Annotated in this window: 200 protein-coding genes, 2 tRNA genes and 5 pseudogenes (1 of these 207 cut by a window edge); 90 read left to right on the top strand and 117 right to left on the bottom strand. The window is 61.7% G+C overall.

Annotated features, from left to right (window positions below; genetic code table 11):
* The 3 genes from KXR72_RS01960 to KXR72_RS01950 all read right to left on the bottom strand — a co-directional run.
* A protein-coding gene (locus KXR72_RS01960) for a leucine-rich repeat-containing protein kinase family protein (RefSeq protein WP_437419451.1) crosses the window boundary here: on the bottom strand, positions 1 to 427 show its 5' end (the start). 905 nt of this gene lie to the left of the window's left edge; only the first 427 of its 1332 coding nucleotides appear in the window; the start codon lies at positions 425 to 427; its stop codon lies beyond the left edge, outside the window.
* Positions 428 to 526: 99 nt separating this feature from the next.
* Entirely contained in the window at positions 527 to 1585 is a 1059-nt protein-coding gene (locus KXR72_RS01955) for an RNA methyltransferase (protein WP_437419450.1), read from the bottom strand.
* 53 nt (positions 1586 to 1638) lie between these two features.
* The gene (locus KXR72_RS01950) at positions 1639 to 2787 is read right to left on the bottom strand and encodes an MFS transporter (protein ID WP_437419449.1); all 1149 of its coding nucleotides are present in this window, start codon (positions 2785 to 2787) and stop codon (positions 1639 to 1641) included.
* A gap of 157 nt (positions 2788 to 2944) precedes the next feature.
* Between KXR72_RS01950 and KXR72_RS01945 the strand changes: the two genes are divergently transcribed.
* Together KXR72_RS01945 and KXR72_RS01940 are read left to right on the top strand one after the other, a co-directional pair.
* The gene (locus KXR72_RS01945; protein ID WP_437419448.1) at positions 2945 to 3247 is read left to right on the top strand and encodes a DUF1883 domain-containing protein; all 303 of its coding nucleotides are present in this window, start codon (positions 2945 to 2947) and stop codon (positions 3245 to 3247) included.
* 52 nt (positions 3248 to 3299) lie between these two features.
* Complete coding sequence (locus KXR72_RS01940; RefSeq protein WP_437419447.1) at positions 3300 to 4214, top strand: DMT family transporter; 915 nt, start codon at positions 3300 to 3302, stop codon at positions 4212 to 4214.
* Positions 4215 to 4276: 62 nt separating this feature from the next.
* Here KXR72_RS01940 and KXR72_RS01935 read toward each other — a convergent pair whose 3' ends face one another.
* The gene (locus KXR72_RS01935) at positions 4277 to 4603 is read right to left on the bottom strand and encodes a DUF5629 family protein (RefSeq protein ID WP_437419446.1); all 327 of its coding nucleotides are present in this window, start codon (positions 4601 to 4603) and stop codon (positions 4277 to 4279) included.
* 21 nt (positions 4604 to 4624) lie between these two features.
* Complete coding sequence (metH, locus tag KXR72_RS01930) at positions 4625 to 8317, bottom strand: methionine synthase (RefSeq protein WP_437419445.1); 3693 nt, start codon at positions 8315 to 8317, stop codon at positions 4625 to 4627.
* 187 nt (positions 8318 to 8504) lie between these two features.
* Here metH and nfuA point away from each other — a divergent pair, with 187 nt between their 5' ends.
* The 3 genes from nfuA to KXR72_RS01915 all read left to right on the top strand — a co-directional run bounded on the left by nfuA (position 8505) and on the right by KXR72_RS01915 (position 11181).
* A complete protein-coding gene (gene nfuA / locus KXR72_RS01925; RefSeq protein ID WP_437419444.1) occupies positions 8505 to 9089 on the top strand; it encodes a Fe-S biogenesis protein NfuA in 585 nt (194 codons plus the stop codon).
* Positions 9090 to 9235: 146 nt separating this feature from the next.
* Positions 9236 to 10222, top strand: a complete 987-nt coding sequence (locus KXR72_RS01920) for a response regulator (RefSeq protein ID WP_437419443.1) — start codon at positions 9236 to 9238, stop codon at positions 10220 to 10222.
* Positions 10223 to 10224: 2 nt separating this feature from the next.
* Positions 10225 to 11181 (top strand): diguanylate cyclase, encoded by a 957-nt coding sequence (locus KXR72_RS01915; RefSeq protein ID WP_437419442.1) that lies wholly within the window; start codon positions 10225 to 10227, stop codon positions 11179 to 11181.
* Here the strand turns inward: KXR72_RS01915 and KXR72_RS01910 are convergent.
* The 5 genes from KXR72_RS01910 to KXR72_RS01890 form a co-directional block, all read right to left on the bottom strand.
* Positions 11175 to 12281 carry a DNA topoisomerase IB gene (locus tag KXR72_RS01910; protein ID WP_437419441.1) on the bottom strand — a complete coding sequence of 369 codons (1107 nt, stop codon included), beginning with the start codon at positions 12279 to 12281 and terminating at the stop codon, positions 11175 to 11177. The genes KXR72_RS01915 and KXR72_RS01910 overlap by 7 nt on opposite strands.
* Positions 12282 to 12377: 96 nt before the next feature.
* A complete protein-coding gene (locus KXR72_RS01905) occupies positions 12378 to 12542 on the bottom strand; it encodes a hypothetical protein (protein WP_437419440.1) in 165 nt (54 codons plus the stop codon).
* 123 nt (positions 12543 to 12665) lie between these two features.
* Positions 12666 to 12947 (bottom strand): hypothetical protein, encoded by a 282-nt coding sequence (locus KXR72_RS01900; RefSeq protein WP_437419439.1) that lies wholly within the window; start codon positions 12945 to 12947, stop codon positions 12666 to 12668.
* Positions 12948 to 13076: 129 nt separating this feature from the next.
* Positions 13077 to 13346, bottom strand: a complete 270-nt coding sequence (locus KXR72_RS01895) for a hypothetical protein (protein WP_437419438.1) — start codon at positions 13344 to 13346, stop codon at positions 13077 to 13079.
* A gap of 362 nt (positions 13347 to 13708) precedes the next feature.
* Positions 13709 to 15343 (bottom strand): methyl-accepting chemotaxis protein, encoded by a 1635-nt coding sequence (locus tag KXR72_RS01890; RefSeq protein WP_437419437.1) that lies wholly within the window; start codon positions 15341 to 15343, stop codon positions 13709 to 13711.
* Positions 15344 to 15616: 273 nt separating this feature from the next.
* On the opposite strand from KXR72_RS01890, the gene KXR72_RS01885 reads away from it, so the two are divergent.
* Both KXR72_RS01885 and KXR72_RS01880 read left to right on the top strand, forming a co-directional pair.
* A complete protein-coding gene (locus KXR72_RS01885; RefSeq protein ID WP_437419436.1) occupies positions 15617 to 16447 on the top strand; it encodes an undecaprenyl-diphosphate phosphatase in 831 nt (276 codons plus the stop codon).
* 97 nt (positions 16448 to 16544) lie between these two features.
* Positions 16545 to 17213, top strand: coding sequence for a DUF1294 domain-containing protein (locus tag KXR72_RS01880; protein ID WP_437419435.1), 669 nt, complete (start codon positions 16545 to 16547; stop codon positions 17211 to 17213).
* 61 nt (positions 17214 to 17274) lie between these two features.
* Here KXR72_RS01880 and KXR72_RS01875 read toward each other — a convergent pair whose 3' ends face one another.
* The 7 genes and pseudogenes from KXR72_RS01875 to KXR72_RS01845 all read right to left on the bottom strand — a co-directional run.
* Positions 17275 to 18330, bottom strand: coding sequence for a hypothetical protein (locus KXR72_RS01875; protein WP_437419434.1), 1056 nt, complete (start codon positions 18328 to 18330; stop codon positions 17275 to 17277).
* Positions 18331 to 18529: 199 nt separating this feature from the next.
* Positions 18530 to 19501 (bottom strand): aldo/keto reductase, encoded by a 972-nt coding sequence (locus tag KXR72_RS01870; protein WP_437419433.1) that lies wholly within the window; start codon positions 19499 to 19501, stop codon positions 18530 to 18532.
* 431 nt (positions 19502 to 19932) lie between these two features.
* Positions 19933 to 20205, bottom strand: coding sequence for an HU family DNA-binding protein (locus tag KXR72_RS01865; protein WP_243605615.1), 273 nt, complete (start codon positions 20203 to 20205; stop codon positions 19933 to 19935).
* 222 nt (positions 20206 to 20427) lie between these two features.
* Positions 20428 to 20856 carry a DUF2141 domain-containing protein gene (locus tag KXR72_RS01860; protein WP_437419432.1) on the bottom strand — a complete coding sequence of 143 codons (429 nt, stop codon included), beginning with the start codon at positions 20854 to 20856 and terminating at the stop codon, positions 20428 to 20430.
* Positions 20857 to 20973: 117 nt separating this feature from the next.
* On the bottom strand, positions 20974 to 21771 hold the full coding sequence (locus KXR72_RS01855) for a TlpA family protein disulfide reductase (protein ID WP_437419431.1): 798 nt from the start codon (positions 21769 to 21771) through the stop codon (positions 20974 to 20976).
* A 119-nt stretch (positions 21772 to 21890) separates the two neighbouring features.
* On the bottom strand, positions 21891 to 22979 hold the full coding sequence (locus KXR72_RS01850; RefSeq protein WP_437419430.1) for an endonuclease/exonuclease/phosphatase family protein: 1089 nt from the start codon (positions 22977 to 22979) through the stop codon (positions 21891 to 21893).
* Between the two features lie 177 nt (positions 22980 to 23156).
* A pseudogene (locus tag KXR72_RS01845) lies at positions 23157 to 24551 on the bottom strand (glycoside hydrolase family 5 protein); the annotation flags it as partial.
* Between the two features lie 757 nt (positions 24552 to 25308).
* On the opposite strand from KXR72_RS01845, the gene KXR72_RS01840 reads away from it, so the two are divergent.
* Together KXR72_RS01840 and KXR72_RS01835 are read left to right on the top strand one after the other, a co-directional pair.
* The gene (locus KXR72_RS01840; RefSeq protein WP_437419429.1) at positions 25309 to 26451 is read left to right on the top strand and encodes an aminotransferase class V-fold PLP-dependent enzyme; all 1143 of its coding nucleotides are present in this window, start codon (positions 25309 to 25311) and stop codon (positions 26449 to 26451) included.
* Positions 26452 to 26661: 210 nt separating this feature from the next.
* Positions 26662 to 26883, top strand: a complete 222-nt coding sequence (locus tag KXR72_RS01835; protein ID WP_423705071.1) for a hypothetical protein — start codon at positions 26662 to 26664, stop codon at positions 26881 to 26883.
* An 83-nt stretch (positions 26884 to 26966) separates the two neighbouring features.
* Here the strand turns inward: KXR72_RS01835 and KXR72_RS01830 are convergent, their stop codons facing one another.
* Entirely contained in the window at positions 26967 to 28643 is a 1677-nt protein-coding gene (locus tag KXR72_RS01830; RefSeq protein WP_437419428.1) for a putative bifunctional diguanylate cyclase/phosphodiesterase, read from the bottom strand.
* A gap of 92 nt (positions 28644 to 28735) precedes the next feature.
* A complete protein-coding gene (locus KXR72_RS01825; protein WP_437419427.1) occupies positions 28736 to 29755 on the bottom strand; it encodes a UV damage endonuclease UvsE in 1020 nt (339 codons plus the stop codon).
* Between the two features lie 251 nt (positions 29756 to 30006).
* Here KXR72_RS01825 and KXR72_RS01820 point away from each other — a divergent pair, with 251 nt between their 5' ends.
* A complete protein-coding gene (locus KXR72_RS01820) occupies positions 30007 to 31989 on the top strand; it encodes a UvrD-helicase domain-containing protein (RefSeq protein WP_437419426.1) in 1983 nt (660 codons plus the stop codon).
* Between the two features lie 53 nt (positions 31990 to 32042).
* Here KXR72_RS01820 and KXR72_RS01815 read toward each other — a convergent pair whose 3' ends face one another.
* Entirely contained in the window at positions 32043 to 32804 is a 762-nt protein-coding gene (locus KXR72_RS01815; protein WP_437419425.1) for an SIR2 family NAD-dependent protein deacylase, read from the bottom strand.
* A gap of 259 nt (positions 32805 to 33063) precedes the next feature.
* Between KXR72_RS01815 and KXR72_RS01810 the strand changes: the two genes are divergently transcribed.
* Entirely contained in the window at positions 33064 to 34404 is a 1341-nt protein-coding gene (locus tag KXR72_RS01810) for a sensor domain-containing diguanylate cyclase (protein ID WP_437419424.1), read from the top strand.
* 69 nt (positions 34405 to 34473) lie between these two features.
* Here the strand turns inward: KXR72_RS01810 and KXR72_RS01805 are convergent, their stop codons facing one another.
* The 6 genes from KXR72_RS01805 to KXR72_RS01780 all read right to left on the bottom strand — a co-directional run bounded on the left by KXR72_RS01805 (position 34474) and on the right by KXR72_RS01780 (position 41110).
* Positions 34474 to 35970 (bottom strand): methyl-accepting chemotaxis protein, encoded by a 1497-nt coding sequence (locus tag KXR72_RS01805; protein WP_437419423.1) that lies wholly within the window; start codon positions 35968 to 35970, stop codon positions 34474 to 34476.
* A gap of 114 nt (positions 35971 to 36084) precedes the next feature.
* Positions 36085 to 37332, bottom strand: coding sequence for an NAD(P)/FAD-dependent oxidoreductase (locus tag KXR72_RS01800; RefSeq protein WP_437419422.1), 1248 nt, complete (start codon positions 37330 to 37332; stop codon positions 36085 to 36087).
* Positions 37333 to 37439: 107 nt separating this feature from the next.
* Positions 37440 to 38867, bottom strand: a complete 1428-nt coding sequence (gene phrB, locus KXR72_RS01795) for a deoxyribodipyrimidine photo-lyase (RefSeq protein ID WP_437419421.1) — start codon at positions 38865 to 38867, stop codon at positions 37440 to 37442.
* Positions 38864 to 39799 (bottom strand): MerR family transcriptional regulator, encoded by a 936-nt coding sequence (locus KXR72_RS01790; protein WP_437419420.1) that lies wholly within the window; start codon positions 39797 to 39799, stop codon positions 38864 to 38866. Before KXR72_RS01790 ends, phrB begins: the two co-directional genes overlap by 4 nt.
* A gap of 3 nt (positions 39800 to 39802) precedes the next feature.
* Entirely contained in the window at positions 39803 to 40765 is a 963-nt protein-coding gene (locus KXR72_RS01785; protein ID WP_437419419.1) for a YbgA family protein, read from the bottom strand.
* Positions 40766 to 40894: 129 nt separating this feature from the next.
* Positions 40895 to 41110, bottom strand: coding sequence for a TIGR02450 family Trp-rich protein (locus KXR72_RS01780; protein WP_437419418.1), 216 nt, complete (start codon positions 41108 to 41110; stop codon positions 40895 to 40897).
* Positions 41111 to 41230: 120 nt separating this feature from the next.
* On the opposite strand from KXR72_RS01780, the gene KXR72_RS01775 reads away from it, so the two are divergent.
* On the top strand, positions 41231 to 42142 hold the full coding sequence (locus tag KXR72_RS01775) for a TIGR01777 family oxidoreductase (protein WP_437419417.1): 912 nt from the start codon (positions 41231 to 41233) through the stop codon (positions 42140 to 42142).
* A 61-nt stretch (positions 42143 to 42203) separates the two neighbouring features.
* Entirely contained in the window at positions 42204 to 43229 is a 1026-nt protein-coding gene (hemH, locus tag KXR72_RS01770; RefSeq protein ID WP_437419416.1) for a ferrochelatase, read from the top strand.
* 33 nt (positions 43230 to 43262) lie between these two features.
* On the opposite strand, the gene KXR72_RS01765 is transcribed toward hemH, so the two are convergent.
* The 5 genes from KXR72_RS01765 to KXR72_RS01745 all read right to left on the bottom strand — a co-directional run bounded on the left by KXR72_RS01765 (position 43263) and on the right by KXR72_RS01745 (position 48212).
* The gene (locus tag KXR72_RS01765; protein WP_437419415.1) at positions 43263 to 45899 is read right to left on the bottom strand and encodes an EAL domain-containing protein; all 2637 of its coding nucleotides are present in this window, start codon (positions 45897 to 45899) and stop codon (positions 43263 to 43265) included.
* 320 nt (positions 45900 to 46219) lie between these two features.
* Positions 46220 to 46666, bottom strand: a complete 447-nt coding sequence (locus KXR72_RS01760) for a PAS domain-containing protein (RefSeq protein ID WP_437419414.1) — start codon at positions 46664 to 46666, stop codon at positions 46220 to 46222.
* A 106-nt stretch (positions 46667 to 46772) separates the two neighbouring features.
* Positions 46773 to 47144, bottom strand: a complete 372-nt coding sequence (gene folX, locus KXR72_RS01755) for a dihydroneopterin triphosphate 2'-epimerase (RefSeq protein ID WP_437420353.1) — start codon at positions 47142 to 47144, stop codon at positions 46773 to 46775.
* Positions 47141 to 47698, bottom strand: a complete 558-nt coding sequence (gene folE / locus KXR72_RS01750) for a GTP cyclohydrolase I FolE (protein ID WP_437419413.1) — start codon at positions 47696 to 47698, stop codon at positions 47141 to 47143. Before folE ends, folX begins: the two co-directional genes overlap by 4 nt.
* A gap of 118 nt (positions 47699 to 47816) precedes the next feature.
* Positions 47817 to 48212 carry a thiol-disulfide oxidoreductase DCC family protein gene (locus KXR72_RS01745; protein WP_437419412.1) on the bottom strand — a complete coding sequence of 132 codons (396 nt, stop codon included), beginning with the start codon at positions 48210 to 48212 and terminating at the stop codon, positions 47817 to 47819.
* Positions 48213 to 48306: 94 nt separating this feature from the next.
* On the opposite strand from KXR72_RS01745, the gene KXR72_RS01740 reads away from it, so the two are divergent.
* From KXR72_RS01740 to nahK, 5 genes are all read left to right on the top strand, one after another.
* Complete coding sequence (locus KXR72_RS01740) at positions 48307 to 49263, top strand: MerR family transcriptional regulator (RefSeq protein ID WP_437419411.1); 957 nt, start codon at positions 48307 to 48309, stop codon at positions 49261 to 49263.
* Positions 49264 to 49334: 71 nt separating this feature from the next.
* Positions 49335 to 51866 carry a pyrroloquinoline quinone biosynthesis protein PqqF gene (gene pqqF / locus KXR72_RS01735; protein ID WP_437419410.1) on the top strand — a complete coding sequence of 844 codons (2532 nt, stop codon included), beginning with the start codon at positions 49335 to 49337 and terminating at the stop codon, positions 51864 to 51866.
* A gap of 271 nt (positions 51867 to 52137) precedes the next feature.
* On the top strand, positions 52138 to 53325 hold the full coding sequence (locus tag KXR72_RS01730; protein WP_437419409.1) for a porin: 1188 nt from the start codon (positions 52138 to 52140) through the stop codon (positions 53323 to 53325).
* A 219-nt stretch (positions 53326 to 53544) separates the two neighbouring features.
* On the top strand, positions 53545 to 54699 hold the full coding sequence (nosP, locus tag KXR72_RS01725; RefSeq protein ID WP_437419408.1) for a nitric oxide-sensing protein NosP: 1155 nt from the start codon (positions 53545 to 53547) through the stop codon (positions 54697 to 54699).
* Positions 54617 to 57265 (top strand): hybrid sensor histidine kinase/response regulator NahK/ErcS', encoded by a 2649-nt coding sequence (nahK, locus tag KXR72_RS01720; protein WP_437419407.1) that lies wholly within the window; start codon positions 54617 to 54619, stop codon positions 57263 to 57265. Before nosP ends, nahK begins: the two co-directional genes overlap by 83 nt.
* Before the next feature lie 550 nt (positions 57266 to 57815).
* Here the strand turns inward: nahK and KXR72_RS01715 are convergent.
* The 6 genes from KXR72_RS01715 to KXR72_RS01690 all read right to left on the bottom strand — a co-directional run bounded on the left by KXR72_RS01715 (position 57816) and on the right by KXR72_RS01690 (position 62944).
* Positions 57816 to 58481 carry a response regulator gene (locus KXR72_RS01715; protein WP_437419406.1) on the bottom strand — a complete coding sequence of 222 codons (666 nt, stop codon included), beginning with the start codon at positions 58479 to 58481 and terminating at the stop codon, positions 57816 to 57818.
* 223 nt (positions 58482 to 58704) lie between these two features.
* Positions 58705 to 59496, bottom strand: a complete 792-nt coding sequence (locus KXR72_RS01710; protein WP_437419405.1) for an ABC transporter permease — start codon at positions 59494 to 59496, stop codon at positions 58705 to 58707.
* 35 nt (positions 59497 to 59531) lie between these two features.
* Positions 59532 to 60260, bottom strand: a complete 729-nt coding sequence (locus tag KXR72_RS01705; RefSeq protein WP_437419404.1) for an ABC transporter ATP-binding protein — start codon at positions 60258 to 60260, stop codon at positions 59532 to 59534.
* Complete coding sequence (locus KXR72_RS01700; protein ID WP_437419403.1) at positions 60257 to 61234, bottom strand: YVTN family beta-propeller repeat protein; 978 nt, start codon at positions 61232 to 61234, stop codon at positions 60257 to 60259. Before KXR72_RS01700 ends, KXR72_RS01705 begins: the two co-directional genes overlap by 4 nt.
* Before the next feature lie 31 nt (positions 61235 to 61265).
* Positions 61266 to 61748, bottom strand: coding sequence for a tetratricopeptide repeat protein (locus tag KXR72_RS01695; RefSeq protein ID WP_437419402.1), 483 nt, complete (start codon positions 61746 to 61748; stop codon positions 61266 to 61268).
* Positions 61745 to 62944 (bottom strand): ABC transporter substrate-binding protein, encoded by a 1200-nt coding sequence (locus KXR72_RS01690; RefSeq protein WP_437419401.1) that lies wholly within the window; start codon positions 62942 to 62944, stop codon positions 61745 to 61747. The genes KXR72_RS01695 and KXR72_RS01690 overlap by 4 nt, the downstream gene beginning before the upstream one ends.
* Positions 62945 to 63097: 153 nt before the next feature.
* Here KXR72_RS01690 and KXR72_RS01685 point away from each other — a divergent pair, with 153 nt between their 5' ends.
* The 3 genes from KXR72_RS01685 (at position 63098) to KXR72_RS01675 (ending at position 65054) form a co-directional block, all read left to right on the top strand.
* The gene (locus tag KXR72_RS01685) at positions 63098 to 63535 is read left to right on the top strand and encodes a copper-binding protein (protein ID WP_437419400.1); all 438 of its coding nucleotides are present in this window, start codon (positions 63098 to 63100) and stop codon (positions 63533 to 63535) included.
* A gap of 115 nt (positions 63536 to 63650) precedes the next feature.
* The gene (locus KXR72_RS01680) at positions 63651 to 63965 is read left to right on the top strand and encodes an EthD family reductase (protein WP_437419399.1); all 315 of its coding nucleotides are present in this window, start codon (positions 63651 to 63653) and stop codon (positions 63963 to 63965) included.
* A gap of 87 nt (positions 63966 to 64052) precedes the next feature.
* Positions 64053 to 65054: a potassium channel family protein gene (locus KXR72_RS01675; protein ID WP_437419398.1), complete on the top strand. Its 1002-nt coding sequence runs from the start codon at positions 64053 to 64055 to the stop codon at positions 65052 to 65054.
* A gap of 7 nt (positions 65055 to 65061) precedes the next feature.
* Here the strand turns inward: KXR72_RS01675 and KXR72_RS01670 are convergent.
* The 4 genes and pseudogenes from KXR72_RS01670 to KXR72_RS01655 all read right to left on the bottom strand — a co-directional run bounded on the left by KXR72_RS01670 (position 65062) and on the right by KXR72_RS01655 (position 68225).
* A pseudogene (locus KXR72_RS01670) lies at positions 65062 to 66378 on the bottom strand (methyl-accepting chemotaxis protein).
* Between the two features lie 143 nt (positions 66379 to 66521).
* Complete coding sequence (locus KXR72_RS01665; RefSeq protein WP_437419397.1) at positions 66522 to 66950, bottom strand: VOC family protein; 429 nt, start codon at positions 66948 to 66950, stop codon at positions 66522 to 66524.
* A 16-nt stretch (positions 66951 to 66966) separates the two neighbouring features.
* Positions 66967 to 67506: a DUF421 domain-containing protein gene (locus KXR72_RS01660; RefSeq protein ID WP_437419396.1), complete on the bottom strand. Its 540-nt coding sequence runs from the start codon at positions 67504 to 67506 to the stop codon at positions 66967 to 66969.
* 86 nt (positions 67507 to 67592) lie between these two features.
* The gene (locus KXR72_RS01655) at positions 67593 to 68225 is read right to left on the bottom strand and encodes a 3'-5' exonuclease (protein WP_437419395.1); all 633 of its coding nucleotides are present in this window, start codon (positions 68223 to 68225) and stop codon (positions 67593 to 67595) included.
* Between the two features lie 255 nt (positions 68226 to 68480).
* Between KXR72_RS01655 and KXR72_RS01650 the strand changes: the two genes are divergently transcribed.
* The 3 genes from KXR72_RS01650 to KXR72_RS01640 all read left to right on the top strand — a co-directional run bounded on the left by KXR72_RS01650 (position 68481) and on the right by KXR72_RS01640 (position 71475).
* Positions 68481 to 69836, top strand: coding sequence for a pectate lyase family protein (locus KXR72_RS01650; protein ID WP_437419394.1), 1356 nt, complete (start codon positions 68481 to 68483; stop codon positions 69834 to 69836).
* Between the two features lie 308 nt (positions 69837 to 70144).
* The gene (gene pedF / locus KXR72_RS01645; RefSeq protein WP_437419393.1) at positions 70145 to 70582 is read left to right on the top strand and encodes a cytochrome c-550 PedF; all 438 of its coding nucleotides are present in this window, start codon (positions 70145 to 70147) and stop codon (positions 70580 to 70582) included.
* A 5-nt stretch (positions 70583 to 70587) separates the two neighbouring features.
* Positions 70588 to 71475 (top strand): substrate-binding periplasmic protein, encoded by an 888-nt coding sequence (locus KXR72_RS01640; RefSeq protein WP_437419392.1) that lies wholly within the window; start codon positions 70588 to 70590, stop codon positions 71473 to 71475.
* Positions 71476 to 71566: 91 nt separating this feature from the next.
* Here KXR72_RS01640 and KXR72_RS01635 read toward each other — a convergent pair whose 3' ends face one another.
* Positions 71567 to 72763 (bottom strand): MFS transporter, encoded by a 1197-nt coding sequence (locus KXR72_RS01635; protein WP_437419391.1) that lies wholly within the window; start codon positions 72761 to 72763, stop codon positions 71567 to 71569.
* 370 nt (positions 72764 to 73133) lie between these two features.
* On the opposite strand from KXR72_RS01635, the gene KXR72_RS01630 reads away from it, so the two are divergent.
* The 11 genes from KXR72_RS01630 to KXR72_RS01580 all read left to right on the top strand — a co-directional run bounded on the left by KXR72_RS01630 (position 73134) and on the right by KXR72_RS01580 (position 86894).
* Complete coding sequence (locus KXR72_RS01630; protein ID WP_437419390.1) at positions 73134 to 74912, top strand: PQQ-dependent methanol/ethanol family dehydrogenase; 1779 nt, start codon at positions 73134 to 73136, stop codon at positions 74910 to 74912.
* 688 nt (positions 74913 to 75600) lie between these two features.
* A complete protein-coding gene (gene exaC / locus KXR72_RS01625; protein WP_437419389.1) occupies positions 75601 to 77121 on the top strand; it encodes an acetaldehyde dehydrogenase ExaC in 1521 nt (506 codons plus the stop codon).
* A gap of 377 nt (positions 77122 to 77498) precedes the next feature.
* Positions 77499 to 78617: an NADH:flavin oxidoreductase gene (locus tag KXR72_RS01620; RefSeq protein WP_437419388.1), complete on the top strand. Its 1119-nt coding sequence runs from the start codon at positions 77499 to 77501 to the stop codon at positions 78615 to 78617.
* Positions 78618 to 78783: 166 nt separating this feature from the next.
* Positions 78784 to 78855, top strand: a complete 72-nt coding sequence (pqqA, locus tag KXR72_RS01615) for a pyrroloquinoline quinone precursor peptide PqqA (protein WP_003253598.1) — start codon at positions 78784 to 78786, stop codon at positions 78853 to 78855.
* 49 nt (positions 78856 to 78904) lie between these two features.
* A complete protein-coding gene (pqqB, locus tag KXR72_RS01610; RefSeq protein WP_437419387.1) occupies positions 78905 to 79816 on the top strand; it encodes a pyrroloquinoline quinone biosynthesis protein PqqB in 912 nt (303 codons plus the stop codon).
* Positions 79817 to 79897: 81 nt separating this feature from the next.
* The gene (pqqC, locus tag KXR72_RS01605; RefSeq protein ID WP_437419386.1) at positions 79898 to 80650 is read left to right on the top strand and encodes a pyrroloquinoline-quinone synthase PqqC; all 753 of its coding nucleotides are present in this window, start codon (positions 79898 to 79900) and stop codon (positions 80648 to 80650) included.
* Between the two features lie 26 nt (positions 80651 to 80676).
* Positions 80677 to 80952, top strand: coding sequence for a pyrroloquinoline quinone biosynthesis peptide chaperone PqqD (gene pqqD / locus KXR72_RS01600; protein ID WP_437420352.1), 276 nt, complete (start codon positions 80677 to 80679; stop codon positions 80950 to 80952).
* Entirely contained in the window at positions 80924 to 82078 is a 1155-nt protein-coding gene (pqqE, locus tag KXR72_RS01595) for a pyrroloquinoline quinone biosynthesis protein PqqE (protein ID WP_437419385.1), read from the top strand. Before pqqD ends, pqqE begins: the two co-directional genes overlap by 29 nt.
* An 18-nt stretch (positions 82079 to 82096) precedes the next feature.
* The gene (locus KXR72_RS01590) at positions 82097 to 83977 is read left to right on the top strand and encodes an alpha/beta hydrolase family protein (protein ID WP_437419384.1); all 1881 of its coding nucleotides are present in this window, start codon (positions 82097 to 82099) and stop codon (positions 83975 to 83977) included.
* A gap of 93 nt (positions 83978 to 84070) precedes the next feature.
* Complete coding sequence (gene ercA / locus KXR72_RS01585) at positions 84071 to 85234, top strand: alcohol dehydrogenase-like regulatory protein ErcA (RefSeq protein WP_437419383.1); 1164 nt, start codon at positions 84071 to 84073, stop codon at positions 85232 to 85234.
* On the top strand, positions 85218 to 86894 hold the full coding sequence (locus tag KXR72_RS01580; protein WP_437419382.1) for a PAS domain-containing hybrid sensor histidine kinase/response regulator: 1677 nt from the start codon (positions 85218 to 85220) through the stop codon (positions 86892 to 86894). Before ercA ends, KXR72_RS01580 begins: the two co-directional genes overlap by 17 nt.
* A gap of 9 nt (positions 86895 to 86903) precedes the next feature.
* Here the strand turns inward: KXR72_RS01580 and arsJ are convergent, their stop codons facing one another.
* The 6 genes from arsJ to KXR72_RS01550 form a co-directional block, all read right to left on the bottom strand.
* Complete coding sequence (arsJ, locus tag KXR72_RS01575) at positions 86904 to 88124, bottom strand: organoarsenical effux MFS transporter ArsJ (protein ID WP_437419381.1); 1221 nt, start codon at positions 88122 to 88124, stop codon at positions 86904 to 86906.
* Positions 88125 to 88174: 50 nt separating this feature from the next.
* Positions 88175 to 89179 carry an ArsJ-associated glyceraldehyde-3-phosphate dehydrogenase gene (locus tag KXR72_RS01570; RefSeq protein ID WP_437419380.1) on the bottom strand — a complete coding sequence of 335 codons (1005 nt, stop codon included), beginning with the start codon at positions 89177 to 89179 and terminating at the stop codon, positions 88175 to 88177.
* Positions 89180 to 89206: 27 nt separating this feature from the next.
* On the bottom strand, positions 89207 to 89533 hold the full coding sequence (locus tag KXR72_RS01565; protein ID WP_437419379.1) for a YnfA family protein: 327 nt from the start codon (positions 89531 to 89533) through the stop codon (positions 89207 to 89209).
* Between the two features lie 22 nt (positions 89534 to 89555).
* Positions 89556 to 90257, bottom strand: coding sequence for an arsenical resistance protein ArsH (gene arsH, locus KXR72_RS01560; protein ID WP_437420351.1), 702 nt, complete (start codon positions 90255 to 90257; stop codon positions 89556 to 89558).
* 70 nt (positions 90258 to 90327) lie between these two features.
* On the bottom strand, positions 90328 to 90675 hold the full coding sequence (locus KXR72_RS01555) for a metalloregulator ArsR/SmtB family transcription factor (RefSeq protein ID WP_437419378.1): 348 nt from the start codon (positions 90673 to 90675) through the stop codon (positions 90328 to 90330).
* Positions 90676 to 90743: 68 nt separating this feature from the next.
* Positions 90744 to 91472: a hypothetical protein gene (locus tag KXR72_RS01550; protein ID WP_437419377.1), complete on the bottom strand. Its 729-nt coding sequence runs from the start codon at positions 91470 to 91472 to the stop codon at positions 90744 to 90746.
* 210 nt (positions 91473 to 91682) lie between these two features.
* Between KXR72_RS01550 and gacA the strand changes: the two genes are divergently transcribed.
* The 5 genes from gacA to KXR72_RS01525 all read left to right on the top strand — a co-directional run bounded on the left by gacA (position 91683) and on the right by KXR72_RS01525 (position 95001).
* On the top strand, positions 91683 to 92327 hold the full coding sequence (gene gacA / locus KXR72_RS01545) for a response regulator transcription factor GacA (RefSeq protein WP_437419376.1): 645 nt from the start codon (positions 91683 to 91685) through the stop codon (positions 92325 to 92327).
* Positions 92324 to 94147, top strand: coding sequence for an excinuclease ABC subunit UvrC (gene uvrC / locus KXR72_RS01540; RefSeq protein WP_437419375.1), 1824 nt, complete (start codon positions 92324 to 92326; stop codon positions 94145 to 94147). Before gacA ends, uvrC begins: the two co-directional genes overlap by 4 nt.
* Before the next feature lie 33 nt (positions 94148 to 94180).
* Complete coding sequence (gene pgsA, locus KXR72_RS01535; protein ID WP_437419374.1) at positions 94181 to 94738, top strand: CDP-diacylglycerol--glycerol-3-phosphate 3-phosphatidyltransferase; 558 nt, start codon at positions 94181 to 94183, stop codon at positions 94736 to 94738.
* A 69-nt stretch (positions 94739 to 94807) separates the two neighbouring features.
* A tRNA-Gly gene (locus tag KXR72_RS01530) sits at positions 94808 to 94883 on the top strand.
* Between the two features lie 44 nt (positions 94884 to 94927).
* A tRNA-Cys gene (locus KXR72_RS01525) sits at positions 94928 to 95001 on the top strand.
* A gap of 121 nt (positions 95002 to 95122) precedes the next feature.
* Here KXR72_RS01525 and KXR72_RS01520 read toward each other — a convergent pair.
* Both KXR72_RS01520 and KXR72_RS01515 read right to left on the bottom strand, forming a co-directional pair.
* Complete coding sequence (locus KXR72_RS01520; protein WP_437419373.1) at positions 95123 to 95497, bottom strand: sensor histidine kinase; 375 nt, start codon at positions 95495 to 95497, stop codon at positions 95123 to 95125.
* A 75-nt stretch (positions 95498 to 95572) separates the two neighbouring features.
* Complete coding sequence (locus KXR72_RS01515; RefSeq protein ID WP_437419372.1) at positions 95573 to 96580, bottom strand: LacI family DNA-binding transcriptional regulator; 1008 nt, start codon at positions 96578 to 96580, stop codon at positions 95573 to 95575.
* Between the two features lie 314 nt (positions 96581 to 96894).
* On the opposite strand from KXR72_RS01515, the gene KXR72_RS01510 reads away from it, so the two are divergent.
* The 5 genes from KXR72_RS01510 (at position 96895) to KXR72_RS01490 (ending at position 102027) form a co-directional block, all read left to right on the top strand.
* Positions 96895 to 98055 carry a Gfo/Idh/MocA family protein gene (locus KXR72_RS01510; protein WP_437419371.1) on the top strand — a complete coding sequence of 387 codons (1161 nt, stop codon included), beginning with the start codon at positions 96895 to 96897 and terminating at the stop codon, positions 98053 to 98055.
* 11 nt (positions 98056 to 98066) lie between these two features.
* A complete protein-coding gene (locus tag KXR72_RS01505) occupies positions 98067 to 99143 on the top strand; it encodes a sugar phosphate isomerase/epimerase family protein (protein ID WP_437419370.1) in 1077 nt (358 codons plus the stop codon).
* A 30-nt stretch (positions 99144 to 99173) separates the two neighbouring features.
* A complete protein-coding gene (locus tag KXR72_RS01500) occupies positions 99174 to 100412 on the top strand; it encodes a nucleoside permease (RefSeq protein WP_437419369.1) in 1239 nt (412 codons plus the stop codon).
* Positions 100413 to 101277: 865 nt separating this feature from the next.
* Positions 101278 to 101547, top strand: coding sequence for a hypothetical protein (locus KXR72_RS01495; RefSeq protein ID WP_437419368.1), 270 nt, complete (start codon positions 101278 to 101280; stop codon positions 101545 to 101547).
* A gap of 222 nt (positions 101548 to 101769) precedes the next feature.
* Entirely contained in the window at positions 101770 to 102027 is a 258-nt protein-coding gene (locus KXR72_RS01490; protein WP_437419367.1) for a hypothetical protein, read from the top strand.
* Positions 102028 to 102048: 21 nt separating this feature from the next.
* Here KXR72_RS01490 and KXR72_RS01485 read toward each other — a convergent pair whose 3' ends face one another.
* Entirely contained in the window at positions 102049 to 102288 is a 240-nt protein-coding gene (locus KXR72_RS01485) for a hypothetical protein (RefSeq protein ID WP_437419366.1), read from the bottom strand.
* Between the two features lie 168 nt (positions 102289 to 102456).
* On the opposite strand from KXR72_RS01485, the gene KXR72_RS01480 reads away from it, so the two are divergent.
* On the top strand, positions 102457 to 103209 hold the full coding sequence (locus KXR72_RS01480; protein ID WP_437419365.1) for a FadR/GntR family transcriptional regulator: 753 nt from the start codon (positions 102457 to 102459) through the stop codon (positions 103207 to 103209).
* Positions 103210 to 103305: 96 nt separating this feature from the next.
* Here the strand turns inward: KXR72_RS01480 and KXR72_RS01475 are convergent, their stop codons facing one another.
* The 6 genes from KXR72_RS01475 to KXR72_RS01450 form a co-directional block, all read right to left on the bottom strand.
* Positions 103306 to 104214: an EamA family transporter gene (locus KXR72_RS01475; protein ID WP_437419364.1), complete on the bottom strand. Its 909-nt coding sequence runs from the start codon at positions 104212 to 104214 to the stop codon at positions 103306 to 103308.
* A 135-nt stretch (positions 104215 to 104349) separates the two neighbouring features.
* The gene (locus tag KXR72_RS01470) at positions 104350 to 105630 is read right to left on the bottom strand and encodes a TRAP transporter large permease (RefSeq protein WP_437419363.1); all 1281 of its coding nucleotides are present in this window, start codon (positions 105628 to 105630) and stop codon (positions 104350 to 104352) included.
* The gene (locus KXR72_RS01465) at positions 105631 to 106158 is read right to left on the bottom strand and encodes a TRAP transporter small permease (protein WP_437419362.1); all 528 of its coding nucleotides are present in this window, start codon (positions 106156 to 106158) and stop codon (positions 105631 to 105633) included.
* Positions 106159 to 106222: 64 nt separating this feature from the next.
* On the bottom strand, positions 106223 to 107197 hold the full coding sequence (locus KXR72_RS01460) for a TRAP transporter substrate-binding protein (protein ID WP_437419361.1): 975 nt from the start codon (positions 107195 to 107197) through the stop codon (positions 106223 to 106225).
* An 84-nt stretch (positions 107198 to 107281) separates the two neighbouring features.
* Positions 107282 to 108175 carry an SMP-30/gluconolactonase/LRE family protein gene (locus tag KXR72_RS01455; protein WP_437419360.1) on the bottom strand — a complete coding sequence of 298 codons (894 nt, stop codon included), beginning with the start codon at positions 108173 to 108175 and terminating at the stop codon, positions 107282 to 107284.
* Positions 108176 to 108212: 37 nt separating this feature from the next.
* Positions 108213 to 109037: an NAD-dependent epimerase/dehydratase family protein gene (locus KXR72_RS01450; protein ID WP_437419359.1), complete on the bottom strand. Its 825-nt coding sequence runs from the start codon at positions 109035 to 109037 to the stop codon at positions 108213 to 108215.
* 413 nt (positions 109038 to 109450) lie between these two features.
* Between KXR72_RS01450 and KXR72_RS01445 the strand changes: the two genes are divergently transcribed.
* Positions 109451 to 110605 carry an L-talarate/galactarate dehydratase gene (locus tag KXR72_RS01445; RefSeq protein ID WP_437419358.1) on the top strand — a complete coding sequence of 385 codons (1155 nt, stop codon included), beginning with the start codon at positions 109451 to 109453 and terminating at the stop codon, positions 110603 to 110605.
* Positions 110606 to 110784: 179 nt separating this feature from the next.
* On the opposite strand, the gene KXR72_RS01440 is transcribed toward KXR72_RS01445, so the two are convergent.
* The 4 genes from KXR72_RS01440 to KXR72_RS01425 all read right to left on the bottom strand — a co-directional run bounded on the left by KXR72_RS01440 (position 110785) and on the right by KXR72_RS01425 (position 115281).
* A complete protein-coding gene (locus KXR72_RS01440; RefSeq protein WP_437419357.1) occupies positions 110785 to 112305 on the bottom strand; it encodes a tripartite tricarboxylate transporter permease in 1521 nt (506 codons plus the stop codon).
* 9 nt (positions 112306 to 112314) lie between these two features.
* Positions 112315 to 112803 carry a tripartite tricarboxylate transporter TctB family protein gene (locus KXR72_RS01435; RefSeq protein WP_437419356.1) on the bottom strand — a complete coding sequence of 163 codons (489 nt, stop codon included), beginning with the start codon at positions 112801 to 112803 and terminating at the stop codon, positions 112315 to 112317.
* 63 nt (positions 112804 to 112866) lie between these two features.
* A complete protein-coding gene (locus KXR72_RS01430) occupies positions 112867 to 113835 on the bottom strand; it encodes a tripartite tricarboxylate transporter substrate binding protein (protein WP_437419355.1) in 969 nt (322 codons plus the stop codon).
* Positions 113836 to 113886: 51 nt separating this feature from the next.
* Complete coding sequence (locus tag KXR72_RS01425; protein WP_437419354.1) at positions 113887 to 115281, bottom strand: enolase C-terminal domain-like protein; 1395 nt, start codon at positions 115279 to 115281, stop codon at positions 113887 to 113889.
* Positions 115282 to 115845: 564 nt separating this feature from the next.
* On the opposite strand from KXR72_RS01425, the gene kdgD reads away from it, so the two are divergent.
* From kdgD to KXR72_RS01390, 7 genes are all read left to right on the top strand, one after another.
* On the top strand, positions 115846 to 116757 hold the full coding sequence (gene kdgD, locus KXR72_RS01420) for a 5-dehydro-4-deoxyglucarate dehydratase (RefSeq protein WP_437419353.1): 912 nt from the start codon (positions 115846 to 115848) through the stop codon (positions 116755 to 116757).
* Between the two features lie 89 nt (positions 116758 to 116846).
* Positions 116847 to 118289: an aldehyde dehydrogenase family protein gene (locus KXR72_RS01415; RefSeq protein WP_437419352.1), complete on the top strand. Its 1443-nt coding sequence runs from the start codon at positions 116847 to 116849 to the stop codon at positions 118287 to 118289.
* A gap of 100 nt (positions 118290 to 118389) precedes the next feature.
* Complete coding sequence (gudD, locus tag KXR72_RS01410) at positions 118390 to 119730, top strand: glucarate dehydratase (RefSeq protein WP_437419351.1); 1341 nt, start codon at positions 118390 to 118392, stop codon at positions 119728 to 119730.
* Between the two features lie 162 nt (positions 119731 to 119892).
* On the top strand, positions 119893 to 121446 hold the full coding sequence (gene garD / locus KXR72_RS01405) for a galactarate dehydratase (RefSeq protein WP_437420350.1): 1554 nt from the start codon (positions 119893 to 119895) through the stop codon (positions 121444 to 121446).
* Positions 121447 to 121620: 174 nt separating this feature from the next.
* The gene (locus KXR72_RS01400) at positions 121621 to 123033 is read left to right on the top strand and encodes an FAD-binding oxidoreductase (protein WP_437419350.1); all 1413 of its coding nucleotides are present in this window, start codon (positions 121621 to 121623) and stop codon (positions 123031 to 123033) included.
* A gap of 61 nt (positions 123034 to 123094) precedes the next feature.
* Positions 123095 to 124024 (top strand): 2-hydroxyacid dehydrogenase, encoded by a 930-nt coding sequence (locus KXR72_RS01395; protein WP_437419349.1) that lies wholly within the window; start codon positions 123095 to 123097, stop codon positions 124022 to 124024.
* Between the two features lie 135 nt (positions 124025 to 124159).
* Complete coding sequence (locus tag KXR72_RS01390; protein WP_437419348.1) at positions 124160 to 125062, top strand: aldose 1-epimerase; 903 nt, start codon at positions 124160 to 124162, stop codon at positions 125060 to 125062.
* A 196-nt stretch (positions 125063 to 125258) separates the two neighbouring features.
* Here the strand turns inward: KXR72_RS01390 and KXR72_RS01385 are convergent, their stop codons facing one another.
* From KXR72_RS01385 to KXR72_RS01365, 5 genes are all read right to left on the bottom strand, one after another.
* Entirely contained in the window at positions 125259 to 126512 is a 1254-nt protein-coding gene (locus KXR72_RS01385; RefSeq protein ID WP_437419347.1) for an OprD family porin, read from the bottom strand.
* A 242-nt stretch (positions 126513 to 126754) separates the two neighbouring features.
* On the bottom strand, positions 126755 to 129013 hold the full coding sequence (locus KXR72_RS01380) for a helicase C-terminal domain-containing protein (protein ID WP_437419346.1): 2259 nt from the start codon (positions 129011 to 129013) through the stop codon (positions 126755 to 126757).
* Positions 129010 to 130656 (bottom strand): VRR-NUC domain-containing protein, encoded by a 1647-nt coding sequence (locus KXR72_RS01375; protein ID WP_437419345.1) that lies wholly within the window; start codon positions 130654 to 130656, stop codon positions 129010 to 129012. The genes KXR72_RS01380 and KXR72_RS01375 overlap by 4 nt, the downstream gene beginning before the upstream one ends.
* A 150-nt stretch (positions 130657 to 130806) precedes the next feature.
* On the bottom strand, positions 130807 to 132195 hold the full coding sequence (gene hemN / locus KXR72_RS01370; protein WP_437419344.1) for an oxygen-independent coproporphyrinogen III oxidase: 1389 nt from the start codon (positions 132193 to 132195) through the stop codon (positions 130807 to 130809).
* A gap of 202 nt (positions 132196 to 132397) precedes the next feature.
* Positions 132398 to 134020 (bottom strand): methyl-accepting chemotaxis protein, encoded by a 1623-nt coding sequence (locus KXR72_RS01365; RefSeq protein WP_437419343.1) that lies wholly within the window; start codon positions 134018 to 134020, stop codon positions 132398 to 132400.
* A 542-nt stretch (positions 134021 to 134562) separates the two neighbouring features.
* Here KXR72_RS01365 and galU point away from each other — a divergent pair.
* Positions 134563 to 135402 (top strand): UTP--glucose-1-phosphate uridylyltransferase GalU, encoded by an 840-nt coding sequence (gene galU, locus KXR72_RS01360; protein ID WP_437419342.1) that lies wholly within the window; start codon positions 134563 to 134565, stop codon positions 135400 to 135402.
* 51 nt (positions 135403 to 135453) lie between these two features.
* Here galU and KXR72_RS01355 read toward each other — a convergent pair whose 3' ends face one another.
* Positions 135454 to 135876 carry a VOC family protein gene (locus KXR72_RS01355; protein WP_437419341.1) on the bottom strand — a complete coding sequence of 141 codons (423 nt, stop codon included), beginning with the start codon at positions 135874 to 135876 and terminating at the stop codon, positions 135454 to 135456.
* A gap of 70 nt (positions 135877 to 135946) precedes the next feature.
* On the opposite strand from KXR72_RS01355, the gene gorA reads away from it, so the two are divergent.
* The gene (gene gorA, locus KXR72_RS01350; RefSeq protein WP_437419340.1) at positions 135947 to 137305 is read left to right on the top strand and encodes a glutathione-disulfide reductase; all 1359 of its coding nucleotides are present in this window, start codon (positions 135947 to 135949) and stop codon (positions 137303 to 137305) included.
* Between the two features lie 40 nt (positions 137306 to 137345).
* On the opposite strand, the gene KXR72_RS01345 is transcribed toward gorA, so the two are convergent.
* Positions 137346 to 137831, bottom strand: a complete 486-nt coding sequence (locus KXR72_RS01345) for a copper chaperone PCu(A)C (RefSeq protein ID WP_437419339.1) — start codon at positions 137829 to 137831, stop codon at positions 137346 to 137348.
* A gap of 148 nt (positions 137832 to 137979) precedes the next feature.
* Here KXR72_RS01345 and KXR72_RS01340 point away from each other — a divergent pair, with 148 nt between their 5' ends.
* The 5 genes and pseudogenes from KXR72_RS01340 to KXR72_RS01320 all read left to right on the top strand — a co-directional run.
* Positions 137980 to 138348, top strand: a complete 369-nt coding sequence (locus tag KXR72_RS01340; RefSeq protein ID WP_437419338.1) for a YidH family protein — start codon at positions 137980 to 137982, stop codon at positions 138346 to 138348.
* A gap of 2 nt (positions 138349 to 138350) precedes the next feature.
* A complete protein-coding gene (locus KXR72_RS01335; RefSeq protein ID WP_437419337.1) occupies positions 138351 to 138725 on the top strand; it encodes a DUF202 domain-containing protein in 375 nt (124 codons plus the stop codon).
* A gap of 29 nt (positions 138726 to 138754) precedes the next feature.
* Positions 138755 to 139807: a threonine aldolase family protein gene (locus tag KXR72_RS01330; protein WP_437419336.1), complete on the top strand. Its 1053-nt coding sequence runs from the start codon at positions 138755 to 138757 to the stop codon at positions 139805 to 139807.
* A 1183-nt stretch (positions 139808 to 140990) separates the two neighbouring features.
* Entirely contained in the window at positions 140991 to 142235 is a 1245-nt protein-coding gene (locus KXR72_RS01325; protein WP_437419335.1) for a tyrosine-type recombinase/integrase, read from the top strand.
* Positions 142236 to 142474: 239 nt separating this feature from the next.
* Positions 142475 to 142810, top strand: a pseudogene (locus tag KXR72_RS01320) (type I restriction endonuclease subunit R); the annotation flags it as partial.
* Positions 142811 to 142828: 18 nt separating this feature from the next.
* On the opposite strand, the gene KXR72_RS01315 reads toward KXR72_RS01320, so the two are convergent.
* Complete coding sequence (locus KXR72_RS01315; RefSeq protein ID WP_437419334.1) at positions 142829 to 143050, bottom strand: helix-turn-helix domain-containing protein; 222 nt, start codon at positions 143048 to 143050, stop codon at positions 142829 to 142831.
* A 102-nt stretch (positions 143051 to 143152) separates the two neighbouring features.
* Between KXR72_RS01315 and KXR72_RS01310 the strand changes: the two genes are divergently transcribed.
* Positions 143153 to 143683, top strand: coding sequence for a hypothetical protein (locus tag KXR72_RS01310; RefSeq protein ID WP_437419333.1), 531 nt, complete (start codon positions 143153 to 143155; stop codon positions 143681 to 143683).
* Here KXR72_RS01310 and KXR72_RS01305 read toward each other — a convergent pair.
* A protein-coding gene (locus tag KXR72_RS01305; RefSeq protein WP_437419332.1) for an IS3 family transposase occupies positions 143658 to 144820 on the bottom strand; the annotation gives its coding sequence in 2 pieces (ribosomal slippage) (positions 143658 to 144565 and positions 144565 to 144820; 1164 coding nt in all). The two genes, KXR72_RS01310 and KXR72_RS01305, sit on opposite strands and share 26 nt — an antisense overlap.
* A 157-nt stretch (positions 144821 to 144977) precedes the next feature.
* Between KXR72_RS01305 and KXR72_RS01300 the strand changes: the two genes are divergently transcribed.
* From KXR72_RS01300 to KXR72_RS01285, 4 genes are all read left to right on the top strand, one after another.
* Positions 144978 to 146378, top strand: coding sequence for a DEAD/DEAH box helicase (locus KXR72_RS01300; protein ID WP_437419331.1), 1401 nt, complete (start codon positions 144978 to 144980; stop codon positions 146376 to 146378).
* A gap of 89 nt (positions 146379 to 146467) precedes the next feature.
* A complete protein-coding gene (locus KXR72_RS01295; RefSeq protein ID WP_437419330.1) occupies positions 146468 to 146782 on the top strand; it encodes a hypothetical protein in 315 nt (104 codons plus the stop codon).
* A gap of 108 nt (positions 146783 to 146890) precedes the next feature.
* A complete protein-coding gene (locus KXR72_RS01290) occupies positions 146891 to 147154 on the top strand; it encodes a BPSL0761 family protein (protein ID WP_437419329.1) in 264 nt (87 codons plus the stop codon).
* A 14-nt stretch (positions 147155 to 147168) separates the two neighbouring features.
* Positions 147169 to 147771 carry a DUF6088 family protein gene (locus KXR72_RS01285; protein ID WP_437419328.1) on the top strand — a complete coding sequence of 201 codons (603 nt, stop codon included), beginning with the start codon at positions 147169 to 147171 and terminating at the stop codon, positions 147769 to 147771.
* Between the two features lie 674 nt (positions 147772 to 148445).
* Here the strand turns inward: KXR72_RS01285 and KXR72_RS01280 are convergent.
* The 6 genes from KXR72_RS01280 to KXR72_RS01255 form a co-directional block, all read right to left on the bottom strand.
* Complete coding sequence (locus tag KXR72_RS01280; protein ID WP_437420349.1) at positions 148446 to 149732, bottom strand: OprD family porin; 1287 nt, start codon at positions 149730 to 149732, stop codon at positions 148446 to 148448.
* Between the two features lie 258 nt (positions 149733 to 149990).
* Positions 149991 to 151289, bottom strand: a complete 1299-nt coding sequence (locus tag KXR72_RS01275; protein ID WP_437419327.1) for a TRAP transporter large permease — start codon at positions 151287 to 151289, stop codon at positions 149991 to 149993.
* The gene (locus KXR72_RS01270; RefSeq protein ID WP_437419326.1) at positions 151279 to 151788 is read right to left on the bottom strand and encodes a TRAP transporter small permease; all 510 of its coding nucleotides are present in this window, start codon (positions 151786 to 151788) and stop codon (positions 151279 to 151281) included. Before KXR72_RS01270 ends, KXR72_RS01275 begins: the two co-directional genes overlap by 11 nt.
* A 63-nt stretch (positions 151789 to 151851) precedes the next feature.
* Positions 151852 to 152850, bottom strand: a complete 999-nt coding sequence (locus tag KXR72_RS01265) for a TRAP transporter substrate-binding protein (protein ID WP_437419325.1) — start codon at positions 152848 to 152850, stop codon at positions 151852 to 151854.
* A gap of 204 nt (positions 152851 to 153054) precedes the next feature.
* Positions 153055 to 153549 (bottom strand): ribonuclease E activity regulator RraA, encoded by a 495-nt coding sequence (gene rraA, locus KXR72_RS01260; RefSeq protein ID WP_437419324.1) that lies wholly within the window; start codon positions 153547 to 153549, stop codon positions 153055 to 153057.
* Positions 153549 to 155507: an aconitase family protein gene (locus tag KXR72_RS01255; protein ID WP_437419323.1), complete on the bottom strand. Its 1959-nt coding sequence runs from the start codon at positions 155505 to 155507 to the stop codon at positions 153549 to 153551. Before KXR72_RS01255 ends, rraA (KXR72_RS01260) begins: the two co-directional genes overlap by 1 nt.
* Before the next feature lie 85 nt (positions 155508 to 155592).
* Between KXR72_RS01255 and KXR72_RS01250 the strand changes: the two genes are divergently transcribed.
* On the top strand, positions 155593 to 156525 hold the full coding sequence (locus KXR72_RS01250) for a LysR family transcriptional regulator (RefSeq protein WP_437419322.1): 933 nt from the start codon (positions 155593 to 155595) through the stop codon (positions 156523 to 156525).
* An 83-nt stretch (positions 156526 to 156608) separates the two neighbouring features.
* Here KXR72_RS01250 and KXR72_RS01245 read toward each other — a convergent pair whose 3' ends face one another.
* Positions 156609 to 157520 (bottom strand): LysR family transcriptional regulator, encoded by a 912-nt coding sequence (locus KXR72_RS01245; protein ID WP_437419321.1) that lies wholly within the window; start codon positions 157518 to 157520, stop codon positions 156609 to 156611.
* 129 nt (positions 157521 to 157649) lie between these two features.
* Between KXR72_RS01245 and KXR72_RS01240 the strand changes: the two genes are divergently transcribed.
* The 8 genes from KXR72_RS01240 to KXR72_RS01205 all read left to right on the top strand — a co-directional run bounded on the left by KXR72_RS01240 (position 157650) and on the right by KXR72_RS01205 (position 169295).
* Complete coding sequence (locus KXR72_RS01240) at positions 157650 to 161210, top strand: indolepyruvate ferredoxin oxidoreductase family protein (RefSeq protein ID WP_437419320.1); 3561 nt, start codon at positions 157650 to 157652, stop codon at positions 161208 to 161210.
* Between the two features lie 90 nt (positions 161211 to 161300).
* On the top strand, positions 161301 to 161690 hold the full coding sequence (locus KXR72_RS01235; protein WP_437419319.1) for a MerR family transcriptional regulator: 390 nt from the start codon (positions 161301 to 161303) through the stop codon (positions 161688 to 161690).
* A gap of 25 nt (positions 161691 to 161715) precedes the next feature.
* A complete protein-coding gene (locus tag KXR72_RS01230; RefSeq protein ID WP_437419318.1) occupies positions 161716 to 162897 on the top strand; it encodes an isovaleryl-CoA dehydrogenase in 1182 nt (393 codons plus the stop codon).
* Between the two features lie 90 nt (positions 162898 to 162987).
* The gene (locus KXR72_RS01225) at positions 162988 to 164595 is read left to right on the top strand and encodes a carboxyl transferase domain-containing protein (protein ID WP_437419317.1); all 1608 of its coding nucleotides are present in this window, start codon (positions 162988 to 162990) and stop codon (positions 164593 to 164595) included.
* Positions 164596 to 164599: 4 nt separating this feature from the next.
* On the top strand, positions 164600 to 165400 hold the full coding sequence (locus KXR72_RS01220) for a gamma-carboxygeranoyl-CoA hydratase (protein WP_437419316.1): 801 nt from the start codon (positions 164600 to 164602) through the stop codon (positions 165398 to 165400).
* Positions 165400 to 167310, top strand: a complete 1911-nt coding sequence (locus tag KXR72_RS01215) for an acetyl/propionyl/methylcrotonyl-CoA carboxylase subunit alpha (protein WP_437420348.1) — start codon at positions 165400 to 165402, stop codon at positions 167308 to 167310. The genes KXR72_RS01220 and KXR72_RS01215 overlap by 1 nt, the downstream gene beginning before the upstream one ends.
* Positions 167311 to 167539: 229 nt before the next feature.
* Entirely contained in the window at positions 167540 to 168454 is a 915-nt protein-coding gene (locus KXR72_RS01210; protein WP_437419315.1) for a hydroxymethylglutaryl-CoA lyase, read from the top strand.
* Positions 168455 to 168614: 160 nt separating this feature from the next.
* Positions 168615 to 169295 (top strand): TetR/AcrR family transcriptional regulator, encoded by a 681-nt coding sequence (locus tag KXR72_RS01205; protein WP_437419314.1) that lies wholly within the window; start codon positions 168615 to 168617, stop codon positions 169293 to 169295.
* A 550-nt stretch (positions 169296 to 169845) separates the two neighbouring features.
* Here KXR72_RS01205 and KXR72_RS01200 read toward each other — a convergent pair.
* The 3 genes and pseudogenes from KXR72_RS01200 to KXR72_RS01190 form a co-directional block, all read right to left on the bottom strand.
* Positions 169846 to 170028: pseudogene (locus KXR72_RS01200) on the bottom strand (DUF4113 domain-containing protein); the annotation flags it as partial.
* 118 nt (positions 170029 to 170146) lie between these two features.
* Entirely contained in the window at positions 170147 to 171769 is a 1623-nt protein-coding gene (locus KXR72_RS01195; protein WP_437419313.1) for a methyl-accepting chemotaxis protein, read from the bottom strand.
* Between the two features lie 166 nt (positions 171770 to 171935).
* Complete coding sequence (locus tag KXR72_RS01190; RefSeq protein WP_437419312.1) at positions 171936 to 173171, bottom strand: multidrug effflux MFS transporter; 1236 nt, start codon at positions 173169 to 173171, stop codon at positions 171936 to 171938.
* 189 nt (positions 173172 to 173360) lie between these two features.
* Between KXR72_RS01190 and KXR72_RS01185 the strand changes: the two genes are divergently transcribed.
* Together KXR72_RS01185 and KXR72_RS01180 are read left to right on the top strand one after the other, a co-directional pair.
* Positions 173361 to 173858: a MarR family winged helix-turn-helix transcriptional regulator gene (locus KXR72_RS01185; RefSeq protein WP_437419311.1), complete on the top strand. Its 498-nt coding sequence runs from the start codon at positions 173361 to 173363 to the stop codon at positions 173856 to 173858.
* A gap of 79 nt (positions 173859 to 173937) precedes the next feature.
* Positions 173938 to 174870 carry an alpha/beta hydrolase fold domain-containing protein gene (locus KXR72_RS01180; RefSeq protein ID WP_437419310.1) on the top strand — a complete coding sequence of 311 codons (933 nt, stop codon included), beginning with the start codon at positions 173938 to 173940 and terminating at the stop codon, positions 174868 to 174870.
* 156 nt (positions 174871 to 175026) lie between these two features.
* Here the strand turns inward: KXR72_RS01180 and KXR72_RS01175 are convergent, their stop codons facing one another.
* Positions 175027 to 175461 carry a MarR family winged helix-turn-helix transcriptional regulator gene (locus tag KXR72_RS01175; RefSeq protein ID WP_437419309.1) on the bottom strand — a complete coding sequence of 145 codons (435 nt, stop codon included), beginning with the start codon at positions 175459 to 175461 and terminating at the stop codon, positions 175027 to 175029.
* A gap of 71 nt (positions 175462 to 175532) precedes the next feature.
* On the opposite strand from KXR72_RS01175, the gene KXR72_RS01170 reads away from it, so the two are divergent.
* From KXR72_RS01170 to KXR72_RS01160, 3 genes are read left to right on the top strand one after another with little or no spacing between them, the layout of a single operon-like run.
* Positions 175533 to 176297 (top strand): siderophore-interacting protein, encoded by a 765-nt coding sequence (locus KXR72_RS01170; protein ID WP_437419308.1) that lies wholly within the window; start codon positions 175533 to 175535, stop codon positions 176295 to 176297.
* 16 nt (positions 176298 to 176313) lie between these two features.
* A complete protein-coding gene (locus tag KXR72_RS01165; RefSeq protein ID WP_437419307.1) occupies positions 176314 to 178089 on the top strand; it encodes a tannase/feruloyl esterase family alpha/beta hydrolase in 1776 nt (591 codons plus the stop codon).
* A 13-nt stretch (positions 178090 to 178102) separates the two neighbouring features.
* A complete protein-coding gene (locus KXR72_RS01160) occupies positions 178103 to 178603 on the top strand; it encodes a GlcG/HbpS family heme-binding protein (protein WP_437419306.1) in 501 nt (166 codons plus the stop codon).
* A 46-nt stretch (positions 178604 to 178649) separates the two neighbouring features.
* Here the strand turns inward: KXR72_RS01160 and KXR72_RS01155 are convergent, their stop codons facing one another.
* From KXR72_RS01155 to KXR72_RS01055, 21 genes are all read right to left on the bottom strand, one after another.
* Positions 178650 to 178772, bottom strand: a complete 123-nt coding sequence (locus KXR72_RS01155; RefSeq protein WP_437419305.1) for a hypothetical protein — start codon at positions 178770 to 178772, stop codon at positions 178650 to 178652.
* A 22-nt stretch (positions 178773 to 178794) separates the two neighbouring features.
* Positions 178795 to 179565 (bottom strand): SDR family NAD(P)-dependent oxidoreductase, encoded by a 771-nt coding sequence (locus KXR72_RS01150; protein ID WP_437419304.1) that lies wholly within the window; start codon positions 179563 to 179565, stop codon positions 178795 to 178797.
* On the bottom strand, positions 179565 to 180803 hold the full coding sequence (locus KXR72_RS01145; protein WP_437419303.1) for an MFS transporter: 1239 nt from the start codon (positions 180801 to 180803) through the stop codon (positions 179565 to 179567). Before KXR72_RS01145 ends, KXR72_RS01150 begins: the two co-directional genes overlap by 1 nt.
* A gap of 71 nt (positions 180804 to 180874) precedes the next feature.
* Entirely contained in the window at positions 180875 to 181417 is a 543-nt protein-coding gene (locus KXR72_RS01140; protein ID WP_437419302.1) for a nuclear transport factor 2 family protein, read from the bottom strand.
* A 71-nt stretch (positions 181418 to 181488) separates the two neighbouring features.
* Positions 181489 to 182445 carry an NAD-dependent epimerase/dehydratase family protein gene (locus KXR72_RS01135; RefSeq protein WP_437419301.1) on the bottom strand — a complete coding sequence of 319 codons (957 nt, stop codon included), beginning with the start codon at positions 182443 to 182445 and terminating at the stop codon, positions 181489 to 181491.
* The gene (locus tag KXR72_RS01130) at positions 182442 to 183428 is read right to left on the bottom strand and encodes a fumarylacetoacetate hydrolase family protein (RefSeq protein ID WP_437419300.1); all 987 of its coding nucleotides are present in this window, start codon (positions 183426 to 183428) and stop codon (positions 182442 to 182444) included. Before KXR72_RS01130 ends, KXR72_RS01135 begins: the two co-directional genes overlap by 4 nt.
* A complete protein-coding gene (locus tag KXR72_RS01125; protein ID WP_437419299.1) occupies positions 183425 to 183883 on the bottom strand; it encodes a VOC family protein in 459 nt (152 codons plus the stop codon). Before KXR72_RS01125 ends, KXR72_RS01130 begins: the two co-directional genes overlap by 4 nt.
* Before the next feature lie 13 nt (positions 183884 to 183896).
* Positions 183897 to 184652: an SDR family NAD(P)-dependent oxidoreductase gene (locus tag KXR72_RS01120; protein ID WP_437419298.1), complete on the bottom strand. Its 756-nt coding sequence runs from the start codon at positions 184650 to 184652 to the stop codon at positions 183897 to 183899.
* A gap of 3 nt (positions 184653 to 184655) precedes the next feature.
* Positions 184656 to 185939: a histidinol dehydrogenase gene (hisD, locus tag KXR72_RS01115; protein ID WP_437419297.1), complete on the bottom strand. Its 1284-nt coding sequence runs from the start codon at positions 185937 to 185939 to the stop codon at positions 184656 to 184658.
* 57 nt (positions 185940 to 185996) lie between these two features.
* Positions 185997 to 186545 carry a carboxymuconolactone decarboxylase family protein gene (locus KXR72_RS01110; RefSeq protein WP_437419296.1) on the bottom strand — a complete coding sequence of 183 codons (549 nt, stop codon included), beginning with the start codon at positions 186543 to 186545 and terminating at the stop codon, positions 185997 to 185999.
* 14 nt (positions 186546 to 186559) lie between these two features.
* Positions 186560 to 189022 (bottom strand): efflux RND transporter permease subunit, encoded by a 2463-nt coding sequence (locus KXR72_RS01105; protein WP_437419295.1) that lies wholly within the window; start codon positions 189020 to 189022, stop codon positions 186560 to 186562.
* 15 nt (positions 189023 to 189037) lie between these two features.
* Positions 189038 to 190150 carry a WD40/YVTN/BNR-like repeat-containing protein gene (locus KXR72_RS01100; RefSeq protein WP_437419294.1) on the bottom strand — a complete coding sequence of 371 codons (1113 nt, stop codon included), beginning with the start codon at positions 190148 to 190150 and terminating at the stop codon, positions 189038 to 189040.
* A 43-nt stretch (positions 190151 to 190193) separates the two neighbouring features.
* Entirely contained in the window at positions 190194 to 190937 is a 744-nt protein-coding gene (locus KXR72_RS01095) for an SDR family NAD(P)-dependent oxidoreductase (RefSeq protein ID WP_437419293.1), read from the bottom strand.
* A 281-nt stretch (positions 190938 to 191218) separates the two neighbouring features.
* Positions 191219 to 192352 carry an FAD-dependent oxidoreductase gene (locus tag KXR72_RS01090; protein ID WP_437419292.1) on the bottom strand — a complete coding sequence of 378 codons (1134 nt, stop codon included), beginning with the start codon at positions 192350 to 192352 and terminating at the stop codon, positions 191219 to 191221.
* 34 nt (positions 192353 to 192386) lie between these two features.
* Entirely contained in the window at positions 192387 to 193550 is a 1164-nt protein-coding gene (locus KXR72_RS01085) for an alpha/beta hydrolase family protein (protein WP_437419291.1), read from the bottom strand.
* 4 nt (positions 193551 to 193554) lie between these two features.
* Positions 193555 to 193923: a Rieske (2Fe-2S) protein gene (locus KXR72_RS01080; protein WP_437419290.1), complete on the bottom strand. Its 369-nt coding sequence runs from the start codon at positions 193921 to 193923 to the stop codon at positions 193555 to 193557.
* Positions 193924 to 193934: 11 nt separating this feature from the next.
* The gene (locus KXR72_RS01075) at positions 193935 to 194867 is read right to left on the bottom strand and encodes a VOC family protein (protein ID WP_437419289.1); all 933 of its coding nucleotides are present in this window, start codon (positions 194865 to 194867) and stop codon (positions 193935 to 193937) included.
* Positions 194868 to 194890: 23 nt separating this feature from the next.
* A complete protein-coding gene (locus KXR72_RS01070) occupies positions 194891 to 196756 on the bottom strand; it encodes a phytoene desaturase family protein (protein WP_437419288.1) in 1866 nt (621 codons plus the stop codon).
* 75 nt (positions 196757 to 196831) lie between these two features.
* Complete coding sequence (locus KXR72_RS01065; RefSeq protein ID WP_437419287.1) at positions 196832 to 198202, bottom strand: DUF1329 domain-containing protein; 1371 nt, start codon at positions 198200 to 198202, stop codon at positions 196832 to 196834.
* 18 nt (positions 198203 to 198220) lie between these two features.
* Complete coding sequence (locus tag KXR72_RS01060; RefSeq protein ID WP_437419286.1) at positions 198221 to 199897, bottom strand: DUF1302 domain-containing protein; 1677 nt, start codon at positions 199895 to 199897, stop codon at positions 198221 to 198223.
* A gap of 58 nt (positions 199898 to 199955) precedes the next feature.
* Positions 199956 to 200975, bottom strand: a complete 1020-nt coding sequence (locus KXR72_RS01055; protein ID WP_437419285.1) for an SMP-30/gluconolactonase/LRE family protein — start codon at positions 200973 to 200975, stop codon at positions 199956 to 199958.
* A gap of 524 nt (positions 200976 to 201499) precedes the next feature.
* On the opposite strand from KXR72_RS01055, the gene KXR72_RS01050 reads away from it, so the two are divergent.
* Positions 201500 to 202393, top strand: a complete 894-nt coding sequence (locus KXR72_RS01050; RefSeq protein ID WP_437419284.1) for a LysR family transcriptional regulator — start codon at positions 201500 to 201502, stop codon at positions 202391 to 202393.
* A 13-nt stretch (positions 202394 to 202406) separates the two neighbouring features.
* Here the strand turns inward: KXR72_RS01050 and KXR72_RS01045 are convergent, their stop codons facing one another.
* Positions 202407 to 203087 carry a response regulator gene (locus tag KXR72_RS01045; RefSeq protein WP_437419283.1) on the bottom strand — a complete coding sequence of 227 codons (681 nt, stop codon included), beginning with the start codon at positions 203085 to 203087 and terminating at the stop codon, positions 202407 to 202409.
* Positions 203087 to 204466 carry an ATP-binding protein gene (locus KXR72_RS01040; RefSeq protein WP_437419282.1) on the bottom strand — a complete coding sequence of 460 codons (1380 nt, stop codon included), beginning with the start codon at positions 204464 to 204466 and terminating at the stop codon, positions 203087 to 203089. Before KXR72_RS01040 ends, KXR72_RS01045 begins: the two co-directional genes overlap by 1 nt.
* A gap of 152 nt (positions 204467 to 204618) precedes the next feature.
* On the opposite strand from KXR72_RS01040, the gene KXR72_RS01035 reads away from it, so the two are divergent.
* From KXR72_RS01035 to KXR72_RS01025, 3 genes are read left to right on the top strand one after another with little or no spacing between them, the layout of a single operon-like run.
* Entirely contained in the window at positions 204619 to 205770 is a 1152-nt protein-coding gene (locus KXR72_RS01035; RefSeq protein WP_437419281.1) for an efflux RND transporter periplasmic adaptor subunit, read from the top strand.
* 10 nt (positions 205771 to 205780) lie between these two features.
* Positions 205781 to 208906, top strand: a complete 3126-nt coding sequence (locus KXR72_RS01030) for an efflux RND transporter permease subunit (protein WP_437419280.1) — start codon at positions 205781 to 205783, stop codon at positions 208904 to 208906.
* A complete protein-coding gene (locus KXR72_RS01025; protein WP_437419279.1) occupies positions 208903 to 210297 on the top strand; it encodes an efflux transporter outer membrane subunit in 1395 nt (464 codons plus the stop codon). Before KXR72_RS01030 ends, KXR72_RS01025 begins: the two co-directional genes overlap by 4 nt.
* 448 nt (positions 210298 to 210745) lie before the next feature.
* Here KXR72_RS01025 and KXR72_RS01020 read toward each other — a convergent pair whose 3' ends face one another.
* The 8 genes and pseudogenes from KXR72_RS01020 to rraA (KXR72_RS00985) all read right to left on the bottom strand — a co-directional run bounded on the left by KXR72_RS01020 (position 210746) and on the right by rraA (KXR72_RS00985) (position 216710).
* Entirely contained in the window at positions 210746 to 211477 is a 732-nt protein-coding gene (locus tag KXR72_RS01020; protein ID WP_437419278.1) for an ABC transporter substrate-binding protein, read from the bottom strand.
* The gene (locus KXR72_RS01015) at positions 211474 to 212805 is read right to left on the bottom strand and encodes an MFS transporter (RefSeq protein ID WP_437419277.1); all 1332 of its coding nucleotides are present in this window, start codon (positions 212803 to 212805) and stop codon (positions 211474 to 211476) included. The genes KXR72_RS01020 and KXR72_RS01015 overlap by 4 nt, the downstream gene beginning before the upstream one ends.
* A 52-nt stretch (positions 212806 to 212857) precedes the next feature.
* Positions 212858 to 213910, bottom strand: a complete 1053-nt coding sequence (locus KXR72_RS01010) for a lactonase family protein (RefSeq protein ID WP_437419276.1) — start codon at positions 213908 to 213910, stop codon at positions 212858 to 212860.
* Between the two features lie 12 nt (positions 213911 to 213922).
* Positions 213923 to 214075 (bottom strand): hypothetical protein, encoded by a 153-nt coding sequence (locus KXR72_RS01005; RefSeq protein ID WP_437419275.1) that lies wholly within the window; start codon positions 214073 to 214075, stop codon positions 213923 to 213925.
* A 129-nt stretch (positions 214076 to 214204) separates the two neighbouring features.
* Positions 214205 to 215089, bottom strand: coding sequence for a LysR family transcriptional regulator (locus KXR72_RS01000; protein WP_437419274.1), 885 nt, complete (start codon positions 215087 to 215089; stop codon positions 214205 to 214207).
* Between the two features lie 164 nt (positions 215090 to 215253).
* Positions 215254 to 215448 (bottom strand): annotated as a pseudogene (locus tag KXR72_RS00995) (tautomerase family protein); the annotation flags it as partial.
* Between the two features lie 36 nt (positions 215449 to 215484).
* Entirely contained in the window at positions 215485 to 216180 is a 696-nt protein-coding gene (locus KXR72_RS00990) for an aspartate/glutamate racemase family protein (RefSeq protein WP_437419273.1), read from the bottom strand.
* Positions 216181 to 216239: 59 nt separating this feature from the next.
* Positions 216240 to 216710 carry a ribonuclease E activity regulator RraA gene (rraA, locus tag KXR72_RS00985; RefSeq protein ID WP_437419272.1) on the bottom strand — a complete coding sequence of 157 codons (471 nt, stop codon included), beginning with the start codon at positions 216708 to 216710 and terminating at the stop codon, positions 216240 to 216242.
* 251 nt (positions 216711 to 216961) lie between these two features.
* Between rraA (KXR72_RS00985) and KXR72_RS00980 the strand changes: the two genes are divergently transcribed.
* The 6 genes from KXR72_RS00980 to KXR72_RS00955 all read left to right on the top strand — a co-directional run bounded on the left by KXR72_RS00980 (position 216962) and on the right by KXR72_RS00955 (position 224864).
* On the top strand, positions 216962 to 218032 hold the full coding sequence (locus tag KXR72_RS00980) for an isocitrate/isopropylmalate dehydrogenase family protein (RefSeq protein ID WP_437419271.1): 1071 nt from the start codon (positions 216962 to 216964) through the stop codon (positions 218030 to 218032).
* Between the two features lie 105 nt (positions 218033 to 218137).
* Positions 218138 to 219406, top strand: a complete 1269-nt coding sequence (otnK, locus tag KXR72_RS00975; protein ID WP_437419270.1) for a 3-oxo-tetronate kinase — start codon at positions 218138 to 218140, stop codon at positions 219404 to 219406.
* Complete coding sequence (otnC, locus tag KXR72_RS00970) at positions 219403 to 220038, top strand: 3-oxo-tetronate 4-phosphate decarboxylase (protein WP_437419269.1); 636 nt, start codon at positions 219403 to 219405, stop codon at positions 220036 to 220038. The genes otnK and otnC overlap by 4 nt, the downstream gene beginning before the upstream one ends.
* Positions 220038 to 220934: a LysR family transcriptional regulator gene (locus KXR72_RS00965; protein ID WP_437419268.1), complete on the top strand. Its 897-nt coding sequence runs from the start codon at positions 220038 to 220040 to the stop codon at positions 220932 to 220934. Before otnC ends, KXR72_RS00965 begins: the two co-directional genes overlap by 1 nt.
* 122 nt (positions 220935 to 221056) lie before the next feature.
* Positions 221057 to 223750, top strand: a complete 2694-nt coding sequence (gene acnA, locus KXR72_RS00960; RefSeq protein WP_437419267.1) for an aconitate hydratase AcnA — start codon at positions 221057 to 221059, stop codon at positions 223748 to 223750.
* 61 nt (positions 223751 to 223811) lie between these two features.
* Complete coding sequence (locus tag KXR72_RS00955) at positions 223812 to 224864, top strand: AbrB family transcriptional regulator (protein ID WP_437419266.1); 1053 nt, start codon at positions 223812 to 223814, stop codon at positions 224862 to 224864.
* Positions 224865 to 224867: 3 nt separating this feature from the next.
* Here the strand turns inward: KXR72_RS00955 and KXR72_RS00950 are convergent, their stop codons facing one another.
* From KXR72_RS00950 to KXR72_RS00930, 5 genes are all read right to left on the bottom strand, one after another.
* Positions 224868 to 225785 carry a GntR family transcriptional regulator gene (locus tag KXR72_RS00950; protein ID WP_437419265.1) on the bottom strand — a complete coding sequence of 306 codons (918 nt, stop codon included), beginning with the start codon at positions 225783 to 225785 and terminating at the stop codon, positions 224868 to 224870.
* A 219-nt stretch (positions 225786 to 226004) separates the two neighbouring features.
* Positions 226005 to 227522 (bottom strand): tripartite tricarboxylate transporter permease, encoded by a 1518-nt coding sequence (locus tag KXR72_RS00945; protein WP_437419264.1) that lies wholly within the window; start codon positions 227520 to 227522, stop codon positions 226005 to 226007.
* Entirely contained in the window at positions 227522 to 227965 is a 444-nt protein-coding gene (locus KXR72_RS00940) for a tripartite tricarboxylate transporter TctB family protein (RefSeq protein ID WP_437419263.1), read from the bottom strand. The genes KXR72_RS00945 and KXR72_RS00940 overlap by 1 nt, the downstream gene beginning before the upstream one ends.
* On the bottom strand, positions 227965 to 228945 hold the full coding sequence (locus KXR72_RS00935; protein ID WP_437419262.1) for a Bug family tripartite tricarboxylate transporter substrate binding protein: 981 nt from the start codon (positions 228943 to 228945) through the stop codon (positions 227965 to 227967). Before KXR72_RS00935 ends, KXR72_RS00940 begins: the two co-directional genes overlap by 1 nt.
* Before the next feature lie 371 nt (positions 228946 to 229316).
* Complete coding sequence (locus KXR72_RS00930) at positions 229317 to 230627, bottom strand: OprD family porin (RefSeq protein WP_437419261.1); 1311 nt, start codon at positions 230625 to 230627, stop codon at positions 229317 to 229319.
* Positions 230628 to 230686: the final 59 nt, after the last annotated feature.

Raw genomic sequence — 230686 nt, 5'->3', positions numbered from 1 at the left:
GCAAGGCCTGGAGCCGGTTACCGGCGAGCATGAGCTTCTGCAGGCGATGGCATTGGCCGATTTCGGCTGGCAGCGTTTCGAGGCGATTGTCGGTCAGGATCAGCCAGCGCAGGGACGGCGGAAGGGCTTCGGCTGGCAGGCGTTGGATCTGGTTCGCCTTGAAACCGACCATCTCCAGCCGGGCGCAGCGGCCCAGGGCCGATGGCACTTCGGTAAAGGCGTTATTCGAGCAGAACAGAATCCGTAACCGGTGCAGCCGATGCAGGTCGTCGGGTAGCCGGCTCAGGCGATTGCCGGACAGGTTGAGCACCTCGAGGGTGTCCGCCAGCTGGAAGATTTCGGTTGGAAAGGCGTCGAGGTCCTCGGACAGGTCCAGGCGAGTAGTGCCGGCAAGCTCGCCGCGCTTGAGTCGTTCCAGTGTATGCATGCTGTGCTCTGCCCTGAATGGGCCTGTTAATGGGGCGGCGTGTTGGCCTGGCTCGCGGATGGGAGCCGATGCGCTAGGACAGCGAGGGGGCGGAAGCGTTCAGCGCAGCGGCTCTGGCGCGGGCCTTTCAGTAGGCTGACGACGCTCATGGACGATGCGCTCGGCGCGTGCACGTAACTGGCCGCATCCGCCTTCGATGTCTTGCCCGGCGGAATTGCGGATCTTTGTCAGCACGCCGTTCGCATGGAGGTAGCGCATGATCTGATGAATGCGCTCGGCGTCGGGGCGCTGATAATCGTCATCGTCGAGGCTGTTGTAAGGGATGACGTTCATGATGGCGTACTTGCCGCGCAGGAGCCGGATGATGCCATCCATCTCGTCCACGCCGTCGTTGAGCCCCTTGAGCAAGGTCCACTGGTACTGGATCGGGTAGTCGATCTGGCGGGCATAGGCCTCGCCCAACTCGACCAGTTCGGCTGGGTCGAGTGCCGGTGCGCGTGGCAGCAATGCGCGGCGCAGCGCCGGATCGGTGGTATGCAGGGACAACGCGAGGGCAGGCCTCACCTTCTGCTGCGGCAGGCGCTCGAAGACCCGCCGGTCTCCGACGGTCGAGAACACCAGGTTCCGGTGGCCGACGCCGCCCTCCGTGCCGAGCAGGTCGATCGCTTCGAGGACGTTGTCCAGATTGTGTGCCGGCTCGCCCATGCCCATGAACACGACCTTCTTCACCGCGCGGAAGCGTCGGGCGAGCGCGACCTGGGCGACGATTTCGGCGCTGCCGAGCTGGCGAATCAGGCCGCTCTTGCCCGTCATGCAGAACACGCAGCCGACCGCGCAACCGACTTGGCTCGAGACGCACAGGCCACCGCGCGGCAGCAACACGCTTTCGACGAGCTGCCCATCCCCCAGCTCTACCAGCAGACGTGCCGAGCCATCAGCGGCCGGGTGCTCCGAGCGCAAGCGGGCCAGTTGGCCGAGCCGCTCGCTGAAGATAGGCAGGCCGCTGCGCACCGACAGCGGCAAAAAATCCTCGCTACGCTGATGGCGCGTTCCAGCGTCGAGCGCACGGCCACTTAACCAGGCACGCGTGACCCGGCCGACATGGACGGGCTTGGCGCCGAGGTCGGCGAGCTGCTGATGAACGTCTGGGATGCGCATAGGGCGCGCATTCTAGCCAAAGGAGCGGGCGCGGTCTGTAGCGCGCTGTCAGTTCAATCGATGAAGCGACGACAGCCCAGCGTCAGTCCGAGCAACAGTAGAGCGAGGAGGGCGAAGGCCAGCGTCAGCGAAGCGTAGTGAGCGATCACTCCGATCACGGCCGGCCCCGCCAGCACACCGGCGAACCCGATGGTGGTCGCAGCCGTGATCGCCTGGTTGACTGGCATCACCTGCTGCCGGCTGAGCGAGGAAATCATTACCGGCGAGACATTCGCGCAGCCCAGGCCGCACAATCCATAACCCAGCAGGGCCAGCCCCCAATGCTCGGTGACCAGCGTCAGAGCGATGCCAACGGCTGCCAATACGCCCCCGAAGCCGATCACACGAGCCGTGCCCAGGCTGCTGACGACTGGGGCGCCAAGAAAGCGGCCCAGGGTCACCATCAGTGCGAAACTCGCATAGCCGAGCCCGCCCCGCGCCGCATCCAGGGCTTTGTTTTCGGTGAGGTAGAGCGCGCTCCAGTCGAGCACGGCGCCTTCGGCAAGGTAGACGATGAAACACAGGCTGCCGACCAGCAGCACCATGCCGCTGGGCCGTACGAAGGCGACGCCTCCGGCTGGTGCCCGTTCGCGCAGCAGTCCCGGGGAGACGGCGAGGTTGGCCAGCACGATCAATCCGACCATTAGCAGCGTGCCAACGGCCGGTGCCATACCCAGCGTCAGCGCGCCGGTCAAGGCAAGCGCCCCGCTGATCGAGCCGAGGCTGAACATGCCATGGAAGTTCGACATATAGCGCTTGCCGGTGTCTCGTTCGACCATTACGCCCTGAATATTGAAGGCGACATCGATCACCCCAAGGCTGCCGCCAAAGCAGAACAACGCCAGCGCAAGCACCAATATCGAATCGGTCAGTGCCATTCCGGCCAACGCCAGGGCGAGCAGGGCCACGCTGCCAAGAATGACCGGGCGGATGCCCTGTCGGGCGACGAGCATGCCGGACAGCGGCATCCAGGTCAGCGACCCGATCCCGACGCAAAGCAACAGCATGCCGAACAAGGCGTCGCTCATCTCGATGCGAGCCCGCACGTAGGGAACCAGCGGCGCCCAGACGGACAAGCCGAACCCGGCCATGAAGAATCCGACACGTGTTGCGTGGCGGACCGTTGGCGAGGCGGCTTCAAGCGCCTGATTCGCCGGCTGCATAAGAGACCTTTTGAACGAAGTGATTCGAAACCCTGGCGGGCTACATTGTGTCAGACATACCGCGGGCGCGCCGACCACCGAACGCGCAGGTTCGCCGGGCTCAGAGGGCGGCTATGTTAACCTCCGCGCTTTGTCAGTCTGCGGCCCGGAGCGGTACATGAAATTCATCCATCAGCGCGAACACCTAAACGAAGACGATTTCGTGATCATCGAATGCTCCCAGCCCTGCAACATCCGCCTGATGAACGACAAGAACTTCCGCAGCTTTCGCAACGGTGGCCGCCACGCCTACCACGGCGGGGCTTTCGAAAAGTTTCCGGCGCGGATCAAGGTGCCCAGCACTGGCTTCTGGAACATCACCATCGACACTGTCACGCGCCGCGCCATCAGCGTCACGCGCAAGCCGACCCTGACGCACAGCATCAAGATCGTGCGCAATTCGCCGTCCGAACTTCGTTAGTGCGGTGCCCGACGCCGCTGGTTCATGAGCCCCAGCCTCGGCGGAGGGCCGGATGAGAAACGTTAGCGGCCAGGCCACGTCCAGGGCACACCTGGGTATGCTGTTCTGGGCATTGCTGGTCGGCCTGTCGTTTCCGGCGGTTGGCCTGATGAGCGAGGGGCTGCCGCCGCTATTGTTGACCTCGATTCGCTTCTGCATCGCAGCGCTTGCGCTTTCGCCCTTGCTCTGGCGGCATGGCAGGGCCTGGCCCGCTCGCCGGGCGCTGGCGCTCTATGCGTTGATGGGGCTGAGCCTGGCGTGCTTTTTCGGAACCATGTTCTGGGCCGCGCACAGAGTCAGCGCGCTGTCGATGGCAACGCTGTTTGTCAGCGTACCTTTGCTTGCCTATTGCCTCGGCCGGGGCCTGCGGGTCGAGCAGCCTGCCTCGCGCCTGCTCGCGATCCTGGCGCTGGGCGCCATCGGGGCGCTCGGCCTGGCCTGGGCCGAGAACGGCGGAGATTTCAGCGGATTGAGCCTGGGTCTTGGCGAGTTGGCCTTCTTTGGCGGCTGTATTGCATCGGCGCTGTATCCAGTGTTGAGCAAGTGGGGGCTGCAGCGCGGCTGGCTGCCGCCACAGGCGGGGCTACGGACTTTCTGGAGCCTGCTGATCGGGGCACTGCTGATCGGTCTGTTCGGCGCGCTGGCAGAAGAGAGCCGTGCTTTGCTGCGCATGAATCTCCTGGACGTGGCGCTATTGGCGTACCTCGGGGTCTTCTCCAGTGGCGTGACATTCTTTCTTCAGCAACGGGCCACGGCCGTGCTCACGCCGGGTGCGGTGACCGCCTACAGCTACCTAGTGCCCTTCGTATCGATGCTGCTGCTGTTCGCTTCGCAGCCCCAACGAATCGGCTGGCATTGGCTGCCGGGCAGCGTGCTGGTGCTGCTGGCGATCGCGCTGTTGCTGCGCCAGGGCGCGCGAGACGCTTGATCCGGCGGGCCCATCGGGCGCGGCCGAACTGACGGCCGTTGTCTACGACCGTTAAGGCGCGCTCACTCTGGCTCGCCCACCGCTAACGCGCCAAGGCATTGCAATCGATGCTTGCCATCGTCCAGAAGCCAGGCGTCGTCGACGGCGAGGTAGTCCGCCTCCATGACCTGGTTGTAGCTGAACGCCCAGCGGCGGCGCTCGCGACCGTCGATGGATTCAATGGTCAATACGACCACGTCGCTGGCGAATGGCTGTCGAGCCTCGGCGGCAGCATCTGCCTCGTCGAGCAGCGCCTCGTTGAGTGAGAACTGCCAGGCATGCAAGCCGTCGATCTCAAGCATGTCGGCGGCTTCGAGCTGGTCGAGCAGGTAGGGCGTTTCGGTCGGCATCTTCGTTCGGCTCCGGTGGCGTCAGGCGTCGTAGCCGAGATTAGGCATCAGCCAGCGTTCGGTAACCGCCAGATCCTGACCCTTGCGTTCGCTGTAACGTTCGGCCTGGTCCTTATCGATCTTGCCGACCGCGAAATACTGCGCCTGCGGATGTGCAAAGTACCAGCCGCTGACTGCGGCGGTCGGGAACATGGCGTAATGCTCGGTCAGGGTGACCTGGCTGACGCCATCGGCATCGAGCAGTTTGAACAGAGTGGCCTTCTCGGTATGGTCCGGGCAGGCTGGATAGCCAGGCGCCGGACGGATGCCCTTGTAGGCTTCCCGGATCAACTCATCGTTGCTCAGCTGCTCGTCGGGCGCGTAGCCCCAATGCTGCTTGCGTACCTGCTGGTGCAACCATTCGGCGCAGGCTTCGGCCAGGCGGTCAGCCAGCGCCTTGACCATGATCGAGTTGTAGTCGTCGCCTTTGTCCTGGTAGGCCCTGGCCAGTTCCTCGGCGCCGATGCCGGCCGTGCAGATGAAGCCGCCGACATAGTCAGTCACGCCGCTGCCCACTGGCGCGACGAAGTCGGCCAGGGAGAAGTTGGGCTTGCCGTCTGTCTTTACGGTCTGCTGGCGCAGGTGGTGCAGGGTGGCAATCGGCTCACCGTCATCGCCAAGGACGCGGATGTCGTCGTCATCAACCTGGTTCGCAGGCCAGAAGCCAAACACAGCGCGCGCTTTGATCAGCTTGCCGTCGATGAGCTTGGCGAGCATGTCCTGGGCATCGTTGAAAAGAGACGTAGCCGCTTCGCCGACGATCTCATCCTCCAGAATGCGCGGGTATTTCCCTGCCAGGTCCCAGGAAATGAAGAAGGGCGTCCAGTCGATGTATTCGGCCAGGGTGCGCAAGTCGATGTCCTCAAGCACCTTTCGCCCGGTGAAGCTTGGCTTGACCGGCGCGTAAGCGGCCCAGTCGAAGGCTGGTTTGACGGCCACCGCCTCGGCATAGGTCAGCCGTTCGGTCCGGGCACTGCGGTTGGCGGTGCGCTCGCGGATCACGGCGTATTCCTCGCGCGTCTTCTCGACGAACGCAGGTTTGAGTTCCTTGGACAGCAACGTCGTGGCTACACCCACGGCGCGCGAGGCGTCGGTCACGTAGACGACCGCGTCGTTGCGGTAGTGCGGGTCGATCTTGACCGCGGTGTGTGCCTTGGAGGTGGTGGCGCCGCCAATCATCAATGGCAGGTGAAAGTCCTGGCGCTGCATCTCGCGCGCTACATGAACCATCTCGTCGAGCGAAGGCGTAATCAGGCCGGACAGCCCGATGATGTCGCATCGCTCGGCGATGGCCGTTTGCAGGATCTTCTCAGCTGGCACCATCACGCCGAGGTCAACGACATCGTAGCCGTTGCAGCCAAGGACCACGCCGACAATGTTCTTGCCGATGTCGTGTACGTCGCCTTTGACGGTGGCCATGAGAATCTTGCCCTTGGCCTCGGGCTTGTCGCCTTTCTCGGCCTCGATGAAGGGGATCAGGTGCGCCACGGCCTGCTTCATCACACGTGCGGACTTGACCACCTGCGGCAGGAACATCTTGCCCGAGCCGAACAGGTCGCCAACGACGTTCATGCCGGCCATCAGCGGGCCTTCGATCACCTCGATGGGCCGCGCGCACTGCTGGCGGCACTCCTCGGTGTCCTGGACGATGTGGGTGGTGATGCCCTTGACGAGCGCGTGTTCCAGGCGCTTGCCGACCGGCAGGTTGCGCCACTCCTCGGTCTCGGCTTCCTTGACCGAGCCGTCGCCCTTGTATTTGTCAGCGAGCTCCAGCAGCGCCTCGGTGCCGCCTGCCGTGCGATTGAGCACCACGTCCTCGACCGCATCGCGCAGTTCTTTCGGAATCTCGTCGTAAATCTCCAGCTGCCCGGCATTGACGATGCCCATCGTCAGGCCGTTCTGGATCGCGTAATAGAGAAACACCGAATGGATCGCTTCGCGCACCGGGTTATTGCCACGGAACGAGAACGACACATTGGACACGCCGCCAGAGGTCAGCGCGTAGGGCAGGTTGTCGCGGATGAAGGCACAGGCTTCGATGAAGTCGACCGCGTAGTTGTTGTGTTCCTCGATGCCGGTGGCGATGGCAAAGATGTTCGGATCGAAGATGATGTCTTCCGCCGGGAAACCGACCTCATTGACCAGAATGTCGTAGCTGCGTTGGCAAATTTCCTTCTTGCGCGCGGCGGTGTCGGCCTGGCCGGCCTCATCGAAGGCCATCACCACGATCGCTGCGCCGTAACGCTTGCACAGGTGGGCGTGGTGCTTGAACTGCTCGACGCCTTCCTTCATGGAGATGGAGTTGACGATGCCTTTGCCCTGGATGCACTTGAGGCCCGCTTCGATCACTTCCCACTTGGAGGAGTCGATCATGATCGGCACGCGGGAAATGTCCGGCTCGCCGGCGATCAGGTTGAGGAAGGTGACCATCGCCGCCTTCGAATCGAGCATGCCCTCGTCCATGTTGATGTCGATGACTTGCGCGCCGGCTTCGACCTGCTGCAGCGCGACTTCCAGGGCCTCGGTGTAGTTTTCTTCGCGGATCAGACGGGCGAACTTGGCGGAACCCGTGATGTTGGTGCGTTCACCGACATTCACGAACAAGGAGCTGCGATCGATGGTGAACGGTTCCAGGCCGGAGAGGCGGCACGCCTTGGGAATGTCCGGGATCGCGCGCGGCGCGTACTTGCCGACAGCCGTGGCGATGGCTTCGATGTGCGCCGGCGTGGTGCCGCAGCAACCGCCGATGATGTTGAGAAAGCCGCTGGCCGCGAAGTCTTCGACCACCGCGGCCATTTCTGCCGGGGTTTCGTCATATTCACCGAAGGCGTTCGGCAGGCCGGCATTGGGGTGCGCGGAGACAAAGGTCTCGGCCTTGTTGGCAAGCTCTTCGAGGTAGGGCCGCAGTTCCTTGGCACCGAGCGCGCAGTTCAGGCCGACCGAAATGGGCTTGGCGTGGCGTACGGAATTCCAGAAGGCTTCGGTCGTCTGGCCCGAGAGCGTGCGCCCTGAAGCGTCGGTGATGGTGCCGGAAATCATGATCGGCAATTCGACACCAAGCTGTTCGAAGACTTCCTGGACCGCGAAGATGGCTGCCTTGGCGTTGAGCGTGTCGAAAATGGTCTCGATCAAGATGAGGTCGGCGCCGCCCTCGATCAGTCCGCGGGTCGCTTCCGTGTAGTTCTCGACCAGTTCGTCGAACGTGACGTTGCGGTAACCAGGGTTGTTCACGTCCGGCGAGATCGAGCAGGTACGGCTGGTCGGGCCCAACACGCCAGCGACGAAGCGCGGCCGGTCGGGGGTCTCCAACGTTTTGGCATCGCACACTTGGCGAGCGATGCGAGCGCCCTCGGCATTCAGCTCATAAACCAGCTCCTCCATGCCGTAGTCGGCCTGGGAGACGCGGGTGGCATTGAAGGTATTGGTTTCGAGGATGTCCGCACCAGCGTCGAGGTAGGCCTTTTCGATCGCGCTGATCACGTCCGGGCGGGAAAGAATCAGTAGGTCGTTATTGCCTTTGACGTCCTGCGGCCAATCAGCGAACCGCTCCCCGCGGTAATCGCCTTCCTCCAGGCGATAGCTCTGGATCATGGTGCCCATGCCGCCGTCTAGGATCAGGATGCGCTCCTTGAGGGCTTGCTGAAGAGCCTGGAGGCGGGCGTTGCGGTCGAGCATGGGAACTACCTGAAGCTGGTTTCGATAACCGCGCATGATAGCAAGGCTGCACGCTTTTCGATCATCCCCACGGTTTGCATGAGCAGTGCTCATGTTGGGAGTGCCACCTATTCCCGACTAAAACACTAGGACTTTAAACGAGGCCATGCATGGCGTACACTCCGGCGCATATCTGAGAGGAGTTCCCATGAGCGCCATTACCATCACCGAAGCCGCCCACGACTATTTGGCCGATCTGCTCGAGAAACAGAACACTACCGGCATCGGCATTCGCGTATTCATCACTCAGCCCGGCACGCCCTATGCCGAGACCTGCATCGCCTACTGCAAGCCTGGCGAGGAAAAACCCGACGATATCGCCATCGCGCTCAAGCGGTTCACCGCATGGATCGACGGCGTCAGCGAGCCGTTTCTGGAAGATGCAGTGGTGGACTACGCCACGGATCGCATGGGCGGCCAGCTGACGATCAAGGCGCCGAATGCGAAGGTGCCGATGGTCAACGAGGATAGCCCGCTTAACGAGCGCATCAATTATTACCTCCAGACCGAGATCAACCCTGGCCTGGCCAGCCACGGCGGCCAGGTCACGCTCATCGACGTCGTTGATGAGGGCGTCGCGGTGTTGCAATTCGGCGGCGGCTGCCAAGGCTGTGGACAGGCCGACGTCACCCTCAAGGAAGGCATCGAGAAAACGCTGCTCGAGCGTATCCCTGAGCTCAAGGGTGTTCGCGACGTAACTGACCATACCAATCGCGAAAACGCCTACTACTGATTCGGGCGTCCCGCCATTGCGGGATAACTCGTTGCCAGATGGGTGAAGTCAAAATGCCACTATTTCTTCGGTGGCATCCCCACAGCGCTCGTTTGCTGAGATAAGCTGTCCGAGTTCCGGTAGCTGGTAAAAAGAGCGAGCGCTGCATGTCTGCCGTTTCCCTGCTGATCTGTGACGATTCGAACCTGGCGCGCAAGCAATTGCTGCGCTCGTTGCCTGCTGCCTGGCAGCTGGACATCCATCAGGCGTCGGGTGGCCTCGAAGCGCTCGAGCGCATCCGCCAGGGCGATGTCGACGTGCTGCTACTCGATCTCACCATGCCTGATATGGATGGCTATCAGGTGCTGGCGCAGCTGCGAGAGGAGGGCCTCGGCTGCAAAGTCATCGTGGTCTCGGCGGACATCCAGGAAGAAGCGGTTCGCCGTGTGCTCGAGCTTGGTGCGCTGGCCTTCATTCGCAAGCCGGCCGATCCAGTACATCTCAGACAGACATTGGCCAGCCTTGGGTTGATCGGTACCGATCTACCCATGCTCGGCGGGCGTGACGCTGGCGATACCGTCAGTTTCCGCGATGCCATCCGTGAGGTCGTGAACGTTGCCATGGGCCGTGCCGCTGCCTTGCTGGCGCGCGTGCTAGGCGTCTTCGTGCAGTTGCCGATTCCGAACGTGAACATGCTTGAGGTCGGCGAGCTGCACATGGCGCTGGCCGACGCGGCTCAAGGTGACAAACTCACTGCGGTTTGCCAGGGCTACATCGGTGGCGGCATCGCCGGTGAGGCGCTGCTGATTTTTCATGACTCGGAAGTCGCGGACATGGCGCGGCTGATGCGCGCTGACGACTACCGTGAGCTAGAAATGCTGCTAGACCTGTCCAGCCTGTTGATCAGCGCCTGTCTGAGCGGGATTGCCGACCAGATCGATGTCGTATTTTCCCAGGGTCACCCGCAGGTGCTTGGGCAGCACGCCTCGATCGACGAGCTGATTCGCCTGAATCGCGAGCGCTGGAAAAGCACGCTCGCCATTGAAATCAGCTACAGCCTGGAAGGCCATAACATTCACTTCGACCTGCTGCTGCTGTTTACCGAAGATTCGGTGGAGCTGCTGTCGCGTAAACTTGCCTACCTGATGGACTGAGCATGTCTGACTCGATCGAACTGAGCGAAATGCATTGGCTGCTGGCCATCGTCCAGAGCATCGATGTCGGGGTCGTCGTGCTCGATCGGGAATACCGGGTCGACGTCTGGAACACGTTCATGGAGAACCGCTCTGGGCGGCTCCCGGAGGAGGCCCGCAAGAAGTCCTTTTTCGAGCTGTTTCCCGAAGTGGACGAAAAATGGTTCCGGCGCAAGGTGGAGAACGTCGCAACGCTCGGCACACCCTCGTTCACCATCTGGGAGCAGCGCCCCTATCTGCTGCGGTTCAAGAACTACCAGCCAATCACTGGGCTGGAAGACTTCATGTACCAAAACACGACACTGCTGCCCCTCAAGGGGCTGGACGGTCGCATCCAACAGATCTGCCTGATCATCTATGACGTCACTGATGTGGCCACCAACCGGCGCCAGCTGCAGGCGGCCAACCGAGAGTTGCAACGACTGTCGAGCACCGACCGCCTGACCGGTCTGTTCAACCGCGGTCACTGGGAAGAAATGCTGCGTCAGGACTACGCGCGGCATCGGCGTTACGACACCAATACCGCGCTGATCATGTTCGATATCGATCATTTCAAGAAAATCAACGACACCTACGGTCATCAGGCGGGCGACAGCGTTATCCAGCAGACCGCTGACATCATCCGTCAGACCATGCGTGACTCCGATATCGCTGGGCGTTACGGCGGTGAGGAATTCGTCGTGTTGCTGCCCGATACCGACCAGCAAGGCGCCATGACGCTGGCCGAACGACTACGCCAGGCCATCGAGGCGCATGAGGTGCGGCACGAGGCACTGACTATTCGCTTCACGATTAGCCTGGGCGTTGCGGACCTGAGCCTGCCCACGAACGGCTACGCGCAGCTGATCGAGTGGGCGGACAACGCTCTTTATGCGTCCAAAGCTGGCGGTCGTAACCGAGTGACGCTACACGGTCAGTGAGCCACTTCATCGCTGCGGCGATTGTCGAGCAACTTCAGTAGCGTCACCTCCTCAGCGCTCAGCCACTTGCGCTTGCGCGCTTTGCCGAGTGCCTGCAGTTCACCGTTCGAAAACGCCTCGATCACGGCAGGATGGATATAGCACTGGCGGCACACGGCAGGGGTGTTGCCCAGCTGCCGGGAGACCTGGCGAACCGTCTCGGCAAGATTTCGCCGCGCTACCGATTCCGGCTGATGCTCGCAGCCGCGCAGGGCGTCGAGCGCCAGCGTGCTGCCGGCCCAGGTGCGATAGTCCTTGGCCGAGAAATCGGCGCCCGTCACTTCATGCAGGTACTGGTTGACGTCGCTCGAGCTAATTGCATGCCGTTGGCCGTCATCGTCCAGATACTGAAACAGGTGCTGGCCGGGTAGTTCCAGGCAACGGCGCATGATTCGGGCCAGCCGCTGATTCTTTAGCGTGACCCGGTGTTCAACGCCGCTCTTGCCGCGGAAGTGAAACCGAATCGCTGCCCCTCGCACATCGACATGTCGGCTGCGAAGCGTCGTCAGGCCGTAGGAACGGTTTTCGCGGGCGTAGCGTGAGTTACCGACGCGGATCAGCGTGGACTCCAGCAAATGGACGACCAGCGCCATGACCTTCTCGCGCGGCATGCCACGTCGAGCGAGGTCGGCTTCCAACCGAGCACGCAGCGTCGGCAAGGCGGCGCCGAACGCGAGGATGTGTTGATATTTGTCGCTATCGCGGACTTCACGCCAACGCGGGTGGTAGCGGTACTGTTTGCGCCCACGCGCGTCGCGACCGGTGGCTTGCATGTGCCCACAAGGGTCTGGGCAAATCCAGACCTGAGTGTAGGCGGGCGGTATTGCGAGCTTGTTGATCCGGTCGATCTCGGCCGAGTCGCGGATGCGCTCGCCGGAGGGAAGAAAATAGGCGAACTTGCCTCGCAGCACCCGCCGGCTGATGCCGGGACCGCTATCGTCCACGTAACGCAGGTCGTCCGGTAGGTCTGGGCAAAGAACCGTGCCAACGTCCGCGCGTTCATCATCGGGGATGGGAGGCGTGCCTTCAGATACGGCCAGGTTGGGCTTGTCGGTCAGCATGCCGGGAACGTCCGCCGTGCGAGAAGAGAGAGGCGTCGATCAGGTGGCATGCTGGGCCGGGACCCGGCATGCCATACCTGGAATACCAAGCGGCGATTACTTTTCGCTCTCGCTGGTGTTGCGCATCAGGATGCGAATGGCGGCGACGAGTTCGTCGATGGCTTCGCGGTAGACCGCCGGGTCCGCCTTGGTTTCGGCCTTGTCGGCCAGCAGCCGGGCTGCTTCGAGATGGTCATTGATCGAAGAGTAGTCGCCTATCATGTCTGCACTCCTGGTGGGTCAGCGAAAAGCACGCCGCGGTTGCGTCGTGCGTCGTCTCTATGAGTGACAGGCGCGGGCCGCGCGGGTTCGTGCCAGCCATCAGGCCACTGCGCAACCATTGCCTTAGCTCGCGGCAGCGATATCGAACGCCAGTTGGATGCCGTCGCCGCTGCCATCACCCACTACCGACCCGACCACCGGCTTATGCGTGACCTGTCGACCTTCGTAGGCTTCGCCCAGCTTGCGCTGCGCAACGTCGCGGATATGCGTGATGAGCCCGGTCGTCTGCGCATCGCGCGGAATGATGAAGTTCAGGGTGACGGTGTGGGCATCGCGGCTCTGCGGAAGATCCGCCAAACCACTGCTGTGCCACTGATCATTGACGTAGGCTTCGGCGCCTTTCATGGGGTGCTCCTGTTTTGACGGCTCAATCAATAGGACCGTAAAACAGGCGAATGGGTCGCCGCGCGGGATACAGGAACGAAGAGGCCCAGTGCGTTGCGGCAACCGGGCCCCGAAAGATGCGTGATGGGATCAGACAGGCATGTGCCACGGGGCGAAGTGAATACCTTGGCGGGTCAGGTCGGCGCGGGTCTGTTCCAGTTGCTGGCCCAGCTTGACCGGGTCGGAGTAGACGCTGCTCGGCATCTTGCAATGGCCGACCGGGCGGGATTCGCTGCCGTCCACGACGGTAATGCTGAGCTCACCGTTACCTTCCATCAAGGTCCAGGCGACGCATTGGAAGGGCTTGAACGCGCGGTCGGTGATCAGAAGGGCATCGTTGAAGCGAAGGGGGCTGGTCATGGGGCATGTCTCTCTGTGTGAATGCTCAAAACAACGAATTGGCCATGCCGTCAGGTGTTCGGCGTCGGCCTTACATTCCATTGATGTACACAGGGGACCGATAAGTCACACGGTGAGTTCGCAATTTGCTGGTGAGTTTGCAATTAGCCAAAAGTTGTAGGGTGTCGTGAGCGGGTGACGCCTTGGCCTTGTAGCGCTGTAAGCCTCGTCGTAGAGCCATTTGCACGGATCAGCCGGTGCACGAAGTACACCGAATCGCTTAGTGGCGGGTCGCACCGCGTGACGAAAAGCCGCATCTCGCAAGCAAAAAAACCGGCCGGGGAGCCCTGGCCGGTCGAGAAGCCCGATCGTCCGAGCTTGGCTTAAACCTTGAACTGCTTCAGCGTCCGACTCAGCTGGCCGGCAAGCTCACCAAGCTGCTTGCCTGCGGCGTCGGACTGCTCGGCGGCGTGGGTGCTGTCGAGCGCCAGGCTCGCGGCCTGAGTGACGTTCTGGTTGATGTCTTCCACGACATGCGTCTGCTGCAGCGTTGCGCTTGCGATCGATGCATTCAAGCTGGACAGGTTGCGCAGGGCCTGGGCGATCTGCGCCAGGCTCTCGCCCGCCTGGCTGGCCTGTTCGACCGTGGCCTGGGACGCGCGATTGCTTTCGGTGATCACGGCGACCGCAGCACCGGAGTTCTTCTGCAACTGCTCGATCATCGTCTGGATTTCGGCGGTTGACGTCTGGGTGCGCTGCGCCAGCAGGCGGACCTCATCGGCCACGACGGCGAAGCCACGACCCTGTTCACCGGCTCGCGCGGCTTCGATGGCAGCGTTTAGCGCCAGCAAATTCGTTTGGTCGGCGATGGAGCCGATGACCTCCAGCACCGAGCCGATCTTGGTCGTCTCGTCAGCCAGCGATTGGATCACGCCGACGGCCTCGCCAATGGTGCTCGACAACTGGCCGATTTGCTGCAGGCTGACTTCGATATTGTGCTGACCCTGGCCTGCTTGGCGCTCTGCCTCGCCGACTTCGGTGGCAGCATGCTCCGCATTCTTGGCCACTTCCTGAACCGCGTAAGTGACTTCGTTGACGGCGGTTGCTACCAAGTCCATCTGCTGCGATTGCTGCTGGCTTTGCGAATGGGCCTGGCTGGCGACCCCACCGAGGGCAGTTGACGACTGCTCCAGCGCGCCAGCGGTCTCTAGCAACCCGCTGATGACGCGGCGCAGCTTTTGGGTAAAGGCGTTGAAGTCACGGCTGAGGGCGGTCAGCTCGTCGTTACCAGACACCTCAAGGCTGCGCGTAAGGTCAGCCTCGCCGCTGGCGATGTTGGCCATCGCCTGCATCGAGCGCCGTAGTGGCTGGGTAATGCTGCGAATCAGGACCGCCACCAACACGGCCATCAAGGCGGCGATCGCCAGGCCGATCAGTGAAAACCGGACCAGGTAATTGCGAAACTCGGCTTCCACGTCATCGACGTAGATGCCCGAGCCGATGATCCAGCCCCAGGGTTTGAACAGCTGGACATAGGAAATCTTTGGCACGGGCTGTTCTTCACCGGGTTTGGCCCATTGGTAGTCGACCAGGCCGGCGCCGTGCTGCTGCGCGACCTTGACCATTTCATTGAACAGCGCCTTGCCGTTCGGGTCCTTGGTCTGCGACAGGTCCTTGCCTTCCAGCTCCGGCTTCATGGGGTGCATCACCATGACCGGTTGCATGTCATTGATCCAGAAATAGTCGTTGTGGCCGTAACGCAGGATGCGGATCTGATCCATGGCCGCCTTCTTGGCTTCCGCTGTGGTCAGGCTACCGCTGGCTTCGAGCTGCTGGTAATGATCCAACACGCCGCGTGCCGTCTCGACGATGTTCTGAGTCATCACCTGCTTGCCCTTGTACAGGTCGCTGCGTACCTGTTGGATCATCAACAAGCCCAATACGAACAGCATGGCGACGGCAACCAGGGGGATCAGCCAAAGGCGTTTGCTGATCGGAAGGTTTCTTAGCAGATTCATAGGCTTGTAAGCTCCTGTTAATGCGGGATCTTATTTATTATTCGAGTTCTGGAGCGCGGTGACCGGGGGCTGCCTTCGGGCGGGCGAGGCAAGGCTGGGTGGTCATCGCCATCAATACAGCGTTTCGGCAGCGCTCAGAAAAAGATGAGGGGCGTCGTCGCAGCTCGTTGAATTTACTGGCGGTAATCGAGTCAGAACAGCGCTCAGATGGCTATCTGACATATACCTTCGTTGGACATAAGCTGCGGTGATGGCACCGCCATTGAGGACTAGATGGAGCTTTGGACTGCTTTTCAGGCGTTGCTGTTGGGTGTGGTGGAGGGCCTGACCGAGTTCCTGCCGATTTCCAGTACCGGCCACCAGATTATCGTCGCCGACCTCATCGGTTTTGGGGGCGAGCGTGCATTGGCCTTCAACATCATCATTCAGCTCGGCGCCATTCTCGCGGTGGTGTGGGAGTACCGACAGAAGATATTTAACGTGGTGATCGGATTACCGCGTGAGCAGCAAGCCCAGCGCTTTACCCTTAACCTGCTGGTCGCCTTTTTCCCGGCCGTAGTGCTGGGTGTCGCCTTTGCCGATCTGATTCACGAATACCTCTTCAACCCCATCACGGTCGCCACGGCGCTGGTCATCGGCGGTGTGATCATGCTCTGGGCTGAGAAGCGGCAGCACGCCGTGCAGGCAGAGACCGTGGACGACATGCGATGGACGCATGCGTTGAAGGTCGGCTGCGCACAATGTCTGGCGCTGATTCCCGGCACTTCGCGGTCCGGCGCAACCATCATCGGCGGGCTGTTGTTCGGGCTGTCGCGCAAGGCGGCCACCGAGTTTTCATTCTTCCTGGCGATGCCGACCATGGTCGGCGCGGCGGTGTATTCCGGTTACAAGTACCGGGACCTGTTCCAGCCAGCTGACCTGCCCGTGTTCGCGATCGGTTTCGTCACCTCGTTCATTTTCGCCATGCTCGCCGTGCGAGCACTGCTGAAGTTCATCGGCAACCATAGCTACGCCGCATTCGCGTGGTATCGGATCATTTTCGGGCTGGTTATCCTCGCGACCTGGCAGTTCAGCCTGATCGACTGGCACACCGCGACGGGTTGACCATCGCCTGATACGTTGGAGGAGCGCTGCGCTGCATCGGGATGCCAGCGGCCATCGCTGGCGCTAGACTCGCCGCTTTTCATACTCAGGTATCGAGATGGAACTGCGGGGTCAGCTACGAAGCTGGAACGATGAAAAGGGGTTTGGCTTCATCCGGCCAGCAAGCGGTGGGCCGGAAATATTCGCCCATATTTCAGCCATGCGAGGTACGCGCCGACCGGCCGAGGGTGGTCGTGTCCTCTATCTGGCAGAACCCGACGGGGCAGGGCGGCTTCGCGCATCCCCTATCCGCCTCGACGCGCCGATGTCCCTAGATGACCCCAGGATACGCCGCAAGCCCGGCAACAGCTCCGAGCAGCCGTCACCGCGCGCGCGACGTAGCGATACACGATGGCGACTGCCCCCTGGTTTGCTCGTGCTCGCCTTGCTTGGGTTGCTGCCCGCACTTGGCATGCTGCGGATGAGCCGGCATGGCCACGACTGGCCATGGCAGGCCTATGCCCTAGGTAGCGTGCTGGCGTTCGGATTCTATCTGCATGACAAGCGCAGCGCACAACGTAGCCGCTGGCGCATCCCTGAGGCACGCTTGCATCTGCTGGAACTGTTCGCTGGATGGCCGGGAGCTTTCGTCGCACAACAGGTCTTACGTCACAAGACTCGCAAGCTCCCGTTCCAGGTGGTGTTTTGGATAATCGTACTGGCGCACCAGGTTGCCTGGCTTGATTACCTTTACTTGCATCGGTTGGCCGCCTGGCTGGCAGGCTGAAGCTCTGCCGAAGAGGGGACCGCCCTTGCGGGCGGCCTGGGTGGCATCGCTCAGAAGTGAATCATGGCCCTTGGGTAATGGTTGCGGTGTTGCCCGTTCCGTTCTGGATGATGGTTGCATCGAAGCCGCCAACAGAGTCAAACCCGCCAGTTTGGAGTAGCGAGGCAATGTTCTGCGAGCCGGTCTGCTGGATGTCGGCAGTGCTGCCATAGGTTTCCTGGATGACATCTATTTCGTTCTGTGTGCCGTCCTGGCTGATGGTCACGCTGTTGGAGTCATACGCCTGCCGGATATCGACACTGTTTTCGTCACCGATGGTGATTCCGGAAATGGAGTTTGAGCGACCCGTTTGCAGAGTCGTCAACGTATTGCCCGTTCCGTCCTGGGTGTATGTCATGGAGCCGTCGCCCGTGTTCTGAACGACCTCGGCGACATTGTCGGTACCGAGCTGTTCCAGATCCACCGAACCGACCGGATAACGCCCGTGCATGGGCTGTTCGACGTCGGCCCGGTTGTTGGTGCCATCCTGGCGTATGGACGCAGTGGCCCCATAGGGGAAGCCTTCTTGAGTAAGGTAGATCTGGTTGCCGGTTCCGTTCTGTTCGGTAGTGGCGGTAGCAAACCAGTCCTGACTGATCTGAGCGATATTTCCGCTGCCCGTCTGCGTGCCCTCATAGAAGTTGGAATTGCCTTCCTGGAAGACTTCCGCTGCGTTGGCCTCACCGTCCTGGTTAATGATCGCTCTGTTGGCGACGCCATCAAGTTGCTCGACATAGGCGATGTTGTTCTCGCCCAACTGCGTAATGGCCGCGAGATGGCCTACCTCTTCGGAGAACTGGGCGACGGTAGCAAGGTTGAACTCGCCGCTCTGGTCGATCTCGACCTGGCCTTCGTTACCGGCCTGATCTATGAAGGCCATATTGGCCGTACCCGTCTGGTTGCTGATCGCGCTCATCGCATAACTGTTTTGCACAGTCCGGACAATATTGGCCGTGCCGTCCTGGGTCTGGCTGATGAGATTGCTATCGCCGCTCTGCGTCGCGTCGGCGACGTTATCCGTACCGGTTTGATCCTGCGTGATTTCGCTGACCGCCATGGCTTGGTTGGCGATGAGCAACGAGACTGCAACTGCGAGTACTGTTCTTGTTGTACGCATTTTCCATAGTCCGTCTGGTAACAGGGGAGATGGAGTTGTAGTCCGGCATTAACGAAGCGGAAATAAATCGTTCAGCCTATTAGGGATGACTGGTGGATTAATGCCTTGTAAACGCGGGGGCGAGCTGACCGGTGGGGCTCGCCCGCGTAGGCAGACCGAATCAGACTGGGACGGGCGCGTCATCCGGCAGCAGCTGTCTGGTTTTAAGTTCCCGCCAGAATTCGGCAGGGATTTGCGCTTCGCTCTGTTCGACGTACTGCGCAGGGCGTGCCGGGTTGCTGGTACCGGGAATGGCGGAAAGAACCGCCGGATGGGCGAGGCAAAACTGCAGCGCCGCCGCACGCAGGTCGACGTCGAACGTCTTGCAGACGGCTTCGAGTTGCTCGGTCTTGCTGCGTATCGCATCGGGGGCTTCTGCATAGTCGTAGTGAGCGCCACCGGCCAGGACGCCGGAGTTGAACGGACCCCCTATGACGATGCCGACACCGCGTTCAACGCATTGCGGAAAGAGGGTGTCGAGTGCTTCGCGGTGATCGAGCAGCGAGTAGCGCCCGGCGAGCAAGAATACGTCCGGATCGGCCTGCTCCAGCGCCATCCGGCAGGGTTCGACAAGGTTGACGCCCAGGCCCCAGCCGCGAATGGTGCCCTCTTCGCGTAATTGGGTCAGCGCCTTGGCCGCGCCGTGCATGGCCTGTTGAAAGTACTCCGTCCATTGGTCGCCCCATTGGTCCTCCGAGACGTCATGGATGAACACGACATCGATGCGGTCCACGCCCATGCGTTCGAGGCTGTCTTCGATAGAACGACGGGCGCCGTCGGCCGAATAATCGACAACGCGCTTGTTGGACAGCTCATCCACGAAGGGTTTGGCGTTCTCTGGCGTACTCGCCGGCTGCAGCAGGCGGCCGACCTTGGTGCTGAGCATGAACTCGTCACGGGGCTTGCTGCTGAGCAGCCGGCCGAAGCGCTGCTCGGCAAGGCCTGCTCCATAGTGCGGAGAAGTGTCGTAGTAGCGAATACCTGCCTGCCAGGCCGCTTTGAGCGTGGCATCCGCGGTGGTTTCGTCGAGCGGTGTGAACATGTTACCCAGCGGAGCGCCACCGAAACCCAGGCGTGGAAGAGTGATACGCATGAAGCCTCCTTTTGCAGATCGAGCCGTAATCGGCATGGTCTTGCATGGGAGGGCGGCTGGGGGCGGGTTGTTCCTGTGAAGTGTGGCGTTGGCGGGTGCTTAGCGACGACTGATGCGGTGAGAAGCATGAACTCGTCCCTGAGCCGCAGCTTCCTGGCATGAAAGCTAAAGCAAAGCGGATGCCAGGCCGGTACTAGCCATTGCTAACGGCGCAGAAGTACGCGCAGGGCTGCGGCCCGTTCGGGGTGGTTAGGTATCTCGTCAGCAGTGGGGGATCTGCTGTGAGCCAATAACGCCTGGTCATGGTGCGCCGGCGCTGGCAGTGCTCTATCGGCGGGCAGGGTATGGCGAGGGGGGAGCGGGCCGTAGCGGCGTCTGCACAGCAGGCGCTGCGTCCGAGGAGGACGCAAGCGGCCCGATTTCCGGCGGTGTCAGTTCACCGCGTCTTTCAACGACTTACCCGGCTTGAAGCCTGGCAGCTTCGCCGCGGAGATCTTGATCGTCGCACCAGTCTGCGGGTTGCGGCCGTCGCGGGCGGCGCGTTCCTTGACGGCAAACGTGCCGAAGCCGACCAGCGTTACGCTGTCACCGTTCTGTAGGCTGTTCGTCACGCTTTCGGTGAAGGCATCCAGCACACGGGTGGCAGTGCTTTTCGGAACATCGGCGGAGGCTGCGATCGCTTCAATCAACTCGGCTTTATTCACAGGTGTAGCTCCTGGTTGGGATAGGGGGGTCAGTATAAGCAGCGTCTCGCTCCGTCGCCTGCGGCAAATTTCCTCTTTTCGCAAAAAAACCGCGTTGAGGCCCGCGCCGAGATTGCGGTTGGTTCGGACGCTTCAGCACTGGACAGTCGCTCCATGGCATCGGTTCAAACGCAGTGTGACCATTGGCGAAGTGGTCTGGCCCGCCGGCCGGCAGCTACCTAATCAGTAGCGGATGTCGATGTCGAGCTCGGTCGGCTGGTCACTGCTCACTTCGAAGCGGCTGTCTTCGAATGCTGGTGGGCCCATGACCTTGGGATTGTTAGAGAGCCCGTAGCCTTCGGTTGGAAACATGCCGAGCCGCCGGTTCATCTCGCCGTTACCGTCTTCGTCGTGATAAGCCATGATCGCGTATTCACCGGCCGGGACATTCTCGAAAACGACGCTCAGCGTACCGGCGCGCGCCTTTGACTCTTGCGTTGCGAATGCCTGATCGGCTTTGCGAAAGGTCTTCGGGTCGGAGAACAGCGCGACCTTCATCTCGCCCCGGTCATGCTCGATGCCGTTGAGCCTGACGGTCAGTGTTTGGCCATCGGCCCATGCCGCGCCACTCAGGATTGTCATTGCTAGCATCAGTGCCGCGAATCGCTTCATTGAATTGCTCCCTTGCCTGCCGAGTCGGTGGTTGTCGTTCGAGGTGCGCTGGTGCCGTCGCGCCCGCTGTGGCGGCAGGTTAATCCAAATCGGTGGCGTTTTTCACCGTCACGCCGGTCATTGCAGCCCTTCGAGCGCCTTGGACAAGCTCGCGGTGGAGAGCTCGCCAAGGTGGCTGCCGAGCTGCCGGCCCTCGGCGTCATAGAACAGCGTGGTGGGCAACGCCTGAGAGCCCACCGCGTGACCAAGCTGCCCGCTGCTGTCGAACAGGCTGTTGCGGAGTGTCAGGCCTTGGGCCTGCAGGAATCGCTCGACTTCGCCGACGCCTTCTCCTTGGTTGACGAACAGGAACACCAGGTCGTCCCGCTCGGCCTGTGCGTTTGCCAGCACCGGCATCTCCCGTCGGCAGGGCGGGCACCAGGTGGCCCACAGGTTGATGACCATCGGCTTGCCCGCGAAATCGGCGAGCGCGACGGGCGTACCCGTGCCGTCGAGAAGCGTGACGTCTGGCAGCCGGGTCCCGCGCTCCAGGGAATACCCGGCGAAACTCATGAGCAACCAGCTACCCAGTCCCACTGCCATGGCCGTTGCCAACGGTGCTCGTGCGCTGCGCTCGCGCCACATCATCCAGCCGCCCGCGAGCAACGCGGCCAGGATCCCCGGCCCGGCCATGAAGCCACCGTCGCGTATGTCGAACACCTGCCAGATGCTTTCGAAGTCATCGACATAGGCAATAACGAACGCGAGCCGTGCCACCAGTAGCGCCAGAAGCAACAGCCGGAACAGCTGGCGTTCAGGATTCTTGCCGTATCGCCGCCCACTCAACCAGCCGGCGAGCGAAGCGAGAAGCAGCGATACGAGAAGGACAAGATGGGGGATGCCGAAGGTCAACGGCCCAAGTGACAGGGTAAGCATGAGCGGTGGCGTACTCGTGACGGCTGGGAGGTGCACTTTACCGCGCGCGTCCGCCCGGTGACGTTGGGCATTGCCGAATGATGCGCATGGCCGCTTGCGGCCAGGTATGGAGCATACGTTCAGCGCCTGTCCGGCTCGGGCACGTCCGATTCGTCCGCGGGGCGTTGATCGATCTTTTCCTCGGCGAGTTGCTCGTCGTCGGGATCGGCATGCAGGCTCGTCTGGTCGCCAGTCGGCGCGTACTGCAGTTCGATCAAAACGGGAAAGTGATCAGAACCGAACGCCGGCAGCCGCTGGATACCGACCAACCTGAAATGGTGACTGTGGAAGAAATGATCCAGCGGCCAGCGCAGAAACCAATGCTTAGCATGGAAACTGTTGACCATGCACCGCCCGACTCTTGGGTCGAGCAAACCACTGATCTTGCGGAACAGACGCGTGTTGCCTGACCAGGCGACGTCATTGAGGTCACCGGCAACGATGATGGGCACTGCTTGCTGGTCGTCTCGTACGCTTTTGGCAACGATCAGCAGCTCGACGTCCCGATCGGTGGATTCATCGTTTTCGGTCGGGCTCGGCGGAGTGGGGTGGAGGAAATGCATGCGGATCGACAGATCGTCATTCATCCGCAGGCACGCATGCATGGAGGGCACATCATCTTCGACGAGAAAGCACGTCTCAGCGTTTTCTAGCGGCCAACGAGAAAACACGTGCATTCCGTAGAGGTTATCCAGCGGGCACCGAAGGCTGTAGGGGTACTCGGGCGTCAGGGCGTCGAGCTGGGCTTCCCACCAGCTGTCGGACTCAAGCGTGACCAAGACATCAGGGCGGTGCTCCCTGACCAGGGCGAGCAGCCGGTCGGCCTGCCGATTGGGGGTCAACACGTTCGCGGACATCACCCGTATACGCGGGCCGTCCGGGCTGTCGCTTGCCGGGCTGACCTCGCGCGGCCAGAGGCGGGTGTAGGGAATGATCCACCAGGCGTGGTAGAGCAGGCAGCCGACCGACGCCGCTGAAATGATCAGCTGCAATGGTTTGGAATAGGACAGCAACACCGCTTGAGCGAGCAGCAGGGCAAAGGCGAGACAACAGAGTTGCAGGCGGGGGAAATCAAGCCCACGTACCCACCAAACGGGGTTCTTCCACAGGGGTAAGACCGTCAGCACGACCATTACGGCGGTCAGCACCAACAGAATCTCCTCTTTCATATCCATCTCCGGGATCGGGAACGGCCTACGTCATGCTGGCCGTGAAGTGCTGCGGCATCGTGTATGAATTCGTCCTGATAGCGGCGCGTTGGTTCCGCTTGGGCGGGTGCCTTGTGGAAATGAAAAAGGCCCGCCACCCTTCGGTGACAGGCCTTTGTGGTGCAGATTGGCCTGCGCTTAAAGCGGCTGGCCGATCGCGGCGCAGCTGTTTGGCGCCTTGGCGTGCTTGACCAGGACAGGCAGCTGCGGCTGCGGAGCGCCGCCTGTTACGTCAAGCGAGAGGATGTAGCTGCCCCACCAAGGGCCGGCTGCCCAATAGGTCATCGGGACGCAATTCTCGCGCAGGTAGCCCAGCAGGTTGTCCATCGCGAGGATGGCATCCGGTGCGTAGTTGGGCACGCCGATCTCGCCGATATAGCCGCGCAGCTTGTTGGCCCGTAGCCAATCCACAAACGGCTTGGCGCGCTTGATGCCGAGGTCCGGCGCGAAGGTTTCGGTCTTGTCGGCGTACATGCCCGAGGTATCGCGGTCGAGGTACATGTGCGCCTCGAAGATCAGCTTGTTGTTGGCGTCGCGCATCCAAGGGTCGCTAATGAGCTGCGTGTTCGACTGTGGCCAGTGCCAGGCACTGGAATAACGGTCGCCGGCAACATAGATCCAGTTGACCTTGTCCACCTGGCGGATCGCCTTGGCTGCCGCTAGGGCTGTCGCCGGCCAAAGACCGTTGGTGTTGGGCTCGTTCATCAGGCCATAACCGCTCAGCGCGGGATGTTTGCCGACCTTTTGGGCGATACGCTTCCAGGTGTTGGCAAACGACTGGACCGGCACGTTAGCTGAGCCGATGGCCTGCTTGTAGTAGCGGTAGTAGTTATGCATGTCGAGCACGACCTTTACCCCGTGCTTCTGCGCAAAGTCGAGCGATTGGGTCAGCAGTGCCAGCTGTGCGGCATCGAGTTCGGTGTCTAGCGTCGGCTGGATACGCTCCCACAGGAAGGGCAGGCGGACGAGCTTCAGGCCTTGTTCAGCGTATTTTTTGTAGTAGGACTCGGCGGGGTAAATGTAGTTGGTGCCGTGCTTGCCTGGCAGGGCCGATGAACCGAAGGCTGCGCCGGACAGCGAAACGCCGACGAGCTGAACCGGGGTGGTCGCGGTGGCCTGTGGTGCAAGCGCCGTGGCTGCCGTGGTGGTCTTGGCCGTCGAGGTCAGGGTGTTGGCCTTGGCAGTGGTGCTCGTGCTAACCGTGGTCGTCTTCGGCGCCGGGGCGACAGCAGGGGCTGCGGTCTTGGTCGTGACGGCCGCAGCGCTCTGGGTAGCCGTACTCGTTGGGTTGGTAACGCTGCTCTTGGCGGTGGTCGTTGCGGTCGCCGTATTGGTACTCGCCGGTACGGCGCTGATGGCGTTCGGATAACCCAGGCGGGCACCGTTGATGACGGTACCGGTCATGAGCACTGTCAGCACGCCGCCGGAGGACTTGGCCGACTTGATCGTGCGTATCTGCCCATCAGCGAGCCGGACGCGGGTGCCGGCCTTGAATGCTTTGAGGTTCGCCGGGGTGGCGGCAAGCGATACGCCTGCCGAGGCCCGCCAGGACCCGTTGTTCCACTGCTTGTTCGTAAGCTTCTTGATCTGCGCGGTGTAAGCGATGCTCGAGACGCTGGCAGGTGTGGTGGCAGCCTGTGCCGTAACCCCAAGCGGCAGGGCGCCGAGCAGGGTGATAAGGGCGGCGGCAGGGGCCAGATGCTTCCAGCCGTGCGCAAAGTGGGTCAGGGACATGGTGTGCTCCGGGTTCACGTATCGGCACGCTTCGCACGTGCCGATGAAGACAGGGTGATTGATCGCTGTGCCATAGCGCAGGCAGTGCTCGACAACGAAACGAACCACCGGGCGAGTCGCAGGGCGCGAATCGCGGCGCCTTTATAATTTGCAAAACCAATCATTGGAATATCGGTCGACTGGATACAGGCGCCAGTAATCCGTCTTGTGTATTGCGTGATATCAAATTGATGCTGGGTGCTCCCTAGGTTGGTCTGCTCGATTGGGCTGCAGCCCAGCTACTGCGAGGGGGGTCGCCAATCCTGCCGTCAATTTCTTGAACGGACCGTTAATCGGCTCACTAAACCGCAAATGGATGTTCTGACGAACGGTGCTCGCCTTTTTGGGTTGCGGGGATGGGTACGTACGTAGCGGAGCGATACCGCGGAGCAAGGGCGGCGGCACGCAGCCGTGCTTCGCGGGCGTGCCGGGCGCGGCCGTGTGAAAGGGTTCGGCGCTTGTAAAGCGGTTTGGCTTGAGGCAGGGTCGGTCAAGGTTTCCTGCCTCGGAGTCAGCCATGTCAGCGCTATACCCCAGCATCGATCCCGATGGGTTGCTTGAGTACTCGGTGGTGTTCACCGACCGCTCGTTGAACCACATGTCCCACGCGTTCCAAGGCGTCATGAACGACATCCGCGCAACGCTCAAGGATGTCTACAACGCCCACGCTGTAGCGGTCGTGCCGGGTAGTGGCACCTTTGGCATGGAGGCCGTGGCGCGGCAATTGGCAACCGACGCCACCTGCCTGGTCATCCGCAACGGCTGGTTTAGCTACCGGTGGACGCAAATTTTCGAAATGGGCCGGATTCCTGCGCAAGCGAAGGTACTCAAGGCTCAGCCGACCGAGGTCTGCGCGTTAGCGCCCTTCGCACCGCCGGCGCTCGATGATGTGCTCGAAGCCATTCGCCGCGACAAGCCAGACCTCGTCTTCGCCCCGCATGTCGAAACGTCATCCGGGATGCTGCTGCCGGATGACTATCTGAGCGCGGTCGGGCAGGCCGTGCATGAGGTTGGTGGTCTTTTTGTTCTCGACTGCATTGCCTCTGGCGCGCTCTGGGTGGACATGCAAAAGGCCGGCGTAGACGTGTTGATCAGCGCTCCGCAGAAAGGCTGGAGCGCGTCGCCGTGTTGCGCTCTGGTGATGCTCAGCGCCGCTGCGCAGGCACGTGTCGAGGCCACTCAGAGCAGCAGCTTCGCCTGCGATCTCAAGAAGTGGCTCCAGATCATGCAGGCCTATGAGCAGGGCGGGCATGCCTATCACGCCACCATGCCGACCGATGCCTTGGCGCGCTTTCGCGACGTGATGCAAGAAACCCGGGAATATGGCTTCGAGACGCTTCGTACGCAGCAACTCGAGCTGGGCCGCCGGGTCCGCTCGTTGCTGGCCGACCGTGGCTTTGCGAGTGTTGCGGCCGAAGGGTTCCAGGCACCCGGCGTAGTGGTCTGCTACACCGATGATCCGCAGATCAAGACGGGCCGCCGTTTTGCCGGGCACGGGCTGCAGATTGCCGCCGGGGTGCCACTGCAATGCGACGAACCGGCTGATTTCCAAACGTTCCGCATCGGCCTGTTCGGCCTCGAGAAACTCATGAACCTGGATCGCACGGTAGAAATCCTTGAGCGAGCCCTGGCGCAAATCCAATCTTCTCGTCACGTTTGATGACCGTTCATCTGGCCGCTGCGTATCCATCGACGAGGGTGTGCGGCCAGGCTGACGCTGCCCTAATGCTCCGCGTTCCTGGCTGTGGCGCCTGTTTGAACCGCTGTAACCTGCGCGCTAGACACATTCCTGAAACAAAAATGTGCTTGCGCGGCCGTTATGCCGGACTACGCTCAAGGTGTACGACGCTATTACAACAAGAAAGAGGGGATGACTATGACGAACCAGAAATCTCAGGTCGTTGCACTCGAACTGTGGCGCTTCTGCGCTCACTGCATTGCTGCCATCGTTGTAGTAGGAGCGGTACTGATTGGGTTCCTCGGATCGTGGGAACTGGCCCTGAAGGTTGGCGTGTTGCCGTTGCTCGCGCTGATCACTGCGGACGTCCTGGCCAGGCGACAGGAGCATGCGATTCACGTACGGAATTCCTGACCCTCATGATCCTGCGTGAGCCACGGCTGGCTTGCGCAGGCTGATACCGTTGCCACATATGTCAGCCTTCTAACGATAGCGCCTCAGCGCGGATTCAGTTCGTAATGGGCTGCCCACTCGACCACTTGATCCGCCGGCATCGGTGCAGCAATGCCGTAGCCCTGCGCCAGGTAACACCCCATCCCCAGCAACATGCTTTCCTGCAGATCGGTTTCGACGCCCTCGGCCACCACCTCCCGCTCGAAGGTGCGGGACAGCTTGATGATCGCCTCCGATAACGCCAGGTCGTCCTTGTCATGCAGGATGTCTCGAACGAAGGACTTGTCGATCTTCACAGTCTGTGCCGGCAATCGCTTGAGGTAACTGAGCGAAGAAAAGCCGGTCCCGAAGTCGTCCAGCGAGAAGGTCACGCCCATCTTCTGGCAATCGGTCAGGCACTGGCTAACGTGCTCCAGGTTGTCGATGGCCGTGGACTCGACGATCTCCAGATCCAGCGACTGCGGCGCTACGTCGGGATGGCGCGTCAGCAGGCGCTGCAGCCGCTCGACGAAATCCGGCAACTGGAAATGCCGCGCCGCAATGTTCACGCTGACAGGCCAGTGCTTGCCGATCGCCGCCCAGGCATCAATCTGGCGTAGCGCCTGGTCGATTACCCATTCGCCGACGTTGATAATCAGGTCGGTTCGTTCGATGGCGGGTAGAAAGGCGTCGGGCTGTACCAGACCCAGCTTCGGGTGCCGCCAGCGCAACAGCGCTTCGAACCCCATCACCTTGCCGCTGCGCAGGTTCACCTTCGGTTGATAATGCAGTTCCAGCTCGTTGCGCTTGAGCGCACGGCGGATGCATTCAATCGTACGGAAGGCTTCCCTGGCCTCCTTGCTGATCGAGACGTCGAAGAAGCGATACCGGTTGCGTCCGCTCTGCTTGGCTTCGTACATGGCCTGGTCGGCGTGGCGCAGGAGCGTGTCCGGGCCTTCGTTGTCCTTGGGGTAGAGCGTGACGCCCAAGGAGCCTGAGACGTTGAGCAGCAGCCCATCGATATGAAACGGCACCGCGAGGACCTCGAGTGCGCGTTGCAGCGCAGCCGGCAGATGCAGTTCATCGACCTGGTCGAGGAGCAGGACGAACTCGTCTCCGCCCAGGCGTGCCAGCAGATCTTCAGTACGCAGCTCCCGCCGCAGGCGGTTGGCGACTTCGACGAGCAGCATGTCGCCGATGGCATGCCCATGGCGGTCGTTGATCGTTTTGAAACCGTCCAGGTCCAGCATGCATACCGCGACCACATGCCCGTGCCGGTGCGCCGCGGCGATGGTCTGGTGTAACCGGTCGTGCAGGTAGACCCGGTTCGGCAGGGCAGTGAGCACATCATGCGAAGCACGCCACTGCATGGCTTCGAGCAGCTCTTGCTTTTCAGTCACGTCGAAACGGATGGAGATGTACTTTTCGACCTGGTGCCCGGCGTCGTCTTTGAGCGGCACGATGGTGCTGCTGACCCAGTAGAGCGAGCCATCCTTGCGTCGGTTGCAGATTTCGCCTTTCCAGATGTTGCCGCTGGAGATTGTGTGCCAGAGGTTGCGAAAGAACTCGGGTGGATGCGTGCCCGAATTGAGCAGACGGTGGTTGGCACCGATCAGTTCGTCCTGGCTGTAGCCTGAGATGGCACAGAACTGGTCGTTGATGTGCGTGATGGTGCCTTGCAGGTCCGTCTCGGAGTAAATGGCCGCGGCATCCACCGCGGTCCGGTATTTATCGTCAGTCATTGGCTAAACCACGCAAAGCGACCGCTGGCTCGCGCCGGGACTGGCGCTTCAAATAACTGACTCGGCAACTGGGGGAAAGTGCGTTGCCCCCGTCAGGCCGGGTTGAGGTAGTCCCAGTAGTAGTCCAGCGTGGCGAGGTTCTTTTCCTTGGCTTCGAACATGATGTCGAAACGGTCCAGGAATTCGCGGGCGTAGAGGTTCGTCCAGTGGTTCCACATGCGCTTGCTGTGGCTGTAAAGGTCCCGCTTGCCGACCTTCTCGAGCAGCGTCGGCATCTCAAGCTTGGCGTCCGCGCTAAAACCCAGTTCCATCAGGCTTTCTGGCGGCTGCGAGTAGTGCATGGTCGGGCGTACGCCGCGCCAGCTTTCGATGATGCGTGCGACGCGCGCGTCGTGCGGGTCGATGTAATCATCCTCATTGATCCAGCAATGGTGGATATCCAGCACCACGGGCGCGAGATCGGCAAGGTGCAGGCAGTCGTCGACGCCGTAGGTCTTCTCCTCGTTTTCGAAGGTGATGCAGTTGCGTGCCTCCTGCGACAGGCGCGGCCAGATCGCTCGGGTGCCGTCCACACCCAGCCGGCCGGCAATGTGCACGTTGCACTTGAAGTCCTGAAAGCGCTTGCCGAAGCCCATCATGCGGATCATGTCGGCGTGGTATTCGAACTCGGCGAGGCTGTTCTCGACCACCTCGGGCTTGTCGGAGCCGAGCACGCAATACTGCCCCGGATGCAGCGACAGGCGGATGCCGAGCGCCCGGGCGCTGTCGCCGATGCGGGCAAATTCGCGTTCGAGCATCTGGCGTACGTCTGCCTGACGATAGAAATCTGCAGCTTCTGGATGGCTATAGAAAGGCAACAGGTCGCTGCTCAGGCGCAGCATGCGCAGCGGTTCTGGCAAGGTCGCGACGTAGTCGAGCAGACGCAGCTGCGCGGCAAGGTTGTGTTCGATGATGCCGTTGAGTTTTTCTCGGGCGACATCCTGCTCGACGCTTTTGAGCCAGCGCAGGGTGGTCGAACGGGGATTGAAGGCGCGCTCGATGGCCTCCAGCTCCTTTAGCGACTCGCTGTGGCCAGGGTGGCGATACATGCAGGCGAAACCGATTCTGTACATAAAGTCCTGTGCGCTGTGTCCGGAAGGCTGTCCATCTTAGTGTCCGCCAGGGGCCGAGTGTGCGATTCAGCAACGAAAAAGGGTCTCGGCAGGTGCGTCCCGCAGGGCTCCCGTTTCGGCGCGTAATCGCAGCGCAGTTTGCTGAAAGCGCGCAAGCCGGCCCCAGGTGGTAGTGCCGCCTATCGGCGCCCAGCCGTGCGGTGAAAAGCCGTACCATAGCGACCCATCTGTGTCGTTCCGGTTGGTTGTTCATGCTGTCTGCTGTCAAGCGCTACAAGCGGCTGGTCTCCAGTGCGCTGGCTCGTTGTTTTCCCCGTACCTCCGCCTATGTCCGCTCCGAAGAAGACTTGATCCTCCGCCGCTGGCCCGACGCCCGCAAGCCGCCGGCCGCGACCGCGAAGAAGCCGCGTGCCAAGGGCGCGGCCAAACCAGCGCGGACCGCCAAGACCGCGCAACGCTCGGAGACCAAGCCGCGGGCCCGCCCAGCCAAGGCCGCTGGCGAAGGGATCTATGGCCCGGCACGCCTGAGCATCGGCGACCAGCAAATCCAGGCCATGCGCCTGCGGGTAGGGCGCGCGGTGGAAGCGGGTGTGATCCGCGCGCCCTCGGAGGAGCAGTGGGCGATGATTCTGGAGGATAGCCCTGTCACGCGCATCTTCGCGGGCGCCGGCTCCGGCAAGTCGACCACCCTGGTCTTGCGGGTCGTGTTCATGCTGTGCCACCTCGAGATCCCGCCGGAGCGGCTGACGGTCATCTCGTTCACCAATGCCTCTTGCGCCGAGCTGCGCGCACAGTTGGTGCGCGTGCTCGCCTTCTGGAACCTGGACGTTGACGCCGAGCGCGTGCGCCAGTGTGTGCGGACCTTCCATGCTGCGATGGCCGTGCTGGCCCGCGAAGTGCTGGGCAAGCCGCAGTGGTTCGAGCAGCTGGAGCAGAAGGGCGCCTCGCCGACCGAGCTGGACAACCCGCTGACCGCATCACGCTTGCGACCCGCTCAGCAGCGCCTGCTTAAACAGGCCTACCAGCGCTGCTATGCCGAGGAGACTCGGTTCCGCGAGTTGATTCATGAACTGCTCGGCCTGCCGGCACCCGCTGAGCCCGACACGCGCCGCTCGACACCCAAGGCTCCGCTGGATGCCTTCAAGCTCGCCGGCGAGCGCACCGCGGCGCCTCTGTTCGAGGTGTTTTACAGCCAGGCCGGCTTCATCGAGAGCATCGGTATCCGCATCGACCAGATGCAGCCAGCACGGCTGAACGGCAAGGCGTCCGAGCGTGCCTTCGTCGAAGCGCTCCAACTGTTCTGGACGCATTTCGAGGCGCTGCTCGAGGGGCAGGGGCTGATGACCTTCAATGCTGCTTTCCAGCGACTGACGCAGTGGCTCAATGGCGCAGGCGCCACCGGCGCTTCGGCCGTGCTTGAACCCTTCACTCATCTATTGATCGATGAGTTCCAGGACATCTCCCCGCAGATCGTCCAGTGGCTGCAGGCGCTGCACGGCGCACTTGCCCGGCAGGGCGCGCCGATCAGCCTGATGGCGATCGGTGACGATTGGCAGTCGATCTACGGGTGGCGCGGGAGCTCGCCCGAGCTGTTCATGGATTTCGACAAATATTTCCCAGCCAAGGGTGCGAAGTCGCTCAGCCGTATGCGGATGCTGACCACCAACTACCGTTCCATCGAACCGGTGATTCGCGATGGCGAAGCCGTGCTCGCTGGCGTTGCCGTCAAGCAGGACAAGACCAGCCAGGCAAACCGAGCCACGCAGCCCGGCGACCATGGCGTCAAATTGATCACCCGGTTCGATCTCAAGACCCGCCTGCCGGATCTGATCCGCGAGATCCAGGCGCAGTGCGAGCACGTCGCCTCGCGCGAAGGCGCCGACCGCAACGCCGTGCTCGTGCTCAGCCGGCGCAACGATCCGCTGCGCCTGATCGAGGCGCAGCTGGACCGCACTTGGCCGGTCAAGACCTACAGCATCCACCGCGCCAAGGGGCTTCAGGCAGAAGTTGCGATCATCGTCGACGACTGCCTGCCCACCGAACCCCACCCGCTGCGTAATGCGCTGTACGCCTACTGCGGTTTCTTCCGCAACAGCTATGACCAGGCCATGGCCGATGAAACCCTGCGATTGGCCTACGTCGCCATTACCCGAGGCGTGAGCCGGGTCATCTGGTACACGCAGAAGGCCCAGGGCGCGACGCGGCTACTTACCGGGCGCAAATCGGGCGGTTGAGGCAGGCATGATTTTCGCGCCATCGGATGCCGCGCCAATTGCTCGAATGGCCCTCAACCCGGGCCAAAGGCCTGCTCGAGCAGCTTCGGTAGCCATTCGCCGGCGGCGCCTTTCAACGCGTATTCCCGTTCCGTGTGCTCGACGTGCGGCTGCGGATTGACGTGGGCGACCACCGCGCCGGCTCGCCAGGCGATGCCGGGCACTTCGGCGGCTGGGTAGACCGTTCCGGACGTGCCGACAGAGAGCAGCAGGTCGCATTGCCGTGCCGCCTGGAATGCCGCCTCGAGCGCGTCGCCCGGAAGGCTCTCGCCGAACCAGACGACACCGGGCCGTAGCTGACCGCCGCAGCGGCAGCAGGCCGGTGGCGAGAGGCGACGGCCCCCTTCGGGCTCGTCTGGACTGGGCAGCGGGGCGTCTGGTTGCGCGCCGCAGGCGAAACAGCGTGGCTGATGCAGGCTGCCGTGCAGGTGGATTACCTCCGAGCTGCCGGCGCGTTCGTGCAGATCGTCGACGTTCTGGGTGATCAGCGTCAGTCGCGGTACCTGCCCCGCAAGTGCCGCGATGGCGCGGTGGGCTGGGTTCGGTTGAGCCTGCAAGACCTTCATGCGGCGCCACTCGTACCAACCCCAGACCAGCGAAGGATCGGCCCGGTAGGCGTCGGGTGTAGCCAGCGCGGTGGCGTCGAAGCGCTCCCACAGGCCGGTCAGCGAGTCGCGAAAGGTCGGGATGCCGCTTTCGGCCGATACGCCAGCGCCGGTGAACACCACGACCTGACGGGCGTGGCGAAGGGCGTCGACGAGAGGGGTTGGGATCATGACGTCATCCTGTGCGGCAGTAGCAGAGGTCGACAGCAATACCACCTGGTGACGGTCGGCTCCAGCCGAAGGCCGGCCTGGCCAGGCAACGGCGATATGCGGCATGAGGTCGCGCCTGGGGCGCTCAAACGTTTCAGCCAGTACCTTCGATCGGCTGGGCACTTCAGCTCTGTTGGATCGGTCGAAAAGCGCGTTGCCTCTGCCCGGCGGCTGCTCTAAAGTCCGCGCCGCTTCCACATCGCTCATGGCGAACCCACCTATGTCCAGCCATCACGCTTCGCCGGAAGCCTATCAGCGCGAAATCCGGCGCCTGCAGGAAATCATCGCGCACAACAGCGACTGGCTGTGGGAAGTCGACGCACAAGGCCGCTACACCTTTTGCTCCGCGCATAGCGAGCAGATCCTCGGGTACGCCCCCAGTCATGTGCTTGGACGCACGCCGTTCGATTTCATGCCGCCGCAGGAAGCCGAGCGCGTCGGTGCGCAGTTCGCCGCGATCGTTGCCGCGCAACGGCCCTTCGCTGGGCTCATCAACCGAAACCTGCATGCCGACGGACGCCTGGTGGTGCTCGAGACGAGCGGCATCCCGCTTTTCGCCGACGACGGCACCTTCATCGGCTATCGCGGCATCGACCGCGATATCACTCCGGCGATCGGCTCGCTGAGCCCGCGGCTGGTGCAGCTCGAGGCGCTCTATGCCGCTGCGCCGATTGCGCTAGGCCTGGTAGACCGTGAGGGGCGCTTCGTCAATGCCAACCGTGCGCTGGCCCGTTTGTTCGGGTTCGATGGCAAGCCGCTGGCTGGGCAGGCCCTGGCCGAGCACCTCGGCACCGACCAATTGGATGTGCCCGGCACCATTGCGCGGTTGGCCGCGGGCGAGGCCATTGCCGACATCGAACTGACACTTGCCGGGCGCCATTACCAGCTCACCATCCAGGCGGTGCAGGACCACGATGTCGACCAGGTCATTGGAATGACCCTGGCCATGACGGATGTCACCGAGCAGCACCGGCTGCGCCGGCAGCTGGCCGAAGCCAACCAGCATATGGCACAGGCCAATGCACGCTTGAGCGAGCTGGCCGATACCGATTACCTCACTGGCCTGCCGAACCGGCGGCGCTTCGATGAAACCCTGCAGGCTGAGGTCGCGCGCGCCAGGCGGGAAGGCAATGCGCTCTCGCTGTTGCTGCTCGATATCGATTTCTTCAAACGCTACAACGACCACTACGGCCATCAGGCCGGCGACGATTGCTTGCGACGCTTGGCGCAACTGCTGCGTGCCGGGGTGTTTCGCCCGGCCGATCTGGCGTGTCGTTACGGCGGCGAGGAGTTTGCGGTGATTCTTCCAGGGCTGGACGGCGCCGCCGCCGAGCGCATTGCGGAGCGGCTACGCGAAGGGTTATTCGCTGCGGCGCTGCCGCATGAGCTGGCACCGACCGGGCGCATCACCACCAGTATCGGCATTGCGACCTTGCCCGGCGCCACGGTCTCGCCGCCAGATGCTGGCGCATCAGCGGGGCGGTTGCTCGAAGAGGCAGACCGGCGGCTCTACATGGCGAAGCGAGGCGGGCGTAACCAGGTCAGCGTCGCCAGCCTGTGATGGCAGGCGCCCCGTTGAAACGGGGCCCGCCCGGCGTGACTGGCTCGGCCTTTCGACCGAGGCGTCGCGTCAGTTCACTGCGAACCGGCCACTGAGCTGGCTCAGTCGGGCAGCCAAGGCATGGAGGCCGTCGCCGTCCCGATCGAGCTGGTTAGCATCGGTGGCGTTCTGTTCGGCGATCGCTTGCACCGTCTGCAGGTGATGCGCAACGTCGGCCGAGACGGCCGTTTGCTCGTGGGTGGCGGAGGCGATCAGTTCATTCATCTGGCTGACCGACGCCATCTCCTGCACGACCGACTCCAGCAGCGCGGCGGTGCGCTGGCTGTCGTCGACGCAGCGCGAGACGTTGTCACGGCTTTCCTGCATGGACGAGGCGGCCTTGCGGCTGCCTTGCTGCAGGCGGCTGATGATGTCTTGAATCTCACTGGTGGAGGCAGCGGTTTTCTGCGCCAGGTTGCGCACCTCGTCCGCGACAACGGCGAAGCCGCGGCCTTGCTCGCCGGCCCTCGCGGCTTCGATCGCGGCATTGAGCGCTAGCAGGTTGGTCTGGTCGGCGATGCTGCGAATGACTTCCAGCACACGGCCGATCTGTTCGGACTGCTGGGCCAGGTCCTGCATCACTTCGTCGGTGCTGTCGATGCGTCGGGCCAAGAGGGCGATTTCCTCGCGGCTGGTGTCCACGGCCACTCGGCCCTGTTCGGCTTTGGCATTGGCCGCCTGCGTCGCCCGGGCGGCCTGGTCGGCATGCGAGGCGACTTCTTCGATGGCGGTCGACATTTGCTGCATGGCTTGCACCATATAAGCCGTCTCGGCGAGTTGGCGGTCGGCGCCGGCGCGCATCTGCTGCATCGCCTTGTTCAGATTGCCGGCCGTGCCGCCCAGCCCCTGAGTGTCGTGAACGACCGCGCCGATGAGCTCGCTGAGCTGGTCGAGCATGTGGTTGAAGCGTTGCGCCACGGGACCACTGGCCTTGCTGCGCTGACGCAAGTCGATCGTGGTGGCGTCCCGGGTGATGGCCGCGGCGGTACCGCGCAGGGCCTCGCCTTCGCGTGCCTCGCTTTCGGCACGAATGGCCAGGTAGATCAGGATTGCGCTTTCCACCACGACGTAAAAGGCATGGAGGAACACCTCCGCCCAGTTTCCGTGGGGCATCAGGTGCACGCTTGCTCCGTCCTGCTGCAGGGCAAAGAACGCCAGGTGATGGATGGCGATGGTGCCGGCCGCTACGACGATCGGCAGCCAGTCCCGGTAGTACACCAGGAAGGCCAGCAGGGCGAAGATGCCGAAGTGCATCTCCATCAGCCCTTCGGCCTGGTTAATGTGCAGGCCTGACATGACCATGAACGCGACGCCTACGAGGCAGCGCATCAGGCGCTGGCCGGCAATGAAGGCGTTGAGCATCGTCATGGCCAGCGCCGTGCCGCCACCGACCAGCAGCGCCTGCATCCAGGTGCCATAGACCGCCCCGATGCCCAGGGCATAGATGACGAGGAACCACAACACGCCGAGCATGATGCGGTCGGCTTTACGGTAGTGTTCGATTGAATCGAGTGAGGTGTCGGACATCGCGTACTGCTCCGGGCGGAATCGCTGTGTAGTTATCGGCGTGCCGATGAGCGGGCGTAGCCCCGTCGGTCGGCATCTATGTGCAGCATTGGCCTGTCCGTATGGCCGGGTCGTTCAGCGTTGTTTATCGATCGCCAGCGCGACACGCATGGCGCTGGTTACGCCGTCTTCGTGCAGGCCATTGCCCCAGTAAGCACCGCAGAAATAGCTGTGGTTGATCCCTTGCAGGTCGCGCGCACCGGCTTGGGCCCGGGTGTAGGCGCGGCTGAAGAACGGGCGCGAGCAACTGAAACGGTGGAGGACTCGCGCCGGGTCGATGGCTGCGCCCTGGTTGATGCTCAGGCAGAGGCGGTCCGGCAGTGCCAGGCCCTGCAGCACGTTGAGGTTGTAGGTAATGGAGGGCAACTGATCCGGCGTGCTGCCGAGGCGGTAGTTCCAGCTGGCGCGCGCTGAAGCGCGGCGTGGTAACAGGCGCGTATCGGTGTGCAGGACCATCTCGCTCTGTACATAGCCGAGCGTGCCCAGCACTTCGCGTTCAGCGGTGGTGGGCTGGTCGATCAGCCGGAGCGCCTGGTCGCTGTGGCAGGCGAATACGACTTTGTCGAAGCGCTCCTCCCCCAGGGGGCTAATCACGGTCACGCCCGCTGGGTCACGGCTGATCGCTTGCACCGGGCACTGGGTGCGAATCCGCTCGGCGAAACTGCGCGTCAGCGCGGGCAGGTAGCCGCTTGTACCGCCTTGTACGGCATACCAGCGGGGACCTTCGCTGGAGGCCAATAGGCCATGCTGCTTGAACAAGCGAACCAGAGGCTGCATGGGGAACTCAATCAGTTCGCCGGGGGACAGCAGCCAGGCCAATGCACCCATCGGTGCGAGGTAGTGGTGCAACAGGCGCTCTCCGTAGCCACCGAGGCGCAGGTATTCACCGAGCGTCAGCTGGGGCGCAATGCGTTGCCGGTCATAATCGTCGAGAGCGTCTCTCCTGAAACGCTGGATCTCGCGAAGCAGATGCCAGAAGGACAGGGACAGGACGTTACGGCGCTGGCTGAGCAGCGCGTTGAGGTTGCGATTGCTGAATTCGAAGCCTGTTGCCGGATCGCTCACCGAGAAGCTGGTCTCGACCGGGGTGAACGCCACGCCCAGGCGGTCCAGCAGGCGGGTGAAATTCGGGTGATTGCTTTCCTCGAACAGCACGAAACCGGTGTTGACGGTATGGCTGCGGTTGCCGATACGCACGTCAATGTCACGCCCGTGGCCGCCAATCCAGCTGGAGGCCTCGAACACCGTCACCTGGTGGCGGCGGTTGATCAGGTAGGCGCAGGTCAAGCCGGAGATCCCGCTGCCGATGATGGCGATCTTCATTGCGTTCGGTCCTTGAGCGTTGCGCCAGGGGCGCCAGCGCCAACTTCAGGCGGGTCGGGGATCTCGTGAACAAGTGTAGGTCGCGGCGCGGCGAGCGCGACGGCGACTCACGATGCCTCTCCCAAGCTCCGAAACGCATTGAGCGCCCGCTCGCGACTCATGCGCAGATCGACGATGGCTCGCGGGTAATCAGCGGGCCCGAAAAGGCCGCTCAGCCGGCTAGGATCATGGATTTCACGCTTACCGAGTTCGACCAGCTCCGGCAGCCATTGGCGGATGAACGTGCCGCTGGGGTCGAACTTCTCGGATTGGCTGATCGGGTTGAACAGGCGGAAGTAGGGCACCGAGTCAGTGCCGGTCGAGGCGCTCCACTGCCATCCGCCATTGTTCGCGGCGAGGTCGCCATCGATCAGGTTGCGCATGAACCACCGTTCGCCATGGCGCCAGTCGATGAGCAGGTTCTTGCTCAAGAACATCGCCGTGACCATGCGCAGGCGGTTATGCATCCAGCCGGTCGCCAGCATTTGCCGCATGGCAGCATCGATGATCGGTATGCCAGTGCGGCCCTGCTGCCAGGCCTCCAGATCGTCCGCGGCATGGCGCCAGGGTAACGCCTCGGTCTCGCGGCGAAAGGCCCGGCCCATGGAGACGCACGGAAAACCGACCAGGATGTGTTTGTAGAACTCGCGCCAGAGCAGCTCGTTGATCCAGGTCACGGCGCCGGGGTTGCCGCCGTCGAGCTCGCCACGGTTGCTCATCAGTGCCGCGTGCAGGCATTGGCGGGGCGATACCACGCCAGCGGCCAGGTAGGCCGACAGCTGGCTGGTGCCGGCTTCGGCGGGTACATCACGGCGCTGGTCGTAATCGGCCAGGTCGTCTTCGATGAAGATCTGAAGGCGCCTCAGCGCAAACGCCTCGCCAGCCGGCCAAAGTGACCGAAGATAGTCGCTGGGCACAGCGAACCCTTCGATCCGCTCCGGAATGTGCTCGGCAACGACAGGCAACGGGGCCTGGCGGGACGGGGCCGGCAGGCACGCCGGCAGCGACTGGTTCAGGCGCGCATGGCAGACCTTGCGGAACTGGCTGAAGACCTTGAAGCAACCGCCTGACAAGGTCTGCACGCTACCGGGCGCGAACAAGAGCTGGTCAAGGTAGCGGCGAAGGCCGATCCCTGCACGGCCGAGCTGTGCCTCGACGGCGTCGTCACGCCGCTGCTCGTTGACGCCGTACTCGTCATTCACGTGCACCGCGGTGACCTGCTGCTCCGCGCAGATTGTTTCGATGACCTCGGGTACGCCGCGCCAATCATCGACCTGGCGGACCAGCAGCGGCACGTTGAGTTCGGCCAGCCGAGACGAGAGCACCCTGAGGTTACGTAGCCAGAAATCGACCTTGCAGGGTGCGTCATCGTGGGCAAGCCACTGACCGGGAGTGATGAGGTAGACCGCGAGCGTCGGCCCGGCCTCCATCGCGGCGCTTAGCGCGGTGTTGTCGGAAACGCGCAGATCAGTACGCAGCCAGAGCAGCTGGTTCATTCGAGATATCCTTTGGCGCCATCCACCAGCAAGCTGGCCTGCAGGGCTTCGAGGGCGGCGAGCGGGTCGATCGCAAGGGTCAGCCCCGCAAGGTCGCGTAGTTCGGCCTGGTGGATGCTCGCTACCGGCCCGGCGAGCATGAGCGGTACGTCCCCTTCAGCGAGACGAGGCAATTGGCGCTTGAGGTAGCCGCTGTCCAGCGGCTGGCTGGCATAGAGCAGCAGACCACGCGGCTCGATGCGTTCCAGGGCAAGCGGCAGCTCGTTCAGTGGCACCGGCCATTCGAGCACTTCGACCGGGCAGCCGGCGCTGGAGACGAGCCAGGCGCTTAGCCAAAGGCCGGGCTCGAATCGCTGGTCGCAGAGGTTGACCAGCAGCAGCGGCGAACCTTGGTGCTGGCGGTTGGCGTGATACAGGCGCGTGCCGAGCTTGGTGCGTAGCCAAGACTGGAACAGCGCGCGTTCGAGCTCAGCGCCGAAGGGTGAGTGCCAGCGCTGCTCCATGCTCAGCAGCAGGGGCAGCAACAGATGCTGACAGAGTGTACGCGGTGGATAGAGCGCGAGCGCTCGGTTGAAGGCGTCGTCGAGCTGACGCTCGTTGAGGCCGCCGACCGCCTGCAGCATCTCGTCATGCAGCCCGCCCCACTGGTTGTGCTCGGCCAGATTGACGCTTTGCCGAGCATCGAGCAGTTGTTTGACCTGGCTTACCGCCACGCCACGGTTCAACCAGCCGACGATGCTCTGGATGCGCTGGACATGGCTCTCATCGTAGAGGCGGTGACCTTTGGCGGTGCGACGCGGAACGATCAATCCATAGCGGCGCTCCCAAGCGCGCAACGTCACGGGGTTGACGCCGGTGATGCGCGCCACTTCGCGGATCGGCACCCAGCCGTCCGCGCCGCCGAGTTCGGGGTCGTCGAGAAATCGGGTCATGGTTTAGATGCCGTTGCGCAGGCTGAGGTCTTCAGGGTGCGGTTGCAGGTAGGCCTGGTTCGCGATGTAGCGATCCGGGTGATGACGGAAGTGGTGTTTCAGCAGCGTCAGCGGCACGACCAGCGGTACGATGCCCTCGCGATACTGGCTGATCACGTGCTGCAGCTCTCGTTTGTCGTCGCCAGAAATATCGTCTTTCAGATAGCCACTTAGGTGCTGCAGCACGTTGGTATGGGTGCCGCGTGACGCGGTCTTCTTCAGCGCCATCATCAACTGGCTGAAATACTGCGGGGCAAATTCCTCAAGGGGCGTGTGACCGACGGTGGCGACCAGGCGGCCCAGATTTTTGTACTGCACCGGGTCATTGGCCATCAGTTGGTACTTGTACCGCGAGTGGAAATCGACAACCGCCTTGCGCGTAAGCCCTGCGGTGAGCAGGCGGTGCCAGTCGGCGTAGGCGAAAATGCGAGTCAGAAAATTCTCGCGGAGGACCGGGTCGTTCAAGCGGCCGTCCTCCTCGACGGGGAGGTCTGGCCGCGCCGTCATCAGTGCTTGTGCGAATACGCCGCTGGCGCCGCCTTTGACCGGGTGGCCGCTCTCCTGGTAGACCTTCACTCGCTCCATACCGCAGGAGGGCGACTTCTGCATTAACACGTAACCGCTGATGTCATGCAGCGCCTCGGCGACGTCCTCGCCGTAGGTCCGCAATGCATCGGTCACATCCAGCTCTGGCCGTACGCTACCGACTGCACGTGGCGAGACTGGATCACCCACCAACCGAATGGGTTCGCGCGGCGTACCTAGCCCGATCGCTACTTCGGGACAGATCGGTACGAACTCGAAGTGTTTCGCCAGCGTTTCGCTGCACAGCCGCGATTCCTTGTGACCTCCATTGAAACGTACCGGGCTACCGAGCAGGCAGGCGCTGATGCCGACTTTGATGGGCGTGCGAGCAGAGTTGGGCATAAGCGACCTCGTTGCGTCTTGTACAGCTTTGTAATTCCTGTACAACATGTCGCCATCATAGGATTGCGCTTGTACAAGTCAATAGCTGTTGTACAGCTTTGGCGACTGGCGGTCAGCATGCCAATGCGCTCAGCACCATCCCATGCGCCATACAGACGAATCGCGCAGGTCGCGCCAGTCCAGCCACTCGCTACGCTGGGTGTACACGGCTTGCAGTTCAACCTTCAACAGTACGCCCGCCTCATCGCGTAGCAGGTCGATGACGATGAAATGCTTTTCCTTCTGACGCGGTTGGACGGCTGTCCATTTGGACAAGTTGAGCTTGGCAGGGTTGAAACGGTTCATACGGACACCTGCAGTAGGGAACGCATTAGGCTAACCTTGCCACTAAAGCTGTACAACAATTGGTATCTGTATAGATGTATGATTCCGCAATGGTGCCATGCGGCATCAAGAGGGTGATCTATGAACATATTGCTGACCGGCGGCACCGGCCTTATCGGCCGGGCGTTGTGCCACAAGTGGGTTACGCAGGGGCATCAGCTGTGGGTCTGGAGTCGCTCGCCGGAGAAGGTTGCACGGCTCTGCGGGGAGCAGGTTCGAGGCGTCGCGTCGCTGGAGGAGCTCGATGCCGTGCCGCTCGATGCGGTCATCAACCTGGCCGGGGCGCCGATTGCCGACAGGCCCTGGACCGGGTCACGTCGCGAGCTGCTATGGAACAGCCGCGTAACCCTGACCGATACGCTCGTCGACTGGCTTGGTCAGCGCGCGCAAAAGCCGGCCGTGCTGGTTTCCGGCTCGGCGGTGGGCTGGTATGGCGACGGTGGTGACCGGCCGCTGAGCGAAGACGACGAGCCGGCCAGTGACGATTTCGCATCGCAGCTGTGCCAGGCTTGGGAAGCCAGCGCGACGCGAGCGGAGTCGCTGGGTATCAGGGTCGTGCGGGTACGTACAGGGTTGGTGCTTTCGCGTGAGGGTGGTTTCCTGCAGCGACTCAAGCCGCTGTTTGCATGCGGCCTCGGTGGTCGCCAGGGCGATGGGCGTCAATGGATGCCCTGGGTTCACATCGACGATCAGATCGACCTCATAGATTTTCTCTTGCAGCTCCCAGCGGCGACCGGCCCCTACAATGCCTGCGCACGGCAGCCGGTACGCAATGCAGCGTTCGCCAAGGCCTACGCCCGAAGCCTCGGCCGGCCCGCGTTCATGGTGGCGCCAGCGCCCATGCTTCGGCTGGCACTGGGCGAGCTGGCCGGGTTGATCCTCGGAGGGCAGAACGTCCATCCGGCCCGATTGCAGGCAGCCGGTTTCCAGTTCCGCTTTGCCACGCTGGATGCGGCATTGGCGGACCTGCGCAAGCCGCGGTCCGCTGTGTGAAAATACCGCGCCGGTTGCAGGAAGGGCCGGCCTCTTCAAACCGTAGTCAGGAAAGTCGTATATGACCGAGCAGGCGTTGTTGTTGGTCAATCTGGGTTCGCCCGCATCCACCGAAGTCGCCGACGTTCGCCGGTACCTCAACCAATTCCTGATGGACCCGTACGTGGTCGATCTGCCCTGGCCGCTTCGGCGCCTGTTGGTCTCGCTGATCCTGATCAAGCGTCCCGAGCAGTCAGCCCATGCCTACGCCTCGATCTGGTGGCCGGAAGGGTCGCCGCTCGTGGTGTTGAGCCGGCAGCTCACCGACGCGGTTCGCCCATATTGGCAGGAAGGCCCGGTCGAGCTGGCGATGCGCTATGGCGAACCGTCGATAGAAGGTGCGCTGGTGCGGTTCGCAGGCCAAGGCATTCGCCAGGTGACGCTGGCGCCGCTTTACCCTCAGTTCGCCGATAGCACCACCACCACTGCGATCGAGGAAGCGCGGCGGGTCATTCGTGAAAGGCGTCTGGACATCACGCTGTCGATCCTACAACCGTTCTACGGTCAGCCCGAATACCTCGATGCGCTCGTCGCCAGCGCTCAGCCCCATTTGGCGCAAGGTTTCGATCACCTGCTGCTCAGTTTCCATGGCTTGCCCGAGCGGCACTTGCACAAGACCGATCCCACGGGTTCGCACTGCCTCAAGGGTGATGACTGCTGCCAGCGGGCCGAGGGCGCCGTACTCGCCAGCTGCTACCGCGCGCAGTGCATTCAGAGCGCCGCAGCCTTCGCTGAGCGCGCGGGGTTGCGTCCCGATCAGTGGTCGGTGTCGTTCCAGTCGCGCCTGGGGCGGGCGAAGTGGATCGAGCCCTACACCGAGACCCGTCTCGACGAGCTGGCTGCAAGTGGCGTGAAAAAGTTGCTGGTGATGTGCCCGGCCTTCGTTTCCGATTGCATCGAGACGCTGGAGGAAATTGGCGACCGCGGCCGCGAGCAATTCATCGAAGCGGGAGGCGAGCAGTTACAGCTCGTGCCTTGCCTCAATACACATGAGCAGTGGGTGCAGGCGCTCGTGACATTGTGCCGGCGGGCGCCTTTGTCGCTGTAAGCCAGCATCGTGGCCTGGGCGGAGGCCCGACGCTCAGGCCACGACGGTGAATCGCAGCTGTTCGAACTGGGCCAGCGGTACCGGGCGGCTGAACAGATAACCCTGGAAGAGGTTGCAACCGTTGACGCCAAGCAGCTCCCGCTGCGCTTCGGTCTCCACCCCTTCGGCGATGACCTCGAGATTGAGCCCCGACGCAAGGGCGCAAGTGGCCCGCACAATCGTCTGGCTGCTGGTGTCCTCGACCAGCTGGCGGACAAAGGATTGGTCGATCTTCAACTGGTCGAGCGGCAAATGCTGTAGATAGGCCATCGACGAATAGCCGGTGCCGAAGTCGTCGATGGAGAAGCGGATACCGTGCGCTTTTAGCGTTTTCATGCGCAGGATGGCTTCGTCCATGTCATCGAGCAGGAGTGACTCGGTCAGCTCCAGCTTGAGAAGGTGCGGGTCGGCACCGGTTTGCTCCAGCAAATCGAGCAACCGCACTACGAAGTCGGATTGGTACAGCAGGTGCGCGCTGAGGTTGACCGCGAGGGTCAGGCAGCAGCGCTCCGGATGAGTACTCCAGGCGGCTAGCTGTTGGCAGGCCTGGCGCAGCACGACGAAGTCCAGCGCCTGGATCAACCCGGCGCGCTCAGCCGGGCCGATGAAGTGGGCAGGTGCCAGCAGGCCCCGTTGCGGATGTTGCCAGCGCACCAGCACTTCGGCGCCCACCAGGCTGCAATCAAGGCCAACCTGTGGCTGGAAATGGATCACGAACTCGCCGTGCTTCAGGCCGTGGCGTATCTCTTCTTCAAGCTTGAGCCGTTCCTGCACCGCCTGCTGCATACGGGGGTCGAAGAAGCGCAGGGCGTCGCGGCCGGCCTGCTTGGCCTCGTACATCGACATGTCGGCGCGCTTCATCAGCTCTTCGGCATCGCTGTCGTTCTCATCGAACAGGACGACGCCGATGCTGGCACTGCTGTGCAAGGTCAGCTCACCGAGCCGATAGGGATGTTTCAGGGACGAGAGGATCTTCTCGCTGACGTGCTCGGCCTGTGCCGCCGCATATTCGGGGTTGATGTCGAGGTCTTCCAGCATGACCACGAATTCGTCACCGCCCAAACGTGCCACGGTGTCGCTGCTGCGCACCTCCCGGCTCAGGCGCTCAGCGACGATGCAGAGCAGCTGGTCGCCAGCTTGATGGCCATGCAGGTCGTTGATGTTCTTGAAGTTGTCCAGATCGATGAACATGAGCGCGCCATAGCGCTGGCTGCGGCTGCAGCCCACCAAAGCCTGCTGCAGGCGGTCGATCAACAGCCGACGGTTGGGCAGGCCACTCAGCGCGTCATAGAACGCAAGGTTGTGGATGCGCTCTTCCGCGGCCTTGCGTTCGGTGATGTCGGTGAAGGCCGCCACGTAATGCGTCACCTGGCCCTGAGCGTCGAGCACCGTGCTGATCGTCAGCCATTCCGGATAGATCTCGCCGCTCTTGCGGCGGTTCCAAATTTCGCCTTGCCAGGCCCCGTTCTGCACGATGCTATGCCACATCTCTTGGTAGAACTCGCGCGTGTGGCGGCCTGAGGCGAGCAGGCGCGTATCCTGGCCGATGGCCTCGTCCGCGCTGTAGCCACTGATATCCGAGAATGCCTGGTTGACCCGCAGAATCCGGTTTTGCGCGTCGGTGATGATCATGCCTTGCTGGCATTCGAAGGCGATCGCGGCGATGCGGCGTTCCTGCTCGGCGCTGGCGCGTTCGGTGATGTCCCGGCTCAGGCAGACAACTGCCGGCTTGCTGGATTCGGCATGTGCCAGCCGATGGGCACGAGCCTCGAAAACGCGATTGCCGATGGGTGTTTGCAGCGAGTATTCGTGCACGGCAGCGCCATGGCCGTCGAGGGTGCCACGGATGAATGCCACGAAGCGACTGGCCTGGCGCTCCGGCAGGATGTCGGACAGGTTCTTGCCGACCAGTTCTTCAGCAGGCACGGTCAGCAGACCGGGATCGCTGGCGATTACTTCCAGATAGCGCCCGTCTTCGTCGAGCACAGCGAGCACATCCGGAACGGCCTGCGTAATGGCTCGCAGCCGGGCTTCGCTGAGATTCATGGCCCGTTCGATCTGGTCGCGGCGCAGGATGTCCGCCAGCAGTAGGCCAAGCACCACCACAGCGGGGGGCAATACCAGCAGCATCGGAACACCGACCAAGCTCAGTGTCGGCGGCGCCAGCCCGGCTGGTAGCAACCAAAGCGACGAAACCACCCCGACGTGAAGCAACAAACCGAATAGAAACAGTTGCCACGCGCCGACACCGATCGCGCCCCGGCGGTGCAGATGGCGGTAAACGAGGCCGAGCCCGATTGGCATGACGATATTGATCAGCCCGACCCAGACGCCAGCACCGCCCAGCCAGGCGCGGTAGCTGCCTGCGAGCAAGCCGGCAATGGCTGCCACCAGCGGCCCGCCGAACAGCGCGGCCGTGCTCAGGACCACCGAGCGCGCATCGAAGATGACCCCGGCTTCGGCAACGATCGGCATCATCATGCCGACAATGCAGGCACAGCCAAACCAGACGCCCGCCAGCGTTTGGGCGCGCGTTTGCTGGTTCTGGCCCCAATGCCGGGCACTGAAGGACAGCAGCCAGCAAAGCGCAAGCAACACCGCGGCGTTTTCCACGAAGGCGTAAGTGGTCAAGGGAAAGGCTTCCGGTCCAAGTGCCGTCCGGTGGCGGGTGTCAGTAGTGGCGGTTCGATATTATTCGCGTTTATGCCCAAATTGAGCAAATGCGCAATCGAGCCGGCCAGGTGACGGGTTGTGACAACAAGCGTATCGGCGAGGTAGGGAATCGCTTAAGCGAGGGGCGAAAAGAAAAGCGCGTTGAGCCTGGAAGCAGACGATGGGCGATCAGCTGCAGTATCGGTCTGCCCGGAGAAGGGTCGGCCTGATGCGGTGGTCGGCTGGGGCAGAGCGGCGCGAGATTTTCGTCGACCAGAGGCGTCAGTGCTGCAGCAAATTCAACCCTTGAGCGTGGCAAGTTCCGCCTTGAGTTGCTCGACCTCGGCTTCCAGCTCGCGCACACGCTGGCGTGCTTCGACCTCGGGCGTGACGTCCTTCTGGATGCCGATGAAGTAGGTGAGCTGGTCACCTTCATTGAACACAGGCGTGATCGACAGCTCGTTCCAGAAGGCGCTGCCGTCCTTGCGGTAGTTGCGGATGATCTGCCGGCAGGGCGTGTTGTTGCGCACGGCCTCACGAATCGCGGCAAGCCCGGGCTGGTTGCGGTCGTCCGCCTGCAAAAAGCGGCAGTCCTGGTAGAGGATGTCGTCGACCTGGTAGCCCGTCAGACGTTGGAATGCGGGATTGGCATAGATGAGGATGTTGTCCTCGCCTTCTTGTTCGGCAACCACGATTCCGTCGTTGGAGGCTTCGATTACCAGTTGCAGCAGCTTGGCATTGATCATCGGGGCGTCTCTTGGGCGTTTCGCGGCATTCTAGAACAAGTTCGACAGGCCGGGCACAGCGCTTTCGTTCGGGTGGCGGGCCGCCCAGATGAAGCTGGGCGGAAGGTCAGCGGCTGGCGCTCAGGGTGATGGATACCGACTCGGCGAAACGCAGGGCGTGTGGCTTGTCGACCTCGACACAGGCCTCGTGAACACTTGGCTCGCGCATCACCAGATCGAGCAGCTCCTGAGTCATGCGCTCGAGTAGGCTGAAACGGTTGTTTTCGACATGGGCGATCACGGCTTTGGTCAGGGTTCGGTAGTTCAGCGCGTCGTCGATATCGTTGCCAACCACCGCCTCGCGCGCCGGGTAGACAACCTCGATGTTGATGAGCACGTCTTGCTTGTTGCGGATTTCGTCGTCGTTGATCCCAACATAGGTGCGTAAACGCAGGTCCTTGACGCGAATCCGCGCCATGCCCGGTGCGAGGCCCATCAGCGAGCCTTCCCGATCAGCTGAAGAAATTCCATGCGCGTGGTGCATGACTCCCGGAACGTCCCGAGCATGACCGACGTGTTCATCACCGAGTTCTGCTTTTCGACGCCTCGCATCATCATGCACATGTGCTTGGCTTCGATCACCACAGCCACGCCGGCAGCGTGAGTCACTTCCTGGATGGCTTCGGCGATCTGCCGCGTCAGGTTTTCCTGGATCTGCAAGCGCCGCGCGTACATGTCCGCGATACGCGCAACCTTCGAAAGCCCGAGCACCTTGCCGGTGGGTATGTAGGCCACGTGAGCCTTGCCGATGAAGGGCAGCAGGTGGTGTTCGCACAACGAGTAAAGCTCGATGTCCTGCACGATGACCATCTCGTCGTTCGTAGAGGCGAATAGTGCGCCGTTGACGATGTCCTCGAGACGTTCGTTGTAACCCTTGCACAGGTACTGCATCGCCTTGGCGGCGCGCTTGGGGGTATCGACCAGGCCTTCGCGCGCTGGGTTTTCACCGAGCCCGACGAGAATGTGTTCGTAATGGTTGGACAGTTCGGTCATGGCGAGACCCTCAGGGGCCGGATCGCGGCTGAGGCGCGCTCGGCGATGGTTGGTTGTGCGAAAGTTATACTTTTAAATCATGCTGTACAAGAAAAGACTCGCGAGATCGGCGAGCCATTCACCGTTCGCAGCGGTCGTCACATCGGCGGCTGCCGTCAGGATGCGGCAGCCAGCTCAAATGAGGGCGAGCGAGGGCGAACAACCGGTAGGCAATCAGGAGAAAGGGGCGCAGCGGTCGCCAGCCGAGCGGCGCCGCCCAGGTATCCAGCCCCGCCGCACGCCAACTCCAATAGGTCGCGTCCAAGCCGGTCAGCCATTGCCCGTTGGCGCTACGGGCGTGCAGCCTGGCCCGTAGCGCTTCCGTTGATCGGCCTTCGACGGTGAAGTCCGGATCGCTGATGTCCAACAACCTGAGCCGGGTCGGATCGGCATGCCGGCGCAACCAGGCGATCTCACGCGCGCAGAGCGGGCAGGCACCATCCACGAACAGGGTCAAGGGGAGCGCGGGAACCATGTCGAACCTCTCGGTTTGTATAGCTTTTGTACAGCCTATGCCGGCAAGGCCTGGGTTACAATGCGCCGATTAATTCGCATGAGCTCTCTGCGTCATGACTGATTTCGCCCGTGCTTCCAAGCTGCTCGCCAACGAGTCCCTCAAGCAGGAAGAGCTGTTCCCGATTCGTGAAGTGTCGCGGCTGACCGGCGTCAATCCGGTCACTTTGCGTGCGTGGGAGCGGCGTTACGGTCTGATCCAGCCGACCCGAACCGAAAGTGGCCACAGGCTTTATTCGATGGCAGACATCGAAGCTGTGCGCAGCATCCTGGCCTGGACCGAACGCGGTGTGGCGGTCAGCAAGGTGGGTAGCATCCTTTCGCGCAATGCGGCAACACGGGCAAGTGCACCGCCAGAGCAGCAGGAAGCAGTTGCGGGCGAATGGGGCGAGTGGCAGGTGCAGGTACAGCACGCGGTGAGCAGTTTCGACGAGGTTCGCCTGGATCAGGTCTATGGCCAGATCTTCTCTACCTACCCGGTGCCCGTTGTGTTTCAGGAAGTGCTATTGCCGCTGTGGCAGCAATTGCTGTCGCGCCGCGACGAATTCGGGCGAAGCAGCGAGTGGTTGTTCCTCGATGCCTATCTGCGCGCTCGGGTGTTGCAGCGCCTGCAACTGTCACGCGGTCGAGCCGAGAAACGCGTGCTTCTTGCGGGGGTTCCGGGTCAGTGCCGTGAGCTCGAACTGCTGGTCGCCGGGCTGCTGCTCTCAAGCGAAAGCGTATCGGTGCATGCGCTGGCGGTCGGTCAGCCGCTCGATGAACTCACCTTGGTATGTGAAAAGGTGCAGCCGCAAGCGCTGGTGCTCTATTCCAACGTACCGCCGAATGCGCTGATCTTGCGCCAGCTTTCGCGACTGGCGCTTTCGCTCGATTGCCCGCTGGCGATGGCCGGCGAAGCGGCGGAATTTTCGGAGGAGGGGTTACGTGGCTCGCCGATCGCCTGCCTCGGTAATTCCGGCAAGCTGATGCAACGGCGGCTGATGCAATTTCTCTCGGGTCGCCTGGATACCTGACGCCCCGCAGGACCAATTGTGCAGCGGGGCGGTTGGCGCGATGCTGTCCGCTCACAGCCGAGCGTTTGCCCATGAGCCAACCGGAACATCGTCTTCATTGCCCTCCCCAGAACCAGCTGCCTCAGGGGCTGCGGGTGCGGATATTGCCCGCGCTAACCGGCGCGCAGGGCGCGGCGCTGGTACGTGTTCACGCCGGCTCGCACGATGCGCCTGCCGCCTATCCGGGGCTTGCACACTTTCTCGAGCACTTGCTGTTCCTGGGTAGTGCGCGTTATGGCGCGGCCGACGGATTGATGGCTTTCGTGCAGGGTGTTGGCGGCCAACTCAACGCCACGACCCGCGAGCGCCATACCGATTTTTTCTTCCAAGTACCCGCCCGGCATCTCGAACAGGCCTTGCTGCGCCTGCTCGACATGCTTGCGCAGCCAACGCTGGACATCGATGCCCAGCGCCGCGAGCGCGACGTGCTGCATGCTGAATTCCTTGCCCGCTCGCAGGACAGGGAAACGCTTTGCGACGCCGCGCTGGCAACGGCCATCGACCCAGCGCACCCGGCCGCGGGCTTCCATGCAGGCCACCGCGATACGCTTCCGGTGGATGAACCTGCCTTTCAGCAGGCCCTGCGCGGCTATCTAGATCGCTTCTACCGAACCGGGCAGATCGAGCTGCTGCTTGCTGGGCCGCAAGACCGGGTCGAGTTGCAGCGCCTGGCTGATATCGCCGAGGCCAGGCTGATACCAGGCCCAGCTGTGTCTCGAGTCGCGCCCGCTCTCACGCTCAGCGAGGATCGATGGCTGACCTTGCATCTTTCGAAGGACCAGCCGCGCTTGCTGCTCGGGTTCGTCGTGGATGGAGTCTCACCCTCGACCAGCGCACAGGATTACCTGGCCAGTTGGGTTGCGTCCGAAGCACCGAATGGGCTGTTGGCGCGCTTGCGTGACGCGAATCTATGCCAGGCCTTGTCGCTGCGAGTGCCGTACCGTTTCGACGGGCAGGGCCTGTTGGTCATCGAGGCTCTACTGACCGATGCCGGGCTGCGGCAACGTGCTGTTGTCGCCGGCGCGGTGGTCGATTGGTTGCGCTTTTTTATCACCCCGGGCTGCTGGCCGACGTGCAGCGGGGAATACCAGGCGGCAACGCATCGTTACCTCCTGGGCGCCGAGCCATTGCAGTTGCTCCGACATTGGGTCGAATCGGGCGCTTGGTCGCGGGATGCGACCCTGGCGCTTCAACCTGTGGTCCAACTCGTGCAGTGCATGCTGGCGAGCGATCCGGTGATCCTGACCGTCGCCGACGATGAGTTTGATCGGGGCGAGCCAGTCGAAACCCAGGGCTTTCCGCTGCGCATGGCGTGCGAGGCACCCGTGCCCTTGGCGATGCGGGACTGGGACTGGGACTGGCAGGTGCCACAGCCCAACCCTTGGCTGCTGCCGATCCAGCCGCTCGTTGCAGGCGATCAGCCGACCGATACGCTGCCACTGCGTACCTTCGGGCCTGTGAACGAAGCAGGGCAGGGTGCGCTGATGCTGCGCTGGTGCTTCACGACATCCCCAATCGCTGCTCACTGGCATGCGGTTGACCAGGCGCTGCGCAGCCGGGCTTGGGCGGCGCGGCAGGCGGGCGTAACGCTGGGGTTCGATAACCTGGGGCGCAGCTGGACGCTAAGCCTGCGGGGGTTCGCAGAAGCCGTTCCGGCCATCCTCAACGACCTGTCACCACTGCTCGGCCTGGCGAGCGAACGCGGTGTTGCGGACGCCATGCAGCACGCCCAACGGGCCGCGACCCTGGGCCAGGATGCGATGCTGTTGCGACAACTGCTCGACCGGCTGCCGGAAGCGGTCGGCCAAGCGGTCGGCCAAGATGTGCAACCTGTCGTTGCCGATGAGACTCGCCTGGACACGCCCTGGCGCAACGCCACGTGGGACGGGTTGGCCGTCGGCTTCTCGGATATTTGTTTGGCAACACTGCAGCCCATCATCCGGCGTCTGCCAGGTGAGCCGGCGAGCGGTGCAGTACCTCCGGCCGCGCCATTTCGGACGAATCGCTGGCTACATGTTCCAGGCCCGGCAGAAAGCGTTGAGGTGGCCTATGTGCTCTTTCGCCCGCTGCCAGATTTCGATGCGCCATCGGAAGCGGCATGGCGCATCCTTGGTCGGCTGCTGGAAGGTGCGTTCTTCCGCCGGGTGCGCGGCGAATTACAGTTGGGCTATGCGGTGCTCTGCCGCTTCGGGCAGTTCGCCGGGCAGGCCGGTGTGTTTTTCGCAGTGCAGTCACCCACGGCGGCGGCCACTGAAATCCATCATCAGGTCGAGAGGTTCATCGAGGCGTTCAGTCTCAGGCTGCGCGAGTGGCCATCGGACGACCTGGTAGCAATCGCTGGTGAGATGGCCGAGCAGCAGGGCGAAGCGCTCGCCGAACTACGCTGGCGCAGCGAACGAGCCTGGCAAGCCATGTTGGCCGGCCAGGCGCCGAATCACGTCGAAGCGGTCTCGGCTGCGATGGCTCGGCTGAGCCCGCAGGACCTGATTCACGCGCTGCAATCGCTGCGCGAGGCAGGGCGGCTGGTGCTGTCTACAGCGCCTCAGCCGACAGACTGGCACTAGCGCGCGCCCGCTCTAGCAAAAGCACTCTCCAATACTGCCCCCAGCCCGGGCGCCTGCCGCAGCGGACTGGCCCCGGTCGCACCCAAAGCGCAACGGCGTAATACCGAAGCGTTGCTTCCATAGGCGCCGCAGGCCCCTCGTTGGTAGGCGATACGACCACCACAGCCAAAGCAGTAGCAAAACGCCGCCATCGCAGCGTATGGCGGCGCAGGGGTGCTTTCGATAATCCGCCTCGACACGACTGCCCGTCGTCCCTTCAGCGGAGAACGCCATGCACAACAAGAAGAAAGCCGTAACCACCCTGTTGCCCCTGGCTCTGGCCAGCGCCGTAGCCATGACCCTTAGCCAGTCAGCCTTTGCCGAAATCAAGCTCTACGACAATGACGACACGACCTTTTCGGTGGACGGCTACTTCAACACCTTTTACGTCAGCAGCGATGTCGACCGTGCCGGCGAGCAGTTCGACCGTGACCAGTCCCGCGTGAAGATGGGCTTCCTGCCTAACTACATCGGCTTCAACTTCGCCAAGCAGCTCGATGACCTGAAGGTCGGCGGCCGTTCCTCCTTCTGGGTGACGATCAACGACAGCGACACCAATGGCACCGAGACCGGCATCGACGTACGCCAGTTCTATGGCACTGCGTCTAACGATCAGTGGGGTGAAGTGCTGTTCGGCAAGGACTTCGGCCTTTTCGGGCGCTCCAATATCTTCCTCGACGAGATGCTTGCCGGTTACGGCCAGGTCAGCGACACATTGGGCCTGGTCGATTTCGGTGGCGTTTCCTTCGGCAATATCGGCACGGGTTATCCCTATCCCTTTCCAACGTCGCAGGTCACCTATCGCTCACCGATCATGAGCGGCCTGCGTATCGCAGTCGGCATCATGGACCCGGTCGACACCACCAACGATGCCAGTAGCGCATTGGACGAGGCCTACCAGGACAGCCCGCGTTTCGAGACCGAGGTCACCTACCAGTTCGACGTCGGCGGCGCGCAGATCTACTCTTGGGTCAATGGCATGCAGCAGACCTCCAAGAACACCGACAGCAGTGTCGACGAGGTTGATTCCCAGGGTATTGGCTACGGCATCCAGGCGAAGATGGGTGGCTTTTCGGTAACGGCTTCAGGCTTTCAGGCCGAAGGCATCAACCCGTTCTACACCAACAACGCGGGCGAAGCGCAATTGCGAGACGTGGACAGCGATGGGTACCTGCTGCAGGGCTCCTACACGTTTGGCAAGAACCGCATCGCTCTTTCCACCGGCAAGACAAAAGACGACGGCAACGGCCTGGGCACCGCTGCCGACTACGAAACCCGCGGGATCGCGTACTTCCGCACCATCAATGACAACCTGAAGCTGGTTGCTGAAGTGAACCAGTTCGAACTGACCGGTCGGGACACCGACGCGCTCGACGAAGACACCCGCACGTATGCGATCGGTGCCGCTTTGAGTTTCTAAGCGCGCCGCGCAAGACCAGGGCGGACGCCTCCTCGGAAGTGTCCGCCTTTTTGTTTGAACAGGCAGAAACGCTCCGTAATGCGGTGTTTCGTCGCTTTGCTACCTTGGCACGCCGCCGCCGGTACTGAAGTAGCATTTTCGTACTCAATGCCCTGACCAAGAATGAGGTCATACGACTTGGATAGACGGGGTAGGTGCGTGTTGCAGCAGGAATCCTCAATGGTACGCACAGCGATGTCCGAAGCCCGCAATGCCGAGACCGTCGCCCAAGACCTGGCGCGCCAACTCATTCATCCGCATCTCGGTTTCGTTCTGTTCTTCTGCTCGGCGGAATACGACCTACCCGCGCTCGGCGAAGCGCTGCATCAGTACTTCGGCGGCGTGCGCATGGTCGGCTGCACCTCAGCTGGCGAAATCACCGCACAGGGCTATGGTCGCAGCTGCGTGACTGCGGTGGGTTTCGATCATCGTAGCTTTTCCATCTCCTGCGAGGTCATCGATGAGATGGATCGCTTCAGCCTGATCGACGCGCAGCAGTTGGTCGAGCGCCTGGGCAGTGACTGTCGCAGCAATTCTCTCGCACCTATCAAGGATCACAGCTTCGCACTGACGCTGCTCGACGGTCTTTCAAGCCGGGAAGAGGTCGTACTGTCCGCGCTCAGTGCTGCGTTCGGCAGCATTCCCCACTTCGGCGGCTCCGCCGGGGACGACAACCACCTGACCAATACGCACGTCTACTACGACGGTCAGTTTCGCAGTGGTGCGGCCATCGTCGTGCTGATCAACACCTGGCTGGACTTCGAAGTTTTCACCACGCACCACATCCTGCCGCGCACCGAGAAGCTGGTCATCACTCGCGCCGACAGCCATGCACGGCGCGTCTACGAGCTCAACGCCGAGCCAGCTGCCGAGGAATATGCCCGGCTGATTGGCGTAGAGGTTCGCGACCTTGACCATCGGCTGTTCGCGGCGCATCCGCTGGCCGTGCGTATCAACGAGCATTACTACGTGCGCTCGATCCAGAAGGTCAACGAGGACCTCAGCCTGACGTTCTATTGCGCCGTGGAGAACGGCATCGTTCTGACCGCCATGCGCCCCGGCCCGTTGATGCCCAACCTCGAGGCGCTGTTCGAGCGTCTGGAGCAACGCCTCGGTGCGCCATTGCTGACCATCGGTTGTGACTGCTTTCTGCGGCGGCTGGAGATCGAAGGCAACGGCTCCACCGATGACACCTCAGCTTTTCTCAAGCGCCAGCAGGTGATCGGCTTCAACACCTATGGAGAGCAGTTCAATGGCATGCACATCAACCAGACCTTCACTGGCGTCGCCATCGGCCAGCCAGGCGGGCGCGTTGGAGAACGAAGTGCTCGCTGAGCTGCGCGAGAGGCAAGCCGAACTCGAGCGGGAGAACCACAAGCTCAGGCGCATCAACGCGGCCTTGATCGAACGTATCGAGTCCAGCGCGACCGGGCGAGATGCGTCGTATGCGGCTTTTCAGCATTCGGTCGAATTGGCCGAGCAGGTACGCGAGCGGACCGATGCGCTGAATCAGGCAATGGCGGAACTCAAGGCCAGCAACCGCTTGCTGAGCGATGCCCGGCTGCGTGCAGAAACGGCCCATCAGCATCTGGTAGACGCCATCGAAAGCATCTCCGATGCCTTTGTACTGTTCGACCACGATCAGCGCATCGTCCTGTTCAACAAACGCTTCAAGTCGCTCTGGAGCCGGACGCGCGCTCGCATCAACAGCGGCACGCGCTTGTCCGAGCTCAAGCGGCTGGCCGAGAGCAGCGGAATGATCGCGGAAGAGCATCGTGGCAAGGCGAACGAGCCGACCGTGTATCGGCTGAACAACGGGCGCTGGGTGCAGGTCAGCGAACGTCCGACCCGTGAGGGCGGCCTCGTGATGCTCTACACCGATATCACCGAAGTGAAGGTCAGCGAAACCATGCGTCGCGAGCAGGCGCTGGCGCAGAAGTCCCGCCTATTACAACGTGCGGTCGACAACCTATCGCAGGGCGTCGCGATGGTCAGCGTCGATGGCAGCCTGGAACTGTGGAACGGTCGCTTCCTCGAGCTTTGTGGGCTGGCGCCCATCGAGGCGCATCGTCCGTTCGAAGAGGTGATGGCAGACAGCGAATTGAGGCTACTTACGCCTGATACCTACGATGCAAATGGCCAGCCGCTGACTGAACTCGAGCAGCACTTGTTCGATGGCCGGACGCTTGAAATCCGCACTCATCCGTTGCCCACCGGCGGTTTCGTCAACACCTTCACCGACATTACCGAACGCTACCGTCATGCCGAAGCGCTGCGCGAAAGCGAGCGCTGGATACGCCTTATCACCGACCACGTCCCAGCGCTGATCGCCTACGTATCGGCTGATCTCACCTACGAATTCACTAACAAGGTCTATGAGGAGTGGTATCGCTGGCCGAGCGACGGCATGCTCGGCCAGCCATTGCGCGAAATCCACAGCGGCGAACACTGGCACCAGCTCGAGCCCTACATCGAGCGAGCGTTGTCCGGCGAGAGCGTGAGTTTCGAGATGGCCGAGTGCAACCACTCAGGCCAGCAGCGCTACATGCTGCGTTCCTACGTACCGAACCGGCAAAACTCCGGTGAGGTAGCCGGCATCTTCGTGCTGATTCAGGACATCACTGACCGCCGCCGCACTGCGGAGGCGCTGCACCAGGCCTACCAAAATCTGGAGCAGCGCGTCCGCGAACGTACCGCTGAACTGACCAGCCTCAACGACCAGCTGCTCTGCGAGATCGACGAGCGCGCGCATGCAGAAGCCCGCCTGCGCGAGGCCAAGCGTGAAGCCGAGCTGGCGAACCTGTCCAAAACAAAATTTCTTGCCGCAGTCAGTCACGACCTGCTGCAGCCCCTCAACGCCGCTCGGCTGTTCACATCCGCATTGCTCGAGCAACCTGGCGCGCCGAGCAGCGGGCTGATTCGAAACATCAGCAACTCGTTGGAAGACGTCGAGAATTTGCTCGGCACGCTGGTCGACATCTCCAAACTCGATGCGGGCGTTATCAAACCGGACATTGCCGCCTTTGCGGTCGGGGAGCTGCTGGACAACCTCGCCGCGGAGTTCCGCCAGATTGCCGGTAGCGAGCAACTGCAGCTCGATTTCATTCCCTGTTCAGCGCTGGTACGCAGCGATATCCAACTTCTCGCACGCATTCTGCGTAACCTGCTGACCAATGCGATTCGCTACACGCCTGAAGGCCGGGTGGTGCTGGGGTGCCGGCGACGCCGGCAGAGCCTGTCGATCGAAGTCTGGGATACCGGCGTCGGCATCCCAGAGGACAAGCTTGAAGAGATCTTTCACGAGTTCAAACGCGGCGAAGGCGTGCGGCCGCATCAGGATCGCGGTCTTGGGCTTGGCTTGGCCATCGTCGAGAAAATCGCACGGATTCTTGGGCATCGCATACAGGTCGCGTCAGTGCCTGGGCGGGGCTCGAAATTTGCGATTGAGGTACCTCTGGCCAAGCGCGCTCCCAAAACTGCCGTCGAGCCGACCACCACCGACCTGCTGCTCGAACGCCTGAAAGGCGCGCGCGTCTGGGTGCTCGACAACGACACGTCCATCTGTGCCGGCATGCGCACGCTGCTGGAGGGTTGGGGTTGCCGGGTGGTGACCGCGCTGTCCGAACAGGATCTCGCGGGGCAGGTCGACAACTTTCACGCCGATGCCGATCTGATCATTGCCGACTACCACCTCGACAACGGCTGCACCGGGATCGATGTGGTCGAGACAGTCAACGCACGCCGCGCCAACCCGCTTCCAGCGCTGATGATTACCGCAAATTACAGTAACGAGCTAAAGCAGCAGGTCCGGGAGCTCGGCCACATGCTCATGCACAAGCCGGTACGCCCGATGAAACTCAAGACCGCGATGTGCCACATGATGGAGCACGGGCATTCGTGAGAAACCGCCTCGTGCAGCGGGATCGCGAGCAAGCTTGCTCCTACGAAAAGCCCTAGCCGTGTTGCAACAAAGAGTTCGTCTCAGGCCCATTCCATTCTGTAGGAGCCAGCTTGCTTGCGATCCGGGGCCACACCGAAGCCCCGATCGCGAGCAAGCTCGCTCCTACGAAAAGCACTAGCCTTGGTGCAGCAAAGAGTTCGTCTCAGACCTATCCATTCTGTAGGAGCCAGCTTGCTGGCGATCCGGGGCCGCGCCGAAGCCCCGATCGCGAGCGAGCTCGCTCCCACGAAAAGCCCTAGCCTTGGTGCAGCAACGAGTTCGTCGCCGGCCCATCCCATTCCGTAGGAGCCAGCTTGCTGGCGATCCGGTGCCGCGCCGAAGCCCTGATCGCGAGCGAGCGCGCTCCTTACGAAAAGCCCTAGCCGTGGTGCAGCAAAGAGTTCGTCTCAGACCCATCCCATTCTGTAGGAGCCAGCTTGCTGGCGATCCGGCAGCCACGCCGAGTCCTGATCGCTGTGAAGCTGTCACCCACAAAGCAGTGCGCCGTGAACTACCGGCGCAGATAGGCCGTGAAGTCGATATCGCCTGCCGAGAGGATGGCCTGGACACGGTTGTGCACGTTCAGCTTGCGAAGGATGGCCGAGACGTGGGCTTTGACGGTGGTTTCAGCGATGTCGAGGTTGTAGGCGATCTGTTTGTTCGATTCGCCCTTGGTCATGCGTTCGAGTACCAAGAGCTGTTTGCGGGTCAACGCCTGGAGCAATTCCGGTGGGATGCTCTGCTCGTTGTGCTGGGACTGCCGGGTGCTGGCCTTCTGGCTGCGGATGATGTCTGACGGCAGGTAGACGTTGCCGTTGAGAATCTGCTCGATAGCCTCGGTCATTTGCGCGCGTGGTGAGGACTTGGTGATGAAGCCGCAGGCGCCATAGGTGATGGCTTGCAACACCACCTGCTTGTCCTGTTCGGCGGAGACGATCACCACCGGGATCGTGGGCGCCTCATTGCGCAAATTGATCAGGCCGTTGAGGCCGTGCATGCCGGGCATGTTCAGGTCGAGCAGAACGAGATCGAGGTCGTCGTGCTCGAGCGTCAGACCAAGCGCGCTCTCCAGATCGGCGGTTTCGAGGATTTCACTGCCGGGAAAGCCGTCTCGGATGACGTTATGGATGGCCTCGCGAAACAGCGGATGGTCATCAGCGATCAGTATCTTGTACACAGCCGGTCACCTCATTGTTGTGATTATGCTGGGGCGAATCGGTAGGGCGTCCTTCCGGGGCAGCAAGGGGGCATGAGCGCGGTTTGACGGGGTAGATCAGGCAACTCTACACGGCCAGCCCACCGCGCCTGGTACTTCGGTCGGCCACATTACAGAGCAAAGTGCGCGCTTTTGAAATCCTACGATGGACAAGAAAAGCAGTACCAAAGTAGTAGAGTCACGCTCACGCCGCCCGGCGTAGCGCGGCGTGCTGCGGGTTGAAGCTGAGCACTGACAGCACGCTGAACAACAGCATCAGGCCAATACAAATGCCGAGCGCCGATGGATTCAACCGCTCGTACAGCGCGAAGCGCACCAGTTCCACGGCGTGGGTGAATGGATTGGCGGCGCAAATCCAATACAGCCACTCGCTGGACTCACGCATCTTCCATAGCGGATACAGCGCCGAGGACAGGAAGAACATTGGAAAGATGACGAAATTCATCACGCCGGCGAAGTTCTCTAGCTGGCGGATGCCGTTGGACAACAGCAGCCCCAGTGCGCTGAGCAGCAGCGCGACCACCAGGAGCGCCGGCAGCGCAGCGAGCAGCCCCATCGCTGGTGGCTGTACGCCATAGAGCCAGGCAATGCCGAGAAACGCGTAGACCTGCAGCAGCGAGATCAGCGCCGTTGCCATTAGCTTGCTCGCGAGGAGAAAGCTGCGCGGCAGCGGGCTGGTCAGCAAGACGCGCATGCTGCCCATCTCACGGTCGTACACCATGGACAGCGACCCCTGCATGCCATTGAACAGAAGGATCATGCAGGCCAGCCCGGGCACGATCCAGGTTTCGTAGGTGATGTAGGTGTCGTAGGGCTCGATGATGGCGATACCCAGCGCGGCGCGAAAACCGGCCGCAAAAACGACCAACCATAAAAGCGGCCTGACCAGCGCGCTCAGAAATCGCGAGCGCTGCTGGACGAATCTCAGCCACTCCCGCGCCACGATTGCCCTCAGGCACTCCCAGTAGGCTGTCATGCTTGGCTGCTCCGAAAACGCTGGGCCGCGGCTCATCAGGCGGCGACGGGATTGCAGGTGAGGCGAGTGAAAGTCTGTTCCAGATTGCCGTCAGCGGCGTACAGCTCATCCGCACGGCCCTGGGCAACCAGACGGCCGCGATCGAGGATCAGTAGCGCGTCATCCGCCTGAACCTCATCGAACAGGTGCGTCGTCCAGAGCACGCTCATCCCTTCGGCGTGGCACAGCATGCGGACATGCTCGTTGAGGGCGCGACGGCTGGCGGGATCGAGGCCGGCGCTTGCTTCATCGAGTAGCAGCAGGCTGGGCTTGTGGAGCAGTGCGCGGGCAATTTCCACGCGTCGACGGTGGCCCCCGTTGAGCTCGCGAACCTTGCTCTTGCGGCGATCGAGCAAATACTGGCGTTGCAGCTCCTGAGCGATGCGTTCGTTGGCCAATGTTCGCGGCATTCCGTGCAGCGCGGCGTGGTAGCGAAGGTTCTGTTCCACGGTCAGGTCGAGGTCCAGTGTGCTTTGCTGGAACACCACGCCCAGGCGGCGTAACGCTTCGCGTGGGCGCTCGCGGAGGCTGAACCCGGCGACGCGAATGTCTCCCCGCTGCAGTTCGTAGAGGCGGGTCAGCAGCGCGATCAAGGTCGACTTGCCGGCTCCGTTCGGCCCCAATAACGCCGTGAACCGGCCTGGCGCCGTGCTGAACGAGACGCCTTGAAGGGCCTGCCGGGCGCCGTAGGCGAAACCGAGGTCCTCGACCTCCAGCGTGCTCATGGCGCCACCACCACGCCCCAGGGATAACGGCCCACCTTGATCGACTTGACCACTTTGAGCGAGTCGACGTCGATCACAGAGACATCGCCGCTGACGCCATTGGTGGTCAACAGCTGGCTTTCGTCCAGGTTGAACGCCATGTGCCAGACCCGGCGGCCGACAAGGAGATAGTCGAGCACTTCATAAGTCTTCGCATCGACCACTGCGATGTGGTTGGCCGGACCCAGTGCGACGAAGGCGTACTTGCCGTCGCTGCTGAGCTTGATGCCTACCGGTTGGACCTTGTCAGGGTGCACGCCCTTGATCTTGAAGTTCAGCGTTTTGATGATTTCACGCGTCTGGACATCAACGACGCTGACTGTCCCGCCAATTTCGGAAGAAGCCCAGAGCAGCGTGCTGTCCTTGCTGAACTCGACATGCCGCGGGCGCTGGTCGACCAAGGTGTTGTCGACCAGCTCGTTGGTTGCGGTGTCGATCCAGTGCAGCATATTGGTGGTTTCGCTGGTGTTCACCGCCCACTTTCCATCAGGGCTCACGCCCATGCCTTCTGGCTCAACGCCAACGTCGATCTGCGCCAGCACTTCTTCGTTGTCCACATCGACCACGGTGACCAGTGCATCGTCCTCGTTGGAGATGTACAACCATCGGTTGTTCGGGTGCAGGGCAAACTGCTCGGGGTCCGCGCCGGAAGGCAGTTGCTTGATGATCTTTCGCGTCGCCAGGTCCATGACCTGCACGGTGTCCGAGTCGCTGGCGCAAATGTAGAGCAGCTTATTGTCATGAGACAGCGTCAAGCCGCGCGGGCGCTGGCCGACCTCGAGCGTCTCGACGGTTTCCAGCGTGTCCAGGTTGATCACGCTGATGCTGTCATCCTTTTCGTTGGAGACGTAGGCGGTGGCTGCCAGGGCGGTCGTGCAGGCGAGCGAGGCGGCTAGCGTGGAGGCAATGCAAGTGGCAAGGAGCGATCGGGTCATCGTTGGTTTCTCTTGTTGTTGTGGGTGGCCGTCAGCGGGCCTCGGGAGAGGGGGGCGTTTCAAGCCGCAGCAGGTATTCCTCGGCTTCCGGTTCGCCGTCCTCGGCTGCGCGGTGCAACCAGTGGCGGGCGGCTGCGAGGTCCTGTTTCACGCCACGGCCCTCGGCGAGGGCGGTCCCCCAGTGGTAGCGCGCCAGGCTGACGTAGCTGGCGCTGTCAGGCTGATTCGCGCCGCGCTCCATCAGTGCGGCGGACTTTTTCAAATCCTTCGGGACGCCTGAGCCTGACTCGTACATCTGCGCGAGCCAGATCATCGAATAGACGTCCTCCCAGCGAGCGATGCAGTCTTCGAAGATCTGCCGGGCTGCGTCGAAGTTTCCGGTTTTGGCGGTCACATAGCCGTACAGGCATTTGATGCGCTTGGGGCTGTCGATGTAGGCGTCGTAACCCAGCTCGCTCGCGTCTGTCGTAAACGCCAACGGAGCGAGGAGCAGCGCGGTGGCGAGGCGGTTCACGGTGTCGCCTCGCTCAGTCGGCAGGTCGTTTCGGGGCGGTCGAAGCCCAGCGTATCGAGCTCGCTGGTCGGGTGAAGGAAGCCTTCTTGCGGCGAGTTGCTCACCAGCCCGCGCGGATGCACCAGCGGGATGGGTTGGCGCAGCTGGCCGTTCCAGGAGCGGAATGTGAGCTTGCGGCCTTTGAATCCGTCGATCGGCAGGGAGTCGTTGAGTGATAGCTCGCGGATCGCCCGAGGCGCGTCTGAGCCAAGCTTGGTAATCGCCGTGGCCAAGCTGCGCACGCCGATCCAGGCGGCGAAGTCGCGGTCGTTCATCCAGCGGTTGGCGTGCGCCTCGAAACGCTTTTGCAGCTGCGCCGCGCCATAGGTTTCGACCGTCTTGTGCCAGCCAGTGGGCATCAAGCCCTGGGTGCCAGCGACGGGGCGCGGCAGCCAGGTCTGGTACGGCACGTATTCGCCGAAGTCGCCTCGTTCGTCCGCGACCACAACCACGTCGTATTCGTCGGCCTGGGTAAACAGCGGCATCTCGGCCTGCGCCGTGCGGCGCTGGTCGGTATCGAAGGTCCAGGGCTTTTCCTCGACGATCGTGTGACCGAAGCGCTTGGCCGCGCGCTTGAGTGCAACGGCGTAGGCCTGATCGCCTTCCGTCGGCCCGCTGATGAGTAGCCAGCGATTCCAACGTCGTACGGCGAGAAACTGCGCCAGCGCGTCGGCCAGCATGCTGCGGCTGGGCAGCGTGTGCAGCACGTTGGGCAGGCAGCGCGCTGTGCGAAGGCTGTCGTCCGGGCTGCCAGCGTTAATCAGGAGGCTATCGGGCATCGCCTCGGCCAGCTGCCGAAGACTCGTGCCCGGTGCGTTGACGATGAACAATCGCATGCCTTCGGCATGCAGTGCACCGGCGGCCTTGAGCAGCGCTTCGGGTGTCTCGCCTTCGACGCTTTGCAGGCTGTAGCTGTGCTTGAGGAAACGCCCGGTCGTGTTGCTGTCAGCGATGGCCAACTCCGCGCCCCGCAGGCCGGCGTCGGTCGGCTCAGGTATGACGTTCGACAGCAGCGGGCCGGCGTCGGGTCGATAGGCCAGGTAACCGATGCGCACCGCCAGCCCTTCAGGCGCGGCGCTGGCAATGCTGGCGCAGCAGACGAGGGCGATAAGGCAGCCGGTGCGGACTAACCCGGCACATGAGAGAAGAGGGCGCATGGACGACTCCTATGGCGTTGCGGCCAGCATAGGAACCATGGCGGAGCGGGGAAATATGCAGAAAGTACCAGTGGCTGTGTACCAAGGTAGTAAACCGGTGCGCGGCTGCGCCTCCTAGCATAGGGCCGTCCATAACAAGAACGAGCGACCGCCATGCCTCCCTACAAGACCCTTGCCTTGAACCTTCTGTTGATCGGCAGCCTGATCGGCTTCGACCAGGTCCTTGCTGCCGGCGACATGACCCGGCGCACCCAGCCCTTGCCGGACCTCAAGTTCGGTTCGCAGAAGAGCGACTACTCGGTATCACAGAAGGAATATCAGCTTGAGACGGGCGTGGCCTACCAGCTCAAGGTGATCGCCGACGGACAGAAGGAATGCGCGTTCCAGGCGCCGGAGTTCGCCAACGCAATTTACTTGCGCAAGGTCGAAGCAGGGGGCGTGGAGATAAAGGCGGTGACGCTCGTCGAGCTTGAATTCGAAGAGGCGGGCGAGGCGGAAATCTTCTTTCTGCCGATCAAGCCCGGACGCTTTCCCTTCTACTGCAAGGGGCTGCAAAACAAGGGCATGGAAGGCGCGTTCGTGATCAAGTGATGCCCGTGCACGAACGTGACCCACGCGCGCCCCGTTCCGCTGTGCCATAGTCCAGGCCCGTCCATTTAGCCCAGCCCGTCCAGGCCGATGCGCGGCCGGCGGCCAAGGAGCCAGCATGATCAAAGTCAGCGTGATGTACCCCAACACGCCCGGGGCACGATTCGATCACGAGTACTACCGCGACACCCATTTGCCATTGCTCAAAGCACGCATGGGCGATGCCTGTCTCTACTACACCATTGACCGTGCCTTGACCGCTGCGCCCGATGTACCAGCCCCCTACATTGCGATGTGCCATATCTTCTGCGAGTCGCTGGACGCGTTCCAGGCCGCTTTTGCGCCGCACGCCGAGGAAATCGTTGCCGACATCCCGAACTACACCGACCTGACCCCGATTCGCCAGATCAGCGAGGTGGTGGTCGGGCACTAAGCACACCGGTACCGGCTGCCGGGCTGGCTGAACTCTGCTGGCCGGTTCCCTGCCTTAACAGGGAATCCTTGGGCCATATGGCAGCTTATGTTTCTTTTTTCGTTGGGCGTCTTGCTGTTTCTGCTGGTCGCCACAGACATCACCAAAACCACACTTTCCACGCGCGGCGGCGGCACGCTGACAAACCTGACGGCAAGGCTAGTCTGGCGTGTGTTTTTCGTAGCGGCAAAACGGCGCGGCGCGTCGAAGCTGCTCGAATACGCTGGGCAGGTCGTACTGCTTTCGGTTCTTCTGGCCTGGATTGCGACGCTATGGCTGAGTCTGTTCTTCCTGCTCGCGTCCAGCCATGGCTCCGTAGTCGACGACACGACTGGCGTTGCGGCCGACTTGTGGGAAACGTTCTATTACGCGGGCTTCACGCTTTCGACACTGGGCGTGGGGGACTACGCCGCAGCGGGCGACGGTTGGCGGGTGCTGACCAGTGCAGCGGCGTTCTGCGGGTTGACTTTCATCACGGCCGCGATCACCTACATCGTGCCGGTGCTCTCGGCGGTAAGCCTGCAGAACCAGCTCAGCCTGTTCATCACGAGCATGGGCGGGACGCCTCAGGCGATCTTGGTGAACAGCTGGAACGGGCGCGATTTCTCGTCGTTCTATGACAACGCGACCGATCTGCGACAGATGCTGGTCGAGCACACGCTCAACCACCATGCGTACCCGGTCATCCGCTGCTTTCACAACAGCCATGCCGGCAAGAACGTGATACCGGCGATCGCGATGATCGACGAAGCACTGCGGCTGCTCGACCGGGTCGCGCCGGCGGTGCCGCAAGACGGGCTCAAGCGCCGGATGCTTCGCTCGGCGTTGGACAAGCACCTCGAACTGCATCGCTCGGCTTATCTGGCCAAGCAGCAACCCAGCATGGCGCCGCCGTCGGTTTCCCTGGATGCGTTACGCGAGGCGGGTATTCCGATCGTGGCGAGCGGCCCATCCCGGGAAGAAGAGGCACGTCGTGCACTGCTCGGTGCGCTGCTGGAAGCTGACGGTTGGCAATGGCGCGACGTCTACGGCGACGACCGCACCGATTGAGCCGCCGTCAGCTATGCAACTGACTGGCGAACTGGCCGACCGCGCTCACGACGCGCTGGGCGCCATCCTGGATCTCGACAATGACTGCACCGGCCTGGCTGGCGAGTTCCAGCCCGCTTTCGGCCTGGCTGCGGCTAGTCGACATGCTGCGCACGGCGGCTTGAGCCAAGTCCTGGTTCTTGCCAACGACCCCGACGATTTCCTCCGCCGCCTTGCTGCTCCGAGCGGCAAGCTGCCGGACTTCGTCAGCCACGACCGCGAAGCCGCGACCCTGGTCGCCAGCGCGGGCGGCTTCGATCGCCGCGTTCAGGGCCAGCAGGTTGGTCTGGTCGGCGATGTCGCTGATGGTCTTGAGGATCGAGCTGATCAGCTGAGACTGCTTGTCCAGCGCTTCGATGCCGTCCGACGCATCCTGCATCTGGTCGGCGATACGGCGCATGACTTCGACCGTCTGCTGGACGACTTGCGCGCCGCGCTGGGCACTCAGGTCGGTTTGCTGAGAGGTGCTGTAAGCGATGGTCGCGGCGTCTGACACGGCCAGTTCGCGGTTGACCTGCTCAGTGATGACCGTGGCAAATTTGATCACCTTGTAGAGCTTGCCGTAGACATCGTGAACGGGGTTGTAGGAGGCCTCCAGCCACACGAGCTGGCCGTGCGAGTCGACACGCTTGAAGCGATCGACGACAAACTCGCCGCGGTTCAGGCGCGCCCAGAACTCACGGTACGACGGTGATTCGGTCTCATCCCGCTCGCAGAACATGCGGTGATGCTTGCCCTTGATCTGCTCCAGGCGATACCCCATGCCGTCGAGGAACTGCTGGTTGGCGGTCAGCACGTGGCCATCGAGGTCGAATTCGATGACGGCGGTAGAACGCTTCAGGGCGCTGATCACGCTTTCATGCTCGCGCGAGGTGGCAATGGTGCGGGTCAGGTTGTTGGCGCACAGCGTGTACTGACGCAACGTGCCGTCGGCATGCTTGATCGGCTGCCAAATCGAACGTAACTAGGCCTCTTTGCCGTTGGCCTGCAACACGCGAAACGCACCGCTGATGTGTTCGCCACGCGGCATCGCGTTTTTCAGGCTGGTGTAGTTGGGCTCTTTCTTGAATTCATCGGAAAAGAAACTGTCCAGCGACCGGCCCACGAGATCTTCGAGGCGGTAGCCCATTTCGCTGAGGAAACTCGGGTTGGGGTGCTGTATTCGACCTTGGGTGTCGATTTCCAACACCATCATTTCCCGATACAGGGATTCCTTGATCTGACGATTGGTCGCGACTTCCTCGCGAAGCTCCGCCAGCTCCTGCTTCAGCTTCTTGTTGAACATGGTTCGTACCCGATGAATGGAAGAGCAGTCCGCTCCCTCCGTTTTTCGGCGAAACGAAACCGTTCTTAAATGCCGTTCATCGCCAAGCGCCGCTGACAGTGTTGACACGCCGGTCAACACTGAAGTTGTGGTGTGGTTGGCTGTTAATCGCGTTTCGTATCAATGCAGGTGCCGGCCGGGCCCGGCACCTCGTAAGGCTCGCCGACAAATTCGATCAGGCAGAAGCCGTTGCCGAAGGGGTCGGCGAAAGTAGCCAGCTTGCCCCACCCGAACGTGCGTATCGGGGTTTCCTGCGTGGCGCCTGCCGTCACGGCACGCGCGGCGGCCGAACCGATATCCTGCACCACGAAATCAGGGTGAATGGGCGTCCAGTGTCGGGCCCAAGGGTCGGGGTTTGCCGCTACGGCATCATGTGCGTCCCGCTCGATCAGGTAGAGGCGGCACCGGGCGCCGAGCAGCTCTGCCGCGCTACCGTCGAAAAGGGTGCGGCTCAGGCGCAGGCCAAGCGCCGCCTCGTAGAAATGGATGCCGCGCTTCAGGTCGGCTACGTCGATATTCAGCAAGACGTCCATGGGCTCACCGCGTGCGTCAGACCTGAATGTCGCGGGGGCCGGGTGTCGTCACGCCGGCAAGGCTGGAGCGGCTGTCAGCCGATCCAGCCTTCACCACGCTGAAGCTGCCGTCGGTTTCGAGAATGACCGCCTCGACCTCGTCCAGCGCCGATAGGCCGCTCGAACGGATGGCTGAGTGCACTTCATCCTCTGTCACCCGCGCGGCGCGCATGGCGCTCTGCAGCATCGAGCCCTGGTAGAGCAGCAGTGCCGGCTCCCCCGTGACGACCTTGCGCACCCAGCTGACACGCACGCTTGTCCAGGTCACCAGGTATTGCAGGCCGATGAGCAGCGCCAACGCGAGGGTGCCTTCGGCGAGCGATACGTCGCGGTTCAGCAGAATGGTGGCGAAGGTCGAGCCCAACGCCACGGTGACGATCAGATCGAAGGCGTTCATCTTCGACAGGGTCCGACGTCCTGACAGGCGCAGCAGCACGATCAAGTTGATGTACGCCAGCACGCCGACGACCAAGGTGCGGACCAGTGTTGACCAGCCGCTGAAAAACATACCTTCCACGCTCACCTCCCGAATTCATCTACTGGGTAGACGCCCGCACGGGCGAGGGGTTGCAGGTTTGGCGAGCCTTCCAATACGCGGTTCGGTCAGGGCGCCGGCATGATTCGGTCAGCGAGCAGCCGCTCCGGGTCGTCCCCTAAAGCCAGGAACACAAGCAGCGCCGCATACGCATCGTTCGCGGCGTAGCGACGTTGAGCCTCGCTCAGTACAGGATTGGCCCAATTCGACGTGGAAACACTGCGCGACTTGCTGACTCGCGCACCGAGCACGCCCGCCACGGCGCTACGCAGGCCGACCTGGCCCTTTTTGCCCTCGTAGCGAAGCGTGGTGCCCAGGTCGATGAAAGGCTTGAGGTCAATCCCGAGCCGGTTACGCAGGCGTGACCGATCCGAGCCGAGGCCGAACCCGATCTTCAGGACCTCCGGCGACTCCAGCACAGTGCGCGCCGCCTCGATGCTGCCGTCGGTGCCTACCTGAAAGAGATACGCCGTCTCAGGCGTGGCGAGCTGGATCAGGTGCGGCCCGGTCGTGAGCTCTCCGGGGCGGAAGGTCGGCTTGGATTCGGTATCGAAACCGACGTGACGCCACGCCATGAGCGCTTCCACGGCAGCGGTCAGGCTGGCCGGGGTTTCCGGGATGACGATTCGTTCGCTCGGCAAGCCGTCCAGGCGGGGCAGGGTGTCCATATCAGCGATCAGGGGTATGCGGATCAGGGGCATCGGGGCACTCGAATGGTGGCCGATCGGACGGCCTTGGCGCTGTAGCCTAGCCGGGTTTCGCAATGAATTCCCGTCTGGTTTGCTTGCTGTCGCATCACCTTTCGTCGGTTAACCACAGTGAGAAAGGTATGACGTCATATGTATCCTTGACCCCGCTCAAGTGCCGCCTAGACTCGGATTGGCCTCATATCCAGCTTTTCTAGCGGAAAGGTGGATTGTGAGGTATGACAACAATCCAAGAATAAGGATAAGAACATGCGAAAGGTTGTATCGGCTATCGCGCTGTCGGCGGGTGTCGGGCTCGTCCCGATGGGTGTCACTGCGGCTTCGGTCGCGCATTTCGGTGGCGGGCACGGCAAGGTGCCGCTGGAGCGCCAAACGCTGCCTGCGCGTGACGGTTTTGCTTCTATGGGCGCCGGTACGACCGGGGGCGCCAATGCTCGGCCAGAACGCGTCTACGACGTTACGACGCGCGCACAAATGAAGGCCGCGCTCGACGAGGCGGGCGATCAGCCCAAGATCATCCGCGTACACGGCACGCTCTTGGGTAACGCCGACGAGGCCGGCAATCCGTTGTCGTGTGACGACTATGCGCGAGGCACCGGCTACAGCCTTGACCAATACCTCGCCACATACGACCCGGCCGTCTGGGGCTGGGACACCGAACCTACCGGCCCGCTGGAAGAGGCCCGTCGGCAAGCGGCGTTGAATCAGCGAAATGTGATGCTGCTGCAGGTACCCAGCAATACCACCATCATCGGTGCGAATCCCGAGGCCAGCTTGATTGGCCTTTCGTTGCGCATAGACGGGGCGCACAACGTGATCGTGCGAAATTTGAATCACAAGGCCGTCAGCGACTGTTTTCCGCAGTGGGACCCGACCGATGGTTCGGCCGGCAATTGGAACAGCGAATACGACATGGTGCAGATCATCAACGGATCGACCCATGTCTGGATCGATCACAACTACTACACCGACGCACCGGATTACGACGATATGGCCCCGTCCTACTTCGGCAGGCCGTTCCAACAGCACGACGGCTCGGTGGATATCACCTATGGCTCGGATCTGGTGACGGTCTCCTACAACCGCTTCGAGAACCGCGACAAACTGATGCTGATCGGCTCCACCGACTCTACGGCGGCAGGCGACCCCGGCAAGCTGCGCGTCACTATTCACCACAACGAATTCGTCAATATCGGTCAACGTGCGCCTCGGCTGCGCTGGGGCCAAGCGGATGTCTACAACAATCATTTCATTCGTAACGATAATGCTCGGGTGTCATTCGGCTATGTCTTTGGGGTGGGCTACGAATCGCACATCTGGGCCGAGGCTAATGCCTTCACGTTGAGCCCTGCGGCCAAGCCTGAGCGGATCATCAAGTACTGGAAGGGCCAGGCGATTACCACGCGAGACAACATCATCAATCGGCGCAAGGTGGACCTGCTGGCGCTCTACAACGCCAATGCTGCCGAAGAGGCGCAACTGGTCACCGACACGTCTTGGCAGCCGACGCTGCGTACGCGGGTGCATCCGGCTCAGGCGATTCCAGGGCTGCTCAAGCGCCGGGTCGGCCCGGTGTTATCGCTCGACAAACCCGGCCGGCACTGACCGGGCGAGCGCGCCGGGCCGAGGCAGGTTCGGCGCGCCATCGCGCGGCTATCTACCTCTCGCCATCGGCAGTCGTACGGTCGGTCGCGCTGGACAGGGCAGCTGCCCTGGCGGGCACTTGCGAATCACTGCAGGCCGCCGCTTTGCTTCCTGAGTGCCGCGCGACGCGCCAACCGGCCCTACTACCAAGGAACGAGATTCCGACAACCAAAGCAGGATTCTGCCGGCCCGGCGTCGGCTACAAGATGCCCACCATGCGCTCCGACTGGGGCTGCCTTGCTCAGTACTCAAAAACAATGGTGGTCGTCATGAACAATAAAATCGCACTGCGCACGTTCTTCGCTGCAGGTCTGCTGGGCTTTGCCGGCCTGGCCCTGGCCCACGGGGACGTTACGCCACAGAAGGTCGAAACCAAGGGCCTGACGCCGCTGGGCGAGGAGTGGGTCGATGAAAATCCTTATCGGGCGCCCAGTGAGGATCATGACAAAGCGGTCGCAATCGGCTCCTCGGCCTACAACCAGAACTGCGCACGCTGCCATGGCCTCGAGGCCATTTCCGGCGGGATTGCGCCTGACCTGCGCGAGCTCGAAGCCAGCTACGACGGTGACGAGTGGTACAAGGAACGCGTGATCAACGGTGCAGTGCGCGACGGCGCGGTGTACATGCCGCGCATGGCTGATTACCTCAGCCAGGAAGCGCTCTGGGCTATCCGTACCTATATCGAAAGCGAAGCGGCCAAGCGGTGATCGCAATGCGCCAGTTGTTCGCAGGTCTGTGCCTGCTACTGACTTGCGCGGTAGCCCAGGCGGATATCGTGAAGGTTCGTGCGTATGACGACATCATCGACTCGGGCGTGCTCAAGGTCGCGATGTACGAGAACTTTCCACCGTACAGTTTCATCGCCGATGGGGAGCCGCGCGGAGTTGACGTCGAGCTGGCGAACGAGCTTGCCAAGCGCCTGCAATTGAAGGTGGAGGTCCTCTGGATCACGCCCGACGAAACCCTCGACGACGACTTGCGCAACTTCATCTGGAAGGGCCATTACCTGCGGCCGAACGTGCTGGCCGACGTGATGATGCGCGTCCCGTACGACCGCGAATTTGCCTACAAGCAGAACGAGATGGGCGAGTTGATCAACGAGCTGGTGGTGATGTTCGGCCCCTACCAGCGTGAGCGCTGGCAGTCAGCCTATGACGATCGACGCGTGACGGACCTGTCCAGCGTTGGAATCCTGCGGTATCACCCGGTGGGTGTGGAAGTCGAAAGCGTGCCGTCGTTCTACCTGTCTTCAGTATTCAACGGCAGCATCTCGAAGATGCTCCACCATTACCCGACCGCCCAGGCCGCTTTCGTCGCCATGCAAACGGGCGAGGTCGATGCAACCATGGCCATGCGTGGCGAGATCGACTGGATGTTGCACGAGGCGCGCGACAGCCACCTCAAGCTTGGCGAAAACGCCTACCCCAACATGGGCAGGCAGGCTTGGGATCTGGGCATGGCCGTCCATCAATCCAATCGCCAACTGGCCTACGCACTTGAAGGCGAATTGGAAAGCCTGATTCGGGACGGTGACGTCGAGCGGCTGTACGGGCGTTACGGCCTGCGCTACGAACTGCCAGAGCTGTACGAGGCACAGTAGGGCGAGCCCGCAACCCAGCGCCGCGAGACGTTAAGGGCTGGCGAAGCTCCGCTCAGCCGAGTGCGCGCGGCTATGTTCTTTCGGTGGCGCTTCATGCCGCCCGCATGCGAGGGTGCTGGAAGTAGCCGATGGCTGCCGGCGTGGCGATAGCGATGACGGACAGGCTCAGGATGGTGATCGCCATGGGCAGACCGAAATGGTCCGCGATCCAGCCGGCGGCGATCAGCGGCACGATGCTACCAACGTAGCCGCACACCAGGTAAGTCGATATCAGGCCAGAGCGCTGAGTGGGCGAGGCGATGCGGTTCACCATGCTGATGCCGGCTAGCAGGCAGAGGCCGTGCCCGATAGCCGCGCTGCTGACGCCGACGGCGAAGATCACTGGCGAGCCGATCCTGAAATTGAGCACCAGCATTGCGTTGCTCAATACCACGGCCAGCAGGCCGAGGAACCCGCACCAGCGCAGGCTCATCCGCGCCGAGATTAGCTGCACGGTCGCCGACGCCAGCAAGATCACCCCGATTGCAGTGCCGCTAACGATTGGCCCATGCCAGGGCACCATCTGGTCCAGAAACAGCGGCGCCATCGACGCGTAGACGCCAAACACGCCGAAGGCGAAGAAGGGGCACGCGCAGGTCAAAGCGAAGGCGAGTGAGTCGGCGCGGTCCGCCCAGGCCAGCCGCGGCACGAAGGCGCGCCAGCTTGGCGCCTGCGGGGCTGGGGCGCTGGTGCCCTTGAGTTCGACACGCATCAGCGCATAGATCGCCAGCACACCAAGCACCAACGTCGGCACATAGGTCGCGAACAACGGATGGCTGAACCATTGCCCGATGATTCCACCGGTGATCGGCCCGAGGCCGAAGCCAAAGGCCAGTAGAAAACTGGTAATCGTCGAGATCCGCTGCGAGGCCCCTTCGCGAGATATTTGCACCAGGCCCACGGAGGCGCTGGTAACGATCAGGCTGGAGGACAGCCCGACGGCGAAGCGACCAACATTCAAACTCAGGAGATCCCACGCGAGCATGGTGACCAGGGTGCCAAGCCAGCCAAGCAGCAGCCCGGCCATCATGACTCGCCGGAAGCCGAGCGTATCCGACAGGCGCCCCATGAACAGCAGCCCGGACAGGGCGCCCACCATGTACACCACGTAGATCAACGAGACATCGCTCGTGCGCAGCGCCCATTCGGCCTTGTACAACGGATACAAAGGCGAGATCAGCGCGGTGCCCATCACACCCACGCACATGGCGAAACAAACCCAGGGAAACGGGGGCCAGTTGGCTTTCATTCAGACGTCCATTACAGGAAGGAGCAGCTCGACGGGCGTGTTCGCCATGGAGCTGGGGTCAAGGTGGCTATCGTATCGGCTCGCGACGGGTCGTGCCCGCCTGGATCGCTTGTCTGGCTCAGCGCCAGGTTATCGCTATCAACGGGGCCAATGATCTGTGCTGGTGCTGCTCATGCCGTGGCAGGTTCTGCGCGTGCTTCTAGTCTCGTCAGGCGGCACGCGGCGCACGCTGCAGCAGGGTATTGCTACCAAGGAACTACGGAAATCGGTACTGCGTTCAATTGTTGGCAAAGGGCCTTCACCGAAGAATCTGGCCATACCGGGAATCTTTCCCGGCGACGATAACAATGAACCCGTAGAGGTAGCCGCAATGAAGCACACCGGTCTTCGCAAGCCCTTCGTCCTGAAAGCGCTTTGCGCCGCCGTGGCGTTGTCCAGCGTGTCGGCATGGGCAGTCACCGACCAGGAAATCCTCGATGACGCTAAATCCACCGATCAGATCGTTACCAATGGGCTGGGTTTGCAAGGCCAGCGCTACAGCACCCTGGACACGCTGAACGTCGATAACGTCACCGAGCTGCGTCCGGTGTGGGGCTTCTCATTCGGCGGCGAGAAACAACGTGGCCAGGAAGCCCAGCCGCTGATCAAGGACGGCGTCATGTACATCACCGGGTCCTATTCCCGCGTGTTTGCAGTCGATGCCCGCACCGGCAAGGAACTGTGGCAGTACGACGCGCGCCTGCCCGACGGGATCATGCCGTGTTGCGACGTCATCAACCGCGGTGTGGCGCTTTATGACGATCTGGTTATCTTCGGCACCCTGGACGCCAAACTGGTCGCGCTGAACAAGGACACCGGCAAGGTCGTCTGGAAGAAGGAGGTAGCCGACTATAAAGCCGGGTACTCGATATCTGCCGCGCCGATGGTCGTCAAAGGGAAACTCATTACCGGTGTGGCCGGTGGCGAGTTCGGCGTGGTCGGCAAGATCGAAGCCTACAACCCGAAGAACGGCGAACTGCTCTGGAGCCGCCCGACCGTCGAAGGGCACATGGGCTATGTCATGAAGGACGGTAAAAAGGTCGAGAACGGCATTTCCGGCGGCGAAGCCGGCAAGACCTGGCCGGGCGACTTGTGGAAGACCGGCGGTGCTGCACCCTGGCTCGGCGGCTATTACGACCCGGATACCGACTCGCTGCTGTTCGGCACCGGTAACCCCTCGCCGTGGAACTCCCACCTGCGCCCTGGCGACAACCTGTACTCATCATCGCGCCTGGCGCTGGACCCGGACGATGGCTCGATCAAGTGGCATTTCCAGTCCACGCCGCATGATGGCTGGGACTTCGACGGTGTGAACGAGCTGATCTCCTTCGATTACCAGGACGGCGGCAAGACCATCAAGGCGGCCGGTACCGCGGACCGCAACGGCTTCTTCTACGTGCTCGACCGCACCAACGGCAAGTTCATCCGCGGCTTCCCGTTCGTCGACAAGATCACCTGGGCCAAGGGCCTGGACAAGGACGGGCGCCCGATCTACGACGATGCCAACCGCCCCGGCAAGCCGGGCGACGCGGACAAGGGCTCTTCGGTGTTCGTCGCACCGTCCTTCCTCGGCGGCAAGAACTGGATGCCCATGGCCTACAGCCAGGACACCGGCCTGTTCTACGTACCCTCCAACGAGTGGGGCATGGACATCTGGAACGAAGGCGTCGCCTACAAGAAGGGCGCGGCCTACCTGGGTGCGGGCTTCACCATCCATCCGCTGAACGAGGAATACATCGGCGTGCTGCGCGCCATCGACCCGAAGACCGGCAAGGAAGTCTGGCGCTACGAGAATTACGCGCCGCTGTGGGGCGGTGTGCTGGCGACCAAGGGCAACCTGGTATTCACGGGTAACCCTGAAGGCTTCCTGATGGCGTTCGACGCCAAGACGGGCAAGAAGGTGTACGAGTTCAACACCGGTTCGGGCATCGTCGGCTCGCCCGTCACCTGGGAGATGGATGGCGAGCAGTATGTCTCCGTCCTCTCTGGCTGGGGCGGCGCTGTTCCGCTGTGGGGCGGCGAAGTCGCCAAGCGCGTGAAGGACTTCAACCAGGGCGGCATGGTCTGGACCTTCAAGCTGCCGAAGGACCGGGCGGTCGCCCAGCGCTGATCCGCCATGCACCCGAAACCCCGCCGCCTGGCGGGGTTTTTATTTGCCCGGGCGAATAAATTCGCCCCTACGGTGCGTGCGGGCCCGATCGGTTGGCAGAACCTGTAGGGCCGAATTTATTCGGCCAGCGGAGTACGGGGCTTCACCGAAGTGCCAGACGGCACCCCGCCGGCGAATAATTCGCCCCTACGGTGCGTGCGGGACCGATCGGTTGGCAAATCCTGTAGGGCCGAATTTATTCGGCCAGCGGAATACGGGGTTTCACCGAAGTGCCAGACGGAACCCCGTCGGGCGAATAAATTCGCCCCTACGGTGCGTGCAGGCCCGACCGGTTGGTGGCACCTGTAGGGCCGAATTTATTCGGCCAGCGGAGTCTGGGGCTTCACCGAAGTGCCAGGCGGAACCCCGTCGGGCGAATAAATTCGCCCCTACGGCGCGTGCGGGGCCGATCGGTTGGCAGAACCTGTAGGGCCGAATTTATTCGGCCAGCGGAGTACGGGGCCATACCGAGGTGCCAGACGGCACCCCGCCGGACCACCGTGCTAACGCCTTGCGCCTACTACCAAATAACGAACTCATCGCGCCGTTGGGTGCATTTCGGAGGCGAGTGTGGGCTGCCTAAGATCGTTCCATGCCCTGACCTTTTCCCGGCCAGGCTCCTACAAGCAGAAAAACAGAGAGGCCGCTCATGATCTACGCCCAACCCGGTACGGAAGGCTCCGTCATTTCCTTCAAGCCACGCTATGGCAACTTCATCGGCGGTGAATTCGTCCCGCCGGTCAAGGGCGAGTACTTCGTCAACACCTCGCCGGTCAATGGTGAAGTCATCGCTGAATTCCCTCGTTCGGGCGCCGAAGACGTGGAGAAGGCGCTGGATGCCGCTCACGCCGCCGCTGATGCCTGGGGCAAGACTGCCGTCCAGGACCGCGCCCTGATCCTGCTGAAGATCGCCGACCGCATCGAAGCCAACCTGGAAAAACTCGCCATTGCCGAGACCTGGGACAACGGCAAGGCCGTGCGTGAAACCCTGAACGCCGACGTGCCGCTGGCCGCCGATCACTTCCGTTACTTCGCTGGCTGCATCCGCGCCCAGGAAGGCAGCGCTGCCGAGATCAACGAGCACACCGCGGCCTATCACTTCCACGAGCCGCTGGGCGTGGTCGGGCAGATCATCCCGTGGAACTTCCCGCTGCTGATGGCCGCGTGGAAGCTGGCGCCGGCGCTGGCCGCCGGCAACTGCGTGGTGCTCAAGCCCGCCGAGCAGACCCCGCTGTCGATCATGGTCCTGGCTGAAATCATTGGCGACCTGCTGCCGGCCGGCGTGCTGAACATCGTCCAGGGCTTCGGCAAGGAAGCGGGTCAGGCACTCGCCACCAACACCCGTATCGCCAAGATCGCCTTCACCGGCTCGACTCCGGTCGGCTCGCACATCATGCGTTGCGCTGCTGAGAACATCATCCCGAGCACCGTGGAACTGGGCGGCAAGAGCCCGAACATCTTCTTCGAAGACATCATGAACGCCGAGCCGGCCTTTATCGAAAAAGCGGCCGAGGGTCTGGTGCTGGCGTTCTTCAACCAGGGCGAAGTCTGCACCTGCCCGTCGCGCGCACTGATTCACGAATCGATCTTCGAGCCCTTCATGGAAGTGGTGATGAAGAAGATCAAGGCGATCAAGCGTGGCAATCCGCTGGATACCGACACCATGGTCGGTGCCCAGGCGTCCGAGCAGCAGTTCGACAAGATCCTCTCCTACATGGAAATTGCCCAGCAGGAGGGCGCGCAGATCCTCACCGGCGGTGCCGCGGAGAAGCTCGAGGGCAACCTGTCGACGGGTTACTACGTGCAGCCGACCCTGATCAAGGGCCACAACAAGATGCGCGTGTTCCAGGAAGAGATCTTCGGGCCGGTAGTGGGCGTCGCGACTTTCAAGGATGAAGCCGAGGCGCTGGCAATCGCCAATGACACCGAGTTCGGCCTGGGCGCCGGCGTCTGGACCCGCGACATCAACCGCGCCTACCGCATGGGCCGCGGAATCAAGGCCGGCCGTGTCTGGACCAACTGCTACCACCTGTATCCGGCGCACGCGGCGTTCGGTGGTTACAAGAAGTCCGGTGTCGGTCGCGAAACCCACAAGATGATGCTCGACCACTACCAGCAGACCAAGAACCTCTTGATCAGCTACGACATCAACCCGCTGGGCTTCTTCTAGCCAGCAGGTTTCAACTCGGAGGATCCGGCGCGTTCGCTCCAGCGCGCCGGTTTGACTGGCTCGCACTGCGGTGCGGGGATCGGTTGGGCGCAGGCGGTGCCTGATCGGTTCATCAACGCGACGCGACCCCATGGGTCGCGTTTTTTTTGGCTGGTGGTTTTCGGTGTGGCACTGGAGTGGTGGCAAAAGGGGACGTATTCGCGGAAATTCGGCGATCTTCGCGTTGGGCGAAACCAAGCGCTCAACCAACTCCCCATCGGCTGGTTCGCCTTCGATTGTTCGATGCCGGCGAGGACGACGGCGTACCGAACCGAACTCCAACGCTCATGCCCATGCCCCTCTCAGATTCAGCAGACCCCACTGATGAGGAGCCACCCATGCCCCGCTTGTTCGACCCCCTCAAGCTGAACGCCCTGACACTTCCCAACCGTGCCGTCCTGGCCCCGATGACGCGTGTCAGTGCCGAGCCGGAAGGCATGGCCAACGAGATGATGCGTGACTACTACCAGGCCTTCGCCGAGGGTGGTTTCGGCATGCTCATCACCGAAGGCATCTACACCGACACCGCTTACAGCCAGGGCTATTTCAATCAGCCAGGGCTGGCGACCGAGGCGCATCGCGACAGCTGGGTACCGGTCGTGACCGCGGTTCACCAGGCAGGCGCGGCGATCGTGGCGCAGCTGATGCACGGCGGTGCTCAGACCCAGGGCAATATCCACCATGCCCGCCACGTCGCGCCCTCCGCCGTGCAGCCGGACGGGCGGCAGTTGAGCTTCTATGGCGGTGAGGGACCTTACGCCACGCCGGCCGAAATGACTGAAACGGAGATCCAGGACGCGATTGAAGGCTTCGTTCAGGCTGCCCGCCATGCGCGAGCGGCGGGGTTCGATGGCGTCGAGCTGCATGGCGCCAACGGTTACCTGCTCCACGAATTCATCAGTGCGGAATTCAACCAGCGGACCGACCGCTGGGGTGGCGACCACAAGGCGCGGCTGGCGTTGCCGCTGGAGGTCATTCGAGCCGTTCGCGACGCCGTCGGGGCGGACTTCGTCGTCGGCATGCGCTTGTCGCAGGGCATGGTGACCAACAGCCGCCTGAAGTGGGACGGCGGCGTCGAGGCGGCGCGCGATCGTTTCGTGACGCTCGCTGGCGCGGGCCTCGACTACCTGCACGTGACCGAGTATGACGCCAGCGCACCGGCCTTCGAGGACGGGCCGAGCCTCGCGGCGATCGCCAAGGCATGCGTGTCGATCCCTGTCGTGGCCAACGGCGGCATCGCGACCGGCGCACAGGCCGAAGGCTTGCTCGAGCGCGGCGAGGCCGACCTGCTGGCCATCGGCAAGGCCGCGCTGGCTAACCACGACTGGCCGATCCGCGTCCGCGAGGGCATCAGGCTGACCGAATTCGATTACGACATGTTTTCGCCGATGGCGACCCTGAGCAATGAATTGGGCTGGCGCGGCACGCATGGACGCCCGGCGACGCGCAACGGCTGACGAACGGTCTGCACGGCTCTGGCGCCGGGCCTGGCGAGGGCAGGGCGCATGGCACTACCAACGCAGGGCGCGGTCTCCTTCCAAAGTACCATTCTGCTTTTCGCAGACCTGGGTGCTTAATGCGGCGTCGGAATACGTCCGGCACCAGACCAGAGAGGAACCTGCAATGTGGACTAAGCCTGCTTTTACCGACCTGCGTATTGGTTTCGAAGTCACCATGTACTTCGCCAACCGCTGATCGATCTGCCCCGGCCCCGGCCGGGGCTCCGCTTTTCAGGGAGCTGCCCATGCATATCCAGATTCTCGGTTCGGCTGCTGGCGGCGGCTTCCCCCAATGGAATTGCAATTGCGCCAATTGCGCAGGGCTGCGCAACGGCACGCTGCGCGCTCGGCCTCGCACCCAGTCCTCGATCGCCATCAGCGCCAACGGCGAAGACTGGATCCTGTGCAACGCCTCACCGGACATCCGCGCGCAGCTCGAATCCTTTCCCAAGCTGCAACCCGCGCGTGGCCCGCGGGACACTGCTATCGGCGCGATCATCCTGCTCGACAGCCAGATCGACCACACCACTGGCCTGCTGACCCTGCGCGAGGGCTGCCCGCATGATGTCTGGTGCACCGAGATGGTCCATCAGGACCTCACCACTGGTTTCCCCGTGTTCAAGATGCTCGAACACTGGAACGGCGGCCTGCGCTGGAACCCCATTGCGCTGGATGGCGATTTCTCCATTCCGGCCTGCCCGGGTCTGAAGTTCACGCCGATCCCGCTGCGCAGCGCCGCTCCGCCTTACTCGCCGCACCGCAACGACCCGCACCCCGGTGACAACATTGGCCTGCTGATCGAGGACCGGACGACCGGCGGGACCCTGTTCTACGCGCCGGGCCTGGGCAAGGTCAGCCCGCAGTTGCTCGATTTGATGCGCGGCGCCGACTGCCTGCTGGTGGACGGCACGCTCTGGCGCGACGACGAGATGCGCGTCCGTGAGGTGGGCACCAAGCTCGGCTCGGAGATGGGCCATCTGCAGCAGAGCGGTCCCGGCGGCATGATCGAGGTGCTCGACGGCATGCCTGCCGCACGCAAGATCCTCATCCACATCAACAACACCAACCCCATCCTCGACGAGGACTCGGCCGAGCGGGAAATCCTCGGCGAGCATGGCATCGAGGTGGCGTTCGATGGCATGAGCATCGAGCTTTAGCATGGCAACAGCACACCAGACACGACCTCATCGAAGCCCGTCGCGCCGCCAGCGCAGTCGGGCCGGACCAAGGAAGCCTTCATGACCCTGCCAGCCATGACCCCCGCCGAATTCGAGCAGGCGCTGCGCGCCAAGGGCGACTACTACCACATCCACCATCCTTTCCATCGGGCAATGTACGAAGGCCGCGCCACGCCCGAGCAGATCCAGGGCTGGGTCGCCAACCGTTTCTACTACCAGGTCTGCATCCCGGTGAAGGACGCGGCGATCATGGCCAACTGCACGGACCGCGATGCCCGCCGCGAGTGGGTCCAGCGCATCATCGATCACGACGGTCGGCCGGGTGAGGAAGGGGGAATCGAAGCCTGGCTACGGCTGGCCGAAGCCGTGGGGCTGGACCGCGAACAGGTGTTGTCTCAGGAACTCGTGCTGCCCGGCGTGCGCTTCGCGGTAGACGCCTATGTCAATTTCGCCCGCCGCGCCGTCTGGCAGGAGGCGGCCAGCAGTTCGCTGACCGAACTCTTCGCGCCGACCATCCACCAGTCGCGGCTCGACGCCTGGCCGCAGCACTATGGCTGGATCGATCCGTCCGGTTATGACTACTTCCGCAAGCGGCTGAAGGAGGCGCGGCGGGATGTCGAGCACGGCCTGCGCATCACGCTCGAGCATTACACGACGAGGGAAGGCCAGGAGCGGATGCTCAACATCCTGCAGTTCAAACTCGACGTGCTTTGGAGCATGCTCGACGCCATGAGCATGGCCTACGAGCTGGATCGCCCGCCGTACCACACCGTCACGCGCCAGCGCGTCTGGCACACCGGCATCAAGCCATGAGCCAGGCCCTGACCGAGGAGCAGGCAATGACCGACATGCTGACCCGCGTCCCGGCGTTTCGCCGTGGCTTTCGCTTCCAGTGGGAACCCGCGCAGGACTGCCACGTGCTGCTCTACCCGGAGGGCATGATCAAGCTCAACGAGAGCGCTTCGGCCGTGCTCGGTGAGGTCGATGGCACACGCACTGTGGGCGCCATCGTTGCCGACCTGCAGGCCCGCTACCCGGATGCCGAGGGCATCGAGGAGGACATCGTCGCGTTCCTGGAGGTCGCCGTTGAACGGTTCTGGATCGAGCTTCGCTAAGCCGGGCTTCGAGCCGGGCCCGCCGCTTTGGCTGCTGGCGGAACTGACCTATCGCTGCCCTTTGCAGTGCCCCTATTGCTCCAATCCGCTGGATTTCGCCCGTAGCCATGACGAGCTGAGCACGGCCGAATGGATCGATGTGTTCCGCCAGGCGCGTGAGCTGGGCGCGGCGCAGCTCGGGTTTTCCGGTGGCGAGCCGCTGGTGCGCCAGGACCTGGCCGAACTGATCGCGGCGGCCCGCGGACTCGGCTACTACACCAATCTGATCACCTCCGGTATCGGTCTGACCGAAAGCAAGATCGCCGCGTTCGCCGATGCCGGGCTCGACCATATCCAGATCAGCTTCCAGGCCGCGGACGAAGAGGTGAACAACCTGCTCGCCGGATCGAAAAAGGCGTTCGCGCAGAAGCTCGCCATGGCCCGCGCGGTCAAGGCACACGGCTATCCGATGGTGCTCAACTTCGTCACCCATCGGCACAACATCGATAACATCGACCGCATCATCCAGCTGTGCCTGGAGTTGGAGGCAGATTTCGTCGAGCTCGCGACCTGCCAGTTCTACGGCTGGGCCGAGCTCAACCGCGCCGGGCTGCTGCCGAGCAAGGCCCAACTGGTTCGCGCCGAGCGCATCACCAACGAATGGCGCGAGAAGCTGGCTGCCGAGAACCACCCCTGCAAGCTGATTTTCGTCACGCCCGATTATTACGAAGAGCGACCCAAGGGCTGCATGAACGGGTGGGGCAATCTATTTCTCGACATCACGCCCGATGGCACTGCGCTGCCGTGCCACAGCGCCCGCCAGCTGCCGATCACGTTTCCGAACGTGCGCGAGCAGAGCATTGAGCAGATCTGGAAGCACTCGCTGGGCTTCAACAAATTCCGCGGTTTCGACTGGATGCCCGAACCGTGCCAGTCCTGCGACGAGAAGGAAAAAGACTTCGGCGGCTGCCGCTGCCAGGCATTCATGCTCACCGGAGACGCGGCCAACGCGGACCCGGTGTGCAGCAAATCAGCCCATCACGGCGCGATTCTCGCTGCGCGAGCCCAAGCTGAGCAGGCACCGCGCGGGCTTGACGAGCTGACCTTCCGCAACGAGCAGGCCTCTCGGCTGATCGTAAAGGCCTAACAGGAAGCGAGTGGGCAGATGACCAAGACCGAAACGCCGTATGGCTTCTGGCAGAGCGCCTGGACCGCTGCGGACGCCGCTTCAGCTAGTCGCGATTTCGCTGAGCTGCGTGCGGGTCATGGGGGCCTGTTCTGGGTGCAGTACGACCCAGCGGACGGGCGCTGCACGCTCTGGTTCTGGCAGGGCGGCAATTGCAGGTGCCTGACGCCACCGGGGTTTTCGCTACGCAGCCGTATGTATGAATACGGCGGTGGCGCGCTATGCGTCACGGAGCAGGGCGTCGCCTTCGTCAACGAAGCGGATCAATGCGTCTACCTGCAATCGCTGGGTGAGGGCAGCATGCCTATCGCGCTGAGGCAGCGAGAGGGCACACGCTACGGCGATCTGCAATTCGATGCGCAGCGCCAGGCGATCATTGCGGTCGAGGAATCGCATGAAGAAGGCATCGTAACGCACCGAATTGTCAGCCTTTTTATACGAGAAGGTTCGCGAAGGGTGCTGCTCGAAGGGGCCGATTTCTACGCCTCGCCCTGCCTTGATCCAACCGGCCAGCACCTCGCCTGGATTCAATGGCAACGTCCAGAGCAGCCCTGGACGGCCACGCAGCTGTGGTCCGCATCCTTCATGGCGGACGGTCGACTGGCGCAAGCCAATCGCCTGGCCGGCAACGGCAATGAATCACTGCAGCAACCGCGCTTTGCCCCGGATGGCACCCTGTATTGCCTTACCGATCGCGATGGCTGGTGGCAACCCTGGCACATCCAGGCCAACGAGCTAGTGCCGGAGCAGCGCAGCTGTGCCAGGCGGTTCGATTACGCGCCTGCGCCCTGGCAGCTCGGCACCCACAGCTACCTGCCGTTAGAGGGCGGCCGTTTGCTGCTGACACCTATGGTCGATGGCTATGCGTTGCTCGCAGAACTGGACGATACGGGCAGCGAGCGGCCGATGGCGGAGGGCTTTAGCCGCTGCCGGCAACTCGCCGCGGACGGCCAGCGCTACTACTGCATCGCCGGTTCGCCCAGCCGGACTCCGGCGATACTGGCGATCGACCGCCAACATGGGCGTATCGAAATCATCGCTGGCGGCGAGCAGCCTTTGCCGTCCGAAAATCTGTCCGAGCCACAAGCCGTTAGCTTCGCGACGGGCGTCGATGAGGTCGCGCATGCGTTTTTCTACCCGCCGGTCAACGCCCGCCATCGAGGCGCTGCCGGCGAAAAACCTCCACTGGTCGTGTTCATGCACGGCGGCCCGACGTCCGCCAGCTATCCGGTCTTCGACGCGCGGATCCAGTACTGGACGCAGCGCGGCTTCGCCGTGGCGGACATCAACTATCGCGGCAGCAGCGGCTTCGGGCGAGCCTACCGGCAACGCCTGCATCAGCAGTGGGGCCTGGTCGATGTGGAGGACGCCTGTGCCGCTGTTGCGTGCCTGGCGCAGCGCGGCGAAATCGACCCGGCGCGCACCTTCATTCGCGGGTCCAGCGCCGGCGGCTACAGCGCCTTGTGCGCCCTGGCCGCAGATACCGGATTTGCGGGTGGTGCGAGCCTCTACGGCGTCAGCGATCCGCTCGCGTTGCGGCGGGTCACGCATAAGTTTGAAGCGGATTACCTGGATTGGCTGATAGGCGATCCCCATCTCGACGCGCGCCGCTATCGGCAGCGCACACCGTTAAAGAATGCAGCGCAGATCCAGGTGCCGGTGATCTTCTTCCAGGGCGGGCTGGATGCGGTGGTGCTGCCAGAGCAAACCGCATCGATGGTCGAGGCATTGCGCGCTCAGGGCGTTCCGGTCGAATACCACCTCTATCCAGAGGAGCGGCACGGCTTCCGCCAGGCCGCCAACCTGGCTGATGCGCTGGAGCGGGAATGCACCTTCTACCAAGGCTTACTGGACGGCTGAGCCTGGCGACTCATGCGCCTATTTGCCGATTGCTTTGGTAGCCGAAAGCAGTAGGCTTGCCGGACATCCAGAACAATAACGATAGGCTGTTGTATGAGCCCCAACCTGAGCCTGCAGCGCAAATTCGTCTCACCAGAAATTGTTTTCGGCGCGGGCTGTCGGCACAGCGCCGGCAACTATGCGAAGAACTTCGGCGCCCGCAAGGTGCTGTTGGTGTCTGACCCCGGAGTCGTCACGGCTGGCTGGGTGGCCGACGTACAGGCCAGCCTGGCGCGCCAGGAGATCGATTTTCACCTGTTCACCCAGGTTTCAGCTAACCCGCGTTCCGAAGAGGTCATGCTGGGAGCCGAGGTCTATCGCGACGAAGGCTGCAACGTGATCGTCGCCGTTGGCGGTGGCAGCCCCATGGATTGCGCCAAGGGTATCGGTATCGCCGTCGCGCATGGCCGCGACATCGTCGAGTTCGAAGGCGTCGACACCCTGCGCGTACCGAGCCCACCACTGATCCTGATCCCGACTACAGCCGGTACCTCGGCCGATGTCTCGCAGTTTGTGATCATCTCCAACCAGGCCGAGCGGATGAAGTTTTCGATCGTCAGCAAGGGTGCCGTGCCGGATGTGTCGCTGATCGACCCGGAAACCACGCTCAGCATGGATCCGTTCCTCTCCGCCTGCACCGGCATCGACGCGCTGGTGCATGCCATTGAGGCCTTCGTGTCCACCGGCCATGGCCCACTGACCGATCCTCACGCCTTGGAGGCCATGCGGCTGATCAATGGCCATCTGGTGGAGATGATCGCCAACCCCGCGGATATCGACCTGCGCGAGAAGATCATGCTCGGCAGCATGCAGGCCGGGCTGGCCTTCTCCAATGCCATCCTTGGCGCCGTGCACGCCATGTCGCACAGCCTCGGCGGTTACCTGGACCTGCCACACGGCCTGTGCAATGCGGTGCTGGTCGAACATGTAGTCGCCTTCAACTACGACGCCGCGCCGGACCGCTTCAAGAAGGTGGCCGAGACCCTCGGCATCGACAGCCGCGGCCTGAACCACCGGCAGATTCGCGAACGGCTCGTGCAGCATCTGATCAGTCTCAAGCAGGCCATCGGCTTCCATGAAACGCTCCGCCTGCATGGGGTCAATCTGTCGGACATTCCGTTCCTCTCACAGCACGCAATGCAGGACCCCTGCATCCTGACCAACCCGCGCTCATCCACCCAGCGCGATGTCGAAGTGGTGTATGCCGAAGCACTCTGAGCAGGATGATGCGCTGGCCGGCTTGCTCGGTCTCGGCACTCATTCGGCGCGCAAGAGCCACTACCCGGAACTGGTCGCACGGCTCGAAGAGCTGGAGGCCGAGCGCAACCGCTACAAATGGCTCTTCGAACACGCCGTGCACGGGATCTTCCAGGCCAGCCTCCAGGAAGGCATCCGAGCCGCCAACCCGGCACTGGCGCGCATGCTCGGCTACCAGAACCCGACCGAGGCGCTGTGGGCGCTGACCGATCTGTCGCACCACCTGTTTATCGGCGGTGAAGAAGAGCTCAAGCGAATTCGCCACACGCTCAGCACGCAACTGGGCCTGTTCGGCTACGAGACGCGGCTCAGGCGCAAGGACGGTAGCGCGATCGACGTCATGATGAACCTGCTGCTCAAGCCGGACGAAGACGGCCTCGTCGAGGGGTTCGTCGCGGACATCACCGAGCGCAAGCTCGCCCAGATGCACCTGGTGCAACTCAACGAGCAGCTCGAGCAGCGCGTCGCCGAGCGAACACTGGAGCTGCGCAAGGCACGTGACGCCGCCGAGGCGGCCAACCGCAGCAAGGACAAGTATCTGGCCGCCGCGAGCCATGATCTGCTGCAGCCGCTCAATGCCGCCCGTTTGCTGATCTCCACGCTACGCGAGCGCGCGTTGCCAGCAGGCGAGCACACCCTCGTGGAGCGCGCGCATCAGGCACTGGAAGGCGCGGAGGACTTGCTTACCGACCTGCTCGACATCTCCAAACTGGACCAGCAGGCCATCAAGCCGGACATCGAGGTGTACCGGCTCGATGAGGTGCTCCTGCCGCTGGTTTCGGAGTTCCAGTCCGTCGCCGAAGCGGAGGGGCTTGGTTTCGATCACTTCATTCCAGGCTATGCACTGCGCAGCGATTTTCGGCTGTTGACCCGCATCCTGCGTAACTTCCTCAGCAATGCCTGCCGCTACACCGACTGCGGCCGGGTTTTCCTTGGTGCGCGCCGGCGGGGCGACAAGCTGCGGGTAGAAGTCTGGGATACCGGCCGCGGGATCGAGGCCGACCAGCTGCCGTCGATCTTTCTAGAATTCAACCAGCTTGGCGTACAGCGCGCGGCGGAACGGGCTGGCGTCGGGCTGGGGCTGGCGATCGTTGATCGCATCGCCAGCATGCTCGACTACCGCATCCAGGTGCGTTCCCAGCCTGGGCGAGGCTCGGTGTTCAGTATCGAGGTGCCGCTGGCGGAGATGCCGAATCAGCCCGCCACTGATCAGCCGGCCAAGCAAGCGCTGCCGGGCGACCCGCTGCCAGGGCGCCGCCTGTTGGTCATCGATAATGAGCTGAGCATCCTGCACAGCATGGCCGCGTTGCTCGGGCAGTGGGGGTGCGAAGTACTGACTGCCGAGAATGAGGCCGGCGCCATCGAGGCGCTGACCGGCATCGCGCCGGAATTGATACTCGCCGACTACCACTTGGACCAGGGGGTGACCGGCTGGGACGTCGCGCAGTCGCTGCGCACGCGTTTCAGCCAGACGATTCCGGTGGTGATGATCACCGCAGACCGCAGCGACGAATGCCGCAAAGCCTTGCATGGCTATGGCGTGCCGGTTCTCAACAAACCGGTGAAAGCGGGAAAACTGCGCTCGGTGCTGAGCCATCTGCTCAGCGGCGCGGGTGATTAGCTCCCCTGATCAGGTTAAGCCGGCCGGTTGCGCATGCCGTGGCAGCCCGAACGAAATCGCTGCGGCGAGTAGCAGAAACGCGGTGGATACCCACAGGCAGGCTGCCAGGCCGTGACTTTGATACACCCACCCCGACAACAAGGTGCCGATCAACCGCCCCATGGCGTTCGACATGTAATAGAAGCCGACATCGAGCGAGACGCCGTCCTGCTTGGCATAGGACACGATCAGGTAGCTGTGCAGCGATGAGTTAATGGCGAAGAGCGCGCCAAACAGCAGCAATCCGCCGATTAGAACGGGCTCTGGTGGAAGATTTGCTGCCAGTCCTAACGCAATGGCGCCTGGCAGCCAGGCCAGCAGCAGCGCCCAGCCCAGCGCGGCACGGCCGTCCGGGATATGCCCGCGGCGCTTGCCGGTCACCGCAGGGGCCAGTGACTGGACCGCCCCGTAGCCGATCACCCAAGCGGCGAGAAAACCGCCCGTTTGCCAGAAATCCCAGCCCAACACCGCTGACAGATAGACCGGCAGCGCGACCACAAACCAGACGTCCCGCGCGCCGAATAGGAACAGACGCGCGGCGGACAGCACGTTGATCGCGCGACTTTTGGACAGCAGGTCGCGAAACTTCGGCTTTGCTTTGGCCTTGCCAAGGTCCTGCTCCAGCAGCACCAGGCTGGCGATCCAGACCATCGCAAGCATGCCGGCCAGGCTTAACAGCGCCCCGCGAAAGCCGAGCCAGGCGAGCAGGGCACCGCCCAGGAAAAAACCGACGCCCTTGAGCGCGTTCTTCGAGCCGGTCAGGATCGCCACCCATTTATAGAGTTGCCCCTGCTGGTCGTCCGGCACGAGCATCTTGATGCTGCTCTTGGCGCTCATCTTGTTCAGGTCCTTGGCAATACCGGACATCGCCTGCGCCGCCATCACCCATGGCACCGTCAGCCAGGCCGCTGGCACCGTGAGTATCAGCAGCGCCAGCACCTGCAAACCCAGGCCCATGTTCATGGTGCGGTTGAGCCCGAGCCGCGCGCCGAGGTAACCGCCGACCAGGTTGGTCACCACCCCGAAGATTTCGTAGAAGAGAAAGAGTGCGGCGATTTCCAGCGGGCTGTAGCCAAGCGCGTGGAAGTGCAGCACCACCAGCATTCGCAGCGCACCATCGGTGAGCGTGAACAACCAGTAATTGCCCGTCACGATCAGGTATTGGCGGACGGCGGGGGAGAGGGCGGTCATGGTCATCTCGAAAAGGATCGAGGGCCGGCATCAGCGTCGGCCCGGGCGGCTCAGGCCATGCCGACCTTGCGTGCAAGCTCGGCGGTGCGGTTGGCGTAGCCCCATTCGTTGTCATACCAGGCGTAAAGCTTGAGCTGCGTGCCGTTGACGATCATGGTCGACAGCGCGTCGATGACCGATGACCGCGGGTCGGTGCGGTAGTCGATCGAGACCAGCGGGCGCTCTTCGTAGCCGAGGATGCCGTGCAGTGGGCCGGCTTCGGCGGCGCTGCGTAGCAAGCCATTGACCTCTTCGACCGTGGTGGCCCGGTCGAGCTCGAACACGCAGTCGGTCAGCGAAGCGTTGGCCAGCGGAACCCGCACGGCATGTCCGTTGAGCTTGCCGCGCAACGCCGGAAAAATTTCGGCGATAGCGGTGGCCGACCCGGTGGTGGTCGGGATCAGGCTCATGCCCGAGGCGCGTGCGCGGCGTAAATCCTTGTGCGGCTGATCGAGGATGCTTTGTGTATTGGTCAGATCATGGATCGTGGTGATCGAGCCGTGACGGATGCCGAGATGCTCGTGAATCACCTTGACCACAGGGGCCAGGCAATTCGTGGTGCAGGACGCTGCGGTCACGATGCGATGCTGAGCGGGGTCGAAAAGCGCATCGTTGACACCCATGACGACGTTCAGCGCGCCTGGCTCTTTCACTGGTGCGCTGACCACGACGCGTTTGACGCCTTGGTCAAGGTAGGCCTGCAGCACGGACACCGTCTTCATCTTGCCGCTGCACTCGATCACCAGGTCGCAGCCCGACCAATCCGTATCGCCGATTGCCTTGTTGGCGGTGACCGTGATCCGTTGCCTACCGATGACCAGCTCGTCACCGTCATGCCCCGCCTCGTGGTTCCAGCGACCATGCACCGAATCGAAGTTCAGCAGGTGCGCGTGGGTCTTCGCATCTCCAGCAGGGTCGTTGACGTGGATGAACTCAAGCTCCGGCCAATCCCAGGCAGCACGCAATACTAGCCGCCCGATACGGCCAAACCCGTTGATACCGACTTTCAATGCCATAACCATTGCTCCTCAAGTGGTGATAGATCAGCCGTGACGGGGCGCGAACATGATGATGGCCATACCGACGAGAGCGACGGCCGAGCCGAGCAGATCCCAGCCGGTGGGCCGGATCTTGTCCACCAGCCACAGCCAGAGAATTGCAGCCCCTATGTAGACGCCCCCATAGGCCGCATAGACCCGGCCCGCCGCAGTCGGGTGCAGCGTCAAGAGCCAGGCGAACAGACCTAGCGAGGCCGCCGCCGGAATGAGCAGCCAGGCGCTTTTGCCTTGGCGCAACCAGAGGTAGGGCAGGTAGCAACCGACGATTTCCGCCAGGGCGGTCAGTGCGAACAGCGCGAATGTCTTGATCACGTCAGGGTCCGTAACGGTCTGCTTATATCGATCGCTGGTTGACGCGCTGGGAGAGCGCGGCTGCCGATTCCTTGCGTTCGGAATAGCGATCGACCAGATACGCCTCGCGGCCACGCAGCAGCAAGGTGAACTTCATCAGCTCCTCCATAACGTCAACCAGCCGGTCATAGTAGGCAGACGGTTTCATCCGGCCGTTGGCATCGAACTCCAGGAATGCCTTGGGCACCGACGACTGGTTAGGAATGGTGACCATGCGCATCCAGCGGCCGAGCACGCGTAGCTGGTTCACGACGTTGAAGGACTGAGACCCGCCACAGACCTGCATCACGGCGAGCGTCTTGCCCTGGGTGGGGCGAATGGCGCCCATGGCAAGTGGCACCCAGTCGATCTGCGCTTTGAACACCGCACTCATCGAACCGTGACGTTCCGGAGAACACCAGACTTGCCCTTCGGACCACTGCATCAGCTCACGGAGTTCCTGGACCTTCGGATGCGTATCGGGCGCATCGTCCGGCAAAGGCAGGCCGGACGGGTCGAATAGGCGAGTGTCAGCGCCGAGACGCTGCAACAGCCGTGCGGCTTCCTGGACCAGCAGTCGACTGTACGACTGGCTCCGGTTCGAGCCGTAGAGCAGCAGAATGCGCGGTGGGTGGGGCGGTGGCGTCTGCTGGCCGAGACGTGCGAGGTCCGGCAGGGCAAACAGGGCGTCATCGACGTTCGGCAGATCGAGGTCTTGCGGCTCAGTCACGTGTTGCTCCTCGGGTTGGCGCGGGAGGGGTCTGGCCCGGCGCTCGTCAGTTGCACGCACCGGGACGGTTGCGCATCGCGTTCAGACGCTCGTTATCGCCAGCCGTCCAATCGGCGTTGGCCTCGGCTGTGTGCATGAGCAGTGTCAGGACCCACTTCGGGAGGTCAGGATGGAGCCGGTAGTAGACCCATTGGCCTTTGCGGCGATCTTCGAGCAAGGCGCTGCTTCTTAGCACGGCCAGATGGCGTGAGATCTTCGGCTGGCTCTGCTCCAGCGCACAGGTCAATTCACATACACAGAGCTCGCCCTGACGCGCGATAAGCAAGGCGATTCGCGTGCGGGTCTCATCTGCCAGGCACTTGAATAGGTCGGGCGGTGTCATCGAGTCGCTCATGCGGCATGGGAAATTCGCATATGGGTCAGCGAATATATGGATATCCGTATGTGATGTCCAATGTTCACCTAACCACCCGTGACCGCGAGCAGTAGCGCCGCATAGCCCATCGATCCCAGCAGGAATGCGCCAAGCCGGCTGTTGCGCTCCTCCGGCAGTTCTTCCTTAAGGACGTTGAGGATGATCGAACCGCCGAGAAAGGCGGCTAAGGCCGACACGGCCAGGGCAGACACCTCCGTCAAGCTGCCCACGACCCAACCGGCCAACGGCATTACCGCGAGCAGCCAGCGCCCGCGGTGGCTGAAGAGATCCTTGTGGGCATCCTGTAGGGCGAAGTCGTTGACGAGAAAGTGCAGCCCCATCGCAAAGCAATAAAGGGCCAGGTCGGTCATGTTTTCGCTCTCTCCGTGGACGAGTAAGTACCCGATCAACCCGTTGTACAGGCCGAACGCCCCGATATGCAGCCAGAACATCGCCGGATGCGTGTCGTGATGGTCGGGCTTGCCCTGGCGATGCTGCTTGATCATGCGTTCGAGGCCGTAGAACACCACGAGGCCGAGGAGGGCAAGCAGGTAGGCGTGGTGTTCCAGATAGCTCAACAAGGCGATGTCGATACCGTCCATCACCCGTTGTCCGCGGGCGAGATCCGGCAACAGGTGCACGAAGACATAGGCCACTGCGACCCCACCCGCTGCAGATAGCCAACGGCTGCGAGGGACGCGATTCAGCATGCGTAAACCGCCAGCGGTCAGGTGCACGGCCGCCAACAGACTGGCCGCGATAAAGCTTTCAAGCACGTAGTCGCCTCGCTGGCTATTGGGATGTTCTGGTTATGACGCATGGCCACCGAGCGGCGTTCACTGTGGAAGAGGTGTTACCTAGCAGGCGGTGACATCATTTGGCCATGTGACGTGCGGTCTGGGTAAGCCGCGAAGGATTTGATAGAGTTCGCCGCTTATGAAGCGAGCAGCCAGCCAGCTTTTAAATCGTACTGAAGAGGTGTCTGCTTGATTAGGGTGCTGGTGGTCGATGACCACGATCTGGTACGCACAGGCATATCCCGCATGCTGGCCGACATCGACGGCCTGCAGGTGATCGGTCAGGCCGAGTCCGGCGAAGCGGCCATCAAGAAATCGCGCGAACTCAAGCCCGATGTTGTGCTGATGGACGTCAAGATGCCTGGAATTGGCGGCCTGGAGGCCACGCGTAAACTGCTGCGCAGCCATCCGGACATCAAGGTCATCGCGGTCACCATATGTGAAGAGGACCCGTTTCCGACGCGCCTGTTGCAGGCCGGAGCGGCGGGGTACCTGACCAAGGGCGCCGCCCTCGAGGAGATGGTGCAGGCGATCCGCATGGTGTTCGCCGGTCAGCGCTACATCAGTCCGCAGATCGCCCAGCAATTGGCGTTGAAGTCGTTTCAGCCGAAGGTTAACGGCTCGCCGTTCGACTTGCTGTCCGAGCGCGAAATTCAGATCGCACTGATGATTGCCAACTGCCAGAAGGTGCAGACGATCTCCGACAAGCTTTGCCTGTCACCGAAAACGGTCAACACCTATCGCTATCGCATCTACGAAAAGCTGTCGGTATCCAGTGACGTCGAGCTGGCATTGCTCGCGGTCCGCCACGGTATGGTCGATACCGTCAATTGATGAGCGACTTCGATTCTTCTGCATTCCTGGCGTCATGCAGCGGGCGCCCCGGCGTCTACCGGATGTTCGACGCCGACGCCAAGCTGCTCTACGTCGGCAAGGCCAAAAACCTCAAGAAGCGGCTGTCCAGCTACTTCCGCAAGACCGGACAGGCGCCCAAGACCGCAGCCTTGGTCGCCAAGATCGCCCAGGTCGAAACGACCATCACGGCGAACGAGACTGAAGCACTGCTGCTTGAGCAGACGCTGATCAAGCAGTGGCGGCCGCCGTACAACATCCTGCTGCGCGACGACAAATCCTATCCCTACGTGTTCCTGTCGAGCGGCGACTTTCCGCGCCTGAGCATCCATCGCGGCGCTAAGAAGGAACCGGGGCGCTACTTCGGCCCGTACCCGAGCGCCGGTGCGATTCGTGAGAGCCTCAGCCTGTTGCAAAAGGCTTTCTTCGTTCGCCAGTGCGAGGACAGCTATTACCGCAACCGGACGCGGCCTTGCCTGCAATACCAGATCAAGCGCTGCAAAGCGCCGTGCGTGAGCCTGGTCGAGCCGGAGGAATATGCGGAAGACGTACGCCATTCCGTGATGTTTCTGGAGGGGCGCAGCAATGCACTGGCCGAAGAGCTTTCCAAGAACATGGAAAAGGCTGCCATGGCTCTGGATTTCGAGCGTGCTGCGGAAATCCGCGACCAGATCGGCATCCTCCGCCGCGTCCAGGATCAGCAAAGCATGGAAGGCGGCAGCGGCAACGTGGATATCGTCTCGGCGGTGGTCAGCCCCGGAGGCGCGTGCGTCCATCTGATCAGCGTGCGCGGTGGGCGGGTGCTGGGCAGCAAGAATTTCTTCCCCCAGGTTGCCATCGAGGAAAGCGTGGCGGAGGTGCTCCAAGCATTCCTTGAGCAGTACTACCTGGGCTCGATGGAGCGCGACCTCCCGGCCGAGCTGATCGTTAACACGGTTCACGAGGATTTCGACACGCTCATCGATGCATTGCGTGAGCTGCGCAGCGTCGAAATGGTCATCACGCATCGCGTCCGCGGGACTCGTGCGCGCTGGCAGCAGCTGGCCTTGACCAACGCCGAACAGGCGCTTGGCGCCAGGCTTGCCAGCCGCCAGCATTTGTCGGCCCGTTTCCAGTCTCTTGCCGATGCGTTGGAACTCGACGAGCCTCCCACGCGGCTCGAGTGCTTCGATATCAGCCATTCGAGTGGCGAGGCGACGGTTGCCTCATGCGTGGTATTCGGCCCGGAAGGGGCGCTGAAATCCGATTACCGTCGCTACAACATCGAAGGCGTCACCGCGGGTGACGATTACGCTGCAATGCACCAGGCCTTGTCACGCCGCTTCCGCAAGGCGGCCGAGGGGGAGGGGAAGCTGCCCGATATCCTGCTTGTCGACGGCGGCAAGGGCCAACTGAACATGGCGCGTGACGTACTGCAGGAGCTCGCGGTGCCCGATCTGATCCTGCTCGGGGTAGCCAAGGGTGTCACTCGCAAGCCCGGTTTCGAAACGCTCTACCTGAACGATGCCGCGCACGAGTTCACCTTGCCGGGCGACTCCCCCGCCTTGCACTTGATCCAGCAAGTTCGCGACGAGGCCCACCGTTTCGCCATCACCGGGCATCGGGCACGGCGCGGCAAGGCGCGCACGACCTCGACGCTCGAGAACGTTCCGGGGATCGGCCCTAAACGCCGTCGCGAACTGCTCAAGCATTTCGGCGGTCTGCAAGAGTTGTGTCGCGCCAGCCTTGACGAAATCGCCAAAGCGCCCGGCATCAGTAAAAAGCTTGCCGAGTCGATTTATGCCACTCTGCACAGTGAGTAGAATCCTCATCCAAACTTGCGGACCGTGGTATCGATGAACATCCCAAACATTCTCACCGTACTGCGCGTACTGCTGATCCCCATCATCATTCTGCTGTTCTACCTGCCCTTTAAGTGGAGTTACCTGGCCTGCAGCTTGGTTTTCGCCATCGCCGCCGCAACGGATTGGCTCGATGGCTACCTGGCTCGCCGGCTACAGCAGAGCACGCCGTTCGGCGCCTTTCTGGATCCGGTTGCCGACAAGTTGATGGTCGCGGTGGCGCTGGTCTTGCTGGTCGAGGAGCACGCCAACCTTTGGTTGACGTTGCCAGCCGCCATCATCATCGGTCGTGAGATCGTCGTATCGGCGTTGCGGGAGTGGATGGCTGAGCTAGGGGCGAGAGCGCAGGTCGCGGTGTCCAACCTCGGCAAATGGAAAACTGCGGCCCAGATGACGGCACTGATTATCCTGCTCGCCAATCCTCCGCTGGCGACATTCTGGGTCGGGTTAGGGTATGCCTTGCTGATCGTCGCAGCGGGCCTGACACTGTGGTCGATGGTCAATTACCTGGTCGCCGCCTGGCCGCATCTCAGTCCAACCGAAACGAAATAAAAACTTTTTTAATCAAAGGCTTGACGGGGCGTCACGAAACTATAAAATGGCGCCCGTCACCAAGACGACGCGGGAATAGCTCAGTTGGTAGAGCACGACCTTGCCAAGGTCGGGGTCGCGAGTTCGAGTCTCGTTTCCCGCTCCAGTTTGTTGACGATGGCGCCGCTGAATGCGGCGTCTTCGTTTTGAGGCCGGTTGGCAGAGTGGTTATGCAGCGGATTGCAAATCCGTGTACGCCGGTTCGATTCCGACATCGGCCTCCATTAAAAAAGAAAACCGCAGGCGAAAGCTTGCGGTTTTTTTTCGCCCTCTGTTTTCGTCTCGGCTTGATGGGAAGTCGCAGTCAGACTGACCTCAGCCTGAAAAAGATGTGGGCGTGGCGACTCACTTCGGTCGGGAGAGCTGGAACAACAGGCCGGGCTCAGCCCGGTAGGCGGCGAGCGCCCAGTTGTGCGCGGTCGCTATCTCCTGGCAGATTGCAAGCCCGAGGCCCGCACCGTGATCGCGTCTGTGTGCGCCACGCCAGAAGCGTTTGAACAGATGGGGCAGTTGCGCATCGTCCACGCCTGGGCCCCAGTCACGCAGCGAAAGCGTATCGGTGGCGATATCGAGGTGAACCTTGGTATTGCGGGGGGCGTGTTGGATGGCATTTTCCAGCAGGTTCTTGAGCAGGGTGAACAGCGCGCCTCGGTCGGCCGACCAGTACGGCTGTGCCGGATCGCCGGTTATTACGACGGCCACGCTTGCAGTGTCAGCCATGCGTTGCAGATAACCGGCCGCTTCGTCGGCTACCTCGACCAGGGACCGGGGCTTAATGAACTTGTGTTCATCGAACTAGTGGGCTGCAGGCGCGGTACTGGCGCGCTTCATCAGCTTGAACGGCAAGACCAGGTGTCTATCAGTGCCGAGCGGCCGATTCTCGGACAGGGCGATCAACATCTCTACTGCGTGTTCACCAAAGGCTTCAGCGGGCTGGTAGATCGTCGTAAGCGGGGGGTCGCAAAACGCTGAGAATGTTATGTCGTCGAAGCCGGCAACCGAGATGTCTTCCGGAACGCGCAGTCCAGCCTGTCGAATGCACCTCATGGCGCCGATTGCCATCTCGTCGTTCTCACAGAAGATGGCGGTTGGCCGATCCGCGTGCGCTAGCAAGAGGTGCGCCGCGTCATACCCCGCCTGCAGGGTGAAGTTACCGCGACACAGCAGGGTAGGGTCTGGTTCTATGCCCACCTCACGTAGCGCGTCCTCATAGCCCGCGATGCGTTCGCGGGTCAAAGGGCTCGCCTGCGGCCCCTTGATCAGGCCGATGCGGCGATGGCCTAAATCGAGCAGATACTCAGTCATGGCACGTGCGGCGGCACGATTGTCGAGGCTAACGGTGGGGCACGGCGCGTCGTCTAGCACTTCGCAAGCATTGACCATCGGCGGCAGCGTAGCCCCGCGCTTACCCGAGGCAGCAAAGGGATTGAACGCACGCAGTTGGATGACCCCGTCTGCCTGATGCGCATGGACGAGTTCGGCGTACTCGCTCTCGAGATCCTCACGGCCATAGGTGTTGCATAGCAATACGCGGTACCCATACGCCTGAGCTCTTTCCTGGATACCGCTGATGACGCGAGCAAAGAACACGTTGGAAATCGCAGGCACCAGAACCACCAGGTTTCGCGTCTTGCGCGAGCGAAACTGTACAGCCATCAAATTGGGACGATAGCCCGCTCGCTCGACCGCTTTGAGCACTTTCTCACGGGTTTCGGGTGAAACGACCTCTGGAGTTTTAAGCGCACGTGACACCGTTGCAACGGAGACGCCGGCTAGTTCGGCGACCCTGCGAATGTTGGACATAAATCCTCAGTTTGCTCGTTCGGTTAGCCGCAAAGTTCAGTGTGAAAGTGGACTGCCTAGGCGGTGCTCACTCAACCACAGCGCGCCTTTTTCGTCACCGTCCGATGATGCGGTGGAGACCGTCGCGCCAGATTCTGTCACCCGGCGGTGCCTAATGTAGCGCGGAAATCGTCGCGCGGTTGCTCTGCAATGGGCGTTGGGAACCGGTACCGACAGCCTCGGTGCGCCATTTGACAAGCTGATTAGCCCAGCTAGATTAAGTGCTGATGTAACCGGTTACATTGGTTGGCACTAGCGCTGCGTGGAGGAGAGCGATGATGGTTTCGCCCAATAGGAAAAAGGTTCGCATGGGCATGGTCGGTGGGGGCGAAGGGGCGTTCATCGGGCAGGTACATCGCCAAGCTGCGAGCCTTGATGGACGCATCGAGCTGGTGTGCGGCGCATTCAGCCGCGATGCGGGCAACAATCGGCGCACCGGTGACAACCTGGGGCTATCGCCCGAGCGCTGTTATCAATCGTGGCAGAAGCTACTCGAAGCCGAAGCAGAGTTACCGCTCGAAGAGCGCGCGCAGTTCATCTCGATAGTCACGCCCAACCATTTGCATGCGCCTGTTGCAGAGACTGCTCTGCGAGCGGGATTTCACGTCTTTTCCGAAAAGCCTGCGGCACTTTCACTTGATGAGGTGAAACGCTTGGCGCGAACGCAGTCGACAAGCGATTGCCTGTACGGCTTGGCGCACACCTATCTGGGTTACCCGATGGTATGGCAGGCACGTGAGCTGGTGAGCTCCGGGGCGATCGGGCAGCTACGCAAGGTTTTTGTTGAATACCCACAGGGTTGGCTGAGCGAGGATCAGGCCGCACAAGGCAGCAAGCAAGCCATTTGGCGCGGCGAGCCTGAGCAGGCGGGCCTTAGTGGATGCATGGCCGACATCGGTACGCACGCGTTCAACCTCGCCGAGTTCGTTAGTGGGCAAAGGATCGTCCGCATATGTGCCGCGCTTGGTACGCATGTAGAGGGCCGACGGCTGGACGACGACGGCGCCGCGCTGTTCCAAATGGCCGAAGGGGCGTCTGGCGTGCTGGTGGCCAGCCAAGTCTGCGCTGGCGAAGAGAACGCGCTGAGGCTGCGCGTTTATGGCGAAAAAGGGGGGCTCGAATGGCGCCAGGAAGAGCCCAACAGCCTGGTGCAACGGACGATCGGCGAGCCTGTCCGCGTATTGCGCGCGGGTGTCGATCAAGTCTGGTTGTGTGACGAAGCCCGCCGACGCATGCGTTTACCCGCTGGGCACCCCGAGGGCTATCTCGAAGCTATGGCCAACCTTTACGGCGACTTCGCTGATGCGATCCGTACCCCGGGACTTCCCAGCTTTCCGGGGATTGAGGTCGCTATTCGTGGCATGGCATTCGTTGAGGCTGTCGTGGCCAACCATCGTAGCGACGGCAAATGGACACCCTTGGCGGGTGTGGAGTAGGAGTTCCAGACATGCAGCAGAAAACAACCGCCATAAAAGGCCCAGGTATTTTTCTCGCACAGTTCATCTCTGCCGACCCGCCGTTCAACAGCCTGAACAGCATGGTGCAATGGGCCGCGTCGCTGGGTTATCGCGGTGTTCAGTTGCCAACCTCGGGCACCGAGTGCCTGGACCTGCGACTTGCAGCGGAAAGTCAGACCTACTGCGACGAGCTCAAGGGTATCTGTGCCGCGGCGGGTGTCGAGATCAGCGAGTTGTCGACACACCTGCAGGGACAGCTTGTGGCAGTACACCCCTCGCTCGATGACTTGTTCGATGATTTCGCCCCGAAGGAGCTCCGGGGCAATCCTACCGCTCGCACCGAGTGGGCAATCGAGCAGTTGAAGCTGGCGGCACGTGCCAGCCAGCGCCTCGGGCTGAACGCGCATGCAACCTTTTCTGGCGCGCTGCTCTGGCCTTTTCTGTACCCATGGCCACAGCGGCCGGCGGGCCTCGTGGAGGAGGGGTTCAAAGAGCTTGCCAGGCGCTGGCGGCCGATTCTGGACGCGTTCGAGGATGCTGGTGTCGACCTTTGCTACGAGATCCACCCTGGCGAAGACCTACACGACGGCGCCACCTTCGAGCGTTTCCTCGACCACGTCGGCAACCATCGCCGTGCGCTTATCCTCTATGACCCCAGCCATCTGCTGCTGCAGCAGATGGACTACCTCGGCTTCATCGATCGCTATCACGAGCGGATCGGCATGTTTCACGTTAAGGATGCCGAGTACCGCCCGGATGCTCGCTCTGGCGTATACGGCGGCTATCAGGATTGGATCGAACGGCCTGGGCGCTTTCGATCACTCGGGGATGGCCAGGTCGATTTCAAGCAGATATTCAGCAAGCTGACCCAGTACAGCTATGAAGGTTGGGCGGTGCTGGAGTGGGAGTGCTGCTTGAAGGACGCCGCGCAAGGCGCCGCAGAAGGCGCGCAATTCATTCAAAAACACCTGATCACGCGTGCAACCCGGGCCTTCGATGACTTTGCGGGTGTTGCTGCAAGCGACGCACGCAATCGTAAGTTGCTTGGTCTGGACGCCTCCCATTGACCCGATGTGCACTACAACAAGGACAAAACCATGAGCACTCTCAATGCACGCCTGAGCCTGATGATGTTTCTCCAGTTCTTTATCTGGGGCGGCTGGTTTGTCACCCTCGGCACCTTTCTCGGCAGTACGCTCAGCGCCAGCGGAGGGCAGATCGGAATGGCGTTTGCGACGCAATCCTGGGGAGCGATTCTCGCGCCCTTCATCATTGGTTTGATCGCGGATCGATACTTCAACGCCGAGCGCATCCTGGCCATCCTGCATCTCGCTGGCGCTGTGCTGCTGTACCTGCTTTACCGAAGTGAGGATTTCAGCGCCTTCTACCCCTACGTCCTTGCGTACATGATTCTCTATATGCCCACCCTGGCGTTGGTGAACTCGGTAGCCTTCAGGCAGATGCGCGACCCCGCGCTGGAGTTTTCGCGGATTCGTGTATGGGGCACCGTAGGATGGATTGTCGCCGGTCTGGTTATCAGCTTCGTGTTTGCCTGGGACTCGCAGGAAGCGATTGCGGCCGGGGCTCTGCGCAACACCTTTCTGATGTGCGCTATCGCTTCGCTGCTGCTAGGTCTCTACAGTTTCAGCTTGCCAGGAACGCCACCTTTGGCCCAGCGGGGTCAAAAGAGCGGACTTGGGCAAATGCTGGGGTTTGATGCCTTGAAGTTACTCAAGGACCGCAGCTTCGCGATCTTCTTCGCGTCCTCCGTGCTGATCTGCATTCCGCTGGCGTTCTACTACCAGAACGCCAATCCCTTTCTTGCGGAAATCGGCGTCGCCAACCCTACAGGCAAAATGACCCTCGGTCAGGTTTCCGAAGTGCTGTTCATGCTGTTGTTGCCGCTGTTCATCCAGCGCTTCGGAATCAAAACGACGTTGCTGTTCGGCATGCTGGCGTGGGCTGTACGCTATGGGCTGTTTGCTTACGGTAACAGCAGCGAACTGATGTTCATGCTGATCACCGGTATCGCGCTGCATGGCATCTGCTACGACTTCTTCTTCGTGTCTGGGCAGATCTACACCGATGCCAAAGCGGGCGAGCATTTCAAGAGCTCAGCCCAAGGCTTGATTACCCTTGCCACCTACGGCGTGGGCATGCTCATAGGCTTTTGGGTGGCCGGCCGAATCACCGACCACTTCTCGACGAGTACCGGCCACGACTGGCAGGGTATCTGGCTGTTTCCGGCAGTGTTCTCGCTTGGGGTTTTCCTGGCGTTCCTGTTCGCGTTTCGCGAGCGCCGCGATACCGCGGTGCCTACAGCCAAATTTACGTAACGGTAGAATGCGGGAGGATATGACCCGTTATGTTCAAAAGTGCAAACGGAGCGCACCCGAATACGGCGTCTGATGCGTGAAGCCGCTCGTGGCTAAGCCGGGGACGTCGAAGTCGGCGTTTCCCCGTCTGGCGGTACTGAGGGTTGGTCTAGCCGGTGTGGGATCTCTTCGACTTCATCGAGCGATTCATAACCCACCCTTGCGTCATAGAGTCGCCGGCAGATCTGAAGTTAGCTCTTCAAGCCGTCCGTAAAAATGGGGTAACCCCATTGGCGCGTGGACTACGCACCCCAACCTAATGACGCTTAGTCTGACTGGTAAGCCCTATCCTCGTGGGTCTCAAGAATAGTTCGAATGGTGCCCGAGGCCGGACTCGAACCGGCACGCCTTGCGGCGGGGGATTTTCGTCCCACTTCGGCTTTCGCCGCCGTTCAACCAAAGAACGTTCGTGGGCTGGAGCACGCCTTCACCGTAGCCTTGCGGCCGTAGGTGCCCGCCGTCTGCTCTCTACACCTTCCCAAGAAGACCTGGGCTTGGCTCGGCGTTGGCTCGGATACCAAGTATCCAGGGCTTTCGCCGAATTTGACGGGCTTCACTTCGGACGTTTCCCTCCGAAGGCTCAAATTGTTTAAGTCCCCTGTGTCTACCGATTTCACCACTCGGGCAGAGTGTGCTACTGAGGGAAATGCGCGACCTGCGATCGCGGCGCAGGACTATAACCAGCCACAGCACCCGGCGCAACCGGCCATCCTCTGCCTTGGTGCACTTTGCATCGCAGACTTCATGATCAGCGGTCGCTCTGCGTCTGAACGTCGGTCGTTGGGTAACCTCAAACGGAAACAGCAACCGTTTTGGAGAATGAGGCATGGCTACGCGCGATCCGCTTGACCACTCCGCTCGTCCGACCAGCCGGGCCAATACCGACGATGATGGCATCCGCGTCCCGGGCTCACCGCCACCGTTGGGCAGTGAGCGCACGGATGTAAACCCCGGCCATGAGGCAGGCGTTGACGAACTGCCGGGCAACGATGGTCAGACGCCAGCATCGACCGAAGAAGCGCAGCGTATCAGGAGCCGCGTACCGGACATTGACCCTGACAACGCCGAGCGCACTGACGCGCCAAATCCTCGGTGAGGCAGGCAATAAAAAGCCCCGCGCGAGGCGGGGCTGTAGAGGTATTCGTGTCGTTCCATTGTCCTTGATGCCGCAATCCAACGGCGGGGTCCGTTCTCGGGCGTCCTGCCTCGATGCGCGTCCTGCGCTACTGGTGGGTAGATTAGGCAGGTCGGCGCTGGTGGGAAATAGGCGAAACCCGTCGGCGCACGTCAGTCATGGCTTACAGAGGCGTCGATATTCATGATCAAGCCGTTGCGATCCGCGCTTCCCGTGTTGCTTGCCGCACTGGTTGGTGGTTGCGTGGCCGTCGAGCACGTTCCACCGCCCAAGGGCGATGATGAATATGTGTTCGCTTGCGCACAGGAGGCTGGCCAGCCGAGTTGCGACGCTCGCGCCGAAGCGGCATGCCCAGCAGGGTACGAAACCTTGCGTAGCGAGCAGGGTTTCGAGCGCAAGGAGTTGAGGGTGCGTTGCAGAACCGGCGGCAGCGAGAACTAACGCTTACCGCCGGCATCGGTGCTAGCTGTCGAGCAGCTCCTTGGCTTCTCCCAAGGCTTTGAGTGATCCTTCGTGGTCGCCGGCCTTGTGGAGTTTTTCCCCTTCCTCACGCAGCGCCTGGACACGCGCCAGGATGGCGGGATCGGCCGGTGGATCCGACTGCAATTGCTGATCGATTTCTGCCATGTCTTGCGGGCAGTGCATCGCCCACGTTGGTGCGCTCATCAAGGCCGCAATGGCGAGTACCCATAGTCTTCGCATGATTCGATCTCCAGGCAGTTAACGTCCGCTGAGTATAGAAGGCGTGCAGCCGCCGTTCGGATTTCGGACGCAAGGTACGATCCATACGAACCGGGCGTTTTGGATAGTTATCGTACAACTGCTGAGCTATGATAAGCGTCAGTTCGTTTCTCAGAGATCGAAGTGCCCATGGAAAACCAGAGCGCCCAGCCCCGTGTCCGTCGGAAACACCGCAGCCTTGCTCAGGAGTTGGTGACCGAGCTGTCACAGCAGATACGTGATGGCCTGATCAAGCGTGGCGACAAGTTGCCCACCGAGTCAGCGATCATGCAGGCGCAGGGCGTGAGCCGTACGGTGGTGCGCGAGGCAATATCGCGGCTGCAGGCGTCTGGCCTGGTCGAGACACGCCATGGCATCGGCACGTTCGTGCTGGATACGCCGAGCACCACCGGCTTGCGAATCGACCCGGCGACCATCGGCACCTTGCGTGACGTTCTGTCGATTCTCGAATTGCGGATCAGCCTGGAAGTGGAGTCGGCCGGCCTCGCGGCGACCCGGCGCACACCTGAGCAGCTGGCCGCCATGCGGGCATTTCTCGATTCGCTTCAGCGCAGCGCCGCGTTGTCCAGCGAGGCGGCTGTGTCTGACTTTCAGTTTCACCTGCAAATCGCCGAAGCGACCGGCAACCGGTATTTCACTGACATCATGAACCACCTGGGTACGGCGATCATTCCGCGTAGCCGCCTCAACTCAGCGCGGCTGGCGCACGATGACCAGCCGCACTATCAGCAGCGCCTCGGTCGTGAGCATGAGCAGATCTACGATGCCATTGCGCGCCAGGATGCGGAGTCCGCCCGCGCGGCCATGCGCCTGCACCTTACAAACAGCCGCGAGCGGCTGCGTCAGGCGCACGAGGAAGCGGAAACGGACAAGGCCGACTGATCGAATCAGGCTACGCCTAACTGCCTCACCACAGCGTTAAGCTGCCGGTGGGGCAGTCTTGTTTCTAGCGGACTGCTTTGGCCGCGTTAGCGATCTTCACTGCTTGCGGTAGGCGAGCAGCACGATACCGCCGACGACGATTAAGCCACCCACGACCTGCAGTGCCCCGAGCAGTTGGTCGAGTATCAGCCATCCCAACAGCATGCCGGCGACCGGCTCCACGTTCATCACCGGAGCGTTGCGGGCAATGTTCAATCGGGGCATGCAGATGAATAGCGTGGAGAAGGCTGCACCGTAGAGCAGCACAAGGCAGGCCAGTGCGATCCAACCAACGCTTGCGCTAGGCAAGCTCAACCCTCCGGGAATCAAGCCACTGGCCCCAAGCATGGCGGAAGCGCCGAGTACCACGGTGAGCGTCAGCATGCTGCGCACTGATCCGGCCATGTTCGACAGCTTGTGCTCCGTGATCCACAGCGCCAGCGCGAAAACCGCGGCGGCGGTCAGACTGAACAGGACACCGGATGCCCACTGCCCATCCGGGGCGTCATTGCTCATCAAACGCGCGGGGACATCCAGCACCAGTATCAGGCCGATCAGGATCATGCCCATGATCGCAACCGCATGGCGCGTCGGTCGCGGGCCGCCGAGTAGCCAGGTGAGCAGTGCGAGCAGGATGGGCGACAGGTTGACCACCAGCAACGCCAGTGCGACGGGAATGCGCGCCACCGCCGAGTAAATGCAGAAGCTCTGGATGGCAATCAGCAGGCCGAGCGCCAACTGCCAGCCCCAGGTGGCGCGGCTCAGGCGCAGCGATTCGCGACGCCATAGCACGAGCGCGATCAGTACCAGCAGCGTCACGCCGGCACGGCAGAGCATGGCGAGCAATAGGCCAGTGTCATGATCGAAGGCAATCCGCGCAGCAATATGATTGCCGGCAAAGGAGCAAGCCAGGGTCATCAGCACCAGTACGGCAATGTGGCGTGGGAAGGGTGCAGCGGTCTGCATCGGGATTGGTCCTGTCCTGGGCATTTCATCTGACCGCCAATGTTCAGTGGCGGAGTGCGTCGTTGTTCGAAAGGGCGGGCTGCAAAGCAAAACGCCGCCCGGTGGGCGGCGTCCTCATTCCTGCGCGGAGGACTGTCAGAGCACCATGCTCGGCAGCCAGAGGGAAATCGCCGGAATGTATGTGACAGCGAGAAGCACCATGAACAGCGCGATATAGAAGGGCAGCAGTGCCTTCACGGTATTCTCGATGGTCACTTTGCCAATCGCTGCGCCGACGAAGAGTACCGCACCGACCGGTGGCGTGATCAGGCCGATACCGAGGTTGACCAGCATGATCATGCCGAAGTGCACCGGGTCGACTCCAATGCCGGTGATGACTGGCATCAGGATCGGCGTGAGGATCAGGATCAGCGGCGCCATGTCCATCAGCGTGCCCAGCACCAGCAGCATTAGGTTGATGCACATCAGGATCACGTAGCGGTTGTCCGACAGCGTCAGGAACAGCGTGGTGATCTTCGACGGGATCTGCATCAGGGTCATGATGTAGCCGAAGCTGGCGGCGAAGGCGATTAGGATCATCACCACCGACAGGGTGCGCACGGTGCGGTGCAGCAGTTTTGGCAGCTCGTGCCACTTGTAGTCACGGTAGATGAACATGGTCACGAAGAACGCCCAGACCACAGCGATCGACGCGGACTCGGTCGCGGTGAAGACGCCCGAGAGGATGCCGCCGAGGATGATGACCATGGTCATCAGGCCCCAGAGCGCTTCGGCGCAGATCTTCAATGCCTGGCGCAGCGGAATGACCTCTCCCTTGGGATAGTTGCGCGCCCGAGCGAACAGCAGGCACATGCTCATCATCACCGCGCTCAGCAGCAGCCCAGGACCGATGCCGGCGATGAACAACGAGGAAATCGATACCGTTCCGCCAGCTGCCAGCGAGTAGAGCACCGAGTTGTGGCTGGGTGGGGTGAGCAGCGCCTGCACCGAGCCACTGACCGTGACGGCGGTGGAGAACTCGCGTGGGTAGCCTTTCTTTTCCATCTCAGGAATAAGCACGGAGCCCACCGAGGCGGTGTCCGCCAGGGACGATCCCGAGATAGCACCAAAGAAGGTCGAGGCCATGATGTTGACCAGCGACAGCCCGCCGCGAACAAAACCGACCAGCACACCGGCGAAGGCCACCAGCCGGCGCGACATGCCGCCTTCGGCCATGATTGCGCCCGCCAGCACGAAGAAGGGGATGGCCAGCAGCGAGAACTTGTTGACCCCGCCGGCGACCTGAATCATCACTGCGTCGAACGGGATATCGATCCACCAGGCGCCAATCAGCGCGGACAAACCTAGGGCGTAGGCGACGGGCATACGCAGTAGAAACAGGACGGCAAAGCTGCCAAGCAAAACCAGAGCATCCATTTACGTGGCCTCCTTGCTGTTCTCAACAAACTCGTAATCAACGACGCGACGCTTGCTCTGGTCGCCGAATAACAGCCGTTCGAGCACGAACAGCAAGGTGATTGCGCCGCCAATGGGAATCGGCGAGTAGGTAATCCCGACGCGCAAGGTCGGCAGCGTGCTCATGAACTGGTTCCAGGTAGCGATGCACAGCTTCGCGCCCCAGATGGTCATGAACAGACAAATGATGCCCATCAGAATCTGCACCAATAGCTCGACGTGGCGGTGCAGAAACGGCGGGAGGCGATCGGTGAACATGCTCACCGCCATGTGCGCGCCGGCTCTGTAACTGGCGGCAGCGCCAAGAAAGGTAAAGATCACCATCAGCAGGATGGCTACGGGTTCTGGCCAACCGGCCCCAGTGCCCAGCACGTAGCGCGCGAAGATCCCCCAGGGGATGATCATGGACATGACCACGATGGCCAGGCCAGCGACCCATACGCAGGTCATGTAGATCGCGTCGTTGACGCGCAGCAGCGTGTTTTTCATCAGGTTCACCACAAGCGCGGCGGCGGTGCAGGCCCGCCGCCGCGAGTTTTTCAAAGAGAACGAATCACTGGATCGCTTCGATACGCTTGATCAGGTCGGCATACGGCGCGCCGTACTTCTCGCGAATCGGAGCGGTAGCATCGAAGAAGGGCTTCTTGTCCACCTCGATGAACTCGACGCCGGCTTCCTTGAGCTTGGCTTCGCTGCTAGCGGTCTTTTCGTCCCACAGCTTGCGCTCTTCGAACTGCGCTTCCTTGGCGTACTTCTTGACGATCTCCTGCTGCTCGGGCGTGAGCTTGTTCCAGGTGGCCTTGGAGATCACGATCGGCTCGGGGAGGATCAGGTGGCCGGTCAGCGTGTAGTACTTGGCGCTACGGAAGTGGTTGTGCTCGAGCATGGTCGGCGGATTGTTCTCCGCGCCATCGACCACACCGGTTTGCAGCGCACTGAAAATCTCACCGGTGTCCATGGCGATGCCGTTGGCACCCAATGCGTTGAAGGTCTCGATGAACATCGGGTTGCCGATCACACGGATCTTCTTACCCTTGAGATCTTCGAGGCTGCGTACCGGCTCTTTGGTGTAGAGGTTGCGAACGCCGCCGTCCATCCACGCCAGGCCGACCATGTTGAATTCGGAGTTGGTGATCTTGTCGAGGATCTCCTGGCCGATTTCGCCATCGATAACCTTGCGCATGTGTTCATGATCGCGGAACACGAACGGCATATTGAACACGTTCACGTCCGGGACTACCGGTCCGAGCGTGCCGAGGCTGACTCGAGTCATCTGCACGGCGCCAATCTGCACCTGTTCGACGACTTCTTTTTCCGAACCCAGGACACCGCCGGAGAACATGCGGAACTTGAGTTCACCGTCTGTGGCTTTTTCGATGTTTTCGCCCATATGTTCCTGAGCGACGACGGTCGGGTAACCAGCAGGATGGATCTCAGCAATCTTCAGCGTCATGGCCGCCTGGGCAGCGCTCGACAGGCAAAAGGCGAGGGGAAGTGCAGCGATGAGCAACTTGCGTTTGAAGTCCATGTGAATCTCCGTCTTGTTTTTGTTGGTGTGCAGTGTTGCTAGCGTCGGAGCCTGGATTTGCCACCCAGGCCCCAGGGTGGAGCGTTAGCCGAAGTGAGGTTCCTCCAGGCCGGTGCAGCCGGCGTTCAGGGCGAATACGCCGCCAGCCAGCGGCTGGTCGGAGAGATCACCACCGGGACGAATGGATGTCACGAACAGGGTGTCCAGGCCGGGACCGCCAAAGGCGCACATGGCCGGCTTCTTGACCGGAACCTCAAGCGAACGGTCGAGGCGGCCGTCCGGCGTGAATCGATGGATGAGCCCGGCGTCGTTACCGCAGATCCAGTAGCAGCCATCGCTATCGACTGCCGCACCGTCCGGTCGACCGGGGTACTGGTTCATGTCGACGAAGACGCGTCGGTTGCTCGGTGTACCGGTATCGATGTCGTAGTCGAATGCCCAGATGCACTGGACGCTGGGATGCGAATCGGAAAGGTACATCGTGCGTCCGTCAGGGCTGAATGCCAGCCCATTTGGAACGACGAAATCCGAAAGCTGGGCCTCCAGCGGTTGGCTGTCGGAACCAGCGGTGAACCGATACAGGGCGCCCGCCGGAACGCCTGCTGCCATGTCCATGACCATGGTGCCAGCCCAGAAACGGCCCTGACGGTCGCAGCGGCCATCGTTGAAGCGCATGGCGTCATGTCCGTGGCGGACGTCAGCCAGCCGAGTGGTCGTCAGGCTGCCGTCATCCTGGGGCGCGATTTCGAAAAGGCCATCTTCCATGCCCGCGACCCAGCGCCCAGCCGCTCGACGGGCGATGCAAGCCAACATCTGTTCGCCCGTCCAGCGGGTCACTGTGCTATCTGCCGCCGTCCAGCGCTGGAGCTGGCGATTGGGGATATCGACCCAGTAGAGCGCCTGCTCGGCAGCGACCCAGACAGGGCTCTCCCCGGTAGCGTTGCGCGCGTCGACGATCAGTTCTGCTTGGGTAGCCATTTGCGATTCTCTTGTCGTTATTCGCGGCGTGGCGGGATCAATCCTCGAAGGGACCGGCTTCGCAGAAGGCGCCGCCCTGGTAGATCAGCGCCGGATCGTTGGGCGCGTAGGGCGGCTGCTGTTCGATTTTCTCGCGGAAGACCTCGGAGGTGTCCTTGGGCTCGAAGCCCAAGTGCGCAGCCATGTGGTTGTCCCACCAGACGTCACGGTTCGCCGAGGCGCCATAGACCACCGTATGGCGGACGTCGGGCGTGAAGAGCGACTGGCCGATGAGGTCCGTCAGGTCGCGATAGCTGAGGTACGTTGCCATCATTCGGCGATTCAGCGGTTCGGGGAACGACGAGCCGATGCGGATGCTGACGGTCTCGATGCCGTAGCGATCGAAGTAGAAGCTGGCCATGTCCTCGCCGTAAGACTTGGACAAGCCATAGTAGCTGTCCGGCCGGCGCGCGACGCCGGCGTCGATCGTCTCGGTCTGCTTGTAGAAGCCGATAACGTGGTTAGAGCTGGCGAACACTACGCGCTTGATGCCGTGGCGGCGTGCGGCTTCGTAGATGTGGAAGACACCCTTGATGTTGGCTTCCAGGATTTCTTCGAAGGGACGTTCAACCGAGACACCGCCGAAGTGAGCGATTGCGTCCACGCCTTCGCACAGCGCGTGCACGGCAGCCTTATCGGCCAGGTTGCATGGCATCACCTCTTCGTGGTCGCCAGCGGCTGGCTCCATGGGGGCGATGTCGGAGAGGCGAATGATGTTGGCGTAGGGGCGCAGCGATTCGCGTAATACCTTGCCCAGCCCTCCTGCGGCGCCTGTCAGCAGGAGGCGGTTGAAGGGTGTGGGTGCGGTTGTCGTACTGGTCATTGTTATCTGCCCGTCGCTTATTGTTTTTACGTCATCTGTTGTCGGATGACTTGGCTCGATTATTTGTAGCTGGTTGTATCTTGTCAAGCCGGATTTATAGGCCAAACGAGAGGAGGCGTGGGCAGAAAGCTTTCGATACGGTGCGGTGAAACGGCGCTAAATGCAGCAATAACGGCTGTTGCAAGGGCGTTATCGGGCGCCTTGGCTGGGTGGCGCTTCTCTTGAGCCAAGCGAGTGCCTAGGACTAAAGTCGGGTAGGCGTGGCGGCCTTGATTGGCAGGGCAAACCGGGAAACACAAGCTATGGTTGTATGATGACTTGGTGTTAGCACCTTGATCACTCCGCGGCGTGCCCGTCTAGGCTGGGTTTTCGGCCAAGGGCGCAGCACTTAATACAACCACCCAGGAGCGTCCATGAACGACACGTCCCCAACCCGCGCCGATGACGATCGCATTCGGTGGATTCATCTGCGCTCCGTAGCACTGCCCTTGGCTAACCCGATCAGCGACGCCAAAGTGCTTACGGGCCGGCAAAAGCCGATGACGGAAATCGCGATCCTCCTTGCCGAGATTGAAACTCAGGACGGCCACCGCGGGCTCGGCTTCAGCTATTCCAAGCGCGCCGGAGGGGCCGGCCAGTTTGCACACGCGTTGGACGTCGCGCCTAACTTGCTGGGCGAGAACCCCAGCGACATCGCCAAGCTTTGGGACAAGCTCTGCTGGGCAGGTGCATCGGTTGGGCGCAGCGGCTTGGCGACACAGGCCATTGGCGCCTTCGACGTAGCCCTTTGGGACCTCAAGGCCCGTCGCGCCGGGCTTTCGCTTGCACGGTTGCTCGGTGCCCATCGCGACTCGGTGCGTTGCTACAACACCTCGGGCGGATTTTTGCACACGCCGCTGGATCAGCTCTTGCGCAATACCGATGTGTCACGTGAGAAGGGGATCGGCGGGATCAAGCTCAAGGTCGGCCAGCCGGACTGGGCGCTGGATCTGCATCGCGTGGCGACGGTGCGCCAGCACTTGGGCGATGCCTTTCCACTGATGGTCGATGCCAACCAGCAATGGGATCGTGCTATGGCGCGGCGCATGTGTCGGCGTCTGGAACCCTTCGATCTGGTGTGGATCGAGGAGCCATTGGACTGCCACGACGCCGAGGGCCATGCCGATCTAGTGCGCCAATTCGATACACCAATCGCGACCGGCGAGATGCTCACCAGCCCGGCCGAGCATTGGGAGTTCATACGCCTTCACGGGGCGGACTATCTGATGCCGGATGCACCTCGCGTCGGCGGAATAACGCCATACCTGCGGGTCCAGACGCTGGCCGAACAGGCCGGCATGACATTGGCGCCCCATTTCGCCATGGAGCTGCACGTGCATCTGGCCGCGACCCACGTGCGGGAACCCTGGGTCGAGCACTTCGAATGGCTGGAGCCGCTATTCGACGAGCGCCTGGAAATCCGCGACGGTCGCATGCTAGTGCCCAGCCGCCCAGGGCTTGGGTTGACCCTGAGTGAGCGGGTTGCGGGCTGGACGGTACAGCAGGCTGAAATCGGCCGTCGGGGATAACGGGCGTGGCGCCGCCACGCGGCGCCAGCACGCAGCTGGGCTGAACCAGCGTTACCTGACAGAGACGCGGTGCTACGTCGCGCCAGGCACCTCGCCTTCATCAGCCCAGCTCACGCCAGCGGAGATGAAACGAGAAATGCGAACAGGGGCCGGAGCCCCTGCATGCAACCAGGCAGGGTTCAGGTGCCCTGAAGCTTGCCCACCGCGCCCTTGCGACCACGGAACGCACTCACTAGGTGCCAGAGCACCGAGGCGAGCGCCAGCATCAGGAAGGTCGCTGCTATCGGGTTGCTCAGGAAGCCCATGAAGTTGCCGTCCGACAACATCAGGCCACGACGGAAGTTGGTTTCGGCCATGGGCCCGAGGATGAACCCAATGATGAACGGTGCGGCCGGCATGCCACCTTTGACGAAGCCGTAACCGATCAGGCCGAACAGCAGGATCGTCCAGACATCGAACACGCGGCTGCTGAGGCCGAAGGCGCCCACCACGCAGAGCACCAAGATGATGGGCAGCAGGATGTGTTTGGGGATTGCCAGCAGCTTGATGAAGATACGCAGCCCGTAGAACTCCAGCACCAGCATCATCACCGACGCCAAAATCAGCGCGGCGAAGATGGTGTAGACGAGCGCGCCCTGGCTGATGAACAGCAGCGGACCGGGTTGGATACCGTGGATCATGAAACCGCCCAGCAGGATCGCCGTAACAGTATCGCCCGGGATACCCAAGGTCATCAGCGGGATCATGGCGCTGCCGATACCGGCGTTGTTAGCGGTCTCGCTCGCGACGACGCCCTCGACCGCGCCCTTGCCGAACTGCTCGGGGTGCTTGGAACGCTTCTTGGCGATGATGTAGGACACGATGTTCGACGTACCTGCACCGATGCCCGGCAGAATGCCGATACCGATGCCGATCAGCGAAGAACGAAACGCGTTGGGAATCTGGCCGAAAAACTCCTTGAGCGAGAAACCGAAGCCCTTGACGCCTTTCATGCTCACCGAGCTGACCTTGGTCTTGTGCATGGAGCGACCGGTTTCAGCGATCTTGATGACTTCGGCGACCGCGAACATTCCGATCATCACCGTCAGCATCGCAAAGCCGCCGTTGAGGTTCGGTGAGTCGAAGGTGAACCGGCGAATGGCATCGACCGGGGCGATACCCACCGTGGAAAAGGCAAAGCCGAGCGTACCGGCGTAGATGCCTTTGAGCAGCGAACCGGTGGACAGCGTGGCGATCAGCGTCAGCGAGAAGATCGCGATAGCAAAGTACTCATGCGGGCCGAAGCGCAACGCGACCTTGGCCAGCGACGGCGCAATGGACATGAGCGCGACGATACTGAACACGGTACCGATGAAGGAAAACACCACGCCGACGCCGAGCGCCTTGATGCCCTGGCCTTTTTCCATCATCGGCGCGCCGTCGAAGGTCGTGGCGATGGAGGCGGGCGTGCCGGGGATTTTTAGCAGGATGGCCGAAATGAGGCCCCCGGAGGTCGCCCCAATGAACAGCGCAACGAGCAACGACAGGCCGGCGGCGGGGCCCATGGTGTAGGTCAAGGGGAGGCAAAGCGCGATCGCCATGGTCGCCGAAAGGCCAGGCACAGCGCCGAACACGATGCCGACTGCGACGCCGAGGGTGATAAGGATGAAAATGTACGGTGAAAACACCGCGCCAAAACCGGCCTGCAGTAGTTCGAACATGGCCGCCTCCTAGAATTTCAGAAAGCCGGTCGGGAGCATCAGATCGAAGCCCTGCCGGAAGATAAAGAAGATGGCGGCGGATGCTACGACCGCGATGATGGCGTAGGTGAGGTGGTTGATCTTCTGCTCGCGCGGCGTGATGACGATGAACTGCACATAGAGATAAAGCGCCGTCATGATCAAGAAACCGACCTTTTGAAGGAGCGCGACGTAGATCGCGATCAGCGCCAATGTCTTGAAAACGGTTGGATAGTCCGGTGGCGTCTTTTCCTCCCCGGTGGCTTCGTCGTCAGGATCGGCGGCGGGCGGGGTCGCGGCGCGGGCCGCCAGCAACTGCAGAACGCCCAGCAGGCACAGCCCGATGGCGAGGATGTAGGGCACCGTGGAGGCGTCGATGAAACCTTTGCGCGGAAGATTGATGGTCAGGAACAGGTAGAACAGGCCGGCGGCGAGCATCAGCACGCCGACCAGTAACTCCTTTCTCTTGTAGGTATCCATGGGCGGGTCTCGTATCGGAAGGGAGTGGCCGGGCGCACGTGCGCCCGGTACCGGTTGCGAGGCTTACTTGCCCTGACGCAGCTCGTCCTTGTACTGCATGAAGTCTTCGCGGGTTTCCTTCAGGCGCTCGAGCGACTGCTCGGTGCCGTAGTAGCTCACCGGCTGCTTGAAGGTCTTGCGCAGCTCTTCCGCGTACTCCGGCATCTCGGTGATCTGCTTCATGATGCCGGCCATCTTCTCGATGATTGCCGGGTCGGTGCCGTCGGGGAAGGCGACCACGTACGGCTTGTCCATGACGAAGTCGACGCCTTGTTCCTTGAACGTTGGAATCTTGCCGAGCAGCTCGTTACGTTCCGCGTTGGGCTGGCCAAGGGCGACCATTTCACCGCTGGTCACGTAGTCCTGAACCGAGCCGTAGCTGATCGCGGCCAGGTCGATACGGCCACCGAGCATGGCAACGACCTTCTCGGAAACTGTCCCGGCGTCGACCATTTTCAGTTTGGTGTCGGTCAGGCCTTCGAACATCAAGCCCTGCAGGTGGGAGTAGCTGCCCATCTCGGTGCCGTAGGTCACGCTGCTGGGTTCGGCCTTCGACTTGGCGATCAAGTCTTCAAGCGATTTGATCCCGGAGTCCTTGGACGCGACAAAGATAGCGCCCTTGTCGACGCCGGCGATGCAGCAGATGTCGAACGCATCGAGGCTGTCTTCGGTGAGGCCGGCGACCTCATTGACGATCAGCTGGCCGGTATGGGTGAAGAGAATGGTGTTGCCGTCCGGGTCGGCCTGCTTGACCTGCTCGGCCGCCAACGTGCCACCGCCGCCGGCGACATTGGTGATGACCATCGCTTCGCCGGTGATCTTGGTGAAGTACTTGGCCATGGTGCGGGCATTGAAGTCGGTGTCGCCGCCAGCGTTGGCGATCACCACGACCTGTACCGGGCGGCTGGGCCAGTCGGTTTCGGCAGCGAAGGCGCCGCTGACGGCGGTGGCCAGAACAGCGGAAATAAGGGAGGCGCTGATGGTTTTTTTCATTGTTGTCTCTCCGGTGGTTTGCGGTTGCGTCGTAAAAAAGGGTGTTTCTTCTTATGGGCGGCCCAGGCTCGGTTGCTTGGGGTCGTACTTCCAGCCAGGCACCAGGTACTGCATGGCCATGGCGTCGTCACGAGCGCCGGTGGCGACTTTGTTATAGAGCGTGTGGGCGGCCATGATCCTATCCATGTCCGGCTCGATGCCGAGGCCCGGGCGGTCAGGGACCTGGACCTCGCCACCCACGATCTGCAGCGGTTCACGGGTCAGACGTTCTTGGCCTTCCTGCCAGATCCAGTGGGTATCGATCGCGGTAATGGTGCCCGGCGCAGCCGCAGCGGCATGGGTGAACATGGCCAGTGACACATCGAAGTGGTTGTTCGAGTGCGAACCCCAGGTCAGGCCGAACTGTTCGCACATCTGCGCCAACCGGACCGAGCCCTGCATCGTCCAGAAATGCGGATCGGCGAGCGGGATGTCGACCGACTCGAGGCGCAACGAGTGGCCCATCTGGCGCCAGTCGGTAGCGACCATGTTGGTGGCGGTGGGGATGCCGGTGGCGCGCTTGAACTCCGCCATGATTTCACGCCCGGAGTAACCGTTTTCCGGCCCGCACGGATCTTCGGCGTAGGCAAGGATATGATCCTTGCCCTTGCACAGCGCCACAGCTTCGGCCAGCGACCAGGCGCCGTTCGGGTCCAGCGTGACGCGGGCGTCGGGGAAGCGAGCCTTGATGCCGGCGACTGCCTGCATTTCCTCTTCCCCACGCATAACGCCGCCCTTGAGTTTGAAATCCTTGAAACCGTAGCGCGCACGGGCAGCCTCGGCTAGGCGGACTACAGCTTCGGGCGTCACCGCTTCTTGGTGGCGCAGGTGATACCAGTCGTCGGCCGAACCGGTTCCAGCCAGATAGGGCAGGTCGGTCCGGGTGCGGTCACCGACATAGAAGAGATAGGCCAGCATGGGCACGCTGTCGCGCTGTTGCCCGTTGCCGAGCAATTCGGCGACCGGTACCTGCAGATGTTGCCCGAGCAAATCCAACAACGCTGCCTCGACTGCCGTGATGACATTGTCCAGCCGGAGGTTGATCTCGTGCGGCTGTTTGAGTACGGCGGCTTCGGCATCCGAGGTGACCTGGTGCTGGGTGGTCTGGGGCCCTGCGGCCGTGCCACCGGCAATCGCTTGGCGCAACGTGTTGAGGATGCGGTTGTAACGGCCTACTTGCTGGCCCTCGACGAGGCCGCGGGTGCGCTCAAGTGCTCGGCGAATGCCTTCGCCGCCCGGGACTTCGCCGATTCCACTACGGCCGGCGCTGTCTTCCAGAATCACAAGGTTGCGGGTGAAGTAGGGGGCATGTGCGCCGCACAGGTTGAGAAGCATGCTGTCGTAGCCGGCAACCGGAATGACCTGCATCCGGGTAACGACGGGCGTGGCGTGGTGGGCGTCTGACATCGAGTTACGGGCTCCTGATTATTATTGTGAGCGTTTCGACTGGCGGTGCTGCACTAGCCCGGCGACTGCCAGACTTGGAGTTCGGGGGCGGCTTGATAGGTAAAGGAAAGAGGTGAAGAGACACCGAAAGCGCGCTGCACGATGCAGGCGGTGGAGCGGTGCGGGCGCTGTCTGATCAAGACAGGCAGTGCAACGCTTTGGCGTGCGGAATAAGTCATGGCTTTTCGGGCTCTGGTTGTTTTTGTCATACGTCGTCGTATGACTTGCTGAGATTTTTAACAGCGCAATTTGGCGATGTCAAATCACCGAAACACTTTCATCGGCCGCTGTGACCGGCCGGTCTACGTTTGGTTCGTTGACTCGCTATAAACAAGGTTGACGGTCGATCGATATGAGCTCGAGAAGACGTCAGTCGCGTAGACTCGATCCACGCAAGCCCGCGCCAGAGCCGTTCAAGAGAAAAACACACAAAGCGGTAGCATCCTCTAAAGTTGTACGATAACGTATCTCAAGGCTGCGGCCCCTTACCTCATAACACCGATAGCTTCATAGGATGCTCAAACAATGAACCCACAAGAACTGAAGGCCATCCTCTCGTCTGGTCTGCTGTCATTTCCGGTCACCGATTTTGACCAGCAGGGCAACTTCCACCGTGCCGGCTATGTGAAGCGCCTGGAATGGCTGGCGCCTTACGGCGCAACGGCGCTCTTCGCCGCCGGTGGCACGGGCGAGTTCTTTTCGCTGACGCCTCAGGAGTATCCGGAGATCATCAAGACGGCCGTCGATACCTGCGCCGGTCAGGTCCCGATCCTTGCTGGCGTTGGTGGCCCGACCCGCGTAGCTGTTCAGATGGCCCAGGAAGCTGAGCGTCTGGGAGCGAAGGGGCTGCTGCTGTTGCCGCATTATCTGACCGAAGCGAGCCAGGAAGGCGTAGCGAAACACGTTGAAGAGGTCTGCAAATCCGTGGACATCGGTGTAGTCGTCTACAACCGCAACGTGTGCCGCCTGACCGCGCCGCTGCTTGAGCAATTGGCTGAGCGCTGCCCGAACCTCATCGGTTACAAGGACGGACTGGGCGATATCGAGCTGATGGTCTCCATCCGCCGTCGCCTGGGCGATCGCCTGACCTACCTTGGTGGCCTGCCGACCGCGGAAGTCTATGCCGCTGCGTACAAGGCGCTGGGCGTGCCGGTCTATTCGTCCGCGGTGTTCAACTTCGTTCCCAAGACGGCAATGGACTTCTACAAGGCCATCTCGCGCGACGACCACGAAACCGTAGGCAAGCTGATCGACGATTTCTTCCTGCCGTACCTGGACATCCGCAACCGCTGCAAGGGCTATGCCGTCAGCATCGTCAAGGCGGGCGCCAAGATCGCTGGCTATGACGCGGGCCCGGTTCGTGCTCCGTTGACTGACCTGCTCCCCGACGAGTACGAGGCGTTGGCTGCGCTGATGGCCAAGCAGGGCGCTCAATAACCGCCCGCCCGGAAAATCACTCGCCCCATCTGCTAGGTGCGCGGGCCAGCGGCTTGCTCACCGGCGGACAACACGAAGGAGAGAATTACGTGGCAGACGCAAAGCGTTACGACAACTACATCGATGGCCAATGGGTAGCCGGCAAGAACTACCAGGCCAACATCAACCCCTCCGACCTGTCGGATGTCATCGGCGAATACGCTCAGGCCGACGCGGCCCAAGTCGACGCAGCCATCGCCGCCGCCCGCAAGGCATTCCCGGCCTGGTCCACCTCCGGCATTCAGGCACGCGCCGATGCGCTGGAAAAGGTCGGATTGGAAATCCTCGCGCGTCGTGAAGAACTCGGCGCCTTGCTGGCTCGCGAAGAGGGCAAGACACTGCCGGAAGCCATCGGCGAAGTCGCCCGTGCCGGCAATATCTTCAAGTTCTTTGCTGGCGAATGCCTGCGCCAGGCCGGTGAGACGCTGCAGTCGGTTCGCCCGGGCGTGAGCGTTGAGGTCACTCGGGAGCCGCTGGGCGTGGTCGGCCTGATCACGCCATGGAACTTCCCGATCGCCATTCCCGCTTGGAAGATCGCACCGGCACTGGCCTACGGTAACTGCGTGGTCATCAAGCCGGCGGATCTAGTGCCGGGCTGCGCCTGGGCACTTGCCGAAATCATTTCGCGCGCGGGTTTCCCTGCGGGCGTGTTCAACCTGGTGATGGGCAAGGGGCGTGAAGTTGGCGAGGCCATCGTCAATGACAAACGCGTCGAAGCGGTCAGCTTTACCGGTTCGGTGGGCGTCGGCCGTGGCATCGCGGCGACCTGCGCAGCGCGCCAGGCCAAGGTCCAGCTTGAGATGGGCGGCAAGAATCCGCAGATCGTGCTGGACGATGCCGACCTCAACGTCGCCGTCGAACTCTGCACCCAGAGCGCGTTCTATTCGACCGGCCAACGCTGCACGGCCTCCAGCCGCATCATCGTGACCGAGGGCATCTACGATCGCTTCGTCGAGGCAATGATCGAGCGCGTCAAGAAGATCAAGGTCGGTTCGGCGCTCGAGCAGGGCGTGGATGTTGGCCCGGTGGTATCGCAGGCCCAGCTTGAGCAGGATCTGAAATACATCGAGGTCGGTAAGGAGGAGGGCGCTCGCCTGGCTTGCGGCGGTGAACGCATCAGCTGCGGCACAGAGGGTTACTTCCTCGCACCGACGCTGTTCGTCGACAGCACCGCCGACATGCGCATCAGCCGCGAAGAGATCTTCGGCCCCGTGGCCAACGTGGTGAAGGTCAAGGATTACGACGAAGCACTGGCCATGGCCAACGACACCGAGTTCGGCCTATCCGCTGGCATCTGCACCACCTCGCTGAAGTATGCCAACCACTTCAAGCGGCATTCCCAGGCTGGGATGGTGATGGTCAACCTGCCAACTGCGGGCGTGGACTACCACGTGCCGTTCGGTGGCCGCAAAGGGTCGTCCTATGGCTCACGTGAGCAAGGTCGCTATGCCCAGGAGTTCTACACCACGGTGAAAACCACCTACATCGGCTAATCGACCGCGGCCAGCCGGGCATCTGCATGATTTGGCAGGCTGCCCGGTGGCCAATCGATTGACCCGCAACGCGGACCATAAGAACAAAAGAGAGACGTCTATGAACAACGCAAATCAGGGTGCGCCGGTCATCACCGAGCTCGTAGTGGTTCCGGTCGCCGGCCAGGACAGCATGCTGCTCAACCTGAGCGGCGCCCATGGTCCGTATTTCACGCGCAACATCCTCATTCTCACGGACAGCGCCGGCAACACCGGTGTCGGCGAAGTCCCGGGTGGCGAAGCGATCCGCAAGACGCTCGAAGACGCCAAACCCATCCTGCTCGGCCAGTCGGTCGGCAATTTCAATGCGTTGCTGAACCAGGCGCGCAAGGCGTTCGCCGATCGCGACGTCGCGGGCCGCGGCCTGCAGACCTTCGACCTGCGCATTGCCATCCACGCCATTACCGCCATCGAGTCAGCGCTGCTCGACCTTCTCGGCCAGCACTTGCAGGTTCCGGTCGCCGCGTTGCTAGGCGATGGCCAGCAGCGCGACGCGGTGGAGATGCTTGGTTACCTCTTCTATATAGGTGACCGCAACAAGACGGATCTCGGCTACCGCGCCGAAACCGACGCCAGCGATGCCTGGTTCCGCGTGCGCAATGAAGAGGCGCTAACGCCAGAAACCATCGTGCGCCAGGCCGAAGCTGCCTATGAGCGCTACGGCTTCAAGGACTTCAAGCTCAAGGGCGGTGTGCTGCCGGGCCGTGAAGAGGTCAAGGCCATACGTGCGTTGGCTGAGCGTTTCCCTGATGCACGCATCACCCTCGACCCCAATGGCGGTTGGTCACTGGCCGAAGCGATTGAACTTTGCAAAGACCTTCACGGCGTGTTGGCCTACGCTGAAGACCCTTGCGGTGCCGAGAACGGCTACTCCGGCCGTGAAGTCATGGCCGAGTTCCGCCGCGCCACGGGCTTGCCAACCGCAACCAACATGATCGCCACCGACTGGCGCCAAATGGGCCATACCATTCAGCTGCAATCGGTCGACATTCCGCTCGCCGACCCGCACTTCTGGACCATGAGCGGCTCGGTACGCGTCGCGCAGATGTGCAATGACTGGGGGCTGACCTGGGGCTCGCATTCCAACAACCACTTCGACATTTCGCTGGCGATGTTCACCCACGTGGCGGCCGCCGCGCCCGGCACCATTACGGCGATCGACACGCATTGGATCTGGCAGGATGGCCAGCATCTGACGCGCGATCCGCTGAAGATCGTTGGCGGCAAGGTCGCTGTGCCGGCCAAGCCTGGGCTGGGTGTCGAGCTGGACCGCGATGCGCTTCAGCAGGCGCACGAGCTGTACCTGTCGAAGGGGTTAGGCGCTCGTGACGATTCCATCGCCATGCAGTACTTGATTCCGAACTGGACGTTCAATAACAAGCAGCCCTGCATGGTGCGCTGAGCGGCTCGAATCGTGAGCGAGCCCGACCCACGGGCGCGCTCGCGAAGAGAAGGCTGCGCTGATGCCGCAGGAAGAGACAGATTTGGCGCGCCTACGGCGACCGTTCGCTCCAAACGATAACAACTCCAACCGGGCCAACCGGAGATCGACATGAACGAAACCGTGGAACTGATACAACACCAGGATTCCGCGCGCTGCATTCGCCTGAATGAGGCGGACAACGTCGCGGTGGTCGTGAACGACGGCGGCGTGCCGGCCGGCGCGCAGTTCGAGGATGGCTTGGTCACGGTCGAAGCCGTGCCGCAGAGCCACAAGGTCGCCCTGGTCGATATCGCCGAGGGGGAGCCGGTGCGCCGCTACGGGCAGGTCATTGGCTACGCGCTAGCGCTGCTGCCCCGAGGGAGTTGGGTCAAGGAAACCCAGTTGAGGATGCCGAGCGCACCACCGCTGGACAGCCTGCCACGCGCCACCGCGGTACCGGACCGGCTCGACCCGCTCGAAGGCTACACGTTCGAGGGCTACCGCAACGCTGACGGCACCGTTGGTACGCGCAACATTCTTGGCATCAGTACCACCGTGCAATGCGTTACGGGCGTGCTGGAACACGCGGTCAAACGCATCAGAGACGAACTGCTGCCCAAGTACCCGAACGTCGATGACGTGGTGGCGTTGACCCACAGCTACGGCTGCGGCGTGGCGATCAACGCACGCGACGCCTATATCCCGATCCGCACCGTGCGCAACCTGGCGCGCAACCCCAATCTGGGTGGCGAAGCGCTGGTCATCAGCCTCGGTTGCGAGAAGCTGCAGGCCGAGCAAGTGATGCACGAGGGCGATCCCTCGGTTGATCTGCGTGATCCATGGTTGTATCGGCTACAGGAGTCGAACACCGGCTTCGGTGAAATGATCGAGCAAATCATGGCTCTGGCCGAGACCCGTCTGAAGAAGCTTGACCAGCGCCGCCGCGAGACGGTGCCAGCGAGCGAGCTGGTCCTCGGTATGCAATGCGGTGGCAGCGATGCCTTTTCCGGCATTACCGCCAATCCGGCGCTGGGTTACGCTGCGGATCTGCTGGTCCGGGCTGGCGCGACGGTAATGTTTTCTGAAAACACCGAAGTTCGTGATGCGGTGTACATGCTGACCGCCCGTGCCGAGTCACCAGAGGTCGCCGATGCGCTGATCGCCGAGATGGACTGGTACGACCAATACCTTGAGCGCGGCGCCGCCGACCGCAGCGCCAACACGACACCGGGAAACAAAAAGGGCGGGCTGTCGAACATCGTCGAAAAGTCGCTGGGCTCGATCGTCAAGTCCGGTAGCGGTGCCATCAACGGCGTAGTCGGGCCCGGTGAGCGGGTCGAGCGCAAGGGTCTGATCTTCTGCGCGACGCCGGCATCGGACTTTGTCTGCGGCACGCTACAGCTCGCCGCTGGCATGAACCTGCACGTGTTCACCACAGGGCGCGGCACCCCGTATGGCTTGGCCATGGCGCCGGTCGTCAAGGTCGCGACCCGAACCGAACTGGCCGAGCGCTGGCCGGACCTGATCGACATCGACGCCGGGCGCATCGCCAGCGGCCGCGCGACCATCGAGGATCTGGGCTGGGAGTTGTTTCACTACTACCTGGACGTCGCCAGCGGCCGCAAGCAAACCTGGGCCGAGCAACACAAACTGCACAACGACATTGTGCTGTTCAACCCGGCCCCGATCACCTGATACGCAGGACTGAGGCGACGGTGTTGTGGCTGGTCGCGGGCAGAGCCCGCTCCTACAGGTGTGCCAGCGCTTTTGTAGGAGCAGGCTCTGCCCGCGACCCAACTGAGCGGTTCGGCATAGATAGCAGCGCTTACCTTGGACTAGACGCATTAAAACCCGCCAGCCGGAGTTGCCATGAACGCGCACACGTTGCTGCACGCCCTCGAAGCCATAGTCGGACCTGCCGGGATCGTCTGTGACCCAGCGCGAATGGCCAGCTACCTTAGCGATTGGCGCAATGCGTACAGCGGTCTCGCGGCGCTAGTCGTGCGACCGGCCACGACGGAGGAGGTGGCGGCGGTAGTGCGGCTGTGCCACGAGCACCGCGTCGGGCTCGTTCCGCAAGGCGGCAATACAGGCCTGTGCGGCGGGTCGATTCCCGATGCGAGCGGCACCCAGGTCGTGCTGTCTTTGACACGCATGACGCGGATCCGCCAGATCGATCTCGCGAACGAAACCATCACCGTCGAGGCCGGCGTGGTGTTGCAGCACCTGCAAGAGGCGGCAGCGGAGGTGGACCGGTTGTTTCCGCTGTCCCTCGGTGCGCAAGGTAGTTGCACCGTGGGCGGCAATCTCGCAACCAACGCTGGCGGCACCGCCGTCTTGCGTTACGGCAACATGCGCGACATGACGCTGGGGCTGGAAGTGGTGCTGCCCGACGGGCGTATCTGGAACGGTCTGCGCGGGCTGCGCAAAGACAACACGGGCTACGACCTCAAACACCTATTCATCGGTTCCGAGGGCAGCATGGGCATCATCACCGCGGCGGTGCTCAAGCTTTATCCGGCGGTGCGCAGCATCACCACGGCCTGGGTTGCCCTGCCGGATGTGGGCTCGGCCATCGAGCTGATCGGAGCGATCCGTGGCCTCTGCGGCGACCGCCTGACTGGCTTCGAGCTGATGTCGCGACAGAGCGTCGATTTCGTCCTTCGGCACGTTGACGGTTGCAGCGATCCTTTCGCCGAGGCGCATCCGTGGTACGCCTTGATCGAGCTGAGTGACGCCCAGCCGCGTGCGCCACTCAACGACCTGCTCGAAGCCGGCCTTGGCGACGCGCTCGAGCGCGGCCGGATACGCGATGCCGTGCTGGCCGGCAGCGAGGCTCAGGTCGCCAGTTTGTGGGCGATGCGCGAGGGCATTTCAGAGGCGCAGAACCACGAAGGCCCCAGCCTGAAACATGACATCAGCGTGCCGGTCAGCTGCATTCCTGAATTCATCGAACGGACCGATCAGGCACTGCTCGAGCGATTTCCCGGGGTGCGAATTGTCACCTACGGCCATGTCGGCGACGGGAATTTGCACTACAACATCAGCAAACCACTGGCCAGCGATGACGCCACCTTCAAGGCAAGGCAGGCGGCAATCACAGACGTCATCTATGACGCGACGGCAGCCTACAACGGCAGCATCAGCGCCGAGCATGGTCTCGGCCAGGCCAAGCGCGAGGCGGCAATGCGCTACAAGGACCCCGTGGAGCTGGATTTGATGCGCACGCTCAAGCACACGCTCGATCCGCAGGGCCTGATGAACCCTGGCAAGGTGCTCTGATGCGCACGCTAGGGCCGTCGCGAGGTCCACACAATCGAACCGCATAGACTCGAGGTATTCCGTGACCTGCATTCTCCAGCTCGGCCCCCTGACTGATCGCTTCAACCGCGCACTCGCCGCCGAGCACGAAGTCTTGCGTTATTGGGACACAGACACCAACGCCATGCTCGAAAAGCAGGCGGAGCGCATCGACATCATCGTCACCTCGGCGCGCTTCGGCTGCACGACGGCGCTGATGGATCGCCTGCCCAACCTCAGGGCCATCATCAGCTTCGGCGTTGGTTATGACGCCATCGACGTGACCGCCGCGCATGCGCGGGGCGTCGTGGTCAGTAACACGCCCGATGTGCTCAATGAATGCGTAGCCGACTTGGCGTTCGGGATGATCATCGACTGTGCGCGGCAAATGTCACGGGCCGATCGTTTCGTGCGTGCCGGCGAATGGCCGTCTGGTGGCTTGCCCTTGGCGACGCGTGTGAGCGGCAAGCGGCTCGGGATCGTCGGCCTGGGGCGCATCGGCGAAGCGGTTGCCAAACGATCCAGCGGCTTCGACATGCAAGTGCGTTATCACAACCGCCGCCCAGTCAAGGATTCGCCCTATGGCTACGAGGGTGACCTGGTCGAACTGGCGCGCTGGAGTGATTTCCTGGTGCTGACCTGCCCGGGCGGGGAGAGCACGCGCAACCTTATCGATACCCCGGTGCTCGAGGCGTTGGGACCGAGCGGCATACTCATCAACGTGGCGCGCGGCTCGGTAGTCGACGAGCCTGCGCTCGTTCAAGAGCTGCTCGAAGGCCGACTCGGCGGTGCGGCGCTGGATGTCTACGCCCGCGAACCGGACGTGCCGGCGGCATTGCTCGGGCTTCCCAATGTCGTGCTGTTGCCGCACATCGGCAGCGCCACCGAGGAAACCCGGCTCGCCATGGAAGAATTGTTGTTCGCCAACTTGCGCGCCTTTCTAGAGCGCGGCGCAGTGCTGACGGCTGTCTGATTGCACCCACGGTGCATGCGGTACCGCTGCCGGACCACAAGCCCGGCTGGCGGCCTTTGACCCTGGCGCCATCGCGCCGCTGCCACGAGCGGCGGTGGCTGATGGCGCTTTTTATTCATTACACCGGAGCCGACCATGACCGATGCCCAGCCAAACCTGACCGAGATCGGATTACAAAAGGGGCCGCTGCGCCTCGCGGTTTGCCCGTCACTGGGAGGCGCAATCACCCGGTTAAGCGTTGGTGGCATCGACCTGCTGCGCCCGTGGGATGGTTCCGACAGTGTCCGCCGCACAGGCTGCTTTGTACTGGCGCCGTTCTCCAACCGCGTGGGCGATGCCGGCTTCCAGCATGAAGGGTATCGCTATGCGTTGCGCAGCCTATCCGCCGAGCATCCTTTACCCATCCATGGTGTCGCCTGGAAACGTGCGTGGCGGGTGTTCGAGCAGGCTGACGATGCGCTGGTGCTTCGATACCACCACCGCGCCGAAGGCGACGCAGCGCATGACTGGCCATTTCATTTCGAGGTCGAGCACCGGATACGGTTGGATGAGCAGGGCGTCACGCTGCAGCTGTCGCTGCGTAACACCGACACCCGTTCAATGCCGGCTGGATTGGGCTGGCATCCGTACTTTCTGCGTCACGATGGCTGTGACCTGTCGTTCACAGCCCAGGCTGTCTGGGAAAACGACGGGCGCAACTTGCCGGCGCGGCAGATACCAGTGCCAGAGCGATGGGATTTCTCGACGACGAAGCCGCTGGGTGAGCCGGGGCTGGACAACTGTTTCGTAGGCCGCAACGGCCCTGTGGAGGTCCGCTGGCCGGAAAAGGGCGTCGAGCTAACCATCACGCCAGACGCCGCGCTTGGGCACCTGGTCGTCTTCACGCCGGCCTGCGAGTTGGGCTTCTTTGCCGTGGAGCCGGTGACCCACGCCAACAACGCACTGTGTATGGCCGACCCGGGCGCCAACGGCATCCGCATCCTCGCGCCGGGGGAAGAACTAGCAGTGAGCTGTCGGCTCGGCGTGCGGCGAATCTAGGGCCACCATTGTGCGCACTGGAGGCGCACAGTAACTCGGCACGCGGCAGCCTGGCCGGTGGGCAGTGCGTTTGCCCCACCGTGGCAAGGGCACTTGGCTGACATTTAGCCATCGACAAAAAAAGCCCGTCACAAGGACGGGCGAAGTTTTCCGCAACAGGAGTGAGGAGAGTTGCGTCCAGCGTGGTGGAGCTGGCTTACAGAATTGACAGCGGGTAGTTGATGATCAGGCGGTTCTCGTCCCAATCGTTGCCGCTTCCAAAGTCGCGACGCAGGCTGGAGTTACGCCATTTGATGTTGAGGTTCTTCGCCGGGCCGCTTTGAACGGTGTAGGCCAGTTCGCTTTCGCGACCCCATTCCTTGCCTTCTTCGTCGCCGGCGAGGTCGATGTTGTCGCCCTTGATATAGCGGTTCATCAGGGTCAGACCCGGGATGCCCATCGCTGCGAAGTTGTAGTCATGGCGCAGCTGCCAGGAACGCTCGCCGGCGGCGTCGTAGCTGTTGTTGAAGCTGTCGTTCGCGAGTGAGCCGCCGCTGGTGCCGTTGACGCGCATCCAACCAGTATCGCCACTGACTTTCTGCAGGCCGACATAGAAGGTGTTGCCACCAGCCTTGAGGCCGAACAGACCGGAATAGGTCTTGTTGTCCAGCTCGCCAGCCAGAGCGCTGCCGTCGTCTTCGCCTTGGAAATAGCCGAGGTTGGCAGTCAGGGCCAGGTCGGCACCGAGCGGTTGGGTATGTAGGAACTGGGCATACTGCTGTTCGTAAACGTCTTTCAGCTCAGCAGTCCAGAGACCAATCGTCGTACGGTTTTCATTGAACGCGTATTCGCCGCCGAGGAAGTTGAAGCGATCAGAGGCGCCGCCGTTATAGGTCATGTCCTCCATGCTCGCGTCGTCGCGCGGGCTGTTTTGACGGAACTGACCGCCATAGAGGCTCAAGCCAGCGATTTCCTTCGAGGTGATCATGCCGCCTTCGAAGGTCTGCGGCAGCGAGCGGCCATCGTCCGCACGCAGAATCGGCAGAACAGGCATGAACTCGCCGATCTTCAGTTCGGTGTTGGAAAACTTGGCTTTGGCTGCAACGCCGATACGGCCAAAGTCATCGGCTGGGCGTCCATCGGTGTGGCGTGGCAGAAGGCCGGTACCAAAGGTGCCACGGCCGCCGTCGAGCTTGACCGCGACGCCTGCAAGTACATCAACACCGAAGCCAACCGGGCCCGGGGTGTAGCCAGACTGTACGTTGAGGATGAAGCTCTGCGTCCATTCCTCGGCTTTGCTGCGGCTGTTGCCGTTCACGAAGTTGCGGTTGTGATAGAAATTGCGCGCGTTGACGCTTGCCTTCGTGCCGTCGACAAAGCCTTCGGCCGCGTTCGCTGCGACGGGGACACCGAGCGCAAGCGAGAGGGTGCCCGCCATGACAGCGACGGACAGGGGGTTGCGTAGGGTCATTGTTGTTGTGCTCCCTTTTTTGAGTTATCCGCACCCGCGGCATTGCCGAGTGGGGCGGGTGTAGCGCGGCCGTAGTCACGGCACAGTCGTGACATCAGTTGTCAGACGACGTAACGGATTATGGCCGGAGCGGATCGCTTGTCAACGTCATTTGTAAAGAAATATGAGCTCTCAGACCTTCGTCTAGTCAGCTTCACGCAAGCGTAAACCGCTGACCGAAGCATGAAGCGTGCACGGCTATATCAGGTGGGGCAATGCCACCACGTCGGCAAAAGTCGTATGACCTCTCGGCGAGTGAAGCGGTCGTCAATTAGATGCACCACGCCCGAATCCTGTGTAGTGCGAATCACCCGACCGGCCGCCTGCACCACCTTTTGCAGGCCTGGGTAAAGATAGGTGTAGTCATAACCGGAACCGAAAAGGTGGTCCAACCGAGCCTTCATCTGTTCGTTGACGGGGTTTACCTGAGGAAGGCCCAAGGTTGCGACGAACGCGCCAATGAGGCGGTCGCCGGGCAGGTCGATCCCTTCTGAAAAGGCACCGCCGAGTACGGCGAAGCCGATACCGCAGCCGTCCTCGGTAAACCGTGAGAGAAACGCCGCGCGCGCCGTCTCATGCATGCTGCGGGTCTGTTCCCAGTAAGGCAGTCCCGGATGTTGCGTGCCGAGTCGCGCGGCAACCTGCTGCAAGTATTCGAAACTGCTAAAGAACGCAAGGTAGTTGCCTGGGCGCGCCTGGTATTGCGCGGCGATCAGGTCGACGATCGGCTGCAGCGAGGCATGGCGATCACGATAGCGGGTGGAGATATGCCGAGCCAGATGCACTTGCAGTTGCTCGGAGCGGAAGGGCGAGTCCACGTCGAGCCAGACCCGCTTGGCCGGCAGCCCGAGCGTGTCGGCATAGAATCGCTGAGGGGCGAGGGTTGCCGAGAACAGCACGCAGGATCGCGCCTCCTCAAACCGCGGCGCCAGGAAGGGGGCCGGAATGACATTGCGGATGCACAGCACCGATGCCTGGCCGCTGTTGCGGTCCGGGGCGGGCAGTAAGGTGCTGTCGATCAACGAATGATCGCCGAACGATTCGGCCAGCCCGCAAAACTGCATTGCGTCGAAATAAGCACGCTGCAGGGCCGGATCGAGCCCTGCCGGTTGCTCGCCCAGGTAGTCGGTCACAGCGCTGACCATTTGATGCAGCGCATTGATGAGCTTGGTTGGCAGTTCAGGCAGCACCCGGTATGGCTCGCCCTGCAGACGATGCGTCTCGCTCCAGCAGCGCACCACACGCTCCACAGGCTTTTTCAGCGCGGTGGGAAGACTGTTCCGTAACCCCTTGAAGTGACCCAGATCGATCTCTGCGCTGTACATCGCGCGGCCGCGTTCAAGCAGATTGTGCGCCTCGTCGACGAGCACCCCGACGCGCCACTGGTTGAGCTGCGCGAGGCCGTGCAATAGGGCGCTAATGTCGAAGTAATAGTTATAGTCGCCGACGATCACATCTGCCCAGCGTGCCATTTCCTGGCTGAGGTAATAAGGGCACACCTGATGCGCCAGCGCGACGTCGCGCAGGGCCGCTTGGTCCAGTACCGGTATGCCGACCGCGGCGGCGCGAGCGGCCGGTAAACGGTCGTAGAAGCCGCGCGCCAATGGGCAGGATTCACCGTGGCAAGCCTTGTCGGGATGCTCGCAAGCCTTGTCCCGAGCGATCAACTCCAGGACGCGTAAGGGCAGGGTTCCAGGCTCAAGGCTTACCAGCGCGTCGAGCCCCAGCTTGCGGCCGGAGGTTTTCGCCGCCAGGAAGAAGAGCTTGTCCCATTGCTGGCTCGGGCATGCCTTGAGTTGCGGGAACAAGGTCGCCAGCGTCTTGCCGATGCCCGTCGGGGCTTGCGCCATCAGATGCGTACCGGTGCAGGCGGCCTTGTACACCGCTTCGGCCAGTTGGCGTTGGCCGTTGCGAAACTCGCCGTAGGGAAAGGTCAGGGTCCGTAGGCCCTGGTCCCGCGCGGCGCGATGGGCCAGCTCCCTTTCGGCCCAGGCGAGGAATTGCCGGCATTGGGCCTCGAAGAATGCCTTCAATTCGCTTGCACTGAATGACTCGACCAGCAACGTCTCCTTCTGACTCACCACATCGAAATAGACCAGCGCAATCTCGAGGCTCGGCAACGCACGGGCTTCAATGAGCAGCCAGCCGTAGACCTTGGCCTGGGCCCAGTGCAGCGCACGGTGGTTTGCCGGCTGGCGCTCCAGGTCGCCGCGGTAGGTCTTGATTTCCTCGAGGCGGTTGCGGGCTGGGTCGTAGCCGTCCGCCCGGCCTCGCACCATTAGATCGCCATGCTGGCCCTCGAGCGATACCTCGCGCTCGTAGCCCGCGCCGCGTCGTGCGGTCACCGTGAGGTGCCCGGCCATGCCTTCCAGCGCGGTGGGCGATGGGGTGAAGCGCAGGTCCAGATCACCCTGCTTGGCGGTGAACTCGCACAACGCGCGAACGGCGATGCGGTAGCTCAAGCGTCAGCCTCTGCCCACTGCACGTAACAGACGGCGATGGGCACCTGATGCTGCAGAGCGAAGTCGATCCAGCGCTTCTGGTTGTCCTGCAGCCGATCGCCAGGCCCCTTGACCTCGATCAGCCGATAGCGGCGCTCAGCGGGCCAGAACTGGATCAGATCCGGCAGGCCGTTACGGTGGCTGGGAACATCCAACAGAATGCGCTGGAAAAAGGCCCGCAGGTGCTCAGCCGGTATGCATTCCAGCGCGACGTCCAACAGGTGATCATCGAACAGGCCCCAGCTGACGAAGTGCGACTGCAGGCCGAACTTCTCGCGAAACGCTCGGCGGATGCAGTCGCGGTATTCGCCCGTGCCGAGGGTGTCGAGGCATTGATCGAACAGGCCGGCCCGGCGAGCGAAGAAATCCGGACGTGAGAGGTCGGCCGGGCCGGCATGGAAGGGGTGAAAGAAGGCGCCTGGCAGGGGCGCGAAGATCGCCTGCCAGCAGAGCAGCCCGAGCAACGAGTTAATCAACGCATTCTCGACGTAATACACCGGCGCGTTTTCGTCCGTCAGATGCGCGCGCACCGCTTGTTCGACGCTGGTATCCGGCCGGGGCAGGCAGAGGTCGATGCGCAGGGCTTGGGCCGCCGGGCCGCGGCGGGTGCCCGGCTCGCCAAGGCTGCGCCTGATGCGCGGCAGGATGCGCTGCAGTTGCTGGGCTTCGTGTTCGCTTTCCGGGGCGGCCTGGGCTTGGAGGGCCAGATCCAGCGCAGCCTCGGGCTGATCGCAGCGTTCCAGTACCCTGATTGCACGTTCGCGTGCCGTTGGATAGCGGTTGGCGGCATGCAGGCGCAACGCAAGGGGTAGATCGCCGTCGCGCTCGCATTGCCGGGCGAGGCTCAGCAGCAGCTTGCCGCGGCGGTTTTCCAGCCATTCGTTGGCATAGGGTGCTGCGGGTACGTCAGCCAGCACGGCCGCCACCGGCTCGCCGGCCTCGAACCGCTCCCGGCAACGATGCAGATGAAGATAGGCGTCTACTTCGGCACGTGCGTGGAAGGCGCGAGACGCCGCGGAGAACTGCACTTGTTCGTAGCGAAAGATGCCCAGGTCGGCGAGCACGAATTCGGACCAGTCCTGATGGATGTTGCCGAAGAACATCAGGCGGAGCCGGTCGCAGAGATCGCCGATGGCCAAGGCAAACACCTCTTCCTCCAGGGCGCCGCCAGTGGATCGTTCTAACCAACTCGCGAACGGCCTTGGGTCGCTGTGTTCGGCTTGCAGGACACTGAACAGGTCACTCTTTCGCAGCGCGCCGTGGCCGAACAGGCATTGCAGTTCGTCCTTCTTCAACAGAGCGAACAGCTGCACCAAATCCAGCGTGGGATTGGCCTCGATCCAGCCCTGGTCTAGCAGCGCCACCGCGGCCTCCAACGGGCACCCGATTTCGCCATAGCGCAACTTGGAAGCCCGGAACAGCGTGCCCTTGCGCATGACCATACGCACCAGCAGCGCCTGGGATGGCTGCGGCACCTGGTGAAATCGGTCGAGAAAGGCGCGCTCGTCATCGTCCAGCAGATCGCCGTGGCGCTCGCCCACCCAGGTCAATACCTGGTGGAAGTTGTCGAGGTAATAGAAGGGATTTTCCAGGGCCTGGCGCATCGAACGTCCGGTTCGGTCTTGCACGGGCCATGCGCCCGTAGGGCTGGCTATTTATACAGGTGAAGCGTCAATTGGCAACGTTCAGGCGATGGGTGGCGTTATGCAATGACACGGAGGAAGTGCCTCCCCGCGACCGGGGAGGCAGGGCCGTCAGACCGTACGGGAGAAGCGCCCGCGCTGCTCGCCGCCGAGGTAGGCATCGAACGCCATGGCGACGTTACGCATCATCAGGTGGCCTTGTGGCAGCAGCAACAGCGCGTCGTCGCGAATCTCAACCAGGCCGTCAGCAACGTGCTCCCCTAGCTTGGCGATTGCATCGGCGAAATAGTCGCGAAAGACGATGCCGTAGCGCTGCTCGATTTCGGCGAACGCGATGCGACCGTGGCACATGAGCGAGATGATGACGTCGCGGCGCAAGCGGTCATCCTCGCTGAGCTTGTACCCGCGGTGTACCGGCAGCAGCCCTTCATTAAGGCGCGCATAATACTGCGACAGCTCCTTTACGTTTTGGCTGTAGCTGTCACCCACCTTGCCGATCGAGGAAATGCCCAGCCCGATCAGGTCGCAATCGGCATGGGTGGAGTAACCCTGGAAGTTGCGCTGCAGCGTGCCGTTGGCGCGTGCAAGGGCGAGTTCGTCGTCCGGCAGCGCAAAGTGATCCATCCCTATATAGACGTAGCCGGCTTCGGTTAGGCGGCGGATCGTCAGTTCCAGCAACTCCAGCTTGCGCTCGGGCGGCGGCATGTCCTCGGGGCGGATCAATTTCTGTGCGCGGACCAGCTCTGGCAGGTGCGCATAGCTGTAGGCGGCGATGCGGTTGGGTCGGATGTCGATGATCTTGTCGAGCGTCGTGTTGAAGCTCTCTACCGTCTGCAGCGGCAGGCCATAGATCAGGTCGACGCTGATCGACTTGAAGTGCGCGTCGCGAGCGGCCTGCACCAGTTCGCGTGTCTGCTCCTCGGTCTGGATCCGGTTGACGGCGATTTGCACCTGCTCGTCGAAATCCTGCACGCCAAAGCTCAGGCGGTTGAAGCCCAGCGCGCGCAATTCATGGATTTGCGCCGGCGTGACAGTGCGCGGGTCGACCTCGAGCGAAAACTCGTGCTCGTCGCTGTCGTCCATGTTGAATGCCTCATGCAGCGCGGCCATCAGGTCGGCCAGTTGCGCGCTGGTGAGGTAGGTCGGCGTGCCGCCGCCGAGGTGCAGCTGGGTCAGCTTGCGGGACCGGTCGAACAGTGCAGCCTGCATCTGAATCTCACGCTTGAGGTAGTCCAGGTATTCAGCAGCGCGGTCGGTCTTATGGGTGATGATCTTGTTGCAGGCGCAGTAGTAGCAGAGGCTTTTGCAGAACGGGATGTGGATGTACACCGACAGCGGCTTGGGGTTCGCGGCCTCGTTGGTGGACTTCGCCGCGCTGCGGTAGTCGTCCATGGCGAATGCCTGATGGAACTGCGGCGCGGTGGGGTAGGAGGTATAGCGAGGACCGGGACGGTCATACTTCTCGACCAGGGCGCGGTTAAAGCTCGGCGTTTGGTCCATGTACGGGTTCACCTTGATTGCGTGTATGAATGGCTGGCTGCGTGCCTGCGACAACTTGGCGCGAATTATCACGCTTTCCGATGGGGGCCGGGCCTGTCCCAGATCAAGAACGCGGCAGAGGGTGCGGTCAGGCGCTGGGCGGTCGGTTTGCCTTGAGGGTAGGTCAAGACTGCCGGGCATGCAGCCTTGGCTGCGAGTGGTCTCAGAGCCGGAACTGCCCGACCAGCCGGTTCAATTCGGCGGCCAGCCGCACCAGTTCGTCACTGATTTCGGCGGTCTGCGTGGCGTCAGCCAGGGTCGTATCAGCGATTGAACGGATGGTGGTGATGTTGCGGTTGATCTCCTCGGCGACTGCACTTTGCTCTTCGGCGGCAGTGGCGATCTGGGTGTTCATGCCGTTGATGGTGTCAACGTCTTCGGCGATGCGGTCGAGGCTTCGTGCCGTCCGGGTGACGCAGTCGGCGCCAGAAGTTGCGCGTGCCTGGGCGCCTTCCATAGCGTGCACGGCGTTGCGTACGCCTTTCTGCAATTGCTCGATGGTGCGCTGCACATCCTCGGTGGATTTCTGTGTGCGCGAGGCGAGGGTGCGCACCTCGTCGGCTACCACAGCGAAGCCGCGGCCCTGTTCACCGGCCCGCGCAGCCTCGATGGCGGCGTTGAGGGCGAGGAGGTTGGTCTGCTCGGCGATGCCATTGATGACGTTCAGCACCATGCCAATGCTCACGCTTTCGGTCTCTACCTGGCGGATCACCTGCGCGGCGGTCTCGATGTCACGCATCAGCACGTCGATGCCTTCTAGCGCCTCGCTGGCCCGGGTTACGCCCGCGCGCGATTCGCCATCCGCACCACGTGAAGCTGCGGCCGTCTCGCTGGCGTGACGGGCGACCTCCTGCACGGTCGCGCTCATCTCGGTCATCGCCGAGGCCACCATGTCCGTCTCGCTGCGCTGCGCGACCACGGCGCCATGGGTTTTCTCGGCAACGCTCGACACCCGCCCGGCGACCTCAGTGAGTTGGCGCGTTACACCCGCGACTGCGTCCAGGCTACCGCGAAACTTCAGGATCATTCGGTTGAAGGCCTGGGCCATGGCGCCGATTTCATCAAGCGTCTGCACAGCAACCGTGCGGCTCAGGTCTTCGTCAACGGCCATGGCGTCCATGGTGTGGTGTAGATCAAGGATGCGGGTCAGTACCACCCGGCGAATGATGTACCCCACCAACAACAGGCCGATCACCATCAACAATGCTTGGATCGCAGCGGAAGCGAGGAGGTTGCCATGCACCTCGCCATCGAGCGCGGCGAGGTCATAGCTGATGCGCACCGCGCCCATGACAGTGTCAGGCGCAACCTGGTGGCAGGTCAGGCAATTGGTGCTGCGGTAGTCCTGCTGCGCATGGATCGGGTTGATCACGGTGAGCACCCGACCGTTCTTGCCCGGCGCCACCTCGACGATGGATTCGCCTGCCAGCGCACGCGTGTCGAGCTTGTCCCTGGGCACCTGATGGGTGAAACCAGCGCCGAACGTTTTGGTTACCGGCTCGCCGCGTACGATGCGCGCATCGATGATGCCGGGGCGCGCCAGTATCTTGTCCCGCAGCACCTCGCGTTGAGCCATCGTGCCGGTCAGCATCATGGTGTTGATGCTGTCGAAATAGGAATCGGCGGTGTCTCGTGTCTGCTGTTCGACGACCTTGAGAACCAGCTGCTTCTCGGCAGTTGCCGAATAGATCAGCGAAGCCCCGAGCACGAGCGAAAACACAAGCAGCAGGGCCAGGTTGATTTTCGACTGCACGGACATCTGCCGCGCCGGAGCGCTACTGTTCATCGTGACCCTCAAGAACTGCTGCTGCCTATAGGTGATACCCAGAGACGCTGTGTCGCGTCCGCCTGGCTTTCAGATCGATTGCGGAACTGGACAGCAATCAATCACCAGATGGCTTCGGGCCATCATCTCAGGGCGGCCATATCCTAGACCTGGTCGAACGACCAGGCGGCTCGATGCGCGACGAGGAGCACTCAATCTCGTCTTTCCTTGATCTGAATCAGTAAAGAGCGCCTTCGTAGTCGGGGGAAATGCCACCCAACCAGCCAACTCAATGGATCGGGATCATGGTCATTAGCGGCGATCTTTTTCGCTTGGGCTCTTGGCAAGCGACGCGCGCGGGATCACGCTATGTGAGGCTGTTATGTCAACCACCACCGGTCGGGCCGAGTCGGTGCGGAATTCACCGTGAAAGCGGGCGAACCCCTCATCGTTTCGGTGGTCGTAGGCTCTAGTCAGCCGCTGTCGGCGGGACGTGCAGGATACGACTGCTGGCCGATCCAGGCGCAGTGCATCAACTGGAACCTTCCTCTTCAAGGACTCACATGATCAAGAAATGCCTTTTTCCTGCGGCCGGGTACGGCACGCGCTTCCTTCCTGCGACCAAGGCCATGCCCAAGGAAATGTTGCCGGTGGTAAACAAGCCCCTGATCCAGTACGGGGTTGAAGAGGCACTGTCCGCCGGCCTGAGCCAGATCTCGATCGTCACCGGGCGTGGCAAGCGCTCGCTGGAAGATCACTTCGACATCAGCTACGAGCTTGAGCATCAGATTCGCAATACCGACAAGGAAAAATACCTGGTCGGCATCCGCCGCTTGATCGACGAGTGCAGCTTTTCCTACACCCGTCAGGTCGAGATGAAGGGCCTGGGCCATGCGATCCTCAGCGGCCGCCCGCTGATCGGCGACGAGCCCTTCGCGGTAGTTCTCGCGGACGATCTTTGCATCAACCTCAATGGCGACCCAGTCCTGGCGCAGATGGTCAAGCTATATAACCAGTTCCGCTGCTCCATCGTTGCGATCCAGGAAGTGCCGCCGGAAGAAACCAGCAAATACGGTGTGATCGCAGGCGAAATGATCCGCGACGACATCTTCCGCGTCAGCCACATGGTCGAGAAGCCGAAGCCGGAAGATGCACCCTCGAACTTGGCAATCATCGGTCGCTACATCCTGACCCCGGACATTTTCGACCTGATCGAGCAAACCGAACCGGGCAAGGGCGGCGAAATCCAGATTACCGATGCCTTGATGCGCCAGGCGCAAGATGGCTGCGTATTGGCCTACAAGTTCAAGGGTCAGCGCTTCGACTGTGGTAGCGCCGAGGGTTACATCGCGGCCACCAACTTCTGCTACGAGAACTTCTACCAGACCGGTAAGGCATTCTGATCGAAGCAGTCGCATGTGAGCGCAGGGCCACCTTCTGGTGGCCCTGTTCGTTTATGGCGTAGGCAAATCTTCGGCGCCAGGCCCCAACGGTTGGCCGTAGCTGAACTCGACATAGTGGCCTGCCGGATCGCGAACGCCGCAGTAGTAGCCCACTGGGTAGGGCTCATCGCGAGGCTCCCAAATCAGGCAGCCCGCCTGCCGCGCCTGTTCGGCGATGGCATCGACCGCCTCGCGGCTGGCCATGGCGAACCCGAAGTGACTGTAGTCATTGGCCGCCAGTTGACGGTCCGTGCCACCGGGCATGATCACGAAAATGAACTCGCGCTCCTTGCCCGGCTCCGCCATCCAGACGATGCGTGAGCCTTTGCCGGCCCGCTCGTGAAAGACATGCATGCCGCAGAATCGCTCGTAAAAATCGATACAGGCGTCCAGATCAGGTACGTGCAGGGCAAGATGGGTGAGGGTAGGGCGCATGCGGCACTCCTTCATGATCGACCCAGGGGCCTGGGTTATGCTGTGCGTTCTTCAAGGGAGACAACTGTACATGGCTTACGACTTCGATCTATTCGTCATCGGTGCGGGCTCCGGTGGCGTCCGTGCGGCGCGCTTCGCCGCCGGCTACGGAGCGCGCGTCGCGGTAGCCGAAAGCCGTTACCTGGGCGGCACCTGTGTCAATGTCGGCTGCGTGCCGAAAAAGCTGCTGGTCTACGGCGCGCACTACGCCGAGGACCTGAGCCAGGCGCAGGGCTACGGCTGGAGTATCGATGGCGTATCGTTCGACTGGAACACGCTGATCGCCAACAAGGACCGGGAAATCCAGCGCCTCAACGGCATCTACAAGAACCTGCTGGTCGATAGCGGCGTGACCCTGCTGCAGGCACACGCTCGGGTAACCGGCCCAAATAGCGTGGAAGTCGACGGTCAGACCTATACCGCCGAGCACATTCTCGTCGCCACGGGTGGCTGGCCCTTCGTGCCGGAGTTTCCGGGGCGTGAACATGCCATCACCTCGAACGAGGCCTTCTATCTGGAGTCGTTGCCGCGCCGGGTACTGGTCGTGGGTGGCGGCTATATCGCGGTCGAATTCGCGTCGATCTTCCATGGTTGCGACGCTGATACGACCCTCCTGTACCGCGGCGAGCTGTTCCTGCGTGGTTTCGATGGTTCTCTGCGCGAACACCTGAAGGACGAGATGATCAAGAAGGGTGTCGATCTGCAGTTCAACAGCGACATCGCCCGCATCGACAAGCAGGCCGATGGCAGCCTGCTTGCCACCCTTGAGGACGGCCGCACGCTCGAAGCGGACTGCATCCTGTATGCCACCGGGCGCCGGCCGATGCTCGATGGGCTGGGCCTGGACGCGCTGGGCGTTACGCTGGATTCACGCGGTTTCATCGCCGTGGATGAGCAGTTCCAGACGTCGATCCCATCGGTCCTCGCCATCGGTGACGTGATTGGCCGCGTACAGTTGACGCCTGTGGCGCTGGCCGAAGGCATGGCGGTCGCGCGCCGACTGTTCCGCCCGGAGGAGTATCGCCCGGTGGATTACAACTGCATCGCCACGGCGGTGTTCAGCCTGCCCAACATGGCAACCGTCGGGCTTACTGAAGAGCAGGCGCGCTTGCAAGGGCACAAGATCAAGCTGTTCGAGAGCCGGTTCCGCCCGATGAAGCTCACCATGACAGGCAGCCTGGAGCGCAGCTTGATGAAGCTGGTCGTGGATGCGGAGACCGATCGGGTACTCGGGTGCCACATGGCCGGGCCCGACGCTGGCGAGATCATGCAGGGCTTGGCTGTCGCGATGAAGGCCGGCGCGACCAAGCGTGTTTTTGACGAAACCATGGGTATTCACCCAACCGCCGCCGAAGAGTTCGTCACCATGCGCACGCCGACCGGGTTCTGACCAGGGGCAGGGGAGTGGGGCGGTAATGCCGCCCCGGTTGTCAATGATGTGCGTGCGTCGAGCCGCCGGTGTCCGGCGCCTGGTCGCGGATGGTCACTTCCGTCTCGATTTCGCCCGCGTCACGGAAGATTAACGTCAGCGGAAACTGCTCGCCGGCCACCAGCGGTGCGTTCAGGTTGAACAACATCACATGATTGCCGCCGGGCTTGAACTGCACGTCGCCGCCGGGCGGAACGGTTACACCGTCGATCCGCTCCATGCGCATCAAGTCGCCCTCATGAATATGCGCATGCAGCTCGGCCTTTTCAGCGCGCGGCGTTTTTACGCCGATCAGCCGGTCTTCGGCATCGCCGGGATTGTGCAGTGTGAAATAGACCGCACCTGTCGGGGCAGTGGGCGGCATCGCACGGGACCAGGCCTGACTGGCCTCGAGGTGCATCGAGGAGTGGGCGTGCTGATGATCGTCGGCCGATGCGTTCAGCCAGACGGTTGCGAGCAAAAGGGTGGTAGCCAGGCGCGACAACATGTAGATCTCCGGTAGCGGTAGACAAGGCCGGAACGATAGCACGGGCGATTGCCACTATGACCCGCGGCCCTGAGCGATGGAACCTGCACGGCTGACGCGTTTCTGTTTGAATGAGGCCCATAGAACCCACCGGAGATGCATCGCCAAAATGGAACGCAGTCGTTGGAGCCGCCGATTGCTATCAGGCGGAAACGAGCCCGATCCGCGGTTCACCCTCGCCAATGAACGAACCTTTCTCGCCTGGATCCGGACATCCCTCGCGTTGCTGGCCGGCGGCGTTGCGGTCGAAGCGTTCGCTGGCGGAATCTTCGTGCTGGAAATTCGCAAGGTGCTTTCGATCTCGTTGCTGCTGCTGGCGATGTTCATCAGCTCGACGGCCTGTGTTCGCTGGCTGGCCATCGAGCGTGCTATCCGCCACCAGGGGCCATTGCCGTTCCCATTGCTGATCCCGATTCTTTCGATCGGCGGCACGCTGGTAACGTTGATCCTGATCGCCTACATCGTGCTGCGAAGCTGATCATGCACATCTCGTTTCGCCGACGGCTGCAGCCGAAACCCGCGCCACCACCCTTACACGAGGACCCCGGCCTGCAGCCCGAGCGCACGTCATTGGCCTGGGGGAGGACGCTTTTGACGCTGATTACCGTCAGCGCACTGTTCCTGCGCTGGATGCCGTACCACGGGGCGTTCGTCGGTTCGCTCGTGGCGCTCTCGCTGCTGACGGCGCTGGGCATCTGGCTCACCCAGCAGCGGCGCTATAACCGCAGTGCCAGCGGCCTCAAGAGCGGCCGCATCCAGGCGGACCTGGTGTCCGTCATCTGGCTGGGCGTTGCCGTTGTAGCATTGAGCGTCCTCGGGCTCTATACCGTACTGTTTCTGCCTATCGCATCTTGATGGCAACCGATTTTCCACAGAGGTTTTGAATGACCACAGCCAACCAGCAATTCGCCAGCGACAACTATTCAGGCATCTGCCCGGAAGCCTGGGAGGCCATGGCTCGTGCCAATCAGGGGCATGACCGGGCCTATGGCGATGATCAATGGACTGTACGCGCAGCCGACCATTTCCGCCAACTGTTCGAGACCGACTGTGAAGTCTTTTTCGCATTCAACGGCACGGCGGCCAACTCGCTGGCCTTGTCATCGCTTTGCCAGAGCTATCACAGCGTCATTTGCGCTGACATCGCCCACATCGAAACCGACGAATGCGGCGCGCCGGAGTTTTTTTCCAACGGCTCGAAACTGCTCGTTGCGCGCTCCGAGCAAGGCAAGCTGACGCCGACATCGATCCGCGAAGTCGCGCTCAAGCGCAAGGACATCCACTATCCCAAACCTCGCGTGGTGAGCATCACCCAGGCAACCGAGATCGGCACCGTCTACCAACCTGATGAGCTCAAGGCAATCAGCGAAACCTGTCGTGAATTGGGGCTACATCTACATATGGATGGCGCGCGCTTCGCCAATGCCTGCGCACACCTGAGCCTGTCGCCAGCAGAACTGAGCTGGAAAGCGGGCGTCGACGTTCTCTGTTTTGGCGGCACCAAGAACGGCATGGCGGTTGGCGAAGCCATCCTGTTCTTCAACCGCGACCTCGCAGAGGATTTCGAGTACCGCTGCAAACAGGCGGGCCAGCTGGCTTCGAAAATGCGCTTTCTGTCGGCGCCTTGGGTCGGGCTGCTCGAAGGCAACGCCTGGATGAAATACGCCGAGCACGCTAACCAATGCGCGCAGCTCCTGGCCTCGTTGATCCAGGACATCCCGTACGTAGAGTTGATGTTCCCAGTGCAGGCCAACGGCGTATTCGTGAACATGCCGCCGCTGGCTCTCGAAGCACTCAAGAGCCGCGGCTGGATGTTCTACACGTTCATTGGTGTTGGCGGTGCGCGCTTCATGTGCTCGTGGGATACCAGCGAAGAGCGCGTCCGCCAGCTTGCAGGCGACATTCGCGACGTGGTGATGCAGCATCGCGTTGCCTGAGCCGAAGGAGGAGTCGGTGCGTGGCGGATCGAGTCACGCACCGTTTACACATGACGTTAGCAGCCAGCTGCAGCGATACGAGGCATAGAGCAGGCCAGTAACGGGCGGTACCTGGGAATCAAGGGACTGCCATCCATATATTCTATTTAACATAATATAGATTATGCGAAATTATGCATTGGCGGTACTGGCCGTTCCTCTGATGTCGGTTTAACTAAATGGCTGGAATTTTCACATTAACGACAGGAATGCTTTTGGCTCAAGCACTTGGCGCCATTTCTTCTCATGTCATCTGCAGTAATTCCTGCAATTAACATGAAAAATCGGCTGAGGGCTTTCGAGAAGCTTTAGTGCGGTCAGTCACCATTGGCGCCAATTTTAGTCAATAAATCGGAGAACGCCGTACCGCTGTGGTTACAAGCCTTTTTCTGCACAGAATCCAGCCTAGGACGGACTTTGCGTCACGCTGCCATAGCGATTTTTTGCATCGCTAGAACGTTCAGGTGGCTAACAGGGACGTTGATTTGTGCCCTGAATGGCAACGTGCTTATAAAAAGAAACGCATTGCCATCTGAAAAGTCATAGAAAATTACAGCGGCGTCCTTTTTCCCTTTGATTTCTTTGAGGTTTTATAAATAAAGTCACTAAACGAGAGAGAAAGCACAGGTGAACCGTCAGTCTGACTTTCAGCTAGCGTGGCGTTAATCGCTCCTGCTCGGGAGCGATAAGCGCGGCAGATGTGGATACGCTGATCCAGGCCTTCAAGCAGTGCATGCCGAATAGTTGTTTGTTGGCCCCTCGGATTTCTTGCGATACACCGGTGCCAATTGCCATAGGCTGGATAAGCTCACACCCACCTAGCTTGGCAATGCTTCGGTTAGGGCTTTGCCTGTCGTCGCGTTCAGGGGTTTGTAGCTGCATCTAGACGGGCTTAAGGTCGCCCGTTCACACACCTGCTCGGCCTGAATGCCTTGCTTAGGCTCAAATGCCGGGAACAGCCAAGGAGTCGCTTACCGAATGTTCGCACGGGCCTATGGCATCTTGGTTAAGACCGCGAAAGTCAACCAGCATAGCGTCATCCAGACGCAATATCCGATAATCACCAGACCCGGATATTGCAGAGATGCGCTGAAAGCGTCAGCTTATACACCCCCAGTTAACTCCGTCCGGATCATTAACCAGTATGTCGCAGCGCCCACAGCCACTTTTTGAGACCTTTGAGCGCTTCCAAGGACTCAACTTTCTACACCTGCGTGGCGAACTGCCTCTGGTGCGCGACTTCCTTTTGGGTTTTCCTGGGGAGCTTCAGGCCACTGAGGGATATATGGCAGTCAGAGGCTTTCTGAAGTCCTACGTAGGCAACGAAGCCACGTTCAACTCCTATCGAACGCACGCCGAGCGGCTTCTATTGTGGTCACTTTTGTTGGCTGGTAAGCCTCTTCTGGCGTTGAGGCGCCGCGATGCCGAGGCCTTCATGGACTTCTGTCTAAACCCACCTGCTGACTGGGTGGGGCCGGTAGTTAAATCGAGGTTTTTACGTACTGGCGGCAGGAAGCCGCTGGAAACGGACAGTTTTACGATCAACCAAGACTGGCGTCCGTTCACCTATACAGTCGCTAAGCGGGAGCGCAAAATCGCGGCGGAATCCGCGGCCCCCCTTCCCTCACGAGTCTATCGGATGTCGCAGGGTTCCGTCGGTCAGGTGTTTGCTGTGTGTGGCAGTTTTTTCCAACACGCCATCGATGAGGGACTGACTGAGGTCAACCCGTTTCGCGCAGTGAAGCAAAAGTCGATCTACAAGCAACGCAATACGGTGGATATCGCTTCTCGCTCGTTGACCCAGCTGCAATGGAGCTACGTGATCGAAACCGCTGAGCTAATGGCTGCGGAGGATGCGTTGTATGAGCGAACATTGTTTATTGTTGCCACCTTGTTTTCTATGTACCTGCGGGTCTCCGATCTAGTCGGACGCGATAACTGGACGCCAACGATGGGCGATATTCGTCGCGACAGCATGGGGAACTGGTGGTTTCATGTGGTGGGCAAAGGCAACAAAGCTGCGAAAATTAGCGTCCGGGATGATTACATCCACGCCTATCTGGTGCGCTACCGTGTGCACCTCGGGCTTCCTCCCCTGCCCTCCGCTCATGAGAGCACTCCGCTAATTGGTTCACTTAAAGGTCGAGCTGGGCTTTCTGACCGCCATATTCGATTGTTGCTACAGGAACTGTTTGATGGTTCGTTGGCGCGCATGTCTGAAGAAGGCTGGAGCGATGACGAGATTGATCAGCTGCGCTCGGCGTCGTTGCATTGGTTGCGCCATACATCCGCCACTTTCGACGCACCGCACCGTGACATGAAGGATCTCCAGGCCGACCTTCGTCACAACAGTATGAGTACCACCCAGAATATCTATCTGCCCTATTAGCTTTTAGTCACGTTTTTCGATTTGCAGTCGAGCCCTTGCAGTTACTGGCTTTCCAGCCTGTTCAGCATGATTTTTCTTCTCAATCCTGTGTCAGAGCAGAACTTTTAGTTAGCTTTTGCTGATTTTGGGTCAAATTTAGGCTCCAAAACTTAACTTTTTCGAAGTGTTCCTGTGATCGCTCCTGCCAGGTATCGCCAGCAGATTTCTTCTCATGAGACAGCAAATAAAGTTCCTCTTAGCGGCTAACGGAAATCATCGAGGCGCTGAACGATATTTTCGGTGCTGAGGTGAGCGATAAAGATCAGCTGCAGTTCCTCACCGGCATCGCCAATCGCATCAGCCGTCAGGAAGATGTGATGGCCCAGGTGAACAACCACTCGGTCGAACAGGTGATGCATGGTCTGTTTCCCAAGCGGGTTCTCGACACCGTGCTCGATGCCATGACCGACAATGAAAAGATGTCGCTGGAAGTGCTGGATAACGAGACCAAGAGCCGCGCGTTTGCCCTGGTGATTTTGAAGATGCTGACGCAGCAGGCTGGGCTGGGACAAGGTAATAGCGGTGCGGCTGTCTGACCGCATTACGTGCTCGGGTTAGATTTCAGACGGCTTTGGCAGAAGGCTTGGAGGGTCGCAGGCGAGTTCGCCTGCGATGCTGTAGAGCTTCTCGACGGTGATGTTGACTTCGCCGCGCTCGATCCGTCCTACGTAGCTGCGGTCAATGCTGCACGCCAGCGCCAATGCATCCTGGGATATCCGGCAGGCCTTCCTCTGCACCCGGATGCGTTCCCCTAACGCTTTCGCCAACTTATCCATGACCGTCTCAATTCAACTTGAGGCGGCACTATCGTGCGTTTGCGGATGCACAGACCACGGATTATAATCCGCATTTCTCGCGCTAACTCTTCTGGTGCCTCAATGAAATCGGCATCGTTTATCTTCGACAGGCGTCTGTATGAGCTGCTTCAGGAGCCAGGGCGTACAACGTTTACGACCCGTGAATTGCGCGATGCCTATGCCGCTCGCCTGAGTGGCACACATTTCCGTATCGCCGATGTGCGTCGCTATGTGTATGAGCAGATTCGTCGATTAGTGCGCGCGGGCTGGGTTCTGCCGGACGAGGATCGTCGTATTCGAGGGCAGGTCTACCACCTGCAGCCGATTCCGACGCATCTGCAACTTGAGCTGATCGACAACGGTTTTGAGGACAGCCTTATGGCTGCCGGAGTGCCCGCACCAGGCACGGCAGTACACGACGTGGAAGCTTTGCCGCTTAAGTCGTCAGCCAATACGGATTTGCAGTTGGAGGCGCTCCACAAGGAAATCCGCTTGGACTTTCTCACTTCAATGGGCGAGGCAGAGCGATTCAAACTGCTTCTGGACGAGATGGCGCATTTACGGGACAAGGTTGAAGGTGTAGTGGTCAACCCATCCCGGACAGTGGGTTAAGTTTCTCTTCGGCCACCGCAGGTGGTAGTCCACCGTTGAATTGATGCGGTCTGATCCAGTTGTAGCGGTGCATCAGGTAGTGGCTGATGTCCCGCTGAGCTTCCTGTGCTGTCAGGTAGCCAGTTGCCGGAATCCATTCTGACTTCAAGCTGCGAAACAGGCGCTCCATCGGCGAATTGTCCCAGCAGTTTCCTCGGCGGCTCATGCTCTGCTGCATCCGGTAGCGCCATAGCCGCTGCCGGAACAAGCGGCTGGCGTACTGGCTGCCCTGATCCGAATGGAACAGCACCTGCTGTGGCCTGCCGCGCTGCTCGTAGGCCATATCGAGGGCTTTGATTACCAGCTCGGCATCCGGTTTGGCGGAGAACGCCCAGCCAACCACCCGACGCGTGTGCAGATCCAGCACTGTGGCCAGGTAATGCCAACGACCTTGCGCCCAGACGTAGGTGATGTCGCCGCACCACACTTGGTTCGGGTTCTGGACAGCGAAATCGCGGTTCAGTCGATTCGGGATATCCGGGCGCTCAACCGTGGCCTGCTTGTAGGCGTGCGAGCCCGGCTGCTTGCTGACCAGCCCCAACTCACGCATCAGTCGACGCACACGGAAACGGCCAATCGTCACGCCGTCCCCGCGCAGCATACCCAGGATGCTTCGGCTGCCAGCCGAGCCTCGGCTTTGGCTAAACAACTCGTTGACCCGACTACGTAGCGCGACGCGACGAACATCGACACGGCGACGTCGAAGGCGATGGGCGTAGTAGCAAGACCGCGCCACATCGAAGGCTGAACAGACCACTTCTACCGGCTCCTGCTCACTCAACTGGTCTATCAGCGCGTACGATCGAGTTCGTCCGACATCAAGAGAGCGGTAGCCTTTTTTAATATCGCTTTCTCCCGCTCCAGCCGATTGATCCTGGCCTCTAGCTCCTGGATCTTCTGTTGCTCGGGTGTCAGCGCTTTGCTCTTTGGGGTAACGCCCTGGCGCTCGTCTTGGAGTTGTTTCACCCAGCGGCGTAATGCCGAGTCCACGACGCCCAGCGAACGGCAGGCCTCAATATGGCTGTAGCCCTGATCTATCACCAAGGCAGCTGCCCCTCGTTTGAACTCGGCGGAAAACGTACGTCGTTGCTTGCTCATCGAACACCTCTTAAGGGCGAGGATTTTCGCCTAAATCGGTGTCCGGGATCAGTAGACCACTACAAGGTGATTACCTTGAAGCAAGGGATCGCAGTTCTCGCCTCTTGGGGCATCTGCGCGCCATCGAAAAGACCCTCAAAACGCTCGCTGCACCACGATGAGCAGCTCGCTACGGAGCTGGCAGAACAGCTGCATCACCAGGGCGTTGGAGCACTTCACCGTCACGCCGCACTTCTTCTGCCAGGCAACGCCGGGAGCCGGAAAGACGCGCATGGCTGCAGAACTGGCCAGCCGACTGCTTGAGCAGGACAGAATCGATTTGGTGCTGTGCTTTGCGCCGTCCTGCCAGGTCGTGGAGGGTTTTCGTTCGACCTTTGCGGCTGTGCTAGGCAGGCGTCTCGACGGCCAGATAGGTGCCGTGGGCGCGGCTTATACCTATCAGGCTATGGAATACCGTGATGAGGGATTCTGGCAGCTTCTTGATGACTACCGGGTGTTCGTGGTCTTCGATGAGATCCACCATTGCGCCGGCCACGATCCGCTGCTCAGCAATGCCTGGGGGCAGCAGATACTGCATCGGATACAGGATCGGGCTGCCTTCACGTTGGCCCTGTCTGGCACGCCCTGGCGTTCGGACGACAAGGCCATCGCATTGGCTCGCTACTCTTCGCCCGAGGGGCATTTGATCTGTGATTACCGTTATGGCTTGAAAGATGCCGTTGCCGACGGCGTGTGCCGATCACCTCGCATTGTGTTGCTCGACAATCAGAAGGTGAAACTTACGGAAGAGCTTGGTGCGGATAGCTCTGTCAGGCTGTTTCCCAGCATCGCCAAGCTTTTGGGGGAGTCACCTGTCACCTATGAGGAACTGCTGCGTCATGACGAGGTGATCAATCCAATCCTCGATCTTGGCTGCAGCAAGCTGAACGAGCTACGCCAGATTAAACCTGATGCCGCTGGTTTGGTGGTGGCCACAGACATCGAACACGCCCAGCAAGTTGCACTGGCTCTGGAAACTATGGGTGAAGAGTGCCGCATCGTGACCAACAAAACCCCGGATGCGCAGCAGGTTATCAATGCATTCCGGAGCAGCGCCTGCCGCTGGATTGTAGCCGTCGGAATGATCAGCGAAGGCACTGACATTCCCCGCCTGCAAGTGTGCTGCTATCTCAGCCGTATCCGCACCGAGCTGCATTACCGGCAAGTGCTGGGGCGGGTACTGCGACGCACAGGTAAGTTGGATGGCCAAGCATGGCTATTTATGCTGGCGGAGCCGACGCTTCAGGGATTTGCGGAGCGGATTGCGGATGACCTGCCGGATGACTTGGCTGTTTTGAGGGATGTGCAGATACCTAGTTTCACTCCAGACTCTAGGCCTGAACCAATGGGGGCTTTAGGGCATGTCGAAGATATCGACAGTGCTGGGTTGGGTAGCGCGGAACCGAGCATTGGGTCGCAGGCTTCGAACATCGTTTCGCTGGGTGGCTTTGCAATTGAGCCCGCTTACCAGGTCAGCTTTTCCCAGCATTACCGGCAACAGCTACTGGCTTGTTTTTGATGCTCAGCCAGTCGAGGCTGATCAAATGATACCGGTTGCGTGACTCCATCACCTGCCGGTGCCGCGTGGAACGTAATCATGAGGTGCGTATGGAGATTAAGTCGCAGGCATTGGTTGATGTCGTTGAGGATGTGATCTGCGACGTGTGCCTATCTGGAACGCTTACCCCCGGCTATGGCCTCCAATACGGCAAGCTTGAAGCCCAATGGGGATATGGATCACAGCATGACGGAGAGCACTATCGGGTGCATCTCTGCGAGCCCTGCTTCTTCGGGGTACTGAGTGGATTGCGTCGGGAGCGTATGGTCAATGGCATGTTCGATGATGAGCAGCCATTTGCTTCTGAAGATTTTGGTCTGGTCAGCAAAGACAACTACTGGGGAAAGAACCCATTGTTGGGTTGAAAATCCACCAGCCACCACGTCGAATCGCGGACCGGTTAGGGGTAAGCGCGCGGCTTGCCCGACTGGTCTCGTAGACTGGAATAACTGAATCAGGAGGAGGTAGCCACATTGACCCTGCCACATGAAAGAACCCGGAGTGTCATCAAGACCGAAGCCTTTCTTCGCGAGCTCTCTCGTAACACCGAGCTACCTGATGACATTCGTAGCTATGCGAAAAGCTTACTTAGGCACTACCCGTCCGCCGATCAGATTTTCTCGCTGGGGCGCCTCGAAGAGTGCCTGGTAAATGATGCGAAAGATGATGAATATTGGCGAAGGGTGATTGCGTTCCATCAGCCGCTCTTCAGCTCGTCGTTTGACTTCACGCTCTAGGCGTGAACGCTGCGATGCTCAGCACTGATCAAGCCCAGTCGGTATCCGTCCGTATTGCGCAACGGGTCAAGCGCCTACCTAAAGGGCAGCCTTTCAGCATCAGCCGTTTCAGAGGGTTTGGAACGAAAAACGCCGTATCCAAAGCAATAGCTCGACTGGTCAACCGAGGCGAGCTCGAACGGGTGTATCGCGGGATTTATATGCGCCCGAAACCTGGACGTTACGTTGCCAGGGCTCGTCCCAATCCCTGGAAATTGCTTAGCCTGATTACCAGGCAGAAGCGCTTGTCTCTTCAAATCCATGGCGCCAATGCAGTCAGGAAGTTTGGGCTCAGCACCCAGATGCCGCTCATCCCAATCTATTACACCAACGGAGCCAGCCGTTCAATATTCATAGGGAAAGCGGAGATCCGGCTGATACATGCGGCCCCTATGGTCATGCAGCATTCAGGGACTGAGGTGGGGGTGGCTATAAGTGCTCTGTATTATCTCGGTAAAGGCGGCTCAACTCCGGAATGCATTACAGCGATCAAAAAAGGACTCAGACGTGAAGACTTAGTCAAATTGCTGGCCCGCAAACTGCCGAAATGGATGCGCACGGCGTTGGAAGCGAAATAGCGAAATCGCTACATTGCGAGCCGCAGGGTAGGGCTGTAAGAATCAATGATCATAAGCGGCTGGCGACAGATATTTTGATCACCGATCACCGATCACCGATCACCGATCACCGATCACCGATCACCGATCACCGATCACCGATCATTTTATGATCAACCTCGGCGTCTCCTAACGAATTCTGAGCACTCCAGCCCGGCCATGCTCCTGGGATTTCGCCAAGCAACGCGCACGTTGAATTTCAGCTGAGGTTTTTACACAGCCTGGGCCGGAAGCTGCCTCTGTGGAGTTCAGCTTTCGGCCAGGAGCTGCCTGTCATACCCTTGTTGATCTAGCCAAACCTGCTCACGCGAAGCCTTCTTTGAACCGAGTGGGCATTGGAAGTAGCACGTGATATGGAAAACGAGCGCCCACCGATGCAAACAACCACAAGTGCGCATCGGCCAGTAATTTCAGTAACTGTGAGGCTTCATAGGATGGAAGAATTGGCTCACCTGCAGCTGGCGCTGCATACGCTTACCGCTGGCACGCTGATGCCCATTCGAGAGGCCAGGCGGCAGAATAAGAACTTCAGATTCTCGAACTTTATCCTAGCTCGTGTTCGTACGTATAACATCATCACAACGGTTGGCTGAAGCAGTCGAGGAGCGCCGGATCACGGCGCTCCGTAAACACTCTCAAAATTTAATGGCGTAACTCAGCATCACGCGATTTTCATCTGCTCCCCGCGCGTAGGTCGAACGGTTAGTCGCGTTTCTCCAGCGCATGCTGACATCCTTTAGCGGTCCGCTCTGGACTACATATGTAATGTCTGTGGTGCGCTCCCATTCACGACCTTCCTCACCGGCTGCACGCAGGGCAGCGGCCTCAGGTGTCGCGATATTTTCGGGGTCGACGTTATCGCCCTTGACGTAACGCAGCGTGAACGTAAGACCAGGAATGCCAACCGCCGCGAAGTTGTAGTCGTAACGGGCGTGCCAGGCGCGCTCGTTTTGCAGGGCGAAGGTACTGACTTGTTGTTCACTAAACAGGTAGGTATCGCTTCCACCAACGTAGGCATAGGCGGTATCCCCTGAGACTTTCTGGTAGCCACCGCTGATGCGGTGCCCGCCAAGCGAATAGCCCACCAGGCTGCTGATCACCCGGTTATCTACTTCGCCGATCCGTTCGGCTCCGGCTTCTTCGGCTGTGAAGTAACGGAGCTCGGTAAAGACGGCCGAGTCCTCGCTAAGCGGTACCGCATACTTGAAGCCCATAAACGTGCGCTGGTAGAAGTCTTCCAGCTCACTGGCATGCAGGCTGAGCTGCATCTTGGCCATCGGTTCAAAGTCGACGCCGCCATAAGTGTAGCTGTCGCTGGTAGCAGAGCCGGAATAGGCCCCGATCTGCGACATGGTCGTGAGGTCTTCGGAATTGGTCGAGTCGCGCTGTTTTACCTCGCCTACCTGACCCAGATGGAAGGTGAATTTGTCCAGATCGCGCGACGTCAGCTGCGCGCCTGTCCAGATTTGCGGGAACAACCGGCTGCTATTGGAAGCTAGCAACGGAAGCGAGGGGCTAAGACCGCCAACAAACAGCTCAGTCTCCCCAATGCGTGCCTTGGCGGTCAGCGACAGTTTGGAGTATTCGTCTTCGGCACGGCCGTCGCCGCCTCTCGGCAGAAGACCAGTACCGGTGCGGTCGGGGCTCGAATCGAGCTTGACGCCGAGCATGCCCATGGCATCGACGCCGAAGCCGACTGTGCCCTCGGTATAGCCGGATTGGAGGTTGAGAATGAAACCCTGAGCCCATTCCTCACGCTTGCTCTGGCCCACGCCGTCGCGAAAATCTCGACTGAAATAGTAGTTCTGGGTGGACAGGCTGCCCTTCGCATCACCGACGAAGTCGGCAAAGGCAGGCGGCATGAACACCACGGATGAGGCCAGCAAAATACCAGTAATTGGTAAAAACGCTTTTGTTGTCATTGTCATGCAACCCTTTTTTATTGTTGGTAGCCCACTCGGGGACGCGGCTGCCCGCCTTCATAGTCCCGAAAGCAGGCGTATATATCTGAGAAGCCAAACAAACGAGCTGTCGAACCCAGTCTTATTCGGACACTGCGCTCACAACTGCAACGGATTGAAAGGAAGCTAGGTCTGCCTCAGCTATTGCAATCAAACAGCTGGAGCTGACGGTCGATAACATCGACCCATATGCAGAAAACCATGCCACCAGTTAACTGGTTAGTTAGATACTCCTAAAACCAGGTCGGGCAGACCGGTGGAAAGAACTGGAATGAAAGTAAGTAAGCCAAGGACTACCAAACCTGTCAGAAAGAAAACAAATACCCCGCGGGTGCCTTCTTCAATACTGACGCCACCAATTTTTGAGGCCAGCGCTAAAACTATTCCAATCGGGGGCGTAATCAAACCCAGACAGAGGTTGACCGTAACAATCACGCCGAAGTGCACCGGATCGATTCCCAGCGTCATGGCGACCGGGAACAGTACGGGCAACAACATAACCTTCGCCGCATTAACCTCCATAAATGTGCCAACAAACAGGAGGATCACATTCAGCACCAAGAGGAACAGCAACGGTGAATGAATGGTTCTTCCGATCCAGTCGGCCATTAGCGTTGGCGCCTGGCTGTAAGAAAGGAGCCAGGCGAACAGCGAGGCCGCCGCCAAAATTACCATCACCGATGCGGTCATTCTTACGCTGCTGCGTACCGCCGCAACTAATGATGAAAATGTTAACTCACGGTATATCAACGTACTTACCAATAGCGCATAGAGCACCGCCAGTACGGAAGCCTCGGTAACCGTAAATATGCCGAGACGGATGCCTGCAAGAATCAAGACAGGCATCATCAATGCTGGAAGTGCTTTGATCAGGTAATTAAATACTTGGCGCATAGGAACAGCTGAAGCCGTCGGATAGCATCGCCGCCTAGCTATAACATATGCTGTGATCATCAACGCCAGCGCCCACAAAAGCCCGGGAACCACGCCGGCCACAAACATCCGAACCACGGATTGGTCAGTAATATATGCGTACACAATCCAAGCGATCGAGGGGGGGATGAGTGGGGAAATAGGCGAAGAAGCAGCTGTAATACCTATCGAGAATTTCAGGTCATAACCGGATTTGACCATCGCCGGAATGTATGTCCGTCCCATTGCGCTTGTATCAGCCACGGCTGAACCAGATACGCCACCGAACAGAAGCGAAGAAAAAACGTTACTGATCGCAAGCCCTCCGGTAAAACGGCCCACGAGAGCATTCGCCAGATCTATCAGACGTTGGCTTATACCGCCCGCCACCATAAGCGAACCGGCCAGCAAAAAGAACGGGATGGCCATAAGCGAAAAACTGTCCATACCGGCAAAGATTCGCTGAGGGATAATCACGGGATTGATGCCTTCGAAAAGGACAACAGCAGAGCAACTTAAAATGATTGCGTAAGCGACAGGCAAACCTATGGCAACCAGCACTACCAACGCCAGCGTCAGAAGAAGGAGAATAATTTCAATGTCCATACCGTGGCCCCTTCACAGTCACACGATGTTTAACGCACTCCTCGTTTCGCGCTAATAGCAGCACTATCGCTATGATCACGGCGCCTGCAGGAATAGCTAAATATGGATAGCTCATGGGAACGCCTAGTCCAGAAGAGCTTGTTCTTCCACCAATTTCCACGAGGGTCGCTCCGTGATAGCCCAGCAATGCGCACATCAATAACGTGAACATGTCCCGTACAAAAAGGCACACCGACAAAAGACGTGGTGGCAAACGATCTATCACATAGTCAACGGTAATGTGCCCTCCTTTCTCCTTCATCAGGGAAGCAGAACCGAGCATCGTTAGCCAAACTAAGAGATAGCGGGACAGTTCAGCAGACCAGAAGTTGGGAGCATTCAATATGTACCGAGCGAAGACTTGGTAGCCTGTCGCGACGAGCATCACAAGCAGTAATGCCATACATAAATAATCCAGCAGGCCGACCAGCCGGTCCGCGAACGAATTTACCTTATTCATTGTTCTTCTCCGGAACGATGGAGGAACGGCAGGGCATACTTCGCACCGCCGTGGTTGAATGCCTCACTCAGCTGCGGAGATTCGTTCGACCCATGGTGCAAGATCAGGAAATTGATTCTTTAGAGGTTCCAACTTGGCCCGGAAAGCGGCGAGGTTTGGACGAATAACTTTCACACCCTTCTCAACCAACGTCTTTTCATAAGAGTCGGCTTCACGCAGTGCTTCCTCGCTGCCCCAAGACATAGCTTTCTCCCCTTCCTCGGTCAGGATCTTCTGCAGCTCGGGCGAAAAAGTTTCGAAACGCTTGCTATCGAATATGAAGGTATAAGCGCTATAAACGTGCCCGGTCATCACCAGATAGTCCGCCGCTTCGTAATAACGCGAGCGTATATGCGCTTCAAGCGGGTTCTCTACGGCGTCGATAATGCCTTGCTGAAGTCCTGTATAAACTTCGCTGGAGCCCATCGGTACCGGACTGGCACCTAACATGCTCCAGGTCTTGCGATAAATTTCGATTTCTGGCACACGAATCTTCAGGCCCGACAGATCATCAACCGATTCGATAGGACGCTTGGAAGCCAGCTCTCGCGCTCCACGAAATCCCGCGCCGACCAGTTGAAAGCCTGTCGCCGAGCGGAGGTCCGAGTACAAATCTTCGCCGACCGGCCCGTTCATGACCCGCTGAAAATGCCCAGCATCCTTGAACAAGTAAGGATAGGATTCGATTGCGGCCAGCGGTGAATATGGGTCCAGTGAGGCAATTACCGTCTGGACAATGTCGTTTGTGCCGAACTGCAGGGCCTCGAGACTTTCTCGAACACTGCCGGTGGTACCGGAATGCGAAATGACAATGCGCACTTTCCCTTCAGTTCGCTCATTTACCGTTTTGGCAAATTTATCGGCTACCTTGTACCAAAGGGTATTGGTTGATTCGATCGTAGCAAGCTGTAGCGTTTGCTTTTCGATGGCATAGGAAGCTTGCGCCGCCACCAGTAAGACGGCCGCCGAGAGCGCAGTATGCAGGGAAAGGCGGGGCTTGAGAGTCCGCAGAATCGCATTCATGTCGTCACCATTTTTATATTTGGAATCAGGCTTAGCTGGTACCGGACACAACGGCCGTGCGGCCTCAGGTACAGCTCCATAGTAAAAAACGTCTTCAGGCTGGGAAAAGTGAGGATATTTGACCCTTGCCATCGTCAAAATTGACCTCAATGGTCGGCCGGTCGACTCAAGCGTCAGCCGCCGGACATTAGGTTTCGGCCGAACTTAGGCCTCGAGTTCGGACTGGCTGATTAGGACCCCATCAGCATCGGCATAGAGCCATTCGCCTGGCTGAGCAGAACAGCCGTTGATATTCAACTCAATATTAGAAGCGCCACCTCTATCGTTTCGCGAGCGTACCGGCCAAGTTCCGCCTGCTCTAAGGCCAATGGATACGGTCCCTAATTCATGCACATCGCGAACGTTGCCGTGAACTACGACACCCATCCAACCGTTACGCTGCGCCAACTGGGCAAGATTTCCTCCTAGCAGGGCCTCAGGGTGACCGTCAGAGTCGATAAGCAGCACTCGGCCGCGCCCCGGTTCAGCAAGCATTTCTCGAATCTCACCATTGCACCCATGTGCGCGGAGAGTGGCCAAAGGACCAGAGAAACACTCTGGGCCTCCGAAACTCAGCCAGCAGCCTGGCAAAACTCGGAGCGTGCCCTCGGATAGATGCGTTTCATGGCTGTCGCAAATATCTGCAGTACGAACCACCATCAGAGCGCCTCCGTGCCAACGCTCGCGCGCAAGTCATCGAAACTGGCCAATCTGCCAAGCAACGCGCTCGAAGCTACAGTATATGGGCTTGCGAGCCAGACCTGACCCGGTCCGGATCGCCCCGGGAAGTTGCGATTAATGGCGCTGACGGTGACCTCATCGGCGCGTGTCGACGAACCGGGACCACAATTCGCGCAAGCGCCACATCCTGGCATGATTAGCTCCACACCCAACCTTTCGAAAGTCTCTAGGTAGCCACGATCAACGCAGTAATCACGAACTGCAAGCGTTCCGAACTGCAGATAAAGGCGGGTATTGCCGGCTAGTCGCAAACCGTTCCGCAGCCCCCAGGCGAGCACCTCATGGTAACAGTCGAAATCCTCACGCTTGCCCGCAGTACAAGAGCCGCCGTAAGCGATATCCACTGGCACCTTCTCGCTCAGCTCGCTCAGGGCTATGCCGTTGCCGGGATCACCGGGCGCAGCCACCATTGGCGAGAGCCGGTTGCAGTCGATAACGATGCGTTCTTTGTAATCGGCCTCCGCATCGCTGTACATCCAGCCCTCCAGCGCGACGGTGACACCGCGTCGCTCCCGCAGGAAATCTACGGTCTTTTGATCGGGTTCGACGATCCCGGTAAATCCGCCGAGCTCAGCTACCATGTTGGTAAGCGTGGCCCGCTCATCGATGGACATCTCTCGCACAGCTTGTCCGGCGTACTCGAAAACCGCACCAAGCGCATGCCCCTGGCGAATCGGTTCGGTGCGAAGCAGCTCAAGAACAATGTCCTTCGCGGTGACCCCGAACGGTAGATGGCCCTCCAGCTCAACCCTGATAGTCTCTGGCATCCGGCAGCGTATGAAGCCAGTCGCCCAGCTGTTTGCTATGTCAGTTGCGCCCGCGCCAAAAGCCAAACAGCCCAAGGCGCCGGAATGTGGTGTATGCGAATCCGTACCCACAACGACTTGTCCAGGTAGCGCGTACTGCTCGGTTATCAGAGCATGGCAGATGCCTTCTGATCCGCTCTGGCCTTTGAGAGCGCCATGAGACAGGACCGGATACCGTCTGACGAAATCATCGTGCGCTGATGCAAGCCCCCCCACAGCTGCAAGCAGGTTGTCACGGACGTGCGGATAGCTCTGTTCGGCAAGAATCAGGTGATCCTGAAAAGCGATAATCTCGTGAGGCCGGGCAAGCTCGACGCTCGGGCCAAAGGCTTCGTGCATGAAGTGGGCGCACATGCCCGTGAAGTAATCATGACTGAAGCGCCAGTCGGCTGAGAGGAATAGTCCACCGCCGCCGGGGCCCGTATCGGGGCCTGCCACACGGCGGCGCTCTATGATCTTTTCGACGAGAGTCTGCGGACGTTTGCGCTGCAGCGGATTGAATATTTTCTGCGGCTGACGCGGCAGGCTCTGCTTGCTATATGCCAGCAGGCCGCCGGCCCGGATGACGCCTTGCGTTACATCATCACGACCAACCAGAAACTCTTCTAACTCGATCGACTCGCCTGCGCGAATTCGCTCAATCAGAGAAAAATCTGTCGAGGTATAGATGCCAATGTTGTCGCAATTTTGCCGATATATTCTTTCGAAACTCTCTGCAATGATCAGACGGATTCCTGCGGACTTCTCCGCGAGAGGACTGGACTCACGAGACGAGCCTTTTCCATAGCGCTTGCCAGCGACCGTGACCTGAAAGCCTCCATTCTTCACGGCGTTGTTGCCGATGGGGCGAGCCCCCTCGATCTCGAAGCCCACATAGGGGAACTCACCCATGCGCGCGTCATACGTCATCATCGTGACGACGGGTGTGATCTCATCGGTGGAAATGCTGTCTCGCAACGGCAACGCATTGGTGAGCTCGATGTCCTTCCCGTCAAGCTGCGCTTTCAGAGCGTCCAGCCTGCTTGATAAAAAAAGAATGCGGCCATTAAAGTTAATTTTTGTTGTACTCATAGAGATATCTCCTTTCTCCGCCGATGGTAGGAAACGAGAGACAGACTATGGAAGTGACCAATATTCAAGGGTGGCGTGACGAAAAATGAGCCTTCTACCAAATACCATTTGGCGCTTCGATCCGACGTCGCTCAAGCTGTTCATTGCCGCCTGTGAGGAAGGCAGCATCGCCCGCGCGGCGGAGCGGGAAAATATGGTTCCCTCGGCCGTCAGCAAGCGTATAGCGGAACTGGAAGATGCCGTTGGCGTGCCCCTTCTCTATCGTCACCAGAAAGGAATTGAGCCTACGCCTGCCGGCAACACCCTGCTGAATCATGCCCGGCATGTCTTGGATGAGCTTGCGATCATGGCCGCTGAGTTGTCGGGCTACACGAACGGTCAGCGCGGCCATCTGCGCATCAGCGCGAACCGCTCGAGCATCATCCAATTCCTTCCGCAGGACCTTAGTGGATACAGGCAGGACCACCCCGAAATAGCGATTGACTTGCAAGAGAAGACTAGCGAAGAGGCCATTGATGCAGTGCTCACTGGCCAAGCAGACATTGGGATAGGCGCTGAGCTTGGGTCAGCACACGACAAAGGTTTGCTTGTGCATCCTTATCACAAAGACCATCTGGTTCTGCTTGCCCCTCAGGGGCACGCATTAGCAAACCGTCGGGCTATCCGATTTACCGATACACTCGCATACGGGCATATCGCGCTGCACCGCGACAGCCCTCTTTATCGAACACTGGAGCAAGCCGCGCTTGCCGCACGCCAGCCGATCAACTACAGGGTTCACGTAACCAGTTTTGACGCTGTCTGCCGCATGGTGGAAGCTGACTTGGGCGTAGCTGTGATTCCTGCGAATGCCATCAGCCACACTATTGTCAACGAAGCTCACGGACTGGTAGGGATTCCACTATTGGATGGTTGGGCTAGCCGTCAATTCAATATTGTTAGTAGGCCAGAAGAGTTTTTGACTGCCATCAGCCTTAGTTTCATCGAATTTCTAACCACGCGTTCAAAAGCCTGCTGATGGCATCAGGGTGGTTCGGACTTTCAGAAGATCTTGCTTTGAAAACCAACCGAGCAAAATGTATCGCCAGTTTTCTTGCTGGATTAGGTACTGCTCGTGTAGATCAAAAACTGGCGGAACGCCTCGGCAGCTGGCTCGATCGGAGCATCGGGCGGCCAAATCAGCCCCAGCTCCATTACCGGCACGATATCGGAGATAGCGCGGATCTCAATCTTGCGCCCTTCCAGCGACCACGGCCTGTAAAGCATGTCCGAGAGAATGGTCACACCAAATCCGTGGGCTACAAGGCCACGCAGCGCTTCCATGGATGAAGTCTTGAACTCCACCTTTGGTGTCAGTCCAACGTTCTGCCAATAGCGCATGGATGAGGCCTCGCCCTCATCGACGGTAGGCATGATGTATGCGTGCGAAGCGATGTCTTGCAGGCTGACGCTTTCAACCGTTAAAAGGGGATGATCGCTCGAAAGCCAAAGCTGCCTGCGCGAGCGGATCAGAACATGGCGCTCAAAACGCCGTGTGCCATCAGAGTTTGAAAGAATACTAAGCCCAAGATCCAGCTCACCGCTTTCGACGCCCTCTTCGATGCTATCTCGCGGCATATCTACAAGGTCGATTTCGACCTGGGGATAGCTGCGTTTGAAGCGAGCCAAGAGATTCGGCAAAAAGTACCCAAGTACCGTATAGGTTGCGCCAACTCGGACACAGCCCTCGACGTTCTGGCTAAGGAAAGCAGGCTCGCTCAAGGCGTCTTGAAGCGTGTCGAGCACATGCCGCACGTGTTGGTAGAACTTATGCCCTTCGGCCGTGAGGTCGACTCCGTAGGGGTGGCGATCAAACAGCCTCACCTTAAGTTGACTTTCCAGCTGGGAGACCGCCGTGGTTATAGCCGACTGCGAAACATGGACATTTAGAGCGGCCTGCGAAAACTGACCCGCTTCGGCGGCCGCTGCGAAGTAGCGGAGCTGCCGCATTGAAACGTCTGCAATTGAAGACATTTGATTTTCAGATACCTGAATGCTGTTTTTATAAATTTACGATACCTATTGCCATTCCTAAACTCCAGCGCAAATACCAGCTTCGCCACTCCGCGCAAGCTTGGAGCTAAATAAGACTGGAGGTTAGGCATGAGCGCGTCCCCGTCCCTCGACGACAAGTACGTCGAGCACAGTGGCAAATCCCTGATGACAGGGGTCCAGGCGCTAGTACGCTTGCCCCTGATGCAGCGAGAGCGCGATCGCGCCAGCGGTCTGAACACTGCAGGTTTTATCTCCGGCTACCGCGGCTCGCCATTGGGCGCCTACGATCAGGCATTGTGGAAGGCTCGTGACCATCTGAAAGCTCAAGGTGTTCACTTTCAGCCTGGCATCAACGAGGATCTGGCTGCCACGTCGCTGTGGGGCACCCAGCAGGTCAACATGTTTGAAGGCGCCAAATACGACGGCGTGTTCGGCATTTGGTACGGAAAGGGTCCAGGAGTCGACCGTTGCGGAGATGTGTTCCGCCACGCCAATGCCGCAGGAACGTCCCGGTTCGGTGGTGTACTGGCCATCGCTGGCGACGACCATAGCGCGAGCTCGTCCTCACTGCCGCATCAGACCGAGCACATCTTCAAAGCCGTGATGATGCCGGTGCTGGCACCTTCTGGCGTACAGGAATACCTCGATTACGGCATGCACGGCTTCGCTATGTCGCGTTACTCGGGTTGCTGGGTGGCGCTGAAAGCTGTCGCCGACACGGTGGAAAGCGGTGCGGTCGTTGATCTTGATATCAACCGCGTACAGCCAATTCTTCCCGATTTCGAGTTACCCGACGATGGTGTAAACATCCGCTGGCCTGACCCACCGCTGGCGCAGGAGAAGCGCCTGCTGGAGTATAAGTTGTACGCCGCCCTCGCCTATGCGCGGGTCAATGGGATCAATCGCGTAACGCTGGATGCGCGCAACGCCCGGATCGGCATCATCACTTCCGGCAAGTCCTATCTAGATGTATGCCAAGCGCTCAAAATCCTTGGCATCGACGAAGCCATGGCCGATCAGATCGGTCTGCGCGTCTACAAGGTGGGCATGGTCTGGCCGCTCGAAGCGGAGGGCGTTCGGCAATTTGCCGAAGGGCTGGAAGAAATCATCGTGGTGGAAGAAAAGCGCCACATGATCGAGTACCAGCTCAAGGAAGAACTATACAACTGGCGCGAGGACGTACGGCCGCGCGTCGTCGGCAAGTTCGACGACAAGGGCGAATGGGCCATGCCGCACAAGGAATGGCTGTTGCCAGCCACCAAGGACCTTACCCCCGCTCAAATTGCGCGCGCCCTCGCCCGCCGTATTCTCAAGCGTTACCAAGGCGGTGAGCTGCAGGTACGCCTGGCGGTGCTGGAAGCCCAGCTGACCGGCAAGCAGCACTTGACCAACCTGATGGAGCGCGTCCCGCATTACTGTTCGGGCTGTCCGCATAACACGTCCACCAAAGTGCCGGAAGGCAGCCGTGCGCTGGCCGGCATCGGCTGCCATTACATGGCCGCCTGGATCTACCCGCGCACCGAAACCTTTAGCCAGATGGGTGGCGAAGGCGTGGCCTGGGTTGGACAGGCACCCTTCACGACGACCAAGCACGTGTTTGCCAACCTCGGTGACGGCACCTACTTCCACTCGGGCCTCCTGGCAATTCGCGCGGCCATAGCTGCGAACGTGCCGATCACCTACAAGATTCTGTACAACGATGCCGTCGCCATGACCGGTGGCCAGCCCGTCGACGGGGGGCTGAGCGTGCCGCAGATCTCTCGCCAGCTGGCTGCCGAGGGTGTGAAGCGAATCGTAGTTGTGGCGGAGGACGCTGACAAATACCGCGATGTGACCGACCTGGCTCCCGGCGTTGCGGTGAAGGGCCGCGAGCTGATGGAAGACGTTCAGAAGGAACTGCGCGAAATCCCAGGTGTGTCGGCGATTATTTATGACCAGACCTGCGCCGCCGAGAAGCGCCGCCGCCGTAAGCGCGGAAAGTTCGCCGACCCGGCTCGCCGCGTGGTGATCAACGAAGCCGTATGCGAAGGCTGTGGCGACTGCAGCAACAAATCCAACTGTATGTCAGTGGTGCCGGTAGAAACCGAGTTCGGCCGCAAGCGCGAGATCGATCAGTCCTCCTGCAATAAGGATTTCAGTTGCCTGAGTGGCTTCTGCCCCAGCTTCGTCACTGTCGAAGGTGGTCAGCTGCGCAAGCCACAAGCGTTAGCCGAAGACGCCTCCGACAGCTGGAACCTGCCAAGCCCTGCGCTGGCGTCGCTGGATCAGCCCTACAGCATCTTGTTGACCGGCGTCGGTGGTACTGGCGTGGTCACCATCGGCGCGCTGATCGGAACGGCGGCCTTTCTTGAGGGCAAGGGCGCCTTGAACCTGGATATGGCCGGCATGGCCCAGAAAGGCGGCGCGGTGTGGTCACATATCCGTATCGCTGCCAGTCAGGACATGCTCTATGCACCGCGGATCGCCGAGGGCGAAGCGGATCTGTTGATCGGCTGTGATCTGGTCGTGAGCGCGACTACCGAAACGCTGTCCAAGGTTCGCCAGGGCGTGACTAATGCCTTGGTCAATTGCGAAGAAAGCATTACGAGCAGCTTCATTCGGGCGTTCTCCGAACAGGCGCAGACCGGCAATCTGGAGCAGCACCCTGACCCGCAGTTCCGCAGCATGGAAATGATCAGGCAGATACGCGACGCGACCGGAGAGCTCACCGAATTCGTCAACGCGAGCGACATCGCCACTCAGCTGATGGGTGATTCAATCGCCACCAACACCTTCATGCTCGGTTACGCCTGGCAGAAAGGTTGGCTACCGGTTGGCGAAGCGGCACTGATGCAGGCCATCGAACTGAACGGCACGGCCGTGGCCTTCAATAAGGCCGCCTTCACCTGGGGGCGTCGTGCCGCCACCGACTTGGCGCGTGTTGAAGCCAAGCTGAAGGAAAACCAGGTAGTCGCGCCCGATCATCAGTTATCCGAGAGCCTGGGCGAGGCCATCACGCGTCGCGTGGCATTTCTTACCAACTACCAGAACAGTGCCTATGCCGAGCGGTATCGCGGTCTCGTGCATCGCTTCAGCGAGGCGGAACAGGCCATCGCAGGCGAAACCGGCCCGCTTACCGCCGCGGTTGTGCACAACTACTTCAAGGTACTAGCGATCAAGGACGAGTACGAAGTGGCGCGGCTATACACGAACGGGGACTTCCTGAAGAAGATCGAAACCACGTTCGAGGGCGACTACAAGCTGAACTTCCATTTGGCGCCGCCAGTAATGAACAACGCCAAACATGGTGGCGAACCCACCAAGCGCAGCTTTGGCCCGTGGATGCTTGGCGCGTTCAGGCTGCTGGCCAAGATGAAATTCATCCGCAACACATGGGTCGACCCCTTTGCCCGTACCCAGGAGCGCAAGGCGGAACTGGCCTGGCTTCGAGAGTACGAGCAAATACTCGACGAGGTCCTTTCAGAGCTCGACTCATCAAACCTCGCCGTTGCGACCGAGCTGGCCCAACTGCCAGACGCCGTGCGCGGTTATGGCCCGGTTAAGGAGCGCTACCTCGGCAATGCGGAAAAAAGGAAAGCGCGCCTTTTGGTGCAGCTACGCACGGGGGTACAGGCCCATGACGCCTCCCAACCTGTAACGGTCGAGCGAATCAAGGCGGTCCAGCTGTAACGTGGGTTCGCCTTCAGCGCCCGCTAGGCTGTACGCGCTGATCCAACCGACAACAACCGCACAGTCACGTTAACGTCAAGGAAAAGGGGCATGGCCGAGGTGAACAGTTGCAAGATTTCGGTCCTGGCCCGCGAACTGAAGCTTACGACTCGGGCCATCCGGTTCTACGAGCAAAAAGGTTTGCTCTTCCCTGAGCGCAGCGGCACTCAACGCATGTATTCGCCGCAGGACCGTGTTCGCCTGGAGCTGATCGTGCGCGGCAAGCGGCTCGGATTTTCATTATCCGAGTGCAGGGAGTTGATCGAGCTGTATGACCCATCGAGTGGTAACACGAAGCAATTGAACTGCCTGCTGGAAAGAATCGTTTACCGCCGACACCAGTTGAAACAGCAGCTGTTGGACATCGAACGAATCCAGTGGGAGCTGGACATGGCTGAGCATCGCTGCCGAGCAGCGCTGCAAGGTCGGCAAACACCATGAAACCAATAACAAGGGATATCGGATCATGAATGGCTTACCCGGACTTAACTTCTTTCTCGGCGAGGAAATAGACATGCTCCGCGACTCCGTTGCTGGCTTCGCGGCCAAGGAGATCGCGCCTCGCGCCGAGGAGGCCGACCGCACCGACCAATTCCCGATGGACCTTTGGCGGAAGTTTGGCGACATGGGCCTGCTCGGCCTGACCGTAGCGGAGGAATACGGCGGCTCGGGTATGGGTTATCTGGCGCACATGGTGGCCATGGAAGAGATATCACGTGCTGCCGGTGGCATCGGTCTTTCCTACGGTGCGCATTCGAATCTGTGCGTCAATCAGATCAACCGCAACGGTAGCGAGGAACAGAAAAGCCGTTTCCTGCCCAAGCTGGTTTCTGGCGAGCACATCGGCGCCCTCGCCATGAGCGAGCCAAATGCCGGCTCCGACGTGGTTTCGATGAAGCTGCGTGCCGAAAAGCGAGGCAGTAGCTACGTACTCAACGGCAACAAGATGTGGATCACCAACGGTCCCGACTGCCACACGCTGGTGGTTTACGCCAAGACCGATATCACTGCCGGCGCAAAAGGCATGACTGCGTTCATCGTGGATACCAACACCCCCGGCTTCTCGGTTGCACAGAAGCTGGACAAGCTCGGCATGCGGGGCTCGCACACCGGAGAGCTGGTGTTTGAGGATGTGGAAGTACCCGAGGAAAACGTGCTCGGGCAGGTAGGCGAAGGGGTCAAGGTGCTGATGAGCGGCTTGGACTACGAGCGTGCCGTCCTCAGCGGTGGGCCGCTGGGCTTGATGCAGGCAGCCATGGACGTGGTCGTTCCCTACATTCACGAGCGCAAGCAGTTTGGCCAGTCGATCGGTGAATTTCAGTTGATTCAGGGCAAGGTGGCGGACATGTACACCACCCTGCAAGCCTGCCGCGCCTACCTATACGCGGTGGGCAAGCACCTCGACGACCTGGGTACCGGTCACGTTCGCCAGGTCCGCAAGGACTGCGCAGGCGTCATCCTCTATGCCGCAGAGAAAGCCACCTGGCTCGCTGGCGAGGCGATCCAGATACTTGGCGGCAACGGTTACGTCAACGAATACCCCACCGGCCGACTTTGGCGCGACGCCAAACTTTACGAGATCGGCGCAGGTACAAGCGAGATCCGCCGAATGCTGATCGGCCGCGAGCTTTTCAACGAGACCAAATAACAAACGACGCTAGCGGCGAAACAAAGAAGGCTGGAAAGAAGACAGCCTCCCGACTCGCACAGCCAAAGCGCATTTTTTCGAGGGCTAGATATGGCCATCTTGCAAACCCAAGTAAATTCCCGCTCCCCTGAATTCGCTGCCAACTCTGCGGTGATGGGCGAGCAAGCGGAGCAGTTGCGCAACGTGCTCGGACGTATTCATGAGGGCGGCGGCGAAAAGGCACAGCTGCGCCATACCTCACGCGGCAAGTTGTTGCCGAGGTCTCGAGTCAACATGCTGCTGGATATGGGCTCCCCGTTTCTTGAGATTTCGCCGTTAGCTGCCTACGGGGTCTACGGTGAGGACGTACCCGCTGCGGGCGTGATTGCTGGCATTGGTCGAGTGGAAGGCGTCGAGTGCATGATCATCGCCAACGATGCCACAGTAAAAGGCGGAAGCTACTACCCGCTCACCGTGAAGAAACATCTGCGCGCACAAGCGATCGCTCAACAGAACCGCCTGCCATGCATCTACCTGGTCGACTCCGGCGGCGCCAATCTGCCGCGCCAGGACGAAGTGTTCCCGGACCGCGAGCACTTCGGTCGTATCTTCTTCAACCAGGCCAACATGAGCGCCATGGGCATTCCGCAACTGGCCGTGGTGATGGGCTCCTGCACCGCTGGCGGCGCTTATGTGCCGGCGATGGCCGATGAAACCATCATGGTCCGCAACCAGGCGACCATCTTCCTCGCCGGCCCGCCTCTGGTAAAAGCCGCCACCGGCGAGGTGGTAACCGCTGAGGACCTGGGCGGTGCGGACGTGCACTGCAAAACATCTGGTGTTGCCGATCATTACGCCGAGAACGATGAGCATGCATTAGCCATCGCACGCCGCTGCGTCGCTAACCTCAATTGGCGAAAGCTGGGTCAGCTAGAGGTCAGCGCTCCCCGCGCGCCGCGATATACCGCTGATGACTTGTACGGGATCATTCCGGCCGACCCCAAGCAGCCATTCGATGTCCGTGAAGTTATTGCCCGGTTGGTCGACGGCAGCGAGTTTGATGAATTCAAGGCCCTGTTCGGCACCACGCTCGTCTGTGGCTTTGCCACCGTGCATGGCTACCCGGTCGCGATCCTTGCGAACAACGGCATCCTCTTCGCCGAAGCTGCGCAGAAAGGCGCGCACTTTATCGAACTGGCTTGCCAGCGCGGCATTCCACTTCTGTTTCTCCAAAACATCACCGGCTTCATGGTTGGACAGAAGTACGAAACCGGCGGCATCGCGAAGCACGGCGCTAAGCTCGTCACTGCGGTCGCCTGTGCCCAAGTGCCGAAATTCACTGTGGTCATCGGTGGCAGCTTTGGCGCAGGCAACTACGGCATGTGCGGTCGCGCTTATGACCCGCGTTTCCTATGGATGTGGCCCAACGCCAAAATTGGCGTCATGGGAGCACAACAGGCTGCCGGAGTGCTGGTACAGGTCAAGCGCGAGCAGGCCGAACGATCTGGAGAGACCTTTTCTGCCGAAGACGAGCAACAGCTCAAGCAACCCATCGTTGAACAGTATGAACGCCAGGCGCATGCGTTCTATTCCAGCGCAAGGCTTTGGGACGATGGTGTGATTGATCCACGTGAAACCCGTGATGTATTGGGCCTCGCCCTTTCCGCTTCGCTCAACGCGCCCATTCAGCCGACCCGTTTCGGCGTGTTCAGGATGTAATGCCATGACCGACTTCCATACCATTGAAATCGAGCGCAGTGCAGGTGGTGTCGCCACTCTATGGCTGAACCGCCCGCAAAAAAACAACGCGTTCAATGCCGAAATGATTGCCGAGCTGATCCAGTCGCTGCGCCAGCTCTGCGCAGATGAACACCTGCGCTTTCTGTTGCTTCGCGGACGTGGTCAACACTTTTCCGCCGGAGCAGACCTTTCCTGGATGCGGGAATCCGCTGGGTTGGATTACGCGTCCAACCTGAGGGACGCTCACGAATTGGGAGAGCTGATGCACTGCTTGCATCAATTCCCCGTACCGACCTTAGCTGTGGTGCAAGGAGCCGCGTTCGGCGGCGCATTGGGCTTGATCGCTTGTTGCGACATGGCTATCGGAACCGAAGACGCCCAGTTTAGCCTGTCAGAGGTACGGATTGGCCTGGCCCCGGCGGTGATAAGCCCCTTCGTAGTTCAATCTATCGGTGCGCGTGCGACACGACGCTATGCACTCACAGCAGAGCGATTCAGCGGCAAGCGTGCCCAGGCCATGGGTCTGCTTTCTGAATGTTATCCAGCCGAGGCGCTCGATGGCGCTGCGGTGGAATGGGTCGGCAAACTGCTGCAAAACAGTCCTCAGGCCATGCGTATTACCAAGGCACTGCTTGCAGATGTAGGAACCGGCGCCCTTAGCGAGGCCCTGCGCGAGCGCACCGAGCATGCGATCGCCAGCATTCGGGTCAGCCAAGAGGGACAAGAAGGCTTAGGAGCTTTCTTGGAAAAGCGTAAGCCAGCCTGGCAGGAGCAGCAGCCATGATGCAGAAAACGATCAACACTTTGCTGGTAGCCAACCGCGGCGAGATCGCCTGCCGTGTGATGCGCACCGCCAAGGCCATGGGCCTGACCACCGTGGCCGTGCACAGCGCCGTCGACCGTGATGCGCGCCATGCCCGTGAAGCCGATATTCGTATCGATCTCGGTGGCGCCAAGCCTGCCGAAAGCTATCTGGTGATCGACAAGCTGATCGCTGCCGCCAAGGCCAGCGGTGCCCAGGCGATTCATCCCGGCTACGGCTTCCTCTCCGAAAACGCGGATTTTGCCCGCGCCATTGAAGACGCCGGACTTCTCTTCCTCGGCCCGCCCGCTTCCGCCATCGACGCAATGGGCAGCAAGTCAGCCGCCAAGGCGCTGATGGAGGAAGCCGGCGTGCCGCTGGTGCCGGGCTACCACGGTGAAGCGCAGGATGTGGAAACCTTCCGCGTCGCGGCGGAACGGATCGGCTATCCGGTACTGCTCAAGGCCACCGCCGGCGGTGGCGGCAAAGGAATGAAGGTTGTCGAGCGCGAAGCGGATCTGGCCGAGGCGTTGCAATCTGCACAGCGCGAGGCGCAGTCGTCATTTGGCGACTCGCGCATGCTGGTGGAAAAATACGTGCTCCAGCCGCGTCACGTCGAAATTCAGGTATTCGCTGACGGATGCGGCAAGTGCCTGTATCTGAACGAGCGCGACTGTTCGATCCAGCGACGCCATCAGAAGGTCGTCGAGGAAGCGCCCGCGCCGGGCCTCTCCTCCGAACTGCGCCGAGCCATGGGCGAAGCGGCAGTCAAGGCGGCGCAGGCCATTGGATACGTCGGTGCAGGCACCGTGGAGTTTCTGCTCGATGCGCGTGGAGAGTTCTTCTTCATGGAGATGAACACTCGCCTGCAGGTCGAGCACCCGGTCACCGAAGCTATTACTGGTCTCGATCTGGTGGCCTGGCAGATCCGCGTCGCCCGGGGCGAGCCGCTGCCGATCACCCAAGAGCAGGTACCGCTGATCGGTCACGCCATCGAGGTGCGGCTGTATGCGGAGGACCCGGACAACGATTTCCTTCCCGCCACCGGCACCCTGGACCTGTACCACGAGGCCACCTCAGGCCCCGGTCGTCGCGTCGACAGCGGCGTAGCCGAAGGCGACACGGTTTCCCCCTTTTACGACCCGATGCTCGGCAAGCTGATCGCCTGGGGCGAGAATCGCGAGGAAGCACGCCTGCGTCTGCTGGCCATGCTGGACGAAACCTCGGTCGGTGGTGTGCGCACCAACCTTGCCTTCCTGCGCCGAGTGGTCGGTCATCCGGCCTTCGCCGCGGCCGAACTGGACACCGGCTTCATTCCGCGCCATGAAGCCGAGCTGCTGCGCAAACCGGGCGAGTTGCCCGACGCATTCTGGCAGCTGGCGGCAGCGCTTTATGTCCAGACCGAGCCGGCGGATGTTCGGGACGACGACGCCCATTCTCCCTGGGCGAGCCGGGCTGGTCTGCGTTTCGGCATGCCCTCTCAGGTGGGCGTGCATCTCGTTTGCGGCGGCGAGAACCGGCTGTTGCGCATCGATGCGCAACTCCAGGCAACAACACTACGCAAACCCAAGGCGATTCGGCAGGACCGGACGCTCTACCTAGAGTGGGACGGCGAACTGCAGACCGTAACGGCGTTCGACGCGATCGCCGAGGTCGAAGCCAGCCACCAGCACCACGGCGGCCTAACCGCGCCCATGAACGGAAGCATCGTGCGGGTGCTGGTCGAGCCCGGGCAGAACGTCGAGGCTGGCACCGTGCTGATCGTACTAGAAGCAATGAAAATGGAGCACAGCATTCGTGCACAGCAAGCCGGCGTGGTGAAAAGCCTGTTTTGCGCCGAAGGCGACATGGTTAACGACGGCGCAGTGTTGCTGGAGATCGACGAAGGCTGAAGGCGAGGCAACCGTAGAGGGTGCTGGGTGTGGTTCCGCTCTTGCCCGCCAGCAACATAGGTGGGCTCAAGGCACCCTACGAGTGAGCGCCGCACCAACTTCATATACGGAAAAGTGCACCCAGCGTCCGGTCACGTAAATGTTGGGTCGCTAGAAAAAACAAACTGGCGTATAGGCCCGACGTATATGACCCCGTTTACGCCGCACTTTGCCCCTCTCGGAGAACGCTATGCCCCTGCCCAAACACGTCCGATTAGTCGAAGTTGGCCCCCGCGATGGTTTGCAGAACGAGAAGCAGCCAATCAGCGTCGCCGACAAGGTCCAGCTAGTAAACGACCTCAGCGCCGCGGGCCTTCAGTACATTGAGGTGGGCAGTTTCGTGTCGCCCAAATGGGTCCCGCAGATGGCTGGGTCCGCCGAGGTTTTTGCTCAGATCCAGCGCAAACCCGGCGTCACCTATGCGGCCCTGACGCCCAACCTTAAAGGGCTCGAGGCAGCCATCGAAGCTGGGGTCCGCGAGGTTGCGGTATTCGGAGCCGCGTCCGAGGCGTTTTCGCAAAAAAACATCAACTGCTCCATCGACGAAAGCCTGGCGCGCTTCGTTCCGCTGATGGAAAGCGCTCGCGCAAACGGCATCCGGGTGCGTGGCTATGTGTCGTGCGTGCTGGGATGCCCGTACGAAGGCGATATCGACCTCAAGCACGTCTCCAAGGTGGCGCGCGAATTGGTCGCGATGGGCTGCTACGAGGTCTCGCTCGGCGACACCATTGGTACCGGTACGCCCGGCAAGACCCGCCAACTGATTGATGTCGTCGCCCGCGAGGTGCCACGCGACAAACTCGCCGGACACTTCCACGACACATACGGCCAGGCGATGGCGAACATTTATGCCAGTCTGCTTGAGGGCATCAGCGTCTTCGACAGCTCGGTTGCGGGATTAGGTGGTTGCCCCTATGCCAAGGGGGCCAGCGGCAACGTCGCCAGCGAGGATGTTTTGTACATGCTGAACGGATTGGGCATCGCCACGGATGTCAGTCTAGACGCCGTCATCGAAGCCGGGCACAACATCAGCCGTTTGCTGGGAAGACGAAATGGCTCACGCGTCGCACAGTCCCGCAACGGCACGTCGGGCAGCCTCAATTGATAGCTATCTAGTCCGCGGTCTCCCCGAATCCCGGCACTAGTGCGAACAGCAAGCGCTTAAATGATAGAGGTGTTTCTGTGAAGCGCGTCAGCGGTCCGAGTTCCTGAGATAGAGATTGAAGTGCAGTGTAACGACGGGAACTATGCAAACGGAGATTACAGTGGCCTACGAAACCAAACGCACTGTCTTTCCATTATCTGCCAGGTCGACAGCCGAACGAGTTCGCGCGATAGCTTTGAATATGTTTGTTGACCAAGGATTTGAAAGGGTAAGCGTTCGTGATCTGGCCGCGGCGATCAACCTCCACGCCGGGTCCCTTTACAATCATATAGAAAGCAAACAATCGTTACTTTTTGATCTGATTGAGGAACATGAGGCAGGCCTGTTAGCGACCATAAGTAATTGCAGGGGATGCCGCCGCGCTCCCTCTGCAATGCTTTCCGATTACATTGACGCTTACGTCCGTTTCCAACTGAATAACCCCAAAACCGCCGCTTTGGCACGCCTGGAGTTACGCAGCCTAAGCAATGATCAGAGAAGTCTCATCGCAGATATCCGCTCCCACTACCAGCGGCAGCTGGTAGACATAATCTCTAGATTCAATAAACCTAACGACGCTAATAACCTTGTCGCCAGCATAGTCGTACCTTGCGTCACGGAAATGCTGAATGGTTTGGCAAGCGCTGTTCCAAATTCTCCTGAAGTTTATTCAGCTCGCCGCTCCATTGAGCGTATCCAAACCCTGCTCGCTGAAGCTCTAACACGCTATTCGCCGGAACAAGCGCCTCAAAATAGCCATACTGCACATCCGAAAGGAGCTAATACCTGGATGCGTCGGTAAGCTCCTGACCCTTCACTCATATAACCCTGACGACAAGTAATCAGCTCATTGGTCGAATAGGCCTGACCATACGTCGCGACTAGCTGCTATTTTACGAGCAGCTTTCACGATAGGCTGTTTTCGGCTGAAAGTGCGTCAAAACAATTTCGCGCAGGCACAGCCGCCAGAATTGGCTCAAATTTTATGTCGCTACGCAAAATCTCGGTCTGCTGAACAGCCAAGCGTTGGCAGATTTGACGTACGATCAGAAACGCTAGGGAGACGTTTGCATTTTACACAGCCTCGACCATTAGCAGATCCGCCAAGTGTCTGCTGAATTGGCCCACTTCGGCAGACACTTGAGCAGCCTTCGCGAGCCTAAATCACTGGGTTGTCTACTCGGACATATCTGGCTGAGCGGCAACATGGCGATACAGTGTCTGGAAATACAACCAACCAATGTAATCGCCAGCGTGCTCAAGGCTGTATTTAGCCGTCCAAGCGGTCATCGGTTGTGGTTGGTCTCCCCCATCCAAGAGACGTTTTTCAGCAGGCCTACGTACGCCGCAAATCACCGCGCAGAAACCTTCCACAACTGATCGACTCGCATCGTGAAGCTCTGGCTCATAAGTTCGCGACGCATACCCCAGGCGTGCATTGCTGGCACTACCGGGTCCCGCCCCCATTTGGCATTGATCGAATCCAGAACGGCCATCACGCGCTGCGAAGCGGCCGCCTGGCTGGGCGCGAACAGCAGCGCCACAATGGGCGTGCGAATCAGTTGGCGCGGAACAACCGCTCGAAACCGCAGTAGATGCTGTTGGAGTCAATCAGAGCGAAAACATGCTCAGCCACAGTTGCGCAAGGTTCGGTTACATCCGGAAGCGATTGACCGTCCCGTTCAGCTTCACCGCTAGGCGCGACAGTTCCTGCGTTGCGACGCTGGTCTGCTGGGCGCCGGCAGAAGTCTGAAGCGAGAGGTCGCGGATGCTGACCAGGTTGCGGTCGATCTCCCGCGCGACCTGCGCCTGCTCTTCTGAGGCGCTGGCAATCACTAAGTTGCGCTCGTTGATGCCGGCCACCGCATCGGCGATCTCGGCCAGTGCAACCCCAGCGGTGTAGGCTTTCTCAAGCGTACCCTGGGCGCGCGACGCCGTTTGCTGCAACGCATCAACGGTAAGGCCCGTCCCCTGCTTGATGCTGCCGATCATCGACTCGATTTCGCGCGTGGATTCGCCCGTTCGCTTGGCCAGGCCGCGGACTTCATCGGCGACCACGGCGAAGCCGCGACCGGCGTCCCCGGCGCGGGCTGCTTCGATAGCTGCATTGAGTGCGAGCAGGTTGGTCTGTTCGGCGACCGAGCGGATCACGTCCAGCACGCGGGTGATGTTGTGCGTTTGTTCAGCCAGATCGCCGGCACGCGCAGAGGCACCGACAACATCGTCGGCCAGCGCCTGGATCGCGGCGATCGCCTCGTCCAGCTGGCGACGTCCCTTTTGTGCCGATTCACTGGACGCTTGCGACGCCTCGGAGGTGGACACCGCGTTGCTCGCCACTTCTTCGACGGCGCAGGTCATCTGGTTGACGGCCGTCGCGGCCTGTTCGATCTGCTCGTTCTGCCGATGCAGCCCTTCGGTACTGTCGAGCATGACCGCGGTCATCTCTTCGGCAGAGGTGCTCAGCACATTCGCCGAATCATTGATCTGCCCGATGATGGCGCGCAGGTTAGCCTGCATGTCGCGCAGCGAAGCGAGCAATTGCGTGGCCTCGTCGTCGCCATCGACCGGCACCGTGTGGGTCAGGTCGCCATGCGCGATCTGGTTGGCAACGGCCACTGCCTGGCGCATCGGCCGAACGATGCTCGCTGTCAGCACCAGGGCCAGTGCGACCGTCGCGACCAGAGCCAGCATGATTACCGCTACGATGATGATCCGGGCTTTTTCATAAACGGCAGTCGCGGCCTGGACGGCGTGATGCGCCCCTTCCCCGTTGAACGCCCTGAGCTCCAGCAGCGCCTCGCCGAATTTCGGCCCCAGCGCGGCGAGCCGTGCGTTGACTTGCGCCATTCGCGCCTCGTCCGGCTGCCCGCCCATCAACTGCTGCCGTTCGTCCAAGGTCGAGGCGTATTGCTCGAATAATGCCTTGGCGGCCTCGAAAACGCGCCGCTCTTCGGCACCAGAGATGAGCGTCTCGTAGCGGGTCACGTGCTGGCGAATGTCCGCAATCGCGGCGGCAATCAGCCCATCGCTCTTGCGCTTTGTCTCGGCGTCCCTGAATGCCAGTTGGCGCAGCGACTCGGTGCGCACCTGTGCAAAGCTCAGCGCCATGTCGTCCGCGGCCACCTGGCTCGGCATCCAGTCGGAATCGATTTCGCTGCCGGCGGCACGAATCGCCGCCATCTGCATCAGACTGAACAGCCCGAGCAGGGTGAGCAGCATTGCGACGAGAGTAAAAAACAGCAGCGTGCGATGCGAGATCTTCAGTGTGCGCAGCATGATGGCCTCGAAAAAAGAACGCACGGCGATACCGAGCTTTCCTATTTTATCTGCCGCAGGCCTTTGAACTTGAGCCAGACGACCCGCAAAAAGAAAAACCGAGCATATCGATTAGCGGCTCTAGAAATACGCCGATAGAAGTAAAGCCATCCTCTCAGGCGTACTCTCAAGAGTCGGAAACGCTCTGATTCGCAAGACGTTCGCGGCTGGCAAGGGACTTGCCAAAAAACCAAACCACCATCGCGATAAGAGCCGGAAGCAGTATCCCGAGCGCCATGGGCAGGGTGCTATCGCTAATGGCGGCAGCCACCATGGCGGAGCAGACGAAGGCGACCCCAAACTGCATGGCGCCGACCAGTGCGGAGCCTACGCCGGACTGCCCTCGTGCAGCCTCCATGGCTATGGAGGTTCCGTTCGCACTCAGCAGCCCTACCATGGCGATCGAGAACCAGAGCGGGATGATCTGTACCCAGAATTCCCGAGACCCCGAAACCAGCAACAGCACGATACTAATCGCAACAAACAGCGGCAGCGCCACGCTGATTATCGTCTTGACCGCCAGCCTGACGAGCAGGCGATTGTTAACTAAGGATGCGACGACTAAACCAAGTGCGACGAAACCAAAGGCGATCCCGTATTCGATTTCACCGAGGCCAAACACCCCCTGGAATACGCTCGACGAGGCCGTGATGAAAGAGAACATTGCGGCCTGCACGAGAGCGCTGACGAGCGCCGGGACAAGGAATTGGCGGGAAGAAAGCAACGTCCAGTAATCGCCGAACACCCGATAGAGCGGGGTCTTCAGCCGCTTAGAAGCGGGCAAGGTTTCAGGAAGCAACGTAAAAGCCAGCACAAGTGCGAGCGCGCCGATTGCAAGCATCGTGACGAAGACTGCCTTCCAGCCAAGCTGTGTAACTAGCACACCGCCAACAAGCGGAGAAACAACAGGCCCGAGTGTCATCAGCATAATCAACAGGGTCATGGTTCGTGCTGCCGCGGTGCCTTGATAGAGATCGGACACGACTGCCCGACCGACAACCATGCCCCCACACGCACCAAGCGCCTGGACGAAACGAAGGCTGATGAACACTGTGGCTGAGTCAGTCAAAAGTAATAGCACCGTGGCGAGGCAGAACAGTCCTGCACCGGCCAAAAGCGGTCCTTTACGTCCGTATCGGTCGATCAGCGGGCCAAACACCAACTGACCGACGCAAAGCCCGAGGAAGAAAACCGACAGAGACATTTCCAATGCCCCGTCCGGAGCGTTCAGATAGGTCTGAATATCACCGAAGGCTGACAGATACATGTCTGTGGCCAATGGCGGGAAAATCGACAAAACCGACAACACCAAGACGATTCTCAGTGCGCTCGACCCTTGAGGCGAAGCTGATGTCTCGCTCATTCGTTCTATGCACCTTTTCGGATAAGTAACCAAGTTGCCTGCGAGCAGTTTACCTTTCTGGAAAGGTAGAATCCTCCGCGCTAGGATTGTTCCATGCCAGAGACCACGCGAAAGACTGTTACCTCACTGGAACGCGCGACCATCAACTGGCCCGACGCGTCTCTGCGACAAATGACTGCGACCGTCGCCGTGCAGCGCTTGGCCCGTCTACTCGAGCGGATCGCTGCCGAGGCGCTTGCTCCGCTCGACCTCACCCCCGCTTCGTTCGAAGTCCTTGCCGCCCTGCGGGTTCAGCCTGCGCCGCACCAGCTGACGCCGACGGATCTTTACGAGGCGATGCTGATCTCCTCCGGAGGACTTACCAAACTGGTGAAGACTCTTGAGCGGCGCGGGCTCGTCACGCGACCTTTCAGCGACGACGACCGACGATCGCGGCCGATCGCGCTCACCGCAGAAGGCCGGGCGCTGGCAGAGCACGCCATGTTGGCGGTACAGACAGCGGAGAAACCGCTGCATCTTGCAATGGAACATGCCTGGCCAGCCGCGGCGGGCGACATGGCACGCGGGTTGGCCGAACTTGCCGACGCCGCCGATGAGGCGGTGAAGCCGGCGAAAGGCAGGCAGCGTTTCGAAGCGCCAAAAAACGTGGCTCCAGACGGAACGTCAGGGCGCACTACCCCAATCTGACGCAGTTCAATCACGATGACCCTGGGTCATTCACATCGGAAAAAGGGCAACACTCATGAATCTAAGGAAACTCGTCATCATGGCCGCCTTGCCGTTCGCCACACTGGCGCCTGTGCTGGTCGGAGGCAGCGTTGCACAAGCTGCACCCGTCGCCATTCCCAAGGGCGGACCGTCCGTTCAAGTAGCGGGCCTCACGCCAGCGCTCGCCAATCAGAAGTACGCCAGCGCATCCAGTACACAGACCCTCGATATCTATACCCCAACGAGCGGCGCAGGCCCCTTCCCGTTCGTGGTCTATGCGCACCCAGGCGGGTTCCGGTTCGGCTCCAAGGACATGGCGACTGCCGCCTACGTCGAGGCGTTTCTGAAGGCCGGCTATGCCGTCGTTCCGGTCAACTATCGCCTCTCGGGGGAAGCCACCTTTCCGACGGCCGTGCAGGATGTTTTCGAGGCCATCGCCTATCTCAAGGCCAATGCCGCCAAGTATGCGCTCGACCCCGACGCCTTCGTGATGTTCGGAGAGTCCGCAGGCGCGAACCTCGCCTCGCTCGTCGGCACGGCCTACGACGCGCCGCTGTTTCGCAAGACCCTGGCGGACGGCTCGGTCGATCTGCGGCCAGAAAAGGTTATTGCGCTCTACCCGCCGGTGGACATGGGGCAGATCGACGCCATGCTCAAGCAGCAAGGTTGCCCGGCGAGCGCGATCAATCATGGGCAGGCCGGCAGTTTTGAATCGCGGTACCTCGGGGCTGCGGTGGCCCATTCGCCGGACCTCGTCGCGCAGGCCAACCCGGTTACCTACGCCAGCGCCGGGGACCCGCCCTTTTTTATCGAGAGCGGCAGCGCCGACTGCAACGTGGGGGCAGGACAGGGCAAGCTTCTTGCGCAGGCCCTTGAAAAGGCTGGCGTATCGGCGACCTATCACCTGCTCGACGGTGCAGGACATGGCGGCCTACCGTTCGAAGCCGAAGACAACGTCGCCCGGATGCTGGGCTTCCTCAAGGGCAACTAGGCAACGGCCTGGCCTGCCCGTGAGGCCAGGTTTGGTTTGGATGGACGAAGGCCTGTCAGGCGAAACGATGCCGTTCTGTCGATAGGCCTTGCCAACAGCCCCCAGGACCTGTGCGCCGCCGTGCGGGCGGCGTCACGACCGGCCGTGAGATCGACCTCAGCCGCTCAGGCTGCTGCGCACGCGCCCGAGCAGGTCGATCAAGGCTTGCTGCTCCTCCTCGGACAGGTCCTGCACGGCGACCTTGTTGAGCTGCTGCGCCTGCTGGCGCAGCGCCTTGTGCACGGCCTCTCCTTGCGCTGTCAGGCGCAGGCGAACGCTGCGGCGGTCCGTCTCGTCGACCTCGCCGAACAGTAGCTCCCTGTCGCGCAACTCCTTGATAAGACGCGCCAGCTGCGCCTTGTCGCGCCCGGAACGCTGTACCAGCTCGCGCAGGGTCGCGCCCGGATGAGCGGCGAAGAAGCCCAACACCTTGTTCGCCATGTGGCTCAGATCATGCGGGCCGCCGCGCAACGCACGGTACTGCCGGGCACGGTACAGGTGCATGATGGTATGGATGGATTCGAATACGGCTTCGGCTAATCGGTCGGTCATAAGGTTGACTTTATCAACTATGTGTTTTTATGATCGTTGATATTATCAACCAGCGCCTTCGAGGCCCAGCGATGACTACATCCCCCTCCCTCCAACGTCGCGTCCAGCGGGTGCGCCATGAACTGCGCCGCCGCGAGGTGCGAGTCAGCCGTGTCGAGCCGCTCGACGATGCGTTCATGAGCATTACCTTCCACGGCGAAGACCTGGCCGACTTCCTGTCCGCCTCGTTCGACGATCACATCAAATTTATCTTCGAGGACGGCGACGGCAATCCGGTGCGCCGCGACTACACCCCGCGTCGGTTCGAGCAGGCCAAGCGAGAGCTGACCATCGAGTTCGCACTGCACGGCGACGGTGCCGCCTCGACCTGGGCCAAGCGTGCCGCCATCGGCCTGCCCGCGCTCATCGGCGGCCCGCGTGGTTCGATGATCATTCCTATGGACTACGACTGGCATCTGCTGATCGGCGACGCCACCGCACTGCCCGCCATCTCCCGACGACTGGAAGAGCTGCCGGCAGGCTGCCGGGTGCAGGCCCTGCTGCTCGCGCATAACGCTGCAGACCGCCGCGCCTTGCCGACTGCCGCTGACCTGGACGCGCAGTGGTTCGAGTCCGGCGATGAGTTGCTCGCGGCTGTCGCGGCGTTGCAGTTGCCTGCCGGCGAGGGCTTCGCCTGGGCCGCTGGCGAGGCCTCACTGATGAAGGGCATCCGTCGCCTGCTGGTCAACACGCACGGGCAGGCCAAGGAGGCCATGCGCGTCGCGGCCTACTGGCGTCACGGCGCCGAAGGGTTCCATGAAGAACTGACCGAGCAAGACGACAACGCAGCGCAGTGACCCAGAGGAGTTATCGATGAACCGTCTTGCCCTTTTGCTCGGCTTGCTGCTGAGCACAACCGGCGTCAGCCTGACGAGCCATGCCGCACCCGCCGCCCTTGCTGCGGTAACACCGAAGACCAGCTGCGAGTCGCTGCGCGACATCGACCTGAGCGGCATTGGTGGCGCCGGGAGCCAGGTGCTGACGGCTGCCACCACCCAACACAACGAGCACGACGTTTGCGCCGTGGAAGGCCGGCTGGCGCCGAGCATCGGGTTCCAGGTGCTGCTGCCGCTGGAAGGCTGGACCCAGCGCTACCTGCAGGTCGGCTGCGGCGGCCTGTGCGGGCGCATCAGCCTGCAGGTTGGCGCCGCGGATGGCTGCGTGCCGCTGGAGGCTGGCGAATTCGTGCTCGCCTCGACCGACATGGGCCATCAGGACCAGGACGGGCGTTTTGGTCGAGACACGCAACAACGTGCCGACTTCGCCCACCGTGGCGTGCACCTGACCGCTCAGGCTGCGCAGGCCTTGATCCAGGCATTCTATGGGCAGGCGCCGGCTTATCGCTATTTCACTGGCTGTTCCGATGGTGGCCGGGAGGCGCTGATGGAAGCGCAGCGCTATCCGGACGACTTCGATGGCATCATCGCTGGCGCGGCCGCGCTCAATTTCCAGGTGCAGAACGGCATGTATCACGCCTGGCAGGCCCGCGCGAACACCGGCGCCGATGGCAAGGCCATTCTGCTGGCCGAACACCTGCCGGTACTGCACAGGGCCGTGCTGGAGCAGTGCGACGCCCTTGATGGCCAGAAGGACGCGCTGTTGGCCGATCCCCGCGCCTGCGATTTCGATCCCACCGTCGTGCGCTGTGTCGAGGGTCAGGCCACCGAACACTGCCTGACGCCTGCCGAGGTCGAAGTCGCCCGGCGTCTTTACGATGGGCCGCGTGATCCCGACAGCGGCGAGCGCCTGACTGTCGGCGGGCCGCTGCCCGGCTCGGAACTCGCGTGGGCCGGGGTCTTCGTGCCCAGAGATGCAGACCAGCCGCTGTTCAGCGAGAAGATCGCGCTGGGCGCCCTGACCAACCTGGTGTTCGAACAGCCGCCCGAGGCCGGCTTCAGCCTCTCCGACATGCGCTTCGATACGGCCACCTTCGACCGCCTGCGTACACGCCACGCACTGTTCGACGCCACCAACCCGGACCTGTCCCGCTTCGCTGCCTCGGGCGGCAAGCTGATCATCTGGCACGGTTGGTCCGACCCGCACATCTCGCCGCTCAACAGCGTCGCCTACTACGAGGCCCTGCAGGCTCAGATGGGCAAGGAGCGGGCCGATGCGTTCAGCCGCCTGTACCTGCTGCCCGGTGTCTACCACTGCTCCGGTGGCGACGGCCCGAGCCAGCTTGACCTGCTGACGCCAATGCTGGCCTGGGTGGAGAGCGGCACTGCGCCTGATGCGATCGTCGCGCGGCAACCCGAGGCCGGCCGGGGCCCCAGCGGGTTCGGTGCACCAACCGCACCGCCCGCCGACCGTGCCGGTGCCGGTGCCGGTGCCGGTGCCGGTGCCGAGCAGAACGCTCGTCCCCCGCGTGGCCCGATGCCCATGCCCGCACTGTTCGATGACGCGCAGGCCAAGGCCAACGCCGGGCGCACCCGCCCTGTCTTCCCCTACCCAGAGGTTGCCCGCTACTCCGGCCAGGGTGATCCGAAGCAGGCCGGCAGCTATATTCCCGCCGCGCCATTGATCGAACCCGAGCCGGTGCTATGGCGAGGCCAGGATTTCTTCAAACCCTATAGCCCGCTGACCGAGTGACAAGAGCATGCGTATGAACATCGGGTCATTTACCGGCAAGCAGGCCACGCTACTGGCACTGGGCGTGTTCATGGGAGCAACCGTACAGGCCGCCGACAAGGCGCCCCTGACATTGTCCCGTGTGGACATCGGCATGGCCGGCGCGGAGCGGGTGATCGACGCCGCGCTCGCCGAGGCAGCGCACAATGGATGGACGATCAGCGTGGCCGTGGTCGATACGGCCGGGGAGCTGGTTGCGTTCCGTAAGGCCGATGGCGCCATCGGTATCAGCCCCAGCGTCGCCATCGGCAAGGCGCGCACCGCGGCGCTGCTGCGCCAGCCTTCAGCGAATTTCGAAGCGTACGTCAACGGCGGCCGCCCCAGCTTCCTCGCCACCCCCGGCGCAGTGCCGCTGGAGGGCGGAGTCCCGCTCGTCATGGACGGTACGACCGTCGGCGCCGTTGGCGTCAGCGGTGCGCATGGGCCGAACGATTCACAGGTTGCGAATGCCGGAGCGAACGCCCTGCAACCCTGAACCGTGCTGCCCGCTGACCAGGGCCCTTAAGCGGGGCCCTGCCCGGTCAGCGGTCCTTTTCCGCTTCGCCAGGGCCGAGGGTGCTCAGGCTCATGCCACTCATGGCGGAGCCGAACTGCTGTACGCCGGGCAACATCAGGTACAGGCATTTGGTGATGAATGTCTTCATGAGAACTCCCGACAGGTTTCGCTCAACTGGCGGTAGCGCCGCCATCAATGTTCAAGTCCGCCCCGGTCACCCAGGCGGCCTCATCTGAAGCGAGATAAATCGCGGCCCAACCGATGTCCTCCGGGCGACCGACACGCTCGCGAAGGATCTGCTTGCCCAACGCCGCTTCCAGTAACGCAGGATCACGCGCCAAGTGAGCACGGGTCGCGGCGGTTTCCACCAACCCAGGCGAGATGCTGTTGGCGCGGATGCGATACGGGCCGCCTTCCATGGCCAATTGCCGGGTCATCGCCAGCACCCCGCCCTTACCCGCACAGTGGGCGAGCGCCGGTGAACCCTCCAGGGCCATCCAGGCGTTCGCCGAGGCGAAGTTGATGATGGAGGCGCCGCCGCGTTGCTTGAGGTGGGGCCAGGCCGCCTGGCAAAGCAGGAAGACGATGTCCAGCTCGCCTGTCAGCGTCTTGCGCCACTGGCTTTCATAGTCCATATCCTCGATCCAGGCGAAGGCGCCAAATGCGGCGGCGTTGACCAGCACGTCGATGCCACCGTGACGTTCGAGGGCGAACTGCACGAGGCGCTGGGCGCCTTCAGGCTGGGTCAGGTCGCAGGGGTGCAGGCTGGTCATTTCGAGGCTTTCTGCGGCCGCTGTCGCCAGGGTCTTCTGCGCCGACGCCGCGTCGATGTCGCAACCGACGACGCTGGCGCCTTCACGGGCGAACATCAGCGCGCAGGCCTGCCCGATCCCGCTGCCGATGCCGGTCACCACCGCCACTTGCCCGGCCAGACGGGGCATCAGGCGTCCTCCACTTTATGCGCGACGAGGCGGAACAGGCAGGGCTTGCGCGACGGCTTCATACCCGCCAACAAAGCAGCCACCGCCACCGGTAGCAGACACCAGCCCAGCCAGCCCACCGTGGTCGCCAGGCTCCCGCTGGTCTTGGTCAGCGTGACGACCAGAATCGGGCTGAGAAACATGCCGAGGCAGTAACTGCCGTACCACATGCCCGTGCCCAATCCCCGGCGAAACCAGGGCAGCTGGCTCATGTTCCAGATCGCCAACGTCGGTAGCAGCAATCCACAGCCCAAGCCGTTGATCAGCGCCACCATCAACATGCCGCGGCTGCTCTCGACCCCCGGGATCATGAGAAAACTGGTTGCGATAAGGCCGAAGGCCAGGGTCAGGCAGTGCGGCACCCGCAGCCCGACCCGCTTGAGCAGGTGTACGGACAGCGTACCCAGCACGATCATGACGCTGCAGGCCGATGCAATCATGCCCGCTGTCTTCGGTGAGGGCTCACCGACATCCCCCAGCAGGAAGGCCAGTTGAACCTGCAAGACCATGAAGGCGATGGCACCGATGAAGGTGATCGAACAGATCGCCATCAGCAGCCAGGGCCGGAAGACCTGCGCGCCGTGTTCGTCCTGCTCCTGCGAGCGGGCCAATTCACCCGCGGTCGGCTCCCAGAGCAAGAGCTGGCTGAGCAGGGCCATCAGCAACGGGACGAGGTAGACCACGAACGGCACGCGCCAGCCAAGCTCGCCCAGGGCGCCGCCGATCATGAAGAAGACGATGGCCGAAGACGAGGCGAAGGTAGTCTGCAGGGCGAGGTACTTCTGTCGCTGGGCACCGCTGTAGTAGTCACCGATCAGCATCGTACTGATCGTCACCACGACGGCCTCGGCGCAGCCGAGGGCTACGCGGCTGGCGATGATGCCGTACAGCGACTCGAGCACCAGCGGCAGAGTGCCAAGCACGCCGTAGGCGAACACCGCGCTGACCAACAGCCGTTTGCGCCCGATGCGGTCCGCGAGCAGGCCGACCACGGGACTGAGCAACGCGACCAGCAGGCCCGGGATGGTCAGCGCCACGGGGACCAGGAATTCGACGTTGGGTACGTCGGCGAAGTGCGCCTGAATCTGCGGCAGGCTCGGCGCAATGACGATTGCCGCCATGGGTGCCAGGCAGTTGATCAGCAGCAGCAGGTAGGTGGCCGACGCCTTAGGCGATTGGCAAAGAGAGGATGAACTCATGGCACGCTCCGGATTTGTTGTTATTTCGGGTGGGACCTGTGGGCTGCCCGTCTCCGGCCAGCGTCACGCCCCTAGTGCGGCATACCCATGGCATGGGTCACGCCACTGGTCGTCCGGCTGAAGCTGTAGTAGCCGATTCGGATGTCGGTGAATTTGCCCGCCTCGTTCAGGGTGTAAAACACCGCGCCGTGGAAATCGAAGCGTTCGCCCTGGCGAATGGGGCCGAACGGGGTTTGCTGCGCATCACGGGGTACGCTGAAGACGGTGTGCAGCTGGACCGCCAGGGTCTTGCCATCGAACAGGAACTGCTCGACCTTCACCTCCTCATCCATCGCGCCCCAGATCTGTCGGTAATGGTCCCTGACCTCAGGGATGCCGTTGAATACCAGGCCACCGTTGGTCATGCGTACATCCGGCGCATAGTAGGTGTCGAAGGCGGCCGGGTCCTTGCGGTTGAACAGGTCCAGGTAGTGCTGGAAACTCTCGCGGTCGACGACCCGCCCGGTAGCGGTTTCGCGCGCCACCGCCTCGGCGTGGGCTACAGGCAGCAGCCCAAGCGGCTGGCCCAGTGCGGCCAGCAAGGCGAACAGGGCCGCCTGTTTTCTGAATGTCATCCTCATGCCCTCTTTGTTCTTATAGGAATTGCATGCCGCTTTCGGCCCGGCCGCCTGCCGGGCCGGTCAACTCATCCGCGCCAAGCCATCGCGTTGCGGATCAGGGCCTCGATGCTGCCGTCATGCCGGAAGCCGATCGCCTCGGCCGCGTTCGCTTCCAATGGCGGCAGGTTGCCAAAAGCCGCCTCCAGGTCCGCATCCGGCCGATAGTTCACCAACTCGCGGCGGTCATCGCCGAACTGCCGGGCCAGCCCTTCGACCAACTCAGCGATGGTCAGGCGCAGCACGGGCAGCGTATAGGCCCGCCGGGGCCGTACCTGCTCCGGCTTCAGGCCCGCGGCATGCAGAAGGTTGCTAGCACAGCAGCCGACTGACATCCACCAGGCGACTGCCTCGGCTGAAACCGGGCACTCGAAGCGCTCGCCGGCAGCCAGCTTCCAGAACAGATCGCTCATGAACGCCGACAACAGGCCCGAGGGCTCCGGTGGCCGAGCGACGATGCCGGGCAAGCGCAGGATACGGCCGTCCAGCCAGCCCCGACGGCTGTAGTCTTCGAGCAGGATTTCGCCAGCCAGTTTGTGCGCGCCGTAAGAAAGGCCCGGGCGTAGAGGCGACTGGTCATCCACCAGGGCGGGCAGCGGCGAGCCGTAAACCGCGATAGTGCTGGTGAACACGACCCGAGGGCAGTGGCCCTGGGTGCGTAGCCGTTCGAACAGATCGAGGGTGGCGAGCAGATTGACCTGCAAGCCCAGCTCATAATTGCGCTCGGCCGCGCCGCCCGGAATGCTGGCTAGGTGGAACACCACGTCCGGCTTGATGTCCAGCGCCGCGCCCAGCACGGCCGGGTCGGCGATGCTGCCGGTTACCCGCTCGATGCGCGGGTCAACCGGCAGGTGCTCGCCACTCATGTCGGCCACGGTCAAACGGGTCAGCGGCCCCTGATCTGGAAGCAGCTCCTCGGCAGCCAGCAGCTGCTTGACCAGTTCGCGCCCAACGAAGCCGTTACCGCCGGTAACCAGAACCTTCATACCCGACCCTCCACCGGCACCATCCGATGCTCGATGGCACCGAAAACGGACTGCCCATCAGCCCTGTGCATTTCAAAGCGCAGCGTTTCCCCGAAGCGCATGAAAGGGGTAATCGATTCGCCGTGGTCGATCTTCTCGATTGCACGCCGTTCGGCCAAGCAGGCCGACCCCACCATGCGATAACCCTCGTTCGAGAACGTACCGGAGGCCAGCACGGTGCCCGCGCGCAGGTTGCGGTTGTAGGCCAGGTGGCTGATCAGCTCGCCGAAACTGAAATCCATCTCCCGGCCGTTGGGGTTGCCGAACCAGTCGCCGTTGCGGCTGACCTGCATATCCAGGTGAACGCGCCCCGACTGCCAGGCCTCGCCAAGCTCGTCCGGGGTGACCGCGACCGGTGCGAAGACCGTCGCCGGCTTGGCGTTGATCAGCCCGAAGCCCATCGACAATTCCCGGAACAAATGAGCACGCATCGAGACGTCGTTGAGCAACATGAACAGTTTGATATGCCCCAGCGCTGCCCCTGGATCGATGCCCATGGGTACATCATCGAGTACCACGGCGATCTCGCCTTCGAAGTCGCAGTTGTCCTGCTCGGTCGGGAAGGGGTAATCGTCACAGGCGCCCAGGAAGTCGTCACCCTGACGCTGCACCAGGACAGGGATGCCGGGCTGCTTCTTCACGTTCAGATCGTAGGCTTTCTCCATGATTTTGCCGTGGTTGAGAAAGGCCGACGCATCCACGAACTGATAGGCACGCGGCAGGGGCGCCATCACCTTGCGAGGGTCGAAGGCGACCGCGTCTTCGAGCACGCCGGCGTTCAGATAGCGGTATTCGTCATCCAGCGCCGCTTCTACCTCGGCCCAGTTCTCGATGGCCTGCTGCAGGGTCGACGCCGCACGCGCCGGGCGGCAGCGCGCCAAGTCGCGTGAAACTACCAGCAATCGCCCGTCGCGACTGCCGTCCTTGAGTGTTGCCAATTTCATCGGAATTTCTCCTCGGATTCGCTAGAAGAATCGAGCCATAGCTCGGGGCACTGGATCAGCTCGATCAGGTTGCCGGCCACGTCGCGAATGAAGGCCATGGGCGTACCCTGCACGACCTTCTGGAAAACGATGTCGGCGCCCTTCTCACGCAGGCCCTGCACCGTGGTTTCGACGGCCGACACAGCCAGGCAGAGATGCTTGTTGCCATGGGTGCGCACATCCAGATTGGGTTCACGGCGATCCGCGGGCAGCGGCGCGGCGCCCTCCACCTCGAACAGTTCGATGCGGAAATCGCCACGCCGGATGAAGGCGACCTGGGCCGGAATGAGCTCGATGAATGCCCGCATCTCCAGCTCGAAGCCGAGCATCCGTGCGTACCACGCGATCGCGGCGTCCATGTCCGGCACGCTGATGCCGACGTGGTGGGGTTTGATTGCGGGGGCCAGATCATTCATCGCTGCGGCTCCGTCAGCTAAGGGGGCGACCGCCATCCACGGGAATCACGGCCCCCGTGGTGAAGGTCAGATGCGTCGCGACGGCCAATACCGCGGCCGCGACTTCCTGCGGTTCGGCCAGCCGTCGCAGCGGCGTGCGTGCGGCCTGCTCGTCGCGCCAGCTCGCGTCCATCTGCTTGACGAACTCGGTGTCGGCCAGCCCTGGGGACACCGACACCACACGGATGGCCGGGGCCAGCGCGCGGGCCAGGGAGCGGGTCATGTTGTCCACCGCCGCCTTGGACGCGCAGTAGGCGACGTTGCTGCCCATGGCGCTCACCGCCGCGATCGATGAGATGTTCACCACCAACCCTTGGCCGTTTCGTTCGAGCAGTCGCCGCAAGGCCCGCACAACGGCGAACGGGCCACGGACATTGGTCGCCATGATCCGATCGAACAGGGCATCGCCAAGGCCATCGAGATCGTCGTGCGGAACGAACTGGGTCGTTCCGGCACAATTGACCAGCAGGTCGCAGCGCCCAAGTTGACGATCGATCGCACCAGCCAGATCGGTTAGAGCGGCGCTATCGGTCACCGGCGCCGGTAAGGCCAGGTGCGGAGCGCCGGCAGCGGGCAGTTGCGCGGCGAGCCGCTCAGCCTCGTCGCGCGAGGCGTTGTAACCGATGACGACGGTGGCACCGGCCGCGGCCAGCTGTTGGCAGATGACGGCGCCGATCCCACCGGCGCCGCCTGTGACCACGGCCACTCGGCCCTGCAGAGAGGCGACCATGGCTCAGGCCGTCTTCTTCAGGCGGCGGACGCGGATGTCGGCCTGCTCTTTATGCCCGGAGAAATGCTCCAGCGCGCAGAGCCGCGAGCAGTACTCGCCGATCATGACCGAGGCTTCGTCGGTCAGCACGCGCTGATAGGTGTGGGTCTTGATGAACTTGCCCACCCATAGCCCACCGGTGTAGCGCCCCGCGCCCATGGTCGGCAGGGTGTGGTTGGTGCCGATGACCTTGTCGCCGTAGGACACGTTCGTGCGGTGGCCGAGGAACAGGCCGCCATAGGCGGTCATGCGCTCCAGGAACCAGTCCGGATCTCTGGTCATCACCTGCACGTGCTCGGAGCAAATGCGTTCGGACTCCTGCAGCATCTCTTCGTCGGTGTCGCACAGGATGATTTCGCCGTAGTCGCGCCAGGCAACGCTGGCGACCGGCGCGGTGTCGAGGCGGGCAAGGACCGCTTCGATGGCCGCTGGCAGCTCTTCGGCAATCTTCGTGCTGGTGGTGACGCAATACGCCGGCGAGGTCGGGCCATGTTCAGCCTGGCCCAGCAGGTCCACGGCGACCAGTTCGGCATCCACGCTGTCGTCGCAGATGACCATGGTTTCGGTCGGCCCGGCGAACAGGTCGATACCGACGCGGCCAAACAACTGGCGCTTGGCCTCGGCCACATAGGCGTTGCCGGGCCCGACGATCATGTCCACCGGGGCGATGTTCTCGGTGCCCAGGGCCATGGCGGCCACGCCCTGCACGCCGCCCATCACGTAGATCTCATCGGCGCCGGCCAGCGCCATGGCAGCGATGATTTCAGGCGAGGGCTTGCCGTCGAACGGTGGCGCGCAGGCGATCACCCGCTTGACGCCGGCGACCTTGGCGGTCAGCACGCTCATGTGCGCTGAAGCCAGCAGCGGGTACTTGCCGCCGGGGATGTAGCAGCCGACCGAGTTGACCGGAATATTCTTGTGGCCAAGCACCACGCCCGGCAGCGTTTCGATCTCGACGTCGCGCATGGACATCAGCTGCACCTGCGCGAAGCGGCGGATCTGCGCCTGGGCGAATTTGATGTCTTCGATCGCCTGCGGGCTCAGCGAGTCGATGCAGGCCTGGATCTCTTCCGGCGACAGGCGCAGCGACGGCGGATTCCACTTGTCGAACTTCTCGGAATATTCGCGCACCGCGGCTTCGCCACGCGCCTCGATGTCCTTGATGATCTGCTCGACGGTGGTGCGGACCTGGTTGTTGAGTTCAGCCTTGGCTTCGGCCGGCTTGCCTTTCTTGACGTACTGGATCATCGCTCACTCCTTGGTTATGGCTGCCGCCCCGCCGGTGACGGAGCAGGCATGGTCGAATCAGGCCTTGGCTGGCACGCTTTCCACCTCGACGCCCAGGGCGACGATGAAGCGCGCAACCATGTTGTAGGTGGCAATCACGCCGATCAGCTCTACCAGCCGGGTATCACCCAGTTCCTCGCGCAGGTCGTGCAGCAGTGCCGAGGGCACCCTGCCCTGGCGGGTCATGTCGTGCGCCAGCCGCAGGACGGCGCGCTCGATCGGCGTGAAGAGATAGTCGTGCGCCAGGGCACCCTTGAGATCGCGCAACGCGTTGAACTGGGCTGGCGTACCGCCGGCCTTGAGAAACACGGGGCCGTGGTGGTGCATCTCGTATTCGGCGCCGCACAGGCAGGACACGGCGCAGATGACCAGCTCGCGCAGCTTGTCCGGCAGGCTCAGCTCATTGCGGACCTTGCCCAGCAACGCGCCCCAGCCCTGGGTGAACGGCGCGCTGTGAAGCATGATCCGGTCGAGGTTGAGCAGTGTGCCGCCACGCCGCTCCAGGATCGGCGCGACCACCTCGGGCGGGCCAGCGGCATCGATCGGTTTGTAAGGCACTACGGGCATGTCGCTCTCCGAGTTCAAGAGTTCAGATCGGTTGCCGGTGCCGCGACGCGGGCCTGGCGGGTCGCGGCCCGTTCGGTGCGACGTGACGCGGGGGTGTTCAGCGGCTGGGGCGCCGCCTGCTGGTGCGGCAGAAGGAAGTAGGCGAGAGCGGGCAGCAGGATCAGCGCCCCCAGCATGTTCCACAGGAACATGAAGGCCAGCAGGATGCCCATGTCCGCCTGGAACTTGATGTCCGAGAACACCCAGGTGGCGACGCCTGCGGCCAGGGTTAGGCCGGTCAGAACCACCACCTTGCCGGTAAAGGTGAGCGCGGCGTAGTAGGCCTGCGACAGGCTATCGCCCGCCCGCAACCGGGCCAGCGTGACCGAGAGGATGTACAGCGCGTAATCCACACCGATGCCGACGCCGAGCGCGATCACCGGCAGGGTCGCGACCTTAACCCCCATGCCGAGCGCAACCATCAGGGCTTCGGCCAGTACGGACGTCAGCATCAGCGGCAGGATGGCAACCACTACCGCGCGCCAGGACCGGAAGGTCACCAGGCAAAGCAATGCGACCGCGCCGTAGACCAGGAACAGCATCTGCCGCCAGGCCTGCTCGACCACCATGTTTGTCGCGGCGGCAATACCGGCGCTGCCACCGGCCAGCAGGAAGCGAATGTCGTCGGTGTTGTTGGCGGCCGCGAAGGCTTCCACCTGCTCGACCACACGGGTGAGGGTCTCGGCCTTGTGGTCGTGCAGGTAGACATACAGCGTCAGCAGGTCGCAGGCGTCGTTATAGAGGCCGCGCGGGGCACCCGCAGTGACGAAGTTGAGCATCGACTGGTTCTTGATCAGTTCGAACCACTTCGGATTGCCCTCGTTAAGCCCGACCAGTGCCTGGCGGTTGAGCAGCGAGAGCGAATTGGTGGTGTCCACGCCCGGCAACTGACGCAGCTGCCACTCGAGGGCATCGACGCGCCGGAGTGCCTCGTAGTTGGCGCAACTGCCGTTGCCCGCGGTCTCCACCATCACGGCGAGCACGTCGCTGCTGGCACCGAAGCGTTCATTCATGAAGGCGACGTCCCGGTTGTAGCGCGAGTCGTCGCGCAGCTCCGGCGCGCCCGGGTCTAGGTCGCCGATCTTCAGCTGCTGGCTGCCCGCCAGGCCGAGGCCGCCGAGCACAAGCCCACCGGCGATCGCCAACACGGCGCCGCGGCGACGGGTGAACAGGTCGAGAAAGGCCCAGAACGGATGGCGCGTGGTGACTTGCTCCGCCCGCAGGCTGCGCTCGGCGGCGCGGGCGCTGACACCGGTGAACGACAGCAGAATCGGCAGCAGGATCAGGTTGGTGAAGATCAGCACGGCCACGCCCAGGCTGGCGGCGATGGCCAGCTCCTGGATGACGCGGATGTCGATCACCAGCAATACCGCGAAACCCACCGCGTCGGCCAGCAGCGCCGTCAGCCCGGCAAGGAACAGCCGGCGGAAGGTGAAACGCGCCGCGATGTATTTGTGCGTGCCGCGGCCGATGTCCTGCATGATGCCGTTCATTTTCTGCGCGCCGTGGCTCATGCCGATGGCGAAGACCAGGAAGGGCACCAGCATCGAATAGGGGTCCAGGTCGTAGCCCAGCGCCGAGATCAGCCCGGTCTGCCAGACCACGGCGATCAGCGAGCTGCACACCACCAGCGCCGTACTGCGCACGCAGCGGGTGTACCAGAACACCATGGCGGTGACGATCGCCACGGCGACCGCGAAGAAGGTCAACACTTCACGCAGGCCATCGATGAGATCGCCGACGATCTTGGCGAAGCCGGTGATGTGCAGGCTGACGCCCTCCTGCTCAAAGCGGCTGCGAAGCTCTTCGAGGCTCGCGGACAGCTCGGCATAATCGATCGGACGCCCATCGGGCAGCTGGCTGAGCAGGGGCACGTAGATCACGCTGGCGCTGCTGTCGAGCGCGACCAGCTGGCCGACCTCGCCGGAGCGGTCGACGTTGGCGCGCAGCTGCTGCAGGCTGGCGGAGGATCCGTCGTAGCCCTGGGGAATGACCGGGCCGCCTTCCATGCCGTCTTCGGTCACGCCGGCCCAGCGGGTGCTTGGTGTCCACAGCGACTTCATCCCGGCGCGGTCGACGCCCGGCAACAGGAATACCTCATCGTTGAGCTTGCGCAGCGTCTCCATGTAGGCCGGGTCGTAGATCGAGCCGGACTCGCTTACCACGCCGATCCGTACGGCATTGCCCAAGCCTCGCAGCTCGTCCTGGTGCTCCAGGTAGTTGACGATATAGGGATGCCCCGCGGGGATGGTTTTCTCGAAGTTGGCGTTCAGCTGCAGCTCCGAAGCCTTCCAGCCGAGCACGAGCGTGACCAGCAGACACAGAACCACCACGACCAAACGATGATTGAACAGCAACCGCTCCAGCAGGTTGCCGGACGTGTCATCGAAATCCGCGCGACTGGAGAGAGTTGGGAAATTAGATGGCTGCGTATGCATGGCAGACGAAACTCCTCAGTGTTGGCTCGGCAGGTTCGGATAGACGATGCCCTGCAGGCTGCTGACCAGCAGGTCTCCCGAAGCCGTATGCGCGAGCCCGGTAGGCGGAGGAAGCGGGTTGCGGTTCAGTACGCGAAGCGGAGCCGCCATGCGCCCTTCGAGCAGTTGTCCCGCCTGATTGAGCAGCCATAAGCGGCCACTTTCGTCGAGCCGGCTGGCGACGACCGACGCCGCGCTGGGCAGCTCAATGGCGGCCCAGGTCTCGCCCCGATCGGTCGAGCGAAAGGCATTGCCGCGCAGGCCGGCCACCACGACGGCACCCGAGTCGCTGGCCGAAACCGTGAAGTAGCTGCCCTGGTAGGGTGTGCGCAGGCGGGTGAAGCGGGCGCCGTTGTCGTCCGAGCGATACACCCGCCCCTCCTCACCGACGATATAGAGGCTGTCGCCACCCGCGGCGATGGCGTACAGGTGGCGCGCGCCGGGGTTGTCCAGCTGGGCCGACAGCGAGGTCCAGGTCTGGCCGCCATCGGTGGTGCGCAGGATCAGGTTGAACGCCCCCACAACCAGCCCGTTGCGCTCATCGCTGAACAGCACGCCGAGAAAGGGCTTGTCCGGCCCCTCCTCCACCAGCCGCTCGGCGTTAGCCCGTGCGGCCTTACTTCCTTCGGCTGCATCCGGGAGGGCCTGCGCCTCTGCCAATACTCGCGCGGCCGCTTCCTCGCCGGTCAGCTGGACCTGCCATGTTTCGCCGGCATCGCGGCTGTGCAGCACCGTGCCGAAGTGGCCTACGGCCCAACCCACACGCGGCGTCGGGAACTGCACGGCGGTCAGTCCGATGCTGACCGGAACGGGTGCCTGGCGCCAGCTCGTACCGTTGTCGTCGGACAGCAGAATCAAGCCACGCTCACCGACCGCCACCAGACGGTCGCCAGCGCGCTCGATGGCCTGGATCACAGCCTTCGAAGGCGCTTCGACCACGGCGGCCGGCCTGCCCTCGGCATCGGCCACCGGCGCCGCCCAGGCGCAAGCCAGGGATTGGACGATCAACGTGCTGGCGGTCAGCGCGGCGCAAAACGCAGGGCGACAGCGAGCCAGGCGGCCGGAGCCACCACCCAGGAACTTGCTCATGGGATTACCTTTCTGGTTGTTCGAGGTGTACGCCGGGCCCGTCTTAGAAGACAGTGCCGCCGTCGGCGTTGAGTACCTGGCCGGTAATGAAGCCCGCTTCATCGGAGGTGATGAACGCCAGCAACCCGCACAGGTCGTCCGGCACGCCGTTGCGCTTGATCAGTTGTTGTTCACGCACAGCATCGAACAGCGCAGGCGGCAGGTTCTCTTCTGAGGAAGGTGTCCGGATGAGCCCCGGCGCGATGGCATTGACTGTGATGCCCTGTGGCCCGAGCTCTGCGGCAAGCGCGCGAACCAACCCGAGCCCAGCCATCTTCGTCGTGATGTAGCCGGTGAAGTTGGGCATGGGATTGCCCACGGTGCTGGAAGAGATTTGCACGATTCGCCCATACCCCCGGCTAGCCATATCAGGCGCGAAGGCTTGAGCCAGCAGTAGCGATGCCTCGACGTTTACCGCTTCGAAGCGGCGAAAGGTCTCGATGGTCAGCTCGGCAAAGGGAATCAGCGGCATGTAAGCAGCGTTGTTGACCAGGATGTCACAACGGCCAAAGCGGTCGAGCACATTGGAGGCGAAACGTTGCACTGCCTCTGAATCAGCCAGATCGAAGGCCTCCGCGTAGACCTGTCGTCCTAGGGCCTCCACCGCTGACATCGTCTCTGTAGGAAGGGAGCGGCCGGCAAGGGCCAAGTGGCATCCCGACTCTGCCAGGCGACGCGCGAAGTAACCACCCAGGGCGCCGGTGGCACCGGTAAGGACGGCAATACGGTCTTGATGACTTTTATGCACAACAAGGTTCCTCTTTTGTTTTTATTGTCTGGGGCGCTTAGCACGCCGCCCTGTTCTTGAAAATGACCATAGTCGCGTTAAAGCCATTCGAGAAATCGTTTGTTGAAATCCGTGGTATCCATGAAACGGATCGATCTGCGAGCAGCTGCGCCTCAAAAACAACGCTGCCCGCCCTTGGTTAAAAAAGGAGGCGGGCAGCGTTGTTGCGGTTGGCCATAAAACACGGCACGGAGAGCTATGGGAGGGTTCAGGGGCGCTTCGAGGCGCGATAGGTGCTAGCGCTATATGGGCGCGCGCAGCGCCTCCTGCGCGCCGATCATGATGCGGGCATGTTCCTCGAGCGAACCGCCCGTCTGTTCGAGTTCGCCCAGCCGGCCTGAGGCGCGCACTACCAAGCTAGCGCGGTCGTAATGGCGACCGGCGTACGCCAGCAAGGCGCCCTCCAGCGAATGTCGCCGCTTGAGCTCCTGCGCCAGGACGATGGCGCCCTCCACAGCGATGCCTGCGCCCGAAGCCAGATGCGGCGTGGTGGCATGCACCGTGTCGCCGAGCAACACAATCCTCCCCTTGTGCCATGGTCCCTTGATCATGTGCCCCGCAAGCGGACGGTAGAGCAGACGCGGGTTGTCCAGGGTGCCGTCGAGCAAACCCTGACGTATCTCGCCGATATGCCCACCGAATTCGGTCAGCAGCTCCGCCAGCATCTCGGGCCACTGTTCCGATGGGATGAAATCCATGCCTGGGCGCTTGTCGAGCACGAACAAATAGCATTGGTCGGCGCTGATGGGGTTCATGCCCGCTTTGGTCGTGCGCCCCATGTAGACCGCGGAGTGCTCGCGCTGACGCGGCACCACCGCACGCCATGAACCCTGGCCGGTGAATACAGGCCCCGAAAAGTCAGGCAATACCAGGCGGCGAACCGCGGAATTGATGCCGTCGGCTCCGATCACAAGGTCGTAGCGGCCGTGGCTGCCGTCCGTGAATGTGACGTCTACACCCTCCTCGTCCTGCTCCATGTCAGCGAAGCTGAGCCCGAGGCGGATACGTGCGCCGGCCCGTTCGGTGGCCTTTCCGAGGATTTTCGCCAGGCGGGGCCGCAGGATGCCAGCCGCCGCAGGCAGGTCTTCGGCCCCATCCGGGGGAGGCACCGAGACCGTGCGGGTCAGGTTGCCGTCGGCGTCGCAGATATCGATCGCCCGCCAATGCCCGCCTTCGCGCAGCACCTGCTCTACGACCCCGATCTGGCGCAACGCGCGCAGCGTTGGCCCGCTAATGGTGATACCAGCCCCATCGGGCGCCCAATTCGGATTGATTTCAACCAGGTCGACAGCGATGCCCTGCTTCCCCAGTTCGATGGCAACGCACATCCCGCCGATGCCCCCACCCACGACCAGCGCATTCTTAATCAAAGCCATGATCGGTCTCCTGCCTATCGCTCGGCCATGGAAGTCATTCGGTGGTACCGCCCAACCGCTCTGCCAGCCAGTCGGCGATCAGCGCACCCGCGTTATCGGGATTGTCGAGGGAACTGTGCTCCACCCCTCCCGTCCGGGCGGTAAAGACGATCAGCTTTTTATCGGGGCTGTTGACCAACTGCTCGTAGGTCTCATGGGCGTATTGCAGCGGTATCTGCCGGTCGTTCTCACCGTGGGTGACCAGGAAGGGCACGCGAATACGATCGAGCACGCCGTTCAGGTGCATGTGCTCGGCCTTGGCGAAGAAGTCATTCATGTCGCTGGCACCGAAGACCCACTGCACGTGCTTCCAGTAGTGCGGCACCGGGTTTTCACCCTCGCGTTTGAGGCGCGCCTGCTGCACCGCCCGCCAATCGTGGTTGGCGCCCCACACCGCGCCGCAGGCGAACCGCGGCTCGAAGGCCACCGCCCGCGGGCAGTAATAGCCACCCAGGGAGACGCCCAACGCACCGATGCGCTCGGGATCGACTTCGGGGTGCTGCTCAAGCCAATCGACCACCACCGATGCCCACACCTCGGTGTTGTGCACTGCCGGCATCCCATGCAGGCGCAGGGCCTCACCGGTGCCGGGCTGGTCGATGAACAGCGCCGACAGCCCGCGTTGCGGGAACTGCGTCCCCATCACGCTTTTCTGCAGCATCTCCTTGGTGCTGTCCAGGCCGTTCATGACCACCACGATTGGCGCCCTGGCACCGGCCGGCAGACCCTCGGCGCGCACGTAGAGACCGCTGATGCAGGCATCCCCGTAGGGAATTTCCATCCGCGTGCAGTTTGCCCGCGTCAGTACCCGGCTCTGCTGGAACAACTCGAGCGAGCGTTTGTACAAGGCCAGCCGGTGCTCGAAACCATGTGCCTGCATGCGTTCGGCGATGCAGTAGTAGAGCGCTGCGCGGCCGAGCTTGTCTCCGGCCGAACGCTTATGGCCACGCTCGAGGTCTTCCTCGGCCAGCGCAACCAGATTGTCGCCACCGCCCTTCCAGGCTTCGAAGAAGGCCTGCGTGCCCGGGTCGTCTCCAGCGAGCGCCGCCTCACGCAAGGGCGCGCACATGGCGTCGATTTCGCCCACGTTGCCCCCATGCGTGATCGCGATCATCGTCGAGAGGCTCCAGACATAATTGGTCGGGAAGTACTGAAACATAGGTTCACCTTCTTATTGTTGAGTCGGCGGACGGCAAGGGCTCGGTCAGCCAGACCCCACCCTGCTCGTCCACCCGAACGGGGACGGCGGTCAGGTGCTGCCCGACGCAGGGGCCAGCGAAACACCTGCCGTCGTGAAGCGCGAAGTGCGCCGAGTGTGCGAAACAGACGATGTGCTGGCCGTCGCCGGAGAGGAACTGGTCCTGCCGGTAGTCCAGTGGCCGGTGGTTGTGCGGGCAGTCGTTGAGCCAGACCTGCACTGCGTTCCCCTGGCGTACGGCGAAGACCCGGTCGTCGCGCCCCTGGCGCAGCAGGCCACGGGCGCCGCCGTCGGGGATGTCGTCAAGACGGCACAGCCATTTCTCGTCCGGCATCGGCCTGCTCCTTACTCACCTGGCGCCCATTTATCGACGGCGTCGAAAAGGAAGATCTGCGAGTTGTCCGCGCCGGGGTCCATCTCGCGGGCAACCCACTGCTCGTCGTGCAGATCCATGTCGGCGTCCATTTCCATCACGGCGCCGAACGGGCTGACGAAGTACCAGAAGAAGTTGCTGCCCATGATGTGGCGGCCCGGGCCCCAGAAACTGCGATAGCCCTTCTTGACGAAGTTCCAGCCCTGCTGCAGCACTTCGTTGGCCGAGCCCAGGTGAAAGGTGAAGTGGTTGCAACCGATCATGTGATCGTTCTGGCTCTCGATCATGAACAGGGTGTGGTGATCGAGAGTGCCAGCCGGACGCAGGAACGGGCCGAGGTTGTTGAAGCGGTCCGTGACGACGAAGCCGAGCCGGGTGTAGAAGGCTTCGGCCTTGGCTGCGTCCTCCACGAAATAGACGACGTGCGACAGCGAGCGCGGCTTGATGACCTCGTCGGGATTGGCCGCGCAATCGTTCGGAGCGCGGCCCGGCGCCTGGCCCGGCACGTTGAAGCCCAAGTAACGGGCCCTGATCTCTCTGCGCCTCGTGACCGTGAACGCGACAGCGAAGCCGGCATCGTCGATGCAGTGAACGGTGCCGTCGGCATCGACGGTGACGGGCCGCTCGCCTTCAAGGTGGTCACGAATGGCCGCGAGGGTTTCTTCGTCGGCGACCCCATGAATGGTTTCCCGCAGGCTGGGCGTGACGGCGCCCGGGGGCAGCGGCGGCAAGCCGGGGGCATCGCCACGCCGGACGATCAGGCCGGTGCCATCCAGGGCGACATAGGTCCCGCCCACGGCAGGGTCGTAGTCTTCGACGTCCAGGCCATAATCGATGAGGTACTGGTGCGCGCCGGCAAGGTCGTCGACGCCAAAAACGAGGTATTCGAGGCCCAGGATGTTCATGGCTCTTCCTTCTATAAGATCGGTCAGTCGGACTGCCGGGATTTACGGAACGGCAGGGTCGCGGCGAAGGCGATGTCCTTGATGCTCAGCATCTTCAGGCCCGCGCGCGTGGCAGCCGCGTCCAGGCGCGCCTCCATCGGCATGGTCCCGAAGCTCTTGCCCTTGATGACCAGCTCGTCGCCGACCCGCCGAATTGAATCGACGTGCATCAGCTCCTCGTTCGCCGGGCCGCGCAGCACCATGCCCTCGCGGGCGGCGCTGGCAGTGGCGACCGGCGGCGGCAGGTCCTCACGAACCCCACCCGAGACGGCGCCGAAGTCCATGCCAAGCTGCTCGAACATCTTGATGGCGGTGGCACGCCCGGCGCCGTAGACACCACCGCCCGGGTGCTGGAAGGGACCGGCGAGGAACAGCCGGTCGACGCCCGGCACGGTGAACTGCCCCAGATCGGGCGTCGGCCGGTGCCCTGCGCTCTGGTAGAAGTACGGGGCGACACCATGCAGGTCACCGCGGACCATGCTGTTGGGGCTGGAGCGCTCCAGGTCCACCGGGCTGACGATGCTGCGGGCAATGATGTTGTCGCTGGTCAGGTTGCTGATGAACTGGCGGTAGTGGGCCAGCGACAGGTCGCCGATTTCTTCCTTGAAATCGTCCCAGTGACGGTCCTTCCAGCGCGGGTCGGTGACCTTGTAGGGCGCAAAGGTGATGCCATGGAACATACCCGCACCGGCGGGCACGCGGGTTTTGTCGCCGATGCTTTCATCGCCACCGGCGCACAGGCGACGCTCGGTGATCAGGCCGCGCTTGAGGGCATCGAAGTCCGCAACCATTTCATCGAGCGAATCGGTGGCCATGAATTCCAGCATGGTGGCGTAGCCCACTTCCTCACCGGCGTGGTACTTGACGTTCTCCTTCAGGTCATAGTGGCTGACCATGATCGAGAACGGCGCCAGCGTGGCGCGCTCGGCACGCTGCAGAACCGGCTCGGCCACGCCGTCGACGAACTTGCGCACCACATGGGGGTGGATGGCACCGATCACCGCGTCGCGTGCCAGGATGGTTTCGCCATCGCTCAACTGCACGCCAGTTGCGCGACCGTCAGAGGTGAGGATCTTGGCCACCTCGGCGTTGCAGCGGACTTCCCCGCCATGCGACTCAATGCAGCGCACCAGCGCCTCGGTCAGCTTGCCGCTGCCACCGATTGGCTGCGACACCCCGTAGGTGTGGATGATGCCCGGCATCAACAGCACGCCCATGCCGGTGCCCAGCTCGTTAGGCGTCTGCAGGTTTTCGCTGACCAGGCGCAGTAGATGGATCTTGATGCGGTCACTCTCGTACAGCTGGTTGACCAGGTCGAGGCAATCGCGATTCATGTAGTCCAGCATCAGCCGGCCTTCTTCGCTGCGATCGAGCATGGCGACCAGCTCGCCCAGCGGGGGCGGCGGCGAATACAAGCCCGGCATGAACATCTGCAGCATCTGCTGGCTCAGCTTGACGAAGTTGCGGTAGGTCTCGGCGTCCTTCGGCGACACCTTGGCGAAGCATTCGCAGGTCTTGTCCAAGTCCTTGTAGGTGTAGAGCACCGACTGGTCGGGAAAGATGGTGGCGTGCGGGACCGGTGAGTAGTTGTATTTGAGCCCGTGCTGGCTGAGCAGGCCGAGTTCGTCCTGGCGCAGCATGGGGTTGCCCTGGATCATGATATGCACGCTGGAGTGCTCGTCGTGCCAGTAGCCGGGCGTGTTGAGCTGGCGCGTGGTCACGCCACCGCCCGGGTAGCTCTTACGCTCCAGCACCAGTACCTTCTTGCCGGCCTTGGCCAGGTAGGCCGCCGCGACCAGGCCGTTATGGCCGGCACCCATGGCAACGATGTCGTAGGGGGTCGTGCTCATCTGTTACTCCTTGGATCGAAAAAGAGCGGTCGATGGCTGTGCGAGACCGCTCTTCCTGCCGTCTGGATGCGGCGTTTAGCGGATGCCTTCGCCAGCCATCGCCTCTGGCGTGAATGTGGTATCGGAATAGGGTGGCATCACCTTGTACTGCTCTTTCGAGTCATTGAGCATCCCGTCGAAGTACCAGGCGCCCGAGAGCAGGTCATAGAAGCCGAAGCTCTGCGGCGATGCGGTGGCCGGAATGTCAGGCATCACGATGGGCGTGGAGAAGCCCATCTGCCAGAGCTGGCCATTGGCATCCCAGTGGTCGGCCAGGGTAGCGATCCAGGTGTCCTCGTCCACGTAATACCGGCGCTTCGGCGCCAGGTGCCGCTGGCCGGGCGCCAGGGTCGCCTCGACGACCCATACCCGGTGCAGTTCGAAGCGCATGTCATCGGGATTGATGTGGTGATCCAACAGGACTTGTTCGGATGGCCGCTGCAGCAGGCGGTTGGCGTTGTAGGGGATGTACATCTCCTTCTTGCCGATGATCTTCCAGTCGAAACGGTCCAGGCGCCCGTTGAACACGTCGGTCTGGTCGAACATGGAGATGCCCGCGCTGGCAGGGGTTGGCGTATCACAGCAGGCGTTGGGCAACTTGCGGACCCGGCGCTGGCCGGTCAGGTAGACCCAAGTCTGGCTCTTGTCCGGGTCGAGATTCTCGTGTCCCGTAATGGCCTCGCCTGCACGAATCGCCGGGCCGTAGTTGAGCATTCGGATCATCCAGAACACGCCGTCGTACTTGTTCTTGAGTTCTTCGAGCGATCCCTCCTTGAAGTAGTACGGCATCTGGAAATCCACCGACGACAGAACGCTTGGCACGTGGTCCCCGCTGGCCGTGGTCTGCACGCCCCTGACGTCCATATGCCAGGCGGAGCCGCGCCAGCGCAGCAGATGGTTCCACATCAGCTCTTCGCCGCTTTGCGGAATCGGGAAGGGAATGCCGCCGTAGGCACCCTCCAGCTTGCCGCCGTCAAGGTGGGCCGAGGTCGCATTACGGTACGTGTTCTCATATACCCACTGGGGTGCCGCAGCGGTCCGGTGGGTGGGGTAGACGTCTACCCGGAAGGTATCGGGGTACTTCTTGAGCATTGCCTTGAGCCCTTCCGACAGCTTGTCGGCATGCTCCTGCATGTTGCTCGCGTTGATGCTCAGGATCGGCTTTTCGTTGGCGAAGGGATCCGGGCGACGACCGCCGTTTTCGAAGCCGGCAAGCGGCTGGGTGTAACCGCCGTCCCAAGCGGGGATGGTGCCGGCCGCGTTACCAGCCTTTTCAGCACCGAAAGGCGTCAGTTCCGTGTTCAGTTTCGCCGCCTGCTCGGGGCTGACCGCGGCCATGGCCAGCGAGCCGAAGCCCAGCAGGGCGCCGAGAATGGCGGAGCGCAATGGCAGAAGGTTCGTTTTCATTGTTGTTCTCCCAGCGAATCAGAAGGTGCGACGCAGCGTGATCGCGACAAAATCGCGGTCGGCCAGGTTTTGCTTGTAGGAGCCGTGCCCGTTGGCGTCGATGGCGTTATCGACCGGGCCGAAGTAATGCGTGTAGCTCGCGCCGAAGCGCCATACATCCAGGTAAGTCGCGTTGAGGCCGACACTGAGGTCGCCAACATGCTCGCCCAGGAAGCCGCCTACTACCGACGAGTTACCGTCGATCCCGTAGCCCACGCCGATCGGCACCGAGAGGTCCACACCGGGGAAGACCTGCCGGTAGCTCGGTTCGTAGACCATGCGGATGTTGGTGGCGTCGCGCGTGGCGTTGGGGTTCATGGCCCCTGGGTTCTTGGTGATGCTGGTGCGACGGTTCCAGGCGATTTCACCGAGGAACGACGCTTCCCTGGAAATAAAGCTCGGGCCGAGGCTGGCCATCCAGTTGATCTGCGCATGCAGTGAGTTCCCCACGGCGTACAGCGGGTTGCTGTCTCCGTCACCGGTGCCGGTCAGGTCCGTCTGGGCGTCGCTGGCGAGCGGCGTGTTGCGGCGGACGGAAACCTCGCCGGCGATGTTGACGATGCCAAAGGTGCGCGATGCGCTGATGCCGTAGGTGAAGATGTCTTCGGGATAGACCCAGCGGTAGCGCCCTGCCCTGAACCCGCTGTCGGTCGGGCCGGCATCCACGCCCGGCAACAGATAGATTTGCGCCGTCTTGTCGTGATAGCGCGCGGCATACAGACCGTAGTCGGTCTCGCCGCTGCGAAAGCGCAGCTTCAGGCCGGCCTGCCCGGAGTCCTTGGCCTCGAGATCGCTGGCGCGTTGGAAATAGGCACTGCCGTCGCTGGCGAGCAGCATCCGCTCTGCCCCGTCGGCCATGAAATCGACGCCGGAGAAATAGCTGCCAGAGCCTGGCAACCGGGTCTCCTCCCATTCGAGCTGATAGTAGGCACCCACGGCCAGGTCCGGCGTGATCTGCAGTTGCGCCGAGAGCTGGTTGACCGGGCGCATCAGTTCCTTGAACTGAGTATTGGGCACTGACTGCGCCTTGACTACATCGATCGGCGCCTGCGCATTGGCGATGCCGTTGGCGCCGAGGAACAGGCTTTCACCCCAGAGGATGGTGTGCTGGCCGAGCCGTGCGGTCAGCGGCATGGAGCCCAGGTCGAAACGACCAAAGACGAAAGCATCCAGCAGTTCCACGTCGCCGCCGTGCAGGTCGCGCGCCCCGGCGGTGAACTCGTTGTGATCCACCGACAGCGGGTTGGCGGTGGCCGGTGAATCGTTGTCGTTCTTGCCGTGATACTCGCTGTCGTACCAACCCGCGGCGCTCATGCGAAAACCGTAACGGCGCTTGTAGAGCAGATCGAACTCGGTCAGCACGTCGAGGCGGTTCGAGATCAGCCCCTTGTCGAAGTTGCGATTGCCATCGTCGGTGTTCGGCCAGTTCGGCTGGGGCTCGGTGATCAGCCTGGAATCCTGATCCTCGACACGGAAGGCCGCCGAATACTTGAAGGTAGTATCCCAGAGCACACGGAGGTCCGGATTACCCGTGTCGATCACGAAGGCCTGGCTGGCCGGGCTGCCAATGGCGGCCGCGATGGCCACTGCAAGGGCCTGATGGCGAATGCGCGGCGTTTTCCGGACGAGCGCTTCCATCTGCTTGTTCAACTTCATCGTCGTGTCCTTATTGTTGTTGTGGACAATGCCGGCGGTGTTCCCCGCCTGCGGTTTGCTAACGCCAGTGGATCAGCGGCTGGCCTGCCACCGGCGCTCGGAACCAGGGAATGCGCGAGCCTTGGAGGCTGCCGAGGTAAACGGTTTTCAGATCTGGCCCGCCAAAGGTCAGGCTGGCCATCCAGGGCGCGAGGGTTCCGCGTGCTGCTGCCATGATCTCGGGCGTGAGGGTCTTGTCCGCGTAGTGCTGGTTGAGGCGTGCCGTGGCTTCGGGGTTGCCGTCGTCAAGCAGAGTCAGCACGTCGCCTTCGGGCGTAATGGCGATCAGCTTGTCGCTCATGACCAGAGTCACCCAGAGGTTGCCGAAGCTGTCGAAGGCGAAGCCGTCGGGGAATCCCTCCAACTGGCTCGGCCCGTAGACCTCACGGTCGGTCAGGGAACCGTCGGCGTTCAGGCGCAGGCGTGAAATGCGTCTGGCATTGCTCTCGACGACATACAACCACTCCTCGTTGTCGTCGAAACGGATCTCGTTGGTCCCGCCGAACCCTTCGGCCACGATACGAAGGCCTCGCTCATCGATGACGCCGATATAGCCGTCGAGCACGCCGGAATTGATCGAGTCAGTCCATGGTTGCATCGTCGTGGTGACGGTGAACCAGATGCGGCCCTTGGAATCGAGCAAAGGGAAATTGGTCTTGCCGAGCGGCCGACCGTCCAGGTTGTCATGCAGGACATGAACGACGCCCTGCCGATCGAGGCGCTCGATGCGATCAAGCCCCCAGTTGCAGATGATGAAATCACCTTCGGCGGTCAGGGCCAGCCCGTTGGGCAGTGATGCGCCCTGAGACTGCACATAGCGCTGCTCGAACGACACCTCGTCGCCGGCCGCCTGCTGTGGCGCCAGCAGGTGCTGGCTGCCGTCGGTATCGATGCGCATCACGCCACCGCGGGCATCGGCCGCCCAGAGGGTGCCGTCAGGCTGGGCGATGATGCATTCGGGGCGTTGCAGGTCGTGCCCGATGAATTGAATGTCTGCTCGATCTACCTGCCAGTCACGCAACGGGTTGTGCTTGGTCATGAGTTTTCCTTCTGGTTCCGCTGTGATGAAAGGCCACCGAACGGCCGCACGGCTGCAAGAACCGCATAGGCGGCTCCAAAACCGGATTGGCGGAGGTGCCGAGACGCGCAGCGTCGCGGCGGAGGCGGCGGCTTTGACGGTTAAAGCGGGCTATGCGGCCCGCAGCGGCGAGCGCCTCGTAACGCATCCAAATCAGAAGGAAAACGATCAACCGGGATTCGGCGAGCAGGATAGACAGCCAGTAGCGGGCGCAGGCGGTCGGATGAAGCACATGGATAACGCATGGTCGTCTCCAGTTCTCTTGTTGTTGTCTATACACGCAAATCGCATCCGACCTACCGCAACCGGATCGGAATGGCCTTGACGTTACGCAAAGGCGAAGCATTCGAGAAATTTTTGTTTGACATACAACCCATAACTGCGGTGGATTGCTCGCCCAAGCGATGCTCACGATCACAACAACAGCCTCGGGCGGTTTCGCCGCGGGTAAGGGGAGCCAAGCAATGCGGTTTCATGGACTGGATTTGAATCTGCTGGTCGTCCTCGACGTCCTGCTTTCTGAACAGAACATCACGCGCGCTGGCGAGCGCCTGCACTTGAGCCAGCCGGCCACTAGTGCCGCGCTTGCCCGGCTACGGGAATACTTTCAGGACGACTTGCTGGTACAGGTGGGCCGCAAGATGGTCCGCACACCAATCGGCGAAGGGCTGACCTTGCCGATCCGTGAACTGCTGATCCAGATGCGCGCCACACTGGAGAACCGCGCGCTGTTTAAGCCGGCGGAATCGAGCAGGAAGTTCAGCCTGATCGTGTCCGACTACGTTGGAACAGTGCTGATGCCCGAAGTGAGCCGCCGCATCAACGAAATGGCGCCGCTGTGCTCGATCGAGATGTTCCCCCCCCACAACGCACCGGGCGAACAGATCGAGCGCGGGGAAATCGACCTGCTGCTTCTGCCTGATTTGCAGATCACCAGTGACCACCCGTCGCAGGCAATCTTCCAGGACGAGTTCGTTTGCGTGATGTGCAAAAACAACCCCCTGACCGAGCAGACCCTGGACTTCGACCGCTACAAGCAGATGAAGCATGTGCTGGTGCGCTGGGGTGAGCGGCGCGTGCCGACGGTCGATGAATGGTTCCTGCAGAAGTTCGATATCGAGCGGCATTTCGATGTCATCACCAATACCTTTAACAGCGTGCCGTCCTATCTGATCGATACCGGGCGGCTGGCAACCATGCACCGGCGACTGGCGGAACGTTGGGTAGCCTACCTGCCGCTCAAAATCCTTCCGCTGCCGTGGACGGCGCCTCGCCTGACCATCGCGATGCAGTGGAACAAGTATCAGCAGCACGATGCAGGGCTGACGTGGCTCCGGGGCCTGATCAGCGATGCCGCGGCCTCGATCGCCGGTTCCTAGAGCGGAACCTCCATCAGACCTCCAGCTTGTAGCCGACCCCGTAGATCGAGTGGATCAGTTCGCGCTCGGGGCTGGCCTGCTCCAGCTTGCGGCGCAGGTTCTTGACGTGGCTGTCGACGGTGCGATCGGTCACGATGCGGTGATCGTCGTACAGCCGGTCCATCAACTGGTCGCGCGAAAAGACGCGTCCCGGTGACCCGGCCAGGCAGGCGAGCAGCCGAAACTCCACCGGCGTAAGGCCAAGGTCGGTGCCGTTGAAAGTGGCGCGATAGGCAGCGGCGTCCAGCAGCAGCCCCGGCTCGGCGGGCGGTGTTCGCCGCCGCAGGATGGCCCGCGCCCGAGCCACCACCTCGCGCGGGCTGAATGGCTTGCAGACATAATCATCGGCGCCAAGGTCGAGTCCGAGCAGGCGGTCGATTTCCTCGACGCGCGCGGTGATGAGCATGATCGGCACATCCGAAAAGCGGCGCAGGGCCCGGCAGATGTCCAGTCCGTCGCGGCCGGGCAACATGATGTCGAGCAGGATCAGATCCGGCATCTTCGCCCGCACGGCGGGTTCCACGGCCAACCCGTCGTCGAGGCAGGTCACCCGGTGGCCGGCGGCTTGCAGGTAATCGCGTAGCAGGGCCGCAAGCTTGGGCTCGTCTTCGACGACCAGGACATCGGCCGCCTGTACCGCTTCATTGCCGCGCATCAGCCGTTCTCCGCAGGAAGTATGAGTTGCAGCCAGAGCCCGCCGAGCGGCGAATGACGGGCTTCGAGCGTCCCGCCATGGGCTTCAACGATGCTGCGACAAATGGCCAGGCCCAGGCCCGAACCGCCGGTGGCGCGGCGGCGCGAGGCCTCGCCCCGGTAGAAGCGTTCGACCAGGCGTGGCAGGTCGGTGTCCGGCACGCCCGGTGTCGAATCCATCCAGTCCACCACGACCTGCGCACCGCGCCGGGTGACCGCTACCTGCAGACGCCCGCCGGCATCGGTGTAGCGCAGGCTGTTTTCCAGCAGGTTGCCGAACAGCTGCTGCAAACGCCCTGCGTCGGCCAGCAGCGGCGCCTCGTCTGCCGGCAGACGCAGGTCGAGCGTCAGGTCGCGCTCCTGGCAGCGTTTGGCGGCGCCGGCCAGCGACAGCTCGAGCAGTTCGACCAGATCGACCCGGCTCTTGCGATAGGTCAGCGCCCCGACGTCGGCCAGCGACAGCTCGGACAGGTCGGCGACCAGCTTGCTCAGCAGTGCGACCTCCTGCTGCAGGGAGCGCAGGGACGCCGCATCGAGGGTGCGCACGCCGTCTTCCAGGGCCTCCAGTTCGCCGCGAAGCACCGCCAGGGGCGTGCGCAGCTCATGGGAAATATCGGCCATGAACTCGCGGCGCATCTGCTCATTACGCTCGAGCGCAAAGGCGAGCTGGTTGAAATCGCGGGCGAGCTGGCCCACCTCATCATCGGTCTGCACCCTCACCCGCTCGCTGTAGTCGCCTGCCGCCAGCCGGTGCGTCGCCGCCGCGACGCGCTGTACCGGGGCGACCAGCCGTCGCGACGCCCACCGGGCGATGAGCGCGGCCAGCAACGACACCAGTACGCCGACCGCCAGGCTGGACAACAGCTGGCGCTTGATCAGCAGCGCACCACCGGCTTCGGTCACGTTCTGGAACGGCGCCATGGCCAGCCAGCCGACGGTTTGCCCCTCCACTTCGATCGGCCAGCGAGGCGCGTCGCGACCCAGCTCGACAAAGCGCACCACGGGCTCTCCGGCCGCGTCCAGCAAGGCAATCCGCAGGCCGGCGCCGGTCAGGTCGGACACCGGCATCTCCCAGTCAGGCGCCTCGCTGCCTCCGGGCGGGCGGGTGAGTTCGAACCATTCGGAGTGGGCACCGCGCAACGGCGCCCAGGTGCCCTGTTGGCGGTAGTAGGCGCGCAGCTGTGGCAGCATCGCCTGGACACGCTCCTCGGTCAGGCCGTTGATATAGCCGAGAAAGCCGCGCGCGAAGCTCCAGCCGTCCGCCGCGCCCATCGCCAGGATGCCGAGCAGCGCGGTGCCGAGCACAGCAAGGAAGAGTTTGCGGGACAGGCTCAGCTTCATGGCGATCACACGTTTGATAGGTCGCGCTATTAAGACCGGCCCGGGCCGTCGGTTCAATGCGGCTAGGGCAATCTCCAAATTCTCTGCACATTTGCCGCGCAGCATCGCTTGCATGAATGAACGACCGGGATCGTCCCGGTGGGAGTACAGACATGCATACAGTTAAGCGCAGCGTCCTCGGCTGCATGATGGCGGTCGCGCTCAGCGGTTGCTCGCAGCCGGCGGAGCCACCACAGAACGTCGTTCCCGAAGTCGGGGTCATCACCGTCCAGCCGCACGCCCAGCGGCTGACCAGCGAATTGCCGGGCCGCACCAAGGCCTGGCTGACCGCCGAGATTCGGCCGCAGGTCGGCGGCATCATCAAGGAGCGCCTGTTCACCGAAGGCGCACAGGTCAAGGCCGGCGAAGTCCTCTACCGGATAGACCCGGCGCCATACGAGGCGGTTTATCAGCAGATGCAGGCCAGCACTGCACAGGCCAAGTCCACTCTCGACTCGGCGCGGCTGAAAGCCAAGCGGTATCAGGGGCTGGTCAAGATCGACGCCATCAGCCAGCAGGACAACGAAGATGCCCAGGCCAGCCTGCAGAGCGCCGAGGCAGCCTACGCCGCTGCCAAGGCCGCCGAGCAGAGCGCCCGGATCGATCTTGCCTACACCACGCTGACCGCGCCGATTTCCGGGCGCGTCGAAACCTCCAGCGTCACACCCGGTGCCCTGGTGACCGCCAGCCAGGAAACGGCGCTGACCACCGTCCAGCAGCTCGACCCGCTGTATGTCGACGTCACCCAGTCCAGCGCCGAAGTGCTGCGCCTGAAGCGTGAACTGGCCGAAGGCCGGCTGCGCAAGGCCGGTGACGACGAGGCAAGTATCCGCCTGCGCCTGGAAGACGGCAGCGAGTACGCGCACGCCGGGCGCCTGCAATTCAGCGGCGCCAGCGTTTCGCAGAGCACCGGCAGCGTGACCTTGCGCGCCGTGGTGCCGAACCCCGACGGGCTGTTGCTGCCGGGCATGTATGTACGCGCCGTGCTCGAAGAGGCGGTCGACGAACAGGCGATCCTGATACCGCAACGCGCGGTGACACGCAGCACCACGGGCGCGACCTACGTGCTGCTGGTCGAGGACGGCAAACTCGTCCAGCGCCAGGTCACCCTCGGCCGGCAGGTCGAGAACCAGTGGTGGGTTACCGCCGGGTTGTCCGGTGGCGAGCAGCTGGTGATCGAAGGCGGGCAAAAGGTGCGTCCCGGCGACACGGTCAGCGCCCAGCCAATGAGCGCCGCGGCCACCGTCGCCGCTGCCACGCACTGAGGAGACGCCCATGGCACGCTTTTTCATCGACCGACCGATCTTCGCCTGGGTCCTCTCGATCGTCGTGATGCTCGGCGGCGCGCTGTCCATCAGCCGCCTGCCGCTCGAGCAATACCCCGACATCGCACCCCCGACGGTGAACATCTCCGCCACCTATACCGGCGCATCGGCCAAGACCATCGAGGATTCGGTGACCCAGGTCATCGAGCAGCAGATGAAGGGCCTCGATGGCCTGATGTATATGTCCGCGACCAGCAGCTCGTCGGGCAGTGCGAAGATCAGCCTGACCTTTGAGGCCGGCACCGATCCGGACGTTGCGCAGATGCAAGTGCAGAACAAGCTGCAGCAGGCCGAGTCGCGCCTGCCGCAGGCGGTGCAGAACCAGGGCATTACGGTGACCAAGGGCGGCGGCGACTTCCTGATGATCGTCGCCTTCCGCTCGAAGGATCCGGCGATCACCCACACCGACATCGGCGACTTCATCGACAGCCAGCTCCTCGACCAGATCGCCCGCGTCGATGGCGTGGGCGAAGTGCAGACGCTCGGCTCGGCCTACGCCATGCGCATCTGGCTGGACCCTGCCAAGCTCGAGCAATACGCCCTGATGCCGTCGGACGTCACCGCGGCACTGGAGTCGCAGAACACCGAAGTCTCGGCCGGCCAGCTCGGCGCCCTGCCCGCCAAGCCGGGCCAGCAGCTGAACGCCACCATCAGCGCCCGGAGCAAGCTGCAGACGGTCGAGCAATTCCGTGACCTGGTGGTCAAGAGCTCGAACGACGGCTCGCTGGTGCTGCTTTCCGACGTGGCGCGAGTGGAGCTCGGTAGCGAAAGCTATGATGTCGTCGCCTCGCTCGACGGCCAGCCGTCGGCGGCGATGGGGATCAAGCTGGCGACCGGGGCCAATGCCCTGGATGTTGCCGAAGCGGTGAAAACCCGACTCGCCGAACTCTCCCCGAACTTCCCCGCCGAGTTGCAGCTGGAGATGGCGATCCCCTACGACACCACGCCCTTCGTCAGCCTGTCGATCGAGGAGGTGGTCAAGGCGCTGTTCGAAGCCATCGCCCTGGTCGTGCTGATCATGTACCTGTTCCTGCAGAACTGGCGCGCCACGCTGATTCCCGCCATCACCGTTCCGGTCGTGCTGCTCGGCACCTTTGGCGTGCTCGCCACGTTCGGCTATTCGATCAACACGCTCAGCATGTTCGCCATGGTGCTCGCCATCGGCCTGTTGGTGGATGACGCCATCGTCGTGGTAGAAAACGTCGAGCGGGTGATGAGCGAGGAAGGCCTGCCGCCGCGCGAGGCGACACGCAAATCGATGGGCGAGCTCGGTGGCGCGCTGGTCGGCATCGCCCTGGTGCTCTCCGCCGTATTCGTACCGATGGCCTTCTTCAGCGGTTCCACCGGCGCCATCTACCGGCAGTTCTCGGTGACCATCGTCAGCGCCATGGTGCTTTCGGTACTGGTCGCCATGACCCTCAGCCCGGCGCTCTGCGCCACTCTCCTGCGCCCCGGCGCTCATGGCGAGCGGCGCGGCTTCTTCGGCTGGTTCAATCGCTCCTTCAATCGCAACAGCGAGCGCTACGGACGTGGCGTGTCGCGGGTGTTGCGTGGCGGTTCGCGCATGCTGCTGGTCTATGCGCTGGTCATCGTCGCCATGGCGGTCGGCTACTTGCGTCTGCCCGGCGCGTTTCTGCCGGACGAGGATCAGGGCATGTTGATGGCCATGATCCAGCTGCCGGTGGGCGCCACCGACGAGCGGACCCAGGCCGCCACGTCCGAATTCATCGACTACCTGCTTGCCCAGCCAGAGGTCGACTCGCTCATCACTGTGACCGGCCTCGGCATGGGCGGCAATGCGCAAAATTCCGGCCGCGCCTTCATCAAGCTCAAGGACTGGAGCCTGCGCGAAGGTGCTGAGCACACCGCTGCCGCCCTCGCTCGCCGCGCCACAGGCGAACTCTCTGGCCTTCGCGACGCCAGCATCTTCGTCATGCAGCCGCCGGCGATCCGCGGGCTCGGCGAAAGCTCGGGCTTCGACTTGCAGCTCAAGGACGTCGGTGGCATCGGCCATGAAGCGCTGGTTGCGGCGCGGGACCAGTTCCTGGCCCTCGCCGCCAAGAGCAACAAGCTGGTCGGCGTGCGCAGCAACGGGCTGGACGATACCCCCGAGTTCCACCTGAACATTGACGACCGCAAGACCGGCGCCTTTGGCCTGTCGACGAGCGACATCAACGACACCTTGTCCACCGCCATGGGCAGCAGCTACGTCAATGACTTCGTGCACAACGGCCGGGTAAAGAAGGTCTACGTCCAGGGCGAAGCGGATGCGCGGATGCGCACCGATGACATCAAGCGCTGGTACGTGCGCAACGATGCAGGCGAGATGGTGCCCTTCAGCAGCTTTGCCAGTGCCGACTGGGCCTACGGCTCGCCACTGCTCGAGCGTTACAACGGCAACTCGTCCGTCGCACTGGTGGGCGATCCGGCTGCCGGGGTGAGTTCCGGCGAGGCCATGGCCGAGGTCGAATCGCTGATCGCGCAACTGCCGGCCGGCGTCGGCTACGAGTGGTCGGGCCAGTCGTACCAGGAGCGGTTGTCCGGCTCGCAGGCACCGATGCTCTACGCCATCTCGATTCTCTTCGTGTTCCTCTGCTTGGCGGCACTCTACGAGAGCTGGTCGATTCCGTTCGCGGTCATGCTGGTTGTCCCCCTGGGCATCGTCGGGGCGGTCTATGCCACCAGCCTGACCGGACTGAGCAACGACGTGTACTTTCAGGTCGGGCTGCTTACCACGGTCGGCCTGGCGGCGAAGAACGCGATCCTTATCGTCGAGTTCGCCAAGCAGCTCCACGAGCAGGGCCAGGACCTGCTCCAGGCGACGCTGGAGGCCTGCCGCCAGCGCCTGCGTCCGATCCTCATGACCTCGCTGGCCTTTATGTTCGGCGTGCTGCCGCTGGCCCTGGCCACCGGCGCCGGAGCGGGAGGCCGCCAGGCCATCGGCACCGGCGTGCTGGGCGGCATGCTCAGCGCCACCGTGCTCGGCCTGTTCTTCGTTCCGCTGTTCTTCGTACTGGTGCGCCGCCTGGGCACCCGCCGCGAGCCCGCCCCGATGGGCACAGGAGTTCAAGCATGATCCGCTCTGCCCGTTTCACCCCATTGTTTCTCGCCATTGCGCTGACCGGTTGCGTCAACCTGGCCCCCGATTACCAGCGTCCAGAAGCACCCATTCCTGACCAGTGGCACCGGGAGGTCGTCGCGCCGACCGCCCCGGCCGAGGCGCTGGTGTCGCTCGATCAGTTCATTCTCGAACCCCGGCTGCGCCAGGTCGTGCAGCTCGCCCTGGCCAACAACCGCGACCTGCGCGTCGCCGCGCTCAACGTCGAGACCGCACGGGCGCAGTACCGCATCCAGCGGGCCGACCAGTTCCCGGCGGTGGACGGCGACGCCAGTGGCAGCCACAGCCGCACGCCCAATGCGGGCACGACGGCCATCGAGCACCAGTACAGCGTCGGACCGAGCCTGAGCTTCGAGCTAGACCTCTTTGGGCGCTTGCAGAACCTCAGCGACGCCGCGCTGGAGGCGTATCTGGCGCTCGACGAAACACGGCGCAGCACGCAGATCAGCCTGGTCGCCGAGGTGGCGACGGCTTGGCTCACCCTGGCCGCAGACCGCCAACTGCTGACCTTGGCCGAGGATACCTGGCAGAGCCAGCAGGCCAGCTACGATCTGCTGCAACGCAGCCATGCGCTGGGCAACACGTCGGGCCTTGCGCTCGCACAGGCCCAGACCACCGTCGAGTCGGCCCGGGTCGACGTGGCCGCCTACCAGAGCCAAGTACAGCAGGACCTCAACGCCCTGACGCTGCTCGTCGGCGCGCCGTTGGACGAAGCGCTGCTGCCGCAGGGCCTTGAAGCGCGCGCGACCGAACTCGTCGACCTGCCGGCCGGGCTGCCGTCGACCGTGCTGCAGCAGCGCCCCGACGTGCTCGCCGCCGAACATTCGCTTAAAGCAGCCAACGCCGACATCGGCGCGGCGCGGGCGGCGTTCTTTCCCAGCATCAGCCTGACCGGCACGGCGGGGACCACCAGTTCCGAGCTGGCCGGGCTGTTCAAGGCTGGCAGCGGTGCCTGGAGCTTCGCGCCCAGCATCACCGTGCCGATCTTCAATGCCGGCGCCAACCGTGCCTCGCTCGAAGCGGCCCGCAGCGAACGCGAGGCCCAGCTCGCCACTTACGAAAAGACCCTCCAGACCGCCTTCAGTGAAGTCGCCGACGCCCTGGCCGTGCGGGGCACCTTGCAGGAACGCCTGGCCGCGCAGCAGGCGCTGACCGACGCCACCGAGCGCAGCTACCAGTTGGCCGACGCCCTTTACCGCAACGGGGCGAGCAGCTACCTCGACGCACTGGATGCACAGCGGACGCTGTACGCCGCGCGGCAAACGCTGATCGCGCTGCGGCTCACCGAGCAGAGCAACCGGATCGACCTGTTCAAGGCCTTGGGTGGAGGGAGTAGTGAGGATACCTAAGCCAAATAAGCGCGAGCCGCTTCATTTGCCCAGCAGGCTTTCAGTGATGCCCATCGTCTCGGCTACATGGCGAAGCGGGGGGCCGGCAAGCATCTAATCTACCGCCTTGAAAACGTCATTCGTTCTGGCTCATGAAACACTCCTTGCGGCGGACATCATCCACCTTAAGCCAGAATCCACTCAGCCCCGAACAGACCAGACACCTCCGGTTGTTTTTGTGGGGTGAAGAGCATGACGCGGAAACCAGGCAAGGTAGTGCGCAGATAAATGCCCGGCCCGCGCACCTCAGCCATTCGAAGGCTGCACCAAAGACGCTGGAGAGGCGTCGGCGGTCGCCTCGGATACAGCGTCCCCTCTGCTCTGCCCACGACAGGACTGGACTGTTGATGAGCCTGAACCGCTAGGGTAATGCAAGGCTAACTGACTCGCCGGACAATGACTCCCCTGCTCAGCCCACCTCAGGCCCTACCCGCACATCCTGCTGGCCGCTTTGGCGCAACTGTTCCGCGACAAAGCCGCTGCGGATCTTCTCGTTGAGGAAATTTCGGATGTACCGAGCCCCGGCCAGGCGGCCCTTGGGTACAGCCATTGCCTGCCGAATCTCGGTGAAACTGTCGTCAAGCACACGATAGCCGGGGTTAGCCTTGGCAAAATCTTCAAGTGGCTGGCGGACGCCGGCAGCGGCATCCAATTTCTGTTCGACGAACCAGTCCACCGCAGCCGCAGAAGTCGGTGCACGGACCAGCTCCGCCTCGGACAGGGTACGGGTCAGGAACAGGTCATAGGCCGCGCCCTTCCCTACCGCCAGGCGCAGCGCCTTCCGATCGAGCTCGGCGACCGAACGGAGCGGGCTATCTTCCTTGACCAGGTAGGTGCCTTCGATGATCACGTACGGGTGGCTGAACTCAATTTCCTCAGCCCGAACAGGCTCGATGGCCAGGAACGCCAGGTCCCAGCGGGCCTCGGACAACGCCGCGAAAACCTTGCCTGCTGCATCGAAGGTCACGAACTCGACGTCTACCCCGAGCGCCTCTGCCAGCGCCTTTGCCAGCGCGGTGGAGACGCCGCCAGGCTGGCCATCTGCCCCGCGTTGCGCCAGCACCGGATTGCCATAGTTGATCGCGGCCCGCAGTACGCCCGTCGGGGCAAGGTCTTGTAGTATGTCTTGGTCGACTTTCATGAGTTCACCTTATTCTGAACGGCTGTAGATACGACGTCTTCGTCGTCTTGCTTGTTGATGCGCATAAGCAAAGTCATAACGCAGGCGACTGCCAGCAGGCCACTGAGAAATAGCAGCCCGATGGCCGTACTGTTGGTGCTTTCCTTGACCATCCCTATCATTGATGGCCCGAAGAAACCGCCTAGGTTGCCAACTGAGTTGATGACGGCGATCGAAACGGCAGCCGTCGTCCGGCTCAGAAACAACGTTGGCAACGCCCAGAACGGCGACTTGAAGCTGTACAACCCGGCCAGCGCGAGGCTGATCATGGCGATGGCGATAATGGGGTCTGTAAACATGCCGGCGCCGATCATGGCCGCGGTGGCCACCGCCAGCGGAATCGCTGAGTGCAACTGCCGCTCGCCGTGGCGATCGGAGCTACGTGACCAGCCAATCATCATGAACGTCGCGACGATGTAAGGCACCATTGCGATCAGGCCGATCTGCGTATGGCTCAGCGACTCGGAGAAGCCCTTGATGATCTGCGGCATCCAGTAGCCGATTCCCAGGCTTCCGCACTGGTAGACGAAGTAGATAAACGAGAGGTACAGCACCTTTGGGTTGGTCATGGCCTTCATGACGCCAAAGTGCTTGACGTTTTTTTTCGCTTTACGGTCGTTTTCCAGTTCGTTCAACAGCCAGTCGCGCTCTTGCGGCTTGAGCCACTTGGCCTGCTCCGGCTTGTCGGTCAGGTAGAAGTAGCATACAACGCCCAGGAACACGGCTGGGATTCCCTCCAGGAAAAGCATCCAGCGCCAGCCGCTCCAGCCGCCCCAGCTGATGTTGTCCATGATCCAGGTGCTCAGTGGCGCGCCGATAATGTAGGAGACCGGGATAGCCGCGGTGAACAAGGCAACGGTGGTGGCCAGCTCTTTCGAGCGGAACCAGTAGGTCAGATAAACAATGATGCCAGGGAAGAAGCCGGCTTCCGCGACGCCGAGCAGGAACCGGAGCACGTAGAGCTGGGCAGCCGACTCGGCGAACGCAGTGGCAGCCGCGATGATGCCCCAGGTCACCAGGATGCGTGCAATCCACACCCGCGCACCGTAGCGGTTGAGCAGGACGTTACTCGGCACCTCGAACAGGAAATAACCAAGAAAAAAGATGCCGGAGATGAAGCCGAATGCCTCGCTGGTCAATGCCAGCTCGGCATTCATTTGCAGCGCGGCATAGCCGATGTTCGCGCGATCCAGATACGACACGATGTAGAGCAGGAATACGAAGGGAATGATGCGCAGGGTGACCTTGCGCACCACGGTTTTTTCCAGGCTGTTGCTTTCTGTTGTCATTGTGAGCCTCACCCGGTCACCTAAACGCGGACCGTCTTGTTGTTATCTGATTTCAGGCTGAAAAGATCATGCAAACGGGACTACCTGTGGTTACCTGCTCGCCCGTTGCCTCGAGCAGGCCGAGTTGGTGATCAACAGCGAAGGTGACGATCGAATCGCTGTCCTCGTTGAGCGCAAACAGGTAGCGCCCATCGGGGCTGAGTGTGAAATAGCGTGGCGTTTTTCCTTGGCTGGGTATGGCTGCGACAAAACTGAGCAGCCCTGTTTGCAGATCGATGGCGAACACCGCGATGCTGTCGAAACCGCGGTTCGAGGCGTAAAGGAAGCGCCCTTGCGCATCGACCTGTATGCCCGACGCACGGCTGTTGCCCGTGTAGCTGTCAGGCAGGGTGGACAACACCTGCCTGGGGCTCAGCACCCCTGTCTGCGTGTCGTAGCCATAGGCGGCTACCGTGTTATCCAACTCGTTAATGACGTACGCCATGTCCCCTTGCGGGCGAAACGCCATATGCCGCGGGCCCGCCGCCTCGCGGGCCTTTACCGAGGTAACCGCCGTCGTGGACAGAGCGCCGGCTTCATAGCGAAAGCAGAAAATCGTATCCAGGCCTTTGTCGGGCACCAGTACATGGCGCCCCGAGTGATCGAATAAATTGAAGTGCGGCTTCGCATGCGGCTGCTCAATCCGATGAGGTCCTGGCTCGCCATCCAGCTGCACGAGTTGCTTCAGCGAGCCCAGACTGCCGTCTTCCTCGATCGGCAGCACCGCTAGGCTCGCACCGATATGGTTGGAGACGATCAGGTGACGCTCGTCCGGATCGAGCGCCAGGTGTACCGGGTTCTTGCCTTGTGTGTCCTGGCGATTGAGAAAGACGATCCGTCCGGTCGCCTTGTCGACACGAAAAGCGCTGACCTCGAAGCGATCACCATGCACGCAATAGAGCATGTCGCCCTTGCCGTTGAGCGTCAGATAGGACGGATTGACCAGTCCCTCGACAACCTGCACAGGCGTCAGCACGCCGCGCTGGTCATCGAAGTGGAAAACGCTCAGCCCTTCACCACGTGCATTGCGTTCACGCGTCGTGCGGCTTCCAACATATGCGTACATCGAAGTTTCCGATCAGGCATGGGTGTAGATCGCAAGGCCGGCTTCACGAATAATGAGAGCTGCCTGACCGACAGAACCATTCGGTGCAAACCTTGCGACGGCCATCTGGAAGGCGTCAGGCGCGCGGCGCAGAGCCGCCAACGGCCAAAGGAACGTGATGGTCAAGCGCCGGCATCTTCAAAGCGCTGCCTGACGTGCCTCCCGGATTCGCTTTCATCCTAGAGCCATGGTCAGAGGGGGAAAATTGGCGATTCGACAACGGGCGTTCTCCGACGGAGAACGCTTAGTGACAGCTCAACGAGTGCCGAGATGCTCCACCAAGGTTCGCACCGTAGGTGTCAGCAGGTCCATGCTCCGCACCCCGACCACCAGCATCCGCTTCGCCCAGGCTTCGTCGAGCACGGTCATCTTCAATTTGAACGGTCGCAGGTACTGAGTGATCGCCGCCTTGGGCAAAATGGCGACCCCTATGTTCGCCGCCACCAGGCGGCACATGCACTCGAAGCTGCTGACCCGAACCCTGACTCGCATGGTCATTCCGAGCTCGGCTTGCTGATTCGAGAACAGCGTATAGAGCGAGCTGTCCAGGTGCGGGCCAATGAACTCATGCTCCAACACGTCACGGAAAGAAATGCTCGATAGCCCCGCCACTTCGTGCCCCTGTGCGCTGACCACTACCAATTGGTCCTGCCGATAGGGCCTGACTTCCAACCCGGGCGCCTGGGTGTGCTCGGCAAAGATGCCGAGATCGGCTCGGCCTTCAGTCACGGCGCGCACGACAGCAGAGCCGACGCGCTCCTCGATGTCGAAGTTGATCTGCGGATAGCTGCCGAGAAACCGCTCCAGATCGGCGGGCAGGAACTGCGTCAGGACGGAGGTGATCGCGTGGATGCGGATATGGCCCTTGACCCCAGCGGCATAGCTGGCCAATTCCTCGTCCATTTGCCCAAGCACCATCCTCAGCTCACGCGTGTAATGCAAGATCGACTGCCCGGCCGGCGTGAGCTCGACACCTCGCGCATAGCGCAGCAACAGCGGCGAGCCAACCTGCTGCTCAAGTTCCGAAATGCGCTTGCTCACGGCCGACACTGCAATATGCATGCGCTCGGCCGCGCGGGTGAGGTTGCGTTCTTCGGCGACAGCGACAAAAACGTTCAGGGTGAAGAGGTCGTAGCGCATTCGGATCGCTCCAGGGTCGGGCCGGCCGACAAGTCATCGCATCGTGGCGCCCGACGCCTGTACCGACGAGACAGCTCTTGTCGTATGCCGATGCGGGGCGGGGCCTTCACGCCGGTCTGCCTTCCATGCAAAGAGCGGCGTACCTCGACGTCGGGCCGGTTCGCTCAGCGCTCGCTATACAGCACGCCGCCACGAGATTTGTTGTTCGGATCGGATTCGACGATCTGTACCACCACTCGCTCACGCGGCACGTCGAAGCTGTCGATGACCGCCTCGGTGATCTTTTGCATCAGCATCTTTTTCTGCTCATGGGTCCGTCCTGCGACGGCGTAAACGACAATTTCCGGCATGGTTTTGCTTCCTTGATGATTGCCGCTCGTGGGCGGCGAGAGTAATTACCGTAATGTGTCGAGCGCCTGTTGAGCAGGCGGCCCCGCAAGCATCTGCCGCAGCTTGAGCACGGCACTGTCTGGAGTGGTCAGCACCGGTTGCCGGGTGGCACCGCGCGCCGCCTCGGCTGCAGAGGTCATGGAGAATTGGGCGAAGCACAGCACATCGGCGTCGCAGACCTGAGCCGCCATTGTCGCGATCAGCTGGTCATGCTTGGCCACTTCACCCGCGCGCAACGCCACCATCGCCTCGGCACAGATGTAGGGCTGAATCTCTACGCTGCGACCCTGCGCCGCGGCCATCGCCTGAAACTCGTCACGCATCGCGGCGATCGCCGGCTCGAACGTGGCCAACACTGCTATTCGGCTGCCCTGTTTTAGGGCCTCCGCAACCATCGCCTCGCTCGGGCGCATCACTGGGATCGACAACTGCTCGCGGCAGACGTCGATGGCATCACCATAAGCCGAGCAGGTGAAGAGGATGGCATCGGCGCCGGCCGACTCGGCATAGCGGGCCAGGTCGAGCAGCCGACCGGACAGGGCTGGTGTCAGCGCGCCGGCGGCTTCCAAGTCCAGTGAGAGCGAGTCATCCAGCAAATTGAATGTTGTGGATTCAGGCCAAAGACGCTGAAAGGCGCCGTGGATCGGCTCCATTGCCACCGAGACCGCATGGATCAAGAAGACGCGTTTGGATTGGGCCACGCCTAGTACCTCCGTTCAGTTGTTATCAGGCTGCGGGACGGCGAGACCCCGAGCGTGGCTCAAACATCAAGGATGATCACGCCGTCGTCATCGCCATAAAGACGATCACCGGGAACAATCATCTGCCCGGCGAAGGTCACTGGCACGCCTACCTGCCCCTCGTCGCGCTTGATCGACTTGCGCGGCGAGGCACCCAGTGCCTTGATCGCGATCGGCAGGTCGCGCAGCACGGCCTTGTCGCGCACATAGCCATAGATAAGCGCGCCGGCCCAGCCATTTTTCACCAGATCGACCGCGATCACATCGCCCAGCAGCGCGCAACGATCACTTCCACCGCCGTCAACCACGAGAATCCGCCCCTCGCCCGGCTCGAGGCTGAGCTCTTTAATACGTGAGTTGTCTTCGAAACATTTAACGGTCACGGCCGGACCGGTCATTTCGCTACGCCCGCCAAGGTCCGCAAAGAGCGGCGCCAACACACGGACCCTGTCGCCATGCTCGTCGCACAGGTCGGTTGTCTTGATCGTCATGGTGTTCCACCTCAGCCTTATAAATGACGATCTAAACTTGCATGAATTGGTTTTTCGTGCAATAAAATTCAATATGTCGAGGGGACGGTCGATACCTGCGCTTGGTCAGGTCGCTCAATCTTAAAGCGATCCGTTAGCTTGCCCGGTCGATCGGAAACCCAGGCAGATGGTTTTTCGCTACGATTGCGTGCAGCTCCAGGCAGCGTAGCGGCTATTCTCGATTACAAACAACAATGATTAGGAGAGCGCAAATGCGGATTCTGGTACTTCCCGGCGACGGCATCGGCCCTGAGATCGTCGAGTCCTCGATGACGGTGCTGAAGGCAGCCGATGAAAAATACAAACTTGGCCTGAGCTTCGACTACGACGACGTGGGCTTCGCCAGCCTGGACAAACACGGCACCACGCTGCGCCAGGAAACGCTCGAGAAGGCCAAGACCTACGACGGCATCATCCTCGGCACCCAGTCGCACGCCGACTATCCGGCACCGGAACAAGGCGGTCGCAACGTCTCCGCTGGCTTCCGCATCGGCCTGGACCTCTACGCCAACGTGCGCCCGGCCCGCACCCGCCCCTTCCTGACGTCGAACATGAAGGAAGGCAAGAGCATGGATCTGGTGATCATGCGCGAAGCCACTGAAGGCTTTTACCCGGATCGCAACATGACCCGCGGCTGGGGCGAAGTGATGCCCACGCCGGACATGGCGCTGTCCACCCGCAAAATCACCCGTCATTGCAGCGAGCGCATCGCCCGCCGCGCCTTTGAACTGGCCAGCAAACGCAAGAAGAAAGTTACCGCGATTCACAAGGCCAACAGTTTCCACATGACCGACGGCCTGTTCCTCGAAGCCGTGCGCCATGTCGCCAAGGACTTCCCGGACGTACAGCTGGACGACCTGCTCGTCGATGCCTCCACGGCGCACCTGGTGCGTTCGCCGGAGCGTTTCGACGTGCTCGTCGCGACCAACTTCTACGGCGATATCATCAGTGACCTGGCCAGCGAGCTGTCGGGGAGCCTGGGCCTCGCCGGTTCCATGATGGCCAGCGACACCCATTGCTGCGCGCAGGCCCAGCACGGTTCGGCACCGGACATCGCCGGACAGGACAAGGCCAACCCGGTCTCGATGATCCTTTCGGTAGCGATGCTGCTGCAGTGGATGGGTGAGCACCACAGCAACCCGGCGCTGGTCGAAGCCGCCGCGGCGATGGACAAGGCCGTCGATGCAGTGCTGGAAAACCCCGAGCAGCGCACCGCCGACCTTGGCGGCAAGCTCGGCTGCAAGGCCTTCGGAAAGGCTGTCGCGGACGTCCTGCGCGGCTGACCCGATGGGCGCCGTGCCCCCACGGCGCCCATGCGAACCAAATCTCAAAGAACAACAATGCCTCATCCAGCGCCCCGCGCTCGATCCGAGGTAAAGGAGAGAGCAGTGAGCCAACTATTGCTGGGTTGCATCGCCGACGACTTCACCGGCGGCACCGATCTCGCCAGCATGCTGGTGCGCGGCGGCATGCGCACGATCCAGGTGATCGGCGTGCCCGAGGGTCCGATTCCGGCAGATGTCGACGCCGTCGTCGTCGCGCTGAAATCGCGCACCCAACCGAAAGACCAGGCTGTGCAGGAATCGCTCGCCGCGCTTGAGTGGCTGCGTGCCGCCGGCTGCCGGCAGTTCTTCTTCAAATACTGCTCGACCTTCGATTCCACCGCTGAAGGCAACATCGGGCCGGTGGCCGACGCGCTGATGGATGCGCTGGGCATCGACTTCGCCCTGGCCTGCCCCGCCTTCCCGGAAAACAAACGGACCATCTACCAGGGCCATCTCTTCGTCGGCGACGTGCTGCTCAGCGAGTCGGGTATGCGCCACCATCCGCTGACGCCGATGACTGACGCCAACCTGATCCACGTACTGGGCAGCCAGACCAAGCGAAAGGTTGGCCTGGTGCCCTACCCGGTCGTGGCGCAAGGCGCAGCGGCCATTCGCGACGAATTCGAATCCGCAAAACGCGAGGGCAAGGGCTACGTCATCGTCGATGCAATCGACAACGCCAACCTCAACGTCATCGGTGAGGCCGCGGCCGATCACCTGCTGATCACCGGCGGCTCCGGTGTGGCCATCGGCTTGCCGGAGAACTTCGCGCGCGCCGGCCTGCTACAGACGAGCCACAGCGCGGCCGAACTGCCGCCGGTAGGCGGCTACAGCGCGGTGCTGTCCGGCAGCTGTTCGGTCGCCACCAACGACCAGATCGAGCATTGGCAACGTAGCCGGCCGAGCTTCCCGCTCGATCCGCTGCGGCTCGCCGAAGGCTGCGACCAGGTCAGCGAAGCCCTGGCCTGGGCCCGCGAGCGTGTCGCAGAAGGTCCGGTGCTGATCTATGGCAGCGCCCGTCCTGATCAGGTGAAGGCCGCACAAGAACGCCTCGGCGTTGAAGCGGCGGGCCTGTTGGTCGAAGAGGCGCTGTCGCGCATTGCTGTCGGGCTCGACGAGCTGGGCGTGCGCCAGTTCGTCGTGGCCGGAGGCGAGACGTCCGGCGCAGTGGTCAAGGCGCTCGGCGTCGAGGCCCTGCGCATCGGTGCGCCGATCGACCCGGGCGTGCCCTGGACGCTGGGCGTGCGCGAGGTGCCGGTGGCCCTGGCGCTCAAGTCCGGCAATTTCGGCAGCCTCGACTTCTTCGAAAAAGCATTGGGGCAGGTGCGATGAACGAGAACAAACAGCGGGACGAAATCGCCCTCCTCGGCAAGTCGATGTACGACCGTGGGCTGACGCACGGCGGCACCGGCAATATCAGCGTGCGGCTGGACAACGGCTGGCTCGTCACCCCGACCGGCTCGTCGCTGGGCCGCCTGGACCCGGCTCGGATTTCGAAACTCGACTGGGACGGCCGCCACATCAGCGGCGACAAGCCCTCCAAAGAGGCGCTGCTGCATCTGGCCATGTACGAGGAGCGGCCCTCCAGCGGCGCCGTAGTGCACCTGCACTCGACACATTCGGTAGCTGTCTCGGTACTCGACGGGCTCGACCCCGACGACCTGCTGCCAGCCATCACCGCCTACTACGCGATGCGCGTCGGCAAGCTGCCACTGGTGCCCTACTACGCGCCGGGCGATCCGGAGCTGGCCAATGCGGTCAGGGCATTTTCCGGCAAGCATCATGCGATGCTCCTTGCGCATCACGGCCCGGTGTGCGCCGGCTCCGACCTGCACGCGGCGGTGGATATCACAGAGGAGCTGGAAGCGACGGCGCAACTGTTCCTGCTGATCTTCCAGCACAAGTTCAGGACACTAACGCCCGAACAGATCGCTGACCTGCAGCGCCGGTTTCCCCAGCGCTGATGCCGATGCGCTATGACCTGCTGAGCCTGGAGATCTTTCTCGCGGTGGCCGAGCTCGGCAGCGTCACCCGCGCCGGCCCGCGCTGTCACCTGGCAACCTCGGCGATCAGCAAGCGCGTCAGCGAGCTGGAGGAAAAGGTTGGTTCGCCGCTGTTCATTCGGAATGCGCGCGGTATGCAGCTTACCCCTGCCGGCCAGTCACTGCGCCACTACGCCCAGCAGATGCTCGACACCCTCAAACGGATGGAGCTGGAGCTTGGGGAATACGGCGCCGGAATCAAGGGCCACATCCGCCTGCACGCCATTACCTCAGCGCTCGCCCAACAACTGACGCTGGATATTGCTGGCTTCCTCGATGCCTACCCGCAGGTGCGCTTCGACGTTGAAGAGCGCTCCGGTGCGAAAGTGGTGCGCGCTGTATCCGAAGGTCGCGCCGATCTTGGCATCGTCGGGGAGCACACCCCAGCACTCGGGCTTGAGACGGCACTCTACCGTATCGACGAGATGGTCATTGCGGTCGCCGAAGACCACCCATTGGCTGCGCGCGATGCAATCAGTTTCGCCGAAGCCCTGACCTACGAATTCATCGCCCCGCACCCTGAAAGCTCGGTACATCGACTGCTCAGTGAACAGGCGCGCCTGCTTGGCGGCGAGATCAAGCAGCGCATCCGCGTCAGCAGTTTCGACAGCCTGTGCCGAATGGTCTCGACCAACCTCGGCATCGGCTTTATCCCGCGCGGCGTACTGCGTCCCTACTTGCGTCAGTTCCGCCTGCGGGCGTTGACGGTGGATGAAAGCTGGGCCGACCGGCGCCTGTTTATGGTCGCCCGCAGCTTCGCCGCGCTGGACCCGACCACCCGCGCGTTTGTCGATCACTTGAGCGTCGACCATTCTTGAATGGAGAACGCACCATTACCAATTGTTCAATTTTCAGCCGTTCTCTGGCTGCCTACCATTCGCAATCAATCCAAGCCGTTTCCGAACGGCGCACGCTGAACAAACCAGAAGTAGCCAAGCCGATGAAGACGCCTCTCGATTCCCGCTTCGAAAACCACCTGCAGATCGGCCAAGTCCGTTACGCCTATGTCGACCTACTGAAAGTAATGCCGGTTAGCGATCTGCAGCGCCTGCCCTACTCGATCCGCCTGTTGATCGAGAACGTCGCACGCTGCTCGCCGTCGGCGCTGCCCGAGGTGCTGGATTGCGCCGCCGGGCGCAGCAGTGGTTGCGAGGTGCCCTTCTACCCGAACCGGCTGATGTTCCACGACACCACCTGCTTGCCCGCGTTGGCCGACTTCGCCGGCATGCGCGACATGGTGGCCGAGCTGGGCGGCGACCCGAGCCTGGTCAACCCGACCATCCCGGCCGTGCTGACCATCGACCATTCGGTGATCGTCGAGCGCTACGCCAGCCCCGATGCAGTCGACGCCAACCTGGACATCGATTTCCGCCGCAACAGCGAGCGCTACCGCTTCATCAAATGGGCGCAGCAGAGCCTGGACAATTTCAAGGTGGTTCCGCCAGGCACCGGCATCATCCACCAAGTGAATATGGAATCTCTGGCCACTGTGGTCTGGGAAAGCCAAACGACTGATGGCCGGGCGCTGCTGCATCCCGACGACATGGTCGCGACCGACAGCCACACGCCGATGATCAACGCCGTTGGCGTGCTCGGCTGGGGGGTCGGCGGCCTCGAAGGCCAGGCAGCGATGCTGGGCGAGCCGGTGCCGATCGGTTTTCCCGAGGTTATCGGCCTACGCCTGACTAACGCGCTGCGCCCGGGCGTGACCGCCACCGACCTGGCCTTGTGGGTCACCCGCCTTCTGCGTGAACGCGGCGTGGTCGGCAAGTTCGTCGAATTCTGCGGGCCCGGTCTGTCCGCGCTGAGTTGGGCAGCGCGCGGCACCCTGTCGAACATGGCGCCGGAATACGGCGCAACGGTGGTGTTCTTCCCCTTCGATGACGTCACCTACGAATACATGCAGCTGACCGGCCGCACCGAGGAGCAACTGGCGCGCATGCGGGCCTATCTTGATGTGCAACAGCTGTGGCGCCGCGACGATGCCGCAGAGCCCGTCTTCACCGAAGTGATCCCGATCGACCTCGCGCAGATCGAGCCGAGCGTGGCCGGCCCGCACCAGCCGCACCAGTGGCGCCCACTGGGCGAGGCGGCAAAATCCTTCCATGAAGAGGTGCTCGACAAGCGCGCCAGTCTGATCGCCACCAGCGCCCCGCAGGCACCAGACGAATACCTGGAACCCTCGTTCGGCCAACCGCTGACGCATGGCGCCATCTCTATTGCGGCGATCACCAGCTGCACCAACACGGCCAACCCGAGCCAGATGATTCAGGCCGGTCTTTTCGCCCGCAACGCGCGGCGCCGCGGGCTGTTGCCCAAACCTTGGGTGAAAACCTCGCTCTCGCCCGGCTCGCGGGTGGTCGCAGACTACCTAGGCAAAGCTGGCTTGCTCGAAGAGTTTGCCGCGCTCGGCTTTGACCTCGCCGGCTTCGGTTGCATGACCTGCATCGGCAACTCCGGCCAGCTCGAATCCCACATGGAAGCCTTCGCCGACCAGGGGCTGCAGACGGTGGTCGTTCTGTCCGGCAACCGCAACTTCGAGGGCCGGGTGAACCCGAAAGTGCAGATCGGCTACCTCGCCTCACCCGCGTTGGTGGTCGCTTATGCCATCGCCGGCACTATCGACACCGATCTGCAACAGCAACCGCTGGGCAAGGACGCCGATGGGCACGACATCTACCTGCACGAACTGATGCCAGATGAAGATGAGATCCGTGCACTGGTCGGTGAGACCGTGCGCCCCGAGCTTTTCCGCGAGCGCAACGCGACACTCTGGGACGGCACGCACCACTGGCAGGCGCTTTCCGCCTCCGGCAGCATGCGCTTCCCCTGGTCGCCAACTTCGACCTACCTGCGCCGGCCGGTCTACCTGCAAGGCGTGAATGCCGAGGCACCACAATCACTCGCCGTCGAAAACGCGCGCGTGCTGCTGGCATTGGGCGACAACGTCACCACTGACCACATCTCGCCGGCCAGCGCCATCCCGCTCGCCAGCCAGGCCGGGCAATGGCTGATCGAGCACGGCGAAGCGCCTGAAGACCTGAACCAGTACTCGACGCGCCGCAGCAACCACGAGGTGATGATGCGCGGCGCCTTCGTCAACCGCGCGGTGCGCAACCTGCTGCTCGAGACGCAACCCGGCGAAGGTGGCTGGGCCTACAACCACGACGGCCAGGTCCAGCGCGTCTACGACGCAGCGCTAAGCCACGTGGCCGCCGGCACGCCGCTGGTGGTGTTCGCCGGCTTCAATTACGGTGCTGGCTCCAGCCGAGACTGGGCCGCCAAGGCGCAGGCGACGCTAGGCGTGAAAGCCGTGATCGCGCGCAGTTTTGAACGCATCCACCGCAGCAACCTGATCGGCATGGGCGTGTTCCCGATTCAGTTCGCGCCGGGCGAATCGCTCGAACAATTGGCGCTCGACGGTTCGGAACGCGTGACACTGGTCGGCCTCGACCGGGTTGAGGTCGGCCGCAACCCGATCGAGCTGCAGCTGACCGGCCGCGACGGTCGCACCCGCCAGGCCCAGCTCGTGCTGCCGATCGATTCGCAGCAGGAACTGCTCTACCTGCGCCAGGGTGGCATCCTGCCCTACGTGGTACGCAAGGCTATCTCACGGACCGGGAACCAAGGCTAAGCATGCCCTTGATTGCCGTCTCGGCTGCCCTTGCGCTACAGCCACCCATGCGGGGTGGCCTTTGACGGCGCGTTCAAGCGGCCTTCACCAGTGGTGGGCGACACCACTGGTGGGCACCCTGGGTGCATTGCTGGCGAGCGCTGCACATTGGCCGCTGCCCTGGATCATCGGCTCGTTGCTAGCGGTTACCGTGGTGCGCTGCATCGGCTGGCGGGTGCAGGAAGTACCTCATGGTCGGATGTCAGGCCAGCTCATCATCGCCACGGCCATCGGCCTGCACTTCACCCAGACAATATTCGCCGAGGTCAGCGCCCACTTTGTCCTGATCGTGAGCGCCGCTGTTCTCACCTTCCTGCTGGCAGTTGCCGGCATCGCCCTGATCCGCCGGCTGGGCATGGATCTGGGCACCGCCTATTTCGCGTTCATGCCGGCGAATTTCGCCGAGATGGTGCGCCTGGCCGAAGACAATGGCGCCGATGTCAGCCGGGTCGCGGCTGCGCATAGCGTCCGTTTGACTGTCATCGTGCTCTGTGTGCCGGCGCTCGCCTTCTGGCTCGGTGGTGTGGAGCCGATGACCAACCATGTCCGGCCGGATATAGACTGGCGCTGGCTGACGCCGATGCTGGCCGGCGGTGTGCTGGTGGCCTGGCTGGGTAAGCGAATCGGCCTGCCGAATCCGTGGATGTTCGGGCCGATCGGCCTGTGCGCCGCGCTGACCGCAAGCTTCGACCTGCAACTCGCCTTGCCGGAGGCGCTCAGCCACTACGGCCAGTTGATGATTGGCTGCGCACTGGGCGTGCATTTCGACCGGAATTTCTTTCACAGCGCGCCGGCCTTCCTGCTGCGTGCGCTGCTGTTCACCCTCGCAATGATCGGCAGCACCGCCGCCCTCGCCTGGGTCGTGGCGCGGCTCGTCACGTTGCCGGCGCCGACACTGTCGCTAGGGATGATGCCGGGCAGCAGCACCGAGATGTACTTGACTGCCGAAGCCCTGCATCTCGGCGTTGGCCTGGTCACGGCGATGCAGATCACTCGCCTGGTGGTGGTCATGCTCGCGGCAGAGCCACTGTACAGACGCTGGTCCGGCCGACGTGAACGGCAGGAAGCGAAATAGCCGCTACACCGCCTCGCTCAGCGTCCTCACAGCGCCCGATGCGCTACTAGAGGCGCGCAATCTAAGGATTGGCGACTTTCTGGCGAAAGCGCCGGAGAGATGCTTCTTCATCAGGTGTGCGGCTTCGAGGTTGTTGCCAGCTTCAACCAGCTCGATCATCTGAAGGTGCTCGGTACACTGCTGCACCAGGCGCTTGCGGTCGATCATCGAGCGGTACTCGAGCAGCCGGCGCATATTGTTCATCTGCACCAGCATCATGTGAAAGACAGCATTGCCGGATAGCTTGATCAGCTCTTCATGCAAACGAATGCCCGCACGTAGCAGTACGTCGGCCGGCATGGTATCGATGCCGCCGGCGAGGATTTCCTGTTGCTCTTTCCTCAGCCTGCGCAGAACGCCAAGGTCACAGGTAAAGCCCGGCTCCAGCAGGCCCGCCGGCTCGATGAGTGCACGGACTTTGTAAATCTGCTCAAGGGTTTCGGGCGTCTTAGCGACATCGAGGAAGCGCCAGCCGTAGCCTGGCTTAGGCTCGGCCCAGCCAACCTTGGCCGCTCGATTTAGGATGTCCACCACCTGGAATTTGGTCAGGCCGTAGCGGTCGCGTAGGAACTTTTCGGTGACTTCCGCCGGGATCTCATCATTGAGCCAGTCCTCGGAAAGCCTGTAGTACTCGGACGGCTCCTCCAGCGGGATGACCTCGTCCGGGTTCTCGGCCGAGTCCTGAGGCAGCGCGATAACAAAGAAGCCGCGGTTGGGAAACTGCTCCAGGCAGCCCATATCGGCCAGCTCCATCAGCGCCTCACGCGCAGGCGATCGTGAGACGTGGAATTCGTCCGCGACCTTCTGCGCGCTCAGGTGCGCACCGATCTTTAATTCGCCGACTTGGATCTTACGTTTAATATCGAAAACGATCCGTTGCACTAACGGGCTTGCAGGCATATTGCGTTCACTTCACAGGGAAAATCGGGGCTATTTAGATGTTTTTCGCCGCTCGGGCAACTATAGTCAAAATCGTTTTTTTGAACATCGAAAATCTCAACCCGACTGGTTCGGAACTATAAGCCGCACCAATAAAAAGGCCACCCAAACGGGTGGCAGAGGAGCTAAACGAACCGGGGCAATGAGCCGCCCCGGTGAGCATTAGGCGATGTTCTCGGCGGCCTTCTTCATCCGCTTGCGCAGGAAGGGACCAATTAGCACGGGCGTCAACAACCCGATGATCGCGAAGGCCCAGATCGAGATGGCAATCGGGCTCGCCCAGAGGATCGAGGTATCTCCGGCCGACAGGTTCATTGCGTTACGCAGGTTGACCTCCATGGTCGGTCCCAACAACGTTCCCAGCACGATAGGCACAAGCGGTATCTCGACTTTGCGGAAGATGTAACCGAGTACACCAAAGCCAATCATCATGTAGAGATCAAGCGTCGAGTTTGTGATTGAGTAGATACCAACCACAGCGATCAACGTGACAATGGGCATCAAGTACTTCGGTGGTATCGAGAGGATCTTCACGAATACGCCGATGAGCGGGATGTTCATGAACAACAGCATCACGTTGCCAACGAACAGCGCCGCGATGACGCCCCACACCACATCGGCATGCTGCTGGAACATCAGCGGGCCTGGCGTGATATTGAGCGTAATCAGCATCGCCAGCAGTACCGCGGTGGTGCCGCTGCCAGGCACGCCCAGGGTCAGCATGGGTACAAGCGCACCACTGGAGGCTGCGTTGTTGCCCGATTCCGGCGCCGCGACGCCGCGGATGTCGCCTTCCCCGAAGGTGCCCTTGCTGCCGATCACCTTTTTTTCCAGCGTATAGCTGATGAAGCTGCCCAACGAGGCGCCCGCCCCCGGCAATACACCAGCGATGAAGCCAAGAACGCTGCCACGCACGGTGGTTGGCAGAATCCGGACGATGTCCATCGCGCGCAGGGTGATCTTCTCGACCTTGATCATCGGCCGCCCTTCGCCGGCATGCGACTCGAGGAAGATGAACATCTCGGACACTGCGAACAGGCCGACAATGATCACGATAAAATCGATGCCCTCATAAAGGTGCATGTTGGAGAAAGTGAAGCGCTCAATACCGGTAGTCATATCGATCCCGATGGTCGAAAACATAAGACCGATACAGGTGGCGAACACAGTTTTCATCGGGTTTTTGCCGGTGATGCCGCCCAGTGTCGCGAACGCCAGGATGAACAGAGCGAAATATTCGGCCGGGCCAAAGCGCAGTGCGAACTTGGCCAGCAGTGGCGCCAGCAGCACCAATCCGATCACGGCTAAGAAGCTGCCAACGAAGGAAGCGACAGCGGAGATTGCCAAGGCATCGGCGGCCCGGCCTTTCTTGGCCATCGGGTAGCCATCAAGGCAGGTCATCATTGCCGGCTCATCACCCGGAATATTGAGCAGGATCGAGGATATCCGGCCGCCGTACATACAGCCCGCATAGACGGAGGTGAGCAGGATCAGCGCCGCATCCGCACCAAGGTTGAGGCTGAACGCAAGCGGGATGAGAATGGCTATGCCATTTGCCGGCCCTAAGCCAGGTAGCGAGCCAATCAGAGTACCGAGAAAAGCTCCGATAAGCGCGAACATAAGGTTTTCCGGCTGCAGCGCGACGCTAAATCCCAGCATGAGGTGGTCAAACAGTTCCATCAGTTCATCCCCCAGAAGGCGCCAGCGGGCAAGGACAGTTCAAGTCCGTAATTAAAGAGCGCGAACATGCCGATCGAAGCACAACTACCAACCAGTGCGGCCGGTTTGAGCGACGCACCCATGCGCCAGGCGAGAAAGGCGATCGCCGCTCCTGCTGCGATGATGAAGCCGACGCTTTCCAGGGTCAGCACGAAGACGACAAGCGCGCCGAACACCGCCAGAATCTCAATGAATACCTTGAGCGATGGCCAGGGTTGGTCCGCATCTGGCCTGACCATGAAGTAGATGCTTGAAATTGCGAGGCCTATCGCCAGCAGCGTCGGGAATGCACCGGGGCCGATGGCCCCAGCACCCGCCGACGCAACCTGGAGTTGCTGAGCCTGCCACCCGTAGGCGATGGCCAGAATCAAGCCCGCCAGGCCGAGTCCGCGATCGTTTTTCATTATTTGATAATCCCCAGTTCTTTCGACAGAGCGTTCACTTCAGCGATCTGCTCGGTTACGTACTGCTTGAACTCGTCACCTGTCTTGTGGAACGGCATCAGCCCGTTCTGCTTCATGACTTGCTTCCATTCGGGCGTCTCGTACAGCTTGTGCAGCGAGTCCACCCACCAGTCGTACTGCTCGTCGGTGATGCCCGGGGCAACGTACACACCGCGGAAGTTCAGCCAAGTCACGTCAACGCCCTGCTCTTTAGCCGTGGGCACATCGGCTACTTTACCTTCCACGCGTTCATCGGCGAGTACCGCCAGGATGCGCAGGTCACCGGACTCGAAGAAGCCCAGCGATTCGGAAAGGTCGCCGGTAAACACATCGACATGCCCGCCGACGACCTGAACTAGGGCGTCACCGCCGTTATTAAAGGAGAGATAGCGCAGATCCTTGAGACCGGACACGCCCGCACGCTTGGCTGTCAGCAGAACCCGCAGATTGTCGTCACCACCTTGGGGACTCGCGCCAGCAAAGGTCACACTGCCAGGCGCCTTTTTCATGGCATCCACGAGATCGGTGAGCGACTGATAGGGGGAATCCTTGCGCACCGCGATTACGCCCGGCTCAGCCCCCATCGAGGCAGCCCAATTGACCATGGTCGAATCGAGGTTTGGATAACCGTTCTGTGCCAGGCGCGTCACGGTGCCGGTGCTGGTCGCGACGAAGACGCCGAAGTCACCCTGACGCTTGGACACGACATGGGCGAAACCAACCCCATGACCACCGCCTGGCATGTTGGTCACGGCAATGTTGCCGGGAATGATGTCCTGCTGGTTAAGGGCCTTGCTGATGCTACGGCAGATGAAATCGAGTCCGCCGCCTGGGCCGGCGGGTGCGATGCATGCGGGCCGCTTGGGTGGCTCAATTGCCATTGCCAACGTGGACGTGAGGAGAAAGCTGGCCGCAAGCAGCTGGGTTGCCATTCGTTTCATGCTTATTGTCCTTATTTTCGTTGTATCGCTTTTGCTCTCAAGCGAGCAATCGGTACCGCCCAACCTACATGCATATTGGCTGGTTAAAATGCAATCTAGCCCTTTTCAATCGAACCGTCAAACACTCCTTTGATGTAAAAATCAAAGCGGCAAATGCTGCCGATAAATGATTCTTTTCAAAGACTTAGCGTTTATTTTCCAATCTAGAACAAGGCCTAAGTGGCGCTATTTTTTGCGAACGGAAACATGACGCAACAGGGCTGAAATCGCTTTTTGGTGCAGCGTGACCCGTCAGTCGAGCGATATTGGCGGCGACCGATCGACGCTGCGCTGGTTAGCCAGCACCTGCCGACCACCAGCGGTGCGTAGAGTCAGATCAGGTCCAGCGGATACTCGACAATGAAACGCACTTCGTCGACGTCACCTTCGGCTTGGTCATCGTTGGCGCGGTGGGTGGCTTGGCGCAGGCGCAGGCTTAGGTCTTTCGCCGGACCGGATTGCACGGTGTAACGCACATCGAAGCCACGCTCCCAATGCTTGCCGGCGGCGCCCTGAAGGCCGGCATAGGCACCGCTGGCATCCGCGTCGGTGCCGTCGATGTTGTCGCCGCGAATGTAGCGCGCCGACATTTTCAGGCCGGGTACGCCATAGGCGGCGAAATTGATGTCGTAGCGCAGCTGGTACGAGGTCTCGTTGGCGCCGACAAAATCAGAGATAGATGCTGCGTTAGCCAGAAAGATCGAATCACCGCCGACGTAGTCAAAAGGCGTGTCACCATTCGCTTTCTGGTAGGCGAAGGTGAACGAGTGGGCACCCAAGCTATACTCCGTGGCCAGGCTATAGGTGCGGTTGTCGACCTCGCCAAAGTGGGCGTCGCCCGCGTCTCGGGTGCGGTAGAAGTTGGCGTCCAGGTTCAGCGCCTGATCTTCGCCGAGTACAAGGGTGTAGTTCAGGTTTGCATAGTACTGCCGCCAAGTGTCCTCGAAACTAGATGCGTAGAGGCTCCCGGTCAGGCTGTCGGTAAAATCGTATCGCCCGCCAACGAAACTGATGCTGTCGCCTAGTTGATCAGCCTCACCGGTCTCCACGAGCAGGTCGCCGTCGCTGTTGGTCGAGTTCCGGTAGTTATAAGCCGTGAAATGGCCTGCCTCGATCACTGCCCCCGGAATGTCACCGGACGTGAGCAATACGCCGGTTGCGGTTTCCGGAAGCAGCCGAGAATCGGCTGTAGCAAAAACCGGAGCAGTAGTCTGCATCTCACCGTACTTAAGCACTGTCGAGGCAATCCGCAGCTTGAGTGATCCGCCGACATGGCCATAGTCATCGCGTGCGCGATCATCCTCGTCGATAGGCAGCAGACCAGTGCCGGAGCGCCCCCGCCCACTGTCCAGTTTTAAACCAAGAAGGCCGTAGGCGTCGAGCCCAAAGCCTACCGGCCCCTGGGTGAAGCCCGATTCGTAGAACGCCATGATGCCGTGCGCCCACTCCTCTCGGTAACTTTGGTCATCCGGGTCAGCATCGCGGAAATCACGGTTGAAATAGAAGTTGCGGTTGAGCAGCGACAGCTTCGAATCTTCGATGAAACCCTTCGATTCTTTCTGCGTTTCGCTGTACGCGGTACCGGCGGATATCAACGCGACGGTCGTGGCGATGCCAGTAGCCACCTTGAGCATGATCTTCATATCGCTTCCTTATTCTTAGACTTATCTGGGCTTTGCCGGGCTTCAGGCGCGATACCGGG

Origin of the sequence: Stutzerimonas chloritidismutans (assembly GCF_051486945.1) — a bacterium.
Lineage (GTDB): Bacteria > Pseudomonadota > Gammaproteobacteria > Pseudomonadales > Pseudomonadaceae > Stutzerimonas > Stutzerimonas chloritidismutans_B.
The sequence above is the reverse complement of the archived record's forward strand: the minus strand, read 5'-3'. Positions and strand labels throughout refer to the sequence as shown.

Bases quoted from the DNA above. Each gene is read 5' to 3' on its own strand.
- KXR72_RS01270 (WP_437419326.1), bottom strand. From the start codon at position 151,788: ATGAATAAGGTAAATTCGTTCGCGGACCGGCTGGTCGGCCTGCTGGAT.
- KXR72_RS01455 (WP_437419360.1), bottom strand. From the start codon at position 108,175: ATGGCTACCCAAGCAGAACTGATCGTCGACGCGCGCAACGCTACCGGG.
- KXR72_RS01435 (WP_437419356.1), bottom strand. From the start codon at position 112,803: ATGGATACCTACAAGAGAAAGGAGTTACTGGTCGGCGTGCTGATGCTC.
- KXR72_RS01825 (WP_437419427.1), bottom strand. From the start codon at position 29,755: ATGTACAGAATCGGTTTCGCCTGCATGTATCGCCACCCTGGCCACAGC.
- pqqF (WP_437419410.1), top strand. From the start codon at position 49,335: ATGAGCCAACCGGAACATCGTCTTCATTGCCCTCCCCAGAACCAGCTG.
- KXR72_RS01340 (WP_437419338.1), top strand. From the start codon at position 137,980: ATGGAACGCAGTCGTTGGAGCCGCCGATTGCTATCAGGCGGAAACGAG.
- pgsA (WP_437419374.1), top strand. From the start codon at position 94,181: ATGAACATCCCAAACATTCTCACCGTACTGCGCGTACTGCTGATCCCC.
- KXR72_RS01855 (WP_437419431.1), bottom strand. From the start codon at position 21,771: ATGCTTACCCTGTCACTTGGGCCGTTGACCTTCGGCATCCCCCATCTT.
- kdgD (WP_437419353.1), top strand. From the start codon at position 115,846: ATGAACCCACAAGAACTGAAGGCCATCCTCTCGTCTGGTCTGCTGTCA.
- KXR72_RS01870 (WP_437419433.1), bottom strand. From the start codon at position 19,501: ATGCGTATCACTCTTCCACGCCTGGGTTTCGGTGGCGCTCCGCTGGGT.
- KXR72_RS01450 (WP_437419359.1), bottom strand. From the start codon at position 109,037: ATGACCAGTACGACAACCGCACCCACACCCTTCAACCGCCTCCTGCTG.
- KXR72_RS01075 (WP_437419289.1), bottom strand. From the start codon at position 194,867: ATGAACATCCTGGGCCTCGAATACCTCGTTTTTGGCGTCGACGACCTT.
- gudD (WP_437419351.1), top strand. From the start codon at position 118,390: ATGAACAACGCAAATCAGGGTGCGCCGGTCATCACCGAGCTCGTAGTG.
- KXR72_RS01145 (WP_437419303.1), bottom strand. From the start codon at position 180,803: ATGAGTTCATCCTCTCTTTGCCAATCGCCTAAGGCGTCGGCCACCTAC.
- rraA (WP_437419272.1), bottom strand. From the start codon at position 216,710: ATGACGATCAAGACAACCGACCTGTGCGACGAGCATGGCGACAGGGTC.
- pqqC (WP_437419386.1), top strand. From the start codon at position 79,898: ATGACCCTGCCAGCCATGACCCCCGCCGAATTCGAGCAGGCGCTGCGC.
- KXR72_RS01150 (WP_437419304.1), bottom strand. From the start codon at position 179,565: ATGCCCCGTCTGGCCGGGCAAGTGGCGGTGGTGACCGGCATCGGCAGC.
- KXR72_RS01140 (WP_437419302.1), bottom strand. From the start codon at position 181,417: ATGACATTCAGAAAACAGGCGGCCCTGTTCGCCTTGCTGGCCGCACTG.
- KXR72_RS01555 (WP_437419378.1), bottom strand. From the start codon at position 90,675: ATGAGCGACTCGATGACACCGCCCGACCTATTCAAGTGCCTGGCAGAT.
- KXR72_RS01650 (WP_437419394.1), top strand. From the start codon at position 68,481: ATGCGAAAGGTTGTATCGGCTATCGCGCTGTCGGCGGGTGTCGGGCTC.
- nosP (WP_437419408.1), top strand. From the start codon at position 53,545: ATGGTACGCACAGCGATGTCCGAAGCCCGCAATGCCGAGACCGTCGCC.
- KXR72_RS01710 (WP_437419405.1), bottom strand. From the start codon at position 59,496: ATGACAGCCTACTGGGAGTGCCTGAGGGCAATCGTGGCGCGGGAGTGG.
- KXR72_RS01635 (WP_437419391.1), bottom strand. From the start codon at position 72,763: ATGAAAGCCAACTGGCCCCCGTTTCCCTGGGTTTGTTTCGCCATGTGC.
- KXR72_RS01300 (WP_437419331.1), top strand. From the start codon at position 144,978: ATGAGCAGCTCGCTACGGAGCTGGCAGAACAGCTGCATCACCAGGGCG.
- KXR72_RS01310 (WP_437419333.1), top strand. From the start codon at position 143,153: ATGAAATCGGCATCGTTTATCTTCGACAGGCGTCTGTATGAGCTGCTT.
- KXR72_RS01175 (WP_437419309.1), bottom strand. From the start codon at position 175,461: ATGACCGACCGATTAGCCGAAGCCGTATTCGAATCCATCCATACCATC.
- KXR72_RS01730 (WP_437419409.1), top strand. From the start codon at position 52,138: ATGCACAACAAGAAGAAAGCCGTAACCACCCTGTTGCCCCTGGCTCTG.
- hemN (WP_437419344.1), bottom strand. From the start codon at position 132,195: ATGGACCAAACGCCGAGCTTTAACCGCGCCCTGGTCGAGAAGTATGAC.
- KXR72_RS01125 (WP_437419299.1), bottom strand. From the start codon at position 183,883: ATGAATGATCTGGCCCCCGCAATCAAACCCCACCACGTCGGCATCAGC.
- pqqD (WP_437420352.1), top strand. From the start codon at position 80,677: ATGACCGACATGCTGACCCGCGTCCCGGCGTTTCGCCGTGGCTTTCGC.
- KXR72_RS01265 (WP_437419325.1), bottom strand. From the start codon at position 152,850: ATGAATGCGATTCTGCGGACTCTCAAGCCCCGCCTTTCCCTGCATACT.
- KXR72_RS01190 (WP_437419312.1), bottom strand. From the start codon at position 173,171: ATGAGCGAGACATCAGCTTCGCCTCAAGGGTCGAGCGCACTGAGAATC.
- KXR72_RS01120 (WP_437419298.1), bottom strand. From the start codon at position 184,652: ATGGTCGCCTCTCTGCAGGGCCGAGTGGCCGTGGTCACAGGCGGCGCC.
- KXR72_RS01330 (WP_437419336.1), top strand. From the start codon at position 138,755: ATGACCACAGCCAACCAGCAATTCGCCAGCGACAACTATTCAGGCATC.
- pqqB (WP_437419387.1), top strand. From the start codon at position 78,905: ATGCATATCCAGATTCTCGGTTCGGCTGCTGGCGGCGGCTTCCCCCAA.
- KXR72_RS01295 (WP_437419330.1), top strand. From the start codon at position 146,468: ATGGAGATTAAGTCGCAGGCATTGGTTGATGTCGTTGAGGATGTGATC.
- KXR72_RS01030 (WP_437419280.1), top strand. From the start codon at position 205,781: ATGGCACGCTTTTTCATCGACCGACCGATCTTCGCCTGGGTCCTCTCG.
- KXR72_RS01045 (WP_437419283.1), bottom strand. From the start codon at position 203,087: ATGCGCGGCAATGAAGCGGTACAGGCGGCCGATGTCCTGGTCGTCGAA.
- KXR72_RS01850 (WP_437419430.1), bottom strand. From the start codon at position 22,979: ATGAAAGAGGAGATTCTGTTGGTGCTGACCGCCGTAATGGTCGTGCTG.
- KXR72_RS01515 (WP_437419372.1), bottom strand. From the start codon at position 96,580: ATGTCCAACATTCGCAGGGTCGCCGAACTAGCCGGCGTCTCCGTTGCA.
- KXR72_RS01665 (WP_437419397.1), bottom strand. From the start codon at position 66,950: ATGGACGTCTTGCTGAATATCGACGTAGCCGACCTGAAGCGCGGCATC.
- KXR72_RS01805 (WP_437419423.1), bottom strand. From the start codon at position 35,970: ATGTCCGACACCTCACTCGATTCAATCGAACACTACCGTAAAGCCGAC.
- KXR72_RS01100 (WP_437419294.1), bottom strand. From the start codon at position 190,150: ATGAGCAAGTTCCTGGGTGGTGGCTCCGGCCGCCTGGCTCGCTGTCGC.
- KXR72_RS01485 (WP_437419366.1), bottom strand. From the start codon at position 102,288: ATGCGAAGACTATGGGTACTCGCCATTGCGGCCTTGATGAGCGCACCA.
- KXR72_RS01245 (WP_437419321.1), bottom strand. From the start codon at position 157,520: ATGTCTTCAATTGCAGACGTTTCAATGCGGCAGCTCCGCTACTTCGCA.
- KXR72_RS01105 (WP_437419295.1), bottom strand. From the start codon at position 189,022: ATGCATACGCAGCCATCTAATTTCCCAACTCTCTCCAGTCGCGCGGAT.
- KXR72_RS00980 (WP_437419271.1), top strand. From the start codon at position 216,962: ATGCGGATTCTGGTACTTCCCGGCGACGGCATCGGCCCTGAGATCGTC.
- KXR72_RS01080 (WP_437419290.1), bottom strand. From the start codon at position 193,923: ATGCCGGACGAGAAATGGCTGTGCCGTCTTGACGACATCCCCGACGGC.
- KXR72_RS01055 (WP_437419285.1), bottom strand. From the start codon at position 200,975: ATGACCAAGCACAACCCGTTGCGTGACTGGCAGGTAGATCGAGCAGAC.
- KXR72_RS01355 (WP_437419341.1), bottom strand. From the start codon at position 135,876: ATGCGCCCTACCCTCACCCATCTTGCCCTGCACGTACCTGATCTGGAC.
- gorA (WP_437419340.1), top strand. From the start codon at position 135,947: ATGGCTTACGACTTCGATCTATTCGTCATCGGTGCGGGCTCCGGTGGC.
- pedF (WP_437419393.1), top strand. From the start codon at position 70,145: ATGAACAATAAAATCGCACTGCGCACGTTCTTCGCTGCAGGTCTGCTG.
- KXR72_RS01210 (WP_437419315.1), top strand. From the start codon at position 167,540: ATGCCCCTGCCCAAACACGTCCGATTAGTCGAAGTTGGCCCCCGCGAT.
- KXR72_RS01170 (WP_437419308.1), top strand. From the start codon at position 175,533: ATGACTACATCCCCCTCCCTCCAACGTCGCGTCCAGCGGGTGCGCCAT.
- KXR72_RS01365 (WP_437419343.1), bottom strand. From the start codon at position 134,020: ATGAACAGTAGCGCTCCGGCGCGGCAGATGTCCGTGCAGTCGAAAATC.
- KXR72_RS01580 (WP_437419382.1), top strand. From the start codon at position 85,218: ATGCCGAAGCACTCTGAGCAGGATGATGCGCTGGCCGGCTTGCTCGGT.
- KXR72_RS01945 (WP_437419448.1), top strand. From the start codon at position 2,945: ATGAAATTCATCCATCAGCGCGAACACCTAAACGAAGACGATTTCGTG.
- KXR72_RS01495 (WP_437419368.1), top strand. From the start codon at position 101,278: ATGGCTACGCGCGATCCGCTTGACCACTCCGCTCGTCCGACCAGCCGG.
- KXR72_RS00930 (WP_437419261.1), bottom strand. From the start codon at position 230,627: ATGAAGATCATGCTCAAGGTGGCTACTGGCATCGCCACGACCGTCGCG.
- KXR72_RS01275 (WP_437419327.1), bottom strand. From the start codon at position 151,289: ATGGACATTGAAATTATTCTCCTTCTTCTGACGCTGGCGTTGGTAGTG.
- KXR72_RS01160 (WP_437419306.1), top strand. From the start codon at position 178,103: ATGAACATCGGGTCATTTACCGGCAAGCAGGCCACGCTACTGGCACTG.
- KXR72_RS01590 (WP_437419384.1), top strand. From the start codon at position 82,097: ATGACCAAGACCGAAACGCCGTATGGCTTCTGGCAGAGCGCCTGGACC.
- KXR72_RS01905 (WP_437419440.1), bottom strand. From the start codon at position 12,542: ATGATAGGCGACTACTCTTCGATCAATGACCATCTCGAAGCAGCCCGG.
- KXR72_RS01065 (WP_437419287.1), bottom strand. From the start codon at position 198,202: ATGAAAACGAACCTTCTGCCATTGCGCTCCGCCATTCTCGGCGCCCTG.
- exaC (WP_437419389.1), top strand. From the start codon at position 75,601: ATGATCTACGCCCAACCCGGTACGGAAGGCTCCGTCATTTCCTTCAAG.
- KXR72_RS01880 (WP_437419435.1), top strand. From the start codon at position 16,545: ATGGAACTGCGGGGTCAGCTACGAAGCTGGAACGATGAAAAGGGGTTT.
- KXR72_RS01810 (WP_437419424.1), top strand. From the start codon at position 33,064: ATGTCCAGCCATCACGCTTCGCCGGAAGCCTATCAGCGCGAAATCCGG.
- KXR72_RS01375 (WP_437419345.1), bottom strand. From the start codon at position 130,656: ATGCGCCAGGCCCTGGAAAATCCCTTCTATTACCTCGACAACTTCCAC.
- KXR72_RS01255 (WP_437419323.1), bottom strand. From the start codon at position 155,507: ATGAGTACAACAAAAATTAACTTTAATGGCCGCATTCTTTTTTTATCA.
- KXR72_RS01480 (WP_437419365.1), top strand. From the start codon at position 102,457: ATGGAAAACCAGAGCGCCCAGCCCCGTGTCCGTCGGAAACACCGCAGC.
- KXR72_RS01830 (WP_437419428.1), bottom strand. From the start codon at position 28,643: ATGACTGACGATAAATACCGGACCGCGGTGGATGCCGCGGCCATTTAC.
- KXR72_RS01935 (WP_437419446.1), bottom strand. From the start codon at position 4,603: ATGCCGACCGAAACGCCCTACCTGCTCGACCAGCTCGAAGCCGCCGAC.
- arsJ (WP_437419381.1), bottom strand. From the start codon at position 88,124: ATGACCGCCCTCTCCCCCGCCGTCCGCCAATACCTGATCGTGACGGGC.
- KXR72_RS01215 (WP_437420348.1), top strand. From the start codon at position 165,400: ATGCAGAAAACGATCAACACTTTGCTGGTAGCCAACCGCGGCGAGATC.
- KXR72_RS01630 (WP_437419390.1), top strand. From the start codon at position 73,134: ATGAAGCACACCGGTCTTCGCAAGCCCTTCGTCCTGAAAGCGCTTTGC.
- hemH (WP_437419416.1), top strand. From the start codon at position 42,204: ATGACCGAGCAGGCGTTGTTGTTGGTCAATCTGGGTTCGCCCGCATCC.
- KXR72_RS01015 (WP_437419277.1), bottom strand. From the start codon at position 212,805: ATGACAACAGAAAGCAACAGCCTGGAAAAAACCGTGGTGCGCAAGGTC.
- KXR72_RS01070 (WP_437419288.1), bottom strand. From the start codon at position 196,756: ATGAGCACGACCCCCTACGACATCGTTGCCATGGGTGCCGGCCATAAC.
- nfuA (WP_437419444.1), top strand. From the start codon at position 8,505: ATGAGCGCCATTACCATCACCGAAGCCGCCCACGACTATTTGGCCGAT.
- KXR72_RS01440 (WP_437419357.1), bottom strand. From the start codon at position 112,305: ATGTTCGAACTACTGCAGGCCGGTTTTGGCGCGGTGTTTTCACCGTAC.
- KXR72_RS01020 (WP_437419278.1), bottom strand. From the start codon at position 211,477: ATGAAAGTCGACCAAGACATACTACAAGACCTTGCCCCGACGGGCGTA.
- KXR72_RS01955 (WP_437419450.1), bottom strand. From the start codon at position 1,585: ATGCGCATCCCAGACGTTCATCAGCAGCTCGCCGACCTCGGCGCCAAG.
- KXR72_RS01780 (WP_437419418.1), bottom strand. From the start codon at position 41,110: ATGAACCGTTTCAACCCTGCCAAGCTCAACTTGTCCAAATGGACAGCC.
- KXR72_RS01800 (WP_437419422.1), bottom strand. From the start codon at position 37,332: ATGAAGATCGCCATCATCGGCAGCGGGATCTCCGGCTTGACCTGCGCC.
- KXR72_RS01915 (WP_437419442.1), top strand. From the start codon at position 10,225: ATGTCTGACTCGATCGAACTGAGCGAAATGCATTGGCTGCTGGCCATC.
- KXR72_RS01890 (WP_437419437.1), bottom strand. From the start codon at position 15,343: ATGAATCTGCTAAGAAACCTTCCGATCAGCAAACGCCTTTGGCTGATC.
- KXR72_RS01640 (WP_437419392.1), top strand. From the start codon at position 70,588: ATGCGCCAGTTGTTCGCAGGTCTGTGCCTGCTACTGACTTGCGCGGTA.
- KXR72_RS01655 (WP_437419395.1), bottom strand. From the start codon at position 68,225: ATGCCCCTGATCCGCATACCCCTGATCGCTGATATGGACACCCTGCCC.
- KXR72_RS01315 (WP_437419334.1), bottom strand. From the start codon at position 143,050: ATGGATAAGTTGGCGAAAGCGTTAGGGGAACGCATCCGGGTGCAGAGG.
- KXR72_RS01040 (WP_437419282.1), bottom strand. From the start codon at position 204,466: ATGAAGCTGAGCCTGTCCCGCAAACTCTTCCTTGCTGTGCTCGGCACC.
- KXR72_RS01820 (WP_437419426.1), top strand. From the start codon at position 30,007: ATGCTGTCTGCTGTCAAGCGCTACAAGCGGCTGGTCTCCAGTGCGCTG.
- KXR72_RS01885 (WP_437419436.1), top strand. From the start codon at position 15,617: ATGGAGCTTTGGACTGCTTTTCAGGCGTTGCTGTTGGGTGTGGTGGAG.
- KXR72_RS01035 (WP_437419281.1), top strand. From the start codon at position 204,619: ATGCATACAGTTAAGCGCAGCGTCCTCGGCTGCATGATGGCGGTCGCG.
- rraA (WP_437419324.1), bottom strand. From the start codon at position 153,549: ATGGTGGTTCGTACTGCAGATATTTGCGACAGCCATGAAACGCATCTA.
- KXR72_RS01460 (WP_437419361.1), bottom strand. From the start codon at position 107,197: ATGGACTTCAAACGCAAGTTGCTCATCGCTGCACTTCCCCTCGCCTTT.
- KXR72_RS01700 (WP_437419403.1), bottom strand. From the start codon at position 61,234: ATGACCCGATCGCTCCTTGCCACTTGCATTGCCTCCACGCTAGCCGCC.
- KXR72_RS01505 (WP_437419370.1), top strand. From the start codon at position 98,067: ATGCAGCAGAAAACAACCGCCATAAAAGGCCCAGGTATTTTTCTCGCA.
- KXR72_RS01385 (WP_437419347.1), bottom strand. From the start codon at position 126,512: ATGACCCTACGCAACCCCCTGTCCGTCGCTGTCATGGCGGGCACCCTC.
- hisD (WP_437419297.1), bottom strand. From the start codon at position 185,939: ATGATCCAGTACGTCAAGAAAGGCAAGCCGGCCGAAGCCAAGGCTGAA.
- ercA (WP_437419383.1), top strand. From the start codon at position 84,071: ATGAGCCCCAACCTGAGCCTGCAGCGCAAATTCGTCTCACCAGAAATT.
- KXR72_RS01910 (WP_437419441.1), bottom strand. From the start codon at position 12,281: ATGCTGACCGACAAGCCCAACCTGGCCGTATCTGAAGGCACGCCTCCC.
- KXR72_RS01835 (WP_423705071.1), top strand. From the start codon at position 26,662: ATGACTATGACGAACCAGAAATCTCAGGTCGTTGCACTCGAACTGTGG.
- KXR72_RS01920 (WP_437419443.1), top strand. From the start codon at position 9,236: ATGTCTGCCGTTTCCCTGCTGATCTGTGACGATTCGAACCTGGCGCGC.
- KXR72_RS01895 (WP_437419438.1), bottom strand. From the start codon at position 13,346: ATGACCAGCCCCCTTCGCTTCAACGATGCCCTTCTGATCACCGACCGC.
- folE (WP_437419413.1), bottom strand. From the start codon at position 47,698: ATGACCGAACTGTCCAACCATTACGAACACATTCTCGTCGGGCTCGGT.
- KXR72_RS01230 (WP_437419318.1), top strand. From the start codon at position 161,716: ATGAATGGCTTACCCGGACTTAACTTCTTTCTCGGCGAGGAAATAGAC.
- KXR72_RS01950 (WP_437419449.1), bottom strand. From the start codon at position 2,787: ATGCAGCCGGCGAATCAGGCGCTTGAAGCCGCCTCGCCAACGGTCCGC.
- KXR72_RS01520 (WP_437419373.1), bottom strand. From the start codon at position 95,497: ATGGCTGACACTGCAAGCGTGGCCGTCGTAATAACCGGCGATCCGGCA.
- KXR72_RS01335 (WP_437419337.1), top strand. From the start codon at position 138,351: ATGCACATCTCGTTTCGCCGACGGCTGCAGCCGAAACCCGCGCCACCA.
- KXR72_RS01025 (WP_437419279.1), top strand. From the start codon at position 208,903: ATGATCCGCTCTGCCCGTTTCACCCCATTGTTTCTCGCCATTGCGCTG.
- KXR72_RS01475 (WP_437419364.1), bottom strand. From the start codon at position 104,214: ATGCAGACCGCTGCACCCTTCCCACGCCACATTGCCGTACTGGTGCTG.
- phrB (WP_437419421.1), bottom strand. From the start codon at position 38,867: ATGAACCAGCTGCTCTGGCTGCGTACTGATCTGCGCGTTTCCGACAAC.
- KXR72_RS01195 (WP_437419313.1), bottom strand. From the start codon at position 171,769: ATGCTGCGCACACTGAAGATCTCGCATCGCACGCTGCTGTTTTTTACT.
- KXR72_RS01490 (WP_437419367.1), top strand. From the start codon at position 101,770: ATGATCAAGCCGTTGCGATCCGCGCTTCCCGTGTTGCTTGCCGCACTG.
- KXR72_RS01675 (WP_437419398.1), top strand. From the start codon at position 64,053: ATGTTTCTTTTTTCGTTGGGCGTCTTGCTGTTTCTGCTGGTCGCCACA.
- metH (WP_437419445.1), bottom strand. From the start codon at position 8,317: ATGCTCGACCGCAACGCCCGCCTCCAGGCTCTTCAGCAAGCCCTCAAG.
- KXR72_RS01085 (WP_437419291.1), bottom strand. From the start codon at position 193,550: ATGTTTCAGTACTTCCCGACCAATTATGTCTGGAGCCTCTCGACGATG.
- KXR72_RS01745 (WP_437419412.1), bottom strand. From the start codon at position 48,212: ATGGTTCCCGCGCTCCCCTTGACCCTGTTCGTGGATGGTGCCTGCCCG.
- KXR72_RS01280 (WP_437420349.1), bottom strand. From the start codon at position 149,732: ATGACAACAAAAGCGTTTTTACCAATTACTGGTATTTTGCTGGCCTCA.
- KXR72_RS01220 (WP_437419316.1), top strand. From the start codon at position 164,600: ATGACCGACTTCCATACCATTGAAATCGAGCGCAGTGCAGGTGGTGTC.
- KXR72_RS01760 (WP_437419414.1), bottom strand. From the start codon at position 46,666: ATGATCAATGCCAAGCTGCTGCAACTGGTAATCGAAGCCTCCAACGAC.
- KXR72_RS01060 (WP_437419286.1), bottom strand. From the start codon at position 199,897: ATGAAGTTGAACAAGCAGATGGAAGCGCTCGTCCGGAAAACGCCGCGC.
- KXR72_RS01620 (WP_437419388.1), top strand. From the start codon at position 77,499: ATGCCCCGCTTGTTCGACCCCCTCAAGCTGAACGCCCTGACACTTCCC.
- KXR72_RS01470 (WP_437419363.1), bottom strand. From the start codon at position 105,630: ATGGATGCTCTGGTTTTGCTTGGCAGCTTTGCCGTCCTGTTTCTACTG.
- KXR72_RS01325 (WP_437419335.1), top strand. From the start codon at position 140,991: ATGTCGCAGCGCCCACAGCCACTTTTTGAGACCTTTGAGCGCTTCCAA.
- KXR72_RS01465 (WP_437419362.1), bottom strand. From the start codon at position 106,158: ATGAAAAACACGCTGCTGCGCGTCAACGACGCGATCTACATGACCTGC.
- KXR72_RS01680 (WP_437419399.1), top strand. From the start codon at position 63,651: ATGATCAAAGTCAGCGTGATGTACCCCAACACGCCCGGGGCACGATTC.
- KXR72_RS01500 (WP_437419369.1), top strand. From the start codon at position 99,174: ATGAGCACTCTCAATGCACGCCTGAGCCTGATGATGTTTCTCCAGTTC.
- KXR72_RS01225 (WP_437419317.1), top strand. From the start codon at position 162,988: ATGGCCATCTTGCAAACCCAAGTAAATTCCCGCTCCCCTGAATTCGCT.
- KXR72_RS01155 (WP_437419305.1), bottom strand. From the start codon at position 178,772: ATGAAGACATTCATCACCAAATGCCTGTACCTGATGTTGCCCGGCGTA.
- KXR72_RS01425 (WP_437419354.1), bottom strand. From the start codon at position 115,281: ATGTCAGACGCCCACCACGCCACGCCCGTCGTTACCCGGATGCAGGTC.
- KXR72_RS01235 (WP_437419319.1), top strand. From the start codon at position 161,301: ATGGCCGAGGTGAACAGTTGCAAGATTTCGGTCCTGGCCCGCGAACTG.
- KXR72_RS01740 (WP_437419411.1), top strand. From the start codon at position 48,307: ATGACTGATTTCGCCCGTGCTTCCAAGCTGCTCGCCAACGAGTCCCTC.
- KXR72_RS01130 (WP_437419300.1), bottom strand. From the start codon at position 183,428: ATGAAATTGGCAACACTCAAGGACGGCAGTCGCGACGGGCGATTGCTG.
- galU (WP_437419342.1), top strand. From the start codon at position 134,563: ATGATCAAGAAATGCCTTTTTCCTGCGGCCGGGTACGGCACGCGCTTC.
- KXR72_RS01285 (WP_437419328.1), top strand. From the start codon at position 147,169: ATGCTCAGCACTGATCAAGCCCAGTCGGTATCCGTCCGTATTGCGCAA.
- KXR72_RS01165 (WP_437419307.1), top strand. From the start codon at position 176,314: ATGAACCGTCTTGCCCTTTTGCTCGGCTTGCTGCTGAGCACAACCGGC.
- KXR72_RS01010 (WP_437419276.1), bottom strand. From the start codon at position 213,910: ATGTACGCATATGTTGGAAGCCGCACGACGCGTGAACGCAATGCACGT.
- KXR72_RS01180 (WP_437419310.1), top strand. From the start codon at position 173,938: ATGGCCGCCTTGCCGTTCGCCACACTGGCGCCTGTGCTGGTCGGAGGC.
- KXR72_RS01690 (WP_437419401.1), bottom strand. From the start codon at position 62,944: ATGCGCCCTCTTCTCTCATGTGCCGGGTTAGTCCGCACCGGCTGCCTT.
- KXR72_RS01705 (WP_437419404.1), bottom strand. From the start codon at position 60,260: ATGAGCACGCTGGAGGTCGAGGACCTCGGTTTCGCCTACGGCGCCCGG.
- KXR72_RS00935 (WP_437419262.1), bottom strand. From the start codon at position 228,945: ATGAAACGAATGGCAACCCAGCTGCTTGCGGCCAGCTTTCTCCTCACG.
- KXR72_RS01685 (WP_437419400.1), top strand. From the start codon at position 63,098: ATGCCTCCCTACAAGACCCTTGCCTTGAACCTTCTGTTGATCGGCAGC.
- KXR72_RS01815 (WP_437419425.1), bottom strand. From the start codon at position 32,804: ATGATCCCAACCCCTCTCGTCGACGCCCTTCGCCACGCCCGTCAGGTC.
- KXR72_RS01940 (WP_437419447.1), top strand. From the start codon at position 3,300: ATGAGAAACGTTAGCGGCCAGGCCACGTCCAGGGCACACCTGGGTATG.
- KXR72_RS00945 (WP_437419264.1), bottom strand. From the start codon at position 227,522: ATGGAACTGTTTGACCACCTCATGCTGGGATTTAGCGTCGCGCTGCAG.
- KXR72_RS00965 (WP_437419268.1), top strand. From the start codon at position 220,038: ATGCCGATGCGCTATGACCTGCTGAGCCTGGAGATCTTTCTCGCGGTG.
- acnA (WP_437419267.1), top strand. From the start codon at position 221,057: ATGAAGACGCCTCTCGATTCCCGCTTCGAAAACCACCTGCAGATCGGC.
- KXR72_RS01785 (WP_437419419.1), bottom strand. From the start codon at position 40,765: ATGCCCAACTCTGCTCGCACGCCCATCAAAGTCGGCATCAGCGCCTGC.
- KXR72_RS01110 (WP_437419296.1), bottom strand. From the start codon at position 186,545: ATGCCCGTAGTGCCTTACAAACCGATCGATGCCGCTGGCCCGCCCGAG.
- KXR72_RS01510 (WP_437419371.1), top strand. From the start codon at position 96,895: ATGATGGTTTCGCCCAATAGGAAAAAGGTTCGCATGGGCATGGTCGGT.
- KXR72_RS01400 (WP_437419350.1), top strand. From the start codon at position 121,621: ATGAACGCGCACACGTTGCTGCACGCCCTCGAAGCCATAGTCGGACCT.
- KXR72_RS01840 (WP_437419429.1), top strand. From the start codon at position 25,309: ATGTCAGCGCTATACCCCAGCATCGATCCCGATGGGTTGCTTGAGTAC.
- KXR72_RS01090 (WP_437419292.1), bottom strand. From the start codon at position 192,352: ATGGCTTTGATTAAGAATGCGCTGGTCGTGGGTGGGGGCATCGGCGGG.
- KXR72_RS01250 (WP_437419322.1), top strand. From the start codon at position 155,593: ATGAGCCTTCTACCAAATACCATTTGGCGCTTCGATCCGACGTCGCTC.
- KXR72_RS01390 (WP_437419348.1), top strand. From the start codon at position 124,160: ATGACCGATGCCCAGCCAAACCTGACCGAGATCGGATTACAAAAGGGG.
- KXR72_RS01860 (WP_437419432.1), bottom strand. From the start codon at position 20,856: ATGAAGCGATTCGCGGCACTGATGCTAGCAATGACAATCCTGAGTGGC.
- KXR72_RS01790 (WP_437419420.1), bottom strand. From the start codon at position 39,799: ATGACCCGATTTCTCGACGACCCCGAACTCGGCGGCGCGGACGGCTGG.
- KXR72_RS00940 (WP_437419263.1), bottom strand. From the start codon at position 227,965: ATGAAAAACGATCGCGGACTCGGCCTGGCGGGCTTGATTCTGGCCATC.
- KXR72_RS01570 (WP_437419380.1), bottom strand. From the start codon at position 89,179: ATGGCATTGAAAGTCGGTATCAACGGGTTTGGCCGTATCGGGCGGCTA.
- nahK (WP_437419407.1), top strand. From the start codon at position 54,617: ATGGCATGCACATCAACCAGACCTTCACTGGCGTCGCCATCGGCCAGC.
- KXR72_RS01345 (WP_437419339.1), bottom strand. From the start codon at position 137,831: ATGTTGTCGCGCCTGGCTACCACCCTTTTGCTCGCAACCGTCTGGCTG.
- KXR72_RS01135 (WP_437419301.1), bottom strand. From the start codon at position 182,445: ATGAAGGTTCTGGTTACCGGCGGTAACGGCTTCGTTGGGCGCGAACTG.
- otnC (WP_437419269.1), top strand. From the start codon at position 219,403: ATGAACGAGAACAAACAGCGGGACGAAATCGCCCTCCTCGGCAAGTCG.
- KXR72_RS01240 (WP_437419320.1), top strand. From the start codon at position 157,650: ATGAGCGCGTCCCCGTCCCTCGACGACAAGTACGTCGAGCACAGTGGC.
- KXR72_RS01445 (WP_437419358.1), top strand. From the start codon at position 109,451: ATGAACGACACGTCCCCAACCCGCGCCGATGACGATCGCATTCGGTGG.
- KXR72_RS01775 (WP_437419417.1), top strand. From the start codon at position 41,231: ATGAACATATTGCTGACCGGCGGCACCGGCCTTATCGGCCGGGCGTTG.
- KXR72_RS01430 (WP_437419355.1), bottom strand. From the start codon at position 113,835: ATGAAAAAAACCATCAGCGCCTCCCTTATTTCCGCTGTTCTGGCCACC.
- KXR72_RS01000 (WP_437419274.1), bottom strand. From the start codon at position 215,089: ATGCGCTACGACCTCTTCACCCTGAACGTTTTTGTCGCTGTCGCCGAA.
- KXR72_RS01900 (WP_437419439.1), bottom strand. From the start codon at position 12,947: ATGAAAGGCGCCGAAGCCTACGTCAATGATCAGTGGCACAGCAGTGGT.